Origin of the sequence: Massilia violaceinigra, assembly GCF_002752675.1 — a bacterium.
Lineage (GTDB): Bacteria > Pseudomonadota > Gammaproteobacteria > Burkholderiales > Burkholderiaceae_D > Telluria_A > Telluria_A violaceinigra.
Window position 1 is genome coordinate 7,001,720 of sequence record NZ_CP024608.1, and the last position, 230,686, is coordinate 7,232,405.

171 protein-coding genes, 1 tRNA gene, 1 other RNA gene, 1 pseudogene and 1 riboswitch (2 of these 175 cut by a window edge) are annotated in these 230,686 nt (G+C 64.9%); of the genes and pseudogenes, 78 read left to right on the forward strand and 96 right to left on the reverse strand.

From position 1 onward, the window contains the following. From CR152_RS34760 to CR152_RS30430, 17 genes are all read right to left on the reverse strand, one after another. Positions 1-1,688, reverse strand: partial view of a calcium-binding protein gene (locus CR152_RS34760; RefSeq protein ID WP_099881228.1) — the 5' end (the start) only. It extends 2,191 nt beyond the left edge of the window; 1,688 of the gene's 3,879 nt are visible here — the first part of the coding sequence; the start codon lies at positions 1,686-1,688; its stop codon lies beyond the left edge, outside the window. Positions 1,689-1,885: 197 nt separating this feature from the next. Next, on the reverse strand, positions 1,886-4,075 hold the full coding sequence (locus tag CR152_RS30335; protein ID WP_099881230.1) for a calcium-binding protein: 2,190 nt from the start codon (positions 4,073-4,075) through the stop codon (positions 1,886-1,888). A gap of 164 nt (positions 4,076-4,239) precedes the next feature. Next, a complete protein-coding gene (locus CR152_RS30340) occupies positions 4,240-7,050 on the reverse strand; it encodes a calcium-binding protein (RefSeq protein WP_099881232.1) in 2,811 nt (936 codons plus the stop codon). A gap of 87 nt (positions 7,051-7,137) precedes the next feature. Then, positions 7,138-9,939 (reverse strand): calcium-binding protein, encoded by a 2,802-nt coding sequence (locus tag CR152_RS30345; RefSeq protein WP_099881234.1) that lies wholly within the window; start codon positions 9,937-9,939, stop codon positions 7,138-7,140. A gap of 147 nt (positions 9,940-10,086) precedes the next feature. After that, on the reverse strand, positions 10,087-12,924 hold the full coding sequence (locus tag CR152_RS33485; protein ID WP_157778844.1) for a calcium-binding protein: 2,838 nt from the start codon (positions 12,922-12,924) through the stop codon (positions 10,087-10,089). Positions 12,925-13,080: 156 nt separating this feature from the next. After that, complete coding sequence (locus CR152_RS33490) at positions 13,081-15,942, reverse strand: calcium-binding protein (protein WP_157778845.1); 2,862 nt, start codon at positions 15,940-15,942, stop codon at positions 13,081-13,083. Positions 15,943-16,089: 147 nt separating this feature from the next. Beyond that, a complete protein-coding gene (locus CR152_RS30380; RefSeq protein ID WP_157778846.1) occupies positions 16,090-18,927 on the reverse strand; it encodes a calcium-binding protein in 2,838 nt (945 codons plus the stop codon). 148 nt (positions 18,928-19,075) lie between these two features. Next, positions 19,076-21,865, reverse strand: a complete 2,790-nt coding sequence (locus tag CR152_RS30385) for a calcium-binding protein (RefSeq protein ID WP_099881245.1) — start codon at positions 21,863-21,865, stop codon at positions 19,076-19,078. Between the two features lie 180 nt (positions 21,866-22,045). After that, entirely contained in the window at positions 22,046-23,335 is a 1,290-nt protein-coding gene (locus CR152_RS34920) for a calcium-binding protein (RefSeq protein WP_099881247.1), read from the reverse strand. A gap of 33 nt (positions 23,336-23,368) precedes the next feature. Continuing rightward, on the reverse strand, positions 23,369-23,881 hold the full coding sequence (locus CR152_RS30395) for a calcium-binding protein (protein ID WP_099881249.1): 513 nt from the start codon (positions 23,879-23,881) through the stop codon (positions 23,369-23,371). Between the two features lie 230 nt (positions 23,882-24,111). Beyond that, complete coding sequence (locus CR152_RS30400) at positions 24,112-24,441, reverse strand: type I secretion C-terminal target domain-containing protein (RefSeq protein ID WP_157778847.1); 330 nt, start codon at positions 24,439-24,441, stop codon at positions 24,112-24,114. Continuing rightward, the gene (locus CR152_RS30405; RefSeq protein WP_167399977.1) at positions 24,438-25,949 is read right to left on the reverse strand and encodes a calcium-binding protein; all 1,512 of its coding nucleotides are present in this window, start codon (positions 25,947-25,949) and stop codon (positions 24,438-24,440) included. The genes CR152_RS30400 and CR152_RS30405 overlap by 4 nt, the downstream gene beginning before the upstream one ends. A 195-nt stretch (positions 25,950-26,144) precedes the next feature. After that, the gene (locus CR152_RS30410; protein ID WP_099881255.1) at positions 26,145-28,037 is read right to left on the reverse strand and encodes a calcium-binding protein; all 1,893 of its coding nucleotides are present in this window, start codon (positions 28,035-28,037) and stop codon (positions 26,145-26,147) included. Between the two features lie 218 nt (positions 28,038-28,255). Continuing rightward, positions 28,256-30,277 carry a putative bifunctional diguanylate cyclase/phosphodiesterase gene (locus CR152_RS30415; protein ID WP_099881256.1) on the reverse strand — a complete coding sequence of 674 codons (2,022 nt, stop codon included), beginning with the start codon at positions 30,275-30,277 and terminating at the stop codon, positions 28,256-28,258. Between the two features lies 1 nt (position 30,278). Further along, on the reverse strand, positions 30,279-31,463 hold the full coding sequence (locus CR152_RS30420; RefSeq protein WP_099882945.1) for an HDOD domain-containing protein: 1,185 nt from the start codon (positions 31,461-31,463) through the stop codon (positions 30,279-30,281). Positions 31,464-31,582: 119 nt separating this feature from the next. Then, the gene (locus CR152_RS30425) at positions 31,583-32,212 is read right to left on the reverse strand and encodes a response regulator (RefSeq protein ID WP_099881258.1); all 630 of its coding nucleotides are present in this window, start codon (positions 32,210-32,212) and stop codon (positions 31,583-31,585) included. Then, on the reverse strand, positions 32,209-33,582 hold the full coding sequence (locus CR152_RS30430; protein WP_099881260.1) for a cache domain-containing protein: 1,374 nt from the start codon (positions 33,580-33,582) through the stop codon (positions 32,209-32,211). Before CR152_RS30430 ends, CR152_RS30425 begins: the two co-directional genes overlap by 4 nt. 219 nt (positions 33,583-33,801) lie before the next feature. Here CR152_RS30430 and CR152_RS30435 point away from each other — a divergent pair, with 219 nt between their 5' ends. The 4 genes from CR152_RS30435 to CR152_RS30450 all read left to right on the forward strand — a co-directional run bounded on the left by CR152_RS30435 (position 33,802) and on the right by CR152_RS30450 (position 41,417). Further along, on the forward strand, positions 33,802-35,865 hold the full coding sequence (locus CR152_RS30435) for a carbon starvation CstA family protein (protein ID WP_099881261.1): 2,064 nt from the start codon (positions 33,802-33,804) through the stop codon (positions 35,863-35,865). Positions 35,866-35,867: 2 nt separating this feature from the next. Next, entirely contained in the window at positions 35,868-36,089 is a 222-nt protein-coding gene (locus CR152_RS30440) for a YbdD/YjiX family protein (RefSeq protein WP_099882947.1), read from the forward strand. Between the two features lie 247 nt (positions 36,090-36,336). Continuing rightward, positions 36,337-39,309 carry a hybrid sensor histidine kinase/response regulator gene (locus CR152_RS30445; RefSeq protein WP_099881263.1) on the forward strand — a complete coding sequence of 991 codons (2,973 nt, stop codon included), beginning with the start codon at positions 36,337-36,339 and terminating at the stop codon, positions 39,307-39,309. Positions 39,310-39,311: 2 nt separating this feature from the next. Then, positions 39,312-41,417 carry a putative bifunctional diguanylate cyclase/phosphodiesterase gene (locus tag CR152_RS30450; protein WP_099881265.1) on the forward strand — a complete coding sequence of 702 codons (2,106 nt, stop codon included), beginning with the start codon at positions 39,312-39,314 and terminating at the stop codon, positions 41,415-41,417. Positions 41,418-41,580: 163 nt separating this feature from the next. Here CR152_RS30450 and CR152_RS30455 read toward each other — a convergent pair whose 3' ends face one another. From CR152_RS30455 to ubiD, 11 genes are all read right to left on the reverse strand, one after another. Further along, positions 41,581-43,980: a penicillin acylase family protein gene (locus tag CR152_RS30455; RefSeq protein ID WP_099881267.1), complete on the reverse strand. Its 2,400-nt coding sequence runs from the start codon at positions 43,978-43,980 to the stop codon at positions 41,581-41,583. A 395-nt stretch (positions 43,981-44,375) separates the two neighbouring features. Further along, positions 44,376-45,341: a DUF2334 domain-containing protein gene (locus CR152_RS34550; protein ID WP_229413711.1), complete on the reverse strand. Its 966-nt coding sequence runs from the start codon at positions 45,339-45,341 to the stop codon at positions 44,376-44,378. Continuing rightward, positions 45,322-46,458: a glycosyltransferase gene (locus CR152_RS30470; RefSeq protein WP_099881269.1), complete on the reverse strand. Its 1,137-nt coding sequence runs from the start codon at positions 46,456-46,458 to the stop codon at positions 45,322-45,324. The genes CR152_RS34550 and CR152_RS30470 overlap by 20 nt, the downstream gene beginning before the upstream one ends. A 131-nt stretch (positions 46,459-46,589) precedes the next feature. Beyond that, complete coding sequence (locus CR152_RS30475) at positions 46,590-47,810, reverse strand: CaiB/BaiF CoA transferase family protein (protein WP_208640229.1); 1,221 nt, start codon at positions 47,808-47,810, stop codon at positions 46,590-46,592. Then, on the reverse strand, positions 47,810-48,400 hold the full coding sequence (gene recR / locus CR152_RS30480; protein ID WP_099881271.1) for a recombination mediator RecR: 591 nt from the start codon (positions 48,398-48,400) through the stop codon (positions 47,810-47,812). The genes CR152_RS30475 and recR overlap by 1 nt, the downstream gene beginning before the upstream one ends. Next, positions 48,401-48,727: a YbaB/EbfC family nucleoid-associated protein gene (locus CR152_RS30485; protein ID WP_099881273.1), complete on the reverse strand. Its 327-nt coding sequence runs from the start codon at positions 48,725-48,727 to the stop codon at positions 48,401-48,403. 46 nt (positions 48,728-48,773) lie between these two features. Further along, a complete protein-coding gene (locus CR152_RS30490) occupies positions 48,774-50,948 on the reverse strand; it encodes a DNA polymerase III subunit gamma/tau (protein ID WP_099881275.1) in 2,175 nt (724 codons plus the stop codon). A 161-nt stretch (positions 50,949-51,109) separates the two neighbouring features. Next, positions 51,110-51,208, reverse strand: an RNA gene (gene ffs, locus CR152_RS30495) — signal recognition particle sRNA small type. Positions 51,209-51,258: 50 nt separating this feature from the next. Beyond that, positions 51,259-51,777: a hypothetical protein gene (locus CR152_RS30500; RefSeq protein WP_099881277.1), complete on the reverse strand. Its 519-nt coding sequence runs from the start codon at positions 51,775-51,777 to the stop codon at positions 51,259-51,261. Positions 51,778-51,804: 27 nt separating this feature from the next. Then, on the reverse strand, positions 51,805-56,055 hold the full coding sequence (locus tag CR152_RS35135; RefSeq protein WP_099881279.1) for an RHS repeat-associated core domain-containing protein: 4,251 nt from the start codon (positions 56,053-56,055) through the stop codon (positions 51,805-51,807). Between the two features lie 260 nt (positions 56,056-56,315). After that, on the reverse strand, positions 56,316-57,800 hold the full coding sequence (gene ubiD, locus CR152_RS30510; protein WP_099881281.1) for a 4-hydroxy-3-polyprenylbenzoate decarboxylase: 1,485 nt from the start codon (positions 57,798-57,800) through the stop codon (positions 56,316-56,318). Between the two features lie 515 nt (positions 57,801-58,315). Between ubiD and CR152_RS30515 the strand changes: the two genes are divergently transcribed. Further along, positions 58,316-59,170, forward strand: a complete 855-nt coding sequence (locus tag CR152_RS30515) for a lytic transglycosylase domain-containing protein (RefSeq protein WP_229413866.1) — start codon at positions 58,316-58,318, stop codon at positions 59,168-59,170. A 144-nt stretch (positions 59,171-59,314) separates the two neighbouring features. Here CR152_RS30515 and nusB read toward each other — a convergent pair whose 3' ends face one another. From nusB to ribBA, 3 genes are all read right to left on the reverse strand, one after another. Then, entirely contained in the window at positions 59,315-59,785 is a 471-nt protein-coding gene (gene nusB / locus CR152_RS30520; protein ID WP_054263535.1) for a transcription antitermination factor NusB, read from the reverse strand. A gap of 73 nt (positions 59,786-59,858) precedes the next feature. Beyond that, entirely contained in the window at positions 59,859-60,338 is a 480-nt protein-coding gene (ribH, locus tag CR152_RS30525; RefSeq protein WP_099881285.1) for a 6,7-dimethyl-8-ribityllumazine synthase, read from the reverse strand. A gap of 46 nt (positions 60,339-60,384) precedes the next feature. Beyond that, positions 60,385-61,530 (reverse strand): bifunctional 3,4-dihydroxy-2-butanone-4-phosphate synthase/GTP cyclohydrolase II, encoded by a 1,146-nt coding sequence (gene ribBA, locus CR152_RS30530; RefSeq protein WP_099881287.1) that lies wholly within the window; start codon positions 61,528-61,530, stop codon positions 60,385-60,387. A 349-nt stretch (positions 61,531-61,879) separates the two neighbouring features. Here ribBA and CR152_RS30540 point away from each other — a divergent pair, with 349 nt between their 5' ends. Beyond that, positions 61,880-64,747 (forward strand): two-component system response regulator, encoded by a 2,868-nt coding sequence (locus CR152_RS30540; RefSeq protein WP_229413714.1) that lies wholly within the window; start codon positions 61,880-61,882, stop codon positions 64,745-64,747. 42 nt (positions 64,748-64,789) lie between these two features. Next, positions 64,790-67,606, forward strand: coding sequence for a M16 family metallopeptidase (locus CR152_RS30545; RefSeq protein ID WP_099881289.1), 2,817 nt, complete (start codon positions 64,790-64,792; stop codon positions 67,604-67,606). A gap of 28 nt (positions 67,607-67,634) precedes the next feature. Here the strand turns inward: CR152_RS30545 and CR152_RS30550 are convergent, their stop codons facing one another. From CR152_RS30550 to CR152_RS30560, 3 genes are all read right to left on the reverse strand, one after another. Then, positions 67,635-69,581 carry a S9 family peptidase gene (locus tag CR152_RS30550; RefSeq protein ID WP_208640230.1) on the reverse strand — a complete coding sequence of 649 codons (1,947 nt, stop codon included), beginning with the start codon at positions 69,579-69,581 and terminating at the stop codon, positions 67,635-67,637. A gap of 215 nt (positions 69,582-69,796) precedes the next feature. Further along, a complete protein-coding gene (locus tag CR152_RS30555; RefSeq protein WP_099881293.1) occupies positions 69,797-70,225 on the reverse strand; it encodes a CopD family protein in 429 nt (142 codons plus the stop codon). Beyond that, a complete protein-coding gene (locus CR152_RS30560; protein ID WP_167399978.1) occupies positions 70,222-70,530 on the reverse strand; it encodes a DUF3817 domain-containing protein in 309 nt (102 codons plus the stop codon). The genes CR152_RS30555 and CR152_RS30560 overlap by 4 nt, the downstream gene beginning before the upstream one ends. A 156-nt stretch (positions 70,531-70,686) precedes the next feature. Here CR152_RS30560 and CR152_RS30565 point away from each other — a divergent pair, with 156 nt between their 5' ends. Beyond that, on the forward strand, positions 70,687-71,625 hold the full coding sequence (locus CR152_RS30565) for a GlxA family transcriptional regulator (RefSeq protein ID WP_099881297.1): 939 nt from the start codon (positions 70,687-70,689) through the stop codon (positions 71,623-71,625). 263 nt (positions 71,626-71,888) lie between these two features. On the opposite strand, the gene CR152_RS30575 is transcribed toward CR152_RS30565, so the two are convergent. The 10 genes from CR152_RS30575 to glyA all read right to left on the reverse strand — a co-directional run bounded on the left by CR152_RS30575 (position 71,889) and on the right by glyA (position 82,607). Further along, positions 71,889-72,518 (reverse strand): riboflavin synthase, encoded by a 630-nt coding sequence (locus CR152_RS30575; RefSeq protein ID WP_099881299.1) that lies wholly within the window; start codon positions 72,516-72,518, stop codon positions 71,889-71,891. Between the two features lie 6 nt (positions 72,519-72,524). Further along, positions 72,525-73,601 carry a bifunctional diaminohydroxyphosphoribosylaminopyrimidine deaminase/5-amino-6-(5-phosphoribosylamino)uracil reductase RibD gene (ribD, locus tag CR152_RS30580; protein ID WP_208640231.1) on the reverse strand — a complete coding sequence of 359 codons (1,077 nt, stop codon included), beginning with the start codon at positions 73,599-73,601 and terminating at the stop codon, positions 72,525-72,527. A 92-nt stretch (positions 73,602-73,693) separates the two neighbouring features. Then, complete coding sequence (locus tag CR152_RS30585; RefSeq protein ID WP_099881303.1) at positions 73,694-74,263, reverse strand: GspH/FimT family pseudopilin; 570 nt, start codon at positions 74,261-74,263, stop codon at positions 73,694-73,696. Then, a complete protein-coding gene (locus CR152_RS30590; RefSeq protein WP_099881305.1) occupies positions 74,260-74,709 on the reverse strand; it encodes a type IV pilin protein in 450 nt (149 codons plus the stop codon). Before CR152_RS30590 ends, CR152_RS30585 begins: the two co-directional genes overlap by 4 nt. Positions 74,710-74,733: 24 nt before the next feature. Next, complete coding sequence (locus CR152_RS30595; protein ID WP_099881307.1) at positions 74,734-78,558, reverse strand: pilus assembly protein; 3,825 nt, start codon at positions 78,556-78,558, stop codon at positions 74,734-74,736. Continuing rightward, positions 78,555-79,175: a pilus assembly protein gene (locus CR152_RS30600; RefSeq protein ID WP_229413715.1), complete on the reverse strand. Its 621-nt coding sequence runs from the start codon at positions 79,173-79,175 to the stop codon at positions 78,555-78,557. Before CR152_RS30600 ends, CR152_RS30595 begins: the two co-directional genes overlap by 4 nt. Positions 79,176-79,181: 6 nt before the next feature. Continuing rightward, positions 79,182-80,129, reverse strand: coding sequence for a PilW family protein (locus tag CR152_RS30605; RefSeq protein ID WP_099881310.1), 948 nt, complete (start codon positions 80,127-80,129; stop codon positions 79,182-79,184). Further along, a complete protein-coding gene (pilV, locus tag CR152_RS30610; protein WP_099881312.1) occupies positions 80,126-80,707 on the reverse strand; it encodes a type IV pilus modification protein PilV in 582 nt (193 codons plus the stop codon). The genes CR152_RS30605 and pilV overlap by 4 nt, the downstream gene beginning before the upstream one ends. 159 nt (positions 80,708-80,866) lie before the next feature. After that, entirely contained in the window at positions 80,867-81,334 is a 468-nt protein-coding gene (gene nrdR, locus CR152_RS30615; RefSeq protein ID WP_099881314.1) for a transcriptional regulator NrdR, read from the reverse strand. Between the two features lie 25 nt (positions 81,335-81,359). Further along, entirely contained in the window at positions 81,360-82,607 is a 1,248-nt protein-coding gene (glyA, locus tag CR152_RS30620) for a serine hydroxymethyltransferase (RefSeq protein WP_099881316.1), read from the reverse strand. A 102-nt stretch (positions 82,608-82,709) separates the two neighbouring features. Then, positions 82,710-82,820, reverse strand: a riboswitch (ZMP/ZTP riboswitch). 129 nt (positions 82,821-82,949) lie between these two features. Between glyA and CR152_RS30625 the strand changes: the two genes are divergently transcribed. The 15 genes from CR152_RS30625 to CR152_RS30695 all read left to right on the forward strand — a co-directional run bounded on the left by CR152_RS30625 (position 82,950) and on the right by CR152_RS30695 (position 97,388). After that, positions 82,950-83,696, forward strand: a complete 747-nt coding sequence (locus tag CR152_RS30625) for an SDR family oxidoreductase (protein WP_099881318.1) — start codon at positions 82,950-82,952, stop codon at positions 83,694-83,696. Positions 83,697-84,066: 370 nt separating this feature from the next. Further along, positions 84,067-84,471, forward strand: coding sequence for a tol-pal system-associated acyl-CoA thioesterase (gene ybgC / locus CR152_RS30630; RefSeq protein ID WP_099881320.1), 405 nt, complete (start codon positions 84,067-84,069; stop codon positions 84,469-84,471). 29 nt (positions 84,472-84,500) lie between these two features. Continuing rightward, entirely contained in the window at positions 84,501-85,190 is a 690-nt protein-coding gene (gene tolQ / locus CR152_RS30635) for a protein TolQ (protein WP_099881322.1), read from the forward strand. Positions 85,191-85,202: 12 nt separating this feature from the next. Beyond that, on the forward strand, positions 85,203-85,637 hold the full coding sequence (locus CR152_RS30640; protein WP_099881324.1) for an ExbD/TolR family protein: 435 nt from the start codon (positions 85,203-85,205) through the stop codon (positions 85,635-85,637). A 7-nt stretch (positions 85,638-85,644) separates the two neighbouring features. Continuing rightward, on the forward strand, positions 85,645-86,673 hold the full coding sequence (gene tolA / locus CR152_RS30645; protein WP_099881326.1) for a cell envelope integrity protein TolA: 1,029 nt from the start codon (positions 85,645-85,647) through the stop codon (positions 86,671-86,673). Beyond that, positions 86,666-87,931, forward strand: coding sequence for a Tol-Pal system beta propeller repeat protein TolB (tolB, locus tag CR152_RS30650; protein WP_099881328.1), 1,266 nt, complete (start codon positions 86,666-86,668; stop codon positions 87,929-87,931). Before tolA ends, tolB begins: the two co-directional genes overlap by 8 nt. Before the next feature lie 54 nt (positions 87,932-87,985). Next, positions 87,986-88,510 carry a peptidoglycan-associated lipoprotein Pal gene (gene pal / locus CR152_RS30655; RefSeq protein ID WP_099881329.1) on the forward strand — a complete coding sequence of 175 codons (525 nt, stop codon included), beginning with the start codon at positions 87,986-87,988 and terminating at the stop codon, positions 88,508-88,510. A gap of 136 nt (positions 88,511-88,646) precedes the next feature. Then, complete coding sequence (gene ybgF, locus CR152_RS30660) at positions 88,647-89,408, forward strand: tol-pal system protein YbgF (protein WP_099881331.1); 762 nt, start codon at positions 88,647-88,649, stop codon at positions 89,406-89,408. An 83-nt stretch (positions 89,409-89,491) separates the two neighbouring features. Then, positions 89,492-89,567: transfer RNA gene (locus CR152_RS30665), tRNA-Lys, on the forward strand. 200 nt (positions 89,568-89,767) lie between these two features. Continuing rightward, positions 89,768-90,223, forward strand: a complete 456-nt coding sequence (locus tag CR152_RS30670) for a DUF6932 family protein (RefSeq protein WP_157778849.1) — start codon at positions 89,768-89,770, stop codon at positions 90,221-90,223. After that, positions 90,220-91,140 (forward strand): hypothetical protein, encoded by a 921-nt coding sequence (locus CR152_RS30675; RefSeq protein WP_099881335.1) that lies wholly within the window; start codon positions 90,220-90,222, stop codon positions 91,138-91,140. Before CR152_RS30670 ends, CR152_RS30675 begins: the two co-directional genes overlap by 4 nt. Positions 91,141-91,394: 254 nt before the next feature. Further along, entirely contained in the window at positions 91,395-92,192 is a 798-nt protein-coding gene (locus CR152_RS30680) for an alpha/beta hydrolase family protein (protein ID WP_099881337.1), read from the forward strand. A 474-nt stretch (positions 92,193-92,666) separates the two neighbouring features. Next, positions 92,667-94,700: a TonB-dependent receptor plug domain-containing protein gene (locus CR152_RS30685; protein WP_099881339.1), complete on the forward strand. Its 2,034-nt coding sequence runs from the start codon at positions 92,667-92,669 to the stop codon at positions 94,698-94,700. A 1-nt stretch (position 94,701) separates the two neighbouring features. Beyond that, positions 94,702-95,271, forward strand: coding sequence for a YfiR family protein (locus tag CR152_RS30690; RefSeq protein ID WP_099881341.1), 570 nt, complete (start codon positions 94,702-94,704; stop codon positions 95,269-95,271). A 20-nt stretch (positions 95,272-95,291) separates the two neighbouring features. Continuing rightward, a complete protein-coding gene (locus CR152_RS30695) occupies positions 95,292-97,388 on the forward strand; it encodes a putative bifunctional diguanylate cyclase/phosphodiesterase (RefSeq protein ID WP_099881343.1) in 2,097 nt (698 codons plus the stop codon). 44 nt (positions 97,389-97,432) lie between these two features. Here the strand turns inward: CR152_RS30695 and CR152_RS30700 are convergent, their stop codons facing one another. Next, the gene (locus tag CR152_RS30700) at positions 97,433-97,594 is read right to left on the reverse strand and encodes a hypothetical protein (RefSeq protein WP_157778850.1); all 162 of its coding nucleotides are present in this window, start codon (positions 97,592-97,594) and stop codon (positions 97,433-97,435) included. A gap of 156 nt (positions 97,595-97,750) precedes the next feature. On the opposite strand from CR152_RS30700, the gene CR152_RS30705 reads away from it, so the two are divergent. The 3 genes from CR152_RS30705 (at position 97,751) to CR152_RS30715 (ending at position 100,776) form a co-directional block, all read left to right on the forward strand. After that, positions 97,751-99,364, forward strand: coding sequence for an RICIN domain-containing protein (locus CR152_RS30705; RefSeq protein WP_099881347.1), 1,614 nt, complete (start codon positions 97,751-97,753; stop codon positions 99,362-99,364). 82 nt (positions 99,365-99,446) lie between these two features. Further along, positions 99,447-99,830, forward strand: a complete 384-nt coding sequence (locus tag CR152_RS30710) for a DUF5071 domain-containing protein (protein WP_157778851.1) — start codon at positions 99,447-99,449, stop codon at positions 99,828-99,830. A gap of 190 nt (positions 99,831-100,020) precedes the next feature. Further along, positions 100,021-100,776 (forward strand): DUF4303 domain-containing protein, encoded by a 756-nt coding sequence (locus CR152_RS30715; protein ID WP_099881351.1) that lies wholly within the window; start codon positions 100,021-100,023, stop codon positions 100,774-100,776. Between the two features lie 64 nt (positions 100,777-100,840). Here the strand turns inward: CR152_RS30715 and CR152_RS30720 are convergent, their stop codons facing one another. Further along, positions 100,841-101,509: an energy transducer TonB gene (locus tag CR152_RS30720; RefSeq protein ID WP_157778852.1), complete on the reverse strand. Its 669-nt coding sequence runs from the start codon at positions 101,507-101,509 to the stop codon at positions 100,841-100,843. A gap of 274 nt (positions 101,510-101,783) precedes the next feature. Here CR152_RS30720 and CR152_RS30725 point away from each other — a divergent pair, with 274 nt between their 5' ends. From CR152_RS30725 to CR152_RS30750, 6 genes are read left to right on the forward strand one after another with little or no spacing between them, the layout of a single operon-like run. Then, positions 101,784-102,455: an RDD family protein gene (locus CR152_RS30725; protein WP_157778853.1), complete on the forward strand. Its 672-nt coding sequence runs from the start codon at positions 101,784-101,786 to the stop codon at positions 102,453-102,455. After that, positions 102,452-103,399, forward strand: coding sequence for a stage II sporulation protein M (locus CR152_RS30730; protein WP_099881357.1), 948 nt, complete (start codon positions 102,452-102,454; stop codon positions 103,397-103,399). The genes CR152_RS30725 and CR152_RS30730 overlap by 4 nt, the downstream gene beginning before the upstream one ends. Positions 103,400-103,407: 8 nt before the next feature. Beyond that, positions 103,408-105,033, forward strand: a complete 1,626-nt coding sequence (locus tag CR152_RS30735; protein WP_099881359.1) for a hypothetical protein — start codon at positions 103,408-103,410, stop codon at positions 105,031-105,033. Continuing rightward, the gene (locus CR152_RS30740) at positions 105,030-106,460 is read left to right on the forward strand and encodes a DUF4350 domain-containing protein (RefSeq protein ID WP_099881361.1); all 1,431 of its coding nucleotides are present in this window, start codon (positions 105,030-105,032) and stop codon (positions 106,458-106,460) included. Before CR152_RS30735 ends, CR152_RS30740 begins: the two co-directional genes overlap by 4 nt. Further along, positions 106,450-107,454 carry an AAA family ATPase gene (locus CR152_RS30745; protein WP_099881363.1) on the forward strand — a complete coding sequence of 335 codons (1,005 nt, stop codon included), beginning with the start codon at positions 106,450-106,452 and terminating at the stop codon, positions 107,452-107,454. The genes CR152_RS30740 and CR152_RS30745 overlap by 11 nt, the downstream gene beginning before the upstream one ends. Then, complete coding sequence (locus tag CR152_RS30750; RefSeq protein ID WP_099881365.1) at positions 107,447-108,763, forward strand: DUF58 domain-containing protein; 1,317 nt, start codon at positions 107,447-107,449, stop codon at positions 108,761-108,763. Before CR152_RS30745 ends, CR152_RS30750 begins: the two co-directional genes overlap by 8 nt. A 32-nt stretch (positions 108,764-108,795) precedes the next feature. On the opposite strand, the gene CR152_RS30755 is transcribed toward CR152_RS30750, so the two are convergent. Then, the gene (locus CR152_RS30755; RefSeq protein WP_099881367.1) at positions 108,796-109,590 is read right to left on the reverse strand and encodes a DUF805 domain-containing protein; all 795 of its coding nucleotides are present in this window, start codon (positions 109,588-109,590) and stop codon (positions 108,796-108,798) included. Here CR152_RS30755 and CR152_RS30760 point away from each other — a divergent pair. After that, positions 109,579-109,971: a VOC family protein gene (locus CR152_RS30760; protein ID WP_099881369.1), complete on the forward strand. Its 393-nt coding sequence runs from the start codon at positions 109,579-109,581 to the stop codon at positions 109,969-109,971. The genes CR152_RS30755 and CR152_RS30760 overlap by 12 nt on opposite strands. A gap of 23 nt (positions 109,972-109,994) precedes the next feature. Here the strand turns inward: CR152_RS30760 and CR152_RS30765 are convergent, their stop codons facing one another. The 9 genes from CR152_RS30765 to CR152_RS30805 all read right to left on the reverse strand — a co-directional run bounded on the left by CR152_RS30765 (position 109,995) and on the right by CR152_RS30805 (position 126,874). Beyond that, positions 109,995-110,486 (reverse strand): DUF805 domain-containing protein, encoded by a 492-nt coding sequence (locus CR152_RS30765; protein ID WP_157778854.1) that lies wholly within the window; start codon positions 110,484-110,486, stop codon positions 109,995-109,997. Positions 110,487-110,532: 46 nt separating this feature from the next. Further along, positions 110,533-111,117, reverse strand: coding sequence for a DUF805 domain-containing protein (locus tag CR152_RS30770; protein ID WP_099881375.1), 585 nt, complete (start codon positions 111,115-111,117; stop codon positions 110,533-110,535). A gap of 133 nt (positions 111,118-111,250) precedes the next feature. After that, on the reverse strand, positions 111,251-113,923 hold the full coding sequence (locus CR152_RS30775) for a bpX6 domain-containing protein (RefSeq protein WP_099881377.1): 2,673 nt from the start codon (positions 113,921-113,923) through the stop codon (positions 111,251-111,253). Beyond that, complete coding sequence (locus CR152_RS30780) at positions 113,913-115,697, reverse strand: hypothetical protein (protein WP_099881379.1); 1,785 nt, start codon at positions 115,695-115,697, stop codon at positions 113,913-113,915. The genes CR152_RS30775 and CR152_RS30780 overlap by 11 nt, the downstream gene beginning before the upstream one ends. Continuing rightward, positions 115,694-117,487, reverse strand: a complete 1,794-nt coding sequence (locus CR152_RS30785; RefSeq protein WP_099881381.1) for a hypothetical protein — start codon at positions 117,485-117,487, stop codon at positions 115,694-115,696. The genes CR152_RS30780 and CR152_RS30785 overlap by 4 nt, the downstream gene beginning before the upstream one ends. Continuing rightward, positions 117,487-117,906: a bpX5 domain-containing protein gene (locus tag CR152_RS30790; protein ID WP_099881382.1), complete on the reverse strand. Its 420-nt coding sequence runs from the start codon at positions 117,904-117,906 to the stop codon at positions 117,487-117,489. The genes CR152_RS30785 and CR152_RS30790 overlap by 1 nt, the downstream gene beginning before the upstream one ends. After that, a complete protein-coding gene (locus CR152_RS30795) occupies positions 117,906-119,015 on the reverse strand; it encodes an AAA family ATPase (protein ID WP_229413717.1) in 1,110 nt (369 codons plus the stop codon). Before CR152_RS30795 ends, CR152_RS30790 begins: the two co-directional genes overlap by 1 nt. A gap of 132 nt (positions 119,016-119,147) precedes the next feature. Beyond that, entirely contained in the window at positions 119,148-121,232 is a 2,085-nt protein-coding gene (gene pbpC / locus CR152_RS30800; RefSeq protein WP_099881386.1) for a penicillin-binding protein 1C, read from the reverse strand. After that, complete coding sequence (locus CR152_RS30805) at positions 121,232-126,874, reverse strand: alpha-2-macroglobulin family protein (RefSeq protein WP_099881389.1); 5,643 nt, start codon at positions 126,872-126,874, stop codon at positions 121,232-121,234. The genes pbpC and CR152_RS30805 overlap by 1 nt, the downstream gene beginning before the upstream one ends. 932 nt (positions 126,875-127,806) lie before the next feature. Between CR152_RS30805 and CR152_RS30815 the strand changes: the two genes are divergently transcribed. From CR152_RS30815 to CR152_RS30830, 4 genes are all read left to right on the forward strand, one after another. Continuing rightward, the gene (locus CR152_RS30815) at positions 127,807-129,213 is read left to right on the forward strand and encodes an L-cystine transporter (protein WP_099881393.1); all 1,407 of its coding nucleotides are present in this window, start codon (positions 127,807-127,809) and stop codon (positions 129,211-129,213) included. A 93-nt stretch (positions 129,214-129,306) separates the two neighbouring features. Next, entirely contained in the window at positions 129,307-130,071 is a 765-nt protein-coding gene (locus tag CR152_RS30820) for a histidine phosphatase family protein (protein ID WP_099881395.1), read from the forward strand. Positions 130,072-130,084: 13 nt separating this feature from the next. After that, the gene (locus CR152_RS30825) at positions 130,085-131,005 is read left to right on the forward strand and encodes an NAD(P)H-hydrate dehydratase (RefSeq protein WP_229413719.1); all 921 of its coding nucleotides are present in this window, start codon (positions 130,085-130,087) and stop codon (positions 131,003-131,005) included. A 296-nt stretch (positions 131,006-131,301) separates the two neighbouring features. Beyond that, positions 131,302-131,727, forward strand: a complete 426-nt coding sequence (locus tag CR152_RS30830) for a hypothetical protein (RefSeq protein ID WP_208640232.1) — start codon at positions 131,302-131,304, stop codon at positions 131,725-131,727. A 118-nt stretch (positions 131,728-131,845) separates the two neighbouring features. Here the strand turns inward: CR152_RS30830 and CR152_RS30835 are convergent, their stop codons facing one another. The 3 genes from CR152_RS30835 to CR152_RS30845 all read right to left on the reverse strand — a co-directional run bounded on the left by CR152_RS30835 (position 131,846) and on the right by CR152_RS30845 (position 136,861). Next, complete coding sequence (locus tag CR152_RS30835) at positions 131,846-135,070, reverse strand: efflux RND transporter permease subunit (protein WP_099881397.1); 3,225 nt, start codon at positions 135,068-135,070, stop codon at positions 131,846-131,848. Between the two features lie 3 nt (positions 135,071-135,073). Continuing rightward, positions 135,074-136,210, reverse strand: coding sequence for an efflux RND transporter periplasmic adaptor subunit (locus CR152_RS30840; RefSeq protein ID WP_099881399.1), 1,137 nt, complete (start codon positions 136,208-136,210; stop codon positions 135,074-135,076). A 228-nt stretch (positions 136,211-136,438) separates the two neighbouring features. After that, entirely contained in the window at positions 136,439-136,861 is a 423-nt protein-coding gene (locus CR152_RS30845; protein WP_099881401.1) for a divergent PAP2 family protein, read from the reverse strand. 218 nt (positions 136,862-137,079) lie between these two features. Between CR152_RS30845 and CR152_RS30850 the strand changes: the two genes are divergently transcribed. Then, entirely contained in the window at positions 137,080-138,120 is a 1,041-nt protein-coding gene (locus CR152_RS30850; RefSeq protein WP_099881402.1) for a DUF475 domain-containing protein, read from the forward strand. Positions 138,121-138,277: 157 nt separating this feature from the next. Here the strand turns inward: CR152_RS30850 and CR152_RS30855 are convergent, their stop codons facing one another. The 4 genes from CR152_RS30855 to CR152_RS30870 form a co-directional block, all read right to left on the reverse strand. After that, positions 138,278-141,016, reverse strand: coding sequence for a polysaccharide deacetylase family protein (locus CR152_RS30855; RefSeq protein WP_099881404.1), 2,739 nt, complete (start codon positions 141,014-141,016; stop codon positions 138,278-138,280). A 368-nt stretch (positions 141,017-141,384) separates the two neighbouring features. Further along, positions 141,385-142,104 (reverse strand): substrate-binding periplasmic protein, encoded by a 720-nt coding sequence (locus CR152_RS30860; protein ID WP_099881406.1) that lies wholly within the window; start codon positions 142,102-142,104, stop codon positions 141,385-141,387. A gap of 70 nt (positions 142,105-142,174) precedes the next feature. After that, a complete protein-coding gene (locus tag CR152_RS30865) occupies positions 142,175-145,423 on the reverse strand; it encodes a coiled-coil domain-containing protein (protein WP_229413720.1) in 3,249 nt (1,082 codons plus the stop codon). A 132-nt stretch (positions 145,424-145,555) separates the two neighbouring features. Next, a complete protein-coding gene (locus CR152_RS30870) occupies positions 145,556-146,560 on the reverse strand; it encodes a serine/threonine protein kinase (RefSeq protein ID WP_099881408.1) in 1,005 nt (334 codons plus the stop codon). A 92-nt stretch (positions 146,561-146,652) separates the two neighbouring features. Here CR152_RS30870 and CR152_RS30875 point away from each other — a divergent pair, with 92 nt between their 5' ends. Next, positions 146,653-147,351 (forward strand): UPF0149 family protein, encoded by a 699-nt coding sequence (locus CR152_RS30875; protein WP_099881410.1) that lies wholly within the window; start codon positions 146,653-146,655, stop codon positions 147,349-147,351. Between the two features lie 37 nt (positions 147,352-147,388). Here CR152_RS30875 and CR152_RS30880 read toward each other — a convergent pair whose 3' ends face one another. The 5 genes from CR152_RS30880 to orn all read right to left on the reverse strand — a co-directional run bounded on the left by CR152_RS30880 (position 147,389) and on the right by orn (position 152,500). Further along, positions 147,389-148,351 carry a CBS domain-containing protein gene (locus CR152_RS30880; RefSeq protein ID WP_229413721.1) on the reverse strand — a complete coding sequence of 321 codons (963 nt, stop codon included), beginning with the start codon at positions 148,349-148,351 and terminating at the stop codon, positions 147,389-147,391. A gap of 85 nt (positions 148,352-148,436) precedes the next feature. Next, positions 148,437-148,610 (reverse strand): hypothetical protein, encoded by a 174-nt coding sequence (locus CR152_RS33495; RefSeq protein WP_157778855.1) that lies wholly within the window; start codon positions 148,608-148,610, stop codon positions 148,437-148,439. A gap of 99 nt (positions 148,611-148,709) precedes the next feature. Continuing rightward, complete coding sequence (locus tag CR152_RS30885; RefSeq protein ID WP_099881413.1) at positions 148,710-150,791, reverse strand: hypothetical protein; 2,082 nt, start codon at positions 150,789-150,791, stop codon at positions 148,710-148,712. 119 nt (positions 150,792-150,910) lie between these two features. Beyond that, entirely contained in the window at positions 150,911-151,759 is an 849-nt protein-coding gene (locus tag CR152_RS30890) for an aldo/keto reductase (protein WP_208640233.1), read from the reverse strand. Between the two features lie 156 nt (positions 151,760-151,915). Beyond that, a complete protein-coding gene (gene orn, locus CR152_RS30895) occupies positions 151,916-152,500 on the reverse strand; it encodes an oligoribonuclease (RefSeq protein WP_099881416.1) in 585 nt (194 codons plus the stop codon). Positions 152,501-152,547: 47 nt separating this feature from the next. On the opposite strand from orn, the gene CR152_RS30900 reads away from it, so the two are divergent. From CR152_RS30900 to CR152_RS34575, 6 genes are all read left to right on the forward strand, one after another. Beyond that, on the forward strand, positions 152,548-153,810 hold the full coding sequence (locus CR152_RS30900; protein ID WP_099881418.1) for a M48 family metallopeptidase: 1,263 nt from the start codon (positions 152,548-152,550) through the stop codon (positions 153,808-153,810). Continuing rightward, on the forward strand, positions 153,807-154,139 hold the full coding sequence (locus CR152_RS30905; protein WP_099881419.1) for a 4a-hydroxytetrahydrobiopterin dehydratase: 333 nt from the start codon (positions 153,807-153,809) through the stop codon (positions 154,137-154,139). Before CR152_RS30900 ends, CR152_RS30905 begins: the two co-directional genes overlap by 4 nt. Then, positions 154,136-155,050, forward strand: coding sequence for a ribosome small subunit-dependent GTPase A (gene rsgA, locus CR152_RS30910; protein ID WP_099881421.1), 915 nt, complete (start codon positions 154,136-154,138; stop codon positions 155,048-155,050). The genes CR152_RS30905 and rsgA overlap by 4 nt, the downstream gene beginning before the upstream one ends. Positions 155,051-155,268: 218 nt before the next feature. Continuing rightward, positions 155,269-158,106 (forward strand): ATP-binding protein, encoded by a 2,838-nt coding sequence (locus tag CR152_RS30915; RefSeq protein ID WP_099881422.1) that lies wholly within the window; start codon positions 155,269-155,271, stop codon positions 158,104-158,106. A 503-nt stretch (positions 158,107-158,609) separates the two neighbouring features. Then, positions 158,610-159,632, forward strand: coding sequence for an IS3 family transposase (locus CR152_RS30920; protein ID WP_229413868.1), 1,023 nt, complete (start codon positions 158,610-158,612; stop codon positions 159,630-159,632). Next, a complete protein-coding gene (locus CR152_RS34575; protein WP_099881425.1) occupies positions 159,619-159,801 on the forward strand; it encodes a hypothetical protein in 183 nt (60 codons plus the stop codon). Before CR152_RS30920 ends, CR152_RS34575 begins: the two co-directional genes overlap by 14 nt. A 155-nt stretch (positions 159,802-159,956) precedes the next feature. Here CR152_RS34575 and CR152_RS30930 read toward each other — a convergent pair whose 3' ends face one another. The 7 genes and pseudogenes from CR152_RS30930 to CR152_RS34930 form a co-directional block, all read right to left on the reverse strand. Further along, a complete protein-coding gene (locus CR152_RS30930; RefSeq protein WP_099881427.1) occupies positions 159,957-160,256 on the reverse strand; it encodes a transposase in 300 nt (99 codons plus the stop codon). Positions 160,257-160,404: 148 nt separating this feature from the next. Further along, on the reverse strand, positions 160,405-160,824 hold the full coding sequence (locus tag CR152_RS30935) for an Imm44 family immunity protein (RefSeq protein WP_099881428.1): 420 nt from the start codon (positions 160,822-160,824) through the stop codon (positions 160,405-160,407). A 137-nt stretch (positions 160,825-160,961) separates the two neighbouring features. Continuing rightward, positions 160,962-161,243 carry a hypothetical protein gene (locus CR152_RS30940; RefSeq protein WP_157778856.1) on the reverse strand — a complete coding sequence of 94 codons (282 nt, stop codon included), beginning with the start codon at positions 161,241-161,243 and terminating at the stop codon, positions 160,962-160,964. Between the two features lie 308 nt (positions 161,244-161,551). After that, positions 161,552-161,971, reverse strand: a complete 420-nt coding sequence (locus tag CR152_RS30945) for an Imm44 family immunity protein (RefSeq protein WP_099881432.1) — start codon at positions 161,969-161,971, stop codon at positions 161,552-161,554. Positions 161,972-162,182: 211 nt separating this feature from the next. Continuing rightward, positions 162,183-162,377, reverse strand: a pseudogene (locus CR152_RS30950) (DNA adenine methylase); the annotation flags it as partial. Positions 162,378-162,540: 163 nt separating this feature from the next. Beyond that, positions 162,541-162,960: an Imm44 family immunity protein gene (locus tag CR152_RS30955; protein WP_099881433.1), complete on the reverse strand. Its 420-nt coding sequence runs from the start codon at positions 162,958-162,960 to the stop codon at positions 162,541-162,543. An 8-nt stretch (positions 162,961-162,968) separates the two neighbouring features. Then, on the reverse strand, positions 162,969-164,123 hold the full coding sequence (locus tag CR152_RS34930) for an RHS repeat-associated core domain-containing protein (protein ID WP_157778857.1): 1,155 nt from the start codon (positions 164,121-164,123) through the stop codon (positions 162,969-162,971). 33 nt (positions 164,124-164,156) lie between these two features. On the opposite strand from CR152_RS34930, the gene CR152_RS30965 reads away from it, so the two are divergent. Continuing rightward, a complete protein-coding gene (locus CR152_RS30965) occupies positions 164,157-165,182 on the forward strand; it encodes an IS5 family transposase (RefSeq protein ID WP_099875167.1) in 1,026 nt (341 codons plus the stop codon). A 91-nt stretch (positions 165,183-165,273) separates the two neighbouring features. On the opposite strand, the gene CR152_RS30970 is transcribed toward CR152_RS30965, so the two are convergent. Both CR152_RS30970 and CR152_RS30975 read right to left on the reverse strand, forming a co-directional pair. After that, on the reverse strand, positions 165,274-168,585 hold the full coding sequence (locus CR152_RS30970) for a DUF6531 domain-containing protein (RefSeq protein WP_099881435.1): 3,312 nt from the start codon (positions 168,583-168,585) through the stop codon (positions 165,274-165,276). Positions 168,586-168,969: 384 nt separating this feature from the next. Then, on the reverse strand, positions 168,970-169,347 hold the full coding sequence (locus CR152_RS30975) for a hypothetical protein (protein WP_099881437.1): 378 nt from the start codon (positions 169,345-169,347) through the stop codon (positions 168,970-168,972). Between the two features lie 276 nt (positions 169,348-169,623). On the opposite strand from CR152_RS30975, the gene argF reads away from it, so the two are divergent. From argF to ppnP, 10 genes are all read left to right on the forward strand, one after another. Beyond that, on the forward strand, positions 169,624-170,556 hold the full coding sequence (gene argF / locus CR152_RS30980) for an ornithine carbamoyltransferase (protein ID WP_099881439.1): 933 nt from the start codon (positions 169,624-169,626) through the stop codon (positions 170,554-170,556). Between the two features lie 35 nt (positions 170,557-170,591). Beyond that, positions 170,592-171,824, forward strand: coding sequence for an argininosuccinate synthase (locus CR152_RS30985; protein ID WP_099881441.1), 1,233 nt, complete (start codon positions 170,592-170,594; stop codon positions 171,822-171,824). A gap of 178 nt (positions 171,825-172,002) precedes the next feature. Then, positions 172,003-173,817: a methyl-accepting chemotaxis protein gene (locus tag CR152_RS30990; protein ID WP_099881443.1), complete on the forward strand. Its 1,815-nt coding sequence runs from the start codon at positions 172,003-172,005 to the stop codon at positions 173,815-173,817. Between the two features lie 12 nt (positions 173,818-173,829). Then, positions 173,830-174,300, forward strand: coding sequence for a chemotaxis protein CheW (locus tag CR152_RS30995; RefSeq protein ID WP_099881445.1), 471 nt, complete (start codon positions 173,830-173,832; stop codon positions 174,298-174,300). Further along, positions 174,297-175,565, forward strand: a complete 1,269-nt coding sequence (locus CR152_RS31000; protein WP_099881446.1) for a CheR family methyltransferase — start codon at positions 174,297-174,299, stop codon at positions 175,563-175,565. Before CR152_RS30995 ends, CR152_RS31000 begins: the two co-directional genes overlap by 4 nt. Continuing rightward, the gene (locus CR152_RS31005) at positions 175,562-176,248 is read left to right on the forward strand and encodes a chemotaxis protein CheW (RefSeq protein ID WP_099881448.1); all 687 of its coding nucleotides are present in this window, start codon (positions 175,562-175,564) and stop codon (positions 176,246-176,248) included. Before CR152_RS31000 ends, CR152_RS31005 begins: the two co-directional genes overlap by 4 nt. Continuing rightward, a complete protein-coding gene (locus CR152_RS31010; RefSeq protein WP_099881450.1) occupies positions 176,245-178,515 on the forward strand; it encodes a hybrid sensor histidine kinase/response regulator in 2,271 nt (756 codons plus the stop codon). Before CR152_RS31005 ends, CR152_RS31010 begins: the two co-directional genes overlap by 4 nt. Then, complete coding sequence (gene cheB, locus CR152_RS31015) at positions 178,512-179,531, forward strand: chemotaxis-specific protein-glutamate methyltransferase CheB (protein WP_099881452.1); 1,020 nt, start codon at positions 178,512-178,514, stop codon at positions 179,529-179,531. Before CR152_RS31010 ends, cheB begins: the two co-directional genes overlap by 4 nt. A gap of 31 nt (positions 179,532-179,562) precedes the next feature. Continuing rightward, complete coding sequence (locus tag CR152_RS31020) at positions 179,563-180,597, forward strand: diguanylate cyclase (RefSeq protein ID WP_099881454.1); 1,035 nt, start codon at positions 179,563-179,565, stop codon at positions 180,595-180,597. Positions 180,598-180,609: 12 nt separating this feature from the next. Next, positions 180,610-180,921, forward strand: coding sequence for a pyrimidine/purine nucleoside phosphorylase (ppnP, locus tag CR152_RS31025; RefSeq protein ID WP_099881456.1), 312 nt, complete (start codon positions 180,610-180,612; stop codon positions 180,919-180,921). A gap of 82 nt (positions 180,922-181,003) precedes the next feature. Here the strand turns inward: ppnP and CR152_RS31030 are convergent, their stop codons facing one another. Both CR152_RS31030 and murB read right to left on the reverse strand, forming a co-directional pair. Further along, positions 181,004-184,129, reverse strand: a complete 3,126-nt coding sequence (locus CR152_RS31030) for a glycoside hydrolase family 3 protein (protein ID WP_229413722.1) — start codon at positions 184,127-184,129, stop codon at positions 181,004-181,006. A 148-nt stretch (positions 184,130-184,277) separates the two neighbouring features. Next, a complete protein-coding gene (gene murB, locus CR152_RS31035) occupies positions 184,278-185,306 on the reverse strand; it encodes a UDP-N-acetylmuramate dehydrogenase (protein ID WP_099881458.1) in 1,029 nt (342 codons plus the stop codon). 125 nt (positions 185,307-185,431) lie between these two features. On the opposite strand from murB, the gene CR152_RS31040 reads away from it, so the two are divergent. From CR152_RS31040 to CR152_RS31050, 3 genes are all read left to right on the forward strand, one after another. Beyond that, on the forward strand, positions 185,432-185,917 hold the full coding sequence (locus CR152_RS31040; protein ID WP_099881460.1) for a YajQ family cyclic di-GMP-binding protein: 486 nt from the start codon (positions 185,432-185,434) through the stop codon (positions 185,915-185,917). A 204-nt stretch (positions 185,918-186,121) separates the two neighbouring features. Further along, positions 186,122-187,387: a nitronate monooxygenase gene (locus tag CR152_RS31045; RefSeq protein WP_099881462.1), complete on the forward strand. Its 1,266-nt coding sequence runs from the start codon at positions 186,122-186,124 to the stop codon at positions 187,385-187,387. 136 nt (positions 187,388-187,523) lie between these two features. After that, on the forward strand, positions 187,524-189,911 hold the full coding sequence (locus CR152_RS31050) for a sensor domain-containing protein (protein WP_099881464.1): 2,388 nt from the start codon (positions 187,524-187,526) through the stop codon (positions 189,909-189,911). A 42-nt stretch (positions 189,912-189,953) separates the two neighbouring features. Here CR152_RS31050 and CR152_RS31055 read toward each other — a convergent pair whose 3' ends face one another. Next, positions 189,954-190,892 (reverse strand): exopolyphosphatase, encoded by a 939-nt coding sequence (locus CR152_RS31055; RefSeq protein ID WP_099881465.1) that lies wholly within the window; start codon positions 190,890-190,892, stop codon positions 189,954-189,956. A 344-nt stretch (positions 190,893-191,236) separates the two neighbouring features. On the opposite strand from CR152_RS31055, the gene CR152_RS31060 reads away from it, so the two are divergent. The 6 genes from CR152_RS31060 to CR152_RS31085 all read left to right on the forward strand — a co-directional run bounded on the left by CR152_RS31060 (position 191,237) and on the right by CR152_RS31085 (position 198,165). Beyond that, positions 191,237-192,499 carry a sensor histidine kinase gene (locus CR152_RS31060; protein ID WP_099881466.1) on the forward strand — a complete coding sequence of 421 codons (1,263 nt, stop codon included), beginning with the start codon at positions 191,237-191,239 and terminating at the stop codon, positions 192,497-192,499. Between the two features lie 90 nt (positions 192,500-192,589). Then, positions 192,590-193,351 (forward strand): LytR/AlgR family response regulator transcription factor, encoded by a 762-nt coding sequence (locus CR152_RS31065; protein ID WP_099881468.1) that lies wholly within the window; start codon positions 192,590-192,592, stop codon positions 193,349-193,351. Between the two features lie 199 nt (positions 193,352-193,550). Then, on the forward strand, positions 193,551-194,786 hold the full coding sequence (locus tag CR152_RS31070; protein ID WP_229413724.1) for a PAS domain-containing sensor histidine kinase: 1,236 nt from the start codon (positions 193,551-193,553) through the stop codon (positions 194,784-194,786). A gap of 250 nt (positions 194,787-195,036) precedes the next feature. After that, on the forward strand, positions 195,037-196,047 hold the full coding sequence (locus CR152_RS31075) for a porin (protein WP_099881471.1): 1,011 nt from the start codon (positions 195,037-195,039) through the stop codon (positions 196,045-196,047). A 143-nt stretch (positions 196,048-196,190) separates the two neighbouring features. After that, positions 196,191-196,976 (forward strand): DeoR/GlpR family DNA-binding transcription regulator, encoded by a 786-nt coding sequence (locus CR152_RS31080; protein WP_099881472.1) that lies wholly within the window; start codon positions 196,191-196,193, stop codon positions 196,974-196,976. 25 nt (positions 196,977-197,001) lie between these two features. Beyond that, positions 197,002-198,165 carry an MFS transporter gene (locus CR152_RS31085; protein WP_099881474.1) on the forward strand — a complete coding sequence of 388 codons (1,164 nt, stop codon included), beginning with the start codon at positions 197,002-197,004 and terminating at the stop codon, positions 198,163-198,165. Between the two features lies 1 nt (position 198,166). Here the strand turns inward: CR152_RS31085 and CR152_RS31090 are convergent, their stop codons facing one another. Next, positions 198,167-198,817, reverse strand: a complete 651-nt coding sequence (locus CR152_RS31090) for a class I SAM-dependent methyltransferase (protein ID WP_099881476.1) — start codon at positions 198,815-198,817, stop codon at positions 198,167-198,169. A gap of 36 nt (positions 198,818-198,853) precedes the next feature. Then, positions 198,854-199,795: a CysB family HTH-type transcriptional regulator gene (locus CR152_RS31095; RefSeq protein ID WP_099881478.1), complete on the reverse strand. Its 942-nt coding sequence runs from the start codon at positions 199,793-199,795 to the stop codon at positions 198,854-198,856. Positions 199,796-200,141: 346 nt separating this feature from the next. Between CR152_RS31095 and CR152_RS31100 the strand changes: the two genes are divergently transcribed. From CR152_RS31100 to cobA, 6 genes are read left to right on the forward strand one after another with little or no spacing between them, the layout of a single operon-like run. Beyond that, positions 200,142-201,830, forward strand: a complete 1,689-nt coding sequence (locus CR152_RS31100) for a nitrite/sulfite reductase (protein ID WP_099881480.1) — start codon at positions 200,142-200,144, stop codon at positions 201,828-201,830. Beyond that, positions 201,823-202,404, forward strand: coding sequence for a DUF934 domain-containing protein (locus tag CR152_RS31105; RefSeq protein WP_099881482.1), 582 nt, complete (start codon positions 201,823-201,825; stop codon positions 202,402-202,404). The genes CR152_RS31100 and CR152_RS31105 overlap by 8 nt, the downstream gene beginning before the upstream one ends. An 8-nt stretch (positions 202,405-202,412) precedes the next feature. Beyond that, positions 202,413-203,129: a phosphoadenylyl-sulfate reductase gene (locus CR152_RS31110; protein ID WP_099881484.1), complete on the forward strand. Its 717-nt coding sequence runs from the start codon at positions 202,413-202,415 to the stop codon at positions 203,127-203,129. A gap of 46 nt (positions 203,130-203,175) precedes the next feature. Next, entirely contained in the window at positions 203,176-204,114 is a 939-nt protein-coding gene (cysD, locus tag CR152_RS31115; protein ID WP_099881486.1) for a sulfate adenylyltransferase subunit CysD, read from the forward strand. After that, the gene (locus CR152_RS31120) at positions 204,114-205,421 is read left to right on the forward strand and encodes a sulfate adenylyltransferase subunit 1 (RefSeq protein ID WP_099881488.1); all 1,308 of its coding nucleotides are present in this window, start codon (positions 204,114-204,116) and stop codon (positions 205,419-205,421) included. Before cysD ends, CR152_RS31120 begins: the two co-directional genes overlap by 1 nt. Positions 205,422-205,466: 45 nt before the next feature. Then, positions 205,467-206,249, forward strand: coding sequence for a uroporphyrinogen-III C-methyltransferase (cobA, locus tag CR152_RS31125; protein WP_099881489.1), 783 nt, complete (start codon positions 205,467-205,469; stop codon positions 206,247-206,249). Here the strand turns inward: cobA and CR152_RS31130 are convergent. The 3 genes from CR152_RS31130 to CR152_RS31140 form a co-directional block, all read right to left on the reverse strand. Continuing rightward, positions 206,238-206,684 (reverse strand): hypothetical protein, encoded by a 447-nt coding sequence (locus CR152_RS31130; protein ID WP_099881491.1) that lies wholly within the window; start codon positions 206,682-206,684, stop codon positions 206,238-206,240. The genes cobA and CR152_RS31130 overlap by 12 nt on opposite strands. Positions 206,685-206,927: 243 nt before the next feature. Next, positions 206,928-208,499: a phytase gene (locus CR152_RS31135; RefSeq protein ID WP_229413726.1), complete on the reverse strand. Its 1,572-nt coding sequence runs from the start codon at positions 208,497-208,499 to the stop codon at positions 206,928-206,930. A gap of 7 nt (positions 208,500-208,506) precedes the next feature. Then, positions 208,507-211,083, reverse strand: coding sequence for a TonB-dependent receptor (locus CR152_RS31140; protein ID WP_099881495.1), 2,577 nt, complete (start codon positions 211,081-211,083; stop codon positions 208,507-208,509). Positions 211,084-211,366: 283 nt separating this feature from the next. Between CR152_RS31140 and CR152_RS31145 the strand changes: the two genes are divergently transcribed. The 5 genes from CR152_RS31145 to CR152_RS31165 all read left to right on the forward strand — a co-directional run bounded on the left by CR152_RS31145 (position 211,367) and on the right by CR152_RS31165 (position 215,371). After that, complete coding sequence (locus CR152_RS31145) at positions 211,367-212,293, forward strand: GGDEF domain-containing protein (protein WP_099881497.1); 927 nt, start codon at positions 211,367-211,369, stop codon at positions 212,291-212,293. Further along, on the forward strand, positions 212,290-213,357 hold the full coding sequence (locus CR152_RS31150; RefSeq protein WP_099881499.1) for an AraC family transcriptional regulator: 1,068 nt from the start codon (positions 212,290-212,292) through the stop codon (positions 213,355-213,357). The genes CR152_RS31145 and CR152_RS31150 overlap by 4 nt, the downstream gene beginning before the upstream one ends. A gap of 33 nt (positions 213,358-213,390) precedes the next feature. Further along, on the forward strand, positions 213,391-213,567 hold the full coding sequence (gene hemP, locus CR152_RS31155) for a hemin uptake protein HemP (protein ID WP_099881501.1): 177 nt from the start codon (positions 213,391-213,393) through the stop codon (positions 213,565-213,567). A 68-nt stretch (positions 213,568-213,635) separates the two neighbouring features. Continuing rightward, the gene (locus tag CR152_RS31160) at positions 213,636-213,953 is read left to right on the forward strand and encodes a hypothetical protein (protein ID WP_099881503.1); all 318 of its coding nucleotides are present in this window, start codon (positions 213,636-213,638) and stop codon (positions 213,951-213,953) included. Between the two features lie 398 nt (positions 213,954-214,351). Beyond that, entirely contained in the window at positions 214,352-215,371 is a 1,020-nt protein-coding gene (locus CR152_RS31165) for a LacI family DNA-binding transcriptional regulator (RefSeq protein ID WP_229413729.1), read from the forward strand. A gap of 21 nt (positions 215,372-215,392) precedes the next feature. Here CR152_RS31165 and CR152_RS31170 read toward each other — a convergent pair whose 3' ends face one another. From CR152_RS31170 to lptF, 3 genes are read right to left on the reverse strand one after another with little or no spacing between them, the layout of a single operon-like run. Continuing rightward, positions 215,393-215,758, reverse strand: coding sequence for a sirohydrochlorin chelatase (locus CR152_RS31170; RefSeq protein WP_099881505.1), 366 nt, complete (start codon positions 215,756-215,758; stop codon positions 215,393-215,395). After that, entirely contained in the window at positions 215,758-216,954 is a 1,197-nt protein-coding gene (gene lptG, locus CR152_RS31175) for an LPS export ABC transporter permease LptG (protein WP_099881507.1), read from the reverse strand. Before lptG ends, CR152_RS31170 begins: the two co-directional genes overlap by 1 nt. After that, entirely contained in the window at positions 216,951-218,093 is a 1,143-nt protein-coding gene (lptF, locus tag CR152_RS31180; RefSeq protein WP_099881508.1) for an LPS export ABC transporter permease LptF, read from the reverse strand. The genes lptG and lptF overlap by 4 nt, the downstream gene beginning before the upstream one ends. Positions 218,094-218,152: 59 nt before the next feature. On the opposite strand from lptF, the gene CR152_RS31185 reads away from it, so the two are divergent. Then, positions 218,153-219,646: a leucyl aminopeptidase gene (locus CR152_RS31185; protein ID WP_099881510.1), complete on the forward strand. Its 1,494-nt coding sequence runs from the start codon at positions 218,153-218,155 to the stop codon at positions 219,644-219,646. Between the two features lie 66 nt (positions 219,647-219,712). Here CR152_RS31185 and CR152_RS31190 read toward each other — a convergent pair whose 3' ends face one another. From CR152_RS31190 to CR152_RS31205, 4 genes are all read right to left on the reverse strand, one after another. After that, positions 219,713-220,165 (reverse strand): hypothetical protein, encoded by a 453-nt coding sequence (locus CR152_RS31190; protein WP_099881512.1) that lies wholly within the window; start codon positions 220,163-220,165, stop codon positions 219,713-219,715. 86 nt (positions 220,166-220,251) lie between these two features. Next, a complete protein-coding gene (locus CR152_RS31195; protein ID WP_370663870.1) occupies positions 220,252-220,719 on the reverse strand; it encodes a CreA family protein in 468 nt (155 codons plus the stop codon). 76 nt (positions 220,720-220,795) lie between these two features. Beyond that, complete coding sequence (locus CR152_RS31200) at positions 220,796-220,984, reverse strand: DUF1653 domain-containing protein (protein ID WP_099881516.1); 189 nt, start codon at positions 220,982-220,984, stop codon at positions 220,796-220,798. Then, positions 220,984-221,361 (reverse strand): phiTE_015 family protein, encoded by a 378-nt coding sequence (locus CR152_RS31205; RefSeq protein WP_099881518.1) that lies wholly within the window; start codon positions 221,359-221,361, stop codon positions 220,984-220,986. Before CR152_RS31205 ends, CR152_RS31200 begins: the two co-directional genes overlap by 1 nt. Before the next feature lie 474 nt (positions 221,362-221,835). Between CR152_RS31205 and xth the strand changes: the two genes are divergently transcribed. Further along, entirely contained in the window at positions 221,836-222,606 is a 771-nt protein-coding gene (xth, locus tag CR152_RS31210; protein ID WP_099881520.1) for an exodeoxyribonuclease III, read from the forward strand. Between the two features lie 307 nt (positions 222,607-222,913). On the opposite strand, the gene CR152_RS31215 is transcribed toward xth, so the two are convergent. From CR152_RS31215 to prpC, 4 genes are all read right to left on the reverse strand, one after another. After that, entirely contained in the window at positions 222,914-226,528 is a 3,615-nt protein-coding gene (locus tag CR152_RS31215; RefSeq protein ID WP_099881522.1) for a sensor domain-containing protein, read from the reverse strand. 167 nt (positions 226,529-226,695) lie between these two features. Continuing rightward, positions 226,696-227,895: a 2-methylaconitate cis-trans isomerase PrpF gene (gene prpF, locus CR152_RS31220; protein ID WP_099881524.1), complete on the reverse strand. Its 1,200-nt coding sequence runs from the start codon at positions 227,893-227,895 to the stop codon at positions 226,696-226,698. Continuing rightward, positions 227,895-230,492, reverse strand: coding sequence for a Fe/S-dependent 2-methylisocitrate dehydratase AcnD (gene acnD, locus CR152_RS31225; protein WP_099881526.1), 2,598 nt, complete (start codon positions 230,490-230,492; stop codon positions 227,895-227,897). Before acnD ends, prpF begins: the two co-directional genes overlap by 1 nt. 9 nt (positions 230,493-230,501) lie before the next feature. Continuing rightward, positions 230,502-230,686 carry the 3' portion of a bifunctional 2-methylcitrate synthase/citrate synthase gene (gene prpC / locus CR152_RS31230; protein ID WP_099881528.1) on the reverse strand. It continues 982 nt past the right edge of the window, so 185 of the gene's 1,167 nt are visible here — the last part of the coding sequence; the start codon falls outside the window, past its right edge; it ends in the stop codon at positions 230,502-230,504.

Sequence of the window (230,686 nt, forward strand, 5' to 3'; positions counted from 1 at the left end):
TCGGCGTCGTAGCCGATCACGGTGTCCAGGCCGCGCTGGCTCAGGCTCAGGTAGCGGTCGGCGCCGAATGGGTTGCCGCTGTAGTCACTTGCGACGTTCAGCATGTACAGGTCGATCAGGTCGCCGCCTGCGCCAATCGAAAAATCGGTGACGGCCACGTCCGACGTGTCGGCCGCGCTCGAGTACATGAAAAGATAAAAGGTGTCGCGCCCGCTGCCACCGGTCGCGTTCAGCCTGACATCTGGTCCGCCCGGGGAAATCGAAAACAGGTCGTCGCCGGCGCCGCCCGACAGCGTCATGCTGCCCCACTTTTTGGTGCCGTAACTGTTGTCGATACGCAGCAGATCATTGCCGTCGCCACCGTCCAGAACATTGTCCCCGCCCGATTCGACCGTGAGCGTGTCGTGGCCAGCGCCGCCGATCATGATATTGCTGCCCTCGCCGCCCCCCATGTGGTCGTCGCCGCTGCCGCCTTCGAGCCGGTCGTCGCCCGCTTCGCCGAACAGCATGTCGGCGCCGTCGCCGCCGAGCACGGTATCGTTGCCGGCCCCGGACTGGATGGTGTCGCTGCCGCCGTTGCCTTCGTAGCGGTCGTTCAGGCCGGAACCGTAGAGATCGTCGTCGCGGCCGTCGCCGATGATGGTTTCGCCCTCGTCGAAGTAGGCGGGCAATGCATTGCCGGTCCAGATATTGTCAGCCGTGACCGACTGCGCCGCCACGCCTTCGAGCCGCAGCACGCTCTTGAAGGCCGCCGCGCTGCCCTGGGCGCCGTCGGCATCGAACTGGAGCACCGTGTCGGCGCCTTCCTGCACCAGTTTCAGGTAGCCGCGCTCGTTTGAAAACGGGTCGCCCAGCGACAGGTCGATGCCGGCCAGCAGATGGTGGACATCGATATGGTCGCCGTTCGCGCCGGCGGCGAAATCGGTCACCACGTAGCCGCTGCCGGTGCTCTCGCGTTCGAGCAGGTACACGTCGCGCCCGGCGCCGCCGGTCACGCGGGCCTTGCCGCCCTGGTTCTGGAAGGCGATGCTGAACAGGTCGCTGCCATCGCCGCCGTCGGCCAGCGCCGTGGCGGCCGCCTCGCCCGGGCGCGCGCGGATGGTGATGCGGTCGGCGCCGGCGCCGCCGAGGTAGGTATCCTGGCCGTCGCCGCTCAGGAAGTCGCCGTCGGCGCCGCCATCGAGCACGCTGTTGCCGCCGCCTTCGGACAGCAGCTTGTCGAAGCCGGCGCCGCCCTGCATCAGGTTGTTGCCTTCGTAATCGAACAGCGTATCGTGGCCGCTACCGCCTTGCAGAGTATCGTTGCCCAGTTCGCCCTTGAGGGTATCGTTGCCGGCGCCGCCGTTCTGCAGGTCATGGCCGGCGTTGCCGGTCAACGCGTCGTTGGCCCTGCCCCCGTTGATGGTGTCGTTGCCGTCGCCGCCGTACATGGCATCCCCGCCCGCGCGCGCGCCGTCGTCGGGGTCGCCACTCTCGATGAGGTCGTCGCCGCCGGCGCCGAACATCTTGTCCTCGCCGCCGTTGCCCGAGATGGTGTCGTTGAGCTCGGCGCCCCACAGCGATTCATCGCCGCCTGAACCCTGCAGGTTCTGACCCACGCCGGCCAGCATGGCGCGGGTTCCCGCTTGCTGGGAGCTTGGGGTCGTGTGGTCGGCGTTGCGCTGCTTGTCGGCGTAGGAGGTGGTCATGTCGGTCCCGGGAATGATGGTCGGTTGAATTGCCAGGGAATATGCTCATCACATAAACAAACTGGCAACATTTTCAACCTAGATCATGCCCGTGCACGATAGGGATGTACAGAAGGTAAAATTAAACAATATGTAACAATATATGACAACGGCGGCAACAGCGATTACGCCGCGCCGCCGCTGTCATTGCAGCAGGCTTAGGCGACGAAGGCTGCGCCGTCTGTTGCGCCGTCTGTCACGCCGACCAGTTCCAGCGCTACCATGGCCGTGGTGGCCGGCGTCTCGGTGTAGACAATATTGGCTTTCAGGCTGGCCGGCGTGACGTTCTCCAGTGTCGCCAGCACGTAGCCCGTATCGGCGCCCGCCTTGCCGTCACGGTCGAGCGCGATGACGGTCGAGGTGCCGTTCTTGACCAAGAGCAGCACGCCGGCGGCGTACGGGTCGGTGGCCCGCATCGCGGCGGTGAACAGGTCGCTGACATCGACGCGGTCGCCGCCAAGCCCCACCACGAAATCCTTGATCGTCAGGGTGCCCAGGCGGCCGGCGCCGCTCAGTTCATAGGTATCGACGCCCTCGCCGCCGGTGGCGGTGATGGCGGTGTTGCCGGTATTGCGCACGACCTTGATGGTGTCGTCGCCAAGCCCGCCGCCGGCCACCACGCGCCACGGCGTGGGGGACAGTTCCGAATCGATCTGCAGCACGTCGCGCCCGCTGCCGCCGAACAGGCCGTGGTTGCCGCTGCCCTGGACCCGCAGCATGTCGTCGCCGCTGCCGCCATTGATCTGCATGTCGCCATTGGCGCCGTGCACGGTATCGTTGCCGGCGCCGCCGTCGGCCACATGGTCGCCGCCATTCATCGTGACATCGTCGTTGCCGCTGCCGCCGGAAAGGATGTCCTTGCCGCCAGCGGCGTGGAGCACATCGTCGCCGTCGCCGCCGTACAACTGGTCGTCGCCGCTGGTGTCGCTCAGGCGGTCGTTGCCGGTGCCGCCAAGCAGCACGTCATCGTCCTTGCCGCCAGTGATCGTGTCGTCGCCGGCGCCGCCATCGGCGCGGTCGACGCCGACGCCGCCGTCCAGGTAATCGTTGCCGTCGTCGCCCCGCAGAAGATCGTCGCCGCCCTTGCCGTGCAGGGTGTCCTGGCCGGCGGCGCCGGCGATGGTGTCGGCGCTCCCGCCGCCGGACAGTTTGTCGTCGGCGCTGGTACCCGTGAGCACCAGCGGGGGCAGCGCACCGTCCGGATCGAGGCCACGGCCAAAATTGTGCGCGCTAACCTGGTTCGCCTGTACGTCCTTGAGGGTGGCGACGGTCCGGAAGTCGAAGCCGTCGCCAACGCCGTCCCCATCCCACTGGAACAGGGTGTCGGCACCGCTCTGCACCAGGCGCAGGTAGCCTGCGCGGAACGGGTCGGCTGTACCTGGCGGGACGTAGACCAGATCGAAATCGAGGATATCGCCGCCAGCGCCAGCCTGGAAATCGGTCACGCTCACCTGTTGCCGATGGCCGCCACCGTCAAAGAGGATGGTGTCGCGCCCGTTGCCGCCGGTTACCCGGTACTTGTCCTGCGGCGCGCCCGGGCTGAACTTGATCATGTCGTCGCCGTCGCCGCCCAGCACGATGGTGTCGGCGATGCCTTTCTCGAACCGCAACTCGATGAGATCGTTGCCGCTGCCGCCGTCGAGCGTATCTTTGCCGCTGCCGCCAGTCAGTGTATCGGCGCCGCTGCCGCCCTCCATCAGGTCGGTGCCCGGGAACATGGCGCTCAGCTTGTCGTTGCCCGCGCCCCCACGCAGAATATTGTCGCCGCCGAAAAAGGTGCTCTCGTATCTGCCCCAGTCGTAGTCCGACAAGACGTCGTCGCCGTCGCCGCCATCGAGGGTATCGTTGCCTTCGTCGCCGTCGAGATAATCGTCACCGGCGCCGCCGGAGAGCGCGTCATGCTGCTCGCCACCATACAACTCGTCGTTGCCGTCGCCGCCGTCCAGCGCATCGTTGCCGATCGCGCCGAACAGGTCGTCGTCGCCCCCGCCACCGAGCAGGGTATCGTTGCCATTGCCGCCGCTGAGCTCGTCTCCGGCGCCGATCTCATCGCCGCCGTCGAGAAGGTCGTCCTCCCAGCCGCCATTGAGGTAGTCTCGCATGCTACCGCCGAGCAAGGTATCGTTGCCGTGCCCGCCGAACAGGGTGTCGCGGCCGTCGTCGCTGCGGATATGATCGTTGCCGCCGAGGCCTTCGATCAGATCGTTGTGCGCGGTGCCGACGAGGGTGTCGTTGCCCTCGGTGCCGACAAGGTAGACAGGCTCATCGTTGGTGGATGGGATCGATTCAAACGTGACGCGCCTGGCATCGAGGGAGGGGGATCGCGGTACGGGAATTGAGCGGAGCATATTATTCCTTGTGGTAGATGGACAAGGACACTGCCGTCCGTCGGACGGCAGTGTCCAGTTTGAAATCATGGCGCCGCGCGGCAATCTTGCCAATCCATCTTAAAAAAATGCAGCAGATTGCGCGCGCGCCACGCGCCGATGTTTAGCCGATGTTTAGCCGATGTTTAGCCGAGCTGCATGTCGACCGGTGCCAGACCGACCAGCTCAATCGCCGCTGCGGAAGTAGCCGGCGTCTCGGTGTAGACAATATGGGCTTTCACGCTCGCTGGCGTGGTGTTCTCCAGGGTCGCCAGCACATAGCCCGTCTCGGCGCCCGCCTTGCCGTCACGGTCGAGCGTGATCACGGTCGAGCTGCCGTTCTTGACCAAGAGCAGCACACCGGCCTCGTACGGGTCGGTGGCCCGCATCGCGGCGGTGAACAGATCGCTGACATCGAAGCGGTCGCCGCCCGCGCCGACCATGAAATCCTTGATCGTCAGGGTGCCCAGGCGTCCTGCGCCGCTCAGTTCATAGGTATCGACGCCCTCGCCGCCGGTGGCGTTGACCTGGATGTTGGCGGCGTTGCGCAGTAGCTTGATGGTGTCGTCGCCAGCCCCGCCGCCGGCCACCACACTGCTGGACGTGAGGTACACGTCCGAGACAATGTTCAGCACGTCGCGCCCGCTGCCGCCGAACAGGCCGCTGTTGCCGGGGCCATAGTACGTCAGCACGTCGTCGCCGCTGCCGCCGTTGAGCTGAATATTATAGCCATCCGTGGCAACCAAGGTGTCGTTGCCGGCGCCGCCGTCGGCCACCTGGGTGCCGTAAGTCATCGTGAGCGTGTCGTTGCCGTTGCCGCCCGAATAGCTGCCGCCGCCGTAGCGCCCTTCCAGCACGTCGTCGCCGTCGCCGCCGTAGACCTGATCTACCTCCCCGCCACCGTCGCTCAGATGGTCGTTGCCGGCGCCACCGAACAGCTCGTCGCTGCCGTTACCACCGACGATGGTATCGTGCCCGGCGCCGCCGTCGACGCGGTCGCTGCCTTCGCCGCCGTTCATGGCATCGTTGCCGTCATCACCCCGCATGACATCGTTACCGCCGTTGCCTTGCAGGGTATCCTGGCCGGCGCCGCCGATGATGGTGTCGTTGATCTGGCTGCCGGCCAGCTTGTCGTTGCCGCTGGTGCCGGTCTGTACCATCGTGGTGGGCGAACCGTCCGGATTGAAGCCGAAGATGATATTTTGCGCGCCGATCTGGCTCGCCTGCACGTCCTTGAGGGTGGCCAGCGTACGGAAGCTGTATTCGGTGCCGGCGGCGCCGTCCGCATCGAACTGGTACAGGGTATCGGCGCCGCTCTGCACCAGGCGCAGGTAGCCGGCGCTGCCGAACGGATTGCTGTTCTCTTTCTGCTCAAAGCGCGCGTCGAGCAGATCGCCGCCGGGGCCGGCCTGGAAATCGGTCACGATGACCTTCTCGTAGCTATCCGCGGCGTCGGTGAAGACGATGGTGTCGCGCCCGCTGCCGCCGGTGACCAGGAAATTTTCCGCGGACATGCCCCCTGCGACCGCGATGGTGTCGTCGCCGTCACCGCCCAGCACGATCGTGTCGGAGACGAAGTCGTAGGTGTTATAGGTGCTCATCTCGAACCAGTCGTTGCCGCTGCCGCCGTCGAGCGTATCGCTGCCGTTGCCGCCGACCAGGGTATCGTCGCCGCTGCCGCCATCGAGCAGGTCGCCGTACCGGCCATCGATCCTCAGCAAGTCGTTGCCGGCGCCGCCGTACACGGTATTTCTGCCGGCGTCGTAGTCGAGGTCGCCGCCGCCGGAGCCGTCGTTCAGGTCGTCGTCGCCGTCGCCGCCGTCAATCGTATCGTTGCCTTCCCCGCCGACGAGTGTATCGTTGCCGTTGCCGCCGTCCAGCAAGTCGGCTTCGCGCTCGCCGTACAGATTGTCGTCGCCAGCGCCGCCCTTCAGGGTGTCCTTGCCCAAGCCGCCGGCGATCCAGTCGCCGGCACCGGTTTCGTCGCCGCCCTCGATGTAGTCGTTACCGTAGCCGCCGTGCACGACATCGCGTCCGCCGAGGCCGTAAATCTGATCGTCGGTACTGCTGCCCTCGAGGGTGTCGTTGCCCTCCGTGCCGGTCACGACGCTCAGGCCGTGCGGATCGATGTTGCCGTCGATGTGGGCCCTGGTCAGGCTGGCCGCATTCACGCCAGCGAGCACCAGCGCCGTCTCGAAGCCGTAGACAGTGCCGGCCGCGCCGTCGGCGTCGCGCTGGAGCAGCGTGTCCGCGCCTTGCTGCACCAAGCGCAGGATGCCCACCTTGCCGAAGGGATTGACGCCTTGCGGCACGGAAGAGGGGATCATGTAGTCCACGTTGACGCGGTCGCCCCCGGCACCGGTATCGAAGTCGGCGATGCTCAGGCGCGGGCTGCCCTTCCCTTCCAGGGCGAACACATCGCTGCCGGCGTCGCCGTACAGGACGACGTTGGCCAGGGCATTTCGGTCGGACCCTGAGACGCCGAGACGGTCATCGGCCGCGCCGCCATGGGCCACGGTCGTCACCGGCGTCGCCGCCGTGGATAAAACGACGTAGATCTTGTCATAGCCCTCGCCGCCATCAATGGTGTTGTTGCCGCTGGTTTCAAACAGGCGCACCTCATCGTTGCCTTGGCCGAGGAGGACGGTATTGCCGCCCTTGTACGCAGAAACCCTGTCGTCGCCATCGCCGCCATCGAGGAGATTGTTGCCCGTGCCCCCCCACAGCCAATCGTTGCCAGCGCCGCCGAGCACGGTGTCGTTGCTGCCGCTCGCCTCGATGGCGTCATCGCCGCCCAAGCCCTCGATCAGGTCAACCTCCTCGGTGCCGTACAGTTGGTCGTCGCCCTCGGTGCCGACGATGCGGACCGGCGCATCGGTGGCGGACGGGATCGATGCAGGCGCGACGCGCCTGGCGTCAAGCGATGAGGATGGCGCTACGGGAAAAAAGCGGGTCATGATATTCCTTGAGGTAGATGATGGAGGACACTGTCGTCCGTCGAACGGCAGTGTCCAGTTTGATATCGTGGCGCCACGCGCCGATGTTTAGCCGAGCTGCATGTCGACCGGTGCCAGGCCCACCAGTTCGACCGCCGCCGCGCCAGTGGCCGGCGTCTCGGTGTAGACAACATTGGCTTTCACGCTCGCCGGCGTGACGTTCTCCAGGGTCGCCAGCACGTAGCCCGTGTCCGGGCCCGCCTTGCCGTCACGGTCGAGCGCGATCACGGTCGAGCTGCCGTTCTTGACCAGCAGCAGCACGCCGGCGGCGTACGGGTCGGTGGCCCGCATCGCGGCGGTGAACAGGTCGCTGACATCGAAGCGGTCGCCGCCCGCGCCGACCATGAAATCCTTGATCGTCAGGGTGCCCAGCCGTCCTGCGCCGCTCAGTTCATAGGTATCGCCCCCCTCGCCGCCGGTGGCGGTGATGGCGGTATTGCCGGTATTGCGCACGACCTTGATGATGTCGTCGCCAAGCCCGCCGCCGGCCACCACGCGCCACGGCGTGGCGGACAGTTCCGAATTGATGTTCAGCACGTCGCGCCCGCTGCCGCCGAACAGGCCGCTGTTGCCGGGGCCGTAGTACGTCAGCACGTCGTCGCCGCTGCCGCCGTTGAGCTGAATATTATTGCCATCACTGGCGGTCAAGGTGTCGTTGCCGGCGCCGCCGTCGGCCACCTGGGCCCCGTAAGTCATCGTGAGCGTGTCGTTGCCGTTGCCGCCCGAATAGCTGCCGCCGCCGTAGCGGCCTTCCAGCACGTCGTCGCCGTCGCCGCCGTAGATCTGATCGTCGTCCGAGCCACCGTCGCTCAGATGGTCGTTGCCGGCGCCTCCAAACAGCTCGTCGCCGTCGCCCCCCCCGGCGATGGTATCGTTCCCGGCGCCACCTTCGAGGCGGTCGGTACCGTCGCCGCCTTTCATGGCATCGTTGCCGTCATCACCGCGCATGACATCGTTACCGCCGTTGCCTTCCAGGGTATCCTGGCCGGCGCCGCCGATGATGATGTCGTCGATCTGGCTGCCGACCAGCTTGTCATTCCCGCTGGTACCCGTCAGCACCACCGTGCCGGGCGAACCGTCCGGGTTGAAGCCGAAGGCGATATTCTGCGCGCCGATCTGGCTAGCCTGCACGCCCTCGAGGGTGGCCAGCGTACGGAAGCTGTATTCGGTGCCGGCGGCGCCGTCCTCATCGAACTGGTACAGGGTATCGGCGCCGCTCTGCACCAGGCGCAGGTAGCCGGCGCTGCCGAACGGATTGCCGTTCTCGTTCTGTTTAAAGCGCGCGTCGAGCACGTCGCCGCCGGGGCCGGTCTGGAAATCGGTCACGATCACGTTCTGGTAGGACCGGCCGGCCTCGATGAACGTGATGGTGTCGCGCCCGCTGCCGCCTGTGACCCGGAACGTTTCGTGGGAATAGCCCCCTTCGAACCCGATGGTGTCGTCGCCGTCACCGCCCAGCACGATCTTGTCGGAGATGCGCTCGTCATAATCGTTCAGGTAGAACACGTCGTTGCCGCTGCCGCCGTCGAGCGTATCCTGGCCGGTGCCGCCGTACAGGCTGTCGTCGCCGCTGCCGCCATCGATCACGTCGCCATACTCGCCATGGATATCGAGCACGTCGTTGCCGGCGCCGCCGCGCGCGATATTTCTGCCGCTGTCGTACTCGATGTCGCTGCTGTAGCCGTCGCTCACGTTGTCGTCGCCGTCGCCGCCGTCGAGCGTATCGTCGCCTTCCCCGCCGACGAGCGAATCGTTGCCGCTGCCGCCTTCCAGCAAGTCCTTCTCGCGCATGCCGTACAGCGTGTCGTCGCCCCCGCCGCCGATCAGCGTGTCACCGTCCAAGCCGCCGTCGATCCAGTCGCCGGCACCGATTTCATCGCCGCCCTCGATGTAGTCGCGCCCCCGGCCGCCGTGCACGACATCGCGTCCGCCGAGGCTGTAAATCTGATCGTCGGTACTGCTGCCCTCGAGGGTGTCGTTGCCCGCCGTGCCGGTCAGCTCGCTCACGCCGTTCGGATCGAAGTTGCCGTCGATGTGAGCCCTGGTCAGGCTGGCCACATTCACGCCGGCGAGCACCATCGCCGTCACGAAGCCATGTGCCGTGCCGGCCGCGCCGTCGGTGTCGCGCTGGAGCAGCGTGTCGGCGCCTTGCTGGACCAAGCGCAGGATGCCCACCTTGCCGAAGGGATTGGCCGATTGCGACGGGTAGCCGGTGATCATGTAGTCCACGTTGAGGCGGTCGCCCCCGGCACCGATATCGAAGTCGGCGACCGTCAGGTTCGGGCTACCCACATTGGCCACGGAGAACACATCGCTGCCGGCGTCGCCGTAAAAGACGATGTTGGCCAGGCCAGTTGAGCTGGGCCCCGAGACTTCGAGAAGGTCATTGCCGGTGCCGCCATGGGCCACGGTGGTGACCGCCGTGTCTGCCCGGGATAAACTGATGTAGATCTTGTCATCGCCCTCGCCGCCCTCAAGGGTGTTGTTGCCGCTGGTTTCAAACAGGCGCATGCCATCGTTGCCTCGGCCGAGGATGACGGTATTGCCGCCCTTATACGCAGAGATCCAGTCGTCGCCATCGCCGGCATCGAGGACATTGTTGCCCGTGCCCCCCCACAGCCAATCGTTGCCAGCGCCGCCGAGCACGGTGTCGTTGCTGCCGCTTGCACTGATGGCGTCATCGCCGCCGAGGCCCTCGATCAGGTCAACCTCCTCGGTGCCGGACAGTTCGTCGTCGCCCTCGGTGCCGACGATGTGGACCGGCGCATCGGTGGCGGACGGGATCGACGCAGGCGCGACGCGCCTGGCGTCCAGCGATGAGGATGGCGCTACGGGAAAAAAGCGGGTCATGATATTCCTAGAGGTAAATGGACGAGGACACTGGCGTCCAGCGGACGGCAGTTTTCAGTTTGCTATCATGGCGCCGCGCGGCAATCTTGTCCATATATCTACTTTAAAGAAAATGTAACAGATTGCGCGCGCGCCACGCGCCGATGTTTAGCCGAGCTGCATGTCGGCCGGGGCCAGGCCCACCAGTTCGACCGCCGCCGGGGTGGCCGCCGGCTCGGTGTGGACAATATGGGCTTTCAGGCTGGCCGGCGTGGCGTTTTCCACGGTCGCCAGCACGTAGGCCGTATCGGCGCCCGCCTTGCCGTCACGGTCGAGCACGATCAGGGTCGAGGCGCCGCGCTTGACCAGCAGCAGCACGCCGGCCTCGTACGGGTCGCCGGCCCGCATCGATGCACTGAACAGGTCGCTGACATCGAAGCGGTCGCCGCCCGCGCCGACCGTGAAATCCTTGATCGTCAAGGTGCCCAGCCGTCCGATTCCGCTCAGTTCATAGGTATCGGCGCCCTCGCCGCCGGTGGCGGTGACCTCGGTGTTGCCGGTCTCGCGCACCAGCTTGATGGTGTCGTCGCCGGTACCGCCGCTGGCCACCACGCGGCCGGGTGTGGCGGACAGGTCCGAGACGATGTGCAGCACGTCGCGCCCGCTGCCGCCGAACAGGCCGTGATTGCCGATGCCGTCGATCGACAGCACGTCGTCGCCGCTACCGCCGTTGAGCTGCATGTTGCCATTCTCGCCAGTCACGGTGTCGTTGCCGGCGCCGCCGTCCGCCACGTGGTCGCCGTAGTACACCGTGATCTTGTCGTTGCCGTTGCCGCCTGAAAGGATGTCGCTGCCGTGGCCGAGATACAGCACGTCGTCGCCATCGCCGCCGTGGACCTGATCGTCCCCGTGAGCGTCGGTCACGTAGTCGTTGCCGGCGCCACCGAACAGCGCATCGTTGCCGCCACCGCCTTCCAGCGTGTCGTTACCGGCACCACCATCGACGCGGTCGGCGCCCGTGCCGCCGTTCAGGGCGTCGTTGCCATCGTCGCCGCGCATGACATCGTCACCGCTGTTGCCTTCCAGCGTATCCTGGCCGGCGCCGCCGATGATGGTGTCGTCGATCGGGCTGCCGACCAGCTTGTCGTTCCCGCTGGTACCCGTGAGCACCACCGTGCCGGGCGAACCGTCCGGGTTGAAGCCGAAAGTGATATTCTGCGCGCCGATCTGGCTTGCCTGCACGCCCTTGAGGGTGGCCAACGTACGGAAGCCGTGGATGCTGCCGGCGGCGCCGTCCTCATCGAACTGGTACAGGGTGTCGGCGCCGCTTTGCACCAGGCGCAGGAAGCCGGCGCTGCCGAAGGGATTGCCGCTCCCTTCCTGATAAAAGCGCATGTCGAGCAGGTCGCCGCCGGCGCCGGCCTGGAAGTCGGTCACGCTCACCTGCTCCTCGTGCCCGCCGCCGATGAACGCGATGGTGTCGCGCCCGCTGCCGCCGGTGACCCGGATCGTGTCCTGGGCCCGGCCCGACTGGAACGCGATGGTGTCGTCGCCGTCGCCGCCCAGCACGGCCGTGTCGGCGATCGCGTTCTGGGCTATTACCTCGAGATGGTCGTTGCCGCTGCCGCCATCGAGCGTATCCTGGCCGCTGCCGCCGTACAGGGAATCGTCGCCGCTGCCGCCATCGAGCAGGTCGCCGCCCGTGCCATGGATGCCCAGCACGTCGTTGCCGGCGCCGCCGCGCGCGATATTGGTGCCGCCGTCGAAGTAGCCGTCGCTGGTCCAGACATAGTCGGTGAGGTTGTCGTCGCCCTCGCCGCCGTCGAGGCTATCGTCGCCTTGCGCGCCGACGAGCGAATCGTTGCCGGCGCCGCCGGACAGCGTATCGCCGTGTTCGCCGCCATTGAGGCTGTCGTTGCCGCCGCCGCCTTCCAGCAGGTCGTTGCCTTCCATACCGTACAGCGCGTCGTCGCCCGCGCCGCCGTTCAGGGTGTCCTGGCCCCAGTCGCCATAGAGCCGGTCGCCGGGACCGGTTTCGTCGCCGCCCTCGAGATAGTCGTTACCGTCGGCGCCGCGCAGGACATCGCGCCCACCGAGGCCGTACATCTGATCGTCGCGCCTGCTGCCGTCGAGGGTGTCGTCGCCCGCCGTGCCGCTCACGACCTGGCCTTCGCTCAGGCCGCTCGGATCGAAGTTGCCGTCGATGTGGGCGCTGGTCAGGCTGGCCGCGTTCACGCCGGACAGCACCAGCGCCGTCTCGAAGCCATACGCCGTGCCGGCCGCGCCGTCGGCGTCACGCTGCAGCAGCGTGTCCGCGCCTTGCTGGACCAGGCGCAGGACGCCCGCCTTGCCGAAGGGATTGTAGGTGCCCATGTTCGGGACCAGGTAGTCCACGTTGAGGCGGTCGCCGCCGGCGCCGGTATCGAAGTCGGCGACCGTCAGGTTGGCGCTGCCATCAATCAGGGAGAACAGATCGCTGCCGGCGTCGCCGTACAAGACGACCTTGGTCAGGGAAGCGTCGAACACCCTGGCGATGAAAGCGTCATCGCCGGCGCCGCCATGGGCCACGGTCGCCGCCGGCGTGTCTCCCGCAACGAAATCGACGTCGATCTGGTCATTGCCCTCGCCGCCATCAATGCTGTTGTTGCCGGCGGTTTCAATACGGATGCTATCGGCGCCGCGGCCGCCGAGGACCGTATTGTCGCCCGCGTAGGCAGCGATCCAGTCGTCGCCATCGCCGCCATCGAGGTAATCGTTGCCGCCGGAGCCTCTGAGCCCATCGTTGCCAGTGCCGCCCAGCACGGTATCGTTGCCGCCAGTGGTCTCGACGCTGTCATCGCCGCCGGCGCCCTCGATCAGTTCATCGGCGGCGGTGCCGTACAGTTCGTCGTCGCCCTCGGTGCCGATGATGTGGACAGGCGCACTTGTGGCGGACGGGATCGCTTCAAACGCGACGCGCCTGGCATCGAGGGAGGGAGATGGGGGTACGGGGACAAAACGGGTCATGAGATTCCTTGAGGCGGATAGAAGAGGACACTGCCGTCCGTCGGACGGCAGTTTTCAGTTTGCTATCATGGCGCCGCGCGGCAATCTTGTCCATCCATCCACCTTAAACAAAATGTAACAGCCTGCGCGCGCCATGCGCCGATGTTTAGCCGATGTTTAGCCGAGCTGCATGTCGACCGGTGCCAGGCCGACCAGTTCGACCGCCGCCGCGGGGGTGGCCGCCGGCTCGGTGTAGACAATATGGGCTTTCAGGCTGGCCGGCGTGGTATTTTCCACGGTCGCCAGCACGTAAGCCGTATCGGCGCCCGCCTTGCCGTCACGGTCGAGCACGATCAGGGTCGAGGCGCCGCGCTTGACCAGCAGCAGCACGCCGGCCTCGTACGGGTCGCCGGCACGCATCGCGGCGGTGAACAGGTCGCTGACATCGAAGCGGTCGCCGCCAACTCCCACCATGAAATCCTTGATCGTCAGGGTTCCCAGGCGTCCTTCGCCGCTCAGTTCATAGGTATCGACGCCCTCGCCGCCGGTGGCGGTGATCTCGGTATTGCCGGTGTAGCGCACCACCTTGATGGTGTCGTCGCCCAGCCCGCCGCCGGCGACCACGCGCGCCGGCATGGCCGACAGTTCGGAGGCGATGCTCAGCTCGTCGCGCCCGCTGCCGCCGAACACGCCGCTGTTGCCGGTGCCGTAGACCGACAGCTTGTCGTCGCCGGCCCCGCCGTTGATCTGCATGTCGCCATTGCCGGCATACACGGTATCGTTGCCGGCGCCGCCGTCGGCCACATGGTCGCCGCCATACATCGTCACATCGTCGTGGCCGTTGCCGCCGGCAAGGATGGCCTTGCCGTAAGCGGCGTAAAACACATCGTCGCCGTCGCCGCCATACAACTGATTGTCCCCGCCGCCGTCGCTCAGGCGGTCGTTGCCGGCGCCGCCAAGCAGCACGTCATCGTTGTCGCCGCCGCTGATCGTGTCGTCGCCGGCGCCGCCATCGACGCGGTCGACGCCGGCGCCGCCGTCCAGGTAATCGTTGCCGTCGTCGCCACGCAGCAGATCGTCGCCGCCGTTGCCTTGCAGGGTGTCATGGCCGGCCGCGCCGATGATGGTGTCGGCATTCGCGCCGCCGAACAGCCTGTCGTCGCCGCTGGTGCCGGTCAGCCCGCTCGGCGAGCCGTCCGGATTGATGCCATGGGTAAAATTGTCCGTGTTGAGCTGGCCCGCCTGCACGCCCTTCAGGGTGGCCATGGTCCGAAAGCCGTAGACAGTGCCGGCGGCGCCGTCCCGGTCGAACTGGAACAGGGTATCGAGACCGCTCTGCACCAGGCGCATGTAGGCGGCGCTGCCGAACGGGTTGCCGGCTTCCTGCTGGGTGTAGTCAATCATGAGCACGTCGCCGCCGGCGCCGGCCTGGAAGTCGGTGACGGTGATCTGTTCTTCATGCCAGCCGCCGCGGAAGGAGATGGTGTCGCGTCCGCTGCCGCCGGTCACCTGGTACTTTTCCTGGGACCAGCCCGCATGGACGTCGACGGTATCGTCGCCGTCGCCGCCCAGCACGATGGCCGCGCCAACGCCTTCCTGGACCAGCAGCGCGATGACATCGTTGCCGCTGCCGCCGTCGAGCGTATCCTTGCCGCTGCCGCCGGTCAGGCTGTCGTTGCCGCTGCCACCCTCGATCAGGTCGCTGCCGTCGCGCATGGCGCTCAATGTGTCGTTGCCGGCCCCGCCGCGCAGGATATTGTTGCCGCTGTAGTAGTAGCCGCCGTCGAAGACGTAGGCCCAGTCGGTCACCAGGTCGTCGCCGTCGCCGCCGTCGAGGATATCGTCGCCCTGCGCGCCGTTGAGGTCGTCGTTGCCGGCGCCGCCGGACAGCGTGTCGCTGTGCTCGCCGCCATTGAGGGAATCGTTGCCGTTGCCGCCGTCGAGCAGGTCATTGCCCGCGATGCCGAACAGGGAATCGTTGCCCTCGCCGCCAAGCACGGTGTCGCTGCCGTCGCCGGCGTCCAGCCAGTCGCCCACGCCGTATTCGTCGCCGCCATCGAGATAGTCGTTGCCGTTGAAACCGCGCAAGACGTCGCTGCCGCTCAGCCCGTACAAATGATCGTTGCGCTCGCCGCCATTGAGGGTATCGTTGCCCGCCGTGCCCGTCAGGACCGGGCCTTCGATGACGCCGGTCGGGTCGATGTCGCCTTCGATATTGGCGTTCGTCAGGCTGGCCGCATTCACCCCGCTCAAGGTCAGGACCGTCTCGAAGCCATATTGGGTGCCGGCCGCGCCATCGTAGTCTTGCTGGAGCAGCGTGTCGGCGCCTTGCTGGAGCAAGCGCAGCACGCCGGCCTTGCCGAAGGGGTTGTAGCCTGGCACGCCGGGCGTCAGGTAATCCACGTCGAGGCGGTCGCCACCGTCACCTGTGACGAAGCCGGCGATGCTCACATTTGCTCTGCCCGAGAGGACGAACAGATCGCTGCCGCCGTCGCCGTAGGCGAGCACCGTCGCCGCCGGAGCGGAGTACATGTGCAGTTCGATCACGTCGTCGCCCTCGCCGCCGTGGAGCACGGTCTTGCTGGGCGTTTCGCTCCAGGTGAACGAGACGGTGATCCTGTCGTTGCCCTCGCCGCCGTCAACGCTGTTGTTGCTGGCGGCGGTTTGAACCCCGATGTCATCGTTGCCGTTGCCGCCGATAACGGTACTGTCGCCGCTGTACGGACTGAGCACGTCGTCGCCGTCGCCGCCATCGAGGACATTGATGCCGCTGCCGCCAAGCAGGGTATCGTTGCCGGCGCCGCCGAGCATGGTGTCGCTGCCGTAGTCGCTGCGGATAGCGTCGTTGCCGCCGAGGCCATCGATCAGTTCGTCGGCGGCGGTGCCGTTCAGGGCGTCGTTGCCCTCGGTGCCGGTGATCTTGACCGGCACGGCGATGGCGGCGATCTTGACCGGCACGGCGGCGGTCGGGATGGCGTCGGCGGCGAAGCGCCGGGCTTCAGGCGATGAAAACGAGGGTGCGGGCACGGTACGGGTCATGACATTCCTTGGGCGTGATGGAAGTAGGCACTGGCGGCCGGCGGACGGCAGTGTTCAACTTCTCATCATGCCAAGGTGCGGCAATCTTGTCGATATGCACACCTTGGATGAAATGTAACAATTTCTTTACGCGCCACGCGCCGCTGTCTAGACCAGGTGCGTCTCGAGCGGCGCCAGGCCCACCAGTTCGACCGCCGCCGCGGGGATGGCCGGCGCTTCGGTGTAGACAATATTGGCTTTCAGGCTGGCCGGCGTGACGTTCTCCACGGTCGCCAGCACGTAGCCCGTATCGGCGCCCGCCTTGCCGTCACGGTCGAGCGCGATCACCGTCGAGGTGCCGTTCTTGACCAAGAGCAGCACGCCGGCGGCGTACGGGTCGGTCGCCCGCATCGCGGCGCTGAACAGGTCGCTGACATCGACGCGGTCGCCGCCAGCGCCGACCATGAAGTCCTTGATCGTCAGGGTTCCCAGGCGCCCGGCGCCGCTCAGTTCATAGGTATCGACGCCCTCGCCGCCGGTGGCGGTGATGGCGGTATTGCCGATATTGCGCACGACCTTGATGATGTCGTCGCCAAGCCCGCCGCCGGCCACCACGCGCCACGGCGTGGCGGACAGTTCCGAATCGATCTGCAGCACGTCGCGCCCGCTGCCGCCGAACAGGCCGCTGTTGCCGCTGCCCTGGATCCGCAGCATGTCGTCGCCGCTCCCGCCATTGATCTGCATGTCGCCATTGGAGGCACTCACGGTATCGTTGCCGGCGCCGCCGTCGGCCACACTGTCGCCGCCAGACATGTTGATCGTGTCGTTGCCGTTGCCGCCGGACAGCAGGTCATTGCCGTAGCCGGACCTCAGCACATCGTCGCCGTCGCCGCCATGGAGCTGGTCGTTCCCGCTGCTGTCGGTCAGATGGTCGTTGCCGGCGCCGCCCAGCAGCACGTCGTCGCCGATATCGCCGTCCACCCAGTCGTCGCCGGCGCCGCCCTCGACGCGGTCGACGCCCGCTCCGCCGTACAGGTAATCGTTGCCATCGTCTCCCTGCACCAGATCGTCGCCGCCGTTGCCGTGCAGCGTGTCCTGGCCGGCGGCGCCGGTGATGGTGTCGGCGCTCGCGCCGCCCCACAGCTTGTCGTCAGCGCTGGTGCCGGTCAGCGATCCCGGCGAGCCGTCCGGATTGATGCCATGGGTAAAATTGGCCACGGTCAGCTGGCTCGCCTGCACGCCCTTGAGGATCGCCGTGGTCCGCAAGGCGTAGGCTGTGCCGGCGGCGCCATCCCGGTCGAACTGGAACAAGGTATCAAGACCGCTCTGCACCAGGCGCATGTAGCCGGCGCTGCCGAACGGGTTGCCCGCTTCCAGCTGGATGTAGTCCATCTCCAGCACGTCGCCGCCGGCGCCGGCCTGGAAGTCGGTCACGGTCACCAATTCCTGATGCCAGCCGCTGAGGAAGGAGATGGTATCGCGCCCGCTGCCGCCGGTCAGCTGGTACTTGTCCCGCCACCCGCCCTGAAAGAACTGGAAGGTGTCGTCGCCGTCGCCGCCCAGCAAGGTAGCGTCGGCGTCGCCGTGCTGGACCAGCAGCTCGAAGACATCGTTGCCGCTGCCGCCGTCGAGCGTATCGGCGCCGCTGCCGCCGGACAGGGTGTCGTCGCCGATGCCGCCCTCGAGCAGGTCGCGCCCCCAGTACATGGCGCCCATCTGGTCGTTGCCGGCGCCGCCGCGCAGAATATTGTCGCCGCTGTAAAAAGCGCTGTTATCCCCGGCGTAGTCGGTCAGGACGTCGTCGCCGTCGCCGCCATCGATGGTATCGTTGCCGCCCTCGCCGTTGAGGTCGTCGTTACCGGCGCCGCCGGACAGCGTGTCGCTGTGGTCGCCGCCTCTCAGGGAATCGTTGCCGTTGCCGCCGTCCAGCAGGTCGCTGCCGATCATGCCGGACACAAAATCGTCGCCCTCGCCACCGAGCAAGGTGTCGTTGCCGTAGCCGCCGTCGAGCCAGTCGCCGGCGCCGCTCTCGTCGCCGCCATCGATCAGGTCGTCGCCGTCGGCGCCGCGCAGCACATCGCGTCCGCCCAGCCCGTACATACTGTCATTGCGCTTGCCGCCATCAAGGGTGTCGTTGCCGGCCGTGCCCGTCAGGACCGGCCCTTCGATCACGCCGGTCGGGTCGATGTCGCCATCGATATTGGCGCTCGTCAGGCTGGCCGCGTTCACCCCGGCCAGCACCAGCGCCGTCTCGAAGCCATACGCGCTGCCGGCCGCGCCATCGTCGTCCTGCTGGAGCAAGGTGTCGGCGCCTTGCTGGATGAAGCGCAGCATTCCGGCCTTGCCGAAGGGATTGAAGCCCGATGGGGTGGGCATCATGGAGTCCACGTTGAGGCGGTCGCCACCGGCGCCGCTGACAAAATCGGCAATGGTCACGTTCCCGCTGCCCGACACGGCGAACAGATCGCTGCCGCCGTCGCCGTAGGCGAGCACCGTCGCCGCGGGAGCGGGCGACATGTACAGTTCGATCAGGTCGTCGCCCGCGCCGCCATGGAGCACGGTCTTGCTGGGCATTTCGGTCCAGGTGAACGAGACGCGGATCGTGTCGTTGCCCTCGCCGCCGTCGACGCTGTTGTTGCTGCCGGCGGTTTGAACGCGGATGCGGTCCGCGCCCTGGCCGCCGAGTACGGTGCTGTTGCCACTGTACGGAGCGAGCACGTCGTCGCCATCGCCGCCCTCAAGGACATTGCTCCCGGTGCCGCCAAGCAAGGTATCGTTGCCGGCGCCGCCGAACATGGTGTCGCTGCCGTAGTCGCTGCGGATATAGTCGTTGCCGCCGAGGCCATCGATCAGTTCGTCGGCGGCGGTGCCGTCGAGGGTGTCGTTGCCCTCGGTGCCGGTGATCTTGACGGGCACGGCGGCGCTGCTGGCGGACGGAATGGCGTCGCCGGCGGAGCGCCTGGCGTCAGTCGATGGGAACAGCGGTGCGGACACGGTACGGGTCATGACATTCCTTGGGCGTGATGGAAGAAGGCACTGCCGGCCGTCGGACGGCAGTGTTCAACTTCTCATCATGCCAAGGTGCGGCAATCTTGTCGATATGCACACCTTAAACGAAATGTAACAGTTTCCGTGCGCGCCACGCGGCGCTGGCTTAGCCGGGCTGGAGATGGTCCGGCGCCAGGCCCACCAGCTCGACCGGCGCCATGGCGGCTGCGGCCGGTGCAGCGGCGTAGACGATGTTGGCCTTCAGGTCGGCGGCCACCACGTCGGGCATGGTGGCCAGCAGGTAGGCGCTGTCGGCGCCGGCCGTGCCGTCCAGGTCGAGCATCACCTGGGCCGCGCTGCCGCGCTGGATCAGCAGCAGCACGCCGCTGGCATACAGGTCGCCGGCCGGCATGGAGGCGCTGAACAGGGCGGTCACGTCGACACGGTCACCGCCGGCGCCGGCCGTGAAGTCCTTGATCGTCAGGGTGCCAAGGCGTCCGCTTTCGCTCAGTTCATAGGTATCGACGCCCGCGCCGCCGGTGGCGGTGATGTCGGTGTTGCCGGCATAGCGCAACACGGCGATGGTGTCGTCGCCGCTGCCGCCGCTGGCGACGACGCGGCTGGGCGTGGCGGCCTGTTGCGAGACGATGCGCAGCACATCGCGCCCGCTGCCGCCGAACAGGCCGTGGTTGCCGGTACCGTCGATCGAGAGCACGTCGTCGCCACTGCCGCCGCTCAGCTGCATGTTGCCATTCATTCCCGACAAGGTGTCGTTGCCGGCGCCGCCATCGGCCATGTGGTCGCCGTCATACGCCGTGAGCTTGTCGTTGCCGTTACCCCCGGAAAGAAGGTCGCGGCCGGAGCCGGCATGGAGCACGTCATCCCCGTCGCCGCCGTAGACCTGGTCATCCCCATGGTAGTCGGCGAGGTAGTCGCTGCCGGCGCCGCCGAACAGCTCGTCGTTGCCGGCACCGCCGTCCATCGAATCGTTGCCCTCGTCGCCCCGCATGACATCGGCGCCGCTGTTGCCTTCCAGAGTGTCGTGGCCGGCGCCGCCGAGGATGATATCGTCGGCCGGGCTGCCGGCCAGCTTGTCGTTACCGCTGGTACCCGTGACCACCACCGTGCCGGGCGAGCCGTCCGGATTGAAACCGAAGGCGATATTCTGGGCCGTGATCTGGCTTGCCTGCACGCCCTTGAGCGTGGCCAGCGTCTGGAAGCCGTAGCTTGCGCCGGCGGCACCATCCGCATCGAACTGGTACAAGGTGTCGGCCCCGCTCTGCACCAGGCGCAGATAGCCGCTGCTGCCGAAGGGATTGCCGGACTGCTCCAGGTAAACGCGCAGATCGAGCAGGTCGCCGCCGGCGCCGGCCTGGAAGTCGGTCACGATCACTTGCTCCGCGTGCCAGCCGTTGGCGAACGCGATGGTGTCGCGCCCGCCGCCGCCGGTGACCTGGCTTTTCTCCTCGCCCTTACCCGGAAGGAAAATGATGGTGTCGTCGCCCTCGCCGCCGAGCACGGTGGTATCGGCGCTCGCGTCCAGGGTCGACACCTCGATCTGGTCCTTGCCGCTGCCACCGTCGAGCGTGTCCTTGCCGCTGCCGCCGTGCAGGGTGTCATTGCCACTGCCGCCTTCGAGCAGGTCAGCGCCCTGCTGCGCGGAGCTCAGCACATCGTTGCCGGCGCCGCCGCGCAGGAGATTGTCGCCGCCGTCGAGGTGGGCTTCGTAGTAGTAGAGGAAGTCGCTCACCTTGTCGTCGCCGTCGCCGCCATCGACGGTATCGTTGCCTGCCCCGCCGTTGAGCTCGTCATTGCCGACGCCGCCCGCCAGCACATCACGGTGATCGCCGCCCTCGAGCGTGTCGTCGCCGCTGCCGCCGTCGAGCAGGTCCTCGCCCGACTGGCCGTGGAGGGCGTCGTGGCCGTCGCCGCCGAGCAGGGTATCCCGGCCGCTGCCGCCGTCGAGCGCGTCGCCGGCGCCGGCTTCGTTGCCGCCGTCGAGATAGTCGTCGCCGTCGGCGCCGCGCAGGGTGTCGCGTCCGCCCAGGCCATACAGGTGGTCGTCGCGCTTGCCGCCGTCGAGAACGTCGTCGCTCGCCGTGCCGGTCAGAACCGGCCCTTCGACCACGCCGCTCGGATCGATGTCGCCGACGATGTGGGCGCTGGTCAGGCTGGCCGCATTCACCCCGGCCAGCACCATTGTTGTCTTGAAGCCATGCTGGACGCCAGCCGCGCCGTCCTCGTCGCGCTGGAGCAGCGTGTCGGCGCCTTGCTGGACGAGGCGCAGATAGCCCGCCTTGCCGAAGGGATTGGCGCTTACCCCGTCGGGTATCAGCCCATCCACGTTGAGGCGGTCGCCGCCGGCGCCGAGATCGAAGCCGGCGATCGTCAGCCCGGCGCCGCCCGGTGTCAGGATGAACAGATCGCTGCCGCCATCGCCATGCACAAGCACGTTGGACAGCGCACTGCTGTTGGTGTGGAGGTCGAAAACGTCATCGCCGGCGCCGCCGTGGATCACGGACGTGTTCGCTTTGTCCATCGGGTCGAAGTCGATGTCGATGCGGTCGTTGCCCTCGCCGGCGTCGACTGTATTGCTGCCGCCGATGACAACGCGGATGTCATCGGCGCCTTTGCCGCCGAAGACGATGTTGTCGCCCGCGCGCGCGGCGAGATAGTCGTCGCCGTCGCCGCCATCGAGGGAATCGGCGCCGGCGCCGCCGACCAGGACATCGTCGCCGGCGCCGCCGAGCAAGGTATCGTTGCCGGCGTCGCCGCGCAGATCGTCGTTGCCGCCCAGGCCCTCGATCCGTTCGTCGGCCGCGCTGCCGTACAGGACGTCGTCCTCCTCGGTGCCGATGATGATGACCGGCACGGTGGCGCTGGACGGGATCGATTCAAACGCGAAGCGTTTGGCATCAAGGGAGGTGGACGGCGGTACGGGAACAGAGCGGGTCATGACATTCCTTGGGCTTGATGGAGTGAGGCACTGGCGTCGGATCGACGGCAATCGTTAGCTCGGTATCATGCCCGCGTGGGGTCATCTTGTCGATATGAACAACTTAAATAAAATGTAACAATTGATCCGGCAAGCACGGGCCCAACCGGGGGCGTGGCCCGTGGTTTGCCATGCGCGTGCTTAGCCGGCGTGGATATCGCCCACGGGGTGCGGCGCCAGGCCCACCAGTTGCACCGGCGCCATGACAGCGGCGGCCGGAGCTTTGGCGTAAATGAGATTATCGGCGGTCAGCGTGCTCGCCACGACGTTTTGCAGGGTCATCAGCGTATAAGCCGTGTCGGCGCCCGCCGCGCCATCGCGGTCGAACTCCACCAGGGTCGAGGTGCCGCTTTGCAGGAAGCGGACGATGCCCGCCGCCAGCGGGTCGCCGCCCGGCATGGACGTCGTGAACAAGGCCTTCAGGTCGATGCGGTCGCCACCGGCGCCGGCGCTGAAATCCTTCACGATCAGGCTGCCGGTACGGCCTGCGCCCTGCATTTCGTACGTATCGACGCCCGTTCCGCCGCTCGCGTTGACGACGGTGCTTGCCACCATATCGCGGCGCAGGATGATGGTATCGTCGTCGGCCCCGCCCGACGCCACCACGCGCCCCTCCGCGACGCTGATGTGCAGAATGTCGCGTCCGTTACCGCCAAACAGGCCGCTATCGGTATAGGAGTAAATTTTCAGATAGTCATTGCCGTTGCCGCCATTCATCTGGGTATTGCTGAATCCGCCGTCCAGGGTGTCGTCACCCGCGCCGCCGTCGAGGATGGTGTCGCCGAAACGCGTCGTCAGCTGGTCGTTGCCATTGCCGCCAGAGAGCGTGTCGGAACCGTCGCCACCGGTGAGGATGTCGTCGCCATCGGCGCCGAACAGTTTGTCATTTCCACGGCCGCCATTCAGGATGTCATTGCCGGTGCCGCCAACCAGAAGGTCGTCGCCATACTCGCCGTCGAGCAGGTCGTTACCCTCGCCGCCGTTCAACTCGTCGTTGCCGGAGCCGCTGGCGATGGTGTCGTTGCCAAGGCCGCCGAAGATCGTGTCTTGACGGCCGCCGAAGGTGAGCACGTCATTGCCGGTGGTGCCCACGACATACCGGGTGCCTTCCGTGCCATCGGGACTGCTGCCTCGCACGACGTTGGCGGCATGGACGGTCGTGGCCAGGATCCCGCGCAGGGTCGCGATCGTATGAAAACTCTCTACGGTGCCGGCGGCGCCGTCCTCGTCCACCTGAAGCAAGGTGTCGTTTCCGCTCTGGACAAGGCGCAGGTAGCCGGCGGCGCCGAATGGATTATCGAGACCGTCGGGCACCCAGGACATGTCCAGCTGGTCGCCGCCGATACCGGCCTGGAAATCGTCGATCACCACATGCTCGGCGTGTTTGCCGTAAACGAAATAGAAAATATCGCTCCCGCTGCCACCCGACATTCCCACGCTTTTGGTCGCCTGCTCGGGATTGATTCAGATGACATCATTGCCCGCGCCACCAGCGACGCTGACGCTCACCGTCGCCGTCGAGGGCGAGGTCGTCACCCCGACGGTGATGATGTCGTCGCCAGCGCCGCCGTCGAGCGTGTCATTACCGGTCCCGCCGAGGATAACGTCGTTGCCCGCGCCTCCGCTGAGCAGATTGTCCCCGCTCCACTCGACCAGATTGTCATCGCCCTCGCCCCCGTCGAGCGTGTCATTGCCGTCGCCACCGTCGAGCTTATCGCGGCCGTCGCCGCCGCTGAGAACATCGTTGCCAGCGGCGCCCCACAGGGTATCCTTGCCCGCCAGACCAGAGAGGGTGTCGTCGCCGCCCAGTCCATTGATGTGGTCATCGAGCACATCGCCGCTCAGTTGATCGGCGCCGTCGGTGCCGGTCAACTTCAGGCCCGCGGCCGGGCTGACACCCTGGACAACGCTGGCGTTGGCGCGGTGAGTCGGAGCGAGCGCGGCACGGGCCAGCATCGTGGAAGGGGAAATCGTCATGGTGATCCTTGAGGTGATAAGAAGCTGAACAGCCAGCGAGTAGTCCTGGCAATATTCTCAGTTTGCCATCATGCCTGTCCGGACTACTCATGTCCAGACGGAAAGCTACTTGTGGTTGGAAGGAGAACACTGGAAGTCGGCCACGCGGCGCGACATGTCAGACAACATCCCGCAAGGGAGCAGCGGCCAGTCGCTGCAATGACAGACTGGCCGCGGCTGCGGACTACGGCTTAGCTGGCGTGCACGTACTCAGGCGCCTGACTCACCAGTCCCACCAGTTCCACCGGCGCGATGGAAGCGGCGGCAGCTGACTTGGCGTAGATGAGATTATCAGGCGTCAGGTTGCCAGCTACCACGTTTTGCAGGGTCATCAGCGTATAAGCGCTGTCGGCACCCGCCGGGCCGTCGCGGTCGAACTGCACCAGGGTCGCCGTGCCGCTTTGCAGGAAGCGCACAATGCCGGCTGCCATCGGGTCGCCGCCCGGCGTGGACGCCGTGAACAAGGCCGTCACGTCGATGCGGTCGCCGCCAGCGCCCGCGCTGAAGTCCTTGACCGTCACCTCGCCGCTGCGGTTCGTGCCGCGCAGTTCGTAGGTGTCGATTCCCGCACCGCCACTGGCGTTGACGACGGTGCTCGCTTCGTAGTCGCGCTGGATAATGATCGTGTCGTCCCTGCCCCGCCCGACGCCACCACGCGCCCGGACGCGAGGCGGATCTCCAGAACGTCTTGCCCGTTGCCGCCGAACAGACCGCTGTCACCGTGCGAATCGATGAACAGGGAATCGTTGCCATTGCCGCCATTTATCTGGGCATTGCTGTAGCCGCCGTGCAGGGTGTCGTTGCCGGCGCCGCCGTCAAGGACGTTATCGCCAAGGTAGCTCGCCAGCCAGTCGTTACCGTTGCCGCCCGAGAGCATGTTGGTCCCCGCGTCGTCCGTCAGAACGTCGTCGCCATCGGCGCCGAACAGATCGTCGTCACCGTCGCCGCCCTCGATGCTGTCGCTGCCGCTGCCGCCGTTCAGTTCATCGTTGCCGGCGCGGCCTTTGATATTGTCGTTGCCGAGGCCGCCCATCACCGTATCGTCCCAGCCGCTCATGTCGCAATAATCATCGCCGTCGGTCCCCACGACATACCGTCCGCTTTCCGAGCCGTCGGGATTGTTTCCGTTCACAAAATTGGCTGCGTGCAGATCGGTCGCGGCGATGCCACGCAGGGTCGTCAGCGGATGAAATCCCGCCGTGCCGGCGGCGCCGTCGGGGTCGTACTCCAACACGGTGTCGTTTCCGCTCTGAACCAGGCGCAGGTAACCGCCGGCGCCGAACGGGTTTTCGGGCCCGGACGGGACCTGAGCGATGTTCAACTGATCGCCGCCGATGCCGGTCTGAAAGTCGTTGATCACGTTGGTTTCAAAGTGCCTGCCGTAATCAAAGAAGAAAATATCGCTGCCGCTGCCCCCCGATATCTCGACGGTTTTGCCGATCATATTGTTTTCCATGACGATCAGGTCCTTACCCGCACCCCCATTGAGATGCACCGTTGTTTCAAACGGGACCCACGCAGCGCCTGCATGGATTTCGTCGTCACCTTCGCCGCCGTTAAGCGTGTCGTTGCCGTTGCCGGCGGACAGGAAATCCTTGCCGTCGCCACCATCGAGCAGATTGTCGCCCACTTTGGCGTACAAAAAGTCGTTGTCGCTGCCACCCATCAGGGTATCGTTGCCCATCTCGTCGTTGAACCAATCGACGCCTTCGCCGCCGATCAGCACGTCGTCGCCATCGCCGCCCGACAGGACATCGGAGCCGGCGCCGCCGTCGATGTAATCGTTGCCACCCTCACCAAACAAATGGTCGGTATCGCCCAGTCCGTAGATGCGGTCGTCGAGCGCGCCGCCGGTCAGGGTGTCCATGCCGGCGGTGCCGGTCAGGGTCAGGCCGGAAGTGGGCGTGGCGGTGTCGAGCGGGCCGGCCAGCGCGGCGCTTACGTTGACATCCTGGCCGATACTGGCGGCGGAGCGGTGCGCCGGTGCGAACGCGGAGCGGGCCAGTGCCGCGGTAGGGAAAATCGTCATGGTCATCCTTGAAGTGATAGAAAGGTGAACAGCCAGCTTAGCATTCCTTGCAATGTTTACAGATTACTATCATGCCTGTCGTGGATGTTCATGTCCATATGGAACGCTTATATTTGTTCGTAAAAAAAGCCGGGGACGGAAGTCGCCGGCTCACGGGCCGCCAGCGTCAGGCCGGCCGACCCCTGACAGGTGTGCTTAGCCGGCGTGCACGTAGTCGGGCGCCACGCCCACCAGTTCCACTGGCACCACAGCAGCGAGGGCCGGTGCCGTGGCGTAGATGAGATTGTCAGCCGTCAGGTTGGCGGCCATCACGTTCTGCAGGGTCATCAGCGTGTAGGCGGTGTCGGGCCCGGCATTGCCATCGGCGTCGAACTGCACCACGGTGGAGGTGCCGCTTTGCAGGTAGCGCAGTACGCCCGTGGCGAGCGGGTTGCCAGGTCCGCCTGAGTTGGGCATCAAGGTGACATCGATGCGGTCGCCACCGGTGCCTGCGCGGAAGTCCTTGACCGTGATGTTGCCGCCCGGGCCAGATCCGCTCACTGCGTAGGTATCGACACCGTCGCCGCCGGTGGCGGTCACGCTGGTGTTTCGGCCAGAATCCCTGAGATTGAAGGTGTCGTCGCCCGCCCCGCCCGACACCACCACACGGCCGTTTGCAAGCAGCATGTCGAGCACGTCATTTCCGCTACCGCCAAACAGGCCGCTATTGCCAAAAACAATAATTTTCAGGTGGTCATTGCCGCTGCCACCATTGAGGAGGCTGTCACTGATCCCGCCATCGAGGGTGTCGTCGCCGGCGCCGCCGTCGAGCACGCAGTCGCCCACTATCATGAACAGATTGTCGTTGCCATTGCCCCCAATGAGCGTGTCGGCCCCATAAAGGCCACGGATGTCGTCGTTACCATCGCCGCCGCTCAGTTGGTCATCGCCGCCGAAGTCCTCGATGATGTCGTTCCCGCTGCCGCCGTTGATGGTGTCGTTGCCCTCCGCGCCAACAAGGGTGTCTTCGCCGCTCCCGCCCTCGATGCGATCGTCGCCCGTTCCACCGAACAAATAATTCCTGCCCTCGCCGCCGTATAGCTGGTCGTTGCCTTCGCCGCCGTCGATGTAATCGTTGCCCGACTCGCCATGGAGCACGTCGTTGCCCTCTTTACCCTCGATGGTGTCGCTCCCGCCGCCTCCCATGACCGTATCGCCATATCCGCCGCCGTAGAGGTAATCATAGTGTGCGGTGCCGATGACAAAACGGCCGCCCTCCGTCCCGTCGGGATTGATTCCGGCTACAAAATTGGCAGCATCGAGACTGGTGGCGACTATGCCGCGCAGTGTTGCCAAGGTATGGAAGGTGAAGGCCGTGCCTTTGGCGCCATCGTTGTCCCCCTGTAATAAAGTATCGTTTCCGCTCTGGACCAGCCGCAGGTAGCCGCTGACGCCAAACGGGTTGGACGATGATGAGAGGCTCTCGTTGAACTTGAGCTGGTCGCCGCCGATGCCGGCGTGAAAATCGTTGATCACGACGCTTTCGTCGTGTCGGGTATAAGCAAAGTAAAAAATATCGCTACCGCTTCCACCCCACGCGTCCACGCTTTTCGTCGGCCCGCCCGATTCGAAATCGATCGTATCGTCGCCGGCACCGCCAGACACGCTGACCTTGCCACCCGCCATGGAAAACCAGGCGCCGACAGTGAGGTCATCGTCGCCGGCACCGCCGTCGAGCGTATCGTTGCCGGAGCTGTCGGAAAGCCTGTCGTTGCCATCGCCACCGTCGAGCAGATCGTCACCTTCGCCACCACGGAGCACATCGTTGCCGCCGCCACCCAACAGGGTGTCGTTGCCGTCGCCGCCGTTCAGGTAATCATGGCCCTCCAGGCCGGAAAGCAGGTCCGCGCCCCCAAGGCCGTCGATGCGGTCATCCTGGACGTCGCCGATCAGCGTATCATCGCCCTCCGTGCCGGTCAGCGTCAGTTCGGCGTTCGGGCCGGCCGCTGCGCTGCTGCCGGCAAGGGCGGTGCTCGCATCGGCGTCCTTGCGCACGCCGGCGGCGGAGCGATGCATTGGAATAAGCTTTGACGATAGGGAATTCTTCATGGGGATCCTTGGGGTGATGGCACGCTGAAAAACAAGACAGATATTTCTGTCAATGTTTTCATGTTGCCATGATGCCCGTGCAGCATAACCATGTCCACAAGAAACCTTATATGTGGTTAAAAAACTAGCGTGAATGCAGCCCGCCGGGGCCGTCAGCTTGCCGGACACGGTCGCGATAACCCTCTCCAGTAAGAAAGCCTACAGGTGTCTTTAAAAGATCAGCTGGGATCGACCCAGCCGGCGCGCAGCTGTTCTTCAAAGTCGGCGGCCGGCAGCGGGCGCGAGAACAGGTAGCCCTGCACTTCGTCGCAGCCGGCGTCGCGCAGGAATTCGAGCTGCTGCAAGGTTTCCACGCCTTCCGCGATGACCTTGTGGCGCAGCTGGCGCCCGATGCTGATGATGGTGCTGGCGATGGCGCAATCGTTGCCGTCGAACGGCAGGCCGGTGGTAAACGAGCGGTCGATCTTCAGGGTGTCGATCGGGAAGCGCTTCAGGTACGACAGGCTCGAATACCCGGTGCCGAAGTCGTCCAGCGACAGGCTCACGCCGAGCGCGGTGATGCGGTCCATGATGGCGATCACGCGCTCGATGTCGTGCATCAGCGTGCTCTCGGTAATTTCCAGCTCCAGCCACGACGGATCGAGCTGGTAGCGCGCCAGGGTCTCGCTCACCCGGACCGGCAAGGCCGGCGAAAATTCGCGCGCCGACACGTTCACGGCGAGGCGGAACGGCGGCAGGCCGGCCGCCTGCCAGCGCGCCGCCTGGGCGCAGGCCGCTTCCAGCACCCATTCGCCCAGCTGGACGATGAGGCCGGTCGCTTCAGCCAGCGGAATGAACTCGGCCGGCGGCACCAGGCCGCGCTGCGGATGCATCCAGCGCACCAGCGCTTCGGCGCCGACCATCGAATGCGTACTGATCTCGAACTTGGGCTGGTAGTGCAGCAGCAGCTCGCCATCGGCCAGCGCCTGGCGCAAGCCCGATTCGAGACGCATGCGTTCCTGCATGCCCTGGTTCATGTCGTGGCTGTAAAAGGTCACGCTGTCGCCATCGCCGCCCAGCTTGGCGCGCGCCATGGCGATGTCGGCCACGCGCAGCAAGGCTTCGGCGTCCACCCCGTCCTGCGGATAGACGCTGATGCCGATGCTGGCGCCCACACGCAGGTCGTGTCCTTCGATGATGATCGGCTCGACCAGCGCCGCCTGCAGCTTGTGCGCCACCGTGGTCGCCTCGAAATGCTCGCGGATGTCGAACAGGCCGACCGCGAATTCGTCGCCCGACAGGCGCGCCACCACATCCTGTTCGCGCAGCACCTGGCGGAAGCGCTGCGCCACCTGCTTGAGCAGCTCGTCGCCGGTGGCGCGCCCGAGGGTATCGTTGAACATCTTGAAGCGGTTCAGGTCGATGAACAAAATGCAGGCGGTGGCGTTCTTGCGCTGGGCCGACGTCAAGCCCTGGTCGACCAGCTTGGCCATCAGGCTGCGGTTCGGCAGGCCGGTCAGCGCGTCGTAGTACGCCAGGTGGTGCAGGCGTTCTTCGGCGTGCTTGCGTTCGGTGATGTCGGTCAGGTAGGCGATCAGGCCGATCGGGCGCTGCTCGCGGTCGCGCAGGGGCGAGAGCGACAGGCTGGCCCAGAACACCTCGCCCGACTTCTTGCGGCGCCGCACTTCCATCATGCGCCCGCCCTGCTCCACGAAGGCATCGTGGAAGGCCGTGTCTTCCTCGGCGTACAGGAACAGGATGTTGCGCCCCACCGCTTCCTGCGCGCTGTAGCCGAACAGCCGTTCGGCGCCCTTGTTCCAGCTGGTGATGTAGCCGGTCTGGTCCATCGTCAGCACCGACTCGTGGATCTGGTCGAGTATCTGCGCCTGGTGCGAGAGCTCTGCTTCGAGGTCGAGGTAAGCCTGGGTCGAGCGCAGCGCGAAGTCGTTGACCTGCAACAAACTGGCGGCCAGGTCGGCCAGGCCGGCCAGCAGGCGGCGGTCGGTGTCGTCGTAGGCGGCGCGCCCGCTGACGACGAAGCGGCCGAAATAGTGAGCGCCGTTGGTCACCTCGCAGGCAAGCTGGGGAACGGCGCCGTCGGCCGCCTGCCCCGGCGCGGCAAAGCTGCCGTGCGGGCTGGCCAGCAGCTCGCGCGCGATGCGCCCGAGCTCGGCCGCAAGCGGCTCGCCGCGCAGCTTGAGCACGGCGGCACACAGGGCGGCACTACTGGTCAGGAAATCGGTCGCGGCGCTGACATGCATCCTACAGGTTCCTGCCGACCTGGATCGCCCAGTGGAAGGCGTGCAACTGGCTTTGCCACCATTGTTTGTTGTCGATGCCGAGCGCGGCCAGTTGCGCGGATGCCGGCAGGCGCTGCTCCACCATGCTCAGTTGTTCGCCGAGGCGTCCTTCGCGCAGCAGCAGCGCTTCGGCCGCGGCCGGCGCCAGGCCGAGCGCGCCGACGATGTCTTCCATCGACATGCCGAACAGCACGTCGAGCAGCGAGAACACGCCGGTCATGAAAGCGATATCCTGGTCGTCGCGCTCGCCGCCCTGCAGCTTGCACAGACATTCGAGCTGGGCCGCGCGCAAGGCGGCCAGCGGCAGCAGCGGATTGGCCATGCCGTCGGGCTGCTGGCGCGCGTACAGCAGCAGTTGCAGCCAGCGCTGCAACTGGCGCCGGCCCAGCAGGTTGATGGCCTGGCCGAAGCTGGTGATCTGCGTGCTGAGCGCGAACGCGGCCGAGTTGACCAGCTTGAGCAGATGATAGGACAGCGCCGGATCCTGCTTGAGCAATTGTTCGAGCTCGCGCGATTCGGCGTCGCGCGCCAGCAGGCCCAGCAAGGCCAGCAGGCGCTTGCGCGAGGTGCCGTCGTGCGGCTTGGCGCTGGGCGCGGGACGCAGCGGCCATTCGCCGCTGAGCCATTCGAAGCCGGCCTCGGTGCAGTGGGCGAAGTGCTGCGCGCTGTGCACGCCATGCGCCAGGTGCGGGCCGAACAGGGACAGTACCTGGTATTTGCCGCCGCGTACCACCGGCAAGCCCGCGCTGCAGTCGAGCGCAACCGCACGCAAGGTGGCCGGCACCTTGACGCCCTCGGCCGGCTGGCCGTCGAGCAGCACGCGGTAGCCTTCGTCGTGCAGCGCCAGCGCATGCTTGACCAGTGCCTCGTCGCCGAGTACGCCGGCATCGATGGCGAAAATCATCCGGTGCGGCGGCATCAGCGCCAGCAGCGCCGGTGTCAGTATGGCGGGCGATGCGAGGTGCAGGATGCAGTCGAGCGGCGCAATGGCGGTGAGGAGGTCGGGCTCGCCGAACACGGCGTGCAGGGCGGCGGCCTGGTCGAAGCCCGGCGCGATGCGCACGGTCAGCGCCAGCCACTCGTTTTGCGCGTTGGCCACCGCTTGCATTTCTACCAACGGGAACGGTGTTGTGTCGAAGGCAGCCATCGGCATCTTTGAATTAGGGGGTTGGACAATCTTAGTTGAGATAATGATCCGAAGCAACCACTTCATGGCGCTTGCAATAGCAGTTCGTCATCATTATTTTCCGTCAATGTAAAAGGATACTAGCTTCCCTCAAAACGTGCGTGCTGCACGGCGTATCTGATCAGTTCGGCCTGGCCTTCGATGCCCAGTTTGCGCTTGATATTGAGGCGGTGCGTTTCCACCGTGCGTACCGACAGGTCGAGCGCGCGCGCGATCTGCTTGTTGGACTGGCCACCTGCCAGCTGCTGCAGCACTTCCTGTTCGCGTACCGTCAACTGGTTGTCTTGCACGCTGGGGCGGGCCAGCTGGCGCGCCAGCGCGGCGCTGTAGTAAATACCGCCGGCCATCACGGTCTCGATGGCCAGCACGATATCCTTGCCGGGCGCGTCCTTGAGCACATAGCCGCGCGCGCCGGCCTGCATGGCCTGGCTGACGTATTCGATCTTGTCGTGCATCGACAGGATCAGCACGGCGATGGCCGGGTAGCGCTGGCGGAACTGGGCGGTCGCGTCGATGCCGCTGAGGCCGCGCATGTTGATGTCCATCAGCACCAGGTCGATGGCGTGCTCGCCGGCCTGGCGCAGCGCGTCGTCGGCGCCGTCGGCTTCGGCCACCACGCGAAAATGCGGCACCGCCTCCAGGCGCGCGCGCAAGCCGTCGCGCACCAGCGGATGGTCGTCAACCAGCAGGATGTGAATGATGTCGGTCATGAGCGCGTGGCGGTGGGTGGAAGCGGAACCGACGCCTGCACCGAGGTGCCGGCGGCGGACGAAGTGATGGCGAGCTGGCCGCCGATGGCGTCCATGCGCTCCATCATGTTGCGCAGGCCGATGCCGCGCTTGGGGTGGATCGCCACGCTGGCCGCGTCAAAACCCGCGCCATCGTCGGCAACCGTGAGCGTGACGCAGCCGCCCTCGCACGCCAGCGTGATCTCGACCTGGCGCGCGCCGGCATGGCGTTCGATATTGGTCAGCGCTTCCTGGGCGATGCGAAACAGCACCGTGTTGGCCACATCGTCCAGACCCTCGCTGGCCCCGCGCGCCAGGAAGCGCACCGGCAGCGCGCTGTTCTGGGTCGCTTCGTGCGCCAGGTGGTCGAGCGCGGCGGCCAGGCCCAAATCGTCGAGAATGGCCGGACGCAGATTGTGCGAAATGCGCCGCACCTCGCCCAGCACATCGTTGAGCTGGCTGGCGGTGTGCTCGAAGCTGGCGCGCGCCTTCTGCTGCTGGGCCGCGTCGCCACCGAGGCGGATCACGCCGGCCTCGATCTGCAGCTTGATCGATACCAGCCACTGGCTGATGCCGTCGTGCAGGTCGCGCGACAGACGCGCCCGCTCCTGCTCCTGCGACTCGACCACCCGCTGGGCCAGCACCTTGAGCTTGGCGTCGGCCACGCGCAGCTCGCTGATGTTCAAGGCCAGCCCGGAACTGGCCACCACCAGCGCGCTGACAATCGCCAGCACCGCGATCCACAGCAAGGTGCCCTGGATATTGCGCGACTGCTGGGCGTCGATCTTGGCCAGGGCGGCGTCCACGTCGTCGAGATAAATGCCGGTGCCCAGCATCCAGCCCCAGTTTTCCATCGGAATCACAAACCCGAGTTTGGGCGCCGGCTTGTTGATCGACGGCTTGGCCCAGATGTAGCGCTGCAGCCCGCCGCCAGCCCTGGCACGGGCGATCAGGCGCTGGATGGTCGGCTCGCCGTTGACGTCGCGCATGTCCCACAGGTTGCGCCCCACCAGCTCGGGCTGGCGCGGATGCATCAAGCTGTTGCCCTGGTAATCGTAGACAAAGAAATAGCCATCGTCGCCATAGCTCAGGGTCGACAAGATGCGCTTGGCTTCATCGAGCGTGGCGTCGTCGCGCTTGCCGGAATTGACCAGATGAGCCACCGAGCGCGCCGCCAGGTCCACGTAGTGTTTGAGTTCGGCTTCCTTGCTGGCCAAATAGGCTTGCTGGATCGTATCGCGCTGCTGCTGGGCCAGCGTGATGGCCTGATGGCGCACGAACAGCGCGATCGTGCACAGCGCCAGAATCAGCGGCGTAATCGCGAGAAAGATGACCTTTTGCCTTAACTTCATGCAGCGCCCGGCCTGCCGTTGACGGCTTTGTGAAATGAGCCACATTCTACGTCCCTTCCGCCGCTTGTGGTTACGTAGTAATACGTATTGCCCTGCGTATTGGTGCGCTTGCCGAGGAGAACGACCCATTCGATACTGAATCACGCTGTGCGGAGTCAACAACCGGCTTGACCGGTCAAACCGGCACGGACCATAAAAAAACCCCTTGGAGGAGTCACCATGAAACGTCTGTCAAGCCAGCTCGGCTGGGCTGCGCTGTCGGTTTTCGGCGCTTGCGCGCTCGGCTATATCGCGCTCAAGCGCGGCGAAGCCATCAATGCGATCTGGATCATCGCCGCGGCCGTCTGCGTGTACCTGATCGCGTACCGCTTCTATAGCCAGTTTATCGCCGACCGCGTGCTCGGGCTCGATCCCAGGCGCCAGACCCCGGCCTACAAGTTCAACGATGGCCTCGACTACGTTCCCACCAATAAATACGTGCTGTTCGGCCACCATTTCGCCGCCATCGCCGGGGCCGGTCCCCTGGTCGGCCCGGTGCTGGCCGCGCAGATGGGCTACCTGCCCGGCATGATGTGGATCCTGGCCGGCGTGGTGCTGGCCGGCGCGGTGCAGGACTTCATCATCCTGTTCATTTCCACGCGGCGCGACGGCCGCTCGCTTGGCGACCTGATCAAATCGGAACTGGGCGACATTCCCGGCGTCATCGCCCTGCTCGGCACCTTCATGATCATGGTCATCATTCTCGCCGTGCTGGCGCTGATCGTGGTCAAGGCCCTGACCGGCTCGCCGTGGGGCAGCTTCACCGTCATGGCCACCATTCCCATCGCCCTGTTCATGGGAGTGTACTCGCGTTACGTGCGCGTGGGACGGATCGGCGAAGTGTCGCTGATCGGCTTCGTGCTGCTGATGCTGGCCATCATCGGCGGCCAGTACGTGCAGGAACACGCCGTGCTCGGCCCCATGTTCACCTACACCGGCACCGAACTGACCTGGATGCTGATCGGCTACGGCTTCGTGGCCTCGGTGATTCCCGTGTGGCTGCTGCTGGCGCCGCGCGACTACCTGTCGACCTTTTTGAAGATCGGCACCATCGTGGGCCTGGCGATCGGCATCCTGATCGTCGCGCCGGACCTGAAAATGCCGGCCATGACCAAGTTCATCGACGGCAGCGGCCCGGTGTGGTCGGGCAGCCTGTTCCCCTTCCTGTTCATCACGATTGCCTGCGGCGCGGTATCGGGTTTCCACGCGCTCATTTCGTCCGGCACCACCCCGAAGATGATTGAAAACGAACAGCACGCGCGCTTCATCGGCTATGGCGCGATGCTGATGGAATCGTTCGTCGCCATCATGGCGCTGGTGGCCGCCTCGACCATCGAGCCGGGCATCTACTTTGCCATGAACAGCCCGGCCGCGATCCTCGGCACGACGGCCGAATCGGCGGCCGCGGCCGTGACGCAGATGGGCTTTTACATCACCCCCGAAATGCTGACCGAGACCGCGAAAGATGTCGGCGAAAGCACCATCATTTCGCGCGCCGGCGGCGCGCCGACCCTGGCGGTGGGCATGGCCAACATCCTCTCGAACGTCATCGGCGGCAAGGCCATGATGGCCTTCTGGTACCACTTCGCGATCCTGTTCGAGGCCCTGTTCATCCTCACCGCGGTGGACGCCGGCACCCGCGCCGGACGCTTCATGCTGCAGGACTTGCTGGGCACCTTCGCACCCTCGCTCAAGCGCACCGAATCGATTCCGGCCAACCTGATCGCCACCTCGCTGTGCGTGGCGGCCTGGGGCTACTTCCTGTACCAGGGCGTGGTCGATCCGCTGGGCGGCATCAATACCCTGTGGCCGCTGTTCGGCATCGCCAACCAGATGCTGGCCGGCATCGCCCTGATCCTCGCCACCTGCGTGCTGTTCAAAATGAAGCGCGCCAAATATGCGTGGGTGACCATGGTGCCGACCGCCTGGCTGCTGGCCTGCACCCTGACCGCCGGCTGGAAAAAGATTTTCCACGACAATGTGCGCATCGGTTTCGTGGCCCACGCGCAAAAGTTCCAGGCAGCCATCGACCAAGGCATTGTGCTGGCACCGGCCAAGTCGATGGCGCAGATGCATCAGATCGTGTTCAACGATTATCTCGATGCGTCGCTGGCGGGCTTCTTCATGTTCGTGGTGCTGTCGGTACTGTTTTTCGGCGCGCGCACGGTGTTCAAGGCACGCGCCAATGCCGCGCCGAGCTCGCAGGAAACGCCGTTCGTCGCCAATGCGGTCAAGCCCGCATGAGCATGTTCAGCGATCTGGCGGACGCCGGACGCGGCCTGGCCCAGGCCGGCCGCTATCTCGGGCAAAGCATGCGCCTGATGGTCGGCCTGCCCGAATACGACACGTATGTGGCGCATAGGGAGGCAACCCATCCGGACCAGCCGATGATGAGCTACGAAGAGTTTTTCCGCGAACGGCAGGAAGCGCGCTACGGCGGCGCGGGAAAACGCGGCGGCTGCTGCTGAAACACAAAGGGACGCTGCGGCGTCCCTTTTTTACACCCGCACCGTGCGTGCGCCGTCATTCGGCGGGGGCGCGCACGGTCCCGAAGAGACGCGCTTGCAATATCATCCAAGCAACTCCCACCTGTCGCATTTTCAGACACCGTCCCGGCACCTTTGTGCCTTATCAAAGTCGTGCCAGATCAATCCCCGTATATTTTTCCTGCGGGACATATTTCCCGGGCCACACCACCTCTTGCCGGGTCGTCCCATGCTGAACTTCGAACGCTCAAGCCTGAACAAAAAACTGACGATCATCTCGTTCCTGTCGACCGGCACCGCGCTGTTCTTTGTCTTCATTGCCTTCGCCGTCACCTCGGTCCTCAACCACCGCAAGGACGAGGGCATGCAGCTATCCTCGTTTGCCGGCGTGATCGGCACCAACAGCGTCGACGCGCTGATGTTCAACGACCGCGATCAAGCCACCGCCACCTTGTCCGCGCTCAAGGCCAAGGTCGAAATATCCAACGCGGTGTTGTTCGACCGCAAAGGCAAACTCTTTGCCCGGTACGTGCGCAGCGGCCACGCCGAACCGGAACCGAGCGCGCCGGAAATGAACCTGGACGAAGACGTGCTGGCCGAGGCCAGCCGCCAGGGCAGCCGCTTCTGGTCCAGCCGCATGCGCCTGTACCGCCCTATCATCAACGCCAATTATCAGGTCGGCATCGTCATGATCGAGGCCGACCTGACCCTGATGTGGCTCGACATCCTCAAGAGCCTGGGCGTGATTGCCGCCGCCATGGGCGGCTCGCTGCTGATGTCGCTGATGCTGGCCAGCCGCTTCAAGGCCAGCATCGCCGACCCGGTCGCCAAGCTGATCAACGCGGCGCAAAAGGTCTCGGCCAGCCAGAACTACAACCTGCGCATCCCCCACGAGCGCACCGACGAAATGGGTTCGCTGATCGACAGCTTCAACGCCATGCTGGCCCAGATCGAAGGGCGCGGCGCCGCTCTCACCCACCACCGCGACGAACTCGAACGCCAGGTCAGCGTGCGCACCGAACAGCTGGAAAAGGCCAAGAACGCGGCCGAAGCGGCCAGCCGCGCCAAGAGCGCCTTCCTGGCCACCATGAGCCACGAAATCCGCACCCCCATGAATGGCGTGCTCGGCATGACCGAAATGCTGCTGAGCACCGCGCTCAACGATACCCAGCGCAACTACACCAGGCTGGTCAAGCGCTCCGGCGAACACCTGCTGGTGATCATCAACGACATCCTCGATTTTTCCAAGATCGAGGCCGGCAAGCTGTCGATCGAGTACATCAATTTCAACCTGTGGGACTTGCTCGACGACATCAACACCATCTACACCCCGCAAGCGCAGGCCAAGGGCATCGCGCTCGACTTTGCGATCGCCAACGATATCCCGATCGCCATCTGCGGCGACCCCAACCGCCTGCGCCAGATCATGGCTAACCTGATCGGCAACGCGCTCAAGTTCACCGACCGCGGCCAGATCCTGGCCAAGGTGGCTGTCGAAACCGAAGACGGCGCCAGCGTCGGCCTGCGCTTCGAGGTGCACGACACCGGCATCGGCGTCTCGCGCGAGGCGCGCAGCCGGATCTTCGACGCCTTTTCCCAGGCCGACAGTTCGACCACGCGCAAATACGGCGGCACCGGCCTTGGCCTGGCCATTTCGCGCCAGCTGGTCGAACTGATGGGCGGCAAAATCGGCGTCGACAACGCCCCCACCCAGGGCTCGATTTTCTGGTTCACGGTCAGCTTCGACAAGCGCCGGGTCGACCCGAACATGCTCGATGCCAGCCTGCGCATGACCGAAGGCATGCGCGTGCTGATCGTCGACGAAGAGGCGGAGAGCCGCGCCAGTGTCGAACAGCAGCTGGCCGAGTGGCAGGTCGCCAGCGACAGCGCGGTGTCGGCGCGCGACGCGGTCGACCGCCTGCTGGCCGCGGCCCACAGCGGGCGCCCGTACGAAGTGGCGATCATCGACATGAACCTGGAGCGCACCAGCGGGCTGTCGCTGGCGGCCGGCATCAAGGGCGACCCCGCCACCAGCGCCACCCGCATCATGCTCATCAGCGACAACCGGTTGGCCGCCGATCCGGTGCAGCGGCGCGAAGCGGGCGTGGCGTATCAGCTGATCAAGCCGGCGCGCGCGGCCGACCTGTTCGAATGCATCATGACGCGCCCACGCGGCAAGCAGGTTGCCTCCCTGGCGCCGGTGCCGGTGGCGCACGCACCAGTCGCGCCAACGGGCCGCAAGCTGCGCCGCCAGCGCGTGCTGCTGGCCGAGGACAACCCGGTCAATGTCGAAGTGGCGACCGCCATGCTCGACTCGCTCGGCCTGGGCGTGTACTGCGCGCGCAACGGCGCCGAAGCGCTGGCCGCGGCCCGCACCGACGGCTACGACGTGGTACTGATGGATTGCCAGATGCCGGTGATGGACGGCTTTGCCGCAACCGCCGAAATCCGCCGCCACGAGCGCGAATGCGGCCGCGCGCGCACGCTGCCCATCATTGCGATTACCGCCAACGCGCTGCAGGGCGACCAGGAAGCGTGCCTCGCCGCCGGCATGGACGATTACCTGAGCAAGCCATTCAGCCAGCAGGAGCTGGCCGCCGTGCTCGGACGCTGGATCACACTGCCGCTGGCCGCCAACGTCCACCACGCCGGCGCGGCGCCGGTGCCGGCCCCAGTATCTGCTCCGGTTCCTGCGCCGGTCCCTGCTCCCCCTCCGGCGCCGCCGGTGCAAACCGTGCGCATCGACGCGGCGCCGCGCGAAGCGGGTCCGCATGATGCCGTGCTGCGCCAGATCGAGCCGCGCGCGCCGGCCGCGCGCCTGCCTGCCACGCCGGGCGCGGTGCAGCGCGACGTCATCAACCGTCACGCGCTCGAAAATATCCGGGCGCTGAGCAAGGAGCGCGGCGACGCGCTGGTGCAAAAAGTGATTGCGGCGTATGTGGGCGACACGCCGCAGCACCTGCGCACGCTGCGCCAGGCCATTTCCGGGCTCGATCCGGGCAACCTGCGCAAGGTCGCGCACAGCCTCAAATCGAGCAGCGCCAATGTCGGCGCCGAAACGCTGGCGCAGATGTGCAAAGACATGGAAACGCTGGGCCGCACCGATACCACCGAAGGCGCGTCCGGCATCCTTACCGACATGGAGCGGGAATTCCAGGCCGTGTGCCACTCGCTCAATGCCCTCCTAGAGAAGGAACATTAAAAATGGCTGCTACCCCAATCAAGCGCGGCGTCGTCCTGGTGGCGGACGACGATCCGGTCATGCGCCTGCTGATGCTCGAAATGCTCGGCCAGGTCGGCCTGGACGCGATCGAAGCGGAGGACGGCCTGCAGGCCGTCGCCCTCTACCAGAGCATGGCGCCGGACCTGATCCTGCTCGACGTCGACATGCCCAACATGGACGGCTTCTCGGCCTGCCGCGAAATCCGGCGCATCGAAACCGGAGCCCCGGTACCGATCATCATGGTCACCGGGGGCGACGACATTGAAGCGGTCACCAACGCCTACGAGGCCGGGGCCACCGACTTCGTGTCGAAACCGATCAACTGGCCGATCCTCGGCCACCGCGTGCTGTACGTGCTGCGCGCCAGCGACGCCATCGTGCGGCTGCGCATCGCCGACGCCCACAACCGCGCGGTGCTGGCCGCCATCCCCGACACTTTTTTCCGGCTCGGCAAGGACGGCGTCTACCTCGATTACGAACAGGGCCACGATGCCTCGGCCGCGATTCCCGCGGAACTGTGCGTGGGCAAGCACATCACCGAAGTGCTCCCGCGCGACATCGCCGAACGCCTGCTCGAACAGATGCACTGCGTGCTCGATACCCAGCACGTGCGCTCGGTCGAATATGAACTGGCCAGCTTCGGCATGGTGCAGCACTTCGAAGCGCGCCTGGTCGCCACCGGGCCGGACGAGGTGCTGGGCCTCGTGCGCGATATCAGCGAGCGGCGCCGCACCGAGGAACAGATCCGCCGCCTGGCCTACTGCGACAGCCTGACCGGCATTCCGAACCGCCAGGCGTTTCTCGAAACGCTGGAACGCGAACTGCACCGCTCCAAGGTCGGCAAGAAGAAGTTCGCGGTGCTGTTCATGGACCTGGACGCCTTCAAGCGCATCAACGATACCCTGGGCCACAACGTGGGCGACCATCTGCTCAAGATCGTCTCGGAGCGCCTGCGCGAAACCATCCGCCCGAGCGACCTGGTCTCGCGCGGGGACCAGTCGCACAACCTGGCACGCCTTGGCGGCGACGAATTCACGATCCTGATTCCCGACCTGGAGCGGGTCGAAAACGCGCTCAACGTGGCGCACCGGGTCAAGGAAGCGATGCGCCGTCCCTTCCTGATCGAGGGGCACGAGATTTTTGTCACCGCCAGCATCGGCATTTCGCTGTTCCCGGAAGACGGCGACGATTGCGACTCGCTGCTCAAGTTCGCCGACACCGCCATGTATCACGCCAAGAACTGCGGCAAGAACAACGCAAAGTTGTACAGTTCCTCGCTGACGATGCAGATCATGAGCCACGTGAAGCTCGAAGTGGGCTTGCGCAAGGCGCTCAAGAACGAAGAGCTGTATCTGCTGTACCAGCCGCAGATCGACGTGCGCTCGTCCGAGATCGTCGGCGTCGAAGCGCTGGTGCGCTGGCGCCATCCGGAGCGCGGCATCATTTCGCCGACCGAGTTCATTCCGCTGGCCGAGGAGACTGGCTTGATCGTGCCGATCGGCGAGTGGGTGCTGCGCACCGCCTGCAACCAGGCCAAGGCCTGGCAAAAGGCGACCGGGCGCGCGATCCGCATGGCGGTCAATTTATCGGCCAAGCAGTTCAAGGACGAGAACCTGACCCAGATCGTGCTCTCGGCGCTGCACGACTCGGGGCTCGATCCCAAGATGCTGGAGCTGGAACTGACCGAAGGCACGCTGATGGACGACGCCAAGGCGACCATGGCCACCCTGGAGCAGCTGCGCGGGATCGGCGTGTATCTGTCGATCGACGACTTCGGCACCGGGTACTCGTCGATGAATTATCTGAAGCGCTTCGATGTGCGCGCGCTCAAGATCGACAAGAGCTTCATCTGCGGGCTGCCGCAGGATTCGGAAAACGCCGCCATTACGCGCGCCATCATCGCCATGGCGCATGGATTGAAGATGGTGGTGGTGGCCGAAGGTGTGGAGACCGATGAACAGCTGGTGCTGCTGGAGGAGTACGGGTGCGATCTGGTGCAGGGGTTCTACCTGGGGCATCCGTCACCGCATGAATCGATCACGCTGATGCTCAATAAAGCAGGTGCGATGGCGCTGGCGATGAAATAGCGTCACGGCTTCCTTGAACCATCATCCTTCCATCCGTCGTCCCCGCGCAGGCGGGGACCCAAGTTCGTGCCGCAGCCAAGGGATATGCTATGAACTTGGGTCCCCGCCTGCGCGGGGACGACGTGAGTATGAGGCCGACGCTTACCTTACCGTGACGCGCAATTTATCTGAATGTCAGCGTATGCCGCACCGCCCCCGGCAGCAACGGCGTCGGTTTCCCGCTCACCCAATCGGCGTGGCCATCCATGAAATACGGCGACAGCGGATGTCCACTCTGCCCGCCCGGCATGTTGAACACGCCCTGCTCTTCCTTCCCGGGCGACACCGTCATCCGCTCCGACTGACCGAAGTTTTTGCCCGACACGCGCGGCATGTTGGCGTCGCCGGGCAGCATGTCGGGCGGTGCGCTGAGCCAGCGTGCCACGAACGGCACGGCGGCGGCAATCGGATGCGCAATGGCCGCCGTATTGCGCTCGCCCCAGGTCGCACTCGACAAGGGCATGCCATCGGCCGCCAGTTCCACAATCACCCGGTCGATCGCTTCGAGCTGCACCGACTGCCAGTTCGCGTGCCCCGGCGGCAGCCACGCGGCCGGCTGCTCGTCGAGCAGGCGCGTGACCACTTCCGGCCAGCGCGACGTCGCCAGCGCCATGGTCGACTTGGGATGCAGCGCGGCCAGATCGCCATTGACTCCCTCGAACAGCACATCGCCCACCGCCCACATGAAGTGGCGCGCCAACCGGTAGCCGACCGAATCGACACTGGCGCGCCCGTTCCAGCTCTTGTTCAACAGGTCCAGGAACTGCGCGCGCTGCGGCTTGGCCTGCAGCGCCGCCGTGTCGAGCACCTTGATCGCGCGCTCGCGCCACGGGGCGACAAACAGCGCACGGTCATCCAGCGCCACGCCGTACACGCCCGCCAGGTCGGTCTTCGGCCCCAGCGCGGCCAGCCCATCGCGTATCTGGCGGTTGCGCGCGCCGATGTCGAAGCCGCCGTCGCCGAGGGTCTGCGCATGCGCGCCATTCAACTGGCGGCTGTTGGCGGTCGACAGCTGGCCGCCGGGCGGATTGACTACGCGCGGATAATCGGCCGGCGCCAGCGCGCCGTCGAAGCTGTTCTGCCCGCCATCGACGGCCAGCGGGAAGGTGGCGCCGCTGCCAAGCTGCGTGCGGCGCGGCAGCGGGCCGGAAATGGTCCAGCCGATATTGCCCTTGTCGTCGCCGCCGACGAAATTTTGCGACGGAATGCCGATGGTGGCCGCAATCGACAATGCTTCATCGAGCGTATCGACCGTCTCTAGCCTGATCGGATCGAGATTGATCGAGGCCGGCGCGTGCGCCAGCCAGTGAATGGCATACGGCCGCCCGCCGCTCTCGCGCACGGGGCCGAGCGAGGTGTCGAGTACCGTCATCCGCTCGGCGGGAGCGCCCTTGACCAGAATGGTTTCGACCACGGCGACCGGCTTTTCCCAGCCGGCGGGAGTACGCAACTGGTCCGGATGCTGCTTGTCCTGGCCCAGCATCACCAGGTCGAGCAGATCGGCGTAGCTGTTGGTGTAGCCCCAGGCGACACGGCCGTTGCTGCCGGCGATGATGACCGGCGGCGCGCCCGGCAAGGTGACGCCGACGATGCGGCGCGGCGCACCCTTGGCGTCCGGGTACTGGATCGCCAGGCGGTACCAGATGTTGGGCAGGGACAGGCCCAGGTGCATGTCGTCGGCGACGATGGCCACGCCATCCTTGCTGCGGCTGCCGGCGATGGCCCAGTTGTTGCTGCCGACCGAATCGATGAAGTCGGCCGACGCAGTCTTGTGCGCGCCAGGTTGACGCGGCTTGCCCCACCATGCCGGCGGCGCCGGCGGGATGGGCACCGGCGCGACGGCGATACCGTCGGCATCGAGCGGAGCGTCCCACTTGCTCGCTTCGGGCAGCAGGAAGGCCAGCTGCGCGGCGTCGCTGTGGTCGCGAATCCATCCCCGCGTCAGTTCGCGCGGTTCGACCGTGCCTTGCAGGTCGAAGTACATCGCGCAGACCACCAGCAGCGAGTCTTCCGCGCTCCAGGGACGCGGCTTGACGCCGATCAGGGCGTATTCGAACGGGTTGGCGCCAAGCGCCGTCAGGCCGGCGTTGACACCGGCGACATAGCGATCGAGCAGCTGCCGGTCGGCCGGGTTGAGCAGCTTGAGCGAAGCGGCCACGCGCGCACGGAAGCGGTGCAGGCGGTTGGCGCGGTCGCGCGGCAAGGCGCGCGCGCCGAACAGTTCGGCCAGTTCGCCGGCGCCCGAGCGGCGCAGCAGGTCCATCTGGAAAAAGCGTTCCTGCGCATGCACGAAACCCGTGGCGTAGGCGACGTCGGCACGGCGCGCGCCGCTGATCAGGGGCACGCCGCGCCCGTCGCGCGCCACCGTGACCGGGGCCGACAAGCCGGGTGCCTTGATGTCGCCGTCCAGCCGCGCAAGGCTGGCGCGCAGGTACAGCCACACGGCCAGCGCCGCGAGCACCAGCAGAACAAGCAGGCCAAGCAGCAGCCGGACCGACCAGACTTTGATTCCACGCGTACGCATGACTTTCCCCGGGTTGATTTCGCAAGGCATCTTGCCAGAAAAATCAGGCTGCGCGCAAACATTGTTGGTGGGACCTTCGCGACGAGACTAGAACATGTATGAGGTTCCCCTTAACCGTTTGATATGGATCACGCTCCTGCTCGGCGGCCCTCTTAAGCTATGTCAAGTACATACGCGACCGCGCGCAAAGCGGACGCGCATACAGGAGATATCAATGCGTAAGCTCATGACGGTGTGTATAGGCGCGTTGCTGCTCGCCGGCTGCACCACGCCGCAGCAACGGGCCGCCTCGGCGCAGGCGGAGATGGACCGGATGATGGTCGTGTACGGCCCGGCGTGTTCCAGGCTCGGCTATCCGTCCAACTCGGATTCGTGGCGCAATTGCGTATTGCAGCTTAGCGCGCGGGATGATCTGCAGCGCTATGGCTATCCGCATTTTTATGGCGGTGTGGGCCGGTCACACTGGTCGCTGGGCGGTTATTGGGGGCCGTACTGGTAGCGACTGCGGCCCATTGACGGGCAAAGGCGCTCTTGGTCAACGCCGCGCGCGATTGCAGCAAGTGTTCGATGAGTTGCTGCGCATGGCGCAGCAGTGCGGGGTGGCGCGCGTCGCGCGGGTGCAGGGCCATGCGTACCAGTGGCGAAGCGTGCATCAGCCGGGCGAGCGTCCAGGCGAGCTGCGGGGAAACGATGCGCCCCGTGCGGTTGCGTGCCGCGTACACCAGCGATGGCGATAGCAAGGCGTGAGGCGATGGCGGCGGCGGTTCGCAGAACAGAAGTTCCCCCCGGGGGCCATCCTCGCGTGGGAACGATGGTTGCAAGGGCGGTGCCGGAACCGCCGGAGTCGCGGGCATCTGCATCAGAACGTGAAAATGGCTCCACGTGGTTGTGTAGACAAACGGGTAGCTGCGCACCGCCTCCCAGGCTCCGTCGCTGAGCAGCCATGCCGGCGCAACGAAACCGCTGGCGGGCCAGCCCCGCTCATCGAACCATGCCAACCCCAGCTCGATGCGGCGCCTCGCCTCGGCCGCGTCGAGCGCGGCGAACTCGCCCTCCCCTTCGGTATACACGCCCCGCAAAAAGCGGCTGCGCCAGTCGGGCCGCGCCACAGCGGTATCAACATGGGTATAGCCATGCAGCGCGATTTCATGACCAACGGCCAGCAGGCTGTCGAGCGCCGCCTCGCACGCAGGCGAGCGGTCCTCGCCGCCATGCCAGCGCGGCACCGCCAGCCACGTGAGGGGAATGTCGGCCACGGCCCGCACAGCCTGCAGCAGGCGCAGGCAATCGGGCCAGGTGGCCGGCGCCACATCGTGGATGACGACGCACAGCGCCGCCTGCTCATTCGGTGGCGCAGACACGTTCCGCCTCCAGGTCGGCCCGCGCGCGCGACGCCAGCAGGCCCGCGTAGCGGTTCATCAGCTGCGGCATGATGCGGTTCCAGTCATAGTAATCGTGCGCCTTGCGCGACGCCGCGCGCGACATCGCCGCCAGGTCCTTGCGGAAGATCGCCTCGATCCCGGCCGCCAGGCTGTCGACGCTGTTGGGCGGCACCACGATGCCCGTTTTGTCGTCGATTAGCTCGGCTACGCTGCCCCCACTCGTGCCCACCACGGGCAAGCCGCATGCCATCGCTTCGGGCACGATCAGGCCGAAGGTTTCGCAGTCGCCGGGATGGACCAGCACATCGCAGCTGGCCAGCAGGCCGGCCAGCACGCGCTGGTCGCGCTGGAAAGCGATCAAGGTGATCCCGGCGCAGCGCGGCACGGCACCGCCACCGCCGATCAGCAGCAAGTGGTACGGCGGCCCCAGCTTGCGCACGGCGTCGATGAGAACCGTCAGCTTTTTCTCGGCGGTGAAGCGGCCGGCGTAGACCAGCAGCCGCGTTTCCGGCGCCAGCCCGAGGCGCTCGCGCAGCGACGCGCTGCGGCGCTGCGGGCAAAACGTGTGGATGTCGATCCCGAGCGGCTGGTGCACCACATCGCGCACGCCGATGGCGGCCAGCTGGTGCACCATCAGCCGGCTCGGTGCGAACACCAGGTCGAACTGGCGGTACAGGTGGGCCAGGTAGGCGCCGGCGGCGCGCCGCGCGGGCTGGCCGAAGCGTTCATGTATCAGGCGCGGCAAATCGGAGTGGTAGAAGGCAACCGCCGGCACGCCCAGCTTGCGCCGCACGCGCAGCGCCGCCCATGCGCCATGGCCGGCGTCGCCGGCTTCGATCAGGTCCGGTTGCAGGCCGAGCATGATGCGCGTGGACGCGCCAATCGAGAGCGGCATGCGAAAACCGTTCATGCCGGGAAAAGCGATGGCGGGAACGCGCCGCAATGCCGGCGTGCCGTCGCGGCTGTCGACGTTGGTACTGAGAATGGTGTGGCGCACGCGGTTGCGACGCGCAAGCCAGGCCGCCTTGGCGTTGAGGTAGGTGCTCACGCCGCCGCCTTCCGCGGCATAAAACATGGTGATGTCGACGAGGTGCATGGTGGTGGACTCGGTTGGGAGAGCACACCATAGCAGCGCAAAGCGGGTGGAGTTTGAGCGCACGCAAACGCTCGCTGCGCGACATGGGATGGAGAGCCGCTGGCAGCGAACCGGGCTGGCAGCGGTAGCTTCTACAGCACCCGCGCCTGTCTCAGGGCGGCAATCGCCTCGGCGTCATAGCCGAGGCTGGCGAGGATGTCGTCGGTGTGCTCACCCAGCGCCGGACCGAGCCAGCGGGTCTGGCCCGGCGTGGCCGACAGCTTGGGCGTGATGGCGGGCAGCTTGACCGGCGTGCCGTCGCTGAAGTGGTGCTGCTCGAACATATCGCGCGCGAGGAACTGCGGATCGCTCATCATGTCGCGCACCGAGTAGATCTTGCCGGCCGGGACATCGGCCGCCTGCAAGGTCGCCAGCGCGCTGGCTATGCTTTGCGTGGCGCACCAGGCCTGGATCGCATCGTCGATCTCGGCGCTGCGCGGCACGCGGCCATCGTTGCGCGCCAGTTGCGCATCACCCGCCATGTCGATGCGGCCCATGGCCAGCATCAGGCGCTTGAAGATGGCGTCGCCGTTGCCGGCGATGACGATGTTCTCGCCGTCGCCGGTGGTGTAGGTATTCGACGGCACGATGCCCGGCAGCGCGCCGCCGGTACGCTCGCGCACCACGCCGGCGTGGTCGAACTCGGGCACCAGCGACTCCATCAGATTGAACACGGCTTCGTACAGGGCCACGTCGACCATCTGCCCTTCGCCGTCCACGCGCCCGCCGGTGGCGTCGCGGTGGCGCAGCGCCATCATGGCGCCGATCACGCCGTGCAGCGCGGCCACCGAGTCGCCGATCGACACGCCCACGCGCACCGGCGGACGGTCCGGATGGCCGGATACGTAGCGCAGCCCGCCCATCGATTCGCCGATGGCGCCGAAGCCCGGCTGGTCTTTCATCGGGCCGGTCTGGCCGAAGCCGGACAGGCGCACCATGATCGCGGCCGGGTTGAGGGCCTTGATCTGCTCATAGCCGATGCCCCATTTTTCGAGCACGCCGGGGCGGTAGTTTTCGATGATGATGTCCGCTTCCAGCGCCAACTGCCTGGCGATGGCGCGCCCGCGTTCATCCTTCATGTTGAGGGTGATGCTTTTCTTGTTGCGCGACTGGACCGACCACCACAGCGAGGTGCCGTCCTTGAGAATGCGCCACTGGCGGATCGGGTCGCCGCCGTCGGGCGCTTCGACCTTGATGACGTCGGCGCCGAATTCGGCCAGCATGCGCGCGCAGAACGGGCCGGCGATCAAGGTGCCCAGTTCGAGCACCTTGATGCCGGCCAGCGCGCCGGGCTTGAATGGCGGCGCCGTCATCAGGTGCTGCGCCGGTCGAGCATCGCGCGCGCGATGGTGCCCGGGTCGACGTATTCGAGTTCGCCGCCAACCGGCACGCCGCGCGCCAGGCGGCTCACCTTCAGGCCGCGCGCCTTGAGCATTTCGCTGATGTAGTGCGCGGTGGCTTCGCCTTCGTTGGTGAAATTGGTCGCCAGGACCACCTCGCCGACCACGCCGTCGGCGGCGCGCACCAGCAGTTTTTCGAGGTGGATGTCCTTCGGCCCGATGCCGTCGAGCGGCGACAGGCGGCCCATGAGGATAAAGTACAGGCCCTTGTAGGTCAGGGTCTGCTCGATCATCATCTGGTCGGCCGGCGTCTCGACGACACACAGCAAGGTCGTGTCGCGCTGGTCGTCGAGACACAGGTCGCACACTTCGGTTTCGGCGAAGGTGTTACACAGGGCGCAGTGGTGAACCGCGTCGACCGCCTGGTACAGCGCGCGAGAGAGCATGGCGGCACCCTCGCGGTCGTGCTGCAGCAGGTGGAAGGCCATGCGTTGCGCCGACTTCGGGCCGACGCCGGGCAAACGGCGCAGCGCTTCGGTCAGGAAGTCGAGCGATTTGGACATTTAGAACGGCATCTTGAAGCCGGGCGGCAGCTGCATGCCGGCGGAGAGGCCACTCATTTTTTCGGCGGACGTCGCTTCTGCCTTGCGCACGGCGTCGTTGAAGGCGGCGGCGACCAGGTCTTCCAGCATGTCCTTGTCGTCGGCCAGCAGCGACGGGTCGATCGAGACGCGCTTGACGTCGTTTTTGCAGGTCATGACGATCTTCACGAGGCCGGCGCCGGACTGGCCTTCGACTTCGACGCTGGCCAACTGTTCCTGCGCCTTTTTCATGTTGTCCTGCATGGCTTGCGCCTGTTTCATCAAGCCTGCGAGCTGGTTCTTCATCATGGTGGTTCTCCGGGATTCAAAAAATAGTCAATAAGGGGGTGTCGGTTCAGGCGGAGGCGCCGGGGGCCGGGGCGGGACGCACCGAGCCGGGCACGATGAATGCGCCAAGGTCGCGCATCACGTCTTTCACGAACGGGTCGTTGGCCACGGTTTCCTCGGCCACGCGCTGGCATTCTTCGCGCCAGGCGATCGCTTCGGCGCTGGCCGTGTACCACACGGGACCGATGTCGATCTCGAGGTGGATCTTGGTCGCGGCAAAGCGCTCCTGCAGTGCGGCGCACAGTTTTTCGGTATTGCCGCTGGCGCGCAGGGTGTCGATCGGCACGCGCAGGCTGAAGGTGGTGACGTTACCGTCCACCACGCAGGACACCAGTTCGGTCTGCAGCGCCAGTTGCTGCGACACGCCGCGCAAGGTCAGGCCGGCGGCGAGGCCGGGCCAATTGCCGTCCCAGTCGATTTCGGGCACCGGGGTGATGACGTAGGCGGGGCGCGCACGCGCGGGTGCGCGCATGGCGGCGGCCGGTGGCGCTTCCTGGGCGACGGCGGTGTCGTCGGAAAATTCGGTGACCCACGATGGCGGCTCGTCGTCCTGCATCTCCGGGTAGTGCGCTTCCGGCATCGGTGGCGCTGGCGGCGGTGCGGCCTGCGGTGCGGCAGCCTGGGACTCGTCCTGCTCCCACGGCGGCGGCGCCTTCGATGCCGCCGGTGGTGCGGGTGCGGGCTCCGGCTCCGGCTCCGGCGCCGCCTGCGGTGGCGCGGCTGCGGCGGCGTTGGCGGCGGCCTGGTTCGACATGGCGGTCGGACGGCGCGGCGACGAGTTCTGTCCGCGGCTGGCCGAACGCGCCGCTTCGAGGGCGGCGTTGATCGCGGCGCGCGCCGAGTTCATGGCCGGTACGCTGGCAGGTGGCGCCGCGGCCGGCGCCGGGGCTGGTGCCGCCGCTACTGGAGCAGGCGGTGGCGGCATGCGTGGTGCCGGTGGTGGCGGCGCGCTCACCACGGCGTGGCTGGCAACGGCTGCCGATGCGGCACGTGCCGGCGCGGCGGCGGCGGCCGCAGCACGCGCTGGCGAGGGCGAACGGGCCGCGGCCGAACCGGTCGGCGGCGCGCCTTCGGCGCCACCGTTGCCGGGGCGGAAAGCGAGCATGCGCAACAGCGTCATGGTGAAGCCGGCGTATTCGTCGGGCGCGAGGCCGATCTCGTTGCGGCCGTTGACGGCGATCTGGTAAAACAGCTGCACTTCCTGGGCGTCGAAGGCCGCCGCCAGGCGCAGGATATCGGCCAGTTCGGGCAAGTCTTCGGGCACGGCCGACGGCACGCTTTGCGCCAGCGCGATCCGGTGCAGCAAGGTGCCGAGGTCCTGCAGCGCGCCGTTGTACGACAGGCTGCGGCTGGCCATTTCGTCGGCCACCGCCATCAGGTCGGCGCCGTCCTGCGCCAGCAGTGCGTCGAGCAGGCGCACCAGGTAAGTCTGGTCGAGCGCGCCGAGCATGCCCTGCACCGCGTCGAGCGTGACTTCGCCGGCGGCGTAGGCGATCGCCTGGTCGGTCAGCGAGAGCGCGTCGCGCATCGAGCCGTGCGCGCCCTGGGCCAGCAGGCGCAGGGCCGGCTGCTCGAAGCTGATGCCTTCCTGGCCGAGGATGTTATCGAGGTGGCTGATGATATGCCCCGGCGGCATCTGCTTGAGATTGAACTGCAGGCAGCGCGACAGCACGGTGACGGGGATTTTTTGCGGATCGGTGGTCGCCAGGATGAACTTGACATGCTCGGGCGGCTCTTCCAGCGTCTTCAGCATGGAGTTGAAGGCGTGGTTGGTCAGCATGTGCACCTCATCGATCATGTAGACCTTGAAGCGCGCGTTCGAGGGAGCGTACACGGCCTGCTCCAGCAGCTGGGCCATTTCGTCGACGCCGCGGTTCGAGGCCGCGTCCATCTCTATATAGTCGACGAAGCGGCCGGCGTCGATGGCGGTGCAGGCTTCGCACACGCCGCACGGGTCGGCGGTGATGCCGCCGGTGCCGTCAGGGCCGATGCAGTTGAGCGACTTGGCCAGGATGCGCGACAGGGTCGTCTTGCCGACACCGCGGGTGCCGGTGAACAGATAGGCGTGATGCAGGCGACCCGATTGCAGGGCGTGCGTCAGCGCGCGCACCACGTGCTCCTGGCCGACGAGCGTGTCGAAATTCTTGGGACGGTATTTGCGGGCGAGGACTTGATAGGACATGCTGAATTTTACCGTAGATAGCGAACGCGGCGGGGATTCCCGCTCCCCGAAAAGGCAATTGTAGCAAGAGCGCGCGCGAATGCGAAACCACCGCTTGTGCGGACGGGCTGCGACTGTGCTGGGGGAAGGTACGACGGAGACTGGACAACAAGGAGATCGAAAGAGGCGAGCCTGATCTGCGGCACTTATGGTTAACGGCCGTGGCTGCTTCGTTCCCGACCTGACCAGGTTAGCCATGCCACAATGCGCAGGGGCCCGCCAGCGACAATTATAACCGACCGGGAGAATTTGTGGGAAACAGCTTGCGGGCTCATCCTGGGAGCTCGAGCACCTGCATGTTCTGCTGCAGAGAGGCGCTCATGGGCGGGAGCGCGTCGGCGGGCGTCAGGACGATTTCGAAGCCGAAGTCGACCACCACATTATTTTCCACCTTGCGAAAACCGTTGACCGCGACCGCGTAGCATCCCGGCGCAATATCGATCCGCTGCCAGCCCTCCTCCGGATACCACTCAAGGAACACGGCCAGGTCCGCAATGATGAGCCGGTCCGTCACGCGCAGCGGAAACGACGCGTTTCTCACAATGATCAGCTCGTCAGGAACGATGGACGGTTCCCCGGCCATGCGTACTGATACCCGGTAGGAACTGTCGTTGACGCCAATAATGGGAATCACGATTCCCTGCTCAACCACCTTGTCGCCATCGTCGGTGGTCGTGAAGCGCCGGTACAGATTGTCGCCCTCGGCGATGTTGCCGAAGTACGCCTGCAAGCCCTTGTCGTCGAACACCACGATGCCGCCAAAGTCGACGACCACCTCGAATTGCTGCATGTTTATAGCTCCACTATCAGATTGTTCTCAGCAGCCGCCGGACGGCGGCCGCGGCGGCAGCGCCTGTTTCCTGCCCCACGTCAGCAGCGCGGAGTAAGCCTGGCGCGGCGTGACATTGTGCGCGATAACCTCGCCGGTTGCCGGTATCTTCAGGTCGCCGCGAATATGCGATACCGCGTCCAGCCCCCTGCCCGCGGCCCGGACCAGGTCCATCGGCTTGCCGCTCCACGATCCTGTCAGGCGCCCGACGAACGGTTTTTGGGCCGCGTGAATGGCTTCATGGCTGCCCGCCACATACGGCTTCGAGAAGAAGAAGGTCGGCGTCTGGGTGTTGCTGCCGAACAGAGTCGCGACCAGACTGGGACCGGTCGAGCGGGCCAGGCTTTGCGGCACCAGGTGGTGCCCGACATTGACCGGATCGACCCACGGCATCAACCCCCACGGGTCCATCCAGCCGGACGGATTCGGCCCGTACGCGTACAGATTGTCGCCGCCGGCCAGCCCGATCGGGTCCGGGCTGATGAAGCGCCCGATGTCGGGATCGTAAAAGCGGAAGGTGTTGTAATGCAGCCCGGTGCCTTCGTCGGCATACTGGCCCGGAAAGCGCAAGGGCTGGTCGATGGCGCCGGCAAGCGCCACATCGTCGTCGGTGCCGACCTTGCCCCAGGCCTGGTAGGTGCCGGCCCAGGCCAGCTCGCCCGCTTCGTCCGTCATTTCGAGCGGCGCGCCAATCAGGTCGGTATGAAAGTGATACACGCGCGCCGTGCTTTTCGCGGTGGCGATGGCGGCGGCCGTCGCGGCGGCGGCGATCACCGCATCGACCCGCGCCAGCGGCGTGTAGGCGGCGTCGGGACTGAACACGTAGCTGCTGACGGCATTCCCACGCCGCTCCTGCACCATGCGCAGCCCCTGCCACACATAACGCCTGACGACGCTGTGCGCCAGCCCGCCCGCTTGCGTGCGCGTGTCGGTCGTGGCGATGCGCCGGCCCAGCGGATCGTAGGCGAAGCGCGTTTCCGTCACACCCCGCAGGTTTTCCGTCACCATGCTCACCAGGCGGTCTTCGGCATCGAAACTGAAGCGCTGGATCTGGTGCGCCCCTTTGCGCTTGGTGACCATATTGCCCCAGGCGTCGTACTCGAAGCGCATGTCTTGCCAGACCATGAGCCGGTTGCCATCGACCTGGCCGCGGCTTTTCTCGCCCGCGTCCTGCAGCAGATTGCCGGCCGCATCCCACACGAAGCGTTCCTGCTGCTGGTCGGCGCGGCGCATCTGGCGCCGCAGCTGCCCGGCCGCATCGTACTGAAAATCGATCGCGCCGCGCTCGCTGTCGCTCTGCTCGGCCAAATCGCCCGAGGGATGGTAGCGATAGCTGCGCCACAGGCGTCCCTGCCCCGCCGCCAGTTCCGGCGCGCTGCCCGCCGTCTGCGACGTACGCCTGCCCAGGATGTCGTAGGCGATGCGCTGGGTCAGGCCGCCCTGGGTGCGTTCGACTTCGCGATGCAGGTCGTCGCGCTCGAAGTCGCAGATCACGCCGTCGGCGCAGCGGATCTGGTGCACGTGGCCGGAACCGTAGGTGAGCATGTCGATGCGCTGGCCGTGCGGCAGCGCCAGCGACACCAGGTTGTCGAGCATGTCGAGCGAATAGCCGACCGTGCCGTCGGCGCCGTGTTCGGCCACCATGCGGCCCGCGCGGTCGTACTCGAAGCGGACCGCGCCCGCCGCCACGCCCAGCGCGGCGCCGGCGGCATCGGGCTCGCAGGCTGCTTCGAGCAGGCGGTCGCCGTCGTCCCAGGTGTAGCGGGTGACGGCGGTTGCCGTGGTCTGCGCCAGCACGCGCCCGGCCTTGTCGCGTTCAAACAGCACCGTGCGGCGCGCGGCGTCGCCTTTCACGGCGCCGATTTTTTCAATCTCGATCAGTTCGCCTGCCGGGTCGTAGCGCATGCGCCGCTCGGCACCATCGGGGCGCATCTCGCGCGCCAAGCGGTCGCCGGCATCGTATTCGAAGCGGTAGCGCGTGCCCGTGTCGCGGGCCAGCTCCACCACGCGCCCACGCACATCGTAGCGGTAACGCAGATGCTGCTGCGCGGGATCGATGGCGTCGACCACCTGGCCGCGCGCGTTGCGTACCCAGCGGCGCGCTTGCTGGTCGCCGCTGCGCTGTTCGATGAGCAGGCCCGCCGCGTCGTACGCGAATTGCTCGGTGCTGCCGTCGGCCAGCACCACCTGCGTCGGTTCGCCCGTGCGCAGGTAGTGATAGTGCGTGGCCTGGCCCAGAGCGTCGGTCAGGCAGGCCAGCTGGCCATCGGCGTTGTACTGGTAGCGCGTGACCTTGCCCGAGCAGTCGGTGCGGGACGTCATCTGGCCGCGCCGGTTCCATTCCATCTGCTGGCGAGCGCCGCTGGCATCGATGTGCGCAATCGGGAAGGCACTCAGGCCAGTCGGGTATTCATTGCGCTCCTCGCGGCCCAGCGGATCGGTCGTCGCCAGCAAGCGCCCCAGATAGTCGTACTCGGCGCGCCAGCGCGAGCCGTCCGGCAGAATCAGTTCGCTAATGCGCAGGCTGTTGGCGTGGTAGGCCGTGCGGGTGACGCGGCCGAGGGTATCGGTTTCGGCGATGACGCGCGCGGCGTGGTCGTATTCGAACGCCACTTCGCGCTCGCCCGGCAGCGACACCAGCTGCGGCATGCCGGCGTCGTTGTACGTGATGCGATAGCTGGCGCCGTCGAAATCGGTGCACGCGACGATCTGGAAATGGGCGTCGTACTGCCAGTGCGCGGTGCGCCCCTGTTCGTCCTGGGCCCAGGTCTGGCGCGCCTCGCGGTCGTAGCGAAAGCGTGTGTGATCGCCCTCGCTGGTGCCGCACGCGACCACGCGCGCGGCGCCGTCGATCTCGGCCCACTCGTACGTGCTGGTCAGGCCGAGCGCGTTGGTGTGGCTGGCCATGCGGCCGTCAAGGTAGCTGAACTGGCGCGCCACGGCGCCGTTGGCGTCGGTGACGGACACCAGTTGGCCCAACCCGTCGTAGCCATACCCGACCAGGGTGCCCGGGGTGCCGCCATCGGTGCAGTCGATCGCGGTCAGCCGCGATGGCGATTCGGCGTAGCGCAGCTGCAGCTGCTGGCCGCCGCTGGTGCGGATCATGCTCACGCGGTTGGCGTCGTCGCGGGTGTAGCTGTGCCACTGGCCGGTACGGTCTTCCTTGCGCCGCACCCAGGCGATGTCGCCGCCGGCGTCGAGAAGGCCGAAGTCGTGATACACCTCGTTGAGGTCATACAGGATGAACTGTCCGGTGGCGGTGCAGGCCAGGTAGCACTGCTCCGCTTCGCTGTAGGCGCAGTGGCCGGGCTGCACCAGCGGGAAACCGGTTTCCCGGCCCTGGGCATCGGTCAACCAGATCATGCCGTCGCGCCGCTGCAGGCGCAAATCCCATGGCAACACCCAGCCCTTGCCCAGGCTGCCCTCAAAAGCGAGGTCGCTGCCGTAAAAGCGCGCACAGACCAGCGGGATGGGGCTCTGGAGCACGGCGTCGATTTCGTGCTGGGCCAGCAGCACCTTGCGCCCGGTCGCCACCTCGACCGGGTTGCCCAGCAGGCCACCCATCACGCGCGAGATGACGGGGGCGGCCACGTAGCGGCCGACCGCTTCGCCGGCCACATAGCCGGCGATGAATTTAGCCGCGCATGGCAGCAGCGCGCGCGACAATCCCCCTGCGGCCTTGACCAGGCCGGCCAGCCCACCCGCCAGCCCGGCCAGCGCGAACGCCCAGTCGACCGTGGTGCGCAGCCAGGGCGGCACTTCGTCGGCGACCGGCAGGTATTCCTTGGTGCCGCCGCCGATGAACACGTTCGACGAACCATCGTCGATCTTGGCGCCGCAGACCGTGGAGTCGTCCTTGCGCGCCGCGCCAAAGCCGTTGATGAAGACATTGGTCGACCCTTCCGCCACCAGCGGCACCGGGCTGTGTTTGTCGCACAGGACCGTGCTCGCCTTGGCGAAGGCGGCTGCCAGGCTGTTGGTAAAGACATTGGGCGAGCCGCTGGTGATGGCCCCGGCGGGCGACTTGATCGACTTCCCGATCGCCTCGCCTATGCCGAGTATCAGCGAGCCGCCCACGCCGGCCGCCAGGCCAGCGAGCAGCGCGACGCCAAAACCGCAGGTGAAGGTGGCAAACGCGACGGCGGCGATCAGGGCGATGCCGATCAGGGCGCCGACGAGAAATCCTGCCAGCGCGCTGGTGTGGGCGATGGGGTCGGTGAGACGGGCGGCTTCAAACATGGCGGGCTCGTACCTGGTTGGTGAAGGCCAGTGCCGTGGCACGCCTTTTCCGGTTGGTCATCGGACGCCAGCGCGCGCCCGGGCTTGTTATCGGTGCCAGCGTGGCGCTGGACGAAACCACAAGGATACAACTATAGCAACAATTGATCAGTGCAAGAATACACCGAAACGGGCGGCGTTGTCACCACACCGCACAAGCGCAAGCCGGATGGCGGCGACTCCGAGGCGGGGAGCTTGCCGCCAAGCCCCCGGTTGACACTTTAAATACCCAGCTCCTGCCAGATCGAATCCACCCGCGCCTTGACCTCCGGCGTCATGCTGATGGTCGTACCCCACTCGCGGTTGGTCTCGCCCGGCCATTTATTGGTCGCGTCGATGCCCATCTTGCTGCCCAGCCCACTGACGGGCGAGGCAAAGTCGAGATAATCGATCGGCGTATTATCGACCAGCAGCGTGTCGCGCATCGGGTCGACCCGCGTCGTGATCGCCCAGATCACCTCTTTCCAGTCGCGGATATTCACGTCCTCGTCCACCACCACGATGAACTTGGTATACATGAACTGGCGCAGGAAGCTCCACACGCCGAACATCACGCGCTTGGCGTGGCCGGCGTACTGCTTCTTCATCTGCACCACGGCCATGCGGTAGCTGCAGCCTTCGGGCGGCAGATAAAAATCGGTGATTTCGCTGAACTGCTTTTGCAGCAGCGGAATGAACACTTCATTGAGCGCCACCCCGAGCACGGCCGGCTCGTCGGGCGGCTTGCCTGTATACGTAGAGTGATAAACCGGGTCGCGCCGCATGGTAATGCGGTCGATGGTAAACACCGGAAAACTGTCCTGCTCATTATAGTAACCAGTATGGTCGCCAAACGGCCCTTCCAGCGCGTGCTCGTAGCCGGTCGGATGATTCGGATCGGCGTAAATATGCCCTTCCAGCACGATCTCGGCCGAGGCCGGCACGCGCAGCTCGCTGCCGATGGCGCGGGTCAATACCGTGCGGCTGCCGCGCAGCAGGCCGGCGAACTGGTATTCGGACAGGCTGTCCGGCACCGGCGTGACCGCGCCGAGGATGGTGGCCGGGTCGGCGCCCAGCGCCACCGCCACCGGATACGGCTGGCCCTTGGTGGCGATGCCATGTTCGCGAAAGTCCAGCGCCCCGCCACGGTGCGCCAGCCAGCGCATGATGACCTTGTTCGGCCCGATCACCTGCTGACGGTAGATGCCCAGGTTCTGGCGCTTCTTGTTAGGGCCTTTGGTGATGACAAGGCCCCAGGTGATCAGGGGCGCGATATCGCCCGGCCAGCAATGCTGGATCGGCAGGCGCGCCAGATCGACGTCGGCGCCTTCCCAGACGATATCGTGGCAGGCGGCGCCGCGCACTTCCTTGGGCGACATGTCCCACACGGCCTTGACTAGGGAACCGAGCCCCATCAGATCCTTGAATCCCTTGGGCGGTTCCGGCTCCTTGAGGCGCGCCAATACATGGCCAATCTTGCGCAGCTCGCCCACATCGTCGGCGCCCATGCCGAGCGCCACGCGGCGCGGCGTGCCGAACAGGTTGCCGAGAACCGGAATCGTGTGGCAGGTCGGATTTTCGAACAAAATGGCCGGTCCGGCAGCCCGCAAAGCGCGGTCGCACACCTCCGTCATCTCCAAATAAGGTGAAACTGGCAATGAAATGCGCTTCAATTCGCCCATTTCTTGCATTTTCGACATGAAATCGCGCAAGTCTACGTAATTCATCGGTTTTAAATTCTTTTTTTCATGTGAGCATGGTTGTTCAATTAGCCATGGCAAGTGGTTGATTTCATAGGGCTTTGCTGCATCGCAGCACAAAAAGCTAGATCTAAAAGTAATATAGAACGTTTGTGTTAGTATTGACTTAGTATATACCCGCTTCTACAATTCGCCCTACTTGATGAGCAGGCACTGTCTACGGACTCGATTCTAGCCTGTCTCATAACTTCACGGGGTCGGGGCCCCAATGACATTTTAAGGAGTGTTTTCAATAGGCGTCTGCCTTCTCCCCCGAAAAAGTTGTTTAGCTACTGGTCCAATACCACAGGGAACGACCAGCTGAAGCGAGCAATGACGGCGTTAATCGCGCGCCCATGCGGCGGCGATGGACGATATTTCTGATGCACGGCACAAGTCTGCCCGCTGCGCTAACGCGCGGTGCTGGGATGGCTTTTTCCGCGACAAAGGGGAATTCGATGATACATCGTTTCAACGGGGCGACAGCAAAGCTCGCCCAAACCATGGCCAGCCAGCCATTCACGTGGTCTTCCGTGAGCAAAACGGCGCGTGGTCTCTTGACTACTATGCAACACACACTGACGTTTTTCGGTGTTTCCGCACTGGCCATGATGGCTTTGCTCTACATGCGTCCCGAACTGGCGCACGAAGCGTCGCAACTGCTGGCAGCGCCGCACAAGCCGGCGCCCGTCGTCGTCGCGCGCGCGCCTGTGCAGGCACCCGCCCTGTCGGCCCTGATGACGGCGCCCGCGCCGGCACCCGCACCTGCCGTGCTGGCGCCGAACGAGCCGCCGATTCTGGCGCTCGACGACAAGGCGACCCACGCCAACCGCAAGCAGCAGGAGTTCGTGACCACCTGGCTGTCCAAGCGCTACCGCGTGGCGGGCGATGCCGCCAACATGCTGGTTTCGACCGCCTATTCGACGGCGCGCGAAATCAAGCTCGATCCGCTGCTGATCCTGGCGGTGATGGCCATCGAATCGGGTCTGAACCCGTTTGCCGAGAGCCCGGTCGGCGCGCAAGGCTTGATGCAGGTCATGTCGAAGATTCACCATGAGAAGTTTCAGGACATGGGCGGGACCAAGGCCGCGCTCAATCCCGTGGCGAATATCCGCGTCGGCTCGCTGATCCTCAAGGAATACGTGAAACGCGGCGGTTCGGTGGAAGCTGGCCTGAAGACGTACGTGGGCGCCGCCGCCTTTGAGACCGACCAGGGTTATGGTTCGCGCGTGATGAACGAGTATCAGAAGCTCAAGCTGGTTGCGAGCGGCAAGAAAGTGCCGACGTTCACGGCGCCGGCCGCTCCGAAACCGGTCCTGGCGGAGAAAGCATCGCAGGAGCAGATCGCCGGTCTGTAATTTGCCGCTACTATATATAGATGTAAAAAAGCCCGATGCACGCATCGGGCTTTTTTTATGGGCGCTTCGTGCGCATGCCGTAGCCGCGCTTGCGCGGGAAGCCGTTTGCGCCAGTGGCGAAAACGGCTTCCTGGGAGCAAAGCCTTAGCGGCGCGTGTCGCCCGCGACTTCGTCGGCGCGCAGCTTCGGCGCCAGCTTGTCGAGTACGCCGTTAACGTACTTGTGCCCGTCGATACCGCCGAACGACTTGGTCAGCTCGACCGCCTCGTTGATGACAACGCGATAAGGAATATCCAGGTTGTTCTTCAGCTCGAACGCGCCGATCAGCAGCACGGCGTGCTCGATCGGTGACAGCTCGGCCACGCCGCGGTCGATCAGGGGTGCAAATGCTTCGCGCAGGGCAACCGAATCCTTGATCGCGCCGTACAGCAAGACCGCAAAGTGGTCGGCATCGGCCTTTTCGAAGCCGTGCGCTGCCCGGATGTTGGTCACGACCGTGGTGGCGTCTTCATTGTTCAGCAGCCACTGATACAGCCCCTGCAAGGCGAACTCGCGCGCCCGGTGACGCGGCGTGCGGTTCTTGCTGGGGTTGGCGTGCAAGGTTTTCTCTGTCATGGTGTTCTTACCTTCTTATTACCGTTTGTTCTTAACTACGTGTTCTGGACAATGTATTGCTGACGCCGCGAACTCAGTCTTCTTCGGCTTGCAGCTCTTCGAGCGCGATCAGCAGATTGGCCATCTCGACGGCGCAGCGCGCCGCTTCGGCACCCTTTTCCGCCATGCGCGCTTCGGCCTGCTCGTCGTTCTCGGTGGTCAGGACGGCATTGGCAATCGCGATGCCGTAGTCGAGACCGATGCGGGTGATACCGGCGCCCGATTCGTTCGAGACCAGCTCGAAGTGATACGTTTCGCCACGAATGACCGCGCCGAGCGCGACCAGGGCGTCGAACTGCTGGGTCTCGGCCATCTTTTGCAGCGCCAGCGGAATTTCCAGCGCGCCGGGCACGGTGACGTGCAGCACGTCTTCGTCGCTCACGCCCAAGTGCTTCAGTTCAGCCAGGCAAGCCGACAGCAAGCCATGGCCCACATCGGCGTTAAAACGCGCCTGGACGATGCCAACGCGCAGGCCTGCACCGGTCAGATTGCTTTCATAAGTTCCTACGGTCATGGCAGACCCCTTTATATATGTGTGATTGAATGAGAAGTGTACCGCGTCAGGCAGCCGGCTTGGTGGATGGCTTGCCGTTCGGCTCGCCGTTCGGTCGGGCGCGATAGCCGGTCACTTCCAGGTCGAAACCGGTCATGGACGGCATTTTGCGCGGACTGGCCAGCAATTCCATCTTGCCAACGCCCAAGTCCTTGAGGATCTGGGCGCCGATGCCGTAGGTGCGCAAGTCCATGCTGGCGGCGCGTCCGGTCGGCCTGGTGTCGGCATCGAGCGCCGCGAACTGGGCAAACAGCTGGTCGGCCGTCTCGCCGCAGTTGAGCAGCACCATGACGCCACGGTCGGCTTGCTTGATCGCCTGCATCGACGAAGCCATGGTCCACGAGTGGGTGGTCGCTTCGCTGTCGAGCAGGTCGAGGATGGACACCGGCTGGTGCACGCGCACCAGGGCGTCGAGGTTGGGCGCCAGGTCGCCATGCACCATGGCCAGGTGGGCCGAGCCGCTCGGCTTGTCGCGGAAGGCGATCAGGCGGAACTCGCCGTAGGCGGTCTGCATGTTGCGTTCGGCAATGCGTTCCACCAGACATTCGTTCTGGCCGCGATAGTGGATCAGGTCGGCAATGGTGCCGATCTTCAGATTGTGTTCCTTGGCAAACTCCAGCAAGTCCGGAAGGCGCGCCATGGTGCCGTCGTCCTTGAGGATTTCGCAGATCACCGAGGCCGGCGTCAGGCCGGCCATCTCGGTCAGGTCGCAACCGGCTTCGGTGTGGCCGGCGCGCATCAGTACACCGCCGCGCTGGGCCTTGAGCGGGAAAATGTGGCCGGGCTGGACGATATCGGCCGGGCTGGCGTTCTTGGCCACCGCCACCTGGATGGTCTTGGCGCGGTCGGCCGCCGAAATGCCGGTGGTCACGCCTTCTGCCGCTTCGATCGACACCGTGAAGTTGGTACCGTAAAAGGTTCCGTTGCTCGACGTCATCATCGACAGGTTGAGCTGCTTGCAGCGCTCTTCGGTCAGGGTCAGGCAGACCAGGCCGCGCGCGTGCTTGACCATGAAATTGATGGCCTCGGGCGTCACGAAATCGGCCGCCAGCACCAGGTCCCCCTCATTTTCGCGGTCTTCTTCATCGACCAGGATGACCATGCGTCCTGCGCGCAACTCTTCAACGATTTCGGGGGTACTGGAAATAGACATAAAAGATCCTCTGATGCGACAAAGCTGCTGGAGCGTAATCCGCTATTTTAAAGGATTTACCCGACTTCAACCGCCCTAAGCTTGGGAAGATTCCGAGGAGGTGCGGCGACTTCACCCATGCTTACCCCGATTCGTTGCACTGCGACAACAATATGAGGTAAATGATAAGGAAATGTTACGTTTTTCAAATCGTTCCGAAACAAATCCGGAAAGCGCGCGCCGACCTGCATTATTATCACTGCAGGCCTCGCCTTCCGTGCTTTTGCATGCCGGAGCGATGCCCGGAGCCACCGATGCAAGCACGTCCCCACTCTCACCGCACACTATCCCGGCCCCCGGAGCCTGGCGTATGTCCACGATCCTGATCGTCGACGACCGGCCCTCGAACCGGCGCTACCTGAGCGCCCTGCTCGGCCACACCGGCCATCGCCTGCTCGAAGCCTATGACGGCGCGCACGCGCTGGCCCAGGTGCGCACCGAGCGGCCCGACCTGATCATCACCGATATCCTGATGCCGGCCATGGACGGCTACGAATTCGTGCAGCAGCTGCGCGCCGACCCGGAACTGGCCGCCACCCGCGTGATCTTTTACTCGGCCATCTACGCCGTGAGCGAAACGACCGCGCTGGCGCGCAGCTGCGGCGTGACGCGGGTGCTGGCCAAGCCGGCCGACCCGGAAGACATCCTGGCCGCGGTGCATGGCGAACTGGGACTGTCCGGCAGCGCCGGCATGCACGACCAGGGTCCGCCACCGGACGACGGCGCGCCAGTCCTGAGCGCGGACCTGGGCAGCAGCATCGACGACGCGCTGGTGTCGGCGCGCCAGGCGCTCGGCGCCCTCTTGCAGCGCCATGGCGCCACGGATGCCGCCCTCGGCGCGGACCTGAACACCCTGGTGGGGGAGCGCATGAGCGGCTTGCGCAGCCTGGCCGCGCGCCTCGGCGCCATGGAGGAAATGAGCCTGCGCCTGACCGGCGAGCGCAATGCCGACGCGATGATCGGCGTATTCCTGCAGGCCGCCGGCGCCATCCTGGACGCCGACTGCGTGGCCGTGTGCCTGCTCGACAGCGGCGAACAGCGCGTGCGCCACCTGGCCGCGCGCGGGGTCGACAGCGCGCTGCTGGCCGGACGCGCGCTCGATACGCGCCAGTTGCCCGGCACCCTGCTCCAGCAGCCCCTGGCGCTGCGCCTGCAGGACGGCGCGGCGCTGCCCGAGGGCCATCCGGCGGTGGACGGTTTCCTGGGCCTGGCGATCCGCGACCGCAACCACCTGTACGGCTGGATGTACTGCGCCCGCGCGCCGGGCGCGACGCCGTTCAGCCACGAAGATGAACGCATCGGCGTGACCCTCGGCGCCCAGCTGGCGGTAGCCTACGAAAACCTCGGCCTGTACGAAGTGGTGCAGCGCCACGCCGCCCAGTTGCAGCTGGAAGCGGCCGCGCGCCTGCAGGCCGACCGCGCCCTGCGCGACAGCGAACAGCGCCTGCGCCTGTCGGCCCGCATCCTCGAGAGCACGCAGGAAAGCATCATGATGACCGATGCGCAGGGCGCCATCATCGCGGTCAACCCGGCCTTCGAGCACATTACCGGCTACAGCGAAGCGGAGGTGGTGGGCCGCAATCCGCGCCTGCTGCAGTCGGGCCGCCACGACAGTGCGTTTTACCGCGCCATCTGGGCCAGCTTGACCGCCAGCGGCCAGTGGCGCGGCGAAATCACCAACCGGCGCAAGAACGGCCAGGTGTACCCGGAGCGGATCAGCATCAACGCCGTGCGCGGGGCAAACGGCGCGGTCGACGCGTATGTATCAGTATCGAGCGACATCAGCGCGCTCAAGGCCGCCCATCACCAGGTCGACTTCCTGAGCAACCACGATCCATTGACCCTGCTGCCGAACCGCTCGGTGCTGGTCGACCGCATGCAGCAGGCGATCGCCTCGGCGCGCCACGGCGACCGCCAGATCGCCCTGCTGCTGTTTAATATCGACCGCCTGCAGCGCATCAACGACAGCCTGGGACACGAAGCCGGCGACGCCCTGCTGCGGGAAGTGGCGCGCCGCGCCGGCATGCTGGCCGGTCCCGCCGACTCGCTGGCGCACCTGGGCAGCGACGAATTCGTGCTGCTGCTGACCGAATGCCTGGACTCGGACGCCATCATCGTCGCGGTGCGGCGCCTGATCGACGAGATCGCGCAGCCGTTCCACGCCGACGGCCATGAACTGATCGTCACCACCAGCGTGGGCATCAGCATCTACCCGCGCGACGGCGCCAATCCGAGCGAGCTATTGAAAGCGGCCGACGTGGCGCTGTCGCACATGAAGGATGCGGGCCGCAACGGCTTTCGCTTCTTCAAGGGCGAGATGAACGCGCACGCGCTGCGCTGGATGGCGCTGGAAACGCACCTGCGCCGCGCCATCGAACGCAACGAACTGTCGCTGCACTACCAGCCGCAGGTGGCGCTGGGCAGCGGCCGCATGTGCAGCATGGAAGCGCTGCTGCGCTGGAGCAGCCCGGAACTGGGCCAGGTCGGGCCGGGCGACTTCATCGCGCTGGCCGAAGACACGGGCCTGATCCTGCCGATCGGGAACTGGGTGATCCGCCAGGCCTGCATGCAAAACAAAGCCTGGCAGGATGCCGGCCTGCCTCCGCTGCGGGTGGCGGTGAACGTCTCGGCGCACCAGTTCACGGCCGGCACGGTGCCGGCGGTGGTGCGCGAGGCGCTGCGCGAAAGCGGCCTGGACGCGCGCTACCTGGAAATCGAACTGACCGAAAGCGTCATGATGCGCGACAGCGAAGCGGCCGAAAAACAGCTGGCCGAACTGACCGACATGGGCGTGTCGATTTCGCTCGACGACTTCGGCACCGGCTACTCCTCGCTCGGTTACCTGTCGCGCTTCATGCTCGACAAGCTGAAAATCGACCAGAGTTTTGTCCGCAACATCATCAGCGATCCGCGCAGTGCCGCCATCGCCCAGGCCACCATCGCGCTGGCGCACGGCCTGTCGCTGACCGTGGTGGCCGAAGGCGTGGAGACAGCGGAGCAGCTGGCGTTTTTGCAGCGCATCGGCTGCGACGAGGTACAGGGCTACCTGTTCAGCCGTCCGCTGGCGGCCGACGCGATGGCGCTGCTGATGGCATCGGATGCGCGCCTGGCGCTGCCGCCTCCGCTACCCGCGTCGCTACCCGGGTCGCTACCCGGGTCGCTACCCGCGTCCCCATAGGAGTAGAATCCGCGCTCCACCAATAGAATTGCAGAGACGCCGATGACCAAGTATTTCGTTCGATCCGCCTGTGCGGCCACCCTCCTGCTGGCGTGCGTTATCGGCGCCCAGGCCGCCATCAAGCTGGACGACGCGATACCGGTAGGGCCGCAGGTCAAGGTGGGCAAGCTGGCCAACGGGCTGACCTACTACATCCAGAAAAACGCCAGGCCCGAGAAAAAACTCGAACTGCGCCTGGTCGTCAAGGCCGGCTCGATCCTGGAGGACGAGGACCAGCAAGGCCTGGCCCACTTCACCGAGCACATGGCCTTCAACGGCTCGACCAACTTCAAGAAACACGAACTGATCTCGTACCTGCAATCGATCGGCGTCAAGTTCGGCGCCGACCTCAATGCCTACACCAGCTTCGACGAGACGGTGTACATCCTGCCCATCCCGACCGACAACCGCGACAACATCGACAAGGGCTTCCTGGTGCTGCAGGACTGGGCGGGCGGGCTGACCATGAACGCGGCCGACATCGACAAGGAACGCGGCATCATCCTGGAAGAACTGCGCCTGGGCAAAGGCGCCAACGACCGCATGCAGAAGGTGCTCATTCCAAAGCTGTACAACGGCTCGCAGTACGCCCGGCGCCTGCCGATCGGGCAGGAACACATCATCAAGGACTTCAAGCACGAGACCATCCGGCGCTTCTACAAGGACTGGTACCGGCCCGACCTGATGGCGGTGGTGGTGGTGGGCGACATCGACCCGCTTGATGCCGAGCGGCGCATCCAACAGCATTTCGGACAGCTGAAAAACCCGGCCAACCCGCGCGCGCGCACCTACGCCGCCATTCCCACGCGCGCCCACACCGAGGCGCTGGTCGTGACCGACAAGGAAGCGACATCCAACGCGCTGCTGATCCGCTATCCGGTGAAGGAAGCGATCGACAAGGGCACCTTCGGCGCCTACCGCGAGAAGCTGGTCGAGGCGCTGTTTACCGGCATGCTGGGCCAGCGCATGCAGGAACTGGCGCAGCAGGCCGACCCGCCGTTCATCGCCGGCAGCAGCTCGGTGGGCAAACTCACCCCGCGCTACACGTCGTTCAATGCCTTCGCCGCGCTCGGCAAGGGCGGCGCCACGCCGGCCATCGAGGCGCTGGTGCAGGAAAACGCGCGCACGCGCCAGTTCGGCTTCAGCGCCCAGGAATTCGAGCGCGCCCGCAAGAACATGATGCGCCAATACGAACTGGCCTACAACGAACGTGACAAGACCGACTCGGGCAGCTACGTCGGCGAATACGTGCGCAACTTCCTCGAGCAGGAAAGCATTCCCGGCATCGAAAACGAATACGCCTACGTGCGCGAGCTGCTGCCGGCGATCACCCTCGACGAGATGAACGGCTACGCGCGCGCCACCATTCCAGCCGCCTCGGCCAAGCTGGTGGTGTACACGGGCAGCACCAAGAACGATATTCCGGTGCCGACCAGCGCCCAGCTGCTGGCCGCGGTGGCCGCGGCCGAAAAAGTGACGGTGCGCGCGCTGGAGCAAAAGACGCTGGCCACGGAGCTGATGGACAAGCCGCCGGCGGGAGGCAGCATCGTCGCGCAGAGCGAAGACAAGGCGCTGGGGCTGACCAGGCTGACCCTGTCGAACGGCGTGAAAGTGATCCTCAAGCCGACCGACTTTCGCAACGACCAGGTGCTCATGAGCGCGGCGCGTTTCGGCGGCCAGACCCTGTTCGGCGAGGCCGACATCATCAACGCGCGCTACGCGAATGGGGTGGTGGGGACGATGGGGCTGAAGGATCACTCGCCGCTCGACCTGCAAAAGATCTTGGCGGGCAAGGCCGCCACGGTCAGCGTCACGCTGGGGAACCATGTGGACGGCATCACCGGCAGCACCGCCAACGACGACATGGAAACCATGCTGCAGCTGCTGTACCTGCGCATGACGGGCGTGCGGCGCGACGAAGGCCTGTACAAGTCCTTCGTCGGCAAGCAGGTCGAAGCGGCGCGCAACGCGATGGCGCAGCCGGAATCGGTGTTTCGCGACACGCTGGTGAGCACCCTGTATCAAAACCATCCGCGTGTGAGCCGCACGGCGCGCCCGAGCGACTTCGACAAGCTCGATCTGGAGCGCGCGCTGGCGGTCTACCGCGCGCGCTTCTTCAGCGCCAAGGACATGACCTTCATTTTCGTGGGCAGTTTTGACATGGCCAAGGTCAAGCCGCTGCTGGCCACTTACCTGGGCGCGCTGCCGGTGGGCGAGATCGAGATCGGCTACAAGGATGCCGGCGTGCGTCCGGTGCGCGGGGTGGTGAAGAAGGACGTGCGCGTCGGGTCCGAGGCCAAGAGCAGCGTGTCGCTCAACTTCAGCGGCGAGGCGCCGTATTCGGACGACGAAGCGATGCGCTTCCAGGCGATGCTGGAAGTGATCAACATCCGGATCACCGACATCCTGCGCGAAAAGCTGGCCCTGATTTACGGCGGCGGCATGAGCGGCAGCTTGAGCAAATACCCGTACGAGAATTACCTGATCACGGCCTCGCTGCCGACCGGGCCGGCCAATGTGGACAAGGTGATCGCCGCCGCGATGGCCGAAATTGCGCGCATGAAGGAGCAAGGACCTGATCTCGCGGACCTGAACAAGGTCAAGCAGAACTGGCTGCAGAACCACCAGAAATCGCTGCGCGAGAACGGTTACTGGGTCAACCGCCTGCAAGCGGCCGAGCTGCAGGGGAACGATCCGCACGAGATCCTGGCGTATCCGAAAAAGGTGGACGCCATCACGCCGGAACAGCTCAAGCAAGCCGCGCGGCGCTACTTCGACATGAACAACTACGTGCAGCTGGTGCTGTATCCGGAAAAATAAGCAGGGGGTGCCCAAGGCTTATTCGCGCTTATTTTAAATAACGCTCGAACCACCCCACCGTGCGGGCGCGCTGGTCGCGCTGGTGTTCGGGCTTGCGGATCGCGTGGCCTTCGCCATCGTAGATCACCAGCGTGGTCGGCGTGCCCATGGCGCGCAGGCCGTGCCAGAACTCCATCGATTGCACCGCCGGCGTTTCGACGTCGCGCTCGCCCACGTAGAGCAGGGTCGGCGTCTTGGCAGCCTTGATCGATTCGATCGGCGAGGCAGCCCGGTACACCGCCGGGTCGTCGTAGGCCGAGGCGCCGAAGAAGGGAATCATCCACTGGTCGATGCCGTTCTGGCCGTAGTAGCTGATCCAGTTGGCGATGCCGGCGCCGGCCACCGCGGCCTTGAAGCGGTCGCTGTGCGTGACGCCCCACATGGTCATGAAGCCCCCGTAGGAGTGTCCCATCAGACCAAGGCGGCCGGCGTCCACCGGCGCCGTCTTCACCACGGCGTCGACGCCGGCCAGGATGTCGCGCCAGTCGCCGCCGCCGAAATCGCGCTTGTTGGCGCTGCTGAAGGCAATGCCCTGGCCGAAGCTGCCGCGCGGATTGGGCAGGAACACGTAGTAACCCTTGCGCGCAAGGTCGCGCAGCAGCGGGTTGGCCTGTTCGCCGTCGGAGACGAAGCGCGGCGAGGCGGCCGACGCCGGTCCGCCGTGCACCTGGACCACCATCGGATATTTTTTACCCGGCTCGGTCGCCAGCGGCGCGACCAGCCAGCCCTGCATCTTGAAGCCCTCGTTGATCCATTCGACGCTGGTGGCGCGCACCTGCGGCGCGAAGCCGTCGTTGTCGCGCGTGATGGCGGCCAGCTGCGGCAGGCGTCCGGCGACGATGCGCGGGGCGCGCGCGAAGTCTTCATGCACCGAGGCGGCGACCGCGCCATCGGCGCTGAAGACGAAGCGGCCCTGGCGCGAGCCGGTGGCACCGACGGCGCCCGACCACAGGGTGCGCGTGCTGCGCCTGGCCGGGTCGATGCTCAGCACCGCATGGTCGCTGCCGACCAGCGCCGAGGCGATCAGCTGCCTGCCCTGCCAGGCGAGAGCGTTGAAGGAGCCGGCGAAGCGCGGTGTGACGTTGTGCGGCTCGCCGCCCGACAGGGGCACCGTAAAGACGTCGCCGCCGACCGAGCCGAAGTCACTCATGAGGCCGCCGATGAAGGCGACGCTGCGCCCGTCGGGCGAAACGCGCGGAATATTCATCTGCATCTTCGGCGCTGCCAGCACGCGCAATGTACCGCTGGCGGCGTCCACGTGGCCGAGGGTGGCGACCCACCAGTTGTTGTCGCCGTTGCCCTTGGCGCTGGTGACGACGAAGCCTTTGCCGTCCGGGGTCCAGTCGTATTCGTAGATGTAGCTGTCGGGCGGAGAGACCATGGTCAGTTCGCCGCCGCGCGGGGCCACCAGGGCGAGGCGCTGGGCGTCGTCCTGGGTGCCGATTTCGCCGACCTGGCGCGCGCCCGCTTCGACGGCACCGGCGAGTTTTTTCGCGCCGGGGGTGGCCAGCAGCGACAGCAGTTTTCCGTCCGGCGACCAGCGCGCGGTGCTGGCCACGCCCTTGATCGACGCGACCGGCGTGGCGCCCGCGGGGCCGGCGACGTAGACGGTGGCGGTGCCGGCCTTGGCGTCGGCGCTGATGAAGGCCAGCGATCGCTGGTCGGGCGACCAGGCGGGATGATCGTAGGTACAGGTGGCGCACGGGTCGTACTGGGCCAGGATGGCGCCGCTGACGGCATCGCGCACGACCACGACGGCATGCGGGCGCAGCGGCAAGCCGCCCGGGTCGAGCGATTCGAGGGCGGCGATACGCTTGCCGTCCGGGGTGATGGCGAGGGCGCGGTAGTCGCGCAGGGCGGCAGGTTCGGCGGCCAGTGCGGAAGCGGCGGCGCCGGCCATCATGGCCGAGAACAGGACTGTGTGGAGTTGTGCCATAGTGAGTTTATGTGGGTGAGATTTTCTGTCAAATCCAGCAAAAGGAAAACCGTGATCGGCCAGGCGATAGGGTCGGCACGTTCAGGGAACTCAATATATACGATTGCGCAGTGCGCTACACGGGCGGCTGCGCATTTCCTTGCTTCGGGCACGATTAGGACCGGTCAGGATCAGGCGCTGCGTTTCCTGTTCTGTTCTAGCGCCGCTGGCTGCGCTCAGCCCGGTTTTAGTACGACAAGAAAGACGATCGCCGTCACGCCGCACAAAACCGCTGCGGCGGCGTACCGCAAGCACGCGGGTGCTCGGCGCGCCGGAACGTCGACCATTCGCCGCAGACTGCCGCCCTGGATTCCATGCACGGCCGACAGGGCGAGCACCAGTACGATCTTCAGGCTCAGCCAGGGCGTCATCCACCAGTGTCCGAGGGTGGCCAGCGCGAGTCCGCAAGCCCAGGCCAGCAGCATCGCCGGTGCGACCAGGAGCCGGTCCCAACGCACGGCGGCGCCAATCACGCTGCGCTCATCCGGCAACAGCGGCAAGGGCTGGCGCGCCACCGTCCGCAACAAAAAAGCCTGCATCAGCAGGCCACTAATCCAGGTCATCACAGCGACGATATGCAGCGCTTTCAGGAGCAGGTACATCATGCGGCCGGCGCGACGATCGCCGCGGCCTTGCGCTCGATCAGGCCGATGCTGAACCACGCGCCGCATGGCAGCATCGCGCAGCCAATCAGTTGCGCGACCTCGGTACGGGTCCAGTCTTCGGCGGTGACGTTGCTCGTCATGGTCCAGAGATAATAGAGAAATGCCATGCCGTGCACCGGCCCCATGAACGTGACCAGCGCCGATTGGCCGGCGATATGTTTTAGCGGTACCGCAATACCGAGCAAAAGCACCAAGGTCGCCCCTTCCCACAGCGCAGCGTGGCGCAAGCGCCGGAATTGCTTCAATCGTGATTCCATCGCCCACCCTTGCCGTTGAATAGAGCACGATTATGACGACGCAATTTCCGGCTGAACATTGGCCGCATTGCCATATTGCGCATGAATCCGGCCAAACGCTATCCAGAGACTGACACGACAGCCTATGGCCGCTAGAATCGCGCCATGCACAACATCGCCATCCTGGCGCCCCACGGCGTCATCCCATTCGACCTGGCCACTGCCTGTGAAGTATTCAGCCGCGTTCGCGTTCCGGGCTTGCCTGCTGCATACGAGGTCGTCGTATGCGGCGAAGCGCCGTCGGTGGCAGCCAGCCTGTTCGATTTGCATACGCGATGGAATCTGAGCCATGCGGCCGGCGCCCATACCTTGATCATTCCGGGCATCGACGACATCGACGCGCCAGTGTCGGAACCGGTGCTTGCGACGATCAGGGCCGCTGCGGCGGGAGGGGCACGGATCGCCTCGATTTGCAGCGGCGCCTTCCTGCTTGCGGCAAGCGGCTTGCTGGACGGCCAGCGTGCCACCACCCACTGGATGGCGGCGGGCGAACTGGCGCGCCGATTTCCGGCAGTTATCGTGGACCCGAACGTGCTGTTCGTCGACAACGGCAAATTACTGACCTCGGCGGGGGCTGCGGCCGGACTCGATCTCTGTCTGCATCTGGTGCGGCGCGACTACGGCGCCGCGGTCGCGGCCGATGCGGCCCGCGCCGCGGTGATGCCGCTCGAACGTGGCGGTGGCCAGGCCCAGTTTATCGTGCATCCGGAACCGTCATCATCGCTGGCTCTGCAGCCAGTGCTCAAATGGATGGAATCGCAATTGCATTCTGCGTTGACGCTGGAGGCCATCGCCGCGCATGCCTCGCTCAGCAAACGCACCCTCAGCCGCCGCTTTCTCGAGCAGACGGGCACCTCGCCCCTGCAATGGCTGCTTGGCGCGCGCGTGAGGCGCGCCCAGTATCTGTTGGAAACGAGCGCGCTATCAATCGAGCAAGTTGCCAACGCGACCGGATTCGGTTCAGGCGCCGCCCTGCGGGCTTGTTTCGGCAAACAGGTCGGTACCAGTCCCCATGATTATCGGCAAAGTTTTCGGTCGCGTTGAGGGCAAGCAGGCATCCACGCAACCTTGCGACGCAGCGGGAGGGATTCCACGACCGACGTTACCGCCCTCGCCGGCCTCGCGGATGTTACAGCGATGGCGCCGCGCAAGCGTCCAGCCGGATTGCGGCGATCATTTCGCCGTCCCCGTCCGGGCCGGTCTCGACGAAGCCCAGACTGCCGTGGAACGCTTTGGCGACCGGGTTCTCCTGTCGGTTGCGCTGAGGAGGCGGCGCGGCAACGGGCCGGCCGCCGGATCGACGCCGGTCAGGCTTTGCCGACCGAGAGCATACGCTCGACGTAGCGCGCGATCAAGTCGATTTCCAGGTTGACCTTGCTGCCAACGCGCAAATGCTTGAGCGTGGTAACTGAAATGGTGTGCGGAATCAGGTTGATCGAGAAGCGGCACAGCTTGCCCGAAGCGGCGTCCAGGTCTTCCACGCGGTTGACAGTGAGCGAGACGCCGTTGATGACGACCGAGCCCTTGAAGGCGAGGAATTTGGCCAGCTCGTGCGGGGCGTCGATGACCAGTTCCCACGATTCGCCCACCGCTTCAAAGCGGTGCACCAGGCCCAGTCCGTCGACGTGGCCGGACACCAGATGGCCGCCCAGGCGCTCGGCCAGGGTCAATGCTTTTTCGAGGTTGACTTCACCGGGCGCGTCCAGACCGGCCGTGCAGTTGAGGCTTTCGCGCGAAACGTCGACGCTGAAGGTGGCGTCGGTCTTGGCGACCACGGTCATGCAGGCACCGTTGATGGCGATCGAGTCGCCCAGGGCGACGTCGGCCAGCGGCAGTCCGCCGGCATCGATGTCGAGCCGCACGCCCGCGTCGAGGCCGCCTTCAAGTGGTTGGACGGAGCTGATCTTGCCGACGGCGGCGACGATTCCTGTAAACATGCTGGACTATTCCTTGGTGTGAGTAAAGCGGGCGAGGATGCGCAGATCGTCGCCCAGCGGGTGAATGGCGTGAAAGCGCAGGCGCTTCTGCTGGTCGAGGCTGGTCAACGCGGGCATTGAAAACATGCCGCGCGCTTCGCCCAGCAGGCTCGGCGCCAGATAGACGAGCAGTTCGTCGACGCAACCCTCGCGAATCAGCGATCCGTTAAGCTGGGCGCCGGCTTCGATGTGCAGTTCATTGATTTCGCGCCGGCCCAGTTCGCGCATCAGGGCCGGCAGATCGACCTTGCCGGCTTCGTTGGGCAGCAGGATGACCTCGTGGCCGGCGGCGCGCAGCTCGGCTTCCCTGGCGGGATCGGGCACGGCGCACACGATCCAGCATGGGGCGCCGGCCAGCACGCGGGCGGCGGGATCGATCTCGAGCCGGCTGTCGACAATGATGCGGCGCGGCTGGCGCGGGGTGTCGACGCCGCGCACGGTCAACTGCGGATCATCGGCCTTGACGGTGCCGATGCCGGTAAGGATGGCGCAGGCGCGCGCGCGCCAGGCGTGGCCGTCGGCACGCGCCTCGGGTCCGGTGATCCATTGGCTGGCGCCATTGTGCAGGGCCGTCATGCCGTCGAGGCTGGCGGCAGTCTTGAGGCGGACCCATGGCACGCCGCGCTGCATGCGCGACAGGAAGCCGATATTCAGTTCACGCGCCTCGGCCTCATGCAGGCCGGAACTGACGGCGATGCCGGCCGCGGCCAGCTTGGCCAGGCCCTGCCCCGCGACCAGGGGATTGGGGTCGACCATGGCGGCGACGACACGGCCCAGGCCGGCGCGCACCAGGGCGTCGGAGCACGGCGGTGTGCGGCCATGGTGGTTGCACGGTTCCAGCGTCACATAGGCGGTGGCGCCGCGTACGTCGTTGCCGCGGGCCTCGGCGTCGCGCAGGGCCTGGATTTCGGCATGGGCCTGGCCGGCCGGTTGCGTGTGCCCGGCGCCGATAACGACGCCATCGCGCACGATCACGCAGCCGACGCGCGGATTTGGCGAGGTCGTGTACAGCCCTCGTGCAGCCCAGTCGAGGGCGAGGGTCATGGCGGCAGAATCGGTAAGTAGTTGCACGGATATCCCAGCGTAAATGGCTGACCGCGATTTTACGCCAAGACGGCCGTTCCCGCCCGGTCTTGCTAAGGTTCCGCCTCTTCCCCGGCGCAGTTTGCGCCATCGCGCACGGGGTCGCACACGCGGGCCCGGCCGAGCATGTTGATCTTGATGCGGCGCGTCTGTCCGCCCTGGAACAGCGACAGTGTGCCCCAGCGCGCCGCAGCGCTGCTGGTTGCGCTGCAGCTGCGTCCGGCACTGTTATAGGCCAGGTAATCAGGCAAATTCTGGCTGGTGAACAAGGCGCTGACGACAATGCCCTTCCCGACCGGGCCATGCATGGAGATCAGTTCGTCTGCGGCGCCAGGCCGGCGGTCGCCATCGCGGTCGACGAACGCCACCCAGCCGAGACTCCAGTCGGCGCCGCCAGGGTCCGCCGGCGCAAGCATGACACGCTGGCCGCGCGCCATGGCTTGCGTACGCGTCATGGCGATGGCACCGGCGAGGTCGTTCACGGCCGCGTTGAGCTGGTAGTGGCGGATCAGCGCGCGCATGTCGGGCATGACGATAGCGAGCACGATGGTGGCGATGAACAGCACCGTCATCAGTTCGACCAGCGAGAAGGCGTGCAGGCGCCGCGCCCGCGCGTGGTTCATGGCCAGCAACCGGCGCTACCGCCGCTGGCCGTGCGTTCGCCGACGCTGTTGAGCCTCAGGGTCTCGCAATCGCCATCGCGGAAGGTGGAGTCGACCCGGTCGGTGCCGGGAATGGCTTCAATGATGATGCAGCGCGCAATCGTCTGGCCGGCGCAGGCGTGCCCGCGCAGCTCGTACGCGCTTGACGCGGCGCTGCTGCCGGACCACCACTTGAAGTGCCCCTGCTCCGGGCTGCCGGCGTCGGCCGAGAAAGCCAGGTAGCGGTTGTGCTGGGTGTAATAGCGCTCCTGCTTTTGCATCAGCTCAAGCAGCACCGCCTGGGCTTCGGCGCGGCGCGCCTTGATGAGGAAGTCCTGGTAGCCGGGATAGGCAAGCGCGGCTAGCACGACGACGATCGTCATCACGATCATCGTTTCGATCAGGGTAAAGCCTTGACTGCGTTTCATTGCCGAATCCCTTCGCTCAAGTGGTCATTTTTTCTTGCTTGCGTCGTGCAGGTCTTGCCAGTTGGGTATTTCGCGCCAGCCGAGGCGGCGCGACGGGAACCTGACGATGACCTGCTGCGCCGGCGCAGCCTTGCCGTCTTCCTGCGGGCGCACGATGGCGTAGGTGTGGGCTGCCTCGGCGCGTCCGGTGGCCGTGCGCATGCCCGTGCTGGCGCTCATTGCGACGATCATCGGGGCCACGCCGGCGAGGGCTGCGTGGCGCTCGCCCGTGCTTTCCCCGGATCGGGCCACCCCGGCGGCGCCGATGGCAAAGCCGCTCAGCGCGTCGATCACGTAGCTGCGCGACGCCGGCGCAGTGCACAGGTCGGCGCCGGGCAGCAAGGTGTCGACGATCAAGGCTCCCGCCCTCGATACCGGGCTGCCGGCGGCCCGTTCGCCGTCCAGTGCGGTCTGGGGGAAATCGAAAAACCAGCCCTTGGGCGCGTCTGGCGCGTCCGGCCCGCCCAGCTCGGCATGCGCACCCGTGACCGCATAGCGCGCCGTGCCGCTCAGGGTGCGCGGCACGAGCCGGGCGCGCGACAGCGGCGGCTGCGGCCTGCCGGCGGCGTCGTGGACGGCGTAAAACGATTGCGGCAGGTAGCTGCCGCGCTGGGTATCGGCCAGTTCGAGGAATTTGCCGGTGCCGAACAACACCAGATAGCCGCCGCCGGGCGCGAACACGATGCGGGGCGCGTGCGCGATCGGCTGGCGCCGCCCGCCGGCGTCGCGCGCGTCGAACAGGGGCGAGACGGCCGAACCCCATGGCGCCGGGCCGCTGAAATCGAAACGCCATAGCCGGCCCTGCAAGTCGCCCGCGTAGGCGTGGCGCACGCTGGCGTCGCCCGCCATGGCCAGTGCCGGCGGCGCCAGCGCGTTGGCCAACGACGGGACCGATGCCGGGGCATCGAAGCGGTAATAGTTGACGCCGCGCCGCCATCGCTGCGATGCAGGCTTGTCGGGCGCGAGCAGGAACAGCGCACCGTCGCCATCCTCGCTGCCGTTGTTGATGCCGCTGGCCACGACGACAAAGTCGCGGTACTGGGGCACGCCATCCCTGACGGCGGTGCGAAAGCGGGCAACCAGCGGCGGCGCGGCCACATGGCCCATGGCCGGATCGTCGCGCTCGGTAAATTCCCACAGCGCGCCGAGCCCCGCATGGAAGGCGGCCGGGTCGGAGATATCGAGCGCAAACACACCGCGCGCGCCCATGCCCATGCCGGAAGCGAGAATGGTGCGCCAGCGCCCGTGCACCAGCGCTTCGCCGCTGCCGGCGCTGGCGTCGACATAGGGCCGGTGACCATAGCCAGGGCTGGCGAGGAGCGGCAGCGCCGGCAACAGCGCATTGGGCACGTAGGCAAACAGTTCGGCGCCGCTGGCGGTGTCGAAGGCGTGCAGCATGCCGTCGTTGGCGCCGACATAGGCCACGCTGCGCCGTGCATGGTGGCGCCGGTGGAAGTCGGCATAGGCCGGGTCGGACCGGGATGCCGCCGGTGGTCCGACCAGCAAGGGTACGCTGTGGACGATGTCGCCGAGCACGCCCGTGCGACGACGGAACACGCCGCCCGGGCGCCCGGCTTCCATGCCGCGTTCGCCGCGCAGGAAGGCGGTGCGGGCCTCGCCCAGTCCGTCGGCGACGCCACCGGCAACAGGAACGTCGAGCAGCGCGCGCGATTCTTGCGGCAGGCTGGCCCAGTCGAAAGCAATCGTGACCGTCTTGTCCGGGCGGTAGTCCAGCGTGTAGATCTTGCGCGCCGCCGCGATCAGCGCTGGCAGCGGCGGCACTGCGCTGGCGTTCCCGCCCAGCAGGTCGGACGCGTCCCAGTCCGGCGCCGGTGCGATGGCCGGCTCGCCGCCGTTGCCGATGGTCAGCGCGCGGCGCTGCAGGCTGCCGCTTCCGGCCGCCAGATCGTGGCTGGCCTGGACGATGAAGCCGCGTCCCTTGCTGACCGGGCTGGCCACCACGGCGCCCGGCGTCATGCCGCTACCGCCGGGGGCAGCGGCGACCAGGGCATCGATGGCTGGCCCGATCGCCTGCGCATCCCTGGCGGCAAAAAAGCCCGCCGGACTGCTACCGTCGGCGCTCCATTCGGTGTTGTCGTGCCGGTTGCCTGTGGTGATGAAGGGATTGCCGTCGTCATTGCGGTCGTTGAAGGCGCCGTACTTGGCGGCCAGGTAGAGCGCGCTGGCGCCCATGCCGGATGCTGGGCCGAGTTCGAGCGCGATGCTGCTGACCGTAACCGGCTTGTCGCGCCGGATCGGGTTGGTATGCGCCCAGTAAGCGGCGCCGGCCAGGTACAGGCTGCCCGCGCCGTCGGGGCCGTCGTTGCGCAGGTCGAGCCCGTCCAGGTCCGGCCGGGGCGCACCGTTGCCGAAGGCGCCGTTGCGGTCGGCTTCCATGTCGCCGACGCGGCGAGTCGCCTGCATGACGTCGAAGCGGACCGGCGCGAAGGTATCGACGGCGCGCGCGGCATCGTTGCGGCCGGTCCGGGTGTTGCCCGGCACATGGCGGTCATCGATGAAGGCGGCGTGGCCGATGGTGGCGATGACGTTGCGCTGGCAGGCGGCGCTGACCGGGTCGGCCCGGCTCGACCAGGCGGGCAAGCCATCGCCGGGCACGGCGCCAGTGCCCGGTTCGCGCCCCTGCAGGTAGCGCAGGGCTTCGTAATACAGTTCGGCCCCGGGATCGCTGGCCGCATAGCTGCCGGCGGTGGCCGGATGGCTCCTGCCCGCCAGGTTGATCGCCGCGAGCGTGCCGCTGGCCGCGCCGCTGCTGCGGTCGGGATTGGGTACGAGCACGCCGCTCACTGCGCTCCATTCGGCGCGCTGATTGACCTGCGCTTCGTAGCGAGGCGCTTCGACGGCCTTCTCGCCGATGAACTTGAGCGGGGCGCGCAGGACGCCACTACCCTGCACCGCGCCGTCGGGCGCCGCGCCCTTCTCGCGCGTGACGGCCGGGTACGCCATGAGGCCGATGCGCCCCGCCCCCGCATGCCGCTGCAGCGCCCCCTCGGGCTTGAAGGCGGCGCCGTAAGGACGGCACAAGCCGGGCCGGCTGGCGCTGTCGTCGGCGGTGCAGACGCGCACACGCGCGAGAAATTCGCCGTGGAACTTGTCGGACACCAGCCGCGTGCCGCTGGCGCCGTAACGGGGCGCGTCGCAGTTGCTGCCTTTGCCGGTGCCGCTGAACAGCACGCGGTTGCGGCACGACACGATGAACAGATCGGCGCTGCCGAAGGGCGTCAGCGCCGCGCTGTGTGCCGCCGCCAGCTTCTTGCGCGGAAAATGCCGTGGATGGGCATAGAAATCAGGATGCGCCGCGCCATCGGGCAGCCATGCGCGCTGCAGCACGGTGATGCCGGCTTCGTCGATAACGCGGTCGCCGCCGGTGAGGCCGAGCCGCACAAGGTCGAGGGTGGAGGCCGTGGCCCAGTTGAGCAGATGGCCGCTGAACGCGTCACCGCCGCAGCCATGCTGCGCATCGGCCGGCCCGACAGGCGAAAAATATCCCTGGCGCTCGTCCAGGTCCGGCTCGCGCACCGAGCGCGAGCGCGCTCTGGTCGGGTACTGGTAGCACAGGCGAGGATTGAAGTAACCGGGATAATCGGCCCCTTGCGCATACTCGCCACGGTAAGCCGCGCCCGCATCCTCGAACGTGAGCGACAGATTGAGCAACAGATTGGGTGGCAACTGGCCGGGCGCGCCAAGAACGCCGTCGGGCAGCACAAGCTGCGGCGCGGCCGACGCCAGGCAGGCGTGGCAGACGAGCACGAGCGCCAGCAGGCAGCGAAGACAGGCGCGCACCAGTTTCATGGCGCCTCCTCGGGCACGGCCTTGAGGTAGAACGATTGCAGCACCACGCGGGTGGCATCGAGCGCGCCGAAGCCAACGGCGGTAATGCGGTAAAAGTTGCCCGGCGGGCGGGCAGCGTCAGCGCCGGCCTGAGTGTGCGGCAACAGTTCGATCAGATAGCGCGGCGGCCGCAGCGGCAGCGTGCCTTTGCCCGACGGCAGCTGCGCGCCCGTGAAGCGGCCGTATTCGACCCCGTCCGGCCCCGGTCCGTCATTGCCCGACAAATCGGCGCTTTGCCAGGCCGGCGTCCCGGGCACATGCTGGCACAGCCCGGCATTGACCTCGCGTTCGGCGCCGCAGCCCTCGACGAAGCCGAGCGCGTAACCACGGGCAAACAAGGCCGCGCGCGGCGACGCGGGATCGGCGCCGCCTTCGATATCGTGCTCGGCGTCGGCCAGCGCGGCCTCGGCCGCCTGGAAGGCGATGTGCCGGTCGCGCTCGTGGCGCGCCGATTTTTCGCCGTCGAGCGCGCTGCGGGCCGCCGACACGCCGATGATCATCAGCGCCAGCAGCACGAACAGGGCCGCCAGCATGACGGCGCCAGCCTGGCGGTCGAGGGGAGAGGGAGCGCAGGGCATGGCGTCTCACAGGGCCGCGTTGCGCAGCACGATGGTGGCGGCGAAACTGCGCCGTTCGCGCCAGCGCAGCGCCGGCGGCATGCGCGCTTCGTCGGGCCGGGTACCGGGGTCGGCCGCACCGCTATAGCCCGCGCCGAACAGGTCGAAGACGTGCGGCTCGCGGTCGGGCGCGCCGCGCCGGGCGCCGTGCAGCAGCAGCGCCACCTTGATGCTGGCCACGCGTTTCCAGTGGGTTTTGCGGCGCAGGTCCCGCTCGCGCTCGGCCGGACTTGCCCCGTCAAGCGCCAGGACGGCATCGAGCGCGTTGACGGCGCCGGCGCTGAGGTACTGGTTGGGCAGGCCGTCGGCCGGCGCGTCGGTGTCGAGTCCGTACAGCACCTGGAAGGTGTCGACCCCGGCCACCAGCGCATCGCTGCGCCAGTTTCTCTGGCCCCGGTATTTGCAGCGCAGTTCGGCCTCGCCGCCCGCTGCCGGCGCAACATAGAAAATGCTCCAGCCCTCGCTGCCGGCACCCACGCCGAACCCGGCGCAACTGAGCATGCTGCCATCGCCCTCGGGGCCCTCGCCCACGCCGTCGAAGCGCAGCGCCAGCACGTCGCTGCCGTTGACGCCACCCGGGCGCGCGCTGGCGATGCCGGGCCCGCCGCCGAGCACCTGGTTGTCCAGCCCCGCGATGCGGGCGGCGGCGCTGGCCGGCGACGGCGGGGCATCTTCACGGTCGAGATCGACAAAGGCACCCTGGCGCGCCGCGCGTTCGATGGCGTCCAGCGCAAAGCGGCCGGCGTCGTCCACCTGCGCCAGTTCGCCCTGGGCCGCGTAGCCGGTCTGGGCCGACACCAGCACCGATGCCGCAGCGAGCGACACCAGCAGCCCGAGCACCAGCGCGACCAGCAATTCGACCAGAGTCAGGCCACCCTGATGCCATCGGCGCCGCAGCGCTGCGTGCGCGCTCATGGGGCACCCGTGCCGAGCATCACCGCCACGGCCGGCGGGGATGGTGCGCCGGCGGCGGCATCGGCAGCGCCGTCGGCCCGCTTGGCGCGCCAGCCGAGCTTGATCACGACGGGGGCGCCGGCCGCGCCGGCGCACTCCCAGGCCAGCGCCAGGCGCGCCTCATCCCACACGGTGGCGTCGCGGCAGACCGCGATGCGCCCGCCGGGAAAGCCCGCGTGCAGCGCCGCGATCGTGTCGGCGATGTCGAACTGGGCCAGCTGGGCGCTGTCGCAGCGGTTCATGCCGTAGCATTGCGCGGGCGCGGGCGGCGGCGCGCCATCGGCCGCATCGTAATGGAGTTGCAGGTAGGGATTGCTGAGATCGTCGCGCTGCATCTGCCCGGCGTTCGCCTGCATGCGCCCGGCCAGGCTGCTCGCCAGTTGCACGCCGCGCGACATGAGGCTCGCTCCCTGGTGCGTGCGCAGCGCGGCCACCTGCGTGCCAAGGGCGCCCAGAATGCCGACGGTCAGCAGCAGCACCGCCACCAGCACTTCGGTCAGCGTAAATCCGCCGGCGACACGTTTTCGCGATAAGCGCATGACTCCCCCGCAACGTTGAACAGACACGTCCGGTCATGGCGCCGCGGCCCGGCAAGCATGGCTGCGGGGAGCGTGGACGGGTGATCCGGATCGCTTGTGAGCTACGTTAACAGCAGGGCGTGCAGGCACGGATGGCCTGCCTCAAGCGTGTGAGCTGAACTATTTGCGCGGTTTGCGCTCGTGGCCTACTTCGGCAATGGCTTCCTGGAACTCGGCCAGGTCTTCGAAGTTTTTATACACCGACGCGAAGCGGATGTAGGCAATCTTGTCGAGGCGTTTCAGTTCCTGCATGACCAGTTCGCCCACGTGGCCGGTATCGACCTCGCGCTGTCCGCTGGTAAGCAGCTTTTCCTCGATCGAGGCGACCGCGCTGTCGATCGCTTCGGCCGACACGGGCCGCTTGCGCAGCGCCAGCATCAGGCTGCCGCGCAGCTTGACCGAGGCGAACTCGGTGCGGCTGCCGTTCTTCTTGACAATGATCGGCATCGACAATTCGATCCGCTCATAGGTGGTGAAGCGCTTGTCGCACTTGACGCAGCGGCGCCGGCGCCGGATCGAATCGCCCTCCTCGGATACACGCGTATCGAGCACTTGCGTGTCTTCATGCTGACAGAAAGGACATTTCATGGGGCGCCGGGCTGCTGGTGTGAGATTAAGCCGCGTAGACCGGGTACTTGTCGGTCAGCTTCTTGACTTCCACCTTGACGCGTTCGACGACGGCGGCGTCGTTCGGGTTGTCGAGGATGTCCGCGATCAGGTTACCGACCGTGGTCGCATCTTCTTCCTTGAAGCCGCGCGTGGTGAAGGCCGGGCTGCCGAGGCGGATGCCGGAGGTCACGAACGGTTTTTGCGGATCGTTCGGGATGCCGTTCTTGTTGCAGGTCATGTGGGCGGCGCCCAGCAAGGCTTCGGCTTCCTTGCCGGTCAGGTTCTTGGCGCGCAGGTCGACCAGCATCACGTGCGATTCGGTGCGGCCGGACACGATGCGCAGACCGCGCGCGATCAGCGCCTTGGCCAGCGCGTCGGCGTTCTTGACAACCTGCTTCTGGTACTCGGTGAACGATGGCTCCAGCGCTTCCTTGAACGCGACAGCCTTGCCGGCGATCACGTGCATCAGCGGGCCGCCCTGGATGCCAGGGAAGATCGCCGAATTGATGGCCTTTTCGTGCTCGGCCTTCATCAGGATGATGCCGCCGCGCGGGCCGCGCAGCGATTTGTGCGTGGTCGAGGTGACGAAGTCGGCGTGCGGCACCGGGTTCGGGTAGACACCGGCGGCGATCAGGCCGGCGTAGTGCGCCATGTCGACCATGAAGTAAGCGCCCACTGCCTTGGCAACCTTGGCGAAGCGCTCGAAATCGATCTTGAGCGAAAAGGCCGATGCGCCGGCGATGATCATTTTTGGCTTGTGCTCATGCGCAAGACGCTCCATGGCCTCGTAGTCGATATCTTCCTGTTCGGTCAGGCCGTAGGACACCACATTGAACCATTTGCCCGACATGTTCAGCGCCATGCCGTGGGTCAGGTGGCCGCCTTCGGCCAGCGACATGCCCATGATGGTGTCGCCCGGCTTGAGCATGGCGAAGAACACGCCCTGGTTGGCCTGGGAGCCCGAGTTCGGCTGCACGTTGGCCGCTTCGGCGCCGAACAGTTGTTTGACGCGGTCGATCGCCAGTTGTTCGGCGACGTCGACGAATTCGCAGCCGCCGTAGTAGCGCTTGCCTGGATAACCTTCGGCGTATTTATTGGTCAGCTGCGAGCCCTGGGCTTGCATGACGGCTGGCGAAGTGTAGTTCTCGGACGCGATCAGTTCGATGTGATCTTGCTGGCGTGCGGTTTCCTTCTGGATCGCACCCCACAATTCCGGGTCAACATGGGCGAGCGTGTGTTCTTTTGAAAACATGAAAAAACTCCAATCGATAAGAGTGCGAGGCACCTGATTGCAAGGATCGAATGAGGGAAGCCGTCGGAAATGGAACAGGCAGCCTCATCGTGCGCTTCCATCGGTGGCTGCCCAGGCGAACGGCTGATGAAATCTCACGTTCCCCGGTGGATGCCCACCTTTCGCCGCCAGGCAGCAATGCGCCGCGACTTTTCGCCAGTTACGTGAGACATAATGGAGCCCAAATTGTAAGTTAAGTCCCAGATTAGGGCAAGGAATGGGATTGCCTAAATGGCAGGTCGCGGCCAATATCGTCACTTGGGCTACAATCCGGCATAGTTTCAGACTTCTTCAGGACACCACATGATCGTTTTCATCACCGGCGCCTCCGCCGGCTTCGGCGCCGAAATGGCGCGTACCTTCGTCAACAACGGCCATCAGGTCGTCATCAGCGGCCGCCGCAAGGACCGGCTCGAAGCCCTCGCAGCCGAGCTGGGCGATCTGGCTTTACCGATCGTCATGGACGTCACGTGCAAGGAATCGATCAATGAAGCCTTGTCGATGCTGCCGCAATCGTGGCGCCAGGTCGATGTGCTGATCAACAATGCCGGTCTCGCGCTGGGTACGCAACCGGCCCACGAAGCGCCGCTGGCCGACTGGGAAACCATGATCGCGACCAACTGCACCGGGCTGGTGACGATGACGCGCGCGCTGCTGCCGGCCATGGTCGAGCGCGGCAGCGGACTGATCATCAACCTGGGGTCGGTGGCAGGCCACTATCCTTACCCGGGCGGCAATGTGTACGGCGCGACCAAGGCCTTTGTCGACCAGTTCACGCTCAACCTGCGCGCCGATCTGGCGGGGACGGGCGTGCGCGCGACCAACCTGGCGCCGGGATTGTGCGGGGGGACGGAGTTTTCCAACGTGCGCTTCAAGGGCGACGACGCGGCCGCGGCCAAGGTGTACGAAGGCACGGTGCCCCTGACGGCCAAAGATATTGCGGCGACGGTATTCTGGATCGCGACGCTGCCGCCGCATATTAATATCAATACGATCGAGATGATGCCGACTTGCCAGGGGTTTTCGCCGTTTGCGATCAAGCGGACCTGAGCCTCGTCGTTCCTGGCACTGCCAGAACCGACTACCCGCGCCGCCCCCACGTCGTACCCGCGCAGGCGGGTACCCAAGTTCATAGCGTCGCCATTGGCAGATTAGATACTTGGATACCCGCCTGCGCGGGTACGACGGAGATGGAGGCCAAAATGACGAGATCGACGTGGCGGAGTGGTAAAAACGGCGGCAGTACGTAACACAACTACACCCCATGTAAGCGATTGTTACAGAACTTGGCACTTCGCTATCGCTCACGTCTACTTGTGCCCCACCTAACCCGCGCCGGGTCATCTTTATGTGCGCTTGCGTACATTTACAGCCCGGAAATCGCGTAAAATGTTTCCGATATTCACTTATGGCAAATGAAATGCCCTCAGTATTCAGTTGGCCGGTACGGGTCTATTACGAAGACACCGATGCCGGCGGCATCGTCTTTTACGCGAATTACCTCAAATTCTTCGAACGCGCCCGCACCGAGTGGCTGCGCGCGGCCAACGTCGGCCAACAGGCGCTGCGCGACCAGGATGGGGCCATCTTCGTCGTCAAAAACGCCAGCATCGACTATCACGCGCCAGCCCGCCTCGATGATGAATTAAACTTGACATTGAGTATAGAAAAACTGGGGCATGCATCGGTCCAGTTCCTCCAGCAAGCGTGGCACGGCGACGTCTTGCTGGCCAGCGCACGGGTCAAGGTCGGTTGCGTCGATGCCGCATCCTTGCGTCCACGTGCCCTGCCCGACGCAACGGCTGCTAAAATGCGTGCCGCCTGACACTTCACATCCAGAAAAATCCAACGCCCATGAATGCAGCCCAAGACCTTTCCTTTCTCGCCCTGATCAGCAACGCGCACCTGATCGTGCAATTGATCATGGCACTCCTGCTGGGCTTGTCCATCATGAGCTGGACCTACATTTTCCGCAAAGCGTTTGCCGTGCGCGCCGCCCGTCTGCAGACCGAACAGTTCGAGCGCAGCTTCTGGGCCGGCGGCAACCTGCACACCCTGCACCAGAACGCCAGCACCACGCGCGAGCAAAGCGGCGCGCTGGCGCGCATCTTTGAAGCCGGCATGGGCGAATTCATCAAGGGCAAACAAGCCTCTTCCCAGCGCGATCCGCTCGAGACCGGCGCCGTGCTCGATGGCGCCCGCCGCGCCATGCGCGCCGCCTTCCAGCGCGAACTCGACGGTCTCGACTCGCACCTGAACTTCCTGGCCTCGGTCGGTTCCGTCTCGCCTTACATCGGCCTGCTCGGCACCGTGTGGGGCATCATGAACGCCTTCCGCGGCCTGGCCAACGTGCAGCAAGCGACCCTGGCAGCGGTTGCGCCCGGCATTGCCGAAGCGCTGATCGCCACCGCCATCGGCCTGTTCGCGGCGATTCCGGCCGTGGTCGCGTACAACCGCTTCACGCACGATATCGACCGCCTGGCTATCCGCTTCGAGAGCTTCGTCGAAGAATTCTCGAACATCTTGCAGCGCCAGTCGCGCTGATCGGAGTCACTCATGGCATCGTTTTCCAGCAGCCTGCGCGGCGGACGCAAACGCAAGTTCAAGTCCGAAATCAACGTCGTCCCCTACATCGACGTGATGCTGGTGCTGCTCATCATTTTCATGGTCGTGCCACCGGCTAACAGCCCGAGCGTGATCAACCTGCCGAGCGCGGAGAAATCGGCGCTGCCGCCGGACGACTACATCCAGATCGTGATCAAGCCCAACGCCAGCCTGAGCATCGGCGTCAACGGCAAGAACAGCGCCGCGCCCGAGGAGCTCCCGAACCGCGCCGCCGTGCTGCGCCGCCTGCGCGCGCTGCATGGCGAGCATCCCGAGTATCCGGTCATGATCGCCGGCGACCGTGACAGCAAGTACGACGAAGTGATCCAGTTGATTTCCGAAGCGAAGAAAATGGGCATCAACCGGGTCGGCCTGGCCACCAAGTGACGACACGATGGCGCCCCTGAACCCTCCCGCCAGCACTGGCGGCCCTTACATTGTTCCGCCCGAGCCGAGCCGCACCCCGGCCATCCTGCTGGCGCTGGCCGTGCACGCCGGCTTGCTGCTGTTCCTGTGGGCCGGCATCAGCTGGCAGAACGTCGCCCCGACCACCACCGAGGCGGAAGTGTGGGACATGAAAGTGCAGGACGCGGCACCGCCGGCCCCCGAGCCGCCGCCGCCGCGCCAGGTGAAACCGGTGCAGCCGCCCAAGCCGGTCGAGAAGCCGGTCGAGAAAACAATCGACAAACCGGTGGAAAAGCCGGTCGAAAAACCGCCGGCCGTCAAGCCGCCGGACATCGCGCTCGAACGCGAAAAGAAGCTCAAGGAACAGAAGCTCAAGCAGGAGGAGCGCCTGGCCGAGGAAAAGCGCGAGCTCGAGAAAGCCCGCAAGGAGCTGGCCGAGCAGAAGAAGCGCGAAGAGAAGAAACTCGACGAGCAAAAGAAACTGGCGGACCAGAAGAAACTCGAGCAGCAGAAGGCGGAACAGGAAAAGCTGGCCGACAAGCAGGCTGAGAAGCAAGCCGAGAAGCTGGCTCAAGAGAAAGCCGCCAAGGCGGAAAAAGCGGCCAAGGACAAGAAACTGGCTGAAGAGAAAAAGATCCTCGACAAGCTGCACGCCGCCGAAATGCGCCGCATCACGGGCGGCGCCGGCGGTGCCGGCGAGAGCGAGCAGAAAACCGCGCCGAAAGGCGATCCGAGTTACTTCGGCGCGATCGGCGCCAAGATCAAGAGCAACCTGAATTACACGGGCAGCACCAGCATGGCCGGCGATCCGGAAGCGGTGTACCGGATCGAACAATGGCCGACCGGCGAAATCAAGTCGGTCAAGCAGATTAAAAGCAGTGGTGTGCCGGCGTACGACCAGGCAGTGGAAAACGCGATTGCCAAATCGTCACCGCTGCCACGGAAAAAAGATGGTACGGTAGATCGTTCAGTTCCCGCGGCATTCAAATTGAAGGAAACCCAGAAAAACCATGACTAAACTCAGCACATTGATCCTGACCGGCGCCCTGATCACCGGTTCCTCGGCCTACGCGCAAATGCGCGTGGAAGTCGTTGGCGTCGGCAGCAACCAGATTCCGATCGCCATTGCCGCCTTCGCCGAAGAAGGCGTGGCGCCCGCGCAAATTTCAGCCATCATCCGCGCCGACCTCGAGCGCAGCGGCATGTTCAAGATCATCGACGCCGGCAGCACCCTGTCGGAAACTTCGTCGATCGATTACAGCCAGTGGAAATCGCGCGGCGCCGATGCGCTGGTGGTGGGCAGCGTGCAGAAGCTGGCCGACGGCCGCTTTGAAGTGCGCTACAAGCTGCACGACACCATCAAGACCAACCAGTTGTCGAGCCTGACCCAGGCCGCGCAAGCGAAATACACGCGCCTGTCGGCCCACAAGATCGCCGACGATATTTACGAAAAGCTGACCGGCAGCCGCGGCGCCTTCGCCACCCGCGTCGCGTACGTCAATGAAAACCGCGGCGCGCGCGATTACCGCCTCGAAATCGCCGATGCCGATGGCGAAGCGGTGCAGGTGGCGGTGCGTTCGAACGAGCCGATCATTTCGCCAGCCTGGTCGCCGGACGGCACCAAGGTCGCCTACGTGTCGTTTGAAAAGCGCAAGCCGATCATCTACGTCCAGGACCTGGTGACGGGCGGACGCAAGATCGTGGTCAACGAAAAGGGCAGCAACTCGGCGCCATCCTGGTCGCCCGACGGCACGCGCCTGACGGTGGCGCTGTCGAAAGACGGCCACACCCAGGTCTACGTCGTGGGCGTCGACGGCAGCGGCCTGCGCCGCGTCTCGAACAGCAACGGCATCGATACCGAGCCACAATTTTCGGCCGACGGCCAGACCATCTATTTCACGAGCGACCGCAGCGGCGGCCCGCAAATCTACAAAATGAGTGCCAACGGCGGCTCCGCACAGCGCGTCACCTTCAATGGCAGTTACAATATCAGCCCGCGCGTCTCCTCGGACGGCAAAACCCTGGCCTGGGTATCCCAGCGTGACGGTGGCTATTCCCTCTATGCGATGGACTTGGCCAGCGGCCAGGAACTGCGCCTGGCCGATGCGGCCACCGAACCGAGTTTTTCGCCCAACGGCAAATACATCATGTACGCAACCAAAGGCGGCGGCCGTACTTCGCTGGCTGTGGTGTCGGTCGATGGAAGGGTCAAGCAGCGCTTAACAACCCAGGCAGGAAACATCAGGGAGCCCAACTGGGGTCCCTTCATGAAGTAAAAAAAGAAGTCCAAACATTCACGTCATTTTTAACACCGACCAGGAGAAGAACCCATGCGCAATTTTAAAACCCTCGCATTCATCGTCACGAGCGCCGCCCTGCTCTCAGCTTGCAGCACCCCAGTCAAGGAAGAAGTCGCGCCAGTGACCGAGCGTCCGGTCGCCGCCAAGCCGGACGTCGCCGCCGACAAGCGTGACGTCAACGCCGTCGAAACCGGCTCGGTCGATCCGGTCAACGATCCAAAAGGCGTGCTGGCAGCGCGCAGCATCTACTTCGACCTCGACAGCTATGTCGTGCGCGACGATGGCAAGCCGGTCGTCGAGAACCACGCAGGCTACCTGAGCAAGAACAAGGGCCGCAAGATCATCATCCAGGGCAACACCGATGAACGCGGCGGCACCGAGTACAACCTGGCGCTGGGCCAGAAGCGTGCTGAAGCTGTGCGCAAGTCGATGGCGTCGCTGGGCGTAGCCGAGTCGCAGATGGAAGCGGTCTCGCTGGGCGAAGAAAAGCCGAAGGCTACCGGTGGCGGCGAAGCGGCATGGACGGAAAACCGTCGTGCCGATATCGTCTATTAATCGCTTGCCGTAAGGGCATCCGGACCATCGGGGCGGCGCGCAGTGCGAACTGTGCCCGCCCCGCTGACCTTGCGCGGCTGTTCGACCGCCGGGTCCCGTGGTTTTCAGTTTCAACGGTTTTGAAAGAGTCACGATCATGATCACACTGTCCAAGTCCCGCATTGCCGCCGCCTGTGTCGCGCTGGCCGCCTGCATGCCGCTGCAAGGCCACGCCGGCCTGCTCGACGACGATGAAGCGCGCAAGGCCATCATCGACCTGCGCGCCAAGGTCGAGAGCATGGCGCGCGAGCTCAACGCCCGCATCGACACCAAGTCCGACCGCAGCAGCGCGCTCGACATGGTGAACCAGCAGGAACAGACCCTGTCCGAAATTGCGAAATTGCGCGGCCAGGTGGAAGTGCTGAGCAATGAACTGGCCAATGCCCAGAAGCGCCAGAAAGACATGTACTCCGACCTCGACGAGCGCATGCGCAAGCTCGAGCCGCGCCAGGTCACCATCGACGGACGCGAAGCGGCGGTCGATCCGAACGAGCAGCGCGCCTACGATGCGGCCATGGTCATGTTCAAGGGCGGCGACTACAAGAGCGCGGCGGCGGCGCTGGGCGAGTTCGTGCGCCGCTATCCAGCCTCGGGCTATGCGGCCAATGCGCAGTACTGGCTGGGCAATGCCCACTTCGCGCAGCGCGACTTCAAGGGCGCGATCGCGGCCCAGGAAGTGGTGGTCAGCCAGTACCGCGACAGCGCCAAGGCGCCGGATGCCATCCTCAACATCGCGAGCAGCTATACCGAGTTGAAGGATATTAAGAATGCCAAGAAGGCATTGAAGGAACTGGTACTCAAGTATCCGGACTCGAGCGCGGCGCAAGCGGCCAAAGACCGGCTGGCGGTGCTCAAGTAGGCGCTTGATGTAACACTGCGGTAAAAAATGTATGCAGGGGCATTTGACAGAAGCACGGATGCCACCTATAATCTTGCTTCTTCGGGTCGTTAGCTCAGCTGGTAGAGCAGCGGACTTTTAATCCGTTGGTCGCAGGTTCGAATCCCGCACGGCCTACCACGAATACAGCAGTAAACAAATGAAGCAGTTACGAGCGATCGTAACTGCTTTTTTGTTTTGGGCGCATCGATGTTGATCGGCCTGCACCCTGCTCCCGACAGTGACGACAAAAAGTCGCGCTTCACGTAAAATTGTTGGTTAAATCCCCGGCATACTGGGCCAGATTGTCGTGTTCGATAGACCTTGGAATAGGATGCGCCTTGGAAAAACGAGACTACCCACCAATTCTCAAAGCCGGCATTCACGCGATGACGCTCGACCAGATCCGGGAAACATTTGTCGCGCCTCTTCCAGAAGCCACTCCACGGCTGCGCATGTTCTCGCTGTTCGATCAATGGGTTGTTCGCCTTCGCCAATTGAACGTGACGGGGACGTTGTGGTTGGATGGGTCGTTCGTTACACGCAAGCCAAATCCGAACGATCTCGACTGCGTTCTGTGGCATCCATCGTTTGCCGGTCCCGTTTCGGAAGAGAGTAAAATCGAAGTGCGCAGCATGATCGACCGTGCGTCGGCCAAGGCAGTGTTTTGTATCGACCTGTACATCGCCTTGCCCCTTCCCACTGAAAAGATGGCGGCCGAAGCATACTGGCGCGGGTTGTTTGGCTTCCAGCACGACGGCAAAAGCGCAAAGGGATTTGTAGAATTGAAGATATGAGCACCGATTTCCTTGAACAGCATGCCAGGCAATTGCAGCGCGAGGCACGGCAAACAGCCGAGCGCAGCGCAGTCGCGCCTGACGATTTCTGGCTGCACGCAGCGGCCGATAATCAACAGCAGGCAGCCCGCGAGGCTTTGCGGCAATTGGAACTTGAGTATGCCCGCGAAAGCGGCGAGCTGCTCGACATGCGTTTTTCAGGCCCGAGAGCCAATGGGTCTATCTCCCTCGATGCGTTTTTAAAGATCGCGGACCCACTGAACAAGGCATGGAAAGCGGCGGCTTTCCGACTTCGTCATGGCGTGGTCGAGGGGCGGATCGGCCAAGGCATCGGCGCGACGCTGAATCTGAAGCTGGCTGGCATAGCGCAAGGGTCGACACACATACTTCTTACTGGAAATGGGTCCGAAGACCTATCAGGAGAGAGCTTGTTCCGGGAAACGTTGACGCAGACCTTCCGACTGCTTTCTTCGAACAACGACGACTTCTACGATGCAGTTGACGCAATGGGCGGACGTGCAGCCCAATATGTCGGTGAGGCGCTGAAGGCAATCGATGCCGCGGGACTCTCTGCGCAATTTACGTGGCAAACCAAGGACGCGCTGCGTTGTTGGAATGGGTCGCACGATGAGGTTTTAAGAATACGCGCTCTTTTGGCCGGTGTCTCCGACTCCGCGACGTATGAGGAAACGATCTCCGGCACCGTCGCAGGCATCTTCGATAATGGACGACTCGATATCCGCACCGAAGCTGGCAAGGTCCGGATTCGATTTCCGCTCGATATGATTCCATTAGTCCAAAGATTTCAAATCGCAGCTCAGGCAGACATCCGGGTACAGACTACACGATTTTCGGACCCAGTATCACGACGGGATGTCGTCAAATATCAAATGCTTCCGACTGAAAAGATAGACTAAGCTCAGTACGCGACCACAAAAAAACCAACATCGATGGGGAGCTTTTCGATGCAGAAAGAAATCGGCATCGACGCATGCTACTGTAAAAGTTGATGCCCCATTCTTGCCTTAACCGGCCGCATGCGGCAAGCTGGCGCGATGAACAATACATCAACTCGATTCGCGTTTGACAATGGTAGCCGCATGCTCGGCAGTCAGAAAAAAACGGCTTTTCATTCAGTCTCCCTGACCGGCACGAACGCCCTGTCGTCGTCATGATGCGCACATTCCACTACGGCGCCTGTGAAAGCCAGGTTGGCGATCTCTACATCCCCGAACCGAGCATGCCGGCAGTCGTCTGCCTCCTGCACGGTGGTTTCTGGCGCATGCCGTATGGGCGCGAGGAGATGTCCGCCATCGCTGCCGATCTTGTTTCGCGCGGCTTTGCTGTGTGGAATATTGAATACCGCCGCATCGGCAGCCCGGGCGGCGGTTGGCCCGGTACGCTCGAGGACATTGCGGCGGCCATCGATCACCTCGCCACACTCGCCGCCGATGAGGCCGGCCTGGATCTTCGCCGCGTTGCCGTCGTCGGGCATTCCGCTGGCGGCCACCTGGCGCTGTGCGCCTCCGCACAACGGGCTGAGGCAGATGGAAGGTTTGCGCCACACAAAGTCTTCCCGACGGCAGTTGCCGGACTGGCAGCCGTGGTCGACGTGCACGCAACGTTCACCCTCAAGTCCGGAAACAATGCGGTGAGCGCGCTGCTCGGAGGATCTCCAAGCGAGCACCCGATCCGTTACGCGCAAGCATCGCCACTCGCCCTGCTCCCTCTGCAGGTGCGACAGTTGATTCTCCATGGCACAGAAGATGACGCATTGCCAGTCGAACAGTCCCGTGAGTATGTGAAAGCCGCCCGGCACGCCGGTGACAGCGTGGACTATGTCGAACTACCCGGCATGGGCCATATGGAATACCTCGATCCGGCAAGCGAAGCGCACGATGCGCTATGCAAGTGGCTCGATATTGTGCTCGCCAGCGCGGACCCCGGCCGGGCCACGAACATCAGCTAGTACGACGGCCGATGACGGCCAGGTCGATCGGTGCCAGGGTTGATAGCCCTGGCAAAGAACATACAGCAACGTCAGGCCAGCGCCCCGATGCGCCCACGCCGAACAACATCGTCCGCCCGAGACCGCTCAAGTCCAAATTGTCGGCGGCACTTGCGCTAGCGCAAAACAAACAGGCTGGCGAATATCCATTTTGCTACTTTCATGCTTCCTCGATGGGCGCGGATTGCAAGGCCAGCTGCCGCCTGTCGCGCTGCCGGCATGCACCGCCGGCGGTGACGCGCACCGGCTCACCCGCCGCGCTGCGAGGTGTACCAAATTAACCCGGCTCGCCCTTGCTTAATCCTGATCAACAAGCTGCGTGTCGGAGAAACTTACACTGGACTACTGAGTTGACTCTTGGAAACAGATTCCCGCACCACGCAGGCGGGCCTTCCGCCCCGGCATCGCTTGGCGGCTACTCCGCAGGATCAGGACATGCATCCGACACCGAACCACCCTCTTCGCCCCGCGCTGGCCGCCGTGTTCGCTACTGCGCTGGCCAGCACGGCCCCGTTAGCCGTGGCCGAGCCCGACCACCATCAAGACCTGAATGCGCTGCCGATCGAGCAACTGCTGAATCTGGAAATCATCACCGCCTCCAAGTTCGCGCAGAAAATCAGCGAAGCGCCTTCGTCGGTGTCGGTGATCACCGCGGAAGATATCCGCCGCTTCGGCTATCGCTCCCTGGCCGACATCCTGCGCAGCGTGCGCGGGGTCTATGTGACGGACGACCGCAACTACAGCTACGTCGGCACGCGCGGCTCCGGCCGCCCTGGCGACTTCAACACCCGCCTGCTGATCCTGGTCGATGGCCGCCGCCTCAACGACATGGTGTTCGACCAGGGCGCCGTCGGCACCGAGTTTCCCATCGATGTCAGCCTGGTCGAACGGGTCGAATTCGTGCCCGGACCGGGATCGGCCATGTATGGCAGCAGCGCGTTTTTCGGTGTCGTCAACGTCCTCACCAAGACCGGCGCCACGCACCAGGGCACCACGGTCAGCGCCAGCGCCGCCAGCGCCGGCACGCGCAAGGCGCGCCTGGCAAGCGGCTTTGCGCGCGCCAATGGCATCGACCTGCTGCTGGGCGCTTCCTGGCTGGAGCGCAAGGGAAGCGACCAGTATTTCCCCGAATACGACGACGCGGCCCACAACTTCGGCGTGGCGCGCAACCTCGACCATGACGGCTACAAGCGCGCCTTCGCCAAGCTGTCATGGGGAAGCGTCGCGGCCAGCGCGTATCTGGGCCGGCGCACCAGGGGCATCTCGACCGCGTCCTACGGCCAGCAGTTCAACGATCCGCGCAGCCGCACCGTCGACGAATACGCCTCCGCCAGCGCCTCCTGGCAGGCGGCGCTGAGCCCGACCCTGGAAGTGCATGCCGGCGTCAACCTGCACAGGTACCGCTACCAGGGCACCTATATCTACGTGCCCGACAGCGCAACCGTCAACATCGACGCGGCCGAGAGCCGTACCGTGGCGTCCGAAGTACGCCTGCTGAGCACGGCATTTCGGAACCACAAGATCATCGCCGGCGCCGAGTACGCCAGCGACGGCAAACGCATGCTGAGCAACCACGACCTGGATCCCTACACCTTTTCCCTGCTCAGCGACAGTCCCAAAAAACGCGCCGGCGTGTACCTGCAGGACGAGTTCCGGCTGGGCGAACGGGTGATCCTCAATGCCGGACTGCGCCACGACCACGATGATGAAGGTGGCGGGGTGAGCAATCCGCGCATCGCCCTGATCGTCAAGGCCGCCGCGCATACCACGCTCAAGGCACTGTACGGCACCGCCTACCGTTCCCCGAATGCCTACGAGCGCTACTACGCCACGAACACAGGTTTCAAACTCAATCCCGCCCTCAGGCCCGAGCACATCAAAACCTATGAACTGATCGGCGAGTACTTCCCATCAGAAAATTTCAGGGCCAGCGCCTCGGTCTTCCAGTACCGCTTCACCGACCTGATCGCCCTCGCCACCGATCCGCTCGACAGCAAGCTGGTCCAGTCGAACATCGATTCGGCCCGTTCCAAAGGCGCCGAGTTCGAGGCGGAATGGCTGCGCGATGACGGCAGTTCGCTCAAAACCAGCGTCAGCCTGCAGTACGTGCACAACGGCGCCAACGGCGAATGGCTGAGCAACTCGCCGCGCCAGCTGTTCAAGCTCAACTACGCCAAGCCGCTCCGGCGCGATACCCTGCGCGCCGCGCTCGAGTACCAGTTCACCAGCCGCCGCCGCACCGCGGCGGACGGCCACATCGGCGGGTTCGGCCTGTTCAACGTCACCGTCCTGGGCCACCCCATGGGCAAGCACCTGGAGCTGTCCGCCAGCATCTACAACCTGCTCGACAAGCACTACGCCGATTCCGCCAGCGAAGAGCACTACGACAGCAGCAGCCCGGCCCGCCATCTGAACGCCATCGGCCAGGATGGACGCAGTTGGCGCCTGCAGGCGAGCTACACCTTCTGATATGCGCCTGCGCCCCGCTTCCCTCCGCGCCGCGTGGCTGGCCGGCATAGCGCGCCGGCGGCATTGCTGCGCCCTTGCCGTCGCCTTGCTGCTGCCCGCTTCCGCCCAGACTCAGGCCCCGGCTGCTGCTGAATACGCGGCGAAAGCGGCATTCATCTACAACTTCGCCTTGTTCAGCACGTTTCCGAATGCCCAGGCCAAGCTGATCAGGCTATGCGTTCTCGGGCGCGATCCGTTCGGCAATCTGCTCGCCAGCCTGGAGGGCAAGCCGCTGGGCGAAGCGAAGATGACGATCGCCTACCCACGTTCCGGCCACGACGCGCTCAAGCAGTGCCAGATCGTGTTCATCAGCGCCTCCGAAACCGACAGCGTGGCCCTGCTGGCGCAATCGGCGCGCCAGGAAGGCGTGCTCACGGTCTCCGACGCGAAAGGGGCGGCGCGCATGGGCATCATGGTCGAACTGGACGTCGAGGACAAGCGCATCGCCTTCGAGTTCAACGCCGAGGCGGCCCGCGCCGCCAATATCGCGCTCAGTTCCAAAGTGCTGCGCCTCGCGCGCGCGGTCTATTGAACCAACGAAACGGACCCATCATGAAACGCCCCTGGCCTCGCCGCCGCAGCCGCACACAAACCCTGAGCACCAAGCTTAAGTGGGCAAACCTGGTCACCAGCGGGACCGTCATCCTGCTCTCCACCCTGTTCCTGCTCGGAATCCAGACCTATTTCTTCACGGCGGCCCTGGTGCGCCAGACCCAGGCGCAAGCGGCGATGGGCAGCGAAAACATGTCGGCCGCCATGCTCTTCGGCGACCGGCACGCCGCCAGCGATATCCTGGCCGCCCTGCGCGTGGTGTCGGATGTGCAGTCGGCCGTGGTCTACGACAACGCCAACAAGCGCTTCGCCAGCTACCTGCGCGACGCCGGGGCGGCCCCGGTCGCGCTGCGGCACGACAGCGGCAGCGGCTACGCCCTGTCGTACCGCCACGTCACCGTGGTCGAGCCGCTGATGGTCAAGCGCCAGCGGCTCGGCACCCTCATCGTGCAAAGTTCGCTGGACAACGTCTATCGCCAGCTCGCGTTTTACCTTGCGCTCACCATTCCCCTCATGCTCGCGGTACTGGCCATCGCCCATCTGGTGCTGTCGCGCCTGCAGCGTTTCATTACCGATCCCCTGCGCGCGCTGTCGGAAACGAGCGCCCAGATCTCGCGCCTGGGCGACTACGCGATCCGCGCCGAGGTCAGCTCGCTGGCCGATATCGGCACGCTCTCGACAGCGTTCAACACCATGCTCGACCGCATCCAGAAGCGCGAGAGCGAACTCGAGGCCGAGATTGCCGAGCGCAAACGGGTCGAGGTCAAGCTCGACCGCCTGGCCCACTTCGACAATGTGACCCAGCTGCACAATCGCCACTTCTTCAACGACCGGCTCGAAGCCGTCATCGCCCGCGCCCAGCGCTGCCGCGAGCGCGCCGTGGTGATGTTCATCGACCTCGACAACTTCAAGACCGTCAACGACACGCTGGGGCACGATATCGGCGACGAACTGCTGCGCCTGGTCTCGCGCAGCCTCACCGAAACCGTGCGCCCCGGCGACGCCATTGCCCGCATCGGCGGCGACGAGTTCGCCATCATCCTGGAAAACGTCCACCAGATCGGCGACGCCTCGATGGTCGCCGAAAAGTGCCTGCTGCGCATTGCCCAGCCAATCGCCATTTCGGGCCACGAAATTCACATCAGCGCCAGCATCGGCATCAGCGTGTATCCGGACGATGCATTGACGATGCACGAGTTGCTCAAATACGCCGACAGCGCCATGTACTATGCGAAAAACAGCGGCAAGAATGCCTACCGGCTGTTCACGCACAGCATGCAGGAAGATGCGCGCAAGCGCTTCACGCTCGACAACAACCTGCGCCGCGCGCTCGAACGCAAGGAATTCGTGCTGCACTACCAGCCCCAGATCGACCTGCGCAGCGGCGCCATCTGCGGCGCCGAGGCTCTGATCCGCTGGATCCATCCGGAACTTGGCCTGATCAGCCCGGCCGACTTCATCCCGGTGGCCGAAGATACCGGCATGATCGTGGCGATCGGCGAATGGGTGCTGCGCGAAGCCTGCCACGAACTGCGCAGGTGGCATGACGCTGGCCACGGCGTGCGGATGTCGATCAACCTGTCGGGGCGCCAGCTGAGCGAGGAAGGGCTGGTTGCCTCGGTGCTGGCGATCGTCGACGACAGCGGGATCGACGCGCGCTGGCTGGAACTGGAGCTGACCGAAAGCATGCTGATGGACGCCTCGGCCAGCGTGATCGACAAACTGCATACGCTCAAGCGCGCCGGCATCGCGCTGGCGATCGACGATTTCGGCACCGGCTACTCTTCCATGAGCTACCTCAAGACATTTCCGGTCAGCGCGCTGAAGATCGACCGCAGCTTCGTGCGCGACCTGCCGCACAGCACCGAAGACGCCGCCATCACGAAGGCCATCATTGCCATTGCCCGGAGCTTGAAAATGGAAACGGTTGCGGAGGGTATTGAAACGCTGGAGCAAGGCGAATTCTTGCGCGCAAGCGGGTGCGACAAGGCGCAGGGCTATCACTACGGCAAGCCGATGCCGGCGGCGCAGATGCGCGAATTGCTCATGCGCCGCGAGCAGGAGACGGCCGAGCCGGCCCTGCCGTGCGACGCGTGACGGACGGTGGCCGCCCCCCGCCTGCGCCGTGGCGGCCAGCGTCGTCAGCGCGCGGGCATCGGCATCAGCGCGTTGCTGAACATCGATAAGCCTGCGCGCATGGTGGACCGTAATAAAGCCAGTTCCTCTTCAGACCACGCGGGACAATAGACCGCTTCGTCCTCTGGCCTGAGCACGCTGTTGGCCGTGTCGCCACTCACGTCCATGTCATTTCCAGCCCTATTAAAAATTGCATACATCTTTAGGAAATGCATATACATGTATGTACATTTTAGCTGATAGCATCCATTTCTTTTCATTTCAATAACACAAGTGTGCCCATGTCGTGGCCTGCTTGCCAACCATCCGGAGCTACACCAGCCATGACCGAATTCCCCGTTTTCGACGCGTCGATCCGTCTGTTTCCCGCACGGCGCATGGCCGCCCTGGCCGCCTCGCTTGCCCTTCCATTGGCCCTGATGGCAACGAGCGCCAGCGCCGCCAATTGCAGCGCCCCCGTGTACAACGGCGGTTTGTATAACGTCGTCAACGCCGCGTCCGGTAAAGTGCTCGACGTCGTCGCCGGCTCGACCCAGGGCGCGGCCGAAGTCCAGCAGTGGGGTTCCGGAAACAGCGCCAACCAGCAATTCTATCTGCGCGACGCCGGTAACGGTTACTGGACCATGCAAGCCAAGCACAGCGGCCTGCTGCTCGACGTGCTGAACCTGTCCGCCAACGATGGCGCCAGGATCATCCAATGGAACGCCACCGGCGCCCACAACCAGCAATGGCTGCTCAAAAAGTCGACCAGCGGCGGCTACAACGTCGTCGCGCGCCACTCGGGCAAGTCGCTCACCGTGGGCGACAGCAACAGCGGCTCGCGCGTCTACCAGGCGACTGACACCGCCGGCGGCCAGCAGCGCTGGTTCTTCAACCCGACCAACGGTTCCTGCGGCGGCCCGGCGCCGGACGGCTTCGCGGCCCAGAGCGGCACCGACGGCTTGAGCACCACCACCGGTGGCGGCAACACCGCCCCCATTACCGTGACCTCGTGCAGCGCCCTGTCCAGCGCCCTGACGTCGAAATCCGCCGCGGTGATCCAGATTCCGGCCGGCACCACCATCGATTGCCGCACCGCCGTGCGTTCGGAAAGCACCTGCGCGGTCGCCTGCCCCACTTACCAGGATCCGGGCAAGTACACCTACCGCGTTCCGGTCGGCACGCAGACCTGCAAGGAACTCGGCTCGACCAACGAAACGCGCTACATGCGCCCGCGCGATGAAAGCAGTATCTGGGTCGGTTCCAACAAGACCCTGGTCGGCCTGAACAAGGATGCGCGCATCATCGGTGCCTCGTTCATCGTGCGCGACGCCAAGAACATCATCATCCGCAACCTGGCCATCGACAACATCAACCCCGGCCTGGTCGAAGCGGGCGACGGCATCACCATCACCAAGTCGAGCCACGTATGGATCGACCATGTGCGCTTCAACAAGATCAGCGACGGCCACGTCGACATCCAGGACAGCAAGAACATCACCCTCAGCTGGAACCGCTTTGACGGCACCAACGAGGCTGTCTGCGGCAACCAGCACCACTACACCAACGCGTTCAGCAACTCGCAGGTGACCTTGCACCATAACTTCTGGAACAAGACCTCGGGCCGCAATCCGAAGCTCATGGGCGCGGCATCCCGCACTCACCTGTACAACAACTACTGGCTCGACGTGCCCTACTTCGCCATCGCCGCCGATGACCTTGCGCAAGTAAAAGTGGAAGGAAACTTCTTTGCCAACACGGCCAGGCCGCACTGGAACGGCAGCAACGGGCTGATCGATGCCAACATCGCCTCGAACCGCTACACCGGCAAGTCGGAAACCGATGTGGAGAAGGATACCGGCGCCAAGGTGTTCAGCGACACCGTGCTGTTCCCGTACAAGCTCGACAACGTCGACAACCTGCCGGCCGCGCTGACCAGCGGCACCGGCGCACGCTGATCCGCAGTCCGGCTGGCGTGGCCGGGGCGCTCGTGATACCGTTGCCGCTGTTGCCGGCAACGGCATCGACCAAGGACCCCGATTGCACCAGCGCTCGTCATTCATCCCCGCCGACAAACACGACCTGGACGCCGTGCGGGCCGCCATCGCTGCCGGCTGGCCCGCCATCGCCCCGGTCGTGCCTGATCTGCTGGTATGGATGCAAGACCTCAACTGGCCGGTGGCGAAAGAGCTCGCGCCCTTGCTCGTCAGCCTGGGCGCGCCGCTCGCGCCCGCCATCAGGCAGATTCTCGATGGCGACGACGGCATCTGGAAACATCACCTGATTTTCCGCGTGGTGGTGCGCTCGCCTGCCCTGCTGCAGGCGCTGGCCGCCGACCTGCACCGGCTCGCCGCCGACCCAAGCGCGTCGGACCGCGCCGAAGAAGTCGACGTGGAAGCGCGCGAAGCCCTGCTGCTCCTGTAGCGGCGGCACCGCCGGTGCGCCATGCGTGCGGCCGGCAGCCCAGATTGCACGTGACAGGAGCCGCCGCGCCCGTCATACTTCTTTCCGAACCAATAAGATTGCCCGTGCAGCAGCCGTATTTACCGAACAAAACACAGACGCTCCTCTGCGCGGGAATGCGATTTTCCCAACATAAAGCACAGACGCAACAATGACGACGAACTGGTCACTTTTTCACAAATACGCCGGCACCAAGCCACGACAGTTTGTCGAGGTACGCGACCTCGGCACGGCAGTCTGGAGCGCCACCGGCATGGCCGAAACCTGGGGCACCGACACACTCGACGAACTGGCCAGCCCGGCCGCCGCCCAGGCGCGCTACGCGGCCCTGTGCGCCGACGCCGTGGCCGCCGGCTTCACGCTCACGCGCCAGGCCAATGTCGACCTGAACCGGCTCGATGCCGCCCTGCTGGCCAGCGAGATCCGCGACGGCGCCCGCAACGCCTTCAACGCCATGCGCGCGGCCCATCCGGACCAGACGCTCAACGCCTTCGCCCTGATCAGCGACGACAGCGCCATGACGATCGTCCCGCTTGCCAACAGCGTGGAGGCGCTCAGCGAGGACGGCGGCGGCGACGATATCCTGTGGAATCCGTCGGAATGGTCGTTCTTCGAGGAAGGCGCCTGGCTCGACATCGCCTACCGCATGATCCTGCCCTACCACCGAGATCTTCCCAACGAGGTCGACATCGACGCACTGCGCGCATGGGTGTTCGGCGCCTGCAGCGCGGCATTGCAGCAACTGGCCGACGAAGGCCTGTTCGGCGGCGCCGCCCAGCGCGATGCCGTGGCGCTGATGTTCCACGTCACCGATGGCGACGGCGACGACGACGTCATCGAAGAACTCAACACGCCGGCATCGTTCCGGCGTTACGCGGCCTGGCGCGCCACCTGGGACAAGCGCTAAAGCCGCCTGAGCCCCGAAGCGCGGCATAAGGCCGTCCAGCAAGCGATCACAGAGGAAAAAATATCTACCGCGCCAGCACCCGGCCGGTCACGCTGGCGCTGCGCGCGCCCGGAACGGACGGATCGTAGTCGAAGCGGCAGGATTGCACGTAATCGATCGCTTCGGCCACCAGCGCGTCCGGCTGGCTGCCGGCCTCGGCGGCGATGCGCCATGGCACGCCGCCCGCGCCCACCATAAAGCGCAACAGCACCCCGCTGGCGCTGGTCGGCGCCGCGTCGAACGGAGCGAAGCGCGCAAAGCGCGGCGAATCCAGGCAACTGCCTGCGCGCAGAACCGGCGTGACGCCGGCCTCGCCATCGAGCTTCCAGTTGAACTGCATGGGATACGGTCCGGCGCGCTGCGCCGCGTCCAGGCCCGGCTTGAAGCGGCAGGCGGCGATCCCGGCCAGGGCGGCGTCGTCGAGCATTTTCCAGCCGCTCGTGCGCAGTAGGCGCGGCTGCACCACGGCGCCGTCCGGCCCGATCGCAAACGACAGCGTGGTGCTGCCCTGCAGGTCGTACAGCAGCGCTTCGCGCGGCCAGGCCGGCGCCGGGCAGGCGCCAGCTCCCGCCAGCAAATGGCTGGGAAACGCCGGCACGGCCGCAGCCGGAGACGGCGCGGGCTTGTCCGGCACCTGCGCCACCGACGCGGCGGCAGCGGCGATGCACACGCCAATGACTACTTTTCTGTTCAAATCATTCCACCCGATAAGCTGTGACGGGGCGGAAGCGACCTTGGTACACTTCCAGCATAAACAACGATACCACGACGATACTGACTTCGACGGCGCCTGCAGCCGGCCTGCAACGTGGTCCTCCGCCCACAAACAGCGCTGCAATTTTCACATATTTGCCATCGATGCATCGTTTCTTGGGTACAATAAATACATCCTACAGTAAATTTAACACGGCAAAACGCATGGCGGTACTAAAATCAGCGGCATTCCGGCAGCGCGAAGAGGCCCCCGCTTGCTAGACGGCCGCCTGTCCCTGACCACGCCCGAGGGCGTGAGCCTGCAATTGACGCCCGCCGGCCCCTACCTGCGCGCGGTCGCCTGGCTGCTCGATTTCTTGCTGTGGGCGGTCGTGTGCTTTCTGCTGCGCCTCGCCATGCCCAGCGGGAAACTCGGCGAAGGCATTTTCCTGCTGCTGCTGTTCGTTACCTACTGGGGCTATCCGATCATCAGCGAAGTGTATTTTAACGGCCGCACGGTGGGCAAGCGTGCCGTCGGCCTGGAAGTGGTGCGCAGCGACGGCCTGCCGGTCGGCTGGCGCGAATCGACCCTGCGCAACCTGCTGCTGGTGGCCGACTTCCTGCCGATCATGTACGCGACCGGCCTGGTGTGCATGATGTTCGACCTGCGCTTTCGCCGCCTGGGCGATATCGTCGCCGGCACCCAGGTCATCTATTACGAAAAGGCCGTGCCGCGCGCCACGCCCTTGTTGGCCCATCCGCTGCCGCTGCCCTTCCCCCTCAGCCCCGACCAGCAGCGTACCCTGGTCGATCTGTTCGAGCGCGAATCGCGCCTGCCGCTCGACCGCATGGCCGAACTGGGCAGCATCGCCGAACCGCTGACCGGCGTACGCGGCACCGAGTCGGTCGAGCGCATGCGCTCTTATGTGGCGGGCCTGACCAAATGAAGCAAGTTCAATTTGAAGCCGACAATGCCGCTCTCTGGACCGAGATCGGCGCCATCCTCGACGGCAGCCAGCAAGACCAGCGCGCGCTGCCGGCCCTGTACCGGCGCCTGTGCCAGTGCCTGGCGCTGTGCAGCCAGCGCGGCTATTCGCCGACCCTGACCGATCATCTGCAGAAAATGGTCGGCGCCTGCCACCGCCGCCTGTACGGCACGGTCGTCGAGCGCCCCACCACCCTGATGCGCTGGATGCTGGTCGACTTTCCCTGCCGCGTGCGCGCCGAATGGCGTTTGCTGCTGATCACCTGCCTGGCGTTTTTCGGGGTGGGCCTGGTGGTCGGCCTGCTGGTCTGGTACCAGCCGCAGTGGGCGTACAGCTTCGCCTCGGCGCAACAGCTCGACCAGTTCCGCGAAATGTACCAGCCATCGCGCATCCGCGTCGGACGCGGCGGCAGCCAGGGCGACCTGATGATGTTCGGCCACTACATCTGGAACAACGTCTCGATCGGTTTCCGCAGTTTTGCCGGCGGCATTTTCGGCGGCATCCCGGCCTTGATCAGCCTGGGCCTGAACGGCCTGCACCTGGGCGTGATCGGCGCCTGGCTCAGCCGCGACCCGACCACCGTCCACCAGTTCTGGTCGTTCGTGATCACCCATTCCAGCCTCGAAATCACCGGGCTGCTGCTGTGCGCGATGTCCGGCATCCGGCTCGGCCTGACCCTGATCCACCCGGGCCGGCTCACGCGCGCGCACGCGCTCTACAGCGCCAGCCAGACCATGTTCCCGGTGATCGTCGGCGGCAGCCTGATGACCATGTTCGCGGCCTTCTTTGAAGCGTTCTGGTCCGGCTCGGGCGCGATCCCGATCCAGGTCAAGTACGCTGTCGGCGGCACCGGCTGGGCGCTGGTGATCGGATTTTTCCTGTTCGCCGGCCGCGGCAAGCAATAAGGGCCGCCATGCAAATCGACAAACTGCAGATCGAACTGCGCCCGCGCACCAATGCCCAGGCGCTCGACCTCGGGTTCAGCCTGCTGCACTCGCACGCCGGCGCGGCCTACATGGCGTTCCTGGCGCTGTGGCTGCCCCTGGTCGCCGTGTGCGCCGTGCTGACCCTCTGGCTGCCCGAGCTGTCCTGGGCCTGGCTGATCCTGGCCTGGTGGTTCAAGCCCCTGCTCGAACGCGCGCCCCTGTACGTGCTCTCGCGCCAGGTGTTCGGCACCGCCGTCACCTGGCAGGAAGCGGTACGCGCCTGGCCGGGCCAGCTCGGCGGTGGCTGGTTTCGCCTGATTACCTGGGGCCGTCCGATCAGCGCCGGACGCGGCCTGTGGCAACCGGTCTGGCAGCTCGAAGGTGCGCGCGGCGGGGTCGCCAGTGCACGCCGCAGCGCGCTCGGCAAAAATGGGACCGCCTCTTCGGCGGTCTGGTTCGGCGTCGTCTGCGCCCACCTGGAATTCGTGCTGCAGCTGGGCGCCCTCGGCTTCATCGGCATTTTTGCCGCGGACGGCAAGATCGGCAATCCGTTTATGCTGTTTGCCAACATGGTCAGCGACACGCCCGATGTGCTGACCGAGCTGCTTACCCTGGGCGCCTTCGCCTTGTCCACGGCGCTCATCGCGCCGGTCTACACGGCATGCTGTTTTACCCTGTACCTGAACCGCCGCGCCAGCATGGAAGCGTGGGACCTCGAAATCAAGCTGCGCCAGATCAAGCGCCCACAGGCTGTCCGCGCGCGCGGCGCCGCTCCCGTATCGGCATTGCTGGTGCTGGCCGGCGCCGGCATGCTGCTGGCGCTGGCCGGCGTTCCCGCGCCGGTTTCGGCCGCGCCTGCCGCATCCGGCAAGCCTGTCCCGGCGCAAGCTACGCCGGTGCGCCCGCCATGCGAACGGCCCAAGGACATGCGCCTGCCCGAACGCGGTCCGCTGCAGGCACCCGAGCAGGCGCGCATCCGCCAGCAGATCGACCAGGTCTATGCCCACTCCGACCTGCGCGGCTACGAATGCGTGGAAAGCTGGGAACTGAAAGAGCGCGACAAGAAGAAGGAAATCAAGAAGGAAGAGCGCAAACGCTCCTCGTTCGACATGAACCTGATCGCCTCCATCCTCAAGGTGCTGTTCATCGCGCTTGCCATCGGCGCCGTGGCCTGGGTGCTGTACCGCTACCGCCACCATTTCCCGTCCTTCGAGCGCGCGGCCAAGGCGCGCGTGGCGACCGAAATCGGCGGCCTGAATATTCGCGCCGAATCGCTGCCGCCCGACGTGACGACTGAAGTGCGCGCCCTGTGGGCCCGCGGCGAACAGCGCGCCGCCCTGGCCCTGCTGTACCGCGCCACCCTGTCGCGCCTGGTCACGGAAGATGCGCTGGCCCTGCGCCAGGGTAATACCGAGGGCGACTGCCTGCGCCTGGCGCGCCAGGCCGTGCAGCGCCAGCAGCTCTCTTCCGCGCGCCTGGAAGTGGCCATCGGCGCCACCTCCCTGTGGCTGGGCGGCGCCTACGCCGCGCGCTGGCCGGACGACGACACCCTGCTGGCCTGCTGCGCCGCATGGGATGCGCAGTTCGGCGCACTGCGGGAGACGGCGGCATGAACGACAACATCAAAAGCTTCCTGTCCGTGCTGGCCCTGGTGGCCGTGGGCGCCTCGGCAACCTTGTGGTGGCACGACATGATGGAATTACGCTGGGAATCGCGGCGCACCATGTCCGAGGCGGCGCGCAAAGACCGCATGCTGGCTGCCACACGCCTGTTGCAACAGAACGGCCGGGTCGTCAACAGCGTCGGCTCGCTCGGCGAACTGATCGTGCCCAAGGTCGGCGGCGGCACCATGATCCTCAGCGGTGCGTCGGGCACGGCGCTGCCGGGCCAGGCGGAAGAAATGCTCGACTGGGTGCGGCGCGGTAATACCCTGATTGCCGAACCGCGCTCGCTGACCTCCGCCGAAAAAGCCGCGCTCGCCGCGCTGGATCCGTCCAGCGAGGAGAACGACGACGAGATCGAGGACGAGGAAGAAGAAGTCGAAGAGCCCAAGCCGGCCGCCGCTCCCGCCAGCGCGCAGGGCAAGGATGAAGACAAGCCCAAGGATGATGAGGACGAGGAAGAGGACGAAGAGGAAGACCACACTCCGCCCGAGCCGCCCGCCCGTTCGTATTTCACCGCCGTAGCCAGCGACAACAAAGACCCGCTCACCGACCGCTTCGGCGCGCGCGTGCGGCGCGACGCCAAGGCCTGCGAATGCCGCACCGAACCGGCGGAGGAAGACAAGGACAAGCCGGAGGCGATCGCCGCGGCCCGGCGCGAGCGCGACAAGACCGTCAGCCGCCTGATCCTGCCGGGCAAGAGCTATCCGCTCGAACTCGACGGCGGCAAGATGGAACTGGTCGGCCTGCCCAACGCCGTCGCCCCGCTCTGGAGCGACGACGATGGCGGCGCCGTGCGCGTCTATCGCGAGGGCAAGGGCCAGGTCGTCCTGGTGACCAACGATTACTTCAGCAACTACATGCTCGACGAGCGCGACCACGCCCAGCTGCTGCTGGCGCTGACCGAGCTCACGCCCGGCCGGCACGTCACCATCGTGCGCAACCTGAACGTGCTGCCCTGGTACAAGGCGCTGTGGCGCAATTACAGCCTGTTCCTGATCAGCCTTGCGGGCGGCGTGGCGCTGATGTTCTGGGCCGCGGTGCGCCGTTTCGGCCCGATCATCCCCGCGCCGAAGGCCGAACGGCGTTCGCTGCTCGAACACATCGACGCCAGCGGCGCCTGGCTGTGGAAGGCCGACGGCGGGCGCCAGGTGCTGCTCGAGGCCGCGCGCGAAGATACGCTGGCCCTGATCCGGCGCCGCGCCCCGGCCCTGTTCCGTTTGCCCGAAACCCAGCTGTGGGCCACCCTGGCGCGCGACTGTTCGCTGCCCAAGGCCGATGTCAGCGAAGCGCTGCAGCAGGACGCCGCCAGCCATGTCACCCGATTCACCCGTCAGATCCGCACTCTTCAAGAACTGAGAAATCACTATGAACGATAGCACCGCCACCAGCGCCGCCCCTGCCATCACGGCCGACCGCCTGAACCAGGCGATCGGCATTGTCCAGCGCATGCGCGAGGAAATCCGCAGCGCCGTGATCGGCCAGCAGGCCGTCGTCGACCAGGTCCTGGCCTGCTGCCTCGCGGGCGGCCACGTGCTGATCGAAGGCGTGCCGGGCCTGGGCAAGACCTTGCTGGTCAAGGCCCTGGCCAAGACCTTCGCCGGCGACTTTTCGCGCATCCAGTTCACGCCCGACCTGATGCCGGCCGACGTCATGGGCCACGCCGTCTACGACATGAAGAGCCAGTCCTTCAGCGTGCGCCGCGGGCCCGTGTTCGCGCACCTGCTGCTGGCCGACGAGATCAACCGCGCCCCGGCCAAGACCCAGTCCTCGCTGCTCGAAGTGATGCAGGAGCGCCAGGTGACGATCGAAGGCGAATCGCATCAGCTGCCGCCGCCGTTCATGGTGCTGGCCACCCAAAACCCGCTCGAAAACGAAGGCACCTACCCGCTGCCCGAAGCGCAGCTGGACCGTTTCCTGATCAAGGTGCGCATCGATTATCCGACCGTCGACGAAGAAGAGCAGATGCTGCGCATGGTCACGCGCGACCGCGTCGGCGACGGCCTGGAAGTGAGCCAGGTGGCCACCCTGGTCAAGCCCGAAACCATCGTCGCGCTGCAGCAGCTGGTGGCCCGCATCCGGGTCGACGACGCCGTTGCCGCCTACGCCGTGCGGCTGGTGCGCGCCACGCGCGACTGGCCCGGCATTGCGATCGGCGCCGGTCCGCGCGGCTGCATCGCGCTGGTGCGCATGGCGCGCGCCATGGCCCTGACCTCGGGGCGCGACTACGTGACCCCGGACGATATCAAGGCCGCCGCCCTGCCGGTGCTGCGCCACCGCATCGCGGTCTCTCCCGAAAGCGAACTCGATGGCCTGAGCAGCGACGAACTGCTGCTTGGCCTGATCGAAGAAGTCGCCGCTCCGCGTGGCTGACGTACTGACCCCGTCGCGCACCCTGCTGCTTGTGGCCGGCGGCTGGACCGTGCTTGGCCTGGCGGCCAGCCACGCCGAGGCGCTGCTGCCGCTGTGGCAGGGGGCTGGCCTGGCCGCGCTGGCCGTGGCCTGCGTCGACGCCTGGATCTCGCGCAAGGCCCCGCTGCTGCGGGTCGAGCGCGAACTGGCCGGCGTCTGGCCGGTCGGCACCTGGAACAAGGTCACGCTCAAGCTGCACAACGAGGGCGCTCGTCATGTCGCCCTCGACCTGTACGACGACTACCCCGCCACCTGGGCCATGGAAGGCCTGAGCCACAGCAGCCAAATCGCGCCGGGCGCGTATGCCGCCGTCAGCTACAGCCTGTGCGCCGACCAGCGCGGCCCGGCCAGTTTCGGGCCGGCCCACCTGCGCGTGCGCTCGCCGCTGCGCCTGTGGCAGCGCGTGCACCGCATCGGCGCGCCGAGCACCATCAAGGTTTTCCCCGATTTCTCCAAGCTGCTCGGCCACACCCTGAGCGCGACCGACCGCCGCGCGCCGGCGGCCGGCGCCATCCGCAAGCGGCGCCGCGGCGAAGGCACCGATTTCCGCCAGCTGCGCGAATACCGCGACGGCGACAGCATGCGCTCGATCGACTGGAAAGCGACGGCGCGGCGCCAGAAGCCGATCACCCGCGAGTATCAGGAAGAGCGCGACCAGCAGGTCGTGTTCCTGCTCGATACCGGGCGCCGCATGCTGGCGCGCGACGACACCACCACCCACTTCGACCACGCACTCAACGCCGTGCTCACGCTCGGCTTCCTGGCGCAGAAACAGGGCGACGCGGTCGGCCTGATGACCTTCGGCGGCGAGACCCGCTGGGTGGCGCCGCTCAAGGGCCGCAACGGGCTCGATCGCCTGCTGGGCGCAGTGTACGACGTGCAGCCGTCCGAAATGGCGCCCGACTACCTGCAGGCGGCCACCGATCTGCTCAACCGCCTGAGCAAGCGCGCTTTTGTCGTCATCATCACCAACCTGCGCGACGAGGACGACACGGCGCTGCGCTCGGCGTGCGAACTGATGTCGAGCAAGCACCTGGTGATCTGCGCCAGCCTGCGCGAAAAGGTCATGGACGGCGCGCGCAGCAAGGCAGTCGACACCTTCCCCGGCGCCCTGCGCTACAGCGCCACGGTGCACTACCTGCAGCAGCGGCGCGAGGCCATTCGGCGCCTCGGCATCCGCGCCGAGCGCCTGATCGACATCACGCCGGATCAGCTCAGCACGGCCCTGGTGAACCGCTACCTCGATATCAAGGAAAGCGGGCAGCTCTGAGCCTGGGGTGGATGCTGGGCCGTGGCGCCCGCTTAGTTGGCCGGCTTCGGCGCTGCCGGGGCTGGCGCCTCGGCGGGGACCTCGATATCGGCGCTGGCGTCGCCGGATGCAGCCGACGCGTCATCAGCGCCGGTGTCGGCCGGCGCGTTGCGAGCTGAAAAGGGGTCGAAGGTCTTGTCGACCTTGGCGGCCTCGAAGCCCATGATCGCATCGATCCACTTTTCTTCCAGCTTCAGGATACTCGGCATCGACGCCGCAAAGGCGATCGGGAGTACCCAGGCGGCGATCAGCAGCGCCCGCGTGTTCGGCGCCGGCGGCAGGCCGTACTTGTTCGCGCCCTCGCTGCCGCGCCCGAAAAACATCCACAGCCCAAAAAAGAAGTTCACAAGCGGAACCATCTGCAGCAGCCCAAGCCAGCCGGACAGCTCCATGTCGTGCAGACGGCGGCGCGTGAGGATGAACGTTGCGGCCAGCGCGGGGATCAGCATCACCAGCCCAAGCAGACTCATCAATGGACTGAACGCCGTCACCAGCAAGGCAATCAGGGCGGCCGTCAAGACCATGATCGTGATCCACACGACCATGGAATAAACCAGATAACGCACGCGGCCGATACGGCCCTTCATGGTCAACATGCGCGGCACATAGGTTTCGCCACTGACCGCACGCGGCGTCATATCGGCCGCGGGTGCGGCATACAGATGATTCAATTGGAACTCCTGTGAATGGATTGGGGGATAAATTTCTTGTGTGTCTATTTGCATTATCATTAACGTCTGGCCCGGAAAACCTTCAGGGCACAACACGGAGAAAATATGTTCAGTCATGTCATGATCGGCTCAAACGATATTGAACGGTCAAAACAATTCTATGACGCTGTACTCGCAACACTCGGCGTGGGCGAGCCGCTTCATAACAAGGCAAATTCCGGCCACACCCGGCTCTTCTACCGGCACGACGGAAGCATCTTCTGCATTACCGAGCCAATCAATGGCGAAGAGGCGACGTTTGCGAACGGTGGCACGATTGCCTTCAAATGCGGCTCGCCCGAGCACGTGCAAAAATTTTACGAGACGGCGGTTGCCCATGGCGGCGATGCCTGTGAAGATCCGCCTGGTAAGCGCGACACCAGCCTGGGCCCCATGTATCTGGCCTATGTTCGCGATCCGGACGGCAATAAGCTCTGCGCAATTCACCGCACCGAGTAAGCTGACGCCCCAGGCGCCGCGGCTCAGCCGATATCGAACAGCCACACGAGCCCGGTGAGCGCCATCAGCATAACCATCCATGTTCCGGCCGCCACCAGCGTCGTGTTTTCCGACGGTGGCGGCCCATAGCGGTTCGGGCCCGCGTCGCCGGGGCGCACCAGCAGAAACCCGACCAGCAAGACGTTGATCGGCGCCAGCAGCAGGATCAGCGCCCACCACCCCGGCTGCTCCATATCGCGCAGGCGCCGCAGCGTCATCAGCGCCAGCACGGTGGCCACGGCAAGCCCCGTCGCAATAATTAATATCGGCATGACGATGGGCCGATCGCGCAGGTCAAACCAGCCGATCAGGAACAACACCAGCAGCACCGCCAGGGTCGACGGCACCGTAGCATACACCAGGTAACGCAAACGGCCGATACGCCCCCGTGCGTCGAACCAGGCCGGCGTATAGGTGTCGCCGTGCTCTTGCACCGGCGTGCTGTTCGATGCCGGCGGCGCGTAAGGATTATCCACTCTCGACTCCTGTCTGATCATCCGCACATTATCCCGCAAGCTGCCCTCATCGCCAGATCGGCGTGAGGTGGGGCGGCGCCGGGCCGTCCGGCACCCCTGGCATCGGCACGTGGAAGTACGCGGCGGCAACGATCGTGCTCCAGCGGTTCTGCATTTTCATAACGGTGGGCAAGGACAGCAGCATGGCAAGCGGAAGCACCCAGGCGGCCAGCACGAGTTGCCAGCCGTTGGGCGGCGGCGGCAAGCCGTAGGCGTTCTCACCAGGATTGCCCGCCTCCAGCAGCGGCCACAAGCCCACCACCAGATTGACGAACGGAATTAAACCCAGCAAGCTCCACCAGCCGGAACACCCCAGGTCATTCAGGCGCCGGCGCGTCATCACGAACAGCATGCTCAGCAAGGGGATCAGCATCAGCAGCGCCAGCGAGCTCACCGGAGCGTCGAACGGCATCAGTGCGGCCACCATCAGCACGGCGGCAGCTATCAGCAAGCTCGTCAACAGCGACACATACACCAGATAGCGCACGCGCCCGATGCGCCCGTGCAGGGCCAGCAGGCGCGGCGTGCAGCGCGCCTGCACCGGCCCGGCGATGATCATGTCGGCGCCCGGCGGCGCGTAGGGATTATTCATTATTCAGTCCAAAAATTGACGGGTGAGGCATCGCGCGGCCCGTCCGGCGCCGGCGGCGTGGGGGCCTGCGGTGCCAGGCAAGGATTGCCCATCTCCATGAATGTCCGGCAAGACTTGTGCTCCGCGCATCAGCTTAACTCAGGCACAGGGTGCTTGCCACGCCGGTCTCGCAATCCACATCGACCAGACGCCCGGCCTGGTCGAACACCAGCAGGCGCCCGTCGTGAAAGCTGAAGCGCGCCGAACTGTGGTGCGGCAGCACGATGCGCGCCCGCTCCACACCATCGTTCAAACTGACGATGCGGCAGCACATCGACCTTTCCTCCTCGCCGATCAGGACCAGCCATTGACCGTCGATGAGTACCTTGCGCGGCGCGTTCGGTCCCAGCGCGACCGGCGGCAGCGCCGGCAAGCCGTGCTGCCTCACCAGGATGTGCCCGAGAACCCAGTCGATGGTCACCACGTACGGCGCGGCGCCCGAGGGGCCGGGAAGGACGCGCATATCCTCGATCCAGGCCAGATCGCCACCGGCGATATCGCTCCACCAGTCGCGCTGGCGCAACTGCCGGCCCGGCTGCTCGTACGACCATTGCTCCAGCCCGTCCGCCACCCGCAGCAGGATCGTCAGCACGCCCGCCCGGTCGGCATAGCCGTCGATCACGCCAGGCAGGCTGGCGACCTGCCACACGATACTCTGATGCTGCGCGGTGGTGTCGAGCACCGCCAGACGCCGCTCCATGGCTACGTTCCACGACACGCCATCGTACTGGCCGGACCAGTGCTGCAGCTCCAGCGTCAGCCAGTCCGACACGCTGCCGCTGATCAGGTCGAGCCGGCTGACCCGGTATTTGCGGTCGCGCTTGACCAGCGCCAGCGCGCGCTTGCCATTGTGCGAGATCACCAGATGCTCGGCCGGCACCGGATAGTGGGCCAGCTGGCGCCCGTCGCGCCCGATGCGTACCACGCCGCCTTCGCCCAGCGCCAGCAGGTACTGGCCGTCCGGCAGGCTGCGCGCATACTGGATCGGCATCAGGCCGCGTTCGTCCATGCTCAGGACCAGCGGCTCGCCGCGCGCATTGAGCGGCATCACGTCAATGTCGGCCCTGGTTGAAAACACGGGCAGGTCGGCGCTGAGCACCGCGCTGCCGGCCAGCTCGGCCAGCTGCACCAGCGCCTTCTTGTCGAGCCGGCTCAAGCCTTCTATCCGGTCCGGCAGCACCTTGCGCAGCAGCGCCGCGGCGACGCGTCTGGAGGACGCCGACGCCGGCGTGGTGTCCAGCAGCGCCACCGCAAGGCGCGCGCGCAACTGAACGCCGTCCTCGCCTGGCGCGGTCAGCACCGCGTTGATGGCCGCCGCGCTGCTGCGCAGCGTGCCCGGCATCAGCGCCAGCTTGCGCGCCAGCGCCTGCATGCCCAAGGTGCCGCCGCTGCGTTCGGCCTGCACCAGGCAAGCCAGCGCCAGCGAGTGATGCTGCGGCAAGGGCCAGATGGCATCGATCGCTTCGGCCAGGTCGCCGCGCGCGGCCAGGTATTCGGCCCAGTGGCGCCGCAGCGGCGCCGCGTGCTCGCTGTTGCGGCTTTCCAGCAGGCGCACGGCGGCGTCGAAGTCGTTGTGCAGGCGCGCCACCTGGACCGCGCGTTCGATGTCGCCGGCCAGCACCCACAGGCGCACCGCCACCGCCGGCGCCAGTTCCACGGTGGCGGCCAGTTGCGCCGCCTGCAAATAACGCTCCTTCTTTTCCAGGTAGGTCACCGCTTCCAGCCCACACTGCAGCAGCTCGGCCAGTACATAGACGGCTTCGTCGATGCGGCCCTCGCGGTCGAGCTGCTCGAAGCTGCGCCGGTAGGTGGCGCGCAACTGCGCCGACAGATCGCTGTCCAGGCCGATCGCCGTTGCGGCCGGGCTCGGACCGCTGATGGTCAGGCTGGTGCGCGGGCGCGGCGTGCCCAGCGCCGGACGTGCCGCCCCGCCGCCGATGGCGTCGATCGGCACCGCGTGGCGCAGCGCTTGCGCCAGGTCGCCGTTGGCGAACATGTCCAGCATGTTTTGCAGATAATTGGCCTGGCGCCGGCCCAGCAGCTTGGACAAGCGGGTCGCCGACGCCAGCCGCAGCGCCCAGTCGGACAGCAGGCGCGATAAGGGGCCGGGTGGGGCTTGGCGCGACTGCCCTGCTCCGCCGCCATCTGCCGCCGGTTTCACGCCGAACCAGCGCGCCAGCGAGCCAATCACGACATCGGCGACGACGACGCCGACCGGCGCGCTACGCTCGCGCCGGGCGCCGTGCATGGGCTGTGCGGCCTCGCGCTGGAAAGCGATGCTCTCCGCGCTGCGCTCGGGCATGGCCGCGCCCAGCACCTCTTGCAGCGACATTGGCGCCACCATGGATTCCGGAACCGGCGCGCGCGGCGGCGCCAGCGGCACACGCAGCGCAACCGACCCAAGCGCGAGCCACGGGGACGGATCGACGCGCGCCTCCGGCACGGCCGCCTGCGCCACGCCGGCGCGCACCAGCCAGTACGCGCCGGACGGCAGCGCGGCCAGTTCGGCGTCGCTCAAGGGCGCGCTGCTGAGCACTTCGCCGACCTGGCACAAGGCCAGCGCGTCGAGTGCGTCCACATGCTCCCAGCGCGGCATGGGCCACGCCAGCAGGAAGCCGCCGCAGGCCTGGAACAGTTGCGAGCCGGCCTGCCAGTGCGCCAGCACACGCCGGCGCGCTTCGATTTCGCCCAGCAGGGCCAGGTCGAACCACAGTGCGCGCACTTCGCGGCGGCCGCTGAACAGGGGTTGGCGTATTTCAAGGTGCATCGGGAACTCCATCGGGGATGACATGCAGCAGCGTTTCTTCGTCGTGCAGCCTGCGCACGAACAGCTCGTGCGTGCCGGTCAAAATCCAGCAAAAGCGGTAGCTTGTCTGGTCCAGCGTGACTTGGGCAATCGGCAGCGTGGTAGTGAGCACCACACGGCGCTGCGTTTCGCCACGCAGTTCCACGCAGCGCCGCCCCGGATCGAGCACCAGCAGCGCCGGTTCCGCACCATCTTCCTGCGAGCTGCGAGTGACGCCAATCACCGTGGCGCCATCATCGATCTCGACATTGCATTGCTCTTTCCCTTGCCCCAGCAGCCACGTTGTTTCCTTGATCGAGGCAGCGATCAGCCACGACCGGGGCTCCTTGCTGAAGCCGATATCGCCGAACAGCACGCGCGTCGACAGCCCTGAAAAAAAGAATGCCTCGCGCGGGCTCACAGCACCGTCGCGATAGCACTCCAACGTCGTACAGCTGTCTACAATGCGTGCCCATGCCAGTGTGTCGCGGGTCTGGACGACACCAACCACGCCAGTGGCAATCACCTCGAAGACGGTATTGGCATCGGCCGTACTGACCGCGCTCCAGCACACCAGCCGGCCCACCGCATCGAGGAAAAAAACACGGCCGCCAGTGTCGTGCGTGTTCATATGGAACGTCGGCAGCCGCTGCCCCGTTCCACGCGGCGTCGTGAATTGTTCGGGTGGCGGAAGCGGGCATTCGCGCGCGTGAAAAGCACCGTAAAACTGGTTGAACCACACCTTATGTTTAGAGCTGGAGACAGTGCCGCCCAAGGCGGTCAGGCCGATCACGCTTCCCTTTTTCGGACGACGTTGCCGACGTGGAGCGATATGCCCCTCGCGCGCGATATCGGGCACCTGAAAATACAGACAGCCGCCATCGGCGCGGGCCGTGACGACGCTGTGGCCGCCCAGCGAAAAAATCGGCGCATGCTTGAGCGAGGGCGTATCGTGCCCACCAATGCGGTCGCGCATTTTGTCGAGCCGCGCATTTGCCGGATGGCGCATCAGGCGCACCGCGCTGGCCGGATCGGGCAAGTCCAGCATCAGCCGGCGCGCCCTGCCCTGCTGGGTGATGGTCACTTGCAGGCGCTCGTCGAGCAGCGGCTGTTCGATGCTGGCGCGCGCCGTCATCCGGTGCAGCGCGTCGGCGCCTGGGCCCTCAATCTGCCACACATCGGCCAGCAGGTCGACCTGGGCCAGGTAGCGATTCCAGCCATCGCGCTCGGCGCTGCCGACACGCGCCACGGTGCGCGCGTTCATCAAGCGGTCCAGGGCCGGCTGATCGCAGTCGGCATGCAGCGGCCCGGGTGTTTGCAAGATGCCCCACTCGAAGCTGGCGCCCTCCAGCTGCGCGCGCCGCGCCAGCAGGATGAACAGCGCCATCTGCACCAGGCGCGGTTCGCCCAGCTGCTCCGGACCGGCGTCGAACAGCGCCACACACACGCGCGCACGGCGCTGCACCTGCGGCTCGGGCGCGGAAAACAGCAGCTCGTTGGCGGCCGCGCGGCGGATGAATTCGTCCGGCGCGGCATCAAGCACCCCCCATTCGCTCAGCAGCATTCGCTCGTAGGGACCGCGCCGGGCAATGCCGCCCACGCCGGCGGGGATATCGTCCGCACTCGCCGCCACGCCCGCCATGCGCCCCACCAAAGGCTGGAGGCGCAGCAGCATCTGCCCGAGCGGCGCGACCAGGTCGAGCGGCAGCAGCGCCAGCCACGCGCTCCACGGCGCCAATTGCGGCGGCAGCATCATGCGGCGCCCCGCTCTGGCGCTGATGCCACATGCAGCAACACCTCGCTGCCATGCAATGCGCGCACGCTCAAATTGCGGCTGTCGGTCAGCCAGCACAGGCGCTCGCCCGTGGGGTCGAGCACCAGCTGTGCGATCGGCTGTTCGGACTGCAGGACCACGTGGTTTCCGCTTGCGCTGCGCAGGTCCACCGTGCGGCGGTCGGCGCTGAGGACCAGCAGGGCCGGCGCGCTGCAAGCCGATCTCGCGATGCGCGCCACGCCCATTACCATGCCCCCATCGCCGATCATGAGCGGGATTGTCACCTTGAAGTTGTCGTCGACCAGCAGCCAGTGCTGGTCGCTGCGCTGCAAGGCGTACAGCCAACTCGCGCGCTGCCGTGCTGGCGCCGGCGCGCCGAACAGCACACGCTTGGCCTGCATTGAAAACGCTGCGATCTCGGTCGGCTCCTTTTCCTTGGCACCCATGGCATACACCGTGGTGCGATTCGCCTCGCTGGTGGCGTAGAGCAGCGTGCGCGCATACTGGATGGCGCCGACCACCTCCTCGGCCACCTGGTGGAAACGGGGGTCGCTTACGTGTTTGTGCTTCTGACCATAAACCGTCCAGCACGCAAGCTGCCTGGCGACATCGAGCATGAACACGCGCGCACCGGCGCCGGTGGGCGAGTGATCGATCATGAAAAACGTCGATAGCCAGCCGCCAGCCTTTGGCGGCATCTGGAACTGCTCCGGGGGCGGGCAGTCTAAGATGCGCGGCGCACCGAAGGCCCTGCCGGGAAAACGGTCAAACGTCAGGAAATCGCCCCTGCGTTCGACATAGCCCAGCATTGTACCGACCAGGATAAGGCCCAATGGCGTGGCGCGGCGACGACGCGGTTTGCCCGACTGCGCCGCAGCGGAAGCCTGCACGTGATGCAGCACGACGCCACCCTTTTCCCTGGCTGCGGCGAGCCAGGTGCCGGACAGCCCGAACACCGGTGCCTGCTTCAGCGACAACATATCGTCCGCCCGGCTTTTCCCTTGTGGCGGAGGATCGAACGGATGGCGCAGCAAGCGCGCGCCGATGCCGGGCGCCGGCAGCTCCAGCAGCAGTTCGCGGGTCGCGCGGCGCTGCGTGATGCTCACCTTCAGGCCCGCATCGAGCAGCGACACTTCGATGTTCACGCGCGCGCCGGTACGCGCCAGCGCGCCGCAGCCGGACGCCCCGATCTGCCACACTTCATCCGTCTCGCCGAGCGAACCAAGGGTCTCGTTCCAGCGGTTCAGGTGAGCCGCGTCTACCCGCGTGAGCGTGCGCGCGTCCAGCAACGCGCGCAGTTTGCGCGACTTGGCATGCAGCGTGGGCGGCTCTTGCAGGACGCCCCATTGGAAATCGGCGCCAGCCTCCCCGGCACGCCGCGCCAGCAGGATCATCAGCGCCATCTGCACCAGGCGCGGCTCGCCCAACTGCTCCGGGCCGGCATCGAACAGCGCCACGCACAGGCGCGCGCGGCGCTGTACCTGTGGCTCGGGCGCCGAAAAAAGCAGTTCGTTGGCCGCCGCGCGGCGGATGAATTCGTCCGGCGCGGCATCAAGCACCGCCCATTCGCTCAAGAGCAGGCGCTGGTACGGCCCGCGCCGCGCGATGCTGCCCGCCCCCACCGGAATGGTATCCGGACTCGCGGCCACGCCCGTCATGCGGCCGACCAGGGGCTGCAGGCGCAGCAGCATCTGGCCGAGCGGCTCGGCCATTTCAAGCGGCACCAGCGCCAGCCATTCGCTCCACGGCGCCAGTTGCGGCGGCAGATTCATTATTCGAGTTCCTGGCCGAGCCACGCCAGGCTGGCGCGGTTGAGCGCGATCGGCTGACCGATGGGCAGCACTTGTTCAGGCTCGTTCCACAGCAGGAAAGGCAGGCTGGCGCCGCGCGCGGACAGATTGGCCAGCACCAGGTCGAGCGGCAGTTGCGGCACCACGTCGGTGGGCAGCCACAGCATGCGCTGGAGCGGGTCCGGGGCGCAGTAGCGGGCGCCGTCGACCCACGGCAGCGCCGCGCCGCGTCCCAGCAGCACCAGCATATCGCGCGTGGCGACCGCCGTCAGCGCGTCCAGCTGGGCGTCGCTGCACAGGGCCAGGCGTGCCAGTACCTGGCGCATCACCGCCCCTTGCGAGACCTGCCCGCCCGGCTCCGGCGCGGCGCCGGGCCGCGCGATCCATCCCAGCGCGTTCATCAGGCCGACTGCACGGCCACCACCAGCTGCGCGCGGCGCGCCGACAGTTCCGGCGGCAGGCTGTCCTTGCCGAAGTTGGCATCGATTTCGCGCAGCAGCGCTTCGGCTTCGCCGCGAAAGCCCTCTCCGCGCGCGGCGCCGAGCAGGCGGTCGGCCGTTTCGGCCAGGCGCGCGATGCGGGCCAGCGGCTGCTGCACGGCCGTTTCCACCACGGCCTGCAAGAGCGGATGGCGCGCCTCGGCCAGCAGCTCGCGCAGGGTTTCGCGCGCGCTTTGCTGGCCGGCGGCGCTCGGCACCACGTACACCAGCGGCCACAGGTCGGCGCGCGTGGCGACGTTGCGCCCGGCCAGCACGGCGGCGGCCGCGATCAGTTGCTGGGCCTTGACGATGCGCCGGTCCGACAGATTGATCTGCGCCTTGCGCAACTGCCGGATTGCCTGCGCCAGGTCGGCGCGCACCGCGCCCATGTTCACATTCGGCACCGCTGCGTGCAGCGCGTCGAGGGTAGCCATGTCGGCGCGCACGCCGACCTTGCGCTGGCCGACCGCCCAGCCGCCGGCCAGCAAGTCTTCCAGGCGCGCGTCCGGCACGGCGTCGACGAACACGTGCAGCAAAAAGCGGTCGGCAAAGGCGGACAGGCTGTCGTCGTCCGGCAGCGCGTTCGAGGCACCCACGCACAGGCGCAGCGGACAGGCGATGTTGGTATGGCCACGGCGGAACTGGCGCTCGTTGAGCACCCCCAGCAGCGTGTTCAGGATGGCGGTCGAGCCGAGGAACACTTCATCGAGAAAGGCGATGTCGGCCTCGGGCAGCATGCCGCTGACGTCCGTCTCGACCAAACCCTCGCGCAGCTTGCCCAGGTTGACCGCGCCGAACAGTTCGGACGGCTCGGTGAAGCGTCCCAGCAGGTATTCGAAATAGCGTCCGCCCAGGCTCTGGGCCACACGGCGCACCACGGCGCTCTTGGCGGTGCCCGGCGGGCCGATCACCAGCAGGTGTTCCTGCGCCACGGCGGCCAGGATCATCAGTTCGGCCAGATGTTCGCGGTTGATCAGGCCATCGGCGGCTTCGCGGATGGCGTCGCGCAGGCTGGCTGCGGCTTGGTTCACTGGGGTGCTCATGGGCGTGTGGATGGGCGGCTGGGCTCGTGCACGCGTCGGTGCTGCAGGAACTTTTGTTGCCTATATTTAAGAGTTGCAATTATACCAAACGCGCCACGGCAAGTTTGTTGTTTTACAGCACTAATTTGCCCGGCTGCCGCGCACGCTGAAGCGGGTTGCCGCCACCACCTTGTCCTGCGCATCCACCAGCGCCAGTTCATGCTCGCCCGCCACCGGCTGCCAGGCGAGGCCCGCGCTGGCCGCGCCCAGCGCCACGCCGTCGAGCCGCCATGCCAGCCCGGCCGCACCCTGCGCGCGGAACACTACCCGCTCGCGCCCCGCCGGAATATCCGGATCGATGGCGATCACGCTGGCCTGGCCGGGATACAGAATGGCGGCGCGGCGCTGCTCCGCCCCCAGCAGCGTCACCTGCGCGCTTTCGCTGCCTCGCACGAACCACTCCCTGCGCGGCGCCTCGAACGCCGGCTGGTAGCCGACCACCTGCTGCACCAGCCCTGGCGGCGCGGCCGGGGCGCGGCTCGGCGTTTGCCGGTGCAGGAAGTCCATCACGTCGCGCCACACCGGGGCCGCCCCGGTCACCCCGGATACGTCCCACATCGGGCTGCCGTCGAAATTGCCGACCCAGACCGCCACCGTGTACTTTTCCGAGTAGCCGACGCACCAGTTGTCGCGCATGTCCTTGCTGGTGCCGGTCTTGACCGCGCTCCAGAATGAGGTGGCCAGTTCGTTGCGCAAGCCGAAGGTGAGGCTGCGCGCCGCCCGGTCCGACAAGATATCGCCGATGATGAAGCTCGTCCGCGCATCGAGCACCCGCGTTTTGGTTTGCGCCGCGCGCGCCTGCAAGGTGACGCCGCCATGCAGGCCGCCGTTGGCCAGCGTGCGGTAGGCGTTGGCCAGTTCGAGCAGCGACACGTCGCCGGACCCCAGCGCCAGCGAATAGCCGTAAAACTCGGCCGGCTCCGACAGGCTGGCCATGCCGAGCGCGCGCAGGCGGCCGTGAAAGCGCTCCAGGCCCGTGAGCTGGAGCATGCGCACCGCCGGCACGTTGAGCGAACTGGCAAGGCTGGTGCGGGTGCTGACCCAGCCCTTAAACTGGCGGTCGTAATTCTGCGGCACGTACGGTCCGGCGGCGGTGGCGATTTCGAGCGGCGAGTCGTCCTGCAGCGAGGCGGCCGTGATCCAGCCGCGCTCCATCGCCAGTTGGTACAGGAAGGGTTTGAGGGTGGAACCGGCCTGGCGCAGGGCCAGCACGCCGTCGACTTCACTGGCGCCGCCGTTGGCCACGTAAGCGACGATCTCGCCGCTGTCGTTATCGAGCACCACCAGCGCGCCCTGCGTCACGTTGCGCTCGCGCAGGGCCGCCAGATGCTGGCGCAGGCTGTCCTGGGCCTGGCGCTGCAAGGCCGCGTCGAGCGTGCTGCGCACCTGGCGCGCCGCGCCCTTGAGCAGGCGCTGGGCCACCTGCGGCGCCTGCGCTTGCGGTGCGCCGACAGTCGAGCGAGTCAGCGCCGCCGCCACGTCCCATTCGATGCCGGCGCAACTGGCGGCCGGGTTGATTTCTTTCGCCAGCACGCAGGCGCGCCGCGCCACCACGCGCGGCGCCGCCGACGGCGCGCGCAACAGGCTCGCCAGGATCGCCGACTCAGCCTGGTTCAATCCCGACGGCGCCTTGCCGAACAGCCCGCGCGAGGCCGCGCCGATGCCTTGCAGCTCGCCGCGAAACGGCACCAGGTTCAGGTAGGCCTCCATGATCTGGGCCTTGCTCCAGCCGGATTCGAGCTCGCGCGCGGCGCTGGCCTGATCCCATTTCTGGCCCCAGCTGCGACCTTCGGCGCTGGCGCGCAGGCGTTCGTCGAGCAGCGCGGCAAGCTGCATCGTGATGGTCGACGCGCCGCGCGCGCGGGTGCGCAGCAGGTTGTCCCAGGCGGCCTTGCCGAGCGCCCCCACGTCCACCCCATCGTGCTGCATGAAGCGCCGGTCTTCGGCGTGCACCAGCGCCAGGCGCATGGCCGGCGAAATATCGGCCAGGCCGACCCACGGCGCGCGCCGCAGTGTCATGTCGGTGCGCAGCGACTGGATCGGCACGCCGTGGCGGTCGAGCAGCTCGGCGTCGGACGAGCGGTAAGCCGCCCTCACCTGCTCGGGCGTCGGCACGGCTAGCGCGTTGGCGCACGCCAGCAACAGCAGCGCGGCGATGCGTTGCATCAGCGCCCCACCTCGACCGCCGCATTGGGCAGCTCGCCCGCCAGCTCGGGGCTGTACAGCGCTTCGACCCGGGTCGGCGGCAGGTTGAAGCGGCCCTGGTTATTCAGTCGCACCGTGTAGCCGACGCTCCATTTGCCTTTCGGGACGAAGTCGTAATACGCGCGGAAGGCGTCGAAGGTGCGTTCCTCGAACACCGGCTGCAACGACGCGCTCGGGAGTTCGGCACCGGGCAAGGTCTGGACATCGCGTCCCAGGCCGTTACCGAGCAGCGTGGCGCTGGCCGGAATCGGGTCGTCCAGCGCGACCCAGGTCATGTCGGCCTGCGCCTCGATGTCGAGCCGCACGCGATAGCTGTCGCCGCGCGACCAGGCGCCTTTGACCTTCTGTTCGAGCGGGGTAATGATCTTGACGATCCGGTAGCCGTTTGCCAGCGGCGCCTTGAGTTCGACCGCGGCGAGGCTTTGCACAATGGCCCATGGTTTGCCGCCGCCGTTGTGGGTGAGGACCAGATCCTGCTGGCCCGCGCCCCACGGGTGGCTGACCACGGAGACGCCGCGCGCGTTCCAGTTGGCTTCCTTGACGGTGTTGCCGAGGCGCGCGCTGCTGCTGCCGTCGACCGTGTCCGGTTCGAACTTGCGCGAGAATTTATCCAGCGCCAGCACGCCCCAGGCGTTGGCCAGGGTCGAACCCCAGCGCCCTTTCTGCTGACGTCCCAGTGTGCCGCGCGCAAGACGCCCCATGTCGCCCTGCCAGGCTGGATCGTCGATCACGGCCAGCAGCAGGCGGTTGGCGTTGATGTCGGGCGAGGCCATGATCCACCACCAGTGATCGGCCTTCTCGGTCGAAAACGACAGGCCTGCTCCCTGCAGGTTCAGGCGGGCGCGCAGCACTTGCTGCAACTGCGCCAGCTTGGCGTCGCGTTGCGCCAGCGCGGGGCTGCGCTGCAGGATCAGGTACCAGTCGATGACGGCCGACGTCGGCCACTGGTTCGGTTCGATGGTGAACGATTCGAGCAGCTCGGGCGCCACCGGGCGCGTGCGCGACAGCGCCTCCAACGCGGCGATCTTGCGCACCGCCGTATCGACGCGGGCCGTGCGCGCGCTGCGCACCACGCGTCCCTGGACGAACTGGCGCAAGCCCTCTTCCATGCGTTCCCTGAGCGCCGGCGCAATCGGCAGGCCGGCTTCGGCGCCGACCGACAGCAGGTAGGCGGTCAGGCTGTCGCTGCCCTGGGTCTGGGTTGGGTAGTACTTGGCCAGGCCATCGGCATCGAGCTGCGACGGCAAGGCCGCCGCCAGCTGGTTCCACAAGGCCGCGTCGCGCAGGGCCACGGCGCGCGAGGCATCCTGTTCGACGCCACGGTACTGGTAGGCGCTCATGTAATCGCGCACGGCGGGCAGGCTCTCGCCCAGGCGCGCCACGAAGGTTGCGCGCACGCCGCCCTGACCAAGCAAGGCGTCCGGCGGAGATTGCACTTTCAGCGTTTGCGCCTGATCCAGGCGCACCAGGGTGGACTGGATGGTGCGCACCGGGACCGCCGGCAGCACCTTCTGGCTTGAGCGCAGCTGGTCGGCCCCGCCGGCGCTGCGGGCGTCGATGGTCCACGCGAGCGCGCTGGTGCCGGCCGGCACCTGGTAATCCCAGCCGGCTTCCTGCGCCTGGCCGGCGGCCAGGGTCACGCTCTGGCGCGCCAGCGCTTTGGCGGCGCCGCCGTCGGCAGCCACGCTGGCGCCGAAATCGACCGTCAACGCCGCGTCGGTGGTGTTACGCAAGGTGAAGCCGGCGCGCAGGCGGTCGCCCGCGCGCACCACCGAAGGCAAGCCCGGCACCACGATCAGGTCCTGGCTGCTGCGTATCTCCGTCGAGCCGGTGCCGAACATGCCGCTGCCGCCGCTGGCCACGGCCACGATGCGAAACGACGTGAGCGTGTCATTCAGAGTAAGCGGCACGCGCGCTTCACCCTTGGCGTCGAGGACGACGCGCGGCTTCCACAACAGCAGCGTGTCGAACAGCTCGCGGCTGCCCTTGCCGCCGCCACCGCCGGCCGGCAGTGCCTTGCGCCCGAAGTGGCGCTTGCCGACCACCTGCATCTGCGCGGTCGAGGTTTCCACCTGCAGCACGCGTTCCTGCATCATCGCGTTCAGCAAACGCCAGCTATTGTTGGGCATCAGTTCGAGCAGGCCCGTATCGACCGCCGCCAGCGCCACTTCGGTGCCGGCAGGCGCCAGCGAGCCGTCGGCGCGCGTAACTTTCAGGGTCACGGTTCCCTTCTCGCGCACCTTGTAATCCTGCTTGTCGGTCGACACCTGCACTTTCAGTTCGTGCGCGCTCCAGCCAACCTTCACCGGCGCGATTCCGAGCTTGTAGGACGGTTTGCCCAGATCGACCATGGCAGTCGGCTGCACGCCGGCCACCCGGCCGCGCACCACCATCGCCGACACGAACACATTGGGCGCGTACTTGCCCAGCATGGGGATGGTGAAGGCCGGCTCCTTGCCGTCCAGGCGCCGCACGTAGGTGTCGAGGATGCCCTCGCGTTCGACCGTGATCAGCACGGTGGCGTCGCGGAACGGGCTGCGCACCTGGAAGGTGGCGTCCTGGCCCGGTTCGTAGCGTTTGGCCGATGGCAGCAAATCGATGCGGTCGTTGTCGCCGGCCCGGTACCACCACTCGCCGCCGCCGGCCACCCACACGTCGCGCTGGCTGACGGCGGCGCGCTTCTGGCCGTCGACGACGCGCGCGCGCAGCACCAGGTTGCCGTCCGCCGACGTTTTGACCGTGCAGCGCAGCAGGCCCTTGGCGTTGGTACGGCCCTGGCAGGCCGGCCCGATGCGCGTGATTTCGCTGCTGTTCTCATAGGCGTAAAAGCCGCCGATCAGGCGCCGCCGGTGCGAATAGTTCAGGCGCTGGAACAGGTCGACGTCGACCGCGGCATTGGCCGCCGGCTTGCCGTCGACGCCGAGCACCACCACCTCGAAGGCGACGCTGTCCTTGCTGTCGTTCCAGTCGTCCGGCTTGATGCCGACCACGTACGACGACGGCCACAGGGCGATCCGGGTCGACGACGACAGGGTTTCGCCGTTCGCGTCCTGATACGACACTTCGGCCACTAGGTCGCGCGCGCGGTCGCCCACGGGCAGCTGGTCGATCTTCACGCGCGCGCCGCCGGCCTTGTCGAGCACCAGCGCGCGGGTACGGATGTCGGCGGCTTTGACCGCGCCTTCGGCATCGTCGTCGTCCGCGGCATCCTCGTCGTAGCCGGCTTCGTTTTGCACGCCTTCGCGCACGTCGCCGGCGCCCAGGTTGTAGTCGTCGTAGCCTTCGAACCAGACCACCTTTTCCTCGGTCATGGTGCGCAACTTGACCGGCGCCTTGCCGGCCACGCCGCCGGCCAGGTAGCCGACCTGCAAATCGAGATCGAACGAGGTGGCGCCGATCAGCGGCGTCGCCGGACCGTTCAGCAGCGCCTTCATGGTCGGCACGCGGAACTGCTCGACGCGGAAGGTGCCGGCCAGCTGGCCCGCGATCTTGACCTCGTACACCCCCAGCTTGGCGCCGGCGGGAATGATCCACTCGTTGTCGGCGGTGCCGGTGGCGTTCCAGCGCAGCGGCACCTCATAGCTGCCGTCACCGCCCTGGTGCGCGACGGTCACGGTGGTGGCGCGCGCCTCGGGGCCGCCGGTTTCAAATTCGATGCCGCGCGAAGCGTGGCGGCGCAGGAAGTGCTTCATGTGCACCGTTTCGCCGGCGCGCAGCAAGGTGCGGTCGAATACGGTGGCGACGATGGTGGTGCTCTGCGAGGGGTTGAACGGCAGGTTGAAGCGCCACGATTCGATCCCGTTCTGCCAGTTCGACATGGTGAAGGTGTAATCGTCACCGCTGCGGGCGCTGATGAACAGGCTGTTGTTGCCTTTGCAGACGCCGCGCGAAAGCGGCTTGTCGATACGGGCCACGCCGCTGGCGTCGGCCACGCCCTGCCACAGCAGTTTCCCGTTGCAGTCGCGCACCGCGACGGCCGCCTTGGGCACCGGACGGCCCTTGTCTAGCGAGGTGACCCACACCAGCGACGAATCGGCGCCATGTTTGAAGTGGGCCGCCATATTGGTCACCAGGGCGGCCGCACTGACGTAGGCCTTGGTGTTTTTTGCATCGAACAGGGCCACACCCAGCTTGGGGCTTTCCAGTTCGACCACGTAAAAGCCCGGCTTGGGCAGCGGGATGCCGATCACCTCGAACGCGCGTCCGCCGCCGGGTGCCGGCAAGGAAAATGGCTCCGGCTTGCCGCTTTTCAGGCCGGCGAAGACCGATTTTTTCAGCTCGTCGCCCGACAGTTCGCCGACCTGCCAGCTGTTGCCGGCCAGGCGCTTCATCCAGGCCATCACGTCGAGGTCCTGGCGCTCGCCCTGCACGTCGACGCGCAGCATGGCGCCGGCGCTGCGCAGTTTTCCGGACAGCTTGGCTTCGATGTTACGCACCGTGACCGGCAGCAGGCGCTCGGTGCGCGCTTCGATGATGCCGAAACGGGCCGGGAACTTGAGCAGCGGCGGCAGCGTATCGATCGCGATCGTCATCGGGAACTGGCCCTGGTTGACCAGGGCGCGGCCGGCGTCGTCCTTCATCGCCGGCGGCAGTGCCAGTTGCAGGCTGCTTTTCTCGGCAAACGGGCCGCGGAAGTACACGTTGCTGACCGGGGCGCCGCGCGCCGTGTCGCCATCCCAGGTGGGACGATACTGTTTTCCGTCGGCGCCGGTAAGCGTGATTTTGTCGGCCTCGGCGCGCGTGACCGGTTCGGTGAAGGACAGGCGCAGCGGCGTGAGCGGAATGCAGGGGCCCTTGGCGGTCAGGTAATCGCAGCTGAAGTGCGCGGTGAAGTCGCGCCGGGTGGTAAAGCCGAGCGCCTGGTCGGCACTGGAGGCCACGCCGCCCAGGCCTTCGATGCCGGCGGCCCAGACCAGCGACACGGCGGCGTCGGCCGGCAGGCTGCGTTTGCATTGCACCAGCGCCAGCGGCAAGTCGTCCTTGCCCTTGGGCGCCGTGCCGCCACGCTGCACGTACTCCTTGATATAGCGATCCACATAGCTCTTGCGCGCGGTCAGCACCTGCTCGCGTTCGGCCCCGGCCAGCACCCGCACGCCGATGCGTTCGTTGATGCCTTCCACCCCGCAGTAGGCCTTGGCGGCGATGCTGGCCGCGCGCGCCGGCGCGTCGAGCGCCAGCACGAAGACCTGCTGCTCGTCGACCCGGTTGCCCTGGCGCGGGCTGCTTTCGCGCACGCTTGGCCCGCCGGTCTCAAAAGCGAAGCGCGCCGTGCCGGCCAGCGGCTGGGCCGCCAGGTCGCGCGCGTCGGGCTTGAGGGTGAAGCTGCAGCGCACGCCGGGCGGCACATCGCGCGCGAAGTCGTAGCTCCAGATGCGCGCGTCGATCCAGCGCCCGCTGCCCGGCTCCGCGCAATCGATGGCGAAGGGATCGCCCAGGCGCTGGTCGCCGAAAGCCACCATGGGGGCGCTGAAACGCGCCGTCACCTGGCGCACCGCTTTCACCGGGCCGGTGGGCGCGAACGCCTCGACCGTGGTTTGCGCCTGCGCCGCCAGCGAGAGCCACGTCAGCGGCAGCAGAAACAATAATGTGGACGGTGCGCGCATGGGTTCTCCAGGAGGGGCGGTAGCCAAGCTTGGGGCCACACGGCGCGTGCAGGCTTGGCGGGAATCAAGACAGGCGGCGAGTGTTGCAAACATCCCAGAGGCTGTCAACAACATTACTGTTTTGATACGCGTCATGACGAGTGCCGGAAGCGATCCAGTATCGTAACGCGCTATCACCCGTCTGATCGAGTGTCACTCACCGCCGGGATGAATCGTCATCCTGCGCGCCCATCCACGAACCCCAGGTCATGCATCAGATGCATGTTGTCGGGATGCCAATCCGCTCGAAGCGTAGCGCCGCCGCGTCTCGTCCCGTGCCGGCGACGATCCGCTGCGATTGCCGGGGTCCGCTCCGACGCGGGGCGCGTCCCCGCCCACGCGTTGTTCCACGACCCCGCTGAGAGACCCTTCCGCCACTCTGAACGTTCCCAGCATGCCGGTCCTTCCCGCGGGTTGGCTTACACCAGATTCGGTGATACCGCATACACTTTGCCCTTGGCCGGCCCCGGCGCTGCCGCTGGCGTGGGCGGATTGAGGGGAAATGGCGGGTGGAAATTGCGGTTCGAGCATGGCAGGCCTCCTATTGACGAGTCATCATAGTATCCTCAGAGCAATATGATGAGGATAGGCGGCAGAGACGCGACTGTGTAGGACATCACGCCATGTGGAGCTTGCGAACCGAGGGGGGGCGCAGGCGGCGTGGGCCCCCGGCGCCCGGGCGACGCACGTAGCGCGGATGGCTCGCGAAGTCGACGGCGGGCCGCTGAGGAAAATCGAACTTTACAATGACTCCTTCACCGAGCAGCGCGGCCGTCGGGAGTCGGCGCAGCGACCGACGGGCTTGTGGGCAGTGCAGCAGGATTATGGTTAGAATGTTCGGCTAACTTGCCGCCGCGAAGCTCCCGCGCGCAGCGCCCACTCAAGAGGCCCGCATGACCCTGAATTTTCCGCTGATCCTGAACCTGGCCGTCGCACTGGGCGTGTGCTTTCTCCTCTATAAGATGCAAGAGGCGCATGCCTCGTTCACCAAGCGCGTGTTCACCGGCCTGGGCCTGGGCGTGCTGCTGGGGGCGGCGTTCCAGCTCATCTACAGCGTGCCCTCCCCGATCATCACCGAAACCAACGCTTACCTCGACATCATCGGTACCGGCTACGTCAAGCTGCTGCAAATGATCGTCATGCCGCTGATTATGGTCTCGATCATCGCCGCCATCCTCAAGCTGCGCGATGCCTCGTCGTTGGGCAAGATCAGCGCGCTGACCATCGGCATCCTGATGCTCACCACCATGGTGGCGGCCGGCATCGGCATTCTGATGGCCAAGCTGTTCGGCCTGTCCGCCGTGGGCCTGACCGCCACCGCCGCCGAAGTGGCGCGCGGCGACTATCTGAAGGGCCATCTGAACACGGCCCAGGCGATCTCGCTGCCGAGCATGATCATCAGCTTCATTCCCGCCAATCCTTTCCTCGACATGACCGGCGCGCGCAAGACCTCGACCATCGCGGTGGTGCTGTTTTCGATTTTCTTGGGTATTTCGGCGACCGGCATCGCGGCCAAGCAGCCGGACATCTTCGACGCTTTTGAGCGCTTCATCAAGGTTGCGCACGCGATCATCATGCGCATGGTGACCCTGGTGCTGCGCCTGACCCCGTTCGGCGTGTTCGCGCTGATGACGCAAGTCGTGGCGGGATCGAGCCTGGACAGCATCGTCAAGCTGCTCAGTTTTGTCACGGCCTCGTACAGCGCCCTGCTGCTGATGTTCTGCGTGCACTTGCTCCTGATCAGCGCATCCGGCCTGAACGCGCTGCGCTACGTGAAAAAAATCTTTCCGGTGCTCGCCTTTGCCTTCACCTCGCGCACCAGCGCCGGCTCGATCCCGATGTCGATGCAGACCCAGACCAGCCGCCTCGGCACGCCGGAAGGCATCGCCAACTTCGCCGCCTCGTTCGGTTCGACCATCGGCCAGAACGGCTGCGCGGGCATCTATCCGGCCATGCTGGCGGTGATGATCGCGCCGACGGTCGGCATCGATCCGATGACGCTCGGCTTCATCGTGCCGCTGATCGCCATCATCACGGTCGGCTCGGTCGGCGTGGCCGGCGTGGGCGGGGGCGCCACCTTCGCGGCGCTGATCGTGCTGTCGGCGATGGACTTGCCCGTGGCGCTGGCGGGCTTGCTCATTTCCATCGAGCCATTGATCGACATGGGCCGCACCGCGCTCAACGTGAGCGGCTCGATTACGGCCGGCACGGTCACCAGCCGCGTGCTCGGCCAGACCGACATGAATGTCTTCAACAGCGACGCCCCGCTCAATCTCGATGCCGACGAGAAAGCGGCGTAAACAATACGCTACAACTGGTTGTATCGTGCGCTGATCCGCCGCCGAATCCGTCTATGATGACGTCGTGTCAACATTTCAACGGCAGGCGAATCGATGGAACAAAAGTGGCCCCAACAGATCTGGCTGGTCAGGCACGGACAAAGCGCCGGTAACGTCGCCCGCGATGCGGCGGAAGCGGCGGCCGGCCTGCTGATCGATATCGCCGAGCGCGATGTCGACGTTCCCCTCTCCCCGCTCGGCGCCGAACAGTCGCGCGCGCTGGCAGGCTGGTTTGCCGCCATGCCCGCAGACCAGCGGCCGAACGTGGTGCTGCATTCCCCCTACGTACGCGCAGCCGAAACCGCCCGTATCATCATGGAGCAGCTCGGGCCGGACAGCCTGATGGCGGTGCACGTCGACGAGCGCCTGCGCGAAAAGGAATTCGGCATCCTCGACCGCCTGACCACGCTCGGCATCAAGCACAAGTATCCGGAACTGTACGAACAGCGCCAGCACGTGGGCAAGTTCTACTTCCGCCCGCCCGGCGGCGAAAGCTGGTGCGATGTGATCCTGCGCCTGCGCAACATCATCGACACCATCACCCGCGAGTTCTGCAACGAACGCGTGCTGATCGTCGGCCACCAGGTGACGGTCAATTGCTTCCGCTACCTGTTCGAGCGGCTCGACGAAGCGTCGATCCTCGCCTTCGACCGGGCCGGCGACGTACCGAACTGCTCGGTGACCTCGTACAGCTTCGATCCGCACGATGGCAAGCACAGCAAGCTCGGCTTGCAACTGACTAATTTTGTCGCTCCCCTGGAAGCGGCAGGCACGCCGGTCACGGTTCAAAAAGATGTGCCCGCTGCTCCGAAAGCGTAGGCGCGCCGGTCCCATGGACATGCCTCTGGCCAGCACCCACATGATTACCATCGACCCTGCCGCCCTGCGCGCCTGGCCGCTGCCGATGCCCCCCGCCGAGGGCGACAAGGAACGGCGCGGCCACGTGCTGATTCTGGGCGGCTCGTGCGAAATGCCGGGCGCTGTGATCCTGGCGGCCACCGCGGCCCTGCGCGCCGGTGCCGGCAAGCTGACCATTGCCACCGGCGCCAGCGTGGCGCAACTGGTGGCCCTCGCCATGCCGGAAGCGCGCGTGATCGGCCTGCGCGAGACGGCCGAAGGCGGCTTCGAGCGCGATGCGCTGGCCATGCTCGATCCGCTGGCCGACAAGGTCGACGCGGTGCTGATCGGCCCCGGCATGCAGGATGAGGCGGCCACGGCGGCACTGGTGCGCGCCTTGCTGCCGCGCCTGGAAGGCGTCAGCGTGGTGCTCGACGCCAACGCAATGGGGATCGTGACGAATCCCGACCTCGATGGCGGGAACGTGCCGTTCCGCTTTGCCCAGACCGTCATCCTCACCCCGCACGCGGGCGAGATGGCGCACCTGAGCGGCAATCCTAAAGAAGAGATCCTGGCCGACCCCGACGGCGCAGCCAGGGAGGCGGCGCAAGCCTGGAACGCGGTGGTGGCGCTGAAGGGCGCGCGCACCGTGATCAGCGCGCCGGAAGGCGGCCCCTGGCAGCATGAAGGCGGCAACGTGGGGCTGGCCATTTCCGGTTCCGGCGACACCCTGGCCGGCATCATCGCCGGACTGGCGGCGCGCGGCGCCACCCTGGCCCAGGCCACCTGCTGGGGCGTGGCACTGCATGCGCAGGCCGGCGAACAGCTGGCCTTGCGTTTTGGCGTGCTCGGCTATCTGGCACGCGAAATTCCGGCCGAAATTCCCGCTCTGATGGAGCAAGCCGCCCGTTCCTGAAGTCGACGGAACGGCCGCGGCCAAGCAAAACGTTTGATCAGTATCAAATTGCGCGGACATGGAGGTCAATCTACGTCAGATACGCAAATAAAGATGAACTGGCGCAGATGTTGAAAGTCTAATTTTTACAGTCGAATTCGCGCATCAGCTAATGGGACCGCGTCATGCACGACGTCGGTTCCCTGATGGTCCTCGCCGGACAGCGTGCATGTCCGGCAGGATCGACCTGGCGCCGTTGCCTGCGGCTGTGCAGTGACAGGCAGCGGTACTCAATTGACGTGACCGAGGAGTAAACAATGAAACCATTCACAACCGCACCAAAAATCTTGCTGACTGCGGCGCTGCTGGCGTCAATGCTCGTTGCCTGCAAACGCAACGACACCCCTGCCACCGGGACCGGCGATACCACCACGTCCGGCACGACCTCCGGTACCACATCCGGTACCAGCGGCACCGGCGGTACCACTGGCACTGGCGATACCGGCACCAGCGGCACCGGGACCAGCGGTACGGGCACCAGCGGTACCAGCGGCACCACGGGCGATACCGGAACCAGCACCTCAGGCTCGGGCACATCCGGCACAGGAACGACTGGCACGGGCACGAGCGGCACCGGTACGTCAGGCACCAGCGGCACATCCGGCACGACCGGCACATCGGGAACCAGCGGCACCTCAGGCAGCACGGACACCACCCCGCCGCCCGACAAGGACAAGCGCTGACCGATCGTGCATGGCCGCAAATGAAAAACCGCCGTTTCTGCCAGTGGCAGAAACGGCGGCCCGGCTACTGACGGCATCTCGTTCCGATGTGCCGGCAGTGCCCCCCTACACACTGCGGCTACTTGAGCGGCAAAGCATCCCGCATGACCGCGCTGCGCTTGTCACCCGTGACCAGGCGCACTCCGCGCATGATCAGGCGATAGATCAGGCGAATAAAGGTCAGGAACAAAATCACCTCGATGAACGTCGCCAGGAACGCCAGCAGCGGACCGAAGCGCGCCGAACGGCGGTGGAACTTGGCGCCCATGCTGTCGGTCTTGATTTCAATGCTGTCGTAAAAAGTCGGCACCACCAGCAAGGTCAAAATGGTCGACGTGATGGTACCGCCGATGATCGCAATCGCCAGTGGACGGTAGAACTCGCCGCCCTCGCCCAGCCCCAGCGCCACCGGGAACATGCCGGCGATCAGCGCGAAGGTGGTCATCAGGATCGGACGCAGGCGCGCGCGGCCTGCCTCCATCAGCGAATCCTCGCGGCTGTGGCCTTCACGTTCGCGCGAGCGGGCGGCGTCGAGCAGCAGAATCGCATTCTTTGCCACCAGGCCCATCAGCATGATGATGCCGATGAAGCTCATCAGGTTGAGCGTGTTACCCGTCACCAGGAGCGCCACGACCACGCCGATCAGCGACAGCGGCAAGGACAGCATCACCGCCAGCGGCGCCGTGAACGAACCGAACTGCATCACCAGGATCAGGTACATCAAACCGATGCCCGATACCAGCGCGATACCCATTTCGGTAAACAGCTCTTGCTGGTCCTGGCCGGCGCCGCCCAGTTCACGGCCGTAGCCGGGCGGGTAATCGAAGGTATCGGCTAGTTTCATGGCATCGCTCGAGACTTCGCCGTTCGATCGTCCCTGCGCATTGGCCGACACCGAAATGGTGCGCTTGCCGTTCTTGTGCGAAATGCCGGATGGCCCCTTACCCATGGTAATGGTGGCAATCTGGTCGAGCGGCACCATCTGGTTGGTGCCGGTCACGGCGATCGGCAAGCGTTCGATATTGTCGGCGCTGATGCGGTCGTCCGGATGCAGGCGCACCGCCACGTCGCGCGTTTCGCCGGTCGGGTCGACCCAGTCGCCCACTTCGACGCCGGCAAAGGCCACCCGCAGCGACTGCGCCGCATCGTTGACGGAAATGCCCATCGAATTGGCCAGGCCGCGGTTCAGTTCGATCTGCAATTCGTTTTTCGGATCCTGTTCGGACAAGCCGACATCGATCGCGCCCGGCACCGTGCGCAGCTTTTCCATGTAGGCATTGGCAATGTCGAGCAGCTTGCGCGAATCCGGCCCGGTGAACTGGATCTGGATCGGCTTGCTGGCGCCATTGTTCATATCGTCCAGCACCACGTATTCGGCGCCGACCAGCTGGGAAATCTTGGCGCGCAGCTCGACCGCGATTTCCTTGGCGCTGCGCGAGCGGGTGGCGCGTTTGCCGATATCGACATACACCTTGCCGCCGCCCGTGTTAATGAAGGCGTTGGTGTCCTTGGTTTCCTTGATCGTGCGGGCCAGCTCGGCCGCCTTTTCCAGCTTGGCGCGCGAATACTCGACGCTCGACGAGGCCGGCGTGCGGATATCGATCAGCAACTGGCCATAGTCGGCTTCCGGCAGGAAGCTGGTGCCGCCCTTGGCGCCCTGCAGATAAATCGCGCCGGCGAAGGTGGCCACGGCGATCAGGGTCATCCAGATGCGGTGATGCAAGGCCCAGGCGATCACATTGCCGTAGCGGTCGGCCTGGCGGTCGAACCACTCGTTAAAGTGATGCAGCATCAGCGACAAGCCTTTTTTCGGCGCCGTGTGATGATCCGGCGGGTCGCCCCAGTAAGCCGACAGCATCGGGTCGAGCGTGAAGGAAATGACCAGGCTGACCAGCACCGAGCAGGTGACCGTCAGCGCGAACGGACGGAACCATTCACCGGACACGCCCGGCATGAAGGCCACCGGAATGAACACGGCGATGATCGAGAACGTGGTCGAGGCAACCGCCATGCCGATCTCGGCGGTGCCTTCGAGGGCAGCCTTGCGGCGGTCGGAACCGCGCTGCATGTGGCGCACAATGTTTTCGCGCACCACGATCGCATCGTCGATCAGCACGCCGATCGCCAGCGACAGCCCGAGCAGGGTCATGAAGTTGAGCGTGAAACCGCACAGCCAGACCGCGATGAACGAGGCGATCACCGAGGTCGGCAAGGACAGCGCCGTGATCAGGGTCGAGCGCCAGGAATTGAGGAAGGCGTACACCACGAAAATGGTCAGCACGGCGCCGAAGATCAGCGACTCGATCACATTGTTCAGGCTGCGCTGGGCTTCATCGCCGCCATCGCGCGTGACTTCCAGGACGGTGCCTTTCGGCAGTTCTTTTTCCAGTTCCTTGATCAGCAGTTTGGCCTTGTTCGCCACGCTGACGGTACTGGCATCGCGCGAGCGGGTCAGGGTGATGCCCACGTTCGGCTTGCCGCTGCGGATGCTCAGGTTGTTGACTTCGGCAAAGCCGTCGCGGATCTCGGCCACCTGGGCCAGGCGCACGATTTCCTCGCCGCGGCGCTTGACCACGATCTGCTGGAATTCCTCGGGAGACTCGATGCGGCCCACCAGGCGGATGCTTTTCTCGTCGTATTCGCCGCGAATCTTGCCCACCGGCGCATTGGTGTTTTGCGTGCGCAAGGCGTTGACCACGTCGGACACGGCCACATTATATTCACGCAGCTTTTCGGCGCGCAGCAGCACCGACAGTTCGCGCCGCAGCGCACCGTTGACGTTGACCGTCGCCACGCCGTCGATGCCGCGGAAGCGGTCGGCCAGCACGTCCTCGGCCAGGCGCGAGATTTCCGCATGGGTCTGGCTGGTGGAAGACAGCGCCAGGTTCAGGATCGGCTGCGTGGCCGGGTCCAGGCGCTGCAGGATCGGTTCGCGCATCTCGGTCGGCAGCTTGTAGCGCACCGTGGCGATGGCGTTGCGGACCTCGTCGGACGCTTCGATCAGGTTCTTGTCGAAGTTGAACTCGAGCCAGAACTGGGCATTGCCCTCGACCGCATTGGCGTGCACATCGGTCACGCCGGAAATGCTGAGCAGCGACTTTTCGATGCGGTTGATCACTTCGCGCTCGACCGTGTCCGGCGACGCGCCCGGATAGGGAATATTGATCTGCAAGACCGGCACTTCGACGTCGGGATTCTGGTTGACGCGCAGTTTGGTCAGGGCAAGCAGACCCATGCACATCAGGGCGACGATCAGCACAATCGTCGCGATTGGCCGCTTGATACTGAAATCGGAAAGGAACATGGCTTATTTCCCCTGCACAACAGCTGGGGCGGCGGCAACCTTGGCCGGCGCCAGTTCGACCTTCTGGCCCTCTTTGAAGGCCGAGCTCGGATTGCGCATGACGGTGTCGCCGGCGGCCAGGCCTTGCTTGATTTCATAGTTGCCGGTGCGCGTGTCGCGCGGCCCGACCGCCAGGTCGACCTTGTTCAGTGTTTTGTTGCGCAGGCGCCAGGCGTATGCCTTGTCGCCGGCCTTGACCAGCGCGCCTTCGGGCAACATCAGCGCAGCCTTGGTTTCAGCCTCGATGCGCCCTTCCCCATACAGGCCGGAAACCTTCGGCACCGCCGAGCCGGGCGCAAACCCGACCAGCACCTCGACCTGGCGCGTGACGTCGTTGGCGGCCGGATCGACCCGCTTGACCACGCCGCGGAATTCTTCACCGGCATAGCCGTTGATCCGGAAGCTGACCGCCTGGCCAACCTTGACCGTGCTGATGCGGTCGGCCGAGACGTGCCCTTCAAAACGCATGCTGGACGGATCTATCACTTTCAGCAATTCCTTGCCGACCGAAGCGGTGTCGCCGGCCGAGACCTTGCGTTCGCTGACCACGCCGTCGAACGGCGCCCTCACCATGGTGCGGGCCAGTTGCTGGCGCGCCAGCGCGGCGCGCGATTTGGCGGCAGACACTTCGCTCAAGGCATTGTTGCGGCGCACTTCGGCGTCATCCATGGCCTGGGCCGATGTCATGCCCGAGGCGCGCAGGGTTTTCATGCGTTCGAGCTGGCGTTCGGCCTGGTCGAGCGCCTGGGAGGCGGCGCGGGCCGATTGCTCGGCCGAGCTGAGGCTGTCGCGGATGGCGGTTTCATCGAGCTTGACGAGGATATCGCCGCGCTTGACGATGTCGCCGTTTTCCTTGAGCACCTGCAACACCACGGCCGAGACTTCGGCGCGCAGGTCGGCCTTGCGTTCGGGCTGGACCGAGCCGGTCACGACCGGACCGGACGCGAGCGCGTTCGATTGGATCGTAAGCATATCTTCCGGAGAAACCAGCAACTGGACGGGGGCGGCCGCCTTGGCGTCCTTGCCCGGTTCTTTGGCGTCCTTACTGCAGGCGGCGAGCGCCGTGGCGATGGCGAGGACGAGCATTGTTTTGCGCAGCATGGGATTCTCCGGGTTCAAATCGGTCAGACGTATGTATCAAATTGAAAACTATCAGCGGCAAAGTATCCTTGAGACGGATATCGACGTCAATTAGCAATCTTTCAACCTGCCCGTTTGGATGCCTGAACTGCGGATTTGCGGGACTGAACTGCATTCCTGCCGTACTGAGTTGCAACAAACTGGGCCGCCACACCCGCGTGTTTTTTAGTCCGGCGCCATGGCGCGGCGTCAGAACCGCTCGAACAGATGGAAAATCGCAAACCCCATGCCGATGCCGGTGCAAATGCCGCCGGTGATTTCGACCAGGGTATGCCCCATGCGTTCCCGCAGATGGGTATGGTCGGCGGCGCTGCCGGCCACGCGGTTGATGGCGGCGGCCTGGCGGCCCACGTGCTGGCGCAGGCTGTTGGCGTCGATCATCACAATAAACGCCAGGGTCACCGCCACCCCGAATGCCGGACTGTCCATGCCTTCGCGCAGGGCGATCAGGGTCGCCATGCTGGTCACCACCGAGCTGTGATTGCTGGGAAAGCCACCGTTGCCGACCAGATTGAACGCCCAGCGCCGCTGGCGTGCACTATTAATCAGGAACTTGATTGGTCCCACCACCATCCAGGTCAGGACTGGCGTGATGAGGTAGCTGATATCCATGCGTGTAATCCTTGTTGTCATTAAGCCGCGAAATTGCTGCGTAATTAACAATTATCGCAGATCACGCCCGCCAGGGGGACCACGGCAACGGCCGCCGAGCCGGGGCGCACGCGCGCGTTTGACCGCTCATCGGGCAGGAAAACCTATTAGAATGACATCAGACCGCCGCCTCGCCGGCGCCCGCCATTCGTATCGAATTTTTCCTTGGGAATTTCCGCATGCGCCATTTCAGACTCTCCTTCCTCGTCACCTTCATTCTCATGTGCGTTGCCGCCTGGTGGGGCTACTCGCGCGGCGGCATCCCCGGGCTGCTCAATGCACTGTGGATATCCGCGGTGCTGGGCGTGCTGGAAGTGTCGCTTTCGTTCGACAACGCGGTGGTCAACGCCTCGGTGCTGCGCCACTGGAACGACTTCTGGCGCAAGCTGTTCCTGACGGTCGGGATTCTGGTGGCGGTGTTCGGCATGCGCCTGGTTTTTCCACTGGTCATCGTTTCCGTCGCCACCGGGCTGGGCTTGCTGGACGTGTGGACCATGGCGATCAACACGCCCGACGAATACTCGCGCCACCTGACCGAGAACCATGCCGAGGTGGCGGCGTTCGGCGGCGCCTTCCTGCTGCTGGTGTTCCTCAACTTTTTATTCGACGAAGAAAAGGAACTTCACTGGCTCGGCGTGTTCGAAGAGAAGGTGGGTAAATACGGCAGCGAGAGCCTGTCGGTGATGCTGACCCTGTGCGCATCGTTCATGGCCATGTACCTGGTGCCGGAAGCGCGCAAGCTCAGCGTGCTGATGGCGGGCGTGCTGGGCGTGGTCATTTACGTGGGCGTGAACTGGATCAGTACTTTGCTGGAGGAAGAAGAAGCCGATCCGACCATCGGGCAAATGGTCTCGCGCGGCAGTATCGGCGGTTTTTTGTATCTGGAAGTGCTCGATGCCTCGTTCAGTTTCGACGGCGTGATCGGTGCGTTCGCCATCACGAGCGACGTGGTCATCATCATGCTGGGCCTGGCCATTGGCGCCATGTTCGTGCGCTCGATGACGGTGTACCTGGTCGACAAGGGCACCTTGCAGGAGTTTGTGTATCTGGAACACGGCGCGCATTATGCCATCGGGATTCTGGCGCTGATCATGTTCGCCAGCGTGCGCTATCACATTCCGGAGTGGTTCACGGGGCTGTCGGGGGTGGCGTTCATTCTGGTGTCGCTGTGGTCGTCGCTGCGGTACAAGAAACAGCAGGAGGCCTTGGGGGTGGCTTGATGCAAGAGCAGTTTGGGGGAGCATGCTCCCCCACTGTCCTTCCGTCAATTGCAGAGACGAGTTCGGGCGCAGGCGGGAACGCATGCGTTCCCGCCGATGGCCGCCCTGGCGCGGGAGACGTCAACGGTGCAAGAGTACCGCACCAGCGCATGAGCTCTTAGAGTTTATCCATCTGCTGCTTCACGTACACCGCTCCCGGGCTGGCCGGAGCCAGTTCCAGGAAGGTCTTGAACGCCAGCTTCGCCTTCGCCACGTCGCCAGCCTGGACATGCGCATCGCCCAGGTTGCGGTATGCCACCGCGCGCGACGGGTCCATCTTCACGGTATTGTCGAACCAGCGCGCCGCCTCGGCGAATTTCCCCTGCTTGTAATACACGAAGCCCAGATTATTGGCCGCCAGCGCAAAGTCGGCGCGCAGTTTCAGCGCCTCGGTGAATTCCGCTTCGGCCGCCGCATACTGCTTCTCCTTAAACAGCTGCAAACCGCGGTCGTTGGCGCGCTGGGCCAGCTGGCGCGCCGACGACGGCACTGCCAGCGGCGTCACCAGCTTCTGCTCCTTGCCCTGCAAATCCTTGACCGCGACCGGCGCCGTTGGTGGCGTCACGCCCGGCTTGTCGTCCGACTTGGGCGCGTCCGGGCGCACCGCGTCGAGCTTGGCGTTGAGCGCGATCGCCTCGGTCGACAACTGCGCCGTCTGCGGATTCAAAAACTCCGCCTCGACCGGCAGCTCGAACACAAAGTCGCCCCCTTCCGAGCCGGGCAGGCTGCCGAACGCCGGCGTCTGGTTCGACACGCCCGCCACCGCCGGCGCCACATAAGCCGCCAGTTCGGTGGCCGTGATCAAGCCATCGCCGTTGAGGTCGCCCTTCCCCGCCAGTCCCTGCAGCAAGGTCCAGGTGAACACCGAATGCCCGTTCGGCCCGCCGTCCGACACCAGCTGGTCGGCCCCGCCGGCGGTCAGCATCTGGCGCCCGATGCGGCGCGCGTTATCGCGCAGGAAGGCGCCGGCGCCGGCGCCGCCGCCGCGCGTCAGGCCCAGCCCGCTGTAGCAGGCATCCATCACGAACAGCGCATGCTTGGCGGTCAGGCTCTCCGCAATGTTCTGGATTTCGCTCATCGGAATCGCATCCGTGGCGAACTGGGCCGGGTCGGAATCGTAAGGCACGATGTAGCCGAGGTCGCGGCCCGAACTGAGCTTGCGGGTAGCGCCGTGGCCGGCGAAAAACACGAAAATTCGGTCATTCTTTTGCACGCCGCCGTGGGCCAAGCGGTCATGGAAGGCGCCGAGGATGCCGGCGCGGGTCGCTTCGGCATTGTTGAGCGAGACCACGCGCTCGGCCGCGAAGCCGAACTTGCCGATCAGCGTTTCGCGCACACCCTGGGCATCGCGCACCGCGTACTGCAGCTTGGGCCACTTCGGATAGCTGTCGATGCCGATCACGATGGCCCAGGAATTGGCGTAACCGGTGCTCACCGCCACTTTTTCGGCGGGCGCGGCGGCCGTGTTGGCGCTGGTGAAATTGGCGCCATCCCAGCCGGCGAACTGATAACCCTCCGCGATCAAGCGGTCCAGCACGGCAGGCAGCGCCTTGACCGTGCGCGCATGGATGTCGTGGAACAGGATGATGCCGCGGCCCTCCTTGTCGACCGTGCGCAGGACCCGTTCCGCGATCGAGGCCGGAACCGGATCGGCCCAGTCGAGCGAATCGATATTCCACATCACCGAGCGCAGGTGCGCGCCTTGCAGCGCATGCATGCCCTCGCTGTTACGCGCGCCGTAGGGAAAGCGGAACAGCGGCGAGCGGCCGGCATCAATGGCCTTGAGCAGCACATCGGTATTGAGGATCTCGGCCTTGAGCTTGTCGCCGGTTTCTTTCGACAGCTGGGCGTGCGTGTAGCTGTGGTTGGCCAGCGTGTAGCCGCCTGCCTTGAGCTTGCGGCTGACCGCGGCGCCCTCCGACAGCGTCGCCTTGCCGGCGGCATCGACGCTGCCCAGGTTGCGCCCGACGCTGAAAAACACTGCCGGCACCCCGTACTGCTTGAGGATCGCGGCGATTTCTTCGCTGTAGCGCTTGTGGGGACCGTCATCGAAGGTCAGCACCACGGTTTTCTTGGGCAGGGAATTGCCGAAGATCTCGTTGGGATCGGGCTCCGCCTTGGCTTTGGGCTCCGGGGGCAAGGCCGATGCCGGGTAAGGCATCACCACGCCCTGCTCCTTGAGGATGGTGTCGCGCGTGTACAGGGTCTTGAGGTAAGCCAGGTAAGTGTCCCAGCGCTCGCGTTTGAGCTCGATCGCGCGCGACTCGTAGCGGCCGAACACCTGGCGGATTTCCTTCTCGTAGTTGCGCTCGATCTCGGCCAGCGCATCGAGATCCTCCGACAGGCGCTTGTGGATCTTAATGGCCGGCAAGCTCGAATCCTTGGCCACTTCCGCCAGCAAGCCTTGCAGCAGCTCGCGGAAAGCGAGGCGGTCGGCGTCGTACAGGGATTTATCGGACTCGATGAAGCCGAGCAGTTCGCTGACGGCATCGAAGCGGTTCGGCTGGGTGGAGGCGAGCAGCGCGGCCAAGTCGCGTTCGAGGGACTCGGCGCGTGACTGATTCTCGTGGAACAGATTCTGGCCGACGCGCTGCGCCTGATCGCGCTCATTGGCCGGCATCGACTTCTCGTCGGCGAGCAGGACGATGATCTTGCGGTAATTGGCCAGCAAGGCCTGGATGCCGCTCATCAGCGGCGCGGCATCGGTGCGCGGCGCAGGCGTGGCTACGGGGGCGGACTTGACGGGCGCGGGCGGCGGCGTTGCCGGCGCCGGCTTACGTCCGGCAAACAAAAAGGTTGCCCCGGCCGCGCCCGCGATGGCGAGCGCAGCGGCGATTTTGATGGAAGTGGAAGTCACGGAGACACACCTGTTGGAAGAAATGCATCGATTGTATTGCAAATACAAAACGCGCCCGAAATTCCTACGCCAGCAATCAACCTTCCCACAACCGGGGTCAGAGCTCTGACTCGCAACATTTTTGTTTCCTAACCGGGGTCAGACCTCCGTCTCGAAATTTTGTAAAACTGGAGAATTCGAAAACGCCAAGAATTGATCGCTTCTACGGCCAATTCCGCGCAAATGCGCACAAAATCGAGCCCGCCCGAATCAACCCGATTAACAAAATTTCGAATCGGAGGTCTGACCCTGGTTAGGAAACAAAAAAATATTGCAAGTCAGAGCTCTGACCCCGGTTGGGGTGAAGTGGGGTGTCGCGGTAACGGGTGCTACTGGTAGCGCGCGAGGATGGTACTCATGGCGCCGCTGGCGATCAGGCGCGAGATCGCTTTATCGACATCGGCCACCGTGACCTTGCCCTTGGGGGAGACCGCACACTGGCCCATATAGCTCTTGACCTCCAGCGGCGGATGCAGCACAAGCACCGGGTCGCTGAGCTTTTGGCGGTAGTCGAGAAACAGTTTGGCCGTGACGACATGCTGCAATCGTCCCGCCGCCAGCTTGCGCAGGTTGGCCAGCGAGCTGACACCTTCGTCGCGGATGAATCCCGCGCCCAGCATTTCGTCGAGCTCGGGATGGGAGTAGCCGAGCACAGTGCCGATCGGCTTGCCCGACACGTCGGCCACGCTGCGCGGACGCGCCGCACTGCGCGCCGTGATCAACACCTGGGTGATCGGGACGAAGGCCCGGCTCCAGTGGAACGATCCGTTGAGCCATTCGGGAACATAGCTGCACAGCACGTCCGCACCACCATCTTCCAGCGTGCGCACAATCCGCTTGCGCGGCATGGCCACAAACACCGCCGTGCGCCCCATCGCGCCGGCGAGCGCCTGGCCGATGTCCTTGTGGATGCCATCGACCAGCCGCCCACGCTCGAAGCGTGCCATCGGCATGTCGGTACTGGTATCGACCAGCACCGACAGCTCCGCCGCCTGCACTCCGGGTGGAAGCGACAGCAGCAAGGCCAGGAGCAACTTGGAGTTCGTCATGCCGCCGATCTTACCTCATCAGCAGGCGGACCGTAAGAACAGCCTCTGCGCCACGCATGCCCTGCCCGCCTCAGCCCTTGGCCGGCGCGGTCAGGCGGCCCAGCACCTGGTGCGTCATCGTGGCCGAGGTCGAACGCTGCGCCGCATCGGTGGCGCTGCTGCGTTTTTCGTCGTCGATGGCGTGCTTGGTGACCATCAGGGTGTGCGTATCGGCTTCCAGGCGGCGCATTTCGAGCGCCACCAGCTCACGCTTGGCGTCGGCCATTTCCTTGGTGGTGATCGCGCTCTTGCGCTGCATCTCGGCCTGCGCCTGCGCGCTGTCGAGCAGCACGCGCTGGGCGTCGCGCTTGTCTTGCGCGGCCAGCGCAGCGATTTCTTGCGCGACCTGGAACTGGCGCGCCATGCTGGCCGCTTCGTGTTCGGCTTCGGCCCGCGCACGCGCCGACAGGCAAGCCGCCTGTTCGGATGCCAGGCGCGCCGCAATCGCCTGCTCGGCGCGCTGGTCGGCCGCCAGTTGCTGACGCTGGGTGGCAAGCTTTTGCTCGATCAGCGCCAGCGAGGCGCGCTCGGTCTCGATGCTGGCCCGCTCGGCCTCGGCGCTGGCACGTTCGAGCACCAGCGCTTCTTCGGCCAGCTTGAGTTTCTGCTGTTCGGTCTCTGCCCGCACCTGCTGCACCTGGGCGCGCTCGGTCGCCACCCGTGCCTGGGCCGCGACAGCATCGGCGGCGCGTGCCGCCTGGTCGGTTTCGACCTGGGCCTGTTGCGCCAGCACGCGCGCGGCCTCGGCTTCGGTACGGCGGGCCTGCTCGGCGCCGGCGCTGGCCAACGCCAGCTGGCGCTTGGCGGCCAGGGTTTGCTCGGCCAGCATGACGGCCGCACGCTCGCTGTCGGCAACGGCGCGTTCCTGCGCCAGCGTTTCCTCGGCCAGTGCCAGTTTTTGCTGCTCGGAGCGGGCGCGTTCGCGCTGCGCTTCGGCCAGTTCGGCGGCGGCGCGCGCTTGGGCGGCGATGGCGTCGGCGGCGTTCTGCGCCTGCACGCTTTCAATTTCAGCCTGTTGCACCAGTTCGCGCGTGGCCTCGGCTTCGAGCCGTTTGGCCTGTTCGGTGTAGGCGGCGGCGACCGCCATCTGGCGCTGGTCGGCGGCGTTCTGTTCGGCCAGGGCCAGGGCGGCGGCTTCGCTCTCGGCACGCGCGCGTTCATCGGCCAGTGCCTGTTCGGCCAGGGCCAGTTTTTGCTGTTCGGCCACGGCGCGCGCGCTCTGGGTCTGAGCCAGGTCGATGGCGGCGCGGGCCTGCGCGGCGATGGCGTCGGCGGCGGCCTGGGCCTGCACGCTTTCGGTTTCCGCCTGCTGCACCAGGTTGCGCGTGGCGTCGGCGGCGATCCGTTTGGCTTGCTCCGTGCTCGCTGCCAGCTCGGCTAGCTGGCGCTGCTCGGCGGCGTTCTGTTCGGCCAGCGCCAGGGCGTTGCGCTCGCTCTCGGCGCGGGCGCGCTCGTTGGCCAGCGTTTCTTCGGCCAGCGCCAGCGCCTGTTCGGCCATGGCCAGGGTTTGCTGCTCGGCCTCGGCACGCGCGCTTTGCGCCAGCGCCAGCTCTTGCGCCACGCGCGCCTGGGCGGCGATGGCGTCGGCGGCGGCGCTGGCTTGCGCGCTGTCGATCTCGACCTGCTCGGCGAGCAAACGGGTCGCTTCCACTTCGATTTGCCTGGACTCGGCCAGACGCTGTTCGGCGTCGGCTTTCTGGCGCAGCAGCACCGCTTCGGTCTGTTCGGCGTCGGCGCGCGCCTGGGCCGCTTCGGCGGCGCGGGTTTCGGCTTCAAGCCGTTCCTGCAGCCGTGCCAGCGCGGTTTGTTCAGCTTCGGCGTGGGCCTGTTCGGCCTGCGCCAGCGCGGCCGCTTGCGCAGCCTTGTCGGCGGCCAGCGCACTTGCGCGGCGCTGCAGCTCGACCTGTTCGGCGATCGACGCCACGGCGGCTTGTTCGGATGCGTTTTCGGCGGCTGCCAGGTCGGCCGCGGCCTGGGCCAGGCTGGCACGTTCTTCAGCCAGCACGCGCGCGCGTTGCTGTTCCTCGGCTTCGGCCAGCGCGGCGGCGGTGGCGGCCTGGTCGGCCAGGGCGCGTTCATTCGCTTGTGCCGTGGCGAGCGCTTCGGCGTCGACCTTCGCTTGCACGACGGCGCTGGCATCGTCTTCGGCCTTGGCGCGCGCCAGGGCCACTTCGCGCAGGCGCTTGTCGACTTCGATCCGTTCTTCAGTCGCGGTCAGGATGCGCGCTTCGGCGTCGCGCCGGGCAGCGGCACCGGCGGCAGCCATCTTTTCCAGGCGTTCGCGGTGCAGCGCGGCGTCGCGCAGTTCTTTTTCGGATTGCAGGCGCAGGTGGATCGACTGGGCGGCCACGCGTTCGGATTCGGCCTGGGCGATGGCGATCGCTTCGCGTTCCTGTTCGATGTGGGCCAGGGCGCGTGCTTCTTCCAGCGCGCGCGCTTCTGCCACGGCGCGGGCAAAGGCCGACGCCAGTGCGATCTGGTCGGCTTTTTCGCGCTGGACGGTCAGTTCGAGCGCTTCCGATTCGGCTTCGGCCAACTGTTCGGCGGTGTGGCGCGCACCCTTGGCCTGGCGCTCGCGTTCGCGCGCCAGGGCGGTCATGCGGGCGTCGGCGTTGGCGATGTGCAGTACTTCTTCCTGGGCGGCGTGCACCGCGGCAACCCGTTCGACCGCCTGCAGGCGCGCCTGCTCGGTCTGGACCAGCAGTGCTTCGGTGGCGCGCGCGGCCTGTTCGGCCAGCTCGGCTTCGGCGGCGATTTGCTCGGTGGCGCGGCGGCGCGCTTCTTCGTCGGCTTTCAGGCGCGTTTCAGCGGCCAGTTTGATCTGGGTATCGGCTTCAACGCGGGCGCGCAGCTCGGCGGTTTCCTGACGCACCGCTTCGAGGCGTTCCAGGCTGGCCTGGGCGGCGGCGCGCAGGGTTTCGAGGCGGTCGCGATTGGCTTCGATGGCTTCTTCGGAGGCTTGTGCGTTTTGCAAGGCGGCGGCGGCAGCGGCGGCGTCCATGGCGGCGCGTTCCTCGGCCAGGCCGCGCGCACGCGCTTCGGCATGGGCCCGGCTTTCAGCGGCGCAAGAGGCTTTGGCTTCGGCTTCGACCCGGGCGATGGCTTCGTGGATGGCGCGCATTTCGGACTGGGCGCGGTCGGGACCAGCTTCGGCGACAGGGGCGGCAGCCGGGGGCACAGCGGCAGCCGGGGGCACAGCGGCAGCCTGGGGCGCGGCGCCGTCGGGCGGCAGCGCGATGGTCAGGTTGGCATCGTCGTGCGGGGCTGGTGTGGATTCCATCGTCGTTCTCGCTTGGGCTACCGTCCCGGCATGGGAAGGCCTGACGTTGATTATCTGTCAGGTCGACCCGCACCGGCGCACGGATCAGACGCGGAAAAACCAGCCAATTCGGCCCTTTGCTCTACAGGAGCGTTACCACAGCGCTGGCTCATCCATCAGCGCGATCTGTTCGCGCAGTTCGAGGATGCGGTCTTGCCAATAACGTTGCGTATTAAACCACGGGAAGGCGACCGGAAAGGCCGGGTCGTCCCAGCGCCGCGCCAGCCAAGCCGAGTAATGGATCAGGCGCAAGGTGCGCAGCGCTTCGATCAGGTTCAGCTGGCGTTCGTCGAAGTCGGCGAAGTCTTCGTAGCCGGCCAAAATATCGCTCATCTGGCGCACCATGTCGCGCCGCTCGCCCGAGAGCAGCATCCACAGGTCCTGGATGGCGGGGCCGGTGCGGCTGTCGTCGAAGTCGACGAAGTGCGGGCCGTCCGGGGTCCACAGCACGTTGCCGACGTGGCAATCGCCATGCAGGCGCAGTTGGGCCGATTCGCCCGCCCGCGCGTAGCAGTGGCGCACGCCGTCGAGCGCCTGCTCCACCACGCTGGTATAGGCGGCCAGCAGTTCGGGCGGGATGAAGTCGTTGGCCAGCAGGAAGTCGCGCGGTTCGCGCCCGAAGGTGTCGATGGTCAGTGCCGGGCGCTCGGTGTAGCCCGACAAGGCGCCGACCGCGTGGATGCGGCCGATGAAGCGCCCGGTCCATTCCAGCACGGCCGGGTCGTCGAGCTCGGGCGCGCGCCCGCCGCGCCGGGGAAAGACGGCAAAGCTGAAGCCGCCGTAGCTGTGCAGGGTGCGCCCGTCCAGCGTGAGCGCGGGGACCACGGGAATTTCGCGGTCCGTCAGTTCCTGCACAAAGGCGTGCTCTTCCAGGATGGCGGCGTCGCTCCAGCGTTCGGGGCGGTAGAACTTGGCCACCACCGGCGCGGCGTCTTCCATGCCGACCTGGTAGACCCGGTTTTCGTAGCTGTTGAGCGCGAGCAGGCGGCCGTCGGCGCGCAGGCCGACGCTGTCGAGCGCGTCTAGCACGCACTCGGGGCTCAGGTTCGAAAACGGGTGGATGGCGGGTGTGTCGGGGTCGGAATATGGCGTCGTCATGCCCGCTATTGTACGGCGCGCCGCATTTAACAGTACGTCCCTGTGCGCGAACGCGTTAAACTAGCGGCTTCAACGATCAACAAGAGCACGCCATGCAACTCGACCAGCCCCTTTCAGAAAAAGAATTCGACGAACTCGACCAGTTCCTCCTGTCCGACCGCAGTGCGGAAGACGCCATGACCATGGACACCCTGCACGGCTACCTGACCGCTGTGGCGATGGGTCCGGAAACGATCATGCCGGCCGAGTGGCTGCCGAAAGTGTGGGGCGAGGATGAAAAGAGCGTCCCCAAGTTCAAGAATGCCAAGGAAGAAGAGCGCATCATCGAACTGATCATGCGCTTCATGAATGAAGTGCTGGTCACGTTTGAAGTCGCGCCGAAGGAATTCGAGCCCCTGTTCTGCGAAGCCGAGCACGAAGGCACGATGCTGCTCGACGGCGAAGCCTGGTGCTGGGGCTTCTGGGAAGGCATGGAACTGCGCCCGGGTTCGTGGGACCCGATCTGGGAATCGGACCTCGAACCGCTGATGCGCCCGATCTACCTGCTCGGCGCCGACGAGATCGAGGAAGAAGAACTGAAAGAAGTCGATACGCCGATGAAAGGCCACAAGCTGGCCCTGGATATCCAGGCCAACCTGCCGGCCATTCACCGCTTCTGGGTGCCGCTGCGCAAGGCCGCGGTCACCACCATGAAGCGCGACGAGCCGAAAATCGGCCGCAATGACGAGTGCCCTTGCGGCAGCGGCAAGAAGTACAAGAAGTGCTGCGGCGCCGATCCGGTTGCCGAGTAATTAAGTACCAGGCCCGGTGCGCGTGAGGCGCGATGCCCTACGCCGCCGGCGCCAGTTCGGCCAGGCGGCTCTGATACAGCGCCGCCACCAGGTCGGACTGGGTCACGATGCCGGCAAACCGGTCTTCGTCGTCGACCACGGGAATGTGGTGCAGGCCGGCGTTGGCCATCAGCGGCACCAGTTCCACGATCGGCGTGTGCACATGCGCCGTGGCCACCCTGGCCGTCATGATCTGCCCCACCACTTCCGGTTTGTCCGAATGCGTCAGCCCGCTGCGCTGCAGCAGTGCGCGCAGGCGTTTTCCCAATCCGCTATACCCGTCCAGGTCGCTGTGGCGCAGGAAATCGGTCTGGGTGACGATGCCGGTCACCCTCCGCGCCCGGTTCAGCACCGGTAGCGCGTGCACCTGGTGATGCCGCATCAGGCCCCAGGCGTCGCCCAGCGCCGTGCCGAATTCGAGCGTGACCACGTCGGTCGACATGATCTGGCCGCAGCGGATCACGCCGAAGCGGCGTCCGTAGGCCGCCGTTTCGGTGGCCAGGATGATGCCTTCGAGGTCGTCGCGGCTGACGTCGAGCACTTGCCCATAACGCTCCAGCACGCCGTCAAGGTCGGCGCTGCTGAAACCCAGGCGCGCGGTCGGTACCGCGTCGGCGGTGTCGTGCGCATTTTGCATGGCCGATTGCTGGCGGTGCGGGTAGCGCCGTCCGGTCAGGTTGTTGACGGCCAGGGCCGCGCCCACCATCAGCACGCAGTTGAGCGCCACCGGGGTCACGGCAAAGCCGAAGCCGAGTTCGTGCACGGCGGGACCGGCCAGCACGGCCGTCAGCGCCACCGCGCCACCGGGCGGATGCAGGCAGCGCAGCGCGAACATGGCGGCAATCGCCAGGCCGCCGGCCAGCGGCGCGGCGATCTGGGTGGCGCGCCATTGCTCAAGGCGGGCGGCACTGTTGGGCGGAGGTAATAAGGCGGTGAGCCAGGCGGCGCGCGGGTCGGACATGGGGGCGACGCCAAAGCACATCGGCCCGGAATGCGATCCTGTAAAGGAAAGCAAGCCGGGCCGATGAAGGTATTACCGGGGCGGTTTATTGGCCGCGCGGGCCTTTGTCGGCGCCCTGGTGATCCTTGACGCCATCGTTCTTGTGGTTGCCGGCGACTTCTTCCGCTTGCGCGCGCTGGCGGTTCTTGGTGGCGTCCTGCTGAACCTGCTGATCTTCGCGCTGTTGCTGCTCAGTTGGGTCGTTGGTGTGCTTGGTCATAGAGCCTCCTATTTGTTTGAGACACAACAATACGCCCTTCCCTCCAACAGTTCCGTTCGCCACCCCACGTAAGCGGGAATTTATTTCCTGCGGCACAGATTACGGCGGCGGTAAGCTTTTCAACACGAGGTCGAAGGGGCGCCTGTTGTCATACGGCGGCTCAAGCAGTGTATCGATGCCTCGGAAGGTCGGGCCGGCAAGCGCCCAGCCCAGCGGCGTGTGGGTTTTGGTCGGCATGCCGAACCACAGGAAGCGGGTCGGCCCGGCCGGCAGGATCACGGCCATGTCGCGCTTCTCCGCCGTGACGGCGAAGGTGGCGCGCGCGGTCCGGGTGTTGAACAGTCCCAGCGGCGGGGCCAGCAATTCCGACAGGAATGTGGTGTCCATGCGTGCGCCGGCCGGGTCCTGCTTGTCCCTCGGCGCGATCGCGTCTGGCGAATTGCTGATGACAATTACTGCCGGGTCGATGTCGTAGCCGCGTTGGCGCCACCGATCCAGCGCCGGGCGCATCGCAAACAGCAGGTCGCGCACCGATTCGACGCCGGAGTTCTCAAAATAGCCGCCATCGATGATGCGCCCCCACGGCGCCCGCTCGCGCCCCGGCGCGCACGCCACCAGCGCCTCGCCCTCGCGGCAGGCGGACACCGTGCCGGCCGGGCTGATATAGCTGAAGCGCGCGCTGTTGTGCACCGCCGTGGAGAGACTCATCTGGCGCAGGTCGAGCACCGGGTCGAGCGCATCGTAGGCATCGGGAAAGCTGCCGTCGATGACCAGGTCGCTGGCGATGATGCGGTTGCCGCCGTCGACCAGGGTGGCGTTGAGCAGCAGCGAGGGCACGTTCATGGCAGGGTCGGCGGCCCACAGCTGGTCGAAGCGCCGCCCGAAGCGCTCGCTGCCGGTGGCGTTTTCCCAGCCCTGCGCCCACGCTGCCTCCATCGCGCGGGCCCGGTCCGCCGCCGGGATTGCAAATGGCAAAAAGCGCTGCAGCATGTCCGGATACAGCGCGTAGCCGAGGGTCGGCGACAGGAAGTCACGCTGCAAGACCTTGCGCATGCAGGTCTGGTAGGCGCCATCGCGGGCGCCGCCCGCGCACGGGGTGCCGGCCAGGCCGCCGCTGCCGGCGTCCGCCACCAGAGCGGCGTAGGCGCCGATGCCAAGGCTGCCGCCGGACACGCCGCTCAGCGCGAACAGGTGGCGCCCGAAGCGCGCGCCGCTGTCATCCTGCAGCCTGGCCAGCACCATGCCGGTCCAGTAGGCGGCGCGGATGCCGCCGCCCTCGGCCGCCACCACGAACAGGGGAAACGGCCGCTTCGGCACCAGCGCGCCGCTGTCCACGCGCGTTTGCAGCCAGGCATCGAGGTGAGCGTCGATCTGGCGCCGGATCACTGGCGCATCGCCCGCACCGGTGGCCAGCAGCTTGACCTGGTGATTGTCGTTCCACAGGCTGAACACGACGAACAGCAGCAGCGGCAGCGCCGCCATCGAAGGCAGTTTGGCTTGTTTGAAGTAATAGGTCAGCACCAGGTCGCCGAACAGGATCCAGCTGGCGAACGCGAAGCACAGCAGCGCCGGCGCGGTGACGAAGCGCGTGACTTCGACCGGCCATATCCACACGGCGGACAGCAGAATAAAGGTGAGCAGGATGGCCAGCGACACCGTCAGCACGGTGCGCTGCTGCAGCGATTCGAAGCGGATCGCGGTGGTCTGCCCTTCGAAACCGCGGAAACGCGAAGCGAACCAGGCGCGCCGCTTGACCACGAACACGCCCATGGCGAAGGCGGTGAGAAAGCAGGCCAGCGCCAGCACCGGCTCGCCCAGGCGCTGGAACTGGATCGACAGCACGCTGGCCGGCACGATGCCGAGAAAGCGCGGCAGCCACATGCGGATGGCGTTGACGAACGGCGTGTCGGTGCGGTCCAGCAGGGAGGTGCCGTCGAACACGCGGCCCAGGGTCAGGCGCGCGCTGTACCAGGCCGCGGTCGACCAGCTGGCCACGGCGAATATGAAGATGGGAAAGGTCCAGCCCGGATCGCTGACCAGGCGCAGCGATTCGCTGCCCTGGGGAATGAATGCCAGCCCGGCGGAACACAGCAAGGTGAGGCTGAAGCTGTACACGCAGCGCCACAGGATGGAGCCGACTTCCTTGCCGCGCTCGCCAACCACGCGTACGATTCTGACCATGTGGTTCTCCTTGTGGATAGAAGCGTCGCCAGCGCGCTGCCATACTGTTCTGTTCAAATTATTCTGTTCAAATGCTGCCGGGTTCCCCGCCCCGAACCCTGAGCTGCGTCGACTCTGCCCTAGCGCATCGCCAGCGCCTGCCGCTTCTTTGGCGGCGGAAACGCCCGATCCAGATCCTCCAGATCGAACGCACTGAGCACCACGTCCAGCGCGGCCCGGTTCTGGCGCACATGCGCCGGATCGGCCGCCTTGGGAATGGCCACCACCCCGTCCTGCCGCAACAGCCACGCCAGCGCGATCTGTCCCGCCGTGCAGCCGTGCCGCCCGGCCACCGCCACCAACGCCGGATTACCCAGCAGCAGCGCGCGCTCGCGGCCGGCCGACTCCAGCGGCGAATACGCCATCACCGGCATGCCGTGCTTGCGCGACCAGGGCAGCAAATCCCACTCGATCCCGCGCTTGACCAGATTGAACAGCACCTGGTTCACGGCAATGCCGCGTCCGCCGGGCAAGGCTTCGGCTTCCAGCATGTCGCCCAGGTCGAAATTGCTCACGCCGAAATCGAGGATCTTGCCGTCCTTTTGCAGCGCCTGGAAAGAGTCGAGCGTCTCGGACAGCGGCACCGCCCCGCGCCAGTGCAGCAGGTACAGGTCGATGCGGTCGGTGCCGAGGCGCTGCAGGCTGCGCTCGCAGGCGGCGCGCACGCCGCGCTTGTCGGCATTGTGCGGATAGACTTTGCTGACGATAAACGCCTGCTCGCGGCGCCCGGCAATCGCGGCGCCCACCACTTCCTCGGCCCCGCCCTCGCCATACATCTCGGCCGTGTCGATCAGCCCCATGCCCAAATCCATGCCCAGCTGCAGCGCGCCAATCTCGTCCTGGCGCCGCGCCGGGTCTTCTCCCATGTTCCACGTACCTTGTCCGAGCGCGGGAATGTGGCGTCCGGACCGCATCGTTACAGTTTTCATGTCGCAAGATCCCATCGCTGTTGCGTAAAGATCATTCTAGAGGAAAAAGCCATTTCCGGCTCATGGGCATCAGCCCGCCACAGGTGGCGCAGCACGGAATACAACAGGGGAACAGGCATGCCCCGGCCAGGACGGCCGGGGCGACAACAAGGCGGATTACAGCTTGATGAAATGCTCGCGGTAGTAGCGCAGCTCTTCGATCGATTCGATGATGTCGGCCAGCGCCGTGTGCTTCTGGTGCTTCTTGAAACCGCTGACGATTTCCGGCTTCCAGCGCTTGCACAGCTCTTTCAGGGTCGACACATCCAGGTTGCGGTAGTGGAAGAACGCTTCCAGCTTCGGCATGCCGCGCACCATGAAGCGGCGGTCCTGGCAAATGGTATTGCCGCACATGGGCGACTTACCGGCAGGAACGTAGTTCTTCAGCCAGGCGATCAGTTGCGCTTCGGCTTCGGCTTCGGTCACGGTCGAGGCCTTGACCTTCTCGATCAGCCCGGAGCGCCCGTGGGTACCCTTGTTCCAGGCATCCATCTTGTCGAGCGTTTCGTCCGACTGGTGGATGGCGAACACCGGGCCTTCGCCCAGGATGTTCAGGTGCATGTCGGTCACGACGACCGCCACTTCGATGATACGGTCGGTATCGGGCTCCAGGCCCGTCATTTCCATGTCCACCCAAACCAGGTTGAACTCATTTGGGCGCGGTAACGCGGCCGGTGCTGCTAAATCAGTGGCATGTGACATAATTCTCTCTTGGCCTAAACAATCCTGCATTTTCTCACAGGCACAGAATGTCTTCACTCGCGTTTTCGATATTGTTCGTTTCTTTCTTCATTTTGTCCCTGGTACTGCGCTTTTGGCTGTCCAGCCGCCAGTTGCGCCACGTGATGGCCCACCGCGGCGCGGTCCCGGCCGATTTTGCCGAAAAAATCCCGCTCGCCGCCCACCAGAAGGCGGCCGACTACACCGCCGCCAAGATCCATTTCGGCCTGCTCAGCCTCTTGTTCAGCAGCACCGTCCTGATCGGTTTTACCCTGCTCGGCGGCCTGCAATGGCTGGCCATCGCCCTGCTGCCGCACACCGGCAACGGCATCGTCTTCCAGATCGGCCTGTTCGTCGCCTTTGCCGCCGTGAGCGGCGTGCTCGACCTGCCGTTCGACTATTACCGCCAGTTCGTGCTCGAAGAGCGCTTCGGTTTCAACAAGATGAGCCTGGGCCTGTGGATCGTCGACGCCCTGAAAGGCACGGCCCTCGGCCTGGTGCTCGGCCTGCCGCTGATCTGGGTTGTCCTGCAACTAATGGAAAAAAGTGGCAACCTGTGGTGGTTGTACACCTGGCTGGTCTGGATTGGCTTCCAGCTGGTGATGATGGTCATCGCCCCGACCTTGATCATGCCGCTGTTCAATACATTCGAGCCGCTCAAGGACGACAGCCTGCGCCAGCGCATTGAAGGCTTGATGGCCCGCGTCAACTTCGCCGCCAAGGGCCTGTTCGTCATGGATGGTTCCAAGCGCAGCGCGCACAGCAACGCCTTTTTCTACGGTTTCGGCGCCAACAAGCGCGTGGTGTTTTTCGACACCCTCATCGCCAGCCTGACCCAGCCGGAAATCGAAGCGGTGCTGGCGCACGAGCTGGGCCACTTCAAACTGCAGCACAACCTCAAGCGCATGGTGATCGGCTCGGTCGTCTCGCTGGCCTTCCTGGCCCTGCTGGGCTACCTGAAAAACCAGACCTGGTTCTACAGCGGCCTCGGTTTCGATCCGATGCCGGGCGTGCCGAGCGACGCCGTGGCGCTGCTGCTGTTCATGCTGGTGCTGCCGGTGTTCACCTTCCTGTTCTCGCCGCTGACCTCGATCAGCTCGCGCAAGCACGAATTCGAAGCCGACGCCTTCGCCGCCACCCACACCGACGCGCGCGACCTGATCTCGGCGCTGGTCAAGATGTACGAAGAAAACGCCTCCACGCTCACGCCCGACCGGCTGCACTCGACCTTTTACGACTCGCATCCGCCGGCCAGCATCCGCATCCATCAACTCAACCTGGCGGTCCGATGAACCTGCTTACCCGAAACTGCGGCGCCAACGCCGCCGCCCTCGACGCCGGCGCCATCGCCGCCCTGCTGCCGCAGGTGCCCGGCTGGAGCATCGCCGAGGGCAAGCTGCAGCGCAGCTTCAATTTCAAGAATTATTACGACACCATGGCCTTCGTGAACGCGCTGGCCTGGATCAGCCACCATCAGGACCACCATCCGGAACTGACGGTCACCTACAAGGAGTGCGCAGTGCGCTACAACACCCATTCGGCCGGCGGCGCGCTGTCTGACAACGACTTTATCTGCGCGGCGAAAGCCAGCGCGCTGTACGACCAGCGGAGCGGCGCATGAGCGGCCCTGGCGTGCCGGCGGCCACCGGCCTGACCGGCATCATCATCGCCGCCCACGGGCGCCATTACCTGGCCGACGTGGACGGACGCAAGCTGCAGTGCGTCACGCGCGGTAAAAAGACCAATATCGCCGTGGGCGACGTGGTCAACCTCAAGATGACGTCGGACGACCAGGCGGTAATCGAATCGATCACCGAGCGCAAGACGCTGCTGTACCGCTCCGACCAGTACAAATCGAAGCTGCTGGCGGCTAACCTGAGCCGCCTGTTCATCGTGGTGGCGACCGAGCCGGGGTTTGCCGACGACCTGATTTCGCGCTCGCTGGTGGCGGCCGAAGCGGCGGGCATCGAGGCGCACCTGATCCTCAACAAGACCGACGTGGCCGACTTGCTGCCCAAGGCGCGCGAGCGCCTGCTGGCCTACACCTCGCTCGGCTACCCGCTGCATGAAGTGTCGGCGCGCGCCAATCCGGAGCACGCGGTGGCCACCCTGATGCCGCTGCTGGAAGGGGAATCGTCGATTTTCATCGGCCAGTCGGGCATGGGCAAGTCGTCGCTGATTAACCTGCTGGTGCCGGACGCGGATATTGCGGTGCGCGAGATTTCGGCGGCGCTCGACACCGGCAAGCACACCACCACCTTCACGCGCCTGTATTCGCTGGGCGAGCATGCCTCGATCATCGATTCGCCAGGTTTCCAGGAGTTCGGGCTGTATCACCTGAGCGAAGGGATGCTGGAACGGGCGTTCGTCGAGTTCGGGCCGTATCTGGGCGGTTGCAAGTTCTACAACTGCCGCCACCTGATCGAGCCGCAGTGCGCGATCCTGACGGCGGTGGCGGAAGGCAAAATCGCCAAATTCCGCCACACGCTGTACGGACAGCTGCTGCACGAGTCGGCGCAGACGCTGTACTGATTGCCGCGCGCGGTAGCGCTAGCCCGTCGTTCCAGCCGCTAACCCGTCGTTCCCGCGCAGGCGGAACCCAAGTTCGTGCCGCTGCCACTGGCGGATCAACAAACTTGGGTTCCCGCCTGCGCGGGAACGACGGTTCTAAGGTCAGCGACCGGAACCAATATCTTCCCCTCCCTCTTTTCAGCATACAATGGCAACACCATCGTAAAGGGGTCCCGGCAATGGAGATGTTCACCGTCGATGTCAACGTTGCACAATGGGAGTCCGCCCTGCCCTCGCTGCGCGGCATGGAACGCTTGCCGGTGCTGCTGCCGCTGGCCTGGCACCTGCGCCAGCGCGATCCGGCCCGCGCCCTGATGCTGGCCGGCGAAGCGCTCTCCCAGCTGCCCCTGTCCGACCTCCCGCCCGACCATTGCGCCAGCCTGGAGGCGCGCATGCACCTGCTGCACGCCGAATGCGAATGGCTCGACGGCGCACTCGACCTGGCCTGCACCCACGCGCAGGAACTGCTGTCCCGCTTCACCCTCCTGAACGACCATGCAGGCTGCGCCGACGCCCACTGGCTGCTGGCCTGGATCGCGGTCGACCGCGGCGACCATGACGCCAGCGACGCCGCCTTTTCCAACGCCGCCGCCAGCGCCCGCGAGGCCGGCGACACCTTGCGCTGCGACCTGGCCGAAGCGGCCCTCGCGCGCTGGGCCGTCCTGCGCGACCCCGTCAGCGCGATTGCCCGCTGGGGCGAACGCTTCGACGCCGACAGCACCCGCCTGCACCCCTCCCTGGCCACCTGGGTCAACGACTTCCTCGGCCTTGCCGCCAGCCAGGCGGCCGACTTCGGCGCCGCCGCCGGCCACTACATGCGCTGCTACGAGTCGGCCCTCGACACCGGCCAGGTGCGCGCCGCCATCACCGCCGCCACCAACATCGGCGAAGACTTCACCATCCTCAACGACCACCACTCGGCGCTCGAATGGGTCCAGTGCGCGCTCGAACTGGCGCGTCCCACCGGCTGGCCGCGCAGCGTCGGGGCCTGCCTGATGCACAGCGCCGACACCCTGCGCCGCCTGGGCCAGCTCGACGCCGCCCACGACATGCTGCAGGAAGCGCTGACCATCCTGAAACCGCTGGAGAACGCGCGCAGCTACGCCATCGCCCTGCAATATCTCGGCGACCTGTCGCTCGACCAAGGGAACTACGACTGCGCCCTGGACGCCTTTACGCGCCTGGCCGCGCGCGCCGAAGCGCTCGACCAGGCCGACTTTCGCAGCATCGCGCGGCGCGGCCAGGCGCACGCGCTGTCGCACCTGGGCCGCGCCAATGAGGCCATCGCGGTGGCCGCCGACGCCGCCGCCATGGCCGCCGCCCCCGGCTACGCCTACAACCAGATCGCCGCGCTGCGCGTGATGGCCCTCATCCACGCCCAGCACGCGCTGCCGCCGCCGCCCGGCATGGTCGAACCGAATCCGGTGCTGCACTACCTGCAGCAGGCACTGTCGGTGGCCTCCACCATCGAAGGCTACACGGTGCCGGGCGACCTGTACGACGCCATGGCGCGCGAGTATGCGGCCGCTGGCGACTACGCGCGCGCCTACGAGGTGGCGCTGGCGGCGTCAAGCTCGCGGGAAAAGACCCACAGCCAGGAAGCGACCAACCGCGCCATCGCCATGCAGGTGCATCACCAGACCGAGCACGCCCGCAGCGAGGGCTATCACCACCGCGAGCTGGCCGAGTCGGAGGCGCGGCGCGCCGAAATCCTGCAGCGCACCAGCGCGACGCTCGAACGCCTGTCGGCCATCGGCCAGGAAATCACGGCCCACCTGGACGCCGCCGCCGTGTTCCAGGCGCTCGACCGCCACATCCACGGCCTGCTCACCGCCAGCACCTTCGCCATCTACCTGATCGACGCCGCCGGCACCGTGCTTCACCGCGCCTTTGGCGTGGAACTGGGGCGCGAGCTGCCCAGTCACGCGATCCCCCTGTCCAAGCGCGACGCCTATTCGGTGCGCTGCCTCGACGAGCGGCGCGAAATCTACATCGAGCACTGGCCGGACGCCGAGCACCGCAAGGTGGTGCCGGGCACGATGGTCAATATGAGCGCGCTGTTCGTGCCGCTGACGGTGGGCGAGCGCGCCATCGGCGTGATGACGGTGCAGGCGCCGCAATCGCACGCCTATGGCGAGAACGAGCGCATGATTTTCCGCACCCTGTGCGCCTACGGGGCGATCGCGCTCGATAACGCCGAAGCCTACCGCCAGCTGCAGGATGCGCAGGCGCAGCTGGTGTCGCAGGAAAAGCTGGCCGCCCTCGGCTCGCTCATGGCCGGCGTGGCGCACGAACTCAATACCCCGATCGGCAACAGCCTGCTGATCGCCAGCACGATGCAGGAAAAGACCGCCGAAATCGAAGCGCTGATGAACGGGCCGGGCCTGCGCCGCTCCGAGCTGGCCGCCTTCATCACCGATTCGCAGAAGGCGGCCTCGCTGGTGCTGCGCGGGCTGACCAGCGCCGCGGACCTGGTCAACAGCTTCAAGCAGGTGGCGGTCGACCGCACCACCGAGCAGCGCCGCTTCTTCAACCTGCAGCAGGTGTGCCACGAAATCATCGCCACCATGATGAACCGCATCCGCGCGGCCAATCACAACATCGACATGGACGTCTCCGACGCGATCGGGATGGACAGCTATCCGGGGCCGTTCGGGCAAGTCATCACGAACTTCATCAACAACGCGCTGCTGCACGCGTTTGCGCCGGGCCACAGCGGCGGCATGACGCTCACCGCATCGATGCCGGCCGAGGGACGGGTAGTGGTGGAGTTCCACGACAACGGCGGCGGCATCCGGCCCGAGCATCTGGGCCGGATTTTCGATCCCTTCTTTACCACCAAGCTGGGACAGGGCGGCAGCGGGCTGGGACTGTCGATCAGCTACAACATCGTCACCTCGCTGCTGGGCGGGCAGATCACGGTGGTGAGCAATGCGCAGGACGGCACCAGCTTCGTGCTCGACCTGCCGCTGACGGCGCCGGAGCATACGGCAGCGGACGTGACGGCGATTTACTGAGGCGGCATGGCGCCTGCTGTGTGAACAGGCGCAGTTGCTACGGAGATTGATTGAACTTATAGTGGCTGGATGCAAAATCCCTACCAATCCCCCGCAAGCTGCGCACCGGAAGTCGCCCAGCCACCAGGCAAGCGACCGTTTTCCATCGGGTTCCTTCTGCTGGTCCTGGGCGTGATATCGATCTCGCTCGCCGTCATCAGCGCAGGTTTTGTCTCGGTAATGGTCTTTTACAAGGTGGGGGTACGCAGCAGCCTTGCGGCTGACATCGCGTGGCGCCTCGCCATCGCGGCATTGGCGGGCGCTGCTTGGCGTCGCGCGCCGGCGCCAGTGGGGGCGCTGGCTCGGCGAACTCGCCATGGGTGCACTGACGGTCGTGCTGTTTTTCATACCGGATACGGCGCAGTACGAAATTGGCACCGTGTCCTTCCGGCTAAAAGCGATTAGTTCTAGATGAGTCACGCAAAGGGCGCAAGCAGCGTCAAGCCGTCGGAGAAGCGGCAGCACTGGAGCGCAAGCGCGGGCCGAAAGCAGATCCCGCCGCCGCGCAAACGCGACGCGTGCTGGAACTGGAAAAAGAGGTCGAGCGCCTGCGTGCCAAACTGGTCAAGGCGGACCTGATCATCGACGTCCAAAAAAAAACTTTCCACTCTGCTGGGACTGAGTACCAGCGACATACTGAGCGAGCCGAAGTGATCGACGCCGCCAACAACCTGGCTGATCGCGTCGGCGTCGCCGCTGCCTGTCGGGCCTTGCGTTTGCCACGCAGCGCCCTGTATCGGGACCGCGCCGCGCGCCGCGTCTGCACGCTGCCGCTTGCTTGCGTCGCAGCACCCGCGCGGCGGCCACCGCTGGCGCTATCGGAGCTGGAGAGCCGCGTCGTGCTCGACGTGCTCAACAGCCCTCGTTTCGCCAATTGCGCGCCGGCAGCGATCCACGCCCAGTTGCTCGACGAAGGACGCTACGTGGCTTCGGTGCGCACCATGTACCGCTTGCTGCAAGGATGTGCCGCCGTGCGCGAGCGCCGCAACCAGTTGCGTCATCCTGAATACGCCAAACCGGAGCTGCTGGCCGTGGTGCCCAATCAAGTCTGGAGCTGGGATATCACCAAACTGAAGGGCCCGGTCAGAGGAACGTGTTTCCATCTGTATGTCATCCTCGACATCTTCAGCCGCTACGTCGTCGGCTGGATGGTGGCCGAGCAGGAAACCGCCGAACTGGCAGAGCAACTCATTGCCGACACCGCCGCGAAGGAAGACATCATGCCAGGCACGCTGACCTTGCATGCCGACCGGGGCAGCAGCATGCGCTCCAAGCCGGTAGCGACGCTGCTGTCAGACCTGGGCATCGTCAAGTCCCACAGCAGGCCCTACGTCTCCGACGACAATCCGTACTCGGAGGCGCAGTTCAAGACCATGAAGTACCAGCCGGGATTTCCTGCACGCTTCGGATCGCTGGCCGATGCGCGCGTTCACTGCGCCACATTCTTTACGTGGTACAACCACGAGCATCGCCATGATGACGCCTGAGAGCGTCCACACGGGCCGCGCGGCCGAAGTGGGCAAACAACGCCAAGCCACTCTGGCGGACGCCTTCCAGCGCACGCCGAATCGTTTCAAGCACCGCATGCCGCAGACGCAAAGACTGCCAACTGCAGCCTGGATCAACCCACCGGCCACTGAGAAAAAGGCCGCCTGAAACCCGAGATTTAGACTCTCACAAGTTCAATATGGTGTTTCAAAATCATTGACACGCTCCGGACGCGTAAAAACCGGACCGGCTGACGTCGAGGATGCGGCAGCTGCTCTGAACCGGAATGGCCTCCTTTTGCAGTTGAACAATGAGCTGATGCATCATTTCATTTCGCGGGCAAAGAAGGCCGAGGCCTTTTTTAAGATAGTCACATCCTGTCTCAGCTGCAGATTTTCCGCCTCCAATTGCCGGATCCTCTCCTGCTCGGCAGTGAGTGGCTTGCCGATGCCCGGCTGGCCGCTCTGCTCAGCACCATACTGGGTCAGCCAGCGGCGAATCGCGGTCTGGCCGATGCTCATGCTCTCGCTGACGTTCTGAATGCTCTGTCCCTGCTCTTTGATCATTCGAACCACTTCCAGCTTCAGGCTGGGATCGAATGTCTTCCGTTTTCTTGTTGCCATGTATTACTCCTCAGATGGTGGATTTTCCACCTATTGAGGTGTCCGGGCAAATTAGACCACAGCAAACATCACCGGCGCTACGGCAAAATCTACCGTAGCGTCGGCACTTATAGGGGAAGGCGGTTACTGTCACCGTCTGCGCCCCCAATCAGGCGGCCAGCGCGGGTGTTCGCGGAAGCTCTGCGAGCAGACCAGAAAAATACCGATTGAAGTCTAAAAGGAAGAGTTCGGTGTTAAAGTCGGCGAATTTGTACTTTCTGACAATCAGGGGTACGTCCTCCAACAAACGCTCCAATACTCTTTTCTTCTTTCCCTCCGCCGTCAGAGGGGCAAAATCGTCATAGTCCAGCATGATGTCCATGGACAGAGACTTTGTCTTTTTCGCAAAACGAATCCGCGGTTTGACACCATCTAAAAGCTTGCTACAAATCACATCGATCACAAGCTCGCCAAGTCCCTCGCCGTAATCCTTCGCAAACGCTTCCGACTGCTCTGGACGGGAAAGCCAGTACAGCACGTTTGAAAGACCGGAGTCGTGGTCAGATTCGCCCACTATGTCGCATTTCATAATGCCTCCTAGTGATTAGTTTTATTTCCAGGGGGACGATGACCATGGATCGCTGTGTAGTTCAGTACCTAATCCACTGCCCTCGACGCGCAAGTAGAACCCTTGTTTAGCGCCGCCCCCCTGTATCAAAACGATATCTACCCTCGAACTCCTACGACTGCCATGATGACCACTACATAGGAAACGAAGAAAGCGCCGGCAAGGAGCATTTTTCGAAAGTAGTGTTGCTCCTCGGGTGGATCGGCGCGCGTTATTAAGCGCATCCAGCCCCCCGTGAAATCATGCAAATAATCAACGAAAGTATCTTTACGACCTCGTCGTAGCCGCATGTATCGTACTGTGTAGAAAACGAACGCCGCCAGCCCGAACACCCCTGGCAGGAACATTGCAATTCCTATTGCGATTTGTAATTTGGTCATAGCGTTGAGATCTCTATAAGCTTTTCAGGAACGGAATCAGGTCCTTCCGAATTGACAAAGTACTGGTCTTCTGAGCTGAGAATGCAGCTCCCCACTGAGGGCCATAAGAAATGGCCGCGCCATTGACGCCTGTTGTCTCGCGGGTGAACGCAGTCGTCAAGGCGATCCGCTGGGGCATCATATAGTTGAGTCGGGAATACACCGAGCGCGGCATATTCAAGCTTCAAATATCACCGACGCTACAGCAAAATGTACTGTAGCGTCGGCAATTATGGAGAAGGCAGTTACTGTCACCGCCTGCGACCCAATCAGGCGGCCTGCGCGGGTGTTCGCGGCAGCTCTGCGAGAAGACCAGAATAATACCGATTGAAGTCTAAAAGGAAGAGTTCGGTATTAAAGTCGGCGAATTTGTACTTTCTGACAATCAGGGGTACGTCCTCCAACAAGCGCTCCAATACTCTTTTCTTCTTTTCCTCCGCCGTTAGGCGGACAAAATCGTCATAGTCCAGCATGATGTCCATGTACAGATACTTCGTCTTTTTGGCAAAACGAATCCGCGGTTTGAGACCATCAAAAAGCTTGGCACAAATCACATCGATCACAAGCTTCTCAAGTCCCTCGCCGTAATCCTTTGCAAACGCTTCCCACTGCTCTGGACGGGAAAGCCAGAACAGCACATTTCCCAGCCCAGTCTCGTGGTCACCTTCGCCCACTATGTTGCATTTCATAAGGCCTCCTAGTGATTAGTTTTGTTTCCAGGGGGACGATGACCATGGATCGCTGTGTAGTTCAGTATCTTCATGTTCTCAAGTTTATACGCTTGTGCCCTGGTGCCGCCGACAAATTCCCTATCCATGTACAGGCCTAGCCCGATATTATCAAGTTTTGACTCGCCAACGCGTACTTGAAATGTTGGACGAATTCTTCCAAATGATTTTACACAATCCGGTACAGGCGGACTAATTCGCCGTTGATATCGTTGATGACTTCCACATCGGCCGGCGGCCGCATAAAGTACAGCGCGGCGCCACCAGCAAATACCTCAACGCAACACTTGCGTGGAGGAAATTTTGGAATAAGGAAGTCGGCGAGCCGACGTTTTCCGCCGATCCAAGAGGTGATAGGGGTTGCCATAGATATACCTAGAGATATTGAATGTGGTTTGAAATACTGTACATTCATACAGCATCCCACACGGCATATCCTAGCTTCAAATATCACCGACGCTACGGCAAAATCTACTGCAGCGTCGGTAATTATGAGGGAAGGCGGTTACTGTCACCGCCTTCAACCCCAATCAGGCGGCCAGCGCGGGTGTTCGCGGCAGCGCTGCGAGCAGACCAGAAAAATACCGATTGAAGTCTGAAATGAAGAGTTCGGTGTCAAAGTCCGCGAATTTGTACTTTCTGACAATTCGCGGTACGTCCTCTAACAGGGCCTCCAATACTCTTGCCTTCTTGTTCTCTGCCGTTAGGAGGACAAACTCGGTATATACAAGCATGATGTCCATGTACAACCGTTTTTCCTTCTTTGAGTGACGAATTCGCGGTTTGACATCAACTATATGCTTGCTACATACCAAAATGACCGCGAGCGAGGCAAGCCCCTCGCCGTAGTCCTTTGCAAACGCTTCCTCCTGCTCCGGTTGGTTAAGCCAGAGGAGCACATCTGGCAGACCAGAGTCGTGGTCGCAATCGCCGGTTATTGTGCAGTCCATAAGACCTCCTAATGATTGGTTTTGTTTCCAGGGGGACGATGACCATGAATCGCTGTGTAGTTCAGTATCTTCATGTTTTCAACTTTATACGCTTGTGCCCTCGTGACACCTTCAAATTCCCTTGTCATATAGACTCCTGGCCCGATACTCATAAGTTCTGGCCCGCTATACCGCGTCGGAAAATCGTCAGTAATCCCAATTTTCCATAGGTCCCCTTTCTTACAGTACATCACGCCTACTGGATCAGCGTGTCTGTACTGCATCACAGGATACCACCCGTCCTTCAACGCTCTCAACGCGTATTGCCCGCCGACTTTAGCTGCACCTGCTGCCCCCTTCGTCGCGGTACCCATCGGCCCAGGCACGTCGGCCCCTGTCGTGATCGCAACGGCAACCGTGCTGGCAGCCAAGAAGCCCACTTGATGCTCTGCCACGAAAAGGAAGGCCGGAATGAGAAAAGCTGGGAGTAGTCCTTGTGGATCGGAATTTCTCAGCGGATCTCCACCTACGTAGCCGTATGGGTTCGCGCCTCCGGCTAATCCAATCGGATCGCTTTGGATGTAGCGGCCCAAGGTGGCATCGTAATAGCGATGCCAGTTGTACCAGAGCCCGGACTCTGCATCGTAATACTGACCAGGAAATCCAACATTCATTCCCCCGATGGAATCGGTTACAACTCGGCGGTCAAACGCTGCATTCGCCGCGCGCCAGACTGGCGCGCCGTCGCCGTTCGTCAGCACTTCGGGACGTCCAATCTGGTCGTTATGGCTCGCGTAGAATTGGCCGCCGCGCACAACGCCAAAGATCTGGCCGTTGAGGTAGACATACTGCGTGTTTGTTCCGCCGATTTCTGCAATGAGTTCGCCAGCGGGTCCGTAAATCGACCTTGTGCCGACATTGTTGGCGATCTTCAAGGCTCGCTGGTTGAGCCCATTTACGCGGTAATCCCCAACTTGTGCCCCATTGACCCAAACCCCGTTCATGCGGTTAAAGTTGTCGTAGGTGTACTTACGATTACCATCATGGCGATGCTCAATCGTGGCGTTTCCTACCGCGTCGTACTCGTACCGGCGCGATTGACCACTGCCAGTCCAGTGCTGAAGGCGGTTGGTGCCAGCGTAGAGACTGTAGGGCACCTCGAAAAACCCTCGTGAATCTGGCATGATATCGGTGCCTCGACTCTGACGTAATTTTTCATGATCAAGACCAGTCTGTTTGCTGACCAAGAGCGCGAAGCCAAGCTGAACAAGCTCGGCGATGCACTGGTGGTGATGGAGCGGCATGTCGACTTCGCCGCCCTGGCTGCCGAGGTCGACCTTGCGGCACCACGCCCTAGCCGCGAGCGCGGCGGCCGTCCGCCTTTCCCCACCGAATTGATGGTGCGCGTACTGTTGATCCAACAGCTGTTCAACTTGAGCGATGAGCAGATGGAATTCCAGCTGCTCGATCGCTTGAGCTTCCAGCGCTTTGCCGGCTTGCGCGCGAGTAGTCAGGTCCCGGATCGGACGACGATCTGGACTTTCAAGGAGCGCTTGATCCAGGCCGGCGCCAGCGAGAGCGTATTCGATGCGGTCAATCGCCAACTGTCCCAGCACGGCTACATTGCGCGCGGCGGGCAGATGATCGACGCGAGCATTGTGCAGGCGCCGAAACAGTCGCTGAACAAGGAAGAGAAAACCCTGGTCATGCAAGGCGCGATACCGGCCGGCTGGAAGCCGGCCAAGCGGCGTCAGAAGGATACGCAAGCGCGCTGGACGAAGAAACACGGCAAGTCCTACTTCGGCTATAAGGTCTCGGTCAACGCCGACAAACGCTACAAGCTGGTGCGCAAGATCAAGGTCAGCACGGCCAGCGAACATGACACCACGCATTTCGAGGAGGTGCTCGATCCCTCCAACACGAATCGCAACATCCTGGCCGACAAGGGGTACGTCGACGGCGAGCGCGAAGCGCGGTTGAACAAGCAGGGCTGGCGCATGCACATCCAGCGCAAAGGTAGCAAGGACAAGCCGATTTCCGATGCCCAGCAGCGCCGCAACCATCGCATCGCCAAGACACGCGCACGCGTCGAACACGTGTTCGCGGGCATGGCCCAGATGGGCGGCAAGGCGTTGCGCTCCATTGGCCTGGCGCGCGCCACGCTGCACCTGAACTGGAAGGTCGCTGCCTACAACTTGCAGCGCCTCGTCTACTTGAAGGAGGCAGGTATCGAGGCGTTCTAACGCCCGAGGTCCGTTCGGGCCGCCGAATTTGAGCAACGTAGCCTGAAAAACAGGTCGGGAAACAACGTCGCTCGCGCAATGCGGGCCACATTCAAACGCCCCGTTCGCAGGCAACCGCGAAATCACGGGTTATTCGAGGTGCCCTGTAGTTGAACTCGCCCTGCGCTTCCCGGCTGTGCTTGACTCTATTGCCGACGTCATCCCATCCGAAATACTGGTGATCGCCGTTGCGGTTGACGCTCGAAAGCCGGCCATGCTCGTCGTAGCCGTAGTCGGTCGTCAGCTCGGGACGAACCGCGTCGGAGACTTTGGAGATCGTTCCACAGGGACTGTAGTCGAAGTTCTGAGAGTGCACACCAAGCGTCTGGAGCTGATCGAGGCGCATATCCACGTCAAACGTGCTCATGCGCGATTGCCCGTTGCCAAAGCGCCAGGCATACATTGACTCGTTGGCGGGCTGATACAGGAACCCATCGGCAATAGTGGCCCACTTGCCGCTCAGGTTACTCCGCATTTTTGTCAGGCGACCGGTACCGTCATACTCATATACAACGTTAAGACCACTTGGCCATGCCATGCCGCTCAGCCGGCCGCCGGCGTCATACGCCCATCTTGTTGTTAACTTCGTACCGTAGATATCGTTATCTTGGCGAATCGGCTTGCCGGCAGCGTCATATGCCCAATTTGTGCGCCCCGTGGCATCGGTCATGCTCGTCAAGAAGCCCTTGCCCAAGTGGCCCTCATCGTAGTTGAAGGTTTCAGTTGTATCGCCGCTGTGACGTGTCCTTTGGCGGCCAAGATCGTCCCATGTGTACGTAATTACCTTGCCATTGGCCTGTGTCTCATGCGTCAGCCGTCCAAGATCGTCGTATGCATCGTACGTAGTGGTACCTCGATCAGGACTATCGATGCGAAGCACGTCGCCGAAGTTGTTGTAGGCGAAGGTGGTCCTTACGCCGCGAGGATCAGTAAAGGCTTCCAGCCGACCGGACCAGTCGTACTCGAGACGCGTGATCGATCCATCCGCCGCTGTTTGTTTGATCAATCGGTTTCGTGCGTCATATTCGTAGAAAGTACCCTTGCCGTCGCCAGTATAGAATACGACAATATTGCCGTTCCCATCGTAGCGAATATCTTCTCGTTCGCCCTTGTTGTTCACCATCTGGTAAGGCCGCCCCAAGGAATCGAGCTTGGTTACCTTGCTGAACTCACCGCCAGCGGCAGCACGAGGACCGTTTGCACCAGCTGAAGGCACTTGCCGGGGTGACGCGTCGCGCAAGGAATTGCTGCCAGCGTCATACTTGACGGTTGAAAACTGATTCTGCGCATCGCCTACTGCTTCCACATCGCCGTCAGGTGAATATCGATACTTGATCATGCTGCCGTCGGGAAAGGTAATGGTCGTCGGCTGGCGCGCGGCGTTATAGGTAGCTTGAGTAATGCGATTGCCCGGCGCAGTAACTTTTCCAAGCGTGCCGTTAGGGTTGTACGAGTAACTAGTGACAAGCCCATTTATGTCGGTCATCGTGCCTGGCATGCCGAGTCCGGTGTAGCCGCCAAAAGATTTCACGTGACCCAATGGGTTGACGGTCGAACTTACCCGACCGAAGGCATCGTAGTTGACTGTTGACCGGATTTCCCTTCCGGCGAGGAACGCAGTTGTGACCATGGTCGCCAGCGTGCCGTTCGGGTGAAACGCGTATGCATATCTGGTAAGCCGTCCCCTGCCAGATTTCAGGTCGGTGATCAGTGTTTCCGCTATACGTCCGCGTTCTCGACCACCCGAGTGGTAAGCATAGTTGACCTTGGCATAACTGTCGCCCCCGGCGCCTTTATAGACCGTTTCGCGCAGCTCGCCGTTATCCCACGTGTGTTCAGTTTTTGTCTCCTCCGCCGTGCGCGCTGCTTTGGTTTCGGTGGATAGATAGCCGTTTTCGTCGTAATGGAAAGTTGTCGGGATACCGCGCCAATCAGTAGTAGTCGAAACGTAGCCATACGGGTCGTAGTCGGTAAATGCGCTGGAATGCGGGCACGTGGCCGTCGCTGTCCGGTCGATCTTATTGATCTTTAATTCGCCTGCCACATTGACGAAGCTGTATCGGGATTGCTGGCCTTGGGCATTGGTAACTACGGTCAGCTTGTCACTGTAGTCGAAAACGTCACGGTGGCGATCGCCGGCGAGCCCGCTGATATGCACGCGGCGATCCGGCCAATAGCTATAAGTGCTATAGCGGACACCGCCGATGGTGATGCCGGTAAGCAGAGACGGGTCGCCAGCCTCGTAGTGATAATCGCGTACATCCGGGTTGGGCCCAGGCGAAGTTACCTTGGTCAACATACCCTTGTCGTTGTATTGGTAGTTCCAAGTATGATTATTGGTGTCCACAACACTTGAGACCAAGCCGTTCGCACCCCAATTAAATTTGACGCTTTGTCCGGGAGCGTTTTGAATCGACGCAAGTCTAGCGGGGACGCGATTGGAGGGGGGATAGTATGTGTATTGTCGTAAGTTCAGGCCGCCCTGGTCTGCAATGCTGTCGATTTGGCCTTGCGGCGTGAATGCGAAAGTTTTCCTATTTTTGCGAATGACTACAGATTGTTCCGGGAAATAGCTTAATACGTCCTCGGCGGATATATCCCTGCCTTCTGCGTAATAATATACTTCCGGGCGCCTTGGAGTAACATTAGGTCGCTTGGGGGGGAGGGCTGGCTGAGTAGCTTGCGCGCTGGGCGGTAGCGGTTTAGGGGTTCGCACTTCGTCCCCACCAACTGGCGGCCCCGACCTTATGTACTTATACACGACCGCAGTGCCGTTTTCGTCGATGTGAGTAATCGTCTTGGGAATCAGATGCCAATCTGCTTGCGGGGCAAAGAAGTCGCCGTACGCAAGCCGGTGGGGGTCCAGGCTGGAAAGCCAGCGCTTGCCAAAGAGACCGCCCTCCCCGTGCATACTGCGGTATGTGCGAGATAGCGATAGTGCGTAGAGTCCCTGAGCAGTAAAGTCCTCTTCAGTTTTGTGCTTTTCGCCGGTTGCGATGAGGACGGGATTTTCCGTGGATTTACAACCTAAACCCTCCGACTGCTTGTTCTTATTGCCTGGTGACGGGCGAGAGGCCTTTAGCGGCGCTCCGCCATCGCCCGACCCGATTGTTGAGCTAAATGAAACCGCCGTTGAAAAACCGAAAACGAAAGGTTCCGGCTTGGGTTGCTGTTCGTCCTCCAGAAATTTATCCCGGACATAAACTGCCGGTTCACCGTTGGGTCCGACTTCTGCGCCCACGACAGAGTTAACCATTAACTGATTGTCGAAAGCGGCGTTTTCTTCCTTTTGATCAATGGGTCCAGCCATCGCTTGTGCGAACACAAGGAATTGGAGGAAAAGAACACGTTTGAATTTTTTCACGATATGTCCCGAGTTAGATTAGAAAATAACCACGGGGGCGCCCTAGCCCAGCTCCAACTGATGGGACTGATTACAAGGTAAGCAAACTCAACAATAAATGCGAGAAGCAACGTTGTCATCGTTTGGAGGATCACATGGTTCCATCGCGCGGCAATTATGCGGCACACGTTGCGACGGTGTATTGACGTATATTCACGCGTGAAGTTCCATCGATCAGTGAAAAAATCTAGTTTTTCGGATAATAGGGAGAAAATATTACCAATCTGAAAAGGTCGCAATTGAGCACCGGCGGGGAGATGGCCCATTCGCAGTTTCCTATGGAACCATAGCTCCACATTCTAGAAAGTTAGTAACAGAGCCGGGCGGCCATTCAGAATCAGAGTTTCATGCTGCAACTACAAGCAGCCAGCAATCACCGCTTCCAGCTGTGCCGCGTACTTCAGGTGCAGCGGGTCGCGCGCGCTGGCCAGCACCTTCTCGCCGTCGCTGGCATCGCGCCCCAAAGTGGGGGTCTGAAACTCTGGCCAGCGCGACCCAGCCGGCGCCGGCCAGCGCGCCCGCCTGGGTGACCTTGATCAGGGCCTCGCGCACCAGCCGGTTGCGCAGCTCGCGCCACTCGATCACCGCCTCGTAATAGCGCCGGTGACCGTCCGTGTCTCCGGAGGGGAAGGCGGTTAAGATCTGTTCGGTCTTGCGCGTGTTGTCGGCGAGCGCCGTCTTGATCGACACCCACATGTTGTCGCGCTCTTGATCGTTCATCATTCGTGGCCTTAAATAAAAAAAGCCACCCGGCCACACGATCCTGGTTCCGGCACTGATGGCGTGGTGGATCTACGCATTCGGGTTCTCGAGCAAGGCCAGACGCTATTTCGCGCACTGACAAGCCCAGGGGGTGTGGGGATGAATTGGCCGTGTAACGGGGCGGCGCTGCCGTTTACCGGGGTTGCCCCCGGCAAATTATCAAAACCCTTATAATTGATCCGCAACCCTACGCCAGGGCCCGGCCGCGCGCGGCTCACGCATTCAATCGTTGTGTCTATGTCTACAAATAAACCGATCAAGCATTTCCTCCAGTTTTCCGACTTCACCTTGGCCGAGTTCGAGTACGTCATCGAACGCGCCAAGATCATCAAGCGAAAATTCAAGAACTACGAGGTCTACCATCCCCTGATCGACCGCACCCTGGTCATGGTGTTCGAGAAAAACTCGACCCGCACCCGCCTCTCCTTCGAGGCCGGCATGCACCAGCTGGGCGGGGCCGCCATCTACCTCAACACCCGCGACAGCCAGCTCGGACGCGGCGAACCGGTGGAAGACGCCGGCCAGGTCATGAGCCGCATGTGCGACATCATCATGGTGCGCACCTTCGGCCAGGACATCATCGAACGCTTCGCCGCCCATTCGCGCGTGCCGGTGATTAACGGACTGACCAACGAACACCATCCCTGCCAGGTGCTGGCCGATATCTTCACCTACGTCGAACACCGCGGCTCGATCGCCGGCAAGATCGTCACCTGGGTGGGCGACGCCAACAACATGCTGTACTCCTGGCTGCAGGCGGCCGAAGTATTCGGCTTCCACCTGAACGTATCGACTCCCAAAGGCTACGACATCGACCATTCCGTGGTGTCGACCTCCCGCTTCACCGTCTTCGACAACCCGTCCGACGCGTGCCAGGGCGCCCATCTGGTCAACACCGACGTGTGGACCAGCATGGGCTACGAGAAGGAAAACGCGGCGCGCCTGGCAGCCTTCGACGGCTACATCGTCGATGCCGCCAAGATGGCGCGCGCCGCACCGGACGCGCTCTTCATGCACTGCCTGCCCGCCCACCGCGGCGAGGAAGTCGCGGCCGACGTCATCGACGGACCGCAGTCGGTGGTCTGGGACGAGGCCGAAAACCGCCTGCACGTGCAGAAGGCGCTGATCGAATACCTGCTGCTCGGCGAAATCGCCGGCAGCGCGGAATAACAACACACCATCGTCAACCCAAGATTGGAATTTCCATGAGCGACATCAAAAAAGTAGTCCTCGCCTATTCGGGCGGCCTGGACACCTCGGTCATCCTCAAGTGGCTGCAGGATAACTACAAGTGCGAGATCGTCACCTTCACCGCCGACCTGGGCCAGGGCGAAGAACTGGAACCGGCGCGCGCGAAAGCGATCAAGTTCGGCATCAAGCCGGAGAATATCTACATCGACGACGTGCGCGAAGAATTCGTGCGCGACTTCGTATTTCCGATGTTCCGCGCCAACACCGTGTACGAAGGCGAATACCTGCTGGGCACCTCGATCGCCCGTCCCCTGATCGCCAAGCGCCTGATCGAGATCACGCGCGCCACCGGCGCCGACGCGATTTCGCACGGCGCCACCGGCAAGGGCAACGACCAGGTGCGCTTCGAGCTGGGCGCGTATGCGCTTAAACCCGACGTCAAGATCATCGCCCCATGGCGCGAATGGGACCTGCTGTCGCGCGAAAAACTGCTGAAGTACGCGGAAGATGCCGGCATCGCCGTCGACATGAAGCACAAGAACGGCGGCGCGCCTTATTCGATGGACGCCAACCTGCTGCACATCTCCTTCGAAGGCCGGCATCTGGAAAACCCGAGCGCCGAAGCCGAGGAAAGCATGTGGCGCTGGACCGTCAGCCCGGAAGCGGCGCCCGACCAGGCCGAGTACCTGGACCTCGAATACGAAAAAGGCGACATCGTGGCCATCAACGGCGTGCGCATGTCGCCGGCCGCCGTGCTGACGGAACTGAACCGCCTGGGCGGCAAGCATGGCATCGGCCGCCTGGACCTGGTCGAGAACCGCTACGTCGGCATGAAGTCGCGCGGCTGCTATGAAACCCCGGGCGGCACCATCATGCTGCGCGGCCACCGCGCCATCGAATCGATCACCCTGGACCGCGAAGTGGCCCACCTCAAGGATGACCTGATGCCGCGCTACGCGTCGATGATTTACAACGGTTACTGGTGGGCGCCCGAGCGCGTCGCGCTGCAAACCCTGATCGACCACACCCAGCAGACCGTCAACGGCTGGGTTCGCATGAAGCTGTACAAGGGCAATGTGATCGTCGTCTCGCGCGATTCCAAGACCGATTCGCTGTTCGACATGAACATTGCGACCTTCGATGAAGATGGCGGCGCCTACAACCAGGCCGACGCCGGCGGTTTCATCAAGCTCAATGCGCTGCGCATGCGCATCGCCGCCGTGGCCCGCGAAAAGCGCGGCCAGTAACATCATCATCCTGCGGCGGGCGGCTGCGCCCGCCGCAACCGGCCCGCCCGCGCGGCAACGCCGTGGCTGCGCATCCCTTGCCCGCCAAAAATTTCCCCATTCTGCAGGGCGAAATGTCCCGTGCCACCCCTCAACGATGTTACATTTATAGAGAACAACAGCGTACACGGAGAGAAACATGTTTACAGACCTGAGCATCAAGAACAAGCTGTTTCTCGGCTTCGGCGCCATCGTCGCCATCATCCTGTTCCTGCTGATTCTGGCCTACAACAATTTCTCCAAGATGTCGGATGCCAATCGCTGGGACCGCCATACCCTGGAAGTGCTGCTGGAAACTAACAAAATCGCCACCAACGTGCTGGAAATCCAGGCCGAGGCGCGCGGCTTCCTGCTCACCGGCGACGAACGCTTCCTGACGCCCCAGGTCAATGAAGAGAAGTTTCTTGAGGAAAATATCCGCCACGCCATCCTGCTGACCGCCGACAATCCAACGCAAAACGCACGCGTGCGCAAGGTCGACGAGATGACCGGCGTCTGGCTCAAGAACGTGATCCGCCCGCTGATCGCCAAGCGCCGCGAACTCGGCAAGGCGCCCGACGCCGCCCAGCAGATCAGCAGCTCGGCCGAACTGGCCAACGGTTTCCAGACGGTGAGCGAAGTGCGCTCCCTGATCGCCCAGATCGGCGAAGACGAAAACGCCTTGCTGGCGGCCCGCAGCGCCGAATCGGCGCAGCTGCAGAAAACCATGTCGCGGCTGCTCAGCGTGGGCGGCGTGATCTGCGTGGCGCTGGCCTCGATCGTGGCCTGGATGCTGGCGCGCGCGCTGTTAAATCCGCTCAACAACCTGACCGAGGCGGTCGGCAAGATCGCCGCCGGCCAGCAGTCGGCGCGCGCATCCGTGGTCTCGCGCGATGAACTGGGCAAGGTCACCGAGGAATTCAACCGCATGGCGCAGTCGATCCAGGACAGCCAGGCCAACGAGGCCGCCGCCACCAACGCGCTGCGCGCCAATGTCGACGCCCTGCTCGACGTGGTTTCCAAGGCCGCCATCGGCGACCTGACCGGCACCGTGACCATCACCGGCACCGACGCCATCGGGCGCATGGGCGAAGGCCTGAAAACCATGGTCGGCAACCTGCGCATCCTGCTCAACAACGTGCAAAAGGCCGGCATCCAGGTCACCACCTCGGCCACCGAAATCGCCGCCTCGGCCAAGCAGCAGGAAGCGACCGGCATCGAGCAAGCCCAGACCAGCATCGAAATCCTTTCGACCACCAAGGAAATCTCGGCCAACACCACGCAGCTGCTCAAAACCATGGAAGACGCCACCGCGGTGGCCGACTACACCACCAGCGCCACCGCCGACGCCCAGCAAAACCTGAAACGCATGGACAGCACCATGCAGCACATGGTCTCGGCCACCGATTCGATCAATGCCAAGCTGGCGGCGCTGTCGGAAAAGGCCAGCAACATCAACAGTGTTTTGATCACCATCACCAAGGTGGCCGACCAGACCAACATCCTCTCGCTCAACGCCGCCATCGAAGCCGAGAAAGCCGGCGACGCCGGGCGCGGTTTTTCGGTGGTGGCCACCGAAATCCGGCGCCTGGCCGACCAGACCTCGGTGTCGACCTGGGACATCGAGCAAATGCTCAAGGAAATGCAGTCGGCGGTATCGGCCAGCGTGATGGGCATGGACAAATTCTCCGAAGAGATCCGGCGCAGCGTGGGCGAAGTGCGCCAGGTGGGCGAACAGCTCTCCACCGTGATGGACCAGGTGCAGAAGCTGGCGCCCCAGTTCGACCTGGTGCTGCAGGGGATGCAGTCGCAGGCGGTGGGCGCCTCGCAGATTTCCGACACCATGATGCAGCTCAACGACGCCACCCAGCAGACCGTCGAATCGCTGAAAGCGACCAGCGAAGCGGTGCACCAGCTGCAGTATGCGGCGAGCGACCTGCAATCGTCGGTGGCGACCTTCTCGGTCAATACCTGACCGGCTGCGGCGATGAAAGTCATGGTCTTTCATATCGGCGCCGACCGCTACGCCCTGCCCCTGTGGGCGGTGGCGCGGGTGCTGCCGGCCGCCGCCCTCAAGTCCATTCCGCTCGCTCCCGATTACGTGGCCGGTCTGCTCGACCTGCACGGCGCGCCGGTGCCGGTAATCGACCTCTCGGCCCTGGCCGGCGTGGCGCCGGAGCAGCTGTGGTACGACTCGCGCATCATCCTGGTCGACTATCCGGTCGCCGACGGTGGTGCTGACGAAACCACGCGCCCGCTCGGCCTGCTGGCCGAACACGTGGTCGGCGTCGAGACCATCGATAGCGCCGCGCTGGCCGACGCCGGCGTGAGCGGCGCGCCGTTCCTGGGCCAGGTGGCCGCCGACGGCGCCGGCATGCTGCAACTGATCACCCTGGCACAGCTGCTCGCCCCCGACGTGCGCGCGCAACTGTTCCCCGCCACCGGAGAGGCGGCATGAAGGCGCGCGACCTCCTGCAGCAGGTAACGGGGCTGAACCTGACCGACGCCGTGGTGAACCGCGCCGTCGAACGGCGCATGCAGGCGCTCGCGCTGGACGACATGCGCGCCTACGACCGCCTGCTCGCGACCGGCGCGGCGGAACTGGGCGCGCTGACCGAACTGGTGGTGGTGCCCGAATCGTGGATGTTCCGCGACGCCGAAGCGTTTGTCGCGGCCAGCGCCTTCATTCAGCGGCGCTTGGCGGCCAAGCCGGTGCGCCCGGTGCGCATCCTGTCGGTGCCGTGCGCCGGCGGCGAAGAACCGTATTCGATGGCCATGTCGCTGCAAAGCGCCGGCGTGGCCGCCGCCGATTATGCGATCGACGCGGTCGACCTGTCCGAGGTGGCGCTGGCGCGCGCGCGCGCCGGGCGCTACACCCGCAACGCCTTTCGCGGCCGCCACCTCGATTTCCGCGAACGCTACTTCGTCGCCGCCGGCGCCGAGTACCAGATCGGCGACGATATCCGCGCCCAGGTGAGCTTCAACCAGGCCAACCTGCTCGATCCCGCCTTTTCCAACCGGCCGGGCTACTACGACGTCATCTTTTGCCGCAATCTGCTGATCTACTTCGACGACCCCACCGTGGCCAGCGCCATCGCCAGCCTGGCGCGCCTGCTGGCCGACGACGGCATTCTGTTCGCCGGCTATGCCGAGGTGCCGGCGTTCTGCCGCAACGGCTTCGGTGCGCTGCGCGCGCCGGGCGCGTTCGCCCTCGAAAAAACCGGCGCCCACGCCTCCTGGCCGGCGCGCATCCCGGCGCGCCAGCACGTGCGCCCGCTGGCGCCGCTGCGGCCCGCAACGCCCGCCCCCGCGCCCGTGCCGCCACCACCGGCATCGGCCGCGCCGCCAGTGCGTGCCGCGCCGCCGGCGGCCGCGCGGCCCGCCCAGGCCGACATGCTGGCGCGCGCGCGCCGCCAGGCCGACGTCGGGGACTACCAGGGCGCCGCCGCAGCCTGCCGCGAACTGCTGGAACAGAACCCCGATTCGGCCGATGCCTACTTCATCCTCGGCATGGTCAGCGAATGCGAGCAGCGCATGGCCGAAGCGGGCGACCACTGGCGCCGCTGCGTCTACCTGCAGCCGGACCACTACGAAGCGCTGTGCCACCTGGCGCTGCTGGCCGAGCAAAGCGGCGAACCGGCCCAGGCGACCGCCCTCAAGCAGCGCGCTGCGCGCATCTATCAGCGCCGCAATGACGGCGACCAACGCAAAGGCGCCCAATGACGATCGCGCCCGACCAGCCGCACGCGCCCGGCCTCGACGATTGCTGGAACAGGATCGGCGTGGCCGGCGACCTCAGTTGCCCCAAGCTCGAACAGCATGTCCACTGCCGCAACTGCGATGTGTACGAAGGCGCGGCGCGCCACAGCATGCAGCGTCCGGTGGGGCCGGGCTACCGCGAGGACTGGGCCGCCCTGCTGCGCCAGCCGCAGGCCGCGCGCGCGCGGCACGACAGCTCCGGGCTGGTATTTCGCCTGGGGCGCGAATGGCTGCTGCTGCCGGCCCGGATGGTGTCCGCGGTCGCGCCGCTCGCCGCCAGCCACTCGCTTCCGCACCGCAGCGGCGGCGCGCTGACCGGCATCGTCAACGTCGGCGGCACCCTGACGCCTTCGATCGCGCTGGCCAGCCTGCTCGGCATCGACGACAACGACGCCACGGTCCAGCGCGTACGCCACGTGTTCGCGCGCTTGCTCGTCATCGTCTGGGAAGAGCAGCGCTTCGCCCTGCCGGTGGCCGACCTGCACGGCATCCTGCGCTACGGCGCGGCCAGCGTGGGCGCGCCGGCGGCCACCCTCAACAGGGGCCTGCAGCGCTACATTACCGGCGTGCTGACCCACGGCGAGATGCGCATCGGCGTGCTGGACGCCCCGCTGATCGGGCACCAGCTCAACAGGCTGCTGCGATGAGCACCGGCAGCGGCGACCTCAGTCAATTCTCGATGCTGGACCTGTTCCGCATGGAGGCGGACGGCCAGACCCAGATCCTCACCGATGGCCTCTTGAGCATGGAGCGCGGCGGTGGCGACGCCGCCACCACCGAAGCGATGATGCGCGCCGCACATTCGATCAAGGGCGCGGCCGCCATCGTCGGCCTGGATGTCGTGGTGCAGCTCGCGCACGGCATGGAAGACGCCTTCATCGCCGCCCAGCATGGCCAGCTGCAGCTCACGCCCGCGCGCATCGACGCGCTGCTGGCCGGGGTCGACCTGATACTGCAGTTCTCGACTCTGGACGAGGCATCGCTGCCGGCCTGGCTGGAGCAGCACGGCGCGCGCATCAGCGCCGCCATGAACAGCATCGCCGGCATCGCCCGGATCCAGTCGGCGCCGGAGCTGGAAGCGTACCCGGTTCCGGGCGCGGCGCCGGCGCCGGACGTGGCGCTGCCCGAAGCCGCCGCGCCGCCCGCCGCGCCTGAAGAAGCGGCGCCGCATCGGGTCCAGGGCGCGCCCAAGGCGGCCCAGAACTTCGACCGCCTGCTGGCCCTGGCCAGCGAATCGCGCATCAACGCGCACCAGATGCACCCCTTCATCGCACAGCTGCAGCGCTTCAAGCGCAACCAGGCCAGCCTGTTCCAGGCGCTCGAACAGCTGCACGACGCCGTGGTGCGCAGCGGCGACCAGGCCTTGATCGAACAATCGGCCCTGACCGGCCAGAAGGCCCATCCGCTCAAGCAGTTCATGCTCGAACACATGGCCGACATCGAAAGCTACGAGCGGCGCCTGCTGGGCGTATCGAAAAACCTGGTGGATGAAGTGCTGACCTTGCGCATGCGCCCTTTCCGCGACGGCGTGCAAGCGTTCCCGCGCATGGTGCGCGACCTGGCGCGCAGCCTGGGGAAAGAAGCGCAGCTGCTGATCGAAGGCGAAGAAACGCTGGTCGACCGCGACATCCTGGCGCGTATCGAAAGCCCGCTCAACCACATGCTGCGCAACGCCGTCGACCATGGCATGGAAAGCGCGTCCGAACGGATCGCCGCCGGCAAGCCGGCGCTCGGCACCATCGTGCTCGAAGCGCGCCACCGCGCCGGCATGCTCAATATCGAGATCGGCGACGACGGGCGCGGGGTCGACATCGAGCGCATCCGGCGCCAGGTAATCGAGCGCAAGATGGCCAGCGCCGCGATGGCCGAAGCCATGTCGCAGCCGGAGCTGATCGAATTCCTGTTCCTGCCCGCCTTCAGCCTGAAGGAAACCACCAGCGCCATTTCCGGGCGCGGCGTGGGGCTCGACATCGTGCACCAGACCATCCGCGAACAGAATGGCACGGTGCGCATCGAGTCCACGCCGGGCGCGGGCTTCCGTACCTTCATCACGCTGCCGCTGACCCAGTCGATCGTGCGCGCGCTGGTGGTCGACGTGCAGGGCGAAGCCTATGCGATCCCGATCGTCAAGGTCGAACGGGTGCTCAAGGTGCCGCAAAGCGAAATCCACACCCTGGAGAACAAGCAGTTCTTCGACTTCGGCGGCGAGCACCTCGGGCTCGTGTCGGCCGCCCAGGTGCTGGAACTGGGCCAGATCGGCAGCGGCGCCGGCGAACTGCCGGTGGTGGTGATCGGCACGGCCCAGCGCCGCTATGCGCTGGTGGTCGATGCCATCCGCGGCGAGCAAAGCCTGGCGGTGCAGGCGCTCGACCCGATCTTCGGCAAGATGCGCGACATCAGCGCCGGCGCCCTGCTCGACGACGGCGCCCCGGTCCTGATTCTCGACGTGCCCGACCTGCTGCTGTCGATCGACAAGCTGCTGCACGAAGGCGGCCTGCACCAGCTGGGCGCGCGCGGCGGCCCCGAAAAACGCAAGGTCAAGCGCATCCTGGTGGTGGACGACTCGCTCACCGTGCGCGAAATGGAACGCAAGCTGCTGCAGGGGCGCGGCTTCCAGGTCGACATCGCCATCGACGGCATCGACGGCTGGAACGTGGTGCGCAGCGGCGACTACGACCTCTTAATCACCGACGTCGACATGCCGCGCATGGACGGCATCGAGCTCGTTGGCCTGGTCAAGAAAGATATCCACTTGTACAAACTGCCCGTCATGATCGTCTCCTACAAGGATCGCCCGGAAGACCGCGCGCGCGGCATGAGCGCCGGCGCCGACTACTACCTGACCAAGGGCAGCTTCCACGACGAGACCCTGCTCAACGCCGTGTTCGACCTGATCGGAGAGGCGGGCCTATGAAAATCGGCATCGCCAACGACGTCGCCATGGCGGCCGAAGCGCTGCGCCGCGTGGTGGCCAGCACCAGCGAGCACCAGGTGGTGTGGATCGCCCGCACCGGCCTGGAAGCGGTGCGCATGTGCGTCGACAACCGTCCGGACCTGGTCTTGATGGACCTGAACATGCCGGAACTGGACGGGGTCGAAGCGACGCGCCAGATCATGGAAAAGGCGCCGTGCGCGATCCTGGTGGTGACCGGCCAGCCGCAGGACAACGTCAGCCAGGTGTTCCGCGCGCTCGGCGCCGGCGCGCTCGACGTCACCGCCACGCCACTGCTGGCGCGCGGCGGCGGGGGAGATAGCGCGCTGCTGCACAAGATCAAAACCATCGGCAAACTGATTCGCGTCAGCGGCGCCGACGCCCATCCCGCGCAGCCGCCCGACCGCTTCGACGGCAAGATCAAGCACCTGCTGGCGATCGGCTCCTCGACCGGCGGCCCGATTGCCGTGGCCAAGGCGCTGGCAGGGTGGAATCCGGCGCCCGGCACCGCCATCGTGGTGGTCCAGCACATCGATGAAAACTTCGCCGCCCATTTTTCCAAGTGGCTGGGCGAACAGCTGGTCATGCCGGTGCGGGTGATCGACGACGGCGACGCGCTCGAAGCGGGCTGCGTGCAGATCGCCCGCACCAACGACCACCTGGTCATGAGCGCGCGCCACCGCCTGCACTACGACGAAGCCCCGCGCGACTACGCCTACCGGCCTTCGGTCGACGTGTTTTTCCATTGCGTGGCACGGCACTGGGACGGCGACGCCACCGGCGTGCTGCTGACCGGGATGGGGCGCGACGGCGCCAACGGCCTGCTCGCCATGCGCCAGGCCGGCAAGACCACCATCGCCCAGGACCAGGCCAGCAGCGCTGTGTACGGAATGCCACGCGCGGCCGCCGAGATTGATGCCGCGCAGCAAATTTTGTCCTTGGAAAACATCGGACGGGCATTGCGCAGTAGAATTGGGACCAAACCGGCCGGAAACTAGCGCCGGGCTCCTTACCGAAAAGCTGATACCGATGTCTGACGTTTACAAAACCTACATGCCGGAGCCGGCCGTTTTCAAGGTCCGGGTCCTGATCGTGGACGACCAGCCGATCATCGTCGAGGCGGTGCGGCGCATGCTGGCCGACCAGGCGGACATCGAATACCACTACGTGCTCGACTCGGCGCTGGCACGCGAGACCGCCGAGCAGCTGCAGCCGACCGTGATCCTGCAGGACCTGGTCATGCCCGGCATCGACGGCTTCGGGCTGATCGCGCTGTACCGCGAGCACGACAGCCTGCGCCACGTGCCCGTGATCGTGCTCTCGGCCAAGGAAGACCCCAAGCTCAAGGCGCACAGTTTCGCCGTGGGCGCCAACGACTACCTGGTCAAGCTGCCGGACCGGCTCGAACTGCTGGCGCGGGTGCGCTACCACTCGGCGGCCCACATCAACCGGCTGCAGCGCGACGAAGCGTTTCGCTTCCTGCGCGAAAGCCAGCACAAGCTGGCCGAAGCGAATATCGAACTGCAAAAGCTCGCCGCGCTGGACGGCCTGACCGGGATCGCCAACCGGCGCCGCTTCGACGACGTCATCAAGCTCGAATGGCAGCGCGGACAACGCGAGCAAAAGCCGCTGTCGGTGCTGATGTGCGACATCGATTGCTTCAAGGCTTACAACGACAGTTTCGGCCACCTTCCGGGCGACCTGTGCCTGAAAAAGACCGCGGCGGTGCTCACCGAGAACCTCAAGCGTCCGGCCGACCTGGCGGCGCGCTACGGCGGCGAAGAGTTTGCCATCATCCTGCCCGAGACCGACCTGGCCGGCGCGCAAGTGGTGGCCGACGCCGTGCGCAGCCACCTGGAAAAGCTGGCGCTGGACAATCCGCAAGCGCCGGGCGGCATTGTCACCATGTCGATCGGCGTGGCCAGCGTGGTGCCGTCGCGCGCCGACACGCCCGAAAAACTGACCGCACGCGCCGACAAGGCCCTGTACGCCGCCAAGACGACCGGACGCAACCGCGTGTGCACGGCTAACGCCGAGGCCGAGACCGCACCTATTTCCACCTGAAGAAGGAAGTCCATGAGCATGATTCAAAACGTCGCCGTCAGCAAGAAATCGAATATCTACTTCGACGGCAAATGCGTCTCGCACACGCTGTTGCTGGCCGATGGCAGCAAGAAAACGGTGGGCGTGATTTTCCCGTCGCAGCTGACGTTCAACACGGCGGCGCCGGAAGTGATGGAAATCGTCGCCGGCAAATGCCGGGTGAAGCTGGCGGGCAGCGAAGCGTGGCAAGACTACGCGGCGGGAGAGCGCTTCAGCGTCGGCGCCAACACCGCCTTCGACATCGAAACGACCGAGACGCTCGACTACGTCTGCCACTTCGGCTAAGCCGCGGCGGGCGCATCCCCAAGGAAAAAACGGACGCCTTCCGGCGTCCGTTTTTTCGTCCGTCCTATACTGCTACAAGCGATTACTGCACAAAGCGGATATGACGCAGCTTGTAGCGCACGCCCTGCTGATCGCCCCACTTCGGCAAGGTGCCGAACGGCATGCCGATGTTGCGCAGGTCGAAGCAGGGATCGGCCGCCGCAATCAGCGCGCTGACCTTGACCGTGACCGGCGTCCAGCTACCCGGGGCCGGACGGCCGAACAGATGATCGCCCGACTTGCAGTTGGTGCCCGGGCTTTCCATCTTGACCGCCAGGCCGCCGGTGTTGGCCCCATAGCTGCCGACATTGATCTCGAACCGCAGGGTGCCGCCGGCGAAGTTACTCAGATTCACGGGCGTGCCGGTGATCATCGCCAGGCCGTCGCCACCGTCAGCGGCGAAGTTCAAGTCCAGCCCATCAGCGGGCGTGATGGTGGCCTTGGTGTGGCTGCCATTGGACGAGTAAGTGGTCAGCACCAGGTCCCCCGTCAGCGCGCCCGCATTGAACACGCCGTAGGTCGGTCCCGGCAGCGGCGGCCCGAATACCACCGGTGGCGGCACCAGACTGGCGCAGGTGGCGGCATCGGCATCCTTGCCCGCGCCCGGCACCCAGCGGATGTTGGCGAACGAGGCGACAAACGCCTTCTCGGTATAGACCAGGAACGGCGTGTCGATCAGGGTGAAGTCGGCACCCTTGGCGGCAAAGCAGGACAGCGGTACTTTCACGCTCCGCTTCGTCTCCAGCGGCAAGCCCTTGAACAAACTGGTGGCGTCCACTTCGCCCGCGCAAGGGTGCTTGCAGTCCACCCGCATTTTCACCGCGCCGGCCGGCGCCTTGTGCACGATGGTGTCGAACACCAGGGCCGCGTCGGCATTGAGGTAGGCTTCGCGGTCGGCGGTGCTGGCCGCTTGCGAATAAAACTGGCCGGCGCCGCTCCAGGTGATTTTCTTGCCGTCCTGCTGGACATTGATCTGGGTGGTCTCGGCTTTGACGTTGGGCAAGGTCGTGACCGCGTTCAAGTCGGCGCCCAGCGCCAGCGACCACGCGCTCGGGTCGCCGATACGCGCCGTGTAGGGCGCCTGGTCGGCCGAACGGAACACCTCCAGATCGCTACTCGCCTGGCTGCCGTTACCGGCGATCTGGGCGCAACCGAGGGTCGGCGCCGTTTCGTCGAGCTTGGCCAGCCGGGTGTCGTCCGCGTAGCCCATCCCGAAGCCATAGGCAAATAGCGGATCGTAGCTGGCATCGCCTTTATTGGCCATCTGGCAAGCCGTTTTCGGCCAGGAAAACGATAGCTTGCCGTTCAGGTCCAGATTGACGTCGCCATTGTCCTTGCGGAACAGTACATCGGTGACACCCTTGCCTTCCGTGCCGGGCAGCCAGGCCACCACGAACGCGCTTGAGCGGTTCAGTTCCTTGTTGACCCAGACTGGACGGCCGGTGATCAGCACGGTGACCACCGGCACGCCCTTGCCGCTGACGGCATCGAGCACGGCCAGGTCTTCCGGATAGCGGCGCGCGTGCTCCAGGGTGCCGCTACGGCCGATGTCGCCCACGCCTTCGGCGTACGGGGTTTCGCCGATGACGGCGATGACTGCCTTGAAGTCGGCCACGTTGACGTCGGCGGCGTTCGGGCGGTAGACCACGTTGGCATCGCCGGCCACCGATTTGATCGCCGTCAGGATGCTGTCGGCGTTCGGGAAGTCGGCATTGGTATTGGCCGTGCCCTGCCAGGTCAGCGACCAGCCGCCGGTTTGATTGGACAGGTTGTCGGCGCTTTTGCCGACCACCAGGATCTTTTCACCGCGCTTGAGCGGCAACACCTTGTTATCGTTTTTCAGCAGCACCAGCGACTTTTGCACCGCTTCGCGCGCCAATGCGCGATGCTGCAGACGGCTGGCATCGGTGTAGGGGCGTTCGAGCGGCGCCTTGGCGGTCATGACGCCGGCGCGAAATTTCACGCGCAGGATGCGGGTGACGGCATCATCGATGCGCGCCATCGGAATCTCGCCCTTGTTGACCGAGGCGATGGTGTTGTCGATAAACTCTTTCCACTTGTCCGGGACCATGATCATGTCGACCCCGGCGTTGATCGCCTGTGGGCAACTGCCGTCGCTGCAGCCCGCTACCTGGGCGTGGCCGTTCCAGTCGCCGATGACGAAGCCGTCGAAACCCATCTTGGTCTTGAGGACATCGGTCAGCATCTCTTTGCTGCCGTGCATCTTACCGACCTTGATAGTCAAGCTGTCATTGTCCCAGCTGTTAAACGACGCCATCACGGTCTGGGCACCGGCGCCCAGGGCGTGGTAATACCCTTGGCCATGCATGTTGATCATGTCGTTGCGGCTGGACATGTTGACGCCCTGATCCCTGCCCAGATCGGTGCCACCGTCGCCAATGAAATGCTTGGCCGTGGCGATGACGTTGCCGCTGCCGGCAAAATCGTTCTGTAAGCCCTTGACCATTTCACGCGCGTATTTGGTCACGATCAAGGGATCTTCGGAATACCCTTCGTAGGTGCGGCCCCAGCGGTCGTCGCGCACCACCGCGAGGGTCGGGGCGAAAGTCCAGTCGATACCGGTGGAATATACTTGAGCGGCCACGGCCGCGCCGATGCGGCGCATCATGGCCGGATCGTTGGCCGCGCCCAGGCCGATGTTATGCGGGAACATGGTAGCGCCGAACACGTTATTGTGGCCGTGCACTGCATCGGTACCCCAGATCACCGGGATCTTGACCTTGGAATCGGTCGCCATCGACGCTTTCCAGTAGGCGTCGGCCAGCTTGACCCACTCTGCCGGCGCGGCCAGCTTGTTGTTGCCCGGGAAAGAACCGCCGCCGTTCAGCACCGAACCGATGTAGTACTGGCGCACCTGGTCCGGGGTGATACTCTTGATTTCAGGCTGGGTCATCTGTCCGACTTTCTCAGCCACGGTCATCCCGGCAACGATGGCGGCGATGGCGGACTCCATCGCCGGATCTTTCTTGATATCGCTCGTCACGTTCGGGAAGTCGCTGTACTGCGTCACCTTGTCGACGGCGACGGGCGGCGGCTTGGGGGTGTCCGGCTTGGCCGGGTCGCTGTCGCCATCGCAGGCGGCCAGCATCGCGCCACAGGCGGCCGCTGCCAGCCCCATGCGGATCAAGGTACGTAACTTGTCTTGCATATTGTTTGTCTCCCGTTTGAATGGCCGGCGCCCCAAATTGGAAGCGCTTCCCGTGCACATTCATTATTTATCAGAATTGATTAAAAAGATAATATTTTCTGATCTATCGACGGGATTGGCGCGCCCTCCGCAGGCGCGCAGGCGCAGGCTAGACGAAGACAGGCTCGGTTTCGAGGGCGACGCCGAAGCGCGCCAGCACATCGGCCTGGATCGCACGCGCCAGCGCGAGCACCTCGGCGCCGCTCGCGCCGCCGCGGTTGACCAGCACCAGCGCCTGCTTTTCGTAGACGCCGGCCGCGCCCAGGCTGCGTCCTTTCCAGCCGCACTGGTCGATCAGCCATCCGGCCGCCAGCTTTTCGCTGCCGTCGCCCTGCGCGTGGTGCACCAGCGCGGGATGCGCCGCCAGCAAGGCCGCGCACTGCGCGCCGCCGACCACGGGATTCTTGAAGAAGCTGCCGGCATTGCCGATCCGGGCGGGATCGGGCAGCTTGCGGCGCCGGATCGCCACCACCGCGTCGCTCACCTGCTGCGCCGTGGGCGAGGCCAGCCCCGCAGCAGCGACTTCCTGCGCCAGCTCGGCATACTTCAGGTTCGGCGCCCACGCGCGCGGCAGCGCGAAGGTGACGTCGACAATCACCAGCCCCGCCCCCTCGGCATGCTTGAACACGCTGTCGCGGTAGCCGAAGCGGCAGGCCGCCGCATTCATCACGCGCAGGCGCCCGCTGGCCAGCTCGACCACGGTCAGCGAGTGGAACAGGTCCTTCACTTCCGCCCCGTAGGCGCCGATGTTCTGGATCGGCGACGCCCCCACCGTGCCGGGAATGAGGGCCATGTTTTCCAGCCCGCCCAGCCCCTGCGCCAGCGTCCATTGCACGAAGCCGTGCCAGTTTTCGCCGGCCCCGGCCCGCACCAGGACGCTGCCACCCTGCTCGCCCAGCACCTCGCGCCCTTCAATGCCCATGTGCAGCACCAAACCGTCGAAGTCGCCCGTGAGGACGATGTTGCTGCCGCCGCCGAGCAGCAGGCGCGGCAGCGCGGCGAGGACCGGATCGGCCATCACTTGCGCCAGCTGTTCGACCCGGGTGAGCTTGAGATAGGCGCGCGCGCGCGCGTCGATGCCGAAGGTATTGACGTCACGGAGGGAGAAATCGGGCGAAATGGCAAGGTCTGGTGGCATGAATGAGCGTTGTTTAAGCATTTAGGGGGCCAAACCGGTAAAAAACCGGGTCGGCACAGGGGCGCCGCCCCGGTTGTCCGTTAAAATATCGGCATTCTACATTTTGCAAGTAAAAGGATCCCATTATGCCGTCGTTTGATGTCGTCTCCGAAGCAGACATGATCGAAGTGAAAAACGCTGTCGAACAATCGAACAAGGAAATCACCACCCGTTTCGATTTCAAGGGCAGTTCCGCCAAGGTCGAGCAGAAGGATACCGAACTGACCGCCTTCGCCGATTCCGATTTCCAGCTCTCGCAAGTGCGCGATGTGCTGACCAATAAGCTGGCCAAGCGCAAGGTCGACGTGCGCTTCCTCGACGAAGGCAAGATCGAGAAAATCGGCGGCGACAAGGTCAAGCAGGTGATCAAGGTGAAAAACGGCATCGAAACCGACGATGCCAAGAAGATCGTCAAGGTCATCAAGGATAGCAAGATGAAGGTCCAGGCCAGCATCCAGGGCGAATCGGTGCGCGTGACCGGCGCCAAGCGCGACGATCTGCAGGCCGCCATGGCCATGCTGCGCAAGGATGTGCCGGACATGCCGCTGGAATTTAATAATTTCCGCGATTGATCAATCAGCACGATCAATCGGCGCGATTCGGGTATCCGTACCCGGAAAACGCCGACAATACGACGGTATTTACCGCCGTATTGCTCGTTGGATAGGTGATCACCCGGCCGGTCCCCATCGTGCTTGGGGTAGAATTGTGGGTGCGCAAGCTGGCCGCGGCAGCCGCGCCAGCGCACCAGTAAACTTGGCAGTCTAAGGATAGCAATGAAACGTGTTGATGATTTCCGCCTGCGTCTGGGCAACAAGGAATATGTGCCCATCATGATCGGTGGCATGGGCGTCGATATTTCGACCTCCGAACTGGCACTCGAAGCGGCGCGCCTGGGCGGGATCGGGCATATTTCGGATGCCATGGTCGAGGATGTCTCGGACCGCAAGTTCGACACCAGCTATGTGAAAGACAAGACCAAGACCTATAAGTTCAACATCAATAATATGGACAAGGCGGTGGTGCAGTTCGACCTGGCCCGCCTGGCCGATGCCACCCGCCGCCACGTGGGCGCGACCATGGAAGCGAAACGCGGCGATGGCCTCATTTTCGTCAACTGCATGGAAAAGCTGACCATGAATTCGCCGCGCGAAACCCTGCGCACGCGTCTGTCGGCCGCCCTCGACGCCGGCATCGACGGCATCACCATGTCGGCCGGCCTGCACCTGGGCTCGTTCGCCCTGATCGCCGACCATCCACGTTTCCGCGACGCCAAGCTGGGCATCATCGTCTCGTCCGTGCGCGCGCTGCAGATTTTCCTGCGCAAGGTGACCAAGCTGGACCGCCTGCCCGATTACATCATCGTCGAAGGCCCGCTGGCCGGCGGCCACCTCGGCTTCGGCATGGACTGGGCCGAGTACGACCTGCATACCATCATGGATGAAATCCATGCCTACATGCGCGCCGAACAGCTCGATATTCCGCTGATCGCCGCCGGCGGCGTGTTCACCGGCAGCGACGCCACCAGCTTCCTCGAAAAAGGCGCGGGCGGGGTCCAGGTGGCGACCCGCTTCACCATCACCAACGAGTGCGGCCTGCCCGAGAAGGTCAAGCAGGAGTACGTGCGCGCGACCGAAGACGACATCATCGTCAACGGCATTTCGCCGACCGGCTATCCGATGCGCATGCTCAAGAGCACGCCGGCCATCGGCGCCGGCATCCGTCCGGGCTGCGAGTCGTACGGCTATCTGCTCGATGCCACCGGCAACTGTTCCTACATCAATGCGTACAACCGCGAAGTGCTGGCCAATCCGGACAGCAAAACCGTGGTGGTGATGGACAAGACCTGCCTGTGCACCCACATGCGCAATTTCAATTGCTGGACCTGCGGCCACTACACTTACCGCCTCAAGGACACCACTCACAAGCTGTCCGACGGCAGTTACCAGATGCTGTCGGCCGAGCACGTGTTCCAGGATTACCAGTTCAGCGTCGATAACCAGATCGCCTTGCCGGCGCGCCAGGACATCGTCCTCGCCTGATTTTTTCCCGCTGTCCGCCGGCGGCCGCACGGCCGCCAGCGCTCCCGCCGCAGCTCTTTTTATTCAAGTTTCGCGTCAGCGCGAACCACCGCCCGCTTTCCCTGTCCAACGTGATCTATCATCATTGGAGAGGTGAATGCCTGCCAGCGAGAACGCCCATTTTGCCGCCTTGCTGATCGATGCAAGTGGCCACATCATTACCTGGAACAGCGGTTGCGAAAAAGTGCTCGGCATTCCTGCCGCCGATGCATTGCAACAGCCCTTGACAGCCTTGCTCAGCGACGAAGGCTGCCTGGCGTACAGCCAGCGCTGGACCGAATTTCCCACCGACTGCGACGCCACCGAACTGGAGTTCGTGCGTGCCGACGGCAGCCGCCAGACAAGCGCACTGACCTTGCTGCCCCAGTTCGGCGACGGCGGCACATTGAGCCATTGCGTCGCCATCATCGATGCCGCCTGCAACGAATCGGAAACGGCGGCGGTCGGCCGCATGCCGCTCTCGAGCATCATCGATGTGCTGCCGGGCACCTTTTACGTGGTGCGCGAGGATGGCAGCTTTGCGTTGTGGAACAAGACGCTGGAACAGGTCACGGCCATGAGCGCCGACGAGATCCGCCGCGCCAATGCGCTCGACATGTACGACCTGGCCGAAAAGCGCATCATCGCCGCCAATATCCGCAACGTCTTCGAGCATGGCACCCAGGTCATGGTCGAAGCGAATTATCTCGACAAGTACGGCCACGCCACGCCCTACCTGATGTGCGGCGCGCGCATCACCTGCCGCGGCCGCCATTACCTGTGCGGCATGGGCCTGGACATTTCCGAACGGCGCGCCCAGGAAGACCGCCTGCGCCTGCGCGAGCGCGCCCTGCACGCCACCAGCAGCGGCCTGGTGATCACCCGCTGCGCCGGCGCGGACAACCCGATCGAGTACGCCAATCCGGCCTTCGAGCGCATCACCGGCTATGCCGCCGATGAAGCGATGGGGCGCGACTCGCGCTTCATGGGCGTGCCCGGCATGGACGAAGACGAACGCGCGCAGTTGCGCGCGGCCGTGCGCGAACGGCGCGAAGTGAACGTGGTGTTTCGCAACCGGCGCAAGAATGGCGATATCTTCTGGAACGACCTGACCATCACGCCGGTGAGCGATGGACGCGGCAAGGTCACGCATTTTATCGGCGTCATCAACGACGTGACAGCCGTCAAGCAGCGCACCGCCCATCTCGAACACGAGGTCAACCACGATGCGCTGACCGGGCTGGCCAACCGCACCCTGCTGTGGGACCGGCTGGAACAGGCGCTGCACATGGCCCAGCGCAACAAGTCGCTGGTGGCGACGGTGCTGATCGACTTGAACGGTTTCAAGCAGATCAATGATGGCTACGGCCACGAAGCCGGCGACGAGGTGCTCAAGATGGTGGCGCGGCGCCTGCAATCGTCGGTGCGCGAAAGCGACACGGTGGCGCGCCTGTCGGGCGACGAATTCGTGCTGGTGCTGGTCAACCAGCCATCGCTGCGCTACACCCTGCGCATGATCGAGCGCCTGCGCGTGAGCATGTCGCAGCCGGTCAGTTTCAATGCGACCGACATCGCGGTCGGCGGCAGCATCGGCGTGAGCGTGTATCCGCATGACGGCAGCGGCGCGCTCGACCTGGTGCGCGCGGCCGACGTGGCCATGTACCACGCCAAGGCGGCCAAGACGGGCGAGGTGCACTTCTTTTCCGCCGACATGAAGTCGACCACCCAGGCCAAGCAAAAGCTCGAAGACGCCATGCGCGTCGCGCTCGAGCATCACGAATTTTTCCTGTTGTACCAGCCCCACATCTGCCTGCGCAGCGGCCGCCTCCAGGGCATGGAAGCGCTGCTGCGCTGGCGCCATCCCGAACTGGGCGTGCTGGCGCCCGCCTCGTTCCTGCCCGAAGCCGAGGAAAACGGCATGATCACCGCCATTGGCGACTACGTACTGGAAGAAGCGTGCAGGTTCATGCAGCGCATGAACAGCGCCGGATTCGCGCCGCTGCCGGTGGCGGTGAACGCCTCGCAGCGCGAATTTTCACAGCCCGGCTATGTCGCGCGGATCGCCGCCACGCTGGACCAACACCGGATCGCCCCGGCCCAGCTGGAAATCGAATTGCGCGAAGATTGCCTCAACACCAACCAGCACCTGGGGGTGGAAGTGCTGTCGCAGCTGAGCGAACTGGGCGTGCTGCGCACGGTCGATGCCTTCGGCGGCGGCTTGTCGAATCTGAATTTCCTGCAAAAGCTGCCGCTGACCCACGTCAAGCTGGCCAAGGCGGCGGCGCACCAGATCACGGCCGACGCGCGCAGCGGCGCGCTGGCCAGGGCGCTGATCGACGTCGGCCACGATCTCGGCGCCCGGGTCATCGCCAAGGGGGTCGAAACGCGCGTGCAGATGGAGTTTTTAAGGGCCAACCATTGCGATGAACTGCAGGGCACGTATTTCAGCGCGCCGCTGGCCGAGCATGCCATGCACGATATGCTGGTGGCGGCGCCGGCGGCTTGATGGCGCCGCCGGTGCGCCAGTTGCACACGCGCCGCCGCGTACTCAGCCTTCGCTGGTGATGCGCTGGACCAGCGCGCCCAGCACTTCTTCGGCCAGCTCGTTCGAGACCTGGCAGGTGCCGGCGTTTTCATGCCCGCCGCCGCCGTATTCGAGCATCAGCGCGCCGATATTGGTGCGCGATGTGCGGTTCAGGATCGATTTGCCGGTGGCGAATACGGTGTTCTGGTTTTTCAATCCCCACAGCACATGGATCGAGATATTCGTTTCCGGGAACAAGGCGTAAATGATGAAGCGGTTGCCGGCGTAGATGGTTTCCTCTTCGCGCAGGTCGAGCACGACCAGGTTGCGGTGCACGGTGGCGCAGCGCCGGATCTGGTCCTTGCACTTGTCGTTATGCTCGAAGTACAGCTCCATGCGCTCCTTGACGTCGGGCAGCGCCATGATGTCATCGATCGTATGATTTTTACAATAATCGATCAAGTCCATCATCAGGGCATAGTTCGAGATGCGGAAGTCGCGGAAGCGTCCCAGCCCGGTGCGCGCATCCATCAGGAAGTTGAGCAAGTCCCAGCCCTGCGGGTCGAGCACTTCCTGCTGGTTGAAGCGGGCGGCGTCGCCCTTGTCGACGGCGGCCATCATGTCGAACCAGGCGGCCGGAAAGACCGAGGCGCCACCGTAGTAGTCGTACACCACCCGCGCCGCCGAGGGCGCTTCCGGATGGATGATGTGGTTGGCGCGCTCGCCGGTGTTGCGGATGGTTTCGGACAAGTGGTGGTCGAATGCCAGGTGCACCCCGGCCGCGTACGGCAGGTTGGTGGTGATATCGCCGTCGCTGACCACGATCTTGCCATCCTGCATGTCCTTGGGATGGACGAACAGGATATCGTCGATCAGGTCCAGGTGCTTGAGGAGGACGGCGCAGACCAGGCCGTCGAAGTCGCTACGCGTGATCAAACGGTATTTTTTTGCATCGGCAGACATCGTGACATCCCCTTAATCAGGTTCAACAGCAGGCCGGCCGCGGCCGGTTCGATCCTTTATCATACCGCGCAAAGCGGCCGCTGCGGTGCGATCGTCGACGGCGCGGGAGCGATCGCGATAAAAACAGCGTTTCCCCTGCGCCAGCGAGGCGCCTTCCCCACAGTTCACTCCTTCAATCATGCAGCCTGTCGCAAACGCCGCACGGCGTCCAGGGGATCGTCCTAAAGTTACAACATCTCATCAGTATTCGTCGCCCCGCGGCGGTTTTTGCGGCGATGGGACAGCGGAGCAGTTACACTCGCCGCTCGCATCAATCTCTCTGAATCTGACGGAAATCACTCACCATGGAAGCACGCCGCCCTCCCGAGCAAAACATCGCGACCGTTCTGGCATGGCTGCACCGCGCCTTCGACGCGATCGCCACCTGGGTGACCCAGCTGTCATGGTGGAAGTTTTTCCTGTTCGCGGCACTGGCCCTGATTGCCGCGTCGATCCTGCAAAACGAACTGTTTTCGGGCGCCGAAGTGGTCGAGGTGCGGCGCGAGCGCAAGCGCGACAAGCACGAAGGCAACATCATCTTCGACGACAGCGGGATCAGCTACAGCCCGCCCAAGAAGCGCAACCCGCCGCCCGAACCGCCCGAGGCGCCGGAAGCGCCCGAACCGCCGGTGCCGCCCGAGCCGGGCGCGAAGCCGGCCGAGCCGACCGAGCCGGATCCGCCACCGGTTGCGGTGGTTGCCGGCGGCAGCGACGGCGAAGTGCGCGTCGCGCTGCCGCCACAAATCGTCGAAGGCTTGTCGAGCGCGATCGAGGCCGCCGTCGAAAATGCCGCCGAAGAAAAGGTAAAGGTCTATCACGGCCAGGCCTCGACCTGGTTCAAGAGTTTTATCTCCCTGCTGGTGCTGGCCCTGTTCGCCACCAAGGCGCTGGTGGGCGGCAAGAAGCGCGCCGAAGCCGAAACCCAGACCGCCAACGCCGCCGCCGAGCGCGAATCGATGCAGCGCCAGCTGTCCGAAGCGCGCATGCAGATGATGCAGGCCCAGGTGGAGCCGCATTTCCTGTTCAATACCCTGGCGTCGGTCGAATACCTGATCGAGACCGACCCGCCGCGCGCCTCGGCCATGCAGCGCAGCCTGATCCAGTACCTGCGCGCGGTGCTGCCGCAGATGCGCGACAACGCCGTCGTCACCAACCTCGGGCGCGAGGCGGACATGGTGAAAGCCTACCTGAGCCTGCTGAAGATGCGGATGGAGGAACGCCTGCAGGTGGACATGCAGATTCCCGAGGGCTTGCGCAGCGCCGCCTTTCCGCCGATGATGCTGCAGTCGATGGTCGAAAACGCCATCAAGCACGGCCTCGAATGCAAGCCCGAAGGCGGATCGCTGCGCATCCTGGCCGAAGTGGCGCACGACAAGCTGCGCGTGATCGTCAGCGACGACGGGGTCGGCTTCGGCGTGTTCCCCAGCGATGGCACCGGCCTGGGCCTGATGACGATCCGCGAACGGCTCAAGCTGCTGCACGGCGACGCCGGCCAGCTGCACATCGCGGCCAACGTGCCCAGCGGCGTGATCGCCACCATCGAAGTGCCCTACCATGTGTCGAAGTGAGCGGCAAACAAAGAGGCACCAAGGAATCGATTGATTAAAGCCCGGTTTCATTGAATAATTGGCACTCTTTCCTTTCACCAGAACCGGACCATGCCTACCGCTATTATTGCTGACGACGAAAGACTGATGCGCGACCAGTTGCGCCTGCGCCTGAACCAGGCGTGGCCCGAGCTGGAAATCGTCGGCGAGGCAAAGAACGGCGAGGAGGCCATCGAGCTGGTCAGCCAGCTCAAGCCCGACCTGACCTTCCTCGATATCCGCATGCCGGGCAAGACCGGCATGGAAGCGGCGCGCGCGATCGGCGCCGGCAGCAACATCGTGTTCGTCACCGCCTACGACCAGTACGCGGTCGAGGCCTTCGAGCGCGGCGCGGTCGACTACGTGCTCAAGCCGCCCGAGGCCGAGCGCCTGCAGGTGACGGTGGACCGCCTCAAGTCGCGCCTGGCCAAGCCGAAGGAAGCGGTCAACGACAGCGTCACGGCCATGCTGTCGCAGCTGGCCGAGAAAATGGCGGCGCCCAAGCCGACCTACCTGCAATGGATCCAGGCCAGCATCGGCCAGGACTTGCGCATGATACCGGTCGAGGACATCCTGTTTTTCCGCTCCGACGAAAAATACACCTGCGTGCAGACCGAGCGCTTCGAGGCGCTGATCCGCAAGCCGGTGCGCGACCTGGCCGAGGAACTCGATCCGGCGCTGTTCTGGCAGATCCACCGCGCCACCCTGGTCAACGTCAACGCCATCGAAGGGGTGACGCGCGACATCCGCGGGCGCCACCTGGTGCTCATCAAGGGCAAGCCCGACAAGCTGGAAGTGAGCCGCAGCTTCCTGCACCTGTTCAAACAGATGTGAATACGCCCTGTGCCGCGCCGGCCGCGGCGCTCTGCCCTCCTTCCATGCACCACCTAGCGATACGCCATGAGACTCCGTACCCCGAAGCGCACCGCGCTGCGCATTACAAGCCGTTTGTCGCGCCTCAAGGCGTGCTTTGTATCAGCTTTTACAATCAGCCCACGGTCCGCGTCCCGCGGGCCTTCAACGGCAGGCGCGCATGGCACAACAGCGTTCTTCCCGCTTCCTGAGCTGGGGTGCGGTCATGTTCGTCCTCGGTTTGCTGGGCGGTCACTCCCTCGCGCGCTTGTTCGCGTATAACCGCTGGCCGCGCTTTGCGCGCAGCCACAGCCGCGAGATCATCCAGAACGCGAGCGAAGCGATCATCTCCACCGACGATACGCAGACCATCGTGCTGGCCAATCCGTCGGCCGCGGCGATGTTCTCGACCACCGTGGAACGGATGCAGGGCAGTCCGCTGCAGCAGTTCATCGCCCCGCTGCCGACCGTCACCGGCGACGCCGCGCCCGCCTATTTCGGCGACGTGGCCGGGCGCGCCGGGCGCCGCGCCACCGATTACGCCGTCACCGGCGTGCGCGCCAGCGGCGAAACCTTCCCCCTCGAAGGCTCGATTTCGAGCATGATCGAAGCGGACCGCACCATCTACACCATCATCCTGCGCGACGTCACCGAGCGCCAGCAGGTGCAGGAAAAGCTGTCGCGCTCGCACGCCCAGCTGCGCCAGCTTTCGTCGGCCCTGCAAACCGTGCGCGAGGAAGAGCGCGCCCACATCGCGCGCGAGCTGCACGACGACCTCGGCCAGCTGCTGGCGTCGCTGCGCATGGACCTGAACCTGCTGCAAAAGGAGCCCGGCGCCGGCAAGAACGGCCAGCGCCTGATGAAAGGCATGGAAGAGAACCTCCTGACCGCCATCACCTCGCTGCGCCGCATCGCCACCAACCTGCGCCCGCGCGCGCTCGACGAAGGCGGCCTGTATTTCGCGCTGCAGGGCTTGCGCGACGAATTCGTCGAACGGCACGGCATCGCCTGCTCCCTGTTCGCCGACGAAGCCGAGCTGCGCCTCGACGATGGCGCCAGCACCGCCATTTTCCGCATCGTCCAGGAAGCGCTGACCAATATCGCGCGTCACGCCGGCGCCAGCAATGTGACCATGTATGTCTACCGCATCGATGGCCAGCTGCTGGTCTCGATCCGCGACGACGGGCGCGGCATCCAGGCCGCCGACATGGAAAAAGCCCAGTCACTCGGCCTGATCGGCATGCGCGAACGGGTGTGGGGAATGAAGGGCGAAATCACCGTCAGCGGCGACGATCCGCCCGGAACCCGCATCGACATCGTGTTGCCGTTGCCCGAAAGCACGAACGATGAGGCCGGCGCCGAGCCCGCCGCGAGCGCACCGGAACGGCCCCGCCCCCTGCCGCCGCCGGCTCCCTGACATTTCCCAGACCGCCTGTAACGACGGGCGGTATGCGGCGTTGCACCATTTCTCCCGGGTGCCATTAAGCGCACTCGAAGCGTGCAATTAGACGGTATTGACGTCTTGTTCCCCGGCAAATCTACCCTGTCTCTTTTTCGCCACATTTCACTTTGTCATGGATTTGACATACGTGGAAGTTATAATTACGTCCGATTAAGAGCATCCCTGGTTAATCGACACTTATCTGTGCAACTTTTTGGAGATTTATATGCAATGCAAACTGATGGCTGTTGTCCTGGCCGCTGCAATTCCTCTGTGCGCTTCCGCTCAATCGAGCGTCACGATCTACGGCGTGGCAGATGCCTCCCTGGCGAAAGAAGACACGGACGTTAAGGGCGGCAGCCGTACGGTCGTCAATTCCGGCAACCAGTCGACCAGCCGTATCGGATTCCGCGGCGTTGAAGATCTGGGCAATGGCCTGAGCGCCGTGTTCAACCTGGAAGCTGGCGTTAATCTCGACACCGGCGCCGGCGACAGCGTCCTGTTCGGCCGCCGCTCGGTGGTTGGCCTGAAAGGTGGCTTCGGCTCCGTGCTGATCGGCCGCGAATACACTCCGATCGCTGACGTCGCTAACGCTAGCGATATCAACGGCCAGGGCTTCTACGGCACCAACTTGAGCTCGTTCGGCGCAGGCCGTCTGACCCGTCGCATCAGCAACTCGGTCAACTACAAATCGAACTCGATGGGCGGCGTGATCGTCAGCGCCGGTTATGGCCTGGGCGAAACCGCAACCGGTCCTTCGCAAGATCTGATGGGTCTGGCAGTTGAGTACAAAGCCAACAACATCTACGTTGGCGGCGGTTACCACGTTGTTGAGCGTCTGGCTTCCGGCGACGACAAGGAAATGATCGTCGGTGCAGGCTTCACCATGGGCCCAGTCGAAATCCGCGGTAACTACATGGTTGCCAACCCAACCGGTGCCGGCAACAAGTATGAGCAGGTCAACGCCGGCTTGTCGTACACCTTCGGTTCGAACAAGATCTACGGTAACGTCCAGCAAAACAAACTGGAAGGCGGCGCCAAGGGTAACGGCGCTTCGCTGGCTTACTCGTACTCGCTGTCGAAGCGCACCAATGTGTACGCTTCGTACGCCATGCTGCGTAACAACGACAAAGCAACCTTCGGCATCTACTCGGCTGGCGCAAACGTCATCCCACCAGCAACCGCGTTCGGTGCTGATCCAACCGCGCTGGCAGTTGGCGTTCGTCACGCGTTCTAATTCACTGGCGCGTTCAGGCGCGCTTAGCTGAAACAAAAAACCCCGCACGCTGCCTCGCAGCTTGCGGGGTTTTTTTATGCCGGTTTGCACGGTTGTGCGTATTCATGTATATTTGTGCGCATTGCTTCCTGTTGAATGCTTACATGCCGACCGATCCCCTCCTCCTGCAGGAACGCCACGCCCTCATCCTGCAACGCCTGCAAACCGATGGACGGGTGCTGGCCCCCGACCTGGCGCAATGGCTGCAAGTGTCCGAAGACACCATCCGGCGCGATCTGCGCGACCTGGCCGCGGCCGGCCTGTGCCAGAAGGTCTATGGCGGCGCCCTGCGCATGCCGCTACCCGCCGCCCCGGGCGGCACCCCGGCGCAGCGCCGCGCGGCCCAGACAGGCCGTAAAGCGCACCTGGCCGCCGCCGCAGTGCCCTGCGTGACGCCCGGCAGCGTCGTGTTCATCGATGCCGGCTCGACCAACCTGGCGGTCGCGGCCGCGCTGGGAGAACACCGGCTGACCGTCATCACCAACGCCCCGGCGGTTGCCGCCGCGCTGATCGACAAGCCGCTGATCGAACTGATCGTCATTGGCGGGCGCATCCATGCAGAGACGGGCGCCAGCATCGGCGCGACCGCCCTGCGCGAACTCGAACTGATCAGCCCCGACCTGTACATCCTGGGCGCCTGCGGGGTCGACGCCCAGGCCGGCGTGAGCGCCATCCATTTCGAGGAAGCCGAATTCAAGCGCCATGTCGCTTCGCTCAGCAAGACGGTGCTGGTCGCCACCACCAACGACAAGGTCGGCACCGCCGCGCCGTACGCGGTGCTGGAGGCGGCCAGCGTGAGCGTCCTGGTTGGCGAGCATGATATCGACGTGCGCCAGGCCGACGCCTTCGCGGCGCGCGGCGTGCGCGTGCTGCGCGCCGCCAAGCCCTGATCGCCACCCTTTTCCGAAAGAAGCCATGCCTGACACCGGACCGCAACAACGCCTTTCCACCCGCCTCGCTTTTCTTGCCGCCGGCCTGGCCATGTCGGCCTGGGCGCCCTTGGTGCCGCTGGCCAAGCTGCGCCTCGGCCTGGGAGAAGCGCAGCTCGGCTTGCTGTTGCTGTGCCTGGGCGCCGGATCGCTGCTGGCGATGCCGTCCACCAGTTTCCTCACAGCGCGTTTCGGCGTGCGGCCGGTGGTGCTGTGCTCCGGTCTGATCGTCTGCCTGGTGCTGCCCGGACTGGCTTTCGCGCCCAGTGCGCTGCTGCTCGGCTGCGTGCTGTTCGTCTTCGGCGCGGCCATCGGCACCCTGGACGTGGCGATGAATATCCAGGCGGTGGTGGTGGAAAAGAACAGCGGCGAGGCGCTGATGTCCGGCTTTCACGGCTTGTTCAGCGTGGGCGGCTTCCTGGGCGCGGGCAGCATGGCGCTGCTGCTGTGGCTCGGCCTGAGCCCGACCGCGTCCGCCGTCCTGCTGGCCCTGCTGGTCGGCGCTGTGCTGGCCGGTGCGGCGTCCGGCCTGCGGCGCGAGACCGATGCGCAGGTACGCGACGCGCCCATTTTTGTCATGCCGCACGGCGCGGTGATCCTGATCGGCGCGCTGTGCTTCCTGTGCTTCCTGGCCGAAGGCGCCATCCTCGACTGGAGCGCCCTGCTGCTGACCGACGGACGCGGCCCCGCTGCGGGCGCCGGCCAGGGCGGGCTCGGTTACGCGGCGTTTGCGATCGCCATGACGCTGGGGCGCCTGACGGGCGACAAGGTGGTTGGCAAACTGGGCGGCCAGCGGGTGCTGCTGCTGGGCGGCCTGTGCGCGGCGGCCGGCTTTTTCTGCACGGTGCTGGCATCGTCGGTGGCGGGCATGCTGGCTGGCTTCGTGCTGATCGGACTGGGCGCCTCGAACATCGTGCCGATTCTGTTCACCGCGGCCGGCAGCCAGCGCGCGATGCCGGCCAGCCTGGCGATCGGAGCGATCACCACGCTCGGCTATGCCGGGATTCTGGCGGGACCGGCGGCGATCGGGTTTGTGGCGCACGCCACCAGCCTGCCCGTGGCGTTCGCCGGGCTCGGCTGCGCGATGCTGCTGATCGCGGCCAGCGCGAAACTGGGCGCGTCGAGCGCGCCCAAGGCCGTATCGAAATGACTTACTTCAGGCGGCAGGTGAGCAGCCAGTAGTATTCCAGGCGCACGATCTTGATCTCGCGTACCGACGAGGCCAGCTTCTTGCGCAGCGCGCTGTCGGACGGGTACGTCTTGGGAATTTCGTAGCGCTCGCCATCGGGCGCAATGCGGATCTGGTAGGTATTGCCTTCCATATCGGTGCGTGCCACGGTTTCGCTGCTGCCTTCGACATAGGCATCGTCCAGCAGGACGATGAACATGTCGTCGCCGACCTTGGTGCGCAGGTGCGCCAGGAAGCGTTCCTGCTCTTCGCGCTTGACGTGCGACCACCAGAAGCCGATGAACACGGCCGTGTAGCTGCCGATGTCGTCCGGCAAATTCCACGCGTCCGCCACCTTGAATTCCACCTTGTCTGCAGGCAGTGCGCGCAGTTTGCCCAGCGCGATCATTTCAGGATTGATATCGGTGGCGACGACCTTGTCGGCCGTGCCGGCGATGACGGCGGTCCAGTAACCGGTGCCGCAGGCCAGTTCCAGCACGGTATGGCCGCGCAGGGTCTCGGCCACATGGCCGCGCATGGCGGCCAGGTCGTCCTTGCGTTCCGGCCGGTCGTAGATGCGGTCGTGGTTGGAGGCGCTCTTGGCGTAAAACTGTGCGGATTGTTCGGTGATCATATTTTTCTTGATGGTGATGTACTTGGTACTGATGCTTTACAGCTCGTAAGTTTCTTTGGTGCCGCTCATGGCCGACTCGACCAGCTTGCGGTTCAGGGTCGGCGCCAGCAATTCGATGAAGGTATAGATATAGCTGCGCAGATAGGCGCCCTGCTTGACGGCCACGCGCGAAATATTCATGCCGAACAGGTGCCCCACCGGAATGGCGCGCAGGTTCTTGTCGCGCTCGGCGTCGAAGGCCATGCCCGCTATGATACCAATACCCATGCCAAGTTCCACATAGGTTTTGATGACATCGGCGTCGATGGCTTCGAGCAGCACGTCCGGTTTCAGTCCGCGCAGACCGAAAGCATGGTCGATCTTGCTGCGCCCGGCGAAAGCGCCATCGTAGGTGATCAGCGGGTAGGTGGCGATTTCTTCCAGGGACACCGCCTTGGACTTGAGCAGCGGATGGTCGGGCGGGACCACCACCATGTGCTCCCATTGGTAACAAGGCAATGTGATCAGCCCGTCAATGCCCGCGATCGATTCGGTGGCGATGGCCAGGTCGGCCTGGTCGCGCTGGACCATCTCGGCGATCTGGCGCGGATTGCCCTGCAGCAACGACAAGCGCACCTTGGGGTACTTGAGCATGAACGCCTGCACCACTTTCGGCAAGGTGTAGCGCGCCTGGGTGTGCGTGGTGGCAATGGTGAAGCTGCCGCTGTCCTGCGCCGCGTACTCCTTGCCGATGCGTTTCAGGCTGTCGATCTCCTGCATGATCAGCTCGACGGACTCCAGCACCAGCCGGCCGGGCTCGGTCAAGCCGCGGATACGCTTGCCATGGCGGGTGAAAATGTCAACGCCGAGCTCTTCTTCAAGCTCGATAATCGCTTTCGACACCCCGGGCTGGGACGTAAACAAGGCCTTGGCCGCATCGGTCAGGTTGTAATTCTGCCGCACAGCTTCGCGCACGAAGCGTAATTGATGGAGGTTCATTGCTTTTTTGCTCTCGCAGGCCGGAAAGATACTCAAAATAAATATCAACCAGCATTTTATAAGAATGCTTATGCCGGATACGCATATAAGCAAATAAATTCTTAGTCCTTTGGAATATAGGACGAGTTTATTACTATTGAGGCTAGTTTGGGGACAGTCTCATGCAGTTGCCCCCGAAGAACCCCCAAAATGGGGGGCCTCGCAAAACCGTAGCGAGCGGCGCAAGTTTCGTCAGAGAAGCGCAGCCGTACGAAGGTACGGTGAGCATCGCAGGACTTTCGCGTCCCGGGCGAAAATTGCGCCGCGCAGTAGGTTTTTCGAGGCCCCTTAAAAATCAGGATGACATATGTACCGTTACGACCAATACGACCACCTCATCGTCAGGGAACGCATCGCGCAATACCGCGGCCAGGTGGAGCGCCGCCTCAACGATGAGCTGACCGAAGCCGAATTCCTGCCGCTGCGCCTGCAAAATGGCCTGTACATGCAGCGCCACGCCTACATGCTGCGTATCGCCGTGCCGTACGGCCTGCTGTCATCAAGCCAGATGCGCATGTTCGGCCACATCGCCCGCAAGTACGACCGCGGCTATGGCCACTTCACGACGCGCCAGAACATCCAGTTCAACTGGATCGAACTCGAGCAGACGCCGGACATCCTGGCCGACCTGGCCTCGGTCGAGATGCACGCCATCCAGACCTCGGGCAACTGCATCCGCAACATCACGGCCGACGAATACGCCGGCGTGGCGCTTGATGAAATCATCGATCCCCGCCCGTACGCCGAAGTGCTGCGCCAGTGGAGCACCTTCCACCCCGAATTCGCCGCCCTGCCGCGCAAGTTCAAGGTGGCCATCAACGGCGCCGTGGAAGACCGCGCCGCGATTGCGGTGCACGACATCGGCCTGACCGTGGTGCACAACGACGAGGGCGAGATCGGCTTCAAGGTCATGGTTGGCGGCGGCATGGGCCGCACTCCGATCCTGGGCAGCGTGGTGCGCGAATTCCTGCCGTGGCGTCACATGCTGACCTACATCGAAGCGGTCATGCGCGTGTATAACAGCTACGGCCGGCGCGACAACAAGTACAAGGCGCGCATCAAGATCCTGGTCAAAGCCATGGGCGTCGAGGAATTCACGCGCCAGGTCGAGGAAGAATGGGTCGACCTGAAAGACAGCGCCTCCACCCTGACCGACGAGGAAATGGCGCGCGTGGCGGCTTACTTCACGCCGCCGGCCTACGAAACGCTGCCCAACATCGACGTGCGCGCGGAGCATGCCGACAACAAGGCCTTCGGCAATTGGCTCACGCGTAACGTCAAGGCGCACAAGGTGCCGGGCTACAGCGTGGTGCTGCTGTCGCTGAAAAAAACCGGCGTGCCGCCGGGCGACGCCACCGCGACCCAGATCGACTTCGTGGCCGACCTGGCGGACCGCTACAGCTTCGGCGAACTGCGCGTGACGCACGAGCAGAACCTGGTGCTGGCCGACGTCAAGCAATCGGCCCTGTTCGCGCTGTGGCAGGAAGCCAAGGCGCACGGCCTGGCCACGCCGAACATTGGCCTGCTGACCGACATCATCTGCTGCCCGGGCGGCGACTTCTGCTCGCTGGCCAATGCCAAGTCGATCCCGATTGCCGCCGCCATCGCGGAGCGCTTCGACGACATCGACTACCAGCACGATATCGGCGAGATCGAACTCAATATCTCGGGCTGCATCAACGCCTGCGGTCACCACCACGTGGGCTCCATCGGCGTGCTCGGAGTCGACAAGGATGGCAGCGAGTGGTACCAGGTCTCGATCGGCGGCGCGCAAGGTAACAATGCGGCCATCGGCAAGATCATCGGCCCGTCCTTCTCGGCGCTGCAAATGCCCGAAGTGGTCGACCGCCTGCTGCAGGTGTACGTGCGCGAACGCCACGAAGATGAACGGTTTGTCGACACCGCCCAGCGCCTGGGCATCGCACCGTTCAAGGAACATGTGTACGCCACGCCGATCAAGGCGGGCCAACTGGTTGGAGAAGACCACTATGCTTGAGTCGCACAAGGAAATCATCAAACACCGCGCGGTCGTCGCCGACGACTGGAGCGTGCTGCGCCTGGCCGTGCTTGACGCTGAAACCGGCGTCGTCGCCGAAGCGCCCGACACGGTCGTGGTCCCGGACGGCAAAGTCATCGTCCCGCTGACGGTGTGGCAGGCGCAGCGCGCCGTCCTGGGCGCACGCAGCGACATCGGCGTCTGGCTCGCCCCCGACGAACGCGCCGAAGCGCTCAAGGACGACCTGGATAAATTCGCCGTCATCGCCATCGACTTCCCCAAGTTTACCGATGGCCGTGGCTACTCGACCGCGTTCAATGTGCGCATGCGCCTGAACTATCAGGGCGAACTGCGCGCCATCGGCGACGTGCTGCGCGACCAGCTGTTCCAGATGCACCGCTGCGGCTTCGACGCCTTTGCCACGCGCCAGGACCGCAATATCCACGACGCGCTCAAGGGCCTGACCGATTTCTCCGAGGTGTACCAGGCCTCGGTCGACATCAAGGCGCCGCTGTTCCGCCGCCACGAACGCGACGTGCGCATCGACAGCACCGACGTCGGCTACGGCATCTGAGGCACGCCATGAACGACATCTCCGCCCTCGTCGCCAGCACCCGCGCCACCTTGGAGCGCATCGCCGCCGAATACTCGCCGGCGGTGTTTGCCTCCAGCCTGGCCGCCGAAGACATGGTTTTGACCGATCTGATTCTCAAGGCGAACCTGCCGATCGGGATCTTCTCGCTCGAAACCGGCCGCCTGCACCCGGAAACGCTGGCGGTGCTGGCCCAGGTCAAGGATACCTACGGCTACGACATCGCGCTGTACAAGCCGCAGCCGGAAGCGGTGGACGCCTACGTGTCGCAGCACGGCCTGAACGCCTTTTACGAGAGCGTGGACATGCGGCGCGAGTGCTGCCGCATCCGCAAGGTGGAACCGTTGGGCCGCGCCCTGGCCGGCAGCAAGGCCTGGGTAACGGGCCAGCGCCGCGCGCAGTCCACCACGCGCGCGCAGCTCGACATCCAGGAAGACGACGCCGCCCACGGCATGGTCAAGTTCAATCCCCTGGCCGACTGGTCGGAAACCGATGTGTGGAACTACATCCGCGACAACGGCGTGCCGTACAACGCGCTGCACGACCAGGGCTTTCCATCGATCGGCTGCGCGCCCTGCACGCGCGCCGTGGAACCGGGCGAAGACGTGCGCGCCGGGCGCTGGTGGTGGGAAAACCCGGACTCCAAGGAATGCGGCCTGCATCTGGTCGATGGTAAACTGATCCGCATTAAATCCGTGGCTGCGTAAAGCGTCTGCTTGCGCGCCACCATAAGAAAACATAGGCCTCGCCACCATGACTACACTGACCGATACCCCGCGCGTGCTGACCGACGTCAACGCGCGCCACCTGGATGCGCTCGAATCGGAAGCGATCCACATCCTGCGCGAAGTCGCCGCCGAATGCGCCAATCCCGCCCTGCTGTTCTCGGGCGGGAAAGACTCGGTCGTGCTGCTGCGCCTCGCCGAAAAAGCCTTCCGGCCGGGTAAATTCCCGTTCCCGCTGGTGCACATCGACACCGGCCACAATTTCGCCGAAGTGATCACCTTCCGCGACGCCCGCGCGGCGGAACTGGGCGAGCGCCTGATCGTCGGCTCGGTCGAAGACTCGATCAAGCGCGGCACCGTGCGTCTGCGTAATCCGCAGACCGATTCGCGCAACGCGGCGCAGGCAGTGACCTTGCTGGAGACGATCGCCGAACACAAATTCGACGCCTGCATCGGCGGAGCGCGGCGCGACGAAGAAAAGGCGCGCGCCAAGGAACGCATCTTCTCCTTCCGCGACGAATTCGGCCAGTGGGACCCTAAGGCGCAGCGCCCGGAACTGTGGGACCTGTATAACACCCGCGTGCACCCGGGCGAAAACATGCGCGTGTTCCCGATCTCGAACTGGACCGAACTCGATGTGTGGCTCTACATCCAGCGCGAAAAACTGGCGCTGCCGCCGATCTATTTCGCGCACGAGCGCCAGGTCATTCCGCGCAACGGCTTGCTGGTGCCCCTGACCGACCTGACGCCGGCACGCGAAGGCGAGACTGTCGAAACCCAGGTGGTGCGCTTCCGCACCGTGGGCGACATTTCGTGCACCTGCCCTGTATCGTCGGATGCATCGACGGTCGAAGCGATCATCGCCGAAACCGCCATTACCCAGATCACCGAACGCGGCGCCACCCGGATGGACGACCAGACCTCCGAAGCCTCGATGGAAAAACGTAAGAAAGCAGGATACTTCTGATGAACGCTCGCATTGACAACCCAACCGAACGCGGTCTGCTGCGCTTCATCACGGCCGGCTCGGTCGACGATGGCAAGAGCACCCTGATCGGGCGCCTGCTGTTCGACAGCAAAGGCATCTTCGCCGACCAGCTCGACGCCATGTCGCGCTCTAAGCACAAGCGCACCGTGGGCGACGCCGTCGACCTGTCGCTGCTCACCGACGGCCTGGAAGCCGAACGCGAACAGGGCATCACCATCGACGTGGCCTACCGCTACTTCGCCACGCCCAAGCGCAAGTTCATCATCGCCGACACCCCGGGCCACGAGCAGTACACCCGCAACATGGTCACCGGTGCCTCGACCGCTGACGCGGTGATCATCCTGATCGACGTCTCCAAGGTCAAGCTGCGTGAAGACGGCGGCGTCGACCTGCTGATCCAGACCAAGCGCCATTCGACCATCGCCCACCTGCTGCAGATCGAGCACGTGGTCGTCGCCGTCAACAAGATGGATCTGGTGAACTACGACCAGGCCGTGTACGACCGCATCGTCAAGGCGTACAAGGAATTTGCCGCCACCCTGGGGCTGAAAGACATCACGCCGATTCCGCTGTCGGCCCTGACCGGCGACAACGTGGTCGAGCCGAGCGAAAAGATGGGCTGGTACGAAGGGCCGACACTGATTTCGCTGTTAGAGGCGCTGTCGGTCTACGACGAATCGCACGCGGCGCCGTTCCGCTTCCCGGTCCAGCTGGTGGCGCGTCACAACGGCCACGAAGCGAACGACTTCCGCGGCTACATGGGCCGCATCGAAGCGGGCAAGGTCAGCGTGGGCGACAAGCTGGTGGTGCAGCCGTCCGGCCAGAGCGCCACCGTCAAGGATATCCTCACCCTGGAAGGCTCGCACCAGTCGGCCGTCGTGGGCCAGTCGATCACCTTGCTGCTCAATGAATACCTGGATATCTCGCGCGGCGACCTGCTGGCCGGCGCCGACCAGCCAGCGACCCTGCTCAAGACGCTCAAGGCGGACGTGTGCTGGATGTCGGACGAACCGCTCGACCTGCGCCGCAAGTACTGGATCAAGCATGGCACCAAGCAGACCTCGGCCAAGATCACCGGCATCGATACTCTGCTCGACATCAATACCCAGCAGCGCCACGCGGCCGAAGGCCTGAAACTGAACGACATCGCGCGCATCGGCCTGACCGTGCAGCAGCCGCTGGCCGCCGACGCTTATGCGGACATCCGTGCAACGGGCGCCTTCATTCTGATCGATGAAGTGACTCACCAGACGGTTGCCGCTGGTATGATCCGGCTGGACGCGTAAACAGGTAGCAGCCAGCGATCATCTGCCAGCAAAAGGAACACAGTTATGTCAGCACTCGGAAAAGTCTATCTGATCGGCGCCGGCCCCGGCGCCCAGGATCTCATCACCCTGCGTGGCGCACGCCTGCTCTCGCAGGCCAATGTGGTGCTGCACGATGCACTGGTGACCGACGAGATGCTGGCATTGTGTCCGCAGGCGGTGAAGATCGCGGTGGGCAAACGCTGCGGTCAGTTGTCGACCGCGCAAGCCTTCATCAACAAGCAGCTGGTCGACAGCGCGCATAAATATGCGCTGGTGGTGCGCCTGAAAGGCGGCGACCCGATGCTGTTCGGGCGCGCCGATGAGGAATTGCGTGCGCTGGAAGAAGCGGGCATCGAAGTTGAAGTCGTGCCGGGCATTACCACCGCGGTCGCGGCGGCGGCGGCGACCAAGCAGCCGCTGACCAAACGTGGCGTGGCGCGCAGCGTGGCGTTTTTTACATCCAGCACCGCACCGGAACACGGCGACCTGACGGTCGTTCCCGATTCGGACACCCTGGTGCAGTACATGGGTGGGCGCGAGGCAATCGTGACGGCCCAGCGCCTGCTGGACCAGGGCCGCCGGCCCGACACGCCGGTGGTGGTGATCGAGAATTGCAGTCGTCCGGAACAGCGCATCATGCGCCTGACCCTGGCGACCCTGGCGCACGGTCTCGGACCGGCGCACGGCCCGGTGCTGGTGATGCTGGGCGAAGCCATGAGGCTGCGCGACAGCCAGCCGATCGATACCGCGCAAGGCGGCGACGCGGTACCCGACGCGCCGCCCGACGCGGCCCAGTTAAGCGCTTAACTGCGCATCCGACGGCGCCTGTTGCGCGCCGCTCATCTGGTCATGCGCATCGATTTCCCACTGAAGTTTGTCAGCCGCGGCGTAGGTTTTTTCCGCGATAGCCGCCAGACGCGCGAACGCACGCTGCAAGCGTGGAGAACTGCGCGGCCCGCTCAGCGCGGACAGCTGGCAGCGCACCGTGCGGATATCTTCCTTGAGTCCACGCAGTGCCTCACGCAGGCTGGCGTCGGCGTCGAGCGGTTCGTCGAGCCGGCCGTCGCTCATGCCCTTGCGCAGGATGTCGATCTTGCATCCCATTCCGGCCAGACGATCGGCCAGGCGGTCGAGACGCAGCGCGGTACGGCGTTCTTCGGACAGCGAGATGAGTGTATTGCGGCCGCGTCTGGCGATTTGGGAAACTTCGCGGAGCAGCAGTTTCAGGGTTGCACTGAGCATGATGGGCACCGGAGCGAGAATAGAGAATCAAGAAATTTTGAGCGCAAACGCCGGCTCAGTCAAACCCCTGCACACGCCTGGAACTGATCCAGAACAAACCATTGGTAGATTTGTCGACCACTGCCTCGTCGTTCCCGCGCCAAGGCGGCACTCGGCGGGAACCCAAGTTTGTAATGCCGCAGACGACTCGACGAACTTGGGTTCCCGCCGGCGCGGGAACGACGGTCTTAAGGATGTCGGCATCTAGAGTTTCAACGCCCTCGCTACATCCTCCCAACTGACGTACTTGAAGTTCTGCGGCCCATCCGGCATGCGTTTGTACCCATCCTGAATCACCAGCATGCCCTGCGCATAAGGACCACCCAGGTTCTTCGACGTCACATCCAGTCCATCGGTGTCCGACGTGCCATCGATTCCCTCGGCCAGATTGAAGCCCACCTTGAAGCGCCCGCGCACCTTGTACGGCACTGCCGCGTCGAGCACCACATAACTGCTGTCGCCCTGGCTCGACACGATCAGATACGCGCCCCTAGCGCCTTCGTAGATCGCCATGCCTTCCACATCCGCGTGCAGGTCACGCCCGACAGCGAGCACCATCTTGCGCGCGACCGGCTGGTCGGCACGCGCCGCCAGGGTCCACACGCCACGCTTTTCCTCGCCGATGAACAGGCGCTCGTTGCGGTCGTCGGCAACGCAGCCTTCCGGCTGGCTGTCCACCTTGAACTCGCGCGCCAGCTTGCTGCTCCACGCGCCGCCATTCCTCGCAATGCGGAACTGGCGGAACGCCCCACCCTTGTCGTTGACGATCACGTCCAGCCCACCACTGCGCGGCTGGAACAGGCAGATGCCGTACACCTCGGGAAAACCGGTCGCGAAGCGCGTCAATTCGGCCACCTTGCCGTCGGCGTCGAAACCGAACAGCACCACGCTGTTGTCGTCGCGCTGGCTGGCCACTGCCAGGTCGACCGCCTTGCCATCCATGTTCACACCCTGGCGCAGGTCGACGTTGTTCAGGCGGCCCACATCGAGGAACTGCTGCTGCTTGCCCTGCAGGTCGTACACCATCAAGCCCTGCTTCTTGTTCGTGCCCAGCACGCGCGAGCGCGTCGCATCCTGCGGATGCACCCAGATCGCCGGATCGTCCGCCACGTCGCCCAGGCGTGCCACTGGCATCGTCTGCGCGCGCGGTTCGACCACCACCGCCGGAGAAGCCGCGGGCCCCGCCGGCAGGCGCGCACCGGCCTTGAGCAGCCGGCGCGCCGGCGCCGCCTCGCTGTTGGCTTCATACGCCCAGGTACCGATGCCCTCCTCGTTCGCATACAGCGTGTGGCGCGCGTCGTCGACCGTGCACTGGCCGGCGTCGAGCGGCATGCTCAGTTTGCGCACCAGCTGCGGCGCGGCGCCGTGCATCAGCCACTGCTCGGCCTGACCATCCTTGGCGGCGACGAACAGGAAGTCGAGCCCCTGCTGGTCGCGGAACAGGCACAGTCCTTCGACCCCGAAAGGCTGCTGCGGCAGGGGAGCAAGACGCGTCAGTTCGCCGCGTTTGATATCGACGCGGATCGGCAACGCGTGCTGGGTGTCGGCATCGAGCACCACGGCGAGCCCGCTGCCGCTGGCGCTGCGTACGTCGAGCTGTTTGGCGCGCATCGGCAGGCGGGCCAGTTCCTTGCCGGCGGCGTCGGTCAGCAGCAAGGCGTGCTTGTCGAGCGAGAGCCAGCCACCGCCATCGAGCGCAATGCGCTCCGCGGACTGCGCCGCCGTGCTGGCGACGATGCACAGCACAGCGGCTGCGCAGGTAATGTGTTTTTGCATGGTCATATCAGAAGAAGTTCGCTTTCAGACTCAGTTTAAAGGTGCGGCCGTACTGCTCGTACTGCACGTTGTACGGCTTGGTGCCCTGGTACACATAATAGGTTTCATTATTCAGGTTGATGCCCTCGAAGACCAGCTGCACACGCTTGCTGATCTGGTAGCCGAGCGAAAAATCCACCTGGCGCTGGGCGTCGACATAGCGGTCCTGCGACGCATCGAGCAGGTCGCCGCCGACTTCGAGCAGATAGGCCGACTTGTGATTGAGCGCCAGGCGCGTGCTCACGGGCCCGTTTTCGTAACCGAGCATCAGATTGACGATCTGTTTCGACTGCCCCGGCAGGCGGATCTCGCGCGTCAGCTGGCCGCCGCTGGCCTTGTCGAAGCGGCCGATGGTGGCCTTGGCATCGTTAAAACTGGCATTGGCGCCGACCAGAATGCCGTTCCACGGCGCCGGCAGCATGCGCAGCGACTGCGAATACGACAGTTCGATGCCGTTCACGCGCGCCTTCTTGCCGTTGGCGTAGCTGGTGGCGGTGGTGTAGCCGGCCCATGCCCCGCTGCCGGCAAGATCGGTGGTGTAGGTGAAATTCTTGATGTCCTTCGAGTACACGTAGGCCGACAGCGCGCCATCGGCGCCCAGCATGCGCTCGATGCCAAGGTCGACGTTCGCCGCCTTCAGAGGTTTGAGGTCCGGATTGCCGATCACCGCTTCCGTATTGCTGGCCAGGCTGATGCCGGGCGCCAGCTGGCTGAAATTGGCGCGTACGACCGCGTTGGTCCAGGCGGCGCGCACGCTGGTGTCCTTATCGATATCGAAACGTGCCTGCAGGTTGGGCAGCCAGTTCGAATAGTCGTGGGTGCGCGAGACGGCCTGCGGGCCCGTGCCCGATACCTGTTGGCCGCGCGCCGCAAAGCTGGTGCGCTCGTGGCGCACGCCGGCCAGCAGGCGCCAGTTGCCGATGTCGGCGCCGGCCTGCACGTAGGCGCTGTCGATGTCTTCATCCATCGAAAAGTCGTTCAGGCTCGATTCCGATACCAGCCGGGCGCCGGCACGGTCCAATCCCGCCACGCGCGCGCGGATCAGCGCCGGATCGAGGCCCGGCCCGAGATTGGCGAACGGGTAGTCCAGCGCACCCTGTGTGAAACCGCTCATCGACACGCTGCCCGCGCCCCAGTAATTGCCGCTACTCGCCTTGTTGCTGGTATAGGCCCACTGCTCGGTATCGTTCTCCTTGGTGCGGCGGCTGGCCTTGACGCCGCCCTTGATATCGGCGGCAGTGTCGCCCAGCGCCAGGCGGCGGCTCAGGTCCAGCTTGACGTGGCGCTCGGCGTCCTTGCTGTCGCGCGCCTGCAAGGTGATGCCCTGCAGGTTGTAGCTTGCCGGGTCGACCAGGCTGGCGGGCCCCGTCAGGCGCGGCACATCGGTGCCGGCAAAGCGCAGCCCGGCCACGTTGGCGCTGGCGCGAAAGCGCCCATCGTTGATACTCTCCGGCGTGTCCTCGGTGGCGCGGCTGGCGCCACCGGACGCGGCCAGTTTCCAGTCGCCGGCGCGCAGTTCGCCGCCGACGACTGCGGAGCCGATCTGCTGCGTGTATTTGCGCTGGCGCAGGCGGCGTTCGGCGCGCGCGGTGAACGCCGTGTCGGGCGATGCCGCCCCGCCGGCGATGTTACTGAGCGACAGGCGGTCGCGCACTTCCTCGTCCGAAAAGCGGCTGAGAAACGTGTGCAGATACAGCGACTGGCCGGCCTGCGGACGGTAATCGAGGTTCAGCGCCAGCGCATTGCGTTCGCGCTCGGGCAGGTAATCGCGCAGTTCGAGGCCGGACAGCTTGCCCTTGCTCCAGGCGCCGCCGGTTTCCACGTTATCGGAACCGAACTTGCGGCGCTCGCCGCTGATGCCTGCGGCGACACCGAGTTTACCGCCCAGGAAGCGGTCGGCCCACAAGGCGCCGGCGTTCGGGCTGGTCTTGCCGGTATTCTGATCGCGGCTGGCGCCAGCGTGGAACGACAGTGCCGTGCCGGGCAAATCGAAGGCCGACAGCGACTTGACGTCGACCGAGCCGCCCAGCGAATTGGCATCCTGGTCGGGCATCAAGGTTTTGCTCACCTCCAGCGAACGAATCAGGCCGGCCGGCAGTACGTCGAGTGCGACCGCGCGGCGACCGGCTTCCGGCGACGGCACCGAAGCGCCGTTGATGGTGACGGCGTTGTAATCGGGTCCCATGCCGCGCACCACGATGTAGCGGCCTTCGCCCTGGTCGCGCTGCACCGCCACGCCGGGCAGGCGGGCCAGCGCCTCGGCGGCGTTCTTGTCGGGCAGGCCGCCGATATCGTCGCTGCTGACGATGCTGACGATATTGTCGGCCTTCTGCTGGGCCGCCAGCGCGCGCTTCATGCTCGAACGCTGGCCGGCGATGACGACGGTATCAAGCGGGATCGCGTTTGCCTCGCTGCTGCCGGCGGCGTTGTCGGCGCCGTGCGCAATGCCGCCGCACAGTTGCAGGATGCCGAACGCAATGAGGGACAGGCGCGGAATGCCGCCCGCTGCTGCGCGCTGACGCTGTTGTTGTTTGTCGCTGTTCATAGGATCGCCGTGGGATGGGTGAAAAACAGGGCGAAGTCTAGAGACCGAATATGTCCATCTCGTGACACGGCCCCCGCCACCACGGGCGATACGGGCTTTTACGGCAGCAAATGAGCTGAAATGACCCGGGGGTTTGCGGGCCGCCGCCCAGCGCGGTGCGGACGATGAGCCGATCCGACTGGCGCCGCTGCGCTGTTTGCACCCCCGCCTGTCATCGTCCTGTCACGCGTGCAGGCTAGTATCGGCACGTATCACCCTCATGCAAGGCTTCTGCCTTTCGCCCATGCTCCACTCACACCGCACTCCGCTCGTCCTGGCCCTGTTGGCCCTTGTCGCCTGCTGCTTCCTGTTTGCGTTCGCCGGGGTGCCCAAGCCGCCCGCCGACTGGAAGTGGATCGATATCGCCAGCGAGGCGAGCATCGCCCTCATGGCCGGCGTGTGGTTCGTGCTGGTCCTGAGCAGCCGCCCGCCCGGCCGCGTGACCGCGCTGCTGGCCGCTGGCCTGGCCGGCCTGATGCTGGGCGCCAGCGCCGATTGCCTCGACGAGTTTTTCAGCATGCCCAAAGGCCAGCTGTGGAACCATGTGATCGAGAGCGGCCTGACGCTGGCCGGCATGGCCGCCCTCACCTGCGGCCTGCTCGACTGGCGCCGCGAACAGTTCATGCTCAACGAGCACCTGCACAAGCGCGAGCGCCTGTTCCGCGATCACCGCTCGTTCGACACCCTCACCCAGGTGGGCGACGCCGACTATTTGCGCGCCCAGCTTCGCATCGAGCACGAACGCGGCACCGGCCCGGATTGCTGCCTGCTGATGGTCGATATCGACAGCTTCCACCTGATTAACCGCGGCCACGGCCAGCGCGAAGGCGACCGCCTGCTGCAAGCCGTCACCCACACCCTGTTGCTGAACCTGCGCCGCTCCGACCTGCTGTGCCGCTATGCGGGCGACCGCTTCGCGATCCTGCTGCCGGGGACCGATGCCGACACCGCGCGTGCGCTGGCCGAGCAGCTGCGCCGTGCCGTGGCGACGCTGCGCCATCACACCCACAGCGGCGGCGAGGCGCTGCAGGTGACGGTGCGCTACGCGGTGCGCCATGTCGACATCGAGCCGCGCCAGCTGCTCAAGGAAATCAACCGCGCGCTGGAACGGCGCATGCCGCAGCCGGCTCCCGCCGCGGAGGATGCCAGCAGCTTCGCCGCGCCCGCGTGAGCCGCTTCCTGCAAGCGGGCGACGCCTGCATCGTGGCGCAGCACCAGCCCGCGCTGGTGCTCGACTACGCGCGCAGCCGCGACCTGGCGCCGCGCACGATCCTGGCCGGCACCGGCATGGACGATGTGCAGGCACCCGACGCGCAGCAGGCCGTCAGTCCCACCGAGTACCTGCAATTGCTGGCCAACGTCGCCGCCGGCCTGAAAAGCCCGGAGACGAGCTTCATGCTCGGCCAGCAGATGCTGCCCGGGCACTTCGGGGCCCTGAGCCACGCGCTGATGCATGCGCACAGCCTGCGCGAGGCGATAGCGCTGCTGGTGCGCTTCCAGATGCAGCTGTGCCCCTTGCTGTCGCCGCGCTTTCGCGAGGAAGGCGGACTTGGGGTGCTGTACTGGACCGACAGTTTCGGCGCCGGCCAGCAGCGCGGCTTCCTGGTGGAGATGCACATGACGGCCATGTCCGCGATGTGCCGCTGGCTGAGCGGCGAGCGCCTGCCGTGGCGCTACTGCTTCAACCGCACGCCGCCGCGCTACACCGAGCAGCACGAGGTGCACCTGGGCGAACAGCTGCGCTTTCACTGTCATCTCGACGCCATGCTGATCGACGCCGCCTGGCTCGACCGCCCGTGGCCGCGCGCCAATGCGATGGCGGCGGCAGTGGCGCGGCGCACTGTCGACGCGGCCAACGCCGACAGCGGCCAGACGGGCCAGCGCAGCCTGTTGTGCGCCCTGTACGATTATCTGCTGGAGCACATCCGCAGCGCGCCCACGCTGGAACAGTGCGCGATCCAGTTCGGGGTCAGCCCGGCCACCCTGAAACGCCACCTGGCGCGCCACGGCAGCCACTTCCAGGCCGAACTCGACCAGGTGCGCGCCCACGTCGCCCTGCATCTGTTCCATGGCGGACGGCACGACAACGATGCCGTCGCGCGCCACCTCGGTTTTCACGACGCCAACAACTTCCGCCGCTCCTTCAAGCGCTGGACCGGCATGACGCCCATGCTGTTGCGCCAAAGCCTCGACGCTTACCGCTTGCAATCGGGAGACACATCGGCCATAATCTAAATGAGAATTGTTCTCATTCACTGAAAGGCAGCGATGAATACCACCCAACAACCCGTGCGCGCGATCCCGGCGCCTGTCGCACCTGCGCTTCCGCTGCGCGTCAACAGCCAGGAACTGCTGCGCCAGGGCAAGTCGATCCAGATCGAACACGACGGCAAAATCTACGAATTGCGGGTCACCCGGCTCAACAAGCTGATCCTGACCGCCTGAACGACCAACCCCCAGCCAGCCAGCGTTGCACGCGCGAGCCAGCCATCCCCTTCTGACAGGAGCATCGCATGGCTATCGACATGGCAGGTCCCGCATTTACCGCATCGGCCAGCGCGCCGCCCCAGCCCGAGCTGCTGGTGTCTGCCGCGCTGCACCTGATGTCCCACTACAGCGCCAACGCGGCGCAGGCCGGGCCCTGCCTGAAGCTGGCGTCCGTGATCGAGCGCCATCTCAAGGCGCTGGCCAGCCATTCCGATCTCAATCCGGTGCTGCGCGCCACGTGCCAGCAATTGTCGGAACAGTGGGCCGCCGTGGTCGACCAGGCGCTCCCGCGCCCGTCGCGCCCGACCTTGTTCAAGCGCTTCGTGGGCGGCACGCGCCAGTAATGCCTGGCGGCGGTCACGGCGGCCTGCCGGCCGGGCGGGCGGGCCAATACGTTAGCGCGGCGCGCAATCGCCCACCCGGCTGTTGAAGATAACGGCAGCCACCCCGCGTGGCGCCAGCCGCGCCGCTGACGGCGACGCGGACGCCTTGCCGAATACGGCGCGGTAACGGCGCAGTAACGGCGATAATCGGTGCGGGTGGCCCGGCGGATCCGGCGGGCGCGGTGCGAATATTCCGTGGCGCCGCGCGCGCCACCGGCGCCAGTCCAGCCAGTGCGCATGAAAACGTTTTCAAAGCCTCGTAACCTGTGTACACTCTGGCCGGCTGTTTATTTCGTGGGTCGTTCCACTTATGGTAATCTCGCGATGACAGCCGTTCCGCCCCCTACCAGGACCTACCCTTGACCGACCACGACAACGCTGCCCCGCCCTCCACCCTGATCGACGTTGCACGTCACGCCGGCGTCTCGCCGAGCACCGTATCGCGCATCCTGAACGGCACCGCCAAGGTCTCCGACGACAAGCGCACCGCCGTCATGGCGGCGATCGAAAAGATGCACTTCGCCCCGAACCAGATGGCACAAGGCCTCAAGAAGGGGCGCTCGATGACCATCGGGATCGTGGTGCAGGATATTTCGAGCCCGTTCTTCGACGAGACGCTGCGCGGTGTCGACGATGGCTTGAAGGGTACGGGCTACGCGTCGGTGATCGTGAGCGGCCACTGGAACGCGGTGGAAGAAACGGAACGCATCCGCCTTCTGCTGGCGCGCAAGGTCGATGGCATCATCCTGCTGTCGGGCCACCTGGGCGACGACACCATCTTGCAGTTTGCGAACCACCGCCCGATCGTCTCCACCGGGCGCGAACTGCGCACGAAAAGCGCGCTCGGTTTCAAGCTCGATAATGAAAACGGTGCCTTCATGGCGGTGCGCCACCTGGTCGAACTGGGACACCGGCGCATCGCCTTCGTCACCGGGCCGCCGCACCACCGCGATGCCGACGAGCGCCTGATCGGCTACAAGCGCGCGCTCGCCGAATCCGATATCGCGTACGACGACAAGCTGGTGGTGGGCGGCGACTTCCACGAATCCGGCGGCCTGCTGGCGGTGAACCATCTGTTCGAGACCAACCAGCAGTTCACGGCGGTGTTTGCGGCCAATGACCTGAGCGCATATGGGGTGAGATTGTGCCTGTACCGCAAAGGCATCCGGGTGCCGGAAGATATTTCGCTGGTCGGCTTCGATGATTTGCCGGGGTCGTCGTACACCACGCCGCCGCTGACCACGATCCGCCAGCCCCTGTACGACATGGGCCGCATCGCGACCAATGCCCTGCTGGCACTGATCAACGGCGAACCGGTGGTGGCGCAGATTCCGCCGCTCGAACTGGTGGTGCGCGAAACCACGCGCCGGGTACGCTGACGCTGGATTAAACCGCGCCGATTACAGCTGCGCCACGCAGAAATCGGTCATCGCGGCCAGCACGCTCGGGTCTTCCCCGACCGCACCGGATACGCTGATGGCCATGCCCGGATGGTCGAGCCGCAACTGCTCGACGATCAGCGGCAGGTCGCGCAGCAAATGCCCGCCCTGTCCCAAAAATACCGGCACCACCGTCACCGCGGTGACACCCTGCGCGGCCAGTTCGGCCACGCGCTCGGGCAGGCGCGGCTCCATCAATTCGAGGAAGGCCAAAGACACCGGCACGCCAGGCACGCGCGCCTGGGTCAGTTCGCGCAGTCTCTCGAAGGGCGCGGCCCAGGTGGCGGCGCGGGCGCCATGGGCAAACAGGATCAGTGCGCGGGTCATCAGTGTCTCTCCACCCACCATAGCGCCGCAAGGGCCAATAGCAGGAACAGTAAACTCGGGGCGATCGCCACCAGGATGGCCGGCATGGCACTGAGCAGGCCGACGTGGGCGAACAGGTTATTGACCAGAATGAAGCCGACCCCGATCATGATGCCGACGAAAATCTTGAGGCTCACGCCGCCGCTGCGGGTGTGCAGGTAGGCGAACGGCAGCGCCAGCGCCATCAGCACGAAAATGGCCAACGGACCGAACAGCTTTTTCCAGAAGGCGATCTTGAAGCGCTCGGTCTCCTGCTTGTTTTCGGACAGGTGGCGCGTGTAGATGGCCAGTTCGGTGGCCGACATGCGCACCGGGTCCGAGGCCGATACCGAAATGATCTTCGGCGTGATCTCGGACACCAGCTCCATGCTGGGAAGCTTGCGCGTGGCGACCATGCTGGTCTCCTGGCCGAAGGTGCCTGGCGCGCTGGCGCCGGCCGCAGTGGTGTTAGCCGCCGCGCCGCCCGGCGGCGGCAGTTCGCGCGTGTTGGTGAAGCGCGTTTCGGTCACGTCTTCCAGGCGCCAGGTGCTGTTGCCGGTGAAGACGGCGCGCGCCGCGGTGATCAGGGAGCGCATGCGGAAATTGGTGTCGAACTCGTACAGCCGCACATCGAGCATCTGGCCGTCGGTGCGGAACTGGCGCACGTTGAAAAAGCGCGAGCCGGTCACGGTACCCCTGGTGCCTTCGGTGCGAACGATATCCTTGGTCCACATCCCGGAACGGAACTCCTGCGACACGGTGGCGCCGCGCGCGCTCAGTTTCAGCTTTTCCGCCAGCGGCGCGGTGCGCGGCGCAATCAGCTCGCCGAACACGAAGGTGATGATGACGAACACGAAGCCGATCTTGAACAGCATCCATGCCGCCATCTGGGTCGACATGCTCGACGCGCGCATGATGGTGAACTCGGAAGTCGACGCGAACTGCGCCATCGTGTAGATGGTGCCGATCAGGGTCGCCACCGGCATCACCTCGTACACGTGGAACGGCACGCGCAGCAGCACATACAAAAAGGCGTGCTGGATCGCGTAGCCTTCCTTGCCCACCGACGGCAGTTCGCCGGTCAGGTCCATGAAGGCGCTCAGCGCCAGGAAGGCGACCAGCACAAAGGCGACGGCCTGCGCGATCGAGACCGCGAAATAACGTTGAAGCACTTTCATTTTGCGGCTCCCGTCGACGCGGATGGCTCCACCCGGCCGCGCTTGAGCGCAGCCCACAACACCAGCGGGTGATAGCGATGGTTGACGTTCAGGCGCCATGCGAACATGCCGACGGTGAGGATCGCCACGAACAGATGCAGCGGCCACCAGGCCATGTTGAAATCGGACTTGCCCTGGCGGACATTGGCCTCGGCCAGCTTGGTCAGGTTAATGTAGGTGAAGAAGATCAGCAGCGCGATGATCAGGTTGGCCGCGCTGCCGGCGCGCGGGTTGACGAAACCGAGCGGAATGGCCAAGAGGATCAGGAGCAGGCAGGTGATCGGCGCGGCGATGCGGTACAGGAGTTCGGACTGGGTAAAGCGGTTGGGCGTGGCCAGCAGCTCGCTGGTGGACATGGCATCGGACGAGATATCGCCATTCATCGACGAACTCTTGGCGGCCACGCGCATGCTGTAGCGGCCGAACTCCATCGATTGAAAGTCGGCCTGGCCCGGCACGCCCTGGTAGCGCCGGCCGTTCTTAAGCACCAGGAACTGGCCGCCCTTGCCGTCGGACTCGATCACGCCTTCCTTGGCGACGATGACGGAATTGACGTTCTTCTCGATGGTATTGACGAACACATTTTGCACCACGGTCGATTCGCCGGTAACGGCTTCGACGAAAAACACGCGGTTGCTCGACGAGGATTCCTTGAACTGGCCGGGCGAGACCTTTTTCAGGTCTTCGCGCTTCTCGAAACGCTGGACGAATTCGGTGCTTTTCATCTTGGCCCAAGGCGTCACGAACAGGCTCAGGGCGCCGGTCAGGAGCATCATCGGAATACCGAAAGTGAGGATGGGGCGAATCCAGCGCGTGAGCGACAGGCCCGATGCGAACCAGACCACCATCTCGGAATCGCGGTAGCTGCGCGTGACCACCGCCAGCACCGAAATAAAGCTGGTGAGAGTCAGGATAGTTGGCAGATAATTCAGCGTTGCGAAGGCGATCAATGCCAGCACGTCGCTCGACCCCACCTTTCCGCCTGCGGCCTTGCCGAGGATGGAGATCAGGGTCCACGTGGCGACGATGGAAAACAGCACCGTGAAAGTCGTCCCGGCCGAACTGGCTAATTCACGTTGCAGGGCGCGTTGAAAGATCATTCGAAAGTTATAATCACAGGTTAGGCAGTGCGCGTCACAAACACGAAACGGAGATTCAAATGGACTTTAGCATAAAAGCATTCGACACAAAGAACACCATCACGTCGGCCAAAACCGGATGCGTCGCGGTTGCGGTATTCGAAAACAAAAAACTGTCGCAGGCCGCAAAAGCCCTCGACCAGAGTGGTGAAATCACGGCTGCGCTCAAGTCCGGCGACATTACCGGCAAGGCCGGTTCGACCCTGCTGTTGCGCGGCATTTCCGGCACCGGCGCGGCGCGCATACTGCTGGTCGGACTGGGCAACGACGAGACGGTCAGCGAAAAAAGCTTCACTTCCGCAGTGAACGCGACGCTCAAGGCCTTTGCCTCGCTCGGCGCCGCGGACGCCATTATCGCACTACCCATGACAGATGTGAAAGAGCGCGACGTTAGCTGGGCCGTGCGCACCATCGTCTGCGCCGCCCACGAGAGCGTTTTCCGCACCGACGGCCAGAAGAGCAAGAAGGACCCTGTCCCCACCGGCGTGCGCAAGATCACCCTGGCCGCCGACGCCACCGGCGACGTCAAGACGGCGCTGGCGCAGGCGATTGCGATTGCCAACGGCATGGACCTGACCAAGGAACTGGGCAACCTGTCGGCCAACGTCTGCACCCCGGCCTACCTGGCCGACACGGCGCGCAAGCTGGCCAAGGACTACAAGTTCGACGTCGAAGTGCTGGACCGCAAACAGCTCCAGGCGCTCAAGATGGGCAGCTTCCTGTCGGTTACCAACGGCAGCGAAGAAGCACCGAAGTTCATCGTCCTCAAGCACATGGGCGGCAAGTCCAAGGATGCGCCGGTGGTATTGGTCGGCAAGGGCATCACCTTCGACACCGGCGGCATTTCGATCAAGGCCGGTCCCGGCATGGATGAAATGAAGTACGACATGTGCGGCGCCGCGTCGGTGCTGGGCACCTTCCGCGCGATCGGCGAAATGGGCCTGAAACTCAACGTCATCGGCGTGATCGCCGCGTGCGAGAACATGCCGTCGGGCCGCGCCACCAAGCCGGGCGATATCGTCACGTCGATGAACGGCCTGACCATCGAAGTGCTCAATACCGACGCCGAAGGCCGTTTGGTCCTGTGCGACGCGTTGACCTACTGCGAGCGTTTCAACCCGGCCGCGGTGATCGACATCGCCACCCTGACCGGCGCCTGCGTGGTGGCACTGGGCCATCACAACACGGGCCTGTTCACCCGCACCGACGACGCGCACGAGAAGCTCGCGGGCGAACTGCTCGCCGCCGGCAAGGCAGCGAGCGACACCGCGTGGCGCATGCCGATCGAAGAAGTCTACAACGAGCAGCTCAAGTCCAACTTCGCGGACCTGGCCAACATCGGCACGCCGGGCGGCGGCAGCGTGACGGCGGCCTGCTTCCTGGAGAACTTCACGCGCAAGTACACCTGGGCGCATCTGGACATCGCCGGCACCGCATGGAAATCGGGCGGCGCAAAAGGCGCCACCGGCCGCCCCGTGCCGCTGCTGTCGACCTTCCTGATCAATCGGGTTTAAGCGCCTGCAAGCGGAACATCGAGCATAAAAAAGCGGCCTCGCGGGCCGCTTTTTTTTGGTCGCGCGCTAGTGCAGCGCGGTGCCGGCCGTCTCCGGCGGGGCATTCCGATAGTCGGGCGCCCCGATGCGGCGCATCAGCACCGTCAGCGTCTCGGGATAATCGAAACCGGCGCCGGTGCGTTTGTCGAGCAGATAACCGAGGCCCGCGGTCAGCACCGCATTGCCCACGGTGGCGCTGGCATTGGCCCTGGACGCAACCACATCCTGGCCGGCGCTCACGCCATCCTTTTTACAGTCGACGAACAGGTTGCCCGCGCTTTTTTGCACGGTCACGTGGCCGGGCGAAGTGACGAACCAGCGGCCCTTATCGTTGGTCAGCACGCAGCCGGCGCCGCCGATTTCGCGGTTGTCGGCGATGGTGCGCACCATCAGTGTCTGCTGGTTCGATTCGCTGATCGTCGCGCAGCCGCCCAGGGCGGCCAGCAGCGCCAGCGCGCCTGTCCGAAAAAAAGTCGCCATCGTCTCCATCCAAAATAGTTCTTCAACCTGTTTACGGCAGCTGCCCAGGGTTCCTGAATACCAGATTGAATACTACCCGATGAATGCTACTTGAGCGGAATCGGCTGGTTGACCGGCACCGGCACGGCGGTGACGCTGTTTTTCGGGCTGCCGTCGATCAGGCGGTCCGAATACACGAGGTAGACCAGCGCATTGCGCTTGGTGTCGACCATGCGCACCACGCGCACGTGCTTGAAGAAGATCGAGGCGCGCTCGCTGAAGACTTCATCCTGGCGGGGAATCTTGCCGTTGAAGGTGATGGCGCCGACCTGGCGGCAGGCCACCGACGATTCGGCCTTGTCTTCGGCCAGGCCCACGGCGCCCTTGATGCCGCCGGTCTTGGCGCGCGACAGGTAGCAGCTTACGCCGCCGACAGCCGGGTCGTCGAATACTTCGACCACGACCTTGTGGTCGGGGCCAATCAGCTTGAAAGCGGTATCGACCGAGCCCACGGTTTCCGCAGCGGCGCCGGCGGCGACAGCGGACAGCGCGAGACTCAGTGCGAGTCGGGTCATTCGCATAGTTTTATTCCTGGAGGTAGGTGCTGGAGATAAGTGCTGGAGATGGATACGCCACAATGGGCAGGCAAGGCTAGGCAACCGGCGCAAAGCGCGGCACCAGACTGCCGTCGACATCGACCAGTTGAAAGAACACGTCTTTCGGCCGCGTCCATATTGAACCGTCCGCTGCGCGATACACGATCATCTCCGAGAGATCCGATTCAAGAGTGGCCACGCACACTAAGTCGTACAGGCCACCCTTGTAGTGCCGGTATTGCATCAACTCTCGGTCTTGTCTTCGGCCAGAGCTTTCTGCTTCTTCTTCAAGCCCTGGATGACCTTGAGGACACCTTCGATACCAGCGGTATCGTCGAGGTCACTGAAAGCGTCAAGGACTTCATTGAGAACCCGGTTACGCACTGCGGTTTCATCCGACGCCGGTGCGCTTGCGCGTACCGGATCAGCCGACTCTTTCGAGGCGGCCTTTTGCGCCGAATATTTCGCTGTCGCCGCGGCTGTTTTGCCGTGCGCCAGCGCCGCTTGCCAGATTACCCAGCGACGTTGTGTTTCAAACACGAGATATTCATCGGGCTTATCTTCGCGGCGTCGAACGATATGACCATCGCGCTGCGCCCATGCTTCAAATGCACTTCGCATTTTAATCCTTTACAAATGCTGTCTTCGCATTTCTCCACTAATCAAAACAGAATTGTTTTAACTAGTACCACCTTGCCGTTTGTGTCATGAAACTGCTACAAACATTAAGGGCGTGTAACTCTTCACGCTACGGATTCGGACCGTTGGTTCTCACCACCACCGACCCGATAAACTACATATTACTCCGTGCGTTATAAGAATGCAATTTTTTATTCCCCATGAGTAACAATAGTCCAAAATCGTTGTTTTGTCTTCCTGTTGTTACATCTAATTACATCTTGCGAGCGGTTAAATCTCGGGGACAACAAAGTTTAACATCTTCACGGTATTTTTTCGATAAAAGTGTTGATAACACAAGCGTATGCTCACTGCATGAAACGGCCATTTCGCTAGCTGAGAGCATGTTCTTGCATGAACGGCACATTTAACGCGATACTGCCTGTTTTTAGCCTCAATGGCCGTCCGAGACCCTCCATGAAAATAGCAACCTGGAATGTTAATTCCCTCAAAGTACGACTTGCTCACTTACTGCAATGGCTTGAAGCCAATCCCGTCGACGTACTTTGCCTACAAGAGACAAAACTAACGGACGATAAGTTCCCGATTTCTGAAATTAATGCGGCCGGGTACGAAGTTGCCTTCAGCGGACAGAAAACCTATAACGGTGTCGCAATCTTGTCGAAGCTGCCATTAACCGATGTCATCAGAAACAATCCCATGTTTCCCGATGAGCAGCAGAGAATCCTTGCAGCAACCATCGGTGGGATTCGTTTCATTTGCGCGTATGTGCCGAATGGCCAGGCGGTGGACACCGACAAGTATGCGTACAAGTTGGCATGGCTGGCGTCGCTGCGCGAGTGGCTGGCCGATGAAATGCGGGCGCACGCCGATAGCGGCCTGGCCATTCTGGGCGACTACAACATCGCGCCGGAAGACCGCGACGTGCACGATCCGGTGGCCTGGGCTGGCCAGGTGCTATGTTCCGACAAGGAGCGGGCGGCGCTGACGGCGCTGGTCGAACTGGGACTCACCGACGCGTTCCGCCTGTTCGAGCAAGCCGAGAAATCGTTCAGCTGGTGGGATTACCGGCAGCTCGGTTATCAGAAAAACAAAGGCCTGCGGATCGACCACATTTTGCTCTCCGATGCCCTGGCCAAGCGCTGCACGGCGTGCGCGATCGACCGCATTCCACGCAAATGGGAACAGCCCTCCGACCACGCCCCCGTCATCGCCACCCTCGACTGACCGATAGGGTCACGCAACCAACTCCTACAACCGGGGTCAGACCTCTGACTCGAAACTTTTCTGTTACGACACAACCGAGGTCAGAGCTCTGACTCGAAACTTTTGTGTTGCAAACATCCAAAAGCAGCGGGTATTGGCAGTCCCCTCCCCCGCGAGCAGCGATGGCCCAGGTGGCAAATGCCGAAAATATTGCTCGCCGAACGTGCGTCTTCTTGATCAAACGAAAATATTTCGAATCAGAGGTCAGACCCCGGTTGTAGGACTAAACAGGATATTTTGACTCCGACGTCTGATCCGCGCTGTAGGACTAGTTACTGGAGAGGTGGCTGCTGGCCTGGGCGGCGGCTGTGGGTTGGGCGAACAGGTAGCCCTGGGCGTACTGGCAGCCGTGGCCGCTCAGCAGGGAGTACTGGGCTTCGGTTTCGACACCCTCCGCCACCACCGACAGCTGCAGGCTGTTCGACAGCGCCATGATGGCCGCCACGATCGCGCGGTCTTCGGTGCTCTCTTCCAGGTCCTTGATGAAGGCACGGTCGATCTTGATCTTCTTGACCGGGAAGCGCTTCAGGTACGCCAGGCTCGAATAGCCCGTGCCGAAATCGTCGATCGACAAGCGGATGCCCATGCCGTTGATCTGCCCCAGAATGTCCAGCGTATGCTCGCCATGCTGCATCAGCGCCGTTTCGGTGATTTCGAATTCGATCAGCGCCGGGTCGATCCCGGTTTCGTCAAGCACGCGCCGGATCGATTCGATCAGCCCCCGGTGCATGAACTGGCGCGGCGACAAATTGACCGCCAGCGGCACCGCCGTCATCCCCTGCCGCTGCCACGCCATGCTTTGCTCGCACGCGCGCCGCATCACCCATTCGCCAATCGGCACGATCAAGCCATTTTCTTCGATGATGGGGATGAAATGATCCGGCAGCACCAGCCCGTGCCCCGGACGGCGCCAGCGCAGCAGCACTTCCATGGTGTGCACCCGGCGCGTGCCGATGTCGATGATCGGCTGGTAATACAGCTCGAATTCTTCCTGCGCCAGCGCGCCGCGCAGCGCGCTTTCGAGCTCGAAGTGCTGCGCCGCCGCGAGGTTCATGCGCTCGGTGAAGTACTGGTAGTTGTTGCGGCCGTTGGCCTTGGCGTGATACATGGCCGCATCGGCATGCCGCATCAGGGTCGCGACGTCGCCCCCATCGTCGGGATACATGCAGATGCCGATCGATGGCGTGATGTGCAGCAGGCGTCCGTCGACCGGAAACGACTGCGCCAGCACGGCGATGATCTTCTCGGCCACCTGGGTGCTTTCGGCCGGTCCGTCGATGCCCGGCACCAGCACCACGAATTCGTCGCCGCCCAGGCGCGCCACGGTGTCGCTGCCGCGCACCGCATTGCACAGGCGCCCGGCGACTTCCTTGAGCAGGCGGTCGCCCATCAGGTGGCCCAGCGAATCGTTGATGGTCTTGAAGCGGTCAAGGTCGATGAACATGACGGCCAGCTTGCTGCCGGAGCGCTTCACCCCAAGCATCGCATGGTCCAGCCGGTCCGACAGCAAGGCGCGGTTGGGCAGGCCGGTCAGGCTGTCGTGATAGGCCATGTGGTTGACCCGCGCTTCGGCCTGGCGCCGTTCGACGATCTCGCCCTGCAGCAGCGCATTGGCGCCCGCCAGTTCGGCGGTGCGCTCCAGCACCCGTACTTCCAGTTCGTCGCGCGCGCGCCGCACCGCTTCGCCGGCCTCGCGCCGCGCGGTCACGTCGTCGACCAGCCACACCGAGCGGCCGGTCGCATGCGCCAGGTCGAACGGACGCCCCGACAGGCGCGCCCAGAACGTGCTGCCATCCTTGCGCACCAGCCGGTACTCGGCCATGTGGACCCGCCCCTCGCGGAAGTCGCGCGCGGTCTCGCCACGCGCCAGGTCCCAGCTTTCGCGGTCGGGGTACAGCGCACGCACCGACATTCCCGCCACTTCGCCCGGCGCGTAGCCGAACAGTTCTTCCATCTTGGCGTTGCAGCGCAGGTTCATGCCATGTTCGATCACCGCGATGCCGAGCACCGCGCTGTCGAGGATGGCCTGGTTTTCCAGAAGCGCATTGCGCAGCGATTCCTCGGCGCGCTTGGCGTCGGTGCGGTCTTCGATGATCCAGATCGTGCCCTGCCCCGGTTCGGACGGATTGACGACGTAGGCGATCAGCTGCGCCCACAGGATGCTGCCATCCTTGCGCGCCATCTCGACTTCGGTATGGAACGGTTTGCCGACCGAGAGCAGCGGTCCTGCCGCCGCGCCGATGGCGGCGTAGGCCTCGTCGCTGGGGTACAGCGCGCGGCCCGGCAGGCCTAAGCCTTCGTTGCCGGCATAGCCGAACATGTCGCCAAAGCCCCGGTTGTAGCGCGTGATAATGCGGTTCTTGGTGAACAGGATGCTGACCGAGGCATTGGTCATGATCGCCTGCACCTCGACCAGGGTCTGGCGCGCTTCGGTCACGTCTTCGAGAATCCAGATGGTGCCTTCCTCGCGCCGCTCGGCGTCCACCGTCTGCGCGCGCACGCGGCACCAGAACAGGGTGCCGTCGCGCTGGCGGAACTGGTATTCGGCCTTCTCGAACGGCAGTCCCTTGCCGAGCAGCGGCCCGGCTTCGTACCCGAACTGCTGGTATGCTTCCGGCGACGGGAACACGTCCACCGCCGGCCTGCCCGTCATCTCGTCGCGCGAATAGCCGAACATGTCGGCCATGCGCGGGTTACAGGACAACATGATGCCATTGCGGCTGAACAGGATGCCGACCGAGGCGTTGTCGAGAATCGCCTTCTGTTCCAGCAGCACCTGGCGGGTCGCTTCCTCGGCCGCTTTTTGCGCACTGCGGTCGTCCACGATCCAGATGGTGTCCTGCTTGCCGCGCCCGGCGTTGATGGCGTAGATGTAGGCATGCGCCCAGAAGGTGCTGCCATCCTGGCGCAGCATGTCGATGTCGGACTGGTAGGGGCGGCCGGCGCGCAGCAGCGGCTGCGCCTCCTGCCGCATCGCCTCGTAGCCGGCGTTGGAGGCAAACAGTTCGGCGGCGCCGTGGCCGAGTCCCGTCTCGCCGGCAAAGCCGAAGTAGCGGCCGAACTGGCGGTTGTAGCGCAGGATGCGGTTGTCGCGCTGGAAGGCGATGCCCAGCGGGGCGTTGTCCATGATCGCCTGCATTTCGAGCAGCGCGCGGCGCAGGCGCGTTTCGTTCTGGTGCAGCTCGTCGATGTCTTCGACAATCCAGATGGTGCCGTGCGACTCGTCGCGCGTATCGACCGCGCGTCCGTACAGGCGGCACCAGAGCAGCACGCCATCCTTGCGGCGCAGGCGCACTTCGCCGGCGTACGAACCCCCTGCGGCGAGCCGGGGACCAGCCTCGCTGCTCATTTGCTCGTAGCTGCGCGGGCTGGGGAAAACGGTGATGGTGGCTGCGCCGATCAGGTCATCGGCGGTGTAGCCGAAAATCTCGGCGGCGCGGATATTGCATTCGCAGATCACGCGGTTTTTACTGAGGATGATGCCGACGGCGGCGTTGTCGAAAATCGCCTTCTGTTCGAGCAGCGTGGTGCGCAGGGCGGCCTGGTCGCGGTCGAAGCGGCGGATATCGGTGAACACAAAGGTGGCGCCGCCGGCCGGCAGCGGCTTGGCCAGCACCTGGACGGCGATGTCGTTGCCGCCGGCGTGCAGCGCGCTCTCCCACAGCTGGTCGGCGTCGCCGCGCATGCGCAGCGCCGCTTCCTCGCGCATGGCAGGAGAAAAAAGACCGACCAGGGACTGGCCCGAAGGATTGATGCCGAGCAGGCCGCACAAGGCCGCGTTGCAGGCATGGACGATGCCGTGCGCGTCGCATGCACAGGCGGGCGACGCGATCAGCTCAAGCGCTTCAGCGACGAAATCAGGTTTGGTGAATACGCGATCCATGTCCCCCACTACGGCGTAGTTCCGGCGCCTCCGTGGCGGGCAGCGGACAGCCGATCATAAACCACAATTGGGCCGATATTGGCGAAAACGCCAAAAAACAGACAGGCCCGCCACGCGGGGTGCGTGGCGGGCCTTGACAGATCGTCATCGCGGACGGTGGAAGGGCGTCAGAGGCCTCGGAAGGCGTCGCCGGGTACCCGCACCCATCCTTCCATCAGCACGCGCGCGCTGCGGCTCATGATGGCTTTGGCGACGCGCCAGTCGCCATCGACCTGGGTCGCTTCGGCGCCCACGCGCAGGGTGCCGGACGGATGGCCGAAGCGTACCGCGCTGCGCTCGCCGCCGCCGGCGGCCAGGCTGACCAGGGTGCCGGGGATGGCTGCCGCCGTGCCGATGGCCACGGCAGCGGTGCCCATCATTGCGTGGTGCAGCTTCCCCATCGACATGGCGCGCACCAGCAGGTCGATATCGGCCGCGGCAACCTGCTTGCCGCTCGAGGACACGTAGGCGCTTGGCGGCGCCACGAACGCCACCTTGGGCGTGTGCTGGCGCGTCGCCGCTTCGTCGACATGCTTGATGAGGCCCATGCGCACTGCCCCGTGCGCACGGATCGATTCGAACATGGCCAGCGCCTTCGGGTCGCCGTTGATCGCGTCCTGCAGCTCGGTGCCGGTGTAGCCGATGGCCTGCGCATCGACGAAAATGGTCGGGATGCCGGCGTTGATCATCGTGGCCCTGAGCGTGCCCAATCCCGGCACGTCCAGGTCGTCGACCACGTGCCCGGTCGGGAACATGGCGCCGCCGGCCCCCTCTTCCTCGGCCGCCGGGTCCATGAATTCGAGCTGCACTTCGGCGGCCGGAAAGGTGACGCCATCGAGCTCGAAGGCGCCAGTTTCCTGTACCGCGCCGCCCGTGACCGGCACGTGCGCGATGATGGTCTTGCCGATGTTGGCCTGCCAGATGCGCACCACGGCCACGCCATTGTGCGGAATGCGGGCGCCATCGACCAGCCCCGCGCCGATGGCGAACGAGCCGACGGCCGCCGACAGGTTGCCGCAGTTGCCGCTCCAGTCGACGAAGGCCTTGTCGATGGCGACCTGGCCGAACAGGTAGTCGACATCGTGATCGGGCCTTGCGCTCTTGGACAAAATCACCGTCTTGCTGGTGCTCGACGTGGCGCCGCCCATGCCGTCGATCTGCTTGCCGTAGGGGTCGGGGCTGCCGATCACGCGCAGCAGCAGCGCGTCGCGCGCGGCGCCGGCCACCTGCGCCGCTTCGGGCAGGTCTTGCAGGCGGAAGAACACTCCCTTGCTGGTGCCGCCGCGCATATACGTGGCGGGAATCCGGATTTGAGGCAGGTGCGCCATCATGCTTCCTTCACGGTCGATTCGAGGAAGTCCTGGGCGAAGCGCTGCAGCACGCCGCCGGCTTCGTAGATCGCCACTTCTTCGGCGGTGTCCAGGCGGCAGATGACCGGCACTTCGACCGTGTCGCCGGAGACGTGCGTGATCACCAGTGTGAGCGTGGCGCGCGGGGTACGATCGCCCAGCACGCTGAAGGTTTCGCTGCCGTCGATCGCCAGGGTGATGCGGTTCACGCCAGGTTCGAACTCCAGCGGCAGCACGCCCATGCCCACCAGGTTGGTGCGGTGGATGCGCTCGAAGCCTTCTGCGACGATGGCTTCCACGCCGGCCAGGCGCACGCCCTTGGCGGCCCAGTCGCGCGAGGAACCCTGGCCGTAGTCGGCGCCGGCAATGATGATCAGCGGCTGCTTGCGCTCCATGTAGGTCTGGATCGCTTCCCACATGCGGGTGACCGTGCCTTCCGGTTCGATGCGGGCCAGCGAGCCTGCCTTGACCTTACCGTCCACCACGACCATTTCGTTTTTCAGGGTCGGATTGGCGAAGGTGGCGCGTTGCGCGGTCAGGTGGTCGCCGCGATGGGTGGCGTAGGAGTTGAAGTCTTCCTCCGGCAGGCCCATTTTCGCCAGGTATTCGCCGGCTGCGGAATCGAGCATGATCGCGTTCGACGGCGACAGGTGGTCGGTGGTGATGTTGTCGCCCAGGACCGCGAGCGGACGCATGCCGGCCAGCGTGCGCGCACCGGCCAGCGCGCCTTCCCAGTACGGCGGACGGCGGATGTAGGTGGTATTCGGACGCCAGTCGTACAGCGGGCTGACCTTGATGCCGTCGTCTTCCTGCTTGGCGAACATCGGAATGTAGACCTTGTGGAAGTGCGCCGGCTTGACGCTGGACGCCACCAGTGCGTCGATCTCCTCGTCGCTCGGCCAGATATCCTTGAGCGTGACCGGTTTGCCGTCGGCACCGATGCCCAGCACGTCCTTCTCGATGTCGAATCGGATCGTGCCGGCGATCGCGTAGGCCACCACCAGCGGCGGCGACGCCAGGAATGCCTGTTTCGCGTACGGGTGGATGCGCCCGTCGAAGTTGCGGTTGCCCGACAGGACGGCGGTCGCGTACAGGTCGCGCTCCACCACTTCCTTTTGAATCACAGGATCGAGCGCCCCGGACATGCCGTTGCAGGTGGTGCAGGCGTAAGCGACGACACCGAAGCCGAGCGTTTCGAGTTCGCGCATCAGGCCAGCGTCTTCCAGGTACAGGGTGACGGCCTTGGAGCCTGGCGCCAGCGAACTCTTGACCCAGGGCTTGCGCGTCAGGCCAAGCTTGTTGGCGTTACGCGCGATCAGGCCGGCGGCGATCATGTTGCGCGGGTTGTTGGTGTTGGTGCAGCTGGTAATGGCCGCGATGATGACGGCGCCGTCGGGCATCAGGCCCGGTTCGTTTTCGACCACGCCGCTGATGCCGCGTGCGGCCAGTTCCGACGTCGGCACGCGGTTGTGCGGATTGGACGGGCCGGCGATGGTGCGCACCACCGACGACAGGTCGAAGCTCAGTACACGCTCGTACTCGGCGCTCTTGAGCGACTCGCCCCACAAACCGGTGTGCTTCGCATACAGCTCGACCAGCTTGACCAGTTCGTCGTCGCGGCCGGTGAGCTTGAGGTACTTGATGGTCTGCTCGTCGATGTAGAACATCGCGGCAGTCGACCCATACTCCGGCGCCATGTTGGAGATCGTCGCGCGGTCGCCCAGGGTCAGGTGTGCAGCGCCTTCGCCGTAGAATTCGAGATAGGACGACACGACCTTCTGTTGGCGCAGGAATTCGGTCAGCGCCAGCACCGTGTCGGTGGCGGTGATGCCCGGCTGCGGTTTGCCGGTCAGTTCGACGCCGATGATGTCCGGCAGGCGCATCCACGAGGCGCGGCCCAGCATCACGCTTTCGGCTTCCAGGCCGCCAACGCCGATCGCGATCACGCCGAGCGCGTCGACCATCGGGGTGTGCGAGTCGGTGCCGACCAGGGTGTCCGGAAAGGCCACGCCGCCCTGCACCTGGACCACCGGCGACATGCGCTCCAGATTAATCTGATGCAGGATGCCGTTACCCGGCGGGATGACGTCAACGTTCTTGAACGCTTTCTTGGTCCAGTTGATGAAGTCGAAACGGTCTTCATTGCGGCGATCCTCGATGGCACGGTTCTTGTCGAACGCGTCGGGATCGAACCCGCCGCATTCGACTGCCAGCGAGTGGTCGACCACCAGCTGGGTCGGCACCACCGGGTTGACCAGGGCCGGATCACCGCCCTGCAGGGCAATCGCGTCGCGCAGGCCGGCCAAGTCGACCAGCGCGGTCTGGCCGAGGATGTCGTGGCAAACCACGCGCGCCGGAAACCACGGGAAGTCAAGGTCGCGCTTGCGCTCGATCAGTTGACCCAGCGAGGCGTTCAAGGTCGCAGGGTCGCAACGGCGCACCAGGTTTTCGGCCAGCACGCGCGAGGTGTACGGCAGCTTGTAGTAAGCGCCAGGCTCGATGGCGTCGACCGCGGCGCGCGCGTCGAAGAAATCGAGTTTGGTGCCCGGCAGGTTCTTGCGGTGATTCGTGTTCATATCAGATCCTTACTTGCGCTCGGCCAGCGGCACGAACGTCAGGTCGTCCGGGCCGACGTAGTTTGCGCTCGGGCGGATAATCTTGTTGTCGATGCGCTGCTCGATCACGTGGGCGGCCCAGCCGGAGGTGCGCGAAATCACGAACAGCGGCGTAAACATCGCGGTCGGCACGCCCATCATGTGGTACGACACGG

Bases quoted from the DNA above. Each gene is read 5' to 3' on its own strand.
- CR152_RS30335 (WP_099881230.1), bottom strand. From the start codon at position 4,075: ATGCTCCGCTCAATTCCCGTACCGCGATCCCCCTCCCTCGATGCCAGG.
- CR152_RS30340 (WP_099881232.1), bottom strand. From the start codon at position 7,050: ATGACCCGCTTTTTTCCCGTAGCGCCATCCTCATCGCTTGACGCCAGG.
- CR152_RS30345 (WP_099881234.1), bottom strand. From the start codon at position 9,939: ATGACCCGCTTTTTTCCCGTAGCGCCATCCTCATCGCTGGACGCCAGG.
- CR152_RS33485 (WP_157778844.1), bottom strand. From the start codon at position 12,924: ATGACCCGTTTTGTCCCCGTACCCCCATCTCCCTCCCTCGATGCCAGG.
- CR152_RS33490 (WP_157778845.1), bottom strand. From the start codon at position 15,942: ATGACCCGTACCGTGCCCGCACCCTCGTTTTCATCGCCTGAAGCCCGG.
- CR152_RS30380 (WP_157778846.1), bottom strand. From the start codon at position 18,927: ATGACCCGTACCGTGTCCGCACCGCTGTTCCCATCGACTGACGCCAGG.
- CR152_RS30385 (WP_099881245.1), bottom strand. From the start codon at position 21,865: ATGACCCGCTCTGTTCCCGTACCGCCGTCCACCTCCCTTGATGCCAAA.
- CR152_RS34920 (WP_099881247.1), bottom strand. From the start codon at position 23,335: ATGTCGGGTGGCAGCGGGAGCGATATTTTCTATTTCGTTTACGGCAAA.
- CR152_RS30395 (WP_099881249.1), bottom strand. From the start codon at position 23,881: ATGACGATTTCCCCTTCCACGATGCTGGCCCGTGCCGCGCTCGCTCCG.
- CR152_RS30405 (WP_167399977.1), bottom strand. From the start codon at position 25,949: ATGACGATTTTCCCTACCGCGGCACTGGCCCGCTCCGCGTTCGCACCG.
- CR152_RS30410 (WP_099881255.1), bottom strand. From the start codon at position 28,037: ATGAAGAATTCCCTATCGTCAAAGCTTATTCCAATGCATCGCTCCGCC.
- CR152_RS30415 (WP_099881256.1), bottom strand. From the start codon at position 30,277: ATGCATGTCAGCGCCGCGACCGATTTCCTGACCAGTAGTGCCGCCCTG.
- CR152_RS30420 (WP_099882945.1), bottom strand. From the start codon at position 31,463: ATGGCTGCCTTCGACACAACACCGTTCCCGTTGGTAGAAATGCAAGCG.
- CR152_RS30425 (WP_099881258.1), bottom strand. From the start codon at position 32,212: ATGACCGACATCATTCACATCCTGCTGGTTGACGACCATCCGCTGGTG.
- CR152_RS30430 (WP_099881260.1), bottom strand. From the start codon at position 33,582: ATGAAGTTAAGGCAAAAGGTCATCTTTCTCGCGATTACGCCGCTGATT.
- CR152_RS30435 (WP_099881261.1), top strand. From the start codon at position 33,802: ATGAAACGTCTGTCAAGCCAGCTCGGCTGGGCTGCGCTGTCGGTTTTC.
- CR152_RS30440 (WP_099882947.1), top strand. From the start codon at position 35,868: ATGTTCAGCGATCTGGCGGACGCCGGACGCGGCCTGGCCCAGGCCGGC.
- CR152_RS30445 (WP_099881263.1), top strand. From the start codon at position 36,337: ATGCTGAACTTCGAACGCTCAAGCCTGAACAAAAAACTGACGATCATC.
- CR152_RS30450 (WP_099881265.1), top strand. From the start codon at position 39,312: ATGGCTGCTACCCCAATCAAGCGCGGCGTCGTCCTGGTGGCGGACGAC.
- CR152_RS30455 (WP_099881267.1), bottom strand. From the start codon at position 43,980: ATGCGTACGCGTGGAATCAAAGTCTGGTCGGTCCGGCTGCTGCTTGGC.
- CR152_RS30470 (WP_099881269.1), bottom strand. From the start codon at position 46,458: ATGCACCTCGTCGACATCACCATGTTTTATGCCGCGGAAGGCGGCGGC.
- CR152_RS30475 (WP_208640229.1), bottom strand. From the start codon at position 47,810: ATGACGGCGCCGCCATTCAAGCCCGGCGCGCTGGCCGGCATCAAGGTG.
- recR (WP_099881271.1), bottom strand. From the start codon at position 48,400: ATGTCCAAATCGCTCGACTTCCTGACCGAAGCGCTGCGCCGTTTGCCC.
- CR152_RS30485 (WP_099881273.1), bottom strand. From the start codon at position 48,727: ATGATGAAGAACCAGCTCGCAGGCTTGATGAAACAGGCGCAAGCCATG.
- CR152_RS30490 (WP_099881275.1), bottom strand. From the start codon at position 50,948: ATGTCCTATCAAGTCCTCGCCCGCAAATACCGTCCCAAGAATTTCGAC.
- CR152_RS30500 (WP_099881277.1), bottom strand. From the start codon at position 51,777: ATGCAGCAATTCGAGGTGGTCGTCGACTTTGGCGGCATCGTGGTGTTC.
- CR152_RS35135 (WP_099881279.1), bottom strand. From the start codon at position 56,055: ATGTTTGAAGCCGCCCGTCTCACCGACCCCATCGCCCACACCAGCGCG.
- ubiD (WP_099881281.1), bottom strand. From the start codon at position 57,800: ATGAATTACGTAGACTTGCGCGATTTCATGTCGAAAATGCAAGAAATG.
- CR152_RS30515 (WP_229413866.1), top strand. From the start codon at position 58,316: ATGGCCAGCCAGCCATTCACGTGGTCTTCCGTGAGCAAAACGGCGCGT.
- nusB (WP_054263535.1), bottom strand. From the start codon at position 59,785: ATGACAGAGAAAACCTTGCACGCCAACCCCAGCAAGAACCGCACGCCG.
- ribH (WP_099881285.1), bottom strand. From the start codon at position 60,338: ATGACCGTAGGAACTTATGAAAGCAATCTGACCGGTGCAGGCCTGCGC.
- ribBA (WP_099881287.1), bottom strand. From the start codon at position 61,530: ATGTCTATTTCCAGTACCCCCGAAATCGTTGAAGAGTTGCGCGCAGGA.
- CR152_RS30540 (WP_229413714.1), top strand. From the start codon at position 61,880: ATGTCCACGATCCTGATCGTCGACGACCGGCCCTCGAACCGGCGCTAC.
- CR152_RS30545 (WP_099881289.1), top strand. From the start codon at position 64,790: ATGACCAAGTATTTCGTTCGATCCGCCTGTGCGGCCACCCTCCTGCTG.
- CR152_RS30550 (WP_208640230.1), bottom strand. From the start codon at position 69,581: ATGGCACAACTCCACACAGTCCTGTTCTCGGCCATGATGGCCGGCGCC.
- CR152_RS30555 (WP_099881293.1), bottom strand. From the start codon at position 70,225: ATGATGTACCTGCTCCTGAAAGCGCTGCATATCGTCGCTGTGATGACC.
- CR152_RS30565 (WP_099881297.1), top strand. From the start codon at position 70,687: ATGCACAACATCGCCATCCTGGCGCCCCACGGCGTCATCCCATTCGAC.
- CR152_RS30575 (WP_099881299.1), bottom strand. From the start codon at position 72,518: ATGTTTACAGGAATCGTCGCCGCCGTCGGCAAGATCAGCTCCGTCCAA.
- ribD (WP_208640231.1), bottom strand. From the start codon at position 73,601: ATGACCCTCGCCCTCGACTGGGCTGCACGAGGGCTGTACACGACCTCG.
- CR152_RS30585 (WP_099881303.1), bottom strand. From the start codon at position 74,263: ATGAACCACGCGCGGGCGCGGCGCCTGCACGCCTTCTCGCTGGTCGAA.
- CR152_RS30590 (WP_099881305.1), bottom strand. From the start codon at position 74,709: ATGAAACGCAGTCAAGGCTTTACCCTGATCGAAACGATGATCGTGATG.
- CR152_RS30595 (WP_099881307.1), bottom strand. From the start codon at position 78,558: ATGAAACTGGTGCGCGCCTGTCTTCGCTGCCTGCTGGCGCTCGTGCTC.
- CR152_RS30600 (WP_229413715.1), bottom strand. From the start codon at position 79,175: ATGCCCTGCGCTCCCTCTCCCCTCGACCGCCAGGCTGGCGCCGTCATG.
- CR152_RS30605 (WP_099881310.1), bottom strand. From the start codon at position 80,129: ATGAGCGCGCACGCAGCGCTGCGGCGCCGATGGCATCAGGGTGGCCTG.
- pilV (WP_099881312.1), bottom strand. From the start codon at position 80,707: ATGCGCTTATCGCGAAAACGTGTCGCCGGCGGATTTACGCTGACCGAA.
- nrdR (WP_099881314.1), bottom strand. From the start codon at position 81,334: ATGAAATGTCCTTTCTGTCAGCATGAAGACACGCAAGTGCTCGATACG.
- glyA (WP_099881316.1), bottom strand. From the start codon at position 82,607: ATGTTTTCAAAAGAACACACGCTCGCCCATGTTGACCCGGAATTGTGG.
- CR152_RS30625 (WP_099881318.1), top strand. From the start codon at position 82,950: ATGATCGTTTTCATCACCGGCGCCTCCGCCGGCTTCGGCGCCGAAATG.
- ybgC (WP_099881320.1), top strand. From the start codon at position 84,067: ATGCCCTCAGTATTCAGTTGGCCGGTACGGGTCTATTACGAAGACACC.
- tolQ (WP_099881322.1), top strand. From the start codon at position 84,501: ATGAATGCAGCCCAAGACCTTTCCTTTCTCGCCCTGATCAGCAACGCG.
- CR152_RS30640 (WP_099881324.1), top strand. From the start codon at position 85,203: ATGGCATCGTTTTCCAGCAGCCTGCGCGGCGGACGCAAACGCAAGTTC.
- tolA (WP_099881326.1), top strand. From the start codon at position 85,645: ATGGCGCCCCTGAACCCTCCCGCCAGCACTGGCGGCCCTTACATTGTT.
- tolB (WP_099881328.1), top strand. From the start codon at position 86,666: ATGACTAAACTCAGCACATTGATCCTGACCGGCGCCCTGATCACCGGT.
- pal (WP_099881329.1), top strand. From the start codon at position 87,986: ATGCGCAATTTTAAAACCCTCGCATTCATCGTCACGAGCGCCGCCCTG.
- ybgF (WP_099881331.1), top strand. From the start codon at position 88,647: ATGATCACACTGTCCAAGTCCCGCATTGCCGCCGCCTGTGTCGCGCTG.
- CR152_RS30675 (WP_099881335.1), top strand. From the start codon at position 90,220: ATGAGCACCGATTTCCTTGAACAGCATGCCAGGCAATTGCAGCGCGAG.
- CR152_RS30680 (WP_099881337.1), top strand. From the start codon at position 91,395: ATGATGCGCACATTCCACTACGGCGCCTGTGAAAGCCAGGTTGGCGAT.
- CR152_RS30685 (WP_099881339.1), top strand. From the start codon at position 92,667: ATGCATCCGACACCGAACCACCCTCTTCGCCCCGCGCTGGCCGCCGTG.
- CR152_RS30690 (WP_099881341.1), top strand. From the start codon at position 94,702: ATGCGCCTGCGCCCCGCTTCCCTCCGCGCCGCGTGGCTGGCCGGCATA.
- CR152_RS30695 (WP_099881343.1), top strand. From the start codon at position 95,292: ATGAAACGCCCCTGGCCTCGCCGCCGCAGCCGCACACAAACCCTGAGC.
- CR152_RS30700 (WP_157778850.1), bottom strand. From the start codon at position 97,594: ATGGACGTGAGTGGCGACACGGCCAACAGCGTGCTCAGGCCAGAGGAC.
- CR152_RS30705 (WP_099881347.1), top strand. From the start codon at position 97,751: ATGACCGAATTCCCCGTTTTCGACGCGTCGATCCGTCTGTTTCCCGCA.
- CR152_RS30715 (WP_099881351.1), top strand. From the start codon at position 100,021: ATGACGACGAACTGGTCACTTTTTCACAAATACGCCGGCACCAAGCCA.
- CR152_RS30730 (WP_099881357.1), top strand. From the start codon at position 102,452: ATGAAGCAAGTTCAATTTGAAGCCGACAATGCCGCTCTCTGGACCGAG.
- CR152_RS30735 (WP_099881359.1), top strand. From the start codon at position 103,408: ATGCAAATCGACAAACTGCAGATCGAACTGCGCCCGCGCACCAATGCC.
- CR152_RS30740 (WP_099881361.1), top strand. From the start codon at position 105,030: ATGAACGACAACATCAAAAGCTTCCTGTCCGTGCTGGCCCTGGTGGCC.
- CR152_RS30745 (WP_099881363.1), top strand. From the start codon at position 106,450: ATGAACGATAGCACCGCCACCAGCGCCGCCCCTGCCATCACGGCCGAC.
- CR152_RS30760 (WP_099881369.1), top strand. From the start codon at position 109,579: ATGTTCAGTCATGTCATGATCGGCTCAAACGATATTGAACGGTCAAAA.
- CR152_RS30755 (WP_099881367.1), bottom strand. From the start codon at position 109,590: ATGACTGAACATATTTTCTCCGTGTTGTGCCCTGAAGGTTTTCCGGGC.
- CR152_RS30770 (WP_099881375.1), bottom strand. From the start codon at position 111,117: ATGAATAATCCCTACGCGCCGCCGGGCGCCGACATGATCATCGCCGGG.
- CR152_RS30775 (WP_099881377.1), bottom strand. From the start codon at position 113,923: ATGCACCTTGAAATACGCCAACCCCTGTTCAGCGGCCGCCGCGAAGTG.
- CR152_RS30780 (WP_099881379.1), bottom strand. From the start codon at position 115,697: ATGATGCTGCCGCCGCAATTGGCGCCGTGGAGCGCGTGGCTGGCGCTG.
- CR152_RS30785 (WP_099881381.1), bottom strand. From the start codon at position 117,487: ATGAATCTGCCGCCGCAACTGGCGCCGTGGAGCGAATGGCTGGCGCTG.
- CR152_RS30790 (WP_099881382.1), bottom strand. From the start codon at position 117,906: ATGAACGCGCTGGGATGGATCGCGCGGCCCGGCGCCGCGCCGGAGCCG.
- pbpC (WP_099881386.1), bottom strand. From the start codon at position 121,232: ATGCAACGCATCGCCGCGCTGCTGTTGCTGGCGTGCGCCAACGCGCTA.
- CR152_RS30805 (WP_099881389.1), bottom strand. From the start codon at position 126,874: ATGCGCGCACCGTCCACATTATTGTTTCTGCTGCCGCTGACGTGGCTC.
- CR152_RS30815 (WP_099881393.1), top strand. From the start codon at position 127,807: ATGACCCTGAATTTTCCGCTGATCCTGAACCTGGCCGTCGCACTGGGC.
- CR152_RS30820 (WP_099881395.1), top strand. From the start codon at position 129,307: ATGGAACAAAAGTGGCCCCAACAGATCTGGCTGGTCAGGCACGGACAA.
- CR152_RS30825 (WP_229413719.1), top strand. From the start codon at position 130,085: ATGGACATGCCTCTGGCCAGCACCCACATGATTACCATCGACCCTGCC.
- CR152_RS30830 (WP_208640232.1), top strand. From the start codon at position 131,302: ATGAAACCATTCACAACCGCACCAAAAATCTTGCTGACTGCGGCGCTG.
- CR152_RS30835 (WP_099881397.1), bottom strand. From the start codon at position 135,070: ATGTTCCTTTCCGATTTCAGTATCAAGCGGCCAATCGCGACGATTGTG.
- CR152_RS30840 (WP_099881399.1), bottom strand. From the start codon at position 136,210: ATGCTGCGCAAAACAATGCTCGTCCTCGCCATCGCCACGGCGCTCGCC.
- CR152_RS30845 (WP_099881401.1), bottom strand. From the start codon at position 136,861: ATGGATATCAGCTACCTCATCACGCCAGTCCTGACCTGGATGGTGGTG.
- CR152_RS30850 (WP_099881402.1), top strand. From the start codon at position 137,080: ATGCGCCATTTCAGACTCTCCTTCCTCGTCACCTTCATTCTCATGTGC.
- CR152_RS30860 (WP_099881406.1), bottom strand. From the start codon at position 142,104: ATGACGAACTCCAAGTTGCTCCTGGCCTTGCTGCTGTCGCTTCCACCC.
- CR152_RS30865 (WP_229413720.1), bottom strand. From the start codon at position 145,423: ATGGAATCCACACCAGCCCCGCACGACGATGCCAACCTGACCATCGCG.
- CR152_RS30870 (WP_099881408.1), bottom strand. From the start codon at position 146,560: ATGACGACGCCATATTCCGACCCCGACACACCCGCCATCCACCCGTTT.
- CR152_RS30875 (WP_099881410.1), top strand. From the start codon at position 146,653: ATGCAACTCGACCAGCCCCTTTCAGAAAAAGAATTCGACGAACTCGAC.
- CR152_RS30880 (WP_229413721.1), bottom strand. From the start codon at position 148,351: ATGTCCGACCCGCGCGCCGCCTGGCTCACCGCCTTATTACCTCCGCCC.
- CR152_RS33495 (WP_157778855.1), bottom strand. From the start codon at position 148,610: ATGACCAAGCACACCAACGACCCAACTGAGCAGCAACAGCGCGAAGAT.
- CR152_RS30885 (WP_099881413.1), bottom strand. From the start codon at position 150,791: ATGGTCAGAATCGTACGCGTGGTTGGCGAGCGCGGCAAGGAAGTCGGC.
- CR152_RS30890 (WP_208640233.1), bottom strand. From the start codon at position 151,759: ATGAAAACTGTAACGATGCGGTCCGGACGCCACATTCCCGCGCTCGGA.
- orn (WP_099881416.1), bottom strand. From the start codon at position 152,500: ATGTCACATGCCACTGATTTAGCAGCACCGGCCGCGTTACCGCGCCCA.
- CR152_RS30900 (WP_099881418.1), top strand. From the start codon at position 152,548: ATGTCTTCACTCGCGTTTTCGATATTGTTCGTTTCTTTCTTCATTTTG.
- CR152_RS30905 (WP_099881419.1), top strand. From the start codon at position 153,807: ATGAACCTGCTTACCCGAAACTGCGGCGCCAACGCCGCCGCCCTCGAC.
- rsgA (WP_099881421.1), top strand. From the start codon at position 154,136: ATGAGCGGCCCTGGCGTGCCGGCGGCCACCGGCCTGACCGGCATCATC.
- CR152_RS30915 (WP_099881422.1), top strand. From the start codon at position 155,269: ATGGAGATGTTCACCGTCGATGTCAACGTTGCACAATGGGAGTCCGCC.
- CR152_RS34575 (WP_099881425.1), top strand. From the start codon at position 159,619: ATGATGACGCCTGAGAGCGTCCACACGGGCCGCGCGGCCGAAGTGGGC.
- CR152_RS30930 (WP_099881427.1), bottom strand. From the start codon at position 160,256: ATGGCAACAAGAAAACGGAAGACATTCGATCCCAGCCTGAAGCTGGAA.
- CR152_RS30935 (WP_099881428.1), bottom strand. From the start codon at position 160,824: ATGAAATGCGACATAGTGGGCGAATCTGACCACGACTCCGGTCTTTCA.
- CR152_RS30940 (WP_157778856.1), bottom strand. From the start codon at position 161,243: ATGACCAAATTACAAATCGCAATAGGAATTGCAATGTTCCTGCCAGGG.
- CR152_RS30945 (WP_099881432.1), bottom strand. From the start codon at position 161,971: ATGAAATGCAACATAGTGGGCGAAGGTGACCACGAGACTGGGCTGGGA.
- CR152_RS30955 (WP_099881433.1), bottom strand. From the start codon at position 162,960: ATGGACTGCACAATAACCGGCGATTGCGACCACGACTCTGGTCTGCCA.
- CR152_RS34930 (WP_157778857.1), bottom strand. From the start codon at position 164,123: ATGCCAGATTCACGAGGGTTTTTCGAGGTGCCCTACAGTCTCTACGCT.
- CR152_RS30965 (WP_099875167.1), top strand. From the start codon at position 164,157: ATGATCAAGACCAGTCTGTTTGCTGACCAAGAGCGCGAAGCCAAGCTG.
- CR152_RS30975 (WP_099881437.1), bottom strand. From the start codon at position 169,347: ATGATGAACGATCAAGAGCGCGACAACATGTGGGTGTCGATCAAGACG.
- argF (WP_099881439.1), top strand. From the start codon at position 169,624: ATGTCTACAAATAAACCGATCAAGCATTTCCTCCAGTTTTCCGACTTC.
- CR152_RS30985 (WP_099881441.1), top strand. From the start codon at position 170,592: ATGAGCGACATCAAAAAAGTAGTCCTCGCCTATTCGGGCGGCCTGGAC.
- CR152_RS30990 (WP_099881443.1), top strand. From the start codon at position 172,003: ATGTTTACAGACCTGAGCATCAAGAACAAGCTGTTTCTCGGCTTCGGC.
- CR152_RS30995 (WP_099881445.1), top strand. From the start codon at position 173,830: ATGAAAGTCATGGTCTTTCATATCGGCGCCGACCGCTACGCCCTGCCC.
- CR152_RS31000 (WP_099881446.1), top strand. From the start codon at position 174,297: ATGAAGGCGCGCGACCTCCTGCAGCAGGTAACGGGGCTGAACCTGACC.
- CR152_RS31005 (WP_099881448.1), top strand. From the start codon at position 175,562: ATGACGATCGCGCCCGACCAGCCGCACGCGCCCGGCCTCGACGATTGC.
- CR152_RS31010 (WP_099881450.1), top strand. From the start codon at position 176,245: ATGAGCACCGGCAGCGGCGACCTCAGTCAATTCTCGATGCTGGACCTG.
- cheB (WP_099881452.1), top strand. From the start codon at position 178,512: ATGAAAATCGGCATCGCCAACGACGTCGCCATGGCGGCCGAAGCGCTG.
- CR152_RS31020 (WP_099881454.1), top strand. From the start codon at position 179,563: ATGTCTGACGTTTACAAAACCTACATGCCGGAGCCGGCCGTTTTCAAG.
- ppnP (WP_099881456.1), top strand. From the start codon at position 180,610: ATGAGCATGATTCAAAACGTCGCCGTCAGCAAGAAATCGAATATCTAC.
- CR152_RS31030 (WP_229413722.1), bottom strand. From the start codon at position 184,129: ATGCAAGACAAGTTACGTACCTTGATCCGCATGGGGCTGGCAGCGGCC.
- murB (WP_099881458.1), bottom strand. From the start codon at position 185,306: ATGCCACCAGACCTTGCCATTTCGCCCGATTTCTCCCTCCGTGACGTC.
- CR152_RS31040 (WP_099881460.1), top strand. From the start codon at position 185,432: ATGCCGTCGTTTGATGTCGTCTCCGAAGCAGACATGATCGAAGTGAAA.
- CR152_RS31045 (WP_099881462.1), top strand. From the start codon at position 186,122: ATGAAACGTGTTGATGATTTCCGCCTGCGTCTGGGCAACAAGGAATAT.
- CR152_RS31050 (WP_099881464.1), top strand. From the start codon at position 187,524: ATGCCTGCCAGCGAGAACGCCCATTTTGCCGCCTTGCTGATCGATGCA.
- CR152_RS31055 (WP_099881465.1), bottom strand. From the start codon at position 190,892: ATGTCTGCCGATGCAAAAAAATACCGTTTGATCACGCGTAGCGACTTC.
- CR152_RS31060 (WP_099881466.1), top strand. From the start codon at position 191,237: ATGGAAGCACGCCGCCCTCCCGAGCAAAACATCGCGACCGTTCTGGCA.
- CR152_RS31065 (WP_099881468.1), top strand. From the start codon at position 192,590: ATGCCTACCGCTATTATTGCTGACGACGAAAGACTGATGCGCGACCAG.
- CR152_RS31070 (WP_229413724.1), top strand. From the start codon at position 193,551: ATGGCACAACAGCGTTCTTCCCGCTTCCTGAGCTGGGGTGCGGTCATG.
- CR152_RS31075 (WP_099881471.1), top strand. From the start codon at position 195,037: ATGCAATGCAAACTGATGGCTGTTGTCCTGGCCGCTGCAATTCCTCTG.
- CR152_RS31080 (WP_099881472.1), top strand. From the start codon at position 196,191: ATGCCGACCGATCCCCTCCTCCTGCAGGAACGCCACGCCCTCATCCTG.
- CR152_RS31085 (WP_099881474.1), top strand. From the start codon at position 197,002: ATGCCTGACACCGGACCGCAACAACGCCTTTCCACCCGCCTCGCTTTT.
- CR152_RS31090 (WP_099881476.1), bottom strand. From the start codon at position 198,817: ATGATCACCGAACAATCCGCACAGTTTTACGCCAAGAGCGCCTCCAAC.
- CR152_RS31095 (WP_099881478.1), bottom strand. From the start codon at position 199,795: ATGAACCTCCATCAATTACGCTTCGTGCGCGAAGCTGTGCGGCAGAAT.
- CR152_RS31100 (WP_099881480.1), top strand. From the start codon at position 200,142: ATGTACCGTTACGACCAATACGACCACCTCATCGTCAGGGAACGCATC.
- CR152_RS31105 (WP_099881482.1), top strand. From the start codon at position 201,823: ATGCTTGAGTCGCACAAGGAAATCATCAAACACCGCGCGGTCGTCGCC.
- CR152_RS31110 (WP_099881484.1), top strand. From the start codon at position 202,413: ATGAACGACATCTCCGCCCTCGTCGCCAGCACCCGCGCCACCTTGGAG.
- cysD (WP_099881486.1), top strand. From the start codon at position 203,176: ATGACTACACTGACCGATACCCCGCGCGTGCTGACCGACGTCAACGCG.
- CR152_RS31120 (WP_099881488.1), top strand. From the start codon at position 204,114: ATGAACGCTCGCATTGACAACCCAACCGAACGCGGTCTGCTGCGCTTC.
- cobA (WP_099881489.1), top strand. From the start codon at position 205,467: ATGTCAGCACTCGGAAAAGTCTATCTGATCGGCGCCGGCCCCGGCGCC.
- CR152_RS31130 (WP_099881491.1), bottom strand. From the start codon at position 206,684: ATGCTCAGTGCAACCCTGAAACTGCTGCTCCGCGAAGTTTCCCAAATC.
- CR152_RS31135 (WP_229413726.1), bottom strand. From the start codon at position 208,499: ATGCAAAAACACATTACCTGCGCAGCCGCTGTGCTGTGCATCGTCGCC.
- CR152_RS31140 (WP_099881495.1), bottom strand. From the start codon at position 211,083: ATGAACAGCGACAAACAACAACAGCGTCAGCGCGCAGCAGCGGGCGGC.
- CR152_RS31145 (WP_099881497.1), top strand. From the start codon at position 211,367: ATGCTCCACTCACACCGCACTCCGCTCGTCCTGGCCCTGTTGGCCCTT.
- hemP (WP_099881501.1), top strand. From the start codon at position 213,391: ATGAATACCACCCAACAACCCGTGCGCGCGATCCCGGCGCCTGTCGCA.
- CR152_RS31160 (WP_099881503.1), top strand. From the start codon at position 213,636: ATGGCTATCGACATGGCAGGTCCCGCATTTACCGCATCGGCCAGCGCG.
- CR152_RS31170 (WP_099881505.1), bottom strand. From the start codon at position 215,758: ATGACCCGCGCACTGATCCTGTTTGCCCATGGCGCCCGCGCCGCCACC.
- lptG (WP_099881507.1), bottom strand. From the start codon at position 216,954: ATGAAAGTGCTTCAACGTTATTTCGCGGTCTCGATCGCGCAGGCCGTC.
- lptF (WP_099881508.1), bottom strand. From the start codon at position 218,093: ATGATCTTTCAACGCGCCCTGCAACGTGAATTAGCCAGTTCGGCCGGG.
- CR152_RS31185 (WP_099881510.1), top strand. From the start codon at position 218,153: ATGGACTTTAGCATAAAAGCATTCGACACAAAGAACACCATCACGTCG.
- CR152_RS31190 (WP_099881512.1), bottom strand. From the start codon at position 220,165: ATGGCGACTTTTTTTCGGACAGGCGCGCTGGCGCTGCTGGCCGCCCTG.
- CR152_RS31195 (WP_370663870.1), bottom strand. From the start codon at position 220,719: ATGACCCGACTCGCACTGAGTCTCGCGCTGTCCGCTGTCGCCGCCGGC.
- CR152_RS31200 (WP_099881516.1), bottom strand. From the start codon at position 220,984: ATGCAATACCGGCACTACAAGGGTGGCCTGTACGACTTAGTGTGCGTG.
- CR152_RS31205 (WP_099881518.1), bottom strand. From the start codon at position 221,361: ATGCGAAGTGCATTTGAAGCATGGGCGCAGCGCGATGGTCATATCGTT.
- xth (WP_099881520.1), top strand. From the start codon at position 221,836: ATGAAAATAGCAACCTGGAATGTTAATTCCCTCAAAGTACGACTTGCT.
- CR152_RS31215 (WP_099881522.1), bottom strand. From the start codon at position 226,528: ATGGATCGCGTATTCACCAAACCTGATTTCGTCGCTGAAGCGCTTGAG.
- prpF (WP_099881524.1), bottom strand. From the start codon at position 227,895: ATGGCGCACCTGCCTCAAATCCGGATTCCCGCCACGTATATGCGCGGC.
- acnD (WP_099881526.1), bottom strand. From the start codon at position 230,492: ATGAACACGAATCACCGCAAGAACCTGCCGGGCACCAAACTCGATTTC.